Raw genomic sequence first — 225,579 nt, 5'->3', positions numbered from 1 at the left:
GAGAGCGACTGCGCCACGGCGACGCCCGACACGCCGTTCACCGAACTCTGTGCGATGAGTGCCCGGTCGACGCATCCGGTGGCCGTACTGGACGACGAACGCACGCTCGTCGGAGTGGTCCCGCAGCAGCGCCTGGTCGGCTTCCTCGGCGACGAGAAGGCGGTGACCCATGCCTAGGATCCCGCTCGGCGACTGGGTCAACGACACCGTCGACTGGCTGCTCGCCCATGTGTCCTGGCTCTTCGACTTCTTCAAGGCCGTCTTCACGGGCACCTACGACGGCATCAACGCCGTCCTCCAGGCCCCTGAACCCCTTGTGCTCGCGGGCATCTTCGCCGTGCTCGCCTTCTGGCTGCGCGGCACGCTCGCCGGTGTCCTCACCTTCGTGGGCTTCGCCTTCATCGACTCCCTCGAACTGTGGGACGACGCGATGGTGACCCTGTCGCTCGTCCTGGTCGCCACGATCATCGCGCTGGTGATCTCGGTGCCGGTGGGCATCTGGGCCGCCCGCTCCAACCGGGTCAGCGGAATCGTCCGGCCGGTCCTGGACTTCATGCAGACGCTGCCCGCGATGATCTACCTCATCCCGGCGATCCTGTTCTTCGGCACCGGCGCCTCCGCGGGCATCGTCGCGACCCTGATCTTCGCGCTCGCCCCCGGCGTGCGCATGACCGAGCTGGGCATCCGCCAGGTCGACAAGGAACTGGTCGAGGCCGCCGAGGCGTTCGGCACCACCCCCCGTGACACGCTCCTGCGCGTCCAGCTGCCGCTCGCCCTGCCGACCGTGATGGCCGGCGTCAACCAGGTCATCATGCTCGGCCTGTCCATGGCCGCGATCGCCGGCATGGTCGGCACCGGCGGCCTCGGCGGCGACGTCAACGAGGCCATCGGCCAGCTCAACGTCGGCCTCGGCTCCGAGGCCGGTGTCGCCATCGTGATCCTCGCGATCTACCTGGACCGCATGACCGGCGCCCTGGGCACCCATGTCTCCCCGCTCGGCCGTCGCGCCGCCGCGAAGGCCCGTGCCGCCCAGGGCCTGAAGATCTGGTCCTACCGGCCGCGCCCGCAGGTCGCGGTGGTCGGCGTCGTGATCCTCGGCCTCGTCGCGGGCGGCATGGGGATCTTCGGCGGCAGCGGCGACTCCGCCGACGTCGCCGCAGGCCAGGACGTCGGCCAGGGCAAGAAGATCAGCATCGGCTACATCCCGTGGGACGAGGGCGTCGCCTCCACCTTCCTGTGGAAGGAGATCCTCGAACAGCGCGGCTACCAGGTGGACGCCAAGCAGTTCGACGCCGGCCCGCTCTACACCTCCCTCGCGCAGGGCAGCGTCGACTTCCAGACCGACGCCTGGCTGCCGACCACGCACGCGCAGTACTGGAAGAAGTACGGCAACGAACTCGACGACCTCGGCGCCTGGTACGGCAAGACCTCGCTGGAGCTGAGCGTCCCCTCGTACATGAAGGGCATCGACTCCCTCGACGACCTCAAGGGCAAGGCCGCCACGTTCGGCGGGAAGATCACCGGCATCGAGTCCAGCGCCGGCGAAACGGCCCTGCTCAAGAGCAAGGTCCTCAAGGCCTACGGCCTCGACAAGGAGTACAAGGTCGTCGACAGCTCCACGCCGGCGATGCTGGCCGAGCTGAAGCGGGCCTACTCCCAGAAGGACCCCGTCGTCGTCACGCTCTGGTCGCCGCACTGGGCGTACAACGACTACAAGCTGAAGAAGCTCAAGGACCCCAGGGGTGCGTGGGGCAAGGGCGACGGTGTGCACACCCTGGCCCGCAAGGGCTTCGCGGGCGACAACCCGGTCGTCGGCAAGTGGCTGAAGAACTTCAAGCTGGACGAGAAGCAGCTCACCAGCCTCGAAGCGGAGATCAACAAGGCGGGCAAGGGCAAGCAGCAGGACGCCGTTCGCACCTGGCTGCAGGGCAACCCGGGCCTCGTCGACAAGCTGGCCCCGGTCCCCGGCGGCTCCGGCGCGACCCCCACCGAGGCCAAGCGGCCCGTGAACGTGGCCTGGTTCCCCTGGGACGAGGACATCGCCGTCAGCTACCTCTGGAAGAACGTCCTGGAGCGGCGCGGCTACAAGCTCAACCTCAAGCAGATGGACGTCGGCCCGGTCTACACCGGCCTCGCCTCCGGCGACCTCGACGTCAACTTCGACGCGTGGCTGCCGTACGCGCAGAAGAACTACTGGGACAAGAGCAAGGACAGACTCAAGGACCTGGGCACCTGGTATCAGCCGACCTCGCTGGAGGTCGCCGTGCCCTCGTACGTGAAGGGCGTCAACTCCCTGGAGGACCTCAAGGGCAAGGCGAGCACCTTCGACGGGAAGATCATCGGCATCGAGCCGGGCACCGGTGAGATGAACCTCCTCAAGACGAAGGTCCTGCCCGGCTACGGCCTGGACAAGGAGTACAAGGTCGTCGACGGCTCCACGCCGGCGATGCTGGCCGAGCTCAAGCGCGCGTACGCCAAGAAGGAGCCCGTGGCCGTCGTGCTGTGGTCGCCGCACTGGGCGTACAGCCAGTACGGCCTCACCAAGCTGAAGGACGACAAGAAGCTCTTCGGCGAGGGCAACACGATCCGCACCATCACCAACGAGAAGTTCCCGGAGCAGTACCCGCAGCTCACCAAGTGGATCAAGGGCTTCCATATGAGCGAGGGCGAGCTCGGCAGCCTGGAGGCCGAGATCAACAAGCGGGGTCAGGGCCACGAGGAGGAGGCCGTCGGCGCCTGGCTGAAGGAGCACCCGGACTTGGCGGCCCGGATGACACCTCAGTAGAAGCCACCGAGGAGCACGCGCGTGGGCGGTCCGTTTCGCGACGGGCCGCCCACACGCGCGTGAAGGGCGTACGAAAAGGATCCGGCCAACCACATAGAGCTACGCCCCCGCCCAAGCCTCACCGCCCTCCCCAGCGGACTTGCCGACCGCACATGCGGCCCGCGGCGTACTCCGACTCGCCGGCCCGGGATCACGTCGACGTGGGGCGACGACCCGGGCCCCACCGGTCCCACCGGTCCGACCGCGACCCGGGCCGCCAACCGGGCGCCGTACGAACGGAGTTCGTGACCCGGTGGGCAACGCCTGATCACAGGCCTGATCGCGGTGGGAGGGCACGGGGAGCGTGCGGGAACACAGGGGGCCGCAGGCGCATTGAAAGTAAGAGAGGGAAGCCGCGCGGAGCGAGGAACAGCGGCGCTGCGGGGCGCGTGGCAGCGGGTGCCCGTGCGCCCACGATTCCCGCACCGGACGGGGCGGCCGGCCGCCGGTACGTGTGGCGGGGGTGACCGCGCCCCCGCCGGCCCCCGTCATGGCTGCGGACGGCCTTTTGGCCCTCCTGGTCAGCGTCTTCGTCCCGAAGGAGGAATCCGTGCCCCGCGACTCGGAAGAGGCCAACCAATCGCGACAGTTGGCGAATTGACCGCACGCGGTGTTTACGGGGATGTGACGGGCGCATGAAACAGTTTGCCGAACCTGCGTAAGGTGCAGAGAACTCATCAGTGAGAACTCGTCCGACAGACCGCGACCACGAGCGAAGGAGGGAGCCGGAGCGATGGGCGACCACAAAGACGACCACAAGGATCGGCCCCTGCGAGTGGGCGCGGCCGTGCGGCGCCGGCGCCGGGCGCTGCAGCTCACCCTCGCCGTCGTGGCCGAGCGCAGCGGCCTGTCGGTCCCGTTCCTGAGCCAGATCGAGAACGACCGGGCCCGGCCCAGCAGAACGTCCCTCGAAAAGGTCGCCGACGCCCTTCGTACGACAGCCGTGGAACTCCTCGCGGCGGCCGACCCGGCGTGCAGCGTGGACGTGGTGCGGGCCGAGGCGGCCGAACCGGCTCCCGAGCCGCGGGTGCGTTCCCTGGTGCGGGGTCATCACCAGATGCACGCCTCGGAGTTCACCGGCGACCACGACGCGGGCCGCGAATTCCAGTACCGCAACGACCAGTTGATGTACGTCGCCGACGGAGCGGTGGAGATCGAGGCGGAAGGGCGCGCCTACCGTCTCGGCCGCGGGGACACGCTGTACCTGACGGGCGGCGTGCGCCACCGGTGGCGGGCGACGGTGTCGGACACGCGCGTGGTCGTCGTCGCGGTGGCCGAACACGTCGAGGCGGTCCAGAACCGGACGCGGTAGTGCGGACGCGCGTCGTCTCCCTCGTTCCGTCGCTCACGGAAGCGGTGGCGGTCTCGGTGCCGGGCGTCCTGGTCGGTGTGACGGACTGGTGCAGCCACCCCGCGGCCCTCGACGTCCCCCGCATCGGCGGCACCAAGAACCCCAAGCTCGACGACATCCTCGCCCTCGCTCCCGACCTGGTGGTCGCCAACGAGGAGGAGAACCGCGAACCCGACCTGACGGCCCTGCGCGAGGCGGGCGTCGAGGTCCTGGTCACCGAGGTACGGAACGTGCCGCAGGCGTTCGGGGAACTGGCCCGGGTGCTTGGGGCGTGCGGGGCGGCGTCCCGGCCGCGCTGGCTGGACGAGGCGGAGACGGCCTGGTCGAACCTGCCGCCGCCCGAGCGCCGAACGACGGCCGTGGTGCCGATCTGGCGGCGGCCCTGGATGGTGCTCGGCCGCGACACCTTCGCCGGCGACGTGCTCTCCCGCCTCGGCGTCGACCACCTCCACGCGACCCACCCCGACCGCTACCCCCGCGTCCCGGTCGACGAACTGCGGGCGGCCGCCCCGGACGTCGTCGTCCTGCCCGACGAGCCGTACCGATTCACGGCCGACGACGGCCCCGAGGCCTTCCCGGGCCTGCCCTGCGCCCTCGTCAGCGGACGTCACCTGACCTGGTACGGGCCGTCGTTGGCCGAGGCGCCGCAAGCGTTGGGCGAGGCGCTGCGAGCAGCGCTCCACTGAGCAGACCGCGGGCCGTGTGCAGGGCGGCGGTGCCCCAGGCGGCGACGAGCAGGACGTACAGTCCGACCGCGAGCCAGTCGTACACGACGAGCCCGGTGTGCCGGGCGAGCGCCTCGGCACCCGTGACACACGTCCCGACGGGGAAGGTGAACGCCCACCACGTCATCGCGAAGCCCATGCCGTGCCGGCGCGCCCGCAGCACATGGGCGGTGGCGAACACCAGCCACAGCAGCGCGAAGCCCATGACGGGCACGCCGTACAGCACGGCGAGGACGACGAATCCCTCGCTGTACGGCGCCGGTACGACCCCGGGAGCGAAGTCCGCGAACTTGCCGACCGCGGTGGTGGACTGGCCGAGCGGGCCGAGCACCAGGAACAGCGTCGGGGCCAGGGCGAGGGGCAGCGGCCCGCCGGTGATCAGCCGGGCGAGGATCAGGGGCAGCATCAGCAGGGTCGCGAGGAGGCTGAGCCCGAACATCGCGAAGCAGGCCAGCAGAAGGGTCGCTCGGGGCTGCCCCGGCGGCAGGTGCGGCACGAGGAGCGGCCCGAGCGCCGCGGAGACCATGGGCGCCACGACGGGCAGCAGCCACACGGGCGTGGCCTGCTCCGGCGCCACCCTGTGCCGTACGGCCATGAGGTACGGCACCGCGACGGCGGCCGCGAGCCCCACCAGCGTCCCGGCGGTGAACAGCACGGCGTCGAGAACGAGCGCGTTGTGCGGCCCGGTCCAGTCCCGGCCGACGACGACGGCACCGCCGCCGACGGCGAGCAGGGCCATGGACAGACACCCGTAGAACGGAGCCGTGGCCGGGTCGAGGAGGTGGGCGCGGGCCTGGTCGCGATGGTGCGTCCAGTGCAGGGCGCGGGCGGCGAGCAGCACGACGAGCAGGCCGAGGGAGAGAGCCCACGCTGCCGTGCAGACGGTGCGCAGGCCGGGGACGTGGAGGGGGAGCGCCGCGCCTGCGGTGCCGACGATGGCGGTGCCCATGACGGACGCGTACCAGTTGGGTCCGAGGTGACGGACGGCGGCGGCGCGCGGAACGCGTGCGGTGACACGCGGAAGGGGCTGGGCTGCGGTGACCATGCCTTCACGGTCTCGCCGCCGGACCTCCGCGACCAGGGAGTACGTCTCTATGAGGGCATAAGCTGGAGTTATGAGCGAGGCGAACGCGGAGGGCCGGGGCACTCCCCGGCCCGGTACCGGTCCTGGTCCTGGTCCCGGTACCGGTACCGGTCACGGCGGTGGGGGTCCGCTGGCGCATCGGGTGCCGGATCTCGGGGCGCTGGAGCTGCTCCTTGCGGTGGCGCGGCTCGGCAGTCTGGGCGGGGCGGCGCGGGAGATGGGCATCAGCCAGCCGGCGGCCAGCAGCCGGATCCGGTCGATGGAGCGCCAGTTGGGGGTGGCGCTCGTCGACCGTTCACCGCGCGGCTCCCGTCTCACGGACGCCGGGGCGCTGGTCACGGACTGGGCGCGGCGGATCGTGGAGGCGGCCGAGGCCTTCGACGCCGGGGCGCAGGCCCTGCGGGACCGGCGCGACTCCCGGCTGCGGGTGGCGGCGAGCATGACGATCGCCGAGTACCTGCTTCCCGGCTGGCTGCTCGCGCTGCGCGCCCAGCGCCCCGACACCGCGGTGTCCCTGCTCGCGGGCAACTCGGCGGTGGTGGCGGAGCGGCTGCTGTCCGGCGGGGCGGACCTGGGCTTCGTGGAGGGCGTGAGCGTTCCGCCCGGTCTGGACTCCGCGGTCATCGCCCACGACCGCTTGATCGTGGTGACGGCCCCGGGGCACCCGTGGGCCCGCCGCCGACGTCCGCTGGAGGCCTCGGAACTCGCCGCGACACCGCTGATCCTCCGCGAGAAGGGTTCGGGAACCCGGCAGGTCCTGGACGCGGCGCTGGGCGGCCTGGCGCGCCCCCTGATCGAGCTGTCCTCGACGACGGCGGTGAAGGCGGCGGTGGTCAGCGGCGCGGGCCCGGCGGTCCTGAGCGAACTGGCGGTGGGGGAGGAGCTGGCGATGCGGCGACTGGTGCGGGTACCGGTGGAGGGGGTGGCCCTGGCCCGGGACCTACGAGCGGTGTGGCCGACGGGGCATCGGCCGGTGGGGCCGGCACGGGAGCTGTTGTCGTTGACACGGGGGTGAGGGGTTCTTCCGCGTCCCGGCGAAAACCCTTGGCGTGGTGGCGCCGTCGGCTCGCACCATGAACCGCATGACCGTAACCGCCCCGCCCGCCACAGGCGTCCGCACTCCCTGGGAAGCCCTCCCGGCCACCGTGCGCGCCGTGGTCGCCGACGTCCTCGGTGGCGCCCCCGTCGTCCAGGCGGTCACCCAACCCGGCGGCTTCTCCCCGGGCGTGGCCGCCCTCATCCGCACCGCCGACGGCCGACGAGCCTTCGTCAAGGCGGTCAGCGCGGACACCAACCCCGACAGCCCCGCCCTGCACCGCGCCGAGGCCCGCAACACCGCCGCCCTCCCGCCGCACGTCCCCGTCCCTCGCCTCCTCGGCACCCACGACGACGGCACCTGGGTGACCCTGGTCTTCGAGGAGGTGGCCGGCCATCAGCCCCAAGTCCCGTGGTGCGAGCCGGAGTTGCGGCGAGTACTCGACGCGGTGACCGAGCTGGCCCGTACCCTCACCCCCTCTCCGGCAGCCGCCCCGCCCGCCGGCGAAGCACTCGCCGACGCCTTCGCGGGCTGGCAACGACTGCACGCACAGCCGGAACACGAGCTGCGCGGCCGCCTCGACGCCCGCACCCTCGCCGAGCTGCCCCGCCTCGCCGCCCTCTGCGCGGACTGGGCGGACGCCGCAGCCGGCGACACCCTCGCCCACGCCGACCTGCGCGCCGACAACATGCTGCTCACCGCCGACGACCGCGTCGTCTTCGTCGACTGGCCGCACGCCCTGCGCGCAGCACCGTGGTTCGACCTGCTGGTCATGCTGCCGTGTGTGCGAGCACAGGGCGGACCGGACCCGCAGGAGGTGTTCACGACGCATCCGCTGGGCCGGGACGCGGAACCGGAGGCGGTCACCGCGACCCTGGCCGCGCTGACCGGGTACTTCGTGGAGAGCGCCCTGCAGCCGGCCCCGCCCGGCCTGCCCACCCTGCGCGCCTTCCAGCGCGCCCAGGGCGACGCCGCCCTTGCCTGGCTCAGGAAGCGGCTGAAGGCGTCGTAGACGCAGAGCGCGTGGATGCAGACGCCGTGGCGGCCTCGACCAACGCTCGCATCACCCGCACGTCGTCCCCCATCTCCGGATGCCACTGCACCCCGAGCACCCAGCTCGCCGCGGACGGCAGTTCCACCGCCTCCACCGTCCCGTCCTGCGCGAACGCCGTCGGAACCAGGCCCGTGCCGAGGCGGTCGACGGCCTGGTGATGGTAGGCGGGCACCGCCGTCTCCTCGGGGACGGCCCCGGCGTACAGCGTTCCCGGCACCGGTTCGACGGGGTGCCGGCCGAAGACGCCGACGACCTCCGCGTGGCCGTCGAGGTGCTGGACGAGGGTGCCGCCGAGAGCGACGTTCAGGAGCTGCATGCCCCGGCAGATACCCAGCAGGGGCACGCGCGCGGCCAGGGCCGCCTCGATCAGCGCCAGCTCCCAGGTGTCCCGGGCGCGCGCCGGCGGGCCGGTCCGCGGGTGCGGCTCGGCGCCGTAGCGGACCGGCTCCACGTCCGGACCGCCCGCGATCACCAGCCCGTCGAGCCGGGCGACGGTCGCCGTCGCCCGCTCCGGATCGTCCGGCGGCAGCATCGCGGCCAGACCGCCCGCCCGCTGCACGAGCCGCGGATAGCCGACCGGCAGCAGCGCAGCCTCCAGCTCCCACACGCCCCAGCGCGCGCCGGACTCCAGGTACGTACTGACACCGATCAGCGGCCTGTCCGCCATACGTCCTCCTGCCCGAGGCAATGGATCCCGTTCATACCTTTGCCGACCTGGCCCCCGCAGGGCAAGGTCACGCCAGGAACCCCCTGAGCAGTGCCGCGGTCCCGGCGCAGTGCTCCCGCATCATCTCCCGCGCCCCGTCCGCGTCCCCGTCCAGGACCGCTTCCACCAGGGCGACGTGCTGGCGCTGCGAGTGCTCCAGGTTGCGCACCAGGAGGGGGATGCAGTCGAGCAGGTCGTTCACCGTCGCCCGCACCGCCGCGTACTGCGCGGTCAGGGTCGGCGATCCGCACAGTTCGGCGAGGGTGAGGTGGAGCAGCGTGTCCAGCCGGCGGTACTCGGCGAGCGGTGCGTCCCCCGTGCGGGCCAGCGCCTCGCGCAGCCGGTCCGCCTGCTCGTCCGTGAGGCCGTGCGCCGCGCACAGGCCCGCCGCGCCCACCTCCAGCACCTCCCGGAAGCGCAGCACGTCCTCGATGTCGCCCTCGGCGACCCGGCGCCGCAGCTCGTCCTCGCCCCCCGCGTCCGGCCTCGGCAGCACGAACGTCCCGCCGTACCGCCCGCGCCGCGACTCCACCAGGCCCTGGTCCTGCAGCACCTTGAGCACCTCGCGCAGCGTCACCCGGCTGATCCCGAGCCGCTCGGCCAGCTCCCGCTCGGCCGGCAGCCGTTCGCCCCCCGGCACCAGGCCCAGCCGGACGACCTGCAAAATCTGCTCCAGTGCCTCCTCGAAGCCGTTGCCCGCCCGCACCGGCCGCAGCACAGGTGTCAACCGGTCCTCCAAACTGCCGTCCGGATCCAGCGACATCCCGCCGCACCCCCTTCCCAAGCAATGGTTCTCGGCAATACCTTATGGCTTCCGGCTGACCAAAGAAGCCGAAGGAGGCTTTCCCGTGGCAGACCGCACACCCCCGCTCGGCGTCGAGGAGCTGCATGCCCTCGTCGCGAGCGGTGAGATCGACACTGTCGTCCTGGCCTTCCCCGACATGCAAGGGCGCCTCCAGGGCAAGCGGTTCGCCGCACGCTTCTTCCTCGACGAGGTCCTGCACCACGGCACCGAGGGCTGCAACTACCTCCTCGCCGTCGACACCGAGATGAACACGGTCGACGGATACGCCATGTCCTCCTGGGACCGGGGCTACGGCGACTTCGCCATGCACCCCGACCTCAGCACCCTGCGCCGCGTGCCCTGGAACGCGGGCACGGCCATGCTCATCGCCGACCTCGCCTGGAGCGACGGATCACCCGTGGTCGCCGCCCCGCGCCAGATCCTGCGCCGCCAGCTGGACCGCCTGGCCGAGCACGGCTTCACCGCCCAGGTCGGCACCGAGCTGGAGTTCATCGTCTTCAAGGACACCTACGAGCAGGCCTGGGACGCCAACTACCGCGGGCTCACGCCGGCGAACCAGTACAACATCGACTACTCGGTGCTCGGCACCGGGCGGATCGAGCCCCTGCTCCGCCGTATCCGCAACGACATGGCGGGCGCGGGTCTGACCGTCGAATCGGCCAAGGGCGAGTGCAACCCCGGCCAGCACGAGATCGCCTTCCGCTACGACGACGCCCTGGTCACCTGCGACCAGCACGCGATCTACAAGACCGGCACCAAGGAGATCGCCGCCCAGGAGGGCGTGTCCATCACCTTCATGGCCAAGTACAACGAGCGCGAGGGCAACTCCTGCCACATCCACCTCTCCCTCGCGGACGCGGCCGGCAACAACGCCATGGCGGGATCCCCCGGCGACCCCGACGGCATGTCGGACGTCATGCGGTACTTCCTCGCCGGACAGCTCGCCGCACTGCGGGACTTCTCCCTGCTCTACGCCCCCCACATCAACTCCTACAAGCGGTTCCAGCCGGGCTCCTTCGCCCCGACCGCCGTCGCCTGGGGCCACGACAACCGCACCTGCGCCCTGCGGGTCGTCGGCCACGGCCGCTCGATGCGCTTCGAGAACCGGCTGCCCGGCGGCGACGTCAACCCGCACCTCGCGGTGGCCGGGCTGGTGGCGGCGGGCCTGTACGGCATCGAGCAGAAGCTGGAGCTGCCCGAGGCCTGTGCCGGGAACGCGTACACGGCCGAGTACGAGCACGTCCCGACGACCCTGCGCGAGGCCGCCGAGCTGTGGGAGAACAGCCCGATCGCCAAGGCCGCCTTCGGCGACGAGGTCGTCGCGCACTACCGCAACATGGCGCGCGTCGAGCTCGACGCCTTCGACGCCGCGGTCACCGACTGGGAGCTGCGCCGCTCCTTCGAACGCATGTGAGGCCCTTCTTGTCTGCCGAGTACACACTCGAAGTACTGAACCCCGCGACCGAGGAGACCGTCGCCACCGTTCCGGGCGCCACCGCGGCCGACGTGGACGCGGCCGTCGTACGGGCCACCGGCGCGCAGACACGGTGGGCCGCACTCCCGCCCGCCGACCGGGCCCGGCTGCTGCGCCGGTTCGCGGTCGCCGTCGACGAACACCTCGAAGAACTCGCCGGGTTGGAGGTCCGGGAGGCGGGCCACACCATCGGCAACGCCCGCTGGGAGGCGGGCAACGTCCGCGACCTGCTCGACTACGCCGCCGGGGGAGTGGAACGCCTGACGGGCCACCAGATCCCGGTCGCGGGCGGCCTGAACGTGACGATCCAGGAGCCGCTGGGCGTCGTCGGCGTCATCGCGCCGTGGAACTTCCCCATGCCGATCGCCGCCTGGGGCACCGCTCCGGCGCTCGCGGCCGGCAACGCCGTCCTCCTCAAGCCCGCCGAGACGACCCCGCTGACCGCCCTGCGCCTCGCCGAACTCGCCCTGGAGGCAGGCCTTCCCGAGGGCCTGTTCCAGGTGCTGCCCGGGCACGGCCCCGTCACGGGCAACGCCCTGGTCGAACACCCGGGCGTGGCGAAGATCGTCTTCACCGGGTCGACGGCCGTGGGCAGGCAGGTACTGGCGAAGGGCTCGGCGCTCCTCAAGCGCGTCACCCTCGAACTCGGCGGCAAGAGCCCCAACATCGTCTTCGCCGACGCCGACCTCAAGACCGCCGTCGACCCCTTCTCGTTCCTGGACAACTCCGGCCAGGACTGCTGCGCCCGCACCCGGATCCTGGTCCAGGAGGCGGTCTACGACGAGGTCCGGGAACTGCTCGCCGACACGCTGTCCGCCGTGGTGGTGGGCGACCCGGCCGACGAGAAGACCCAGATGGGCCCGCTGATCAGCCGCCGGCAGCTGGACCGTGTACGGTCGTTCGTTCCCGACGGCGCCCAGGCCCTGCGGGGCACCGCCCCCGACGGCCCCGGCTTCTGGTTCCCGCCGACCGTCCTCACCGGCGAGCGGCCCGACTCCGCCGCGGCCCGCGAGGAGATCTTCGGCCCCGTCGCCGTCCTCCTCCCCTTCACCGACGAGCAGGACGCGATCCGGCTCGCCAACGAGACGCCGTACGGCCTCTCCGGCTCCATCTGGACCCGCGACGTCGGCCGTGCCCTGCGTGTCTCGCAGGGTGTCCGGGCCGGCAACCTGTCCGTCAACTCCCACTCCAGCGTCCGCTACTGGACACCCTTCGGCGGCTTCAAGCAGTCCGGGCTCGGCCGTGAGCTCGGCCCGGACGCCCTGGCCGCCTTCACCGAAACCAAGAACGTCTTCATCAGCACGGAAGGCCCCGCACAGTGACCGCATCGTCCGCAGAGAACATGTGCCGGCGGCTCGTCGGCCGCACCGCCGTCATCACCGGAGCCGGCAGCGGCATCGGCCTCGCCACCGCACGCCGGCTCGCCTCCGAGGGCGCGCACGTCGTCTGCGGCGACGTCGACGAGGTCCGCGGCAAGGCCGCCGCCGACGAGGTCGGCGGAACCTTCGTCAAGGTCGACGTCACCGACGCCGAGCAGGTCGAGGCCCTCTTCAAGACGGCGTACGACACCTACGGCAGTGTCGACATCGCCTTCAACAACGCCGGTATCTCCCCGCCCGACGACGACTCCATCCTGGAGACCGGCCTGGAGGCATGGAAGCGGGTCCAGGAGGTCAACCTGACCTCCGTCTACCTGTGCTGCAAGGCCGCCATTCCCTACATGCGCAGGCAGGGCAGGGGCTCCATCATCAACACGGCGTCCTTCGTCGCGAGGATGGGCGCGGCGACCTCCCAGATCTCCTACACGGCCTCCAAGGGCGGCGTGCTCGCCATGTCCCGCGAACTGGGCGTGCAGTTCGCCCGCGAGGGCATCCGCGTGAACGCCCTGTGCCCGGGCCCGGTCAACACCCCGCTCCTGCAGGAGCTGTTCGCCAAGGACCCGGAGCGGGCCGCCCGCCGCCTGGTCCACATCCCGGTCGGCCGGTTCGCCGAGGCCGAGGAGATCGCGGCCGCCGTCGCCTTTCTCGCCAGCGACGACTCGTCCTTCGTCAACGCCACCGACTTCCTGGTGGACGGCGGCATCGCGGGCGCGTACGTCACGCCTCTCTAGACAACCGAGACAACCGGGACAACCGTGTACTGATCTTCGGCGCCCGTCCTAGAGTGCCGGAATGAGCATGTCGCCCCCGCCCGGCTGGTATCCCGACCCGTCGGCCCCCCACCTGCAGCGCTGGTGGGACGGCACGGCCTGGACGGAGCACCGGAGCACGCCCACCGTGCCCGGGCAGCCGCCGTCCGGGGGCGGCGGTTCCGGCCGGGCGAAGGTCGTCGCGCTCACCACGGCCGGGGTCGTGCTCGTCGCGGCGATCGTCACGGGAGCGGTCTACCTCCGCGACGACGACACGGGTGGCGCGGACGTGCAGACCGTGCCGAACTCCGTCGAGTCCTCCGCCCCGCCGGCCACCGGCGGCCCCTCGCCCTCGGCATCCGCCTCGGAGAGCTCCGCCGACGACCCGGCCGTCGTCGACCAACTCAACGGCATCACGCTGCCGTTGCCCGACGGCTGGGTCAGGCCGCAGTACGTCGCCGAGGACGACGTCGTCATGACCACGGACGGCACCTACGGCTGCCCGGGCGACTCCGGCGTGTGCCGTCACGGCCTCGTCATCTCCCGTACGGCGACCGATACCGACGAGACCTCCCCCAAGGCACTCGCCGAGCAGGACATCCCGGATGCGGCCGACGCCGCCTACGACCGGGACCTCATCGGCGGGCGGCCCTTCGGCGGCATCGAGTCCCACCGGCAGGTCACGTCCGGTCAGATCGCGGTGGCGGGCCGCGCCGGGTACTTCGTGCGCTGGCGCGTGACGACGGCCAAGGGGCCCGGCGGCTACGTCGAGTCGCTCGTCTTCCCCTCCAGCGTCGGCACGGAGGCGCCGGTGATCGTCCGGTTCGTCTTCGACGCGGGCGCGGACGGCCCGCCGCTCGCCGACATGGACCGCATCGCCAAGGGCATCCGGCCGCTCGACGACGCGTCGACGAGCGGCGGAGTGGGCAGCAGCATCGGCCCGAAGACCTGACCCGGAGCACTGATCCGACGTACGAATACGACGTACGACCGGCGTACGAATACGACGTACGAATCCGAAGTACTGACTCGACGAACCGGCCCGGCAAGCTGATCGTTCGGCCGTCCGGCCGGTCGGCGGGCTACTACAGGAAGGTGTGGCCTTCCCCGCGGTACGTCGGCGCGGTCGCCGTGACGGCATCGCCCTCGATCAGGTGCAGCGCGTCGAACCGCTCGCACAACTCGCCGGCCTTGGCGTGCCGGAACCACACCTTGTCGCCGATCAGCAGGTCGTCGGCGGGCGAGCCGAGCAGCGGCGTCTGCACCTCGCCGGGTCCCTCCTGGGGGTCGTAGCGCAGCCCCTCGGGCAGGTAGGGGACGGGGAGCCGGTCGGGCCCGGGCGCACCGGAGGCGGGGTAACCGCCGCCCAGCACCGTCACGACCCCGACTCCCGGCCGCCGCACGACGGGCTGGGCGAACAGCGCGGCCGGACGCCCGCTGAACGAGGTGTAGTTGTCGAACAGCCGCGGCACGTACAGGCCCGACCCCGCGCCGATCTCCGTGACGGCGTCCTCCGCGGCGGTGTGCTGCACACTGCCGGTGCCGCCGCCGTTGACGAACTCCAGATCCGGTACGACGGCCCGCACCGCGCGCACCACCGCGCCGCGCCGCTCCGCGAGCTCCCGGCGGGCCGTGGCCTGCATGAGCCGTACGGCACGCGACCGCAGCGGCCGCCCGGCGACGGAATCACCGACGCCCGCGATGTGCCCCTCGTACGCCATGATCCCCACGACCTTGAACCCGGGCCGCCGTGCCACGGCGCGGGCCAGGTCCGCGACCTGGGCGGGGGAGTGCAGCGGGGAGCGTCGCGCCCCGACGCGTACGCGCCCTCCCAGCAGCTTCAGCGAGGTGTCTAACTCCAGGCAGACGCGGATGACTTCACGCCCGCCGGCGCGCGCCTCGTCGATGAACCCGAGCTGCGCGGGATCGTCGATCATGACGGTCACGGCGGCGGCGAGCTTGGGGTCACCGGCCAGCTCGGCGAAACCGCCGCGGTCCGCGGACGGATAGGCGAGAAGGACGTCGTCGAACCCGCTCCGCGCCAGCCACAGGGACTCGGCGAGGGTGAACGACATGATCCCCGCGAAGCCGTCCTTGGCGAGCACCCGCTCCAGCAGGGCCCGGCAGCGGACGGACTTGCTGGCGACGCGGATCGGCTTGCCACCCGCGCGGCGCACGAGATCGTCCGCGTTGGTGTCGAAGGCGTCCAGGTCCACGATGGCGAGAGGGGCGTCGAGATGGGCGGTGGCCCGGTCGTAACGGACTCGGTCTGCGGCGCGAGCAGTCATGAACGAAGCCTGCCAGACGGGATTACCGCAGGGTAGGGGGACGTTCCGGGCAGATGCCCCGGGCTCGTGGACTGGTTCCCGTTCCGGCAGGGGCAACCCGTAGAGTGACGCGCACGTACGGCGGACGACCACGGCTGCACATCCCGCACCTGGATGCCGGTCCATCCGTACGGGTATGCGTGTCCGGGACGGACAGATCCGGCGCCGAGCGGTTGAGCGCAAGGACGACGGCCCGCGTACAGGTAGTCGGCCCGGGCGCGAGGAAACGGGGGGTGCATGAGCACGGACGCGCAGCACGCCTCCATCCCACCGCGCCCGCCCCAGCCCCCGACGGTCGGGCGGGGCCCGGCGGACCGGCAACCACAGGAGACCACCGCGCCCCCGCCCCACACCGACCCCACGCTGGACTCGACCGCCGAGCCCACCGGCGTGTGGTCCCCCTGGAGCGGCTCCGAATCCTTCAACGCGTTCGCCCCGCGCCGCCCCACGCCCACCCCTTCCCCGCCTCGCAACGAGCGTGAGGCCGCGGACGAGGGCTGGTCGCCGTGGAGCGGCCGCGAAGGCGATGGGGAGCCGTGGCCATGGAGCGGCGGCGAAGCCGATGGAGGCCCGACGCCCCGGACCGGCAGCAACTCCGACGGCGTCTCGCCGTCCCGACCGATCACCGAGGCCGACACCGCTGGACCGGCCGTCGACGGCGACGGTGACGCCGTCTGGCCGTCCCGGTTCGATGGTGGGGCTGAAGCGGGTTCGTCGCGGGGCGGTGGTGGCTCGGGCGGGGGTACGGCGTCCTGGCCGGGTGGCGGGGTCGAGGGCGGCTGGTCGTCCCGGTTCGGCGGTGGGGCTGAAGCGGGTTCGTCGCGGGGCGACAGTGGCTCCGGCGGGGCAACCACGTTCCGACAGGGCTCTCGGGCCGGCGAGAGCTGGTCGTCCTGGGGCGGCGATGAAGATGAAGGTGACGAAGGCTCCCCGGTCCGAGGCGACAGTGCGGCCGAGAAGGGTTCGTCGTCCCAGCAGGGCAGTGCGGCCGACGAGGGTTCGTCGTCCCGGCAGGACAGCTCGGCCGGCGAGGGTTCGCTGCCTCGGGGTGTCGGTGCGGCTGACGGAGACGGCGTACCGGCGTCTGCGCGAGGCGGTCGGACCGACCGGAGCCGGGCCACGGAGAGCCGTCCCCGGACCGAACCGGGCTCGGCATCCGGGCTGCGTTCCGACACCCCCGCGGACTCGTCGCGCGGCCCAAGCCCGGCGTCCGACCCGGCCGGCTCCCCGGACATCCGCCCCCACTTCCCGAACCTCCGCGTGCCCTCCGCACGAGACGCCGGTCCGCTGCCCGCGCCCCCGCCGCAGGCCTCGGCCCGCTTCCCGGACGCCCCTCCGACGACCGGCCGCGGGACACGCAGCGACGGCGCCGCTACGACCGGGCGGACCGCCGACGCCACCCCCACGCAGCCGGCTGCCGGCACCGTGGTGCAGGGCGCCGACGGTACGAATCCGCAGACCACGGCCGGTTCGACCGCGCGCGGTGCCGCCGGTACGAGCGCGCCGGGCAGCGCCGTACCGCCACGCCCGAGCCACCGCCCCACGCCGCCGCCCCGCCCCACGAGCGCTCCCGAGGAGACGGCCCAGGAGACCACCAGGCGCCTGCGGCCCATCCGCCCGCAGACCCCGCCCGAGGCGCCTGCCCGTCCGGCCACCTCGCCCGCCATGCCGGACACTGGCCGCATTCCCACGTCGGCCCACCCCCTCCGCCGCCCGGGTACGACCGCCCCGCCCGTGCCGGAATCCCGTCCGGGTTTCCGCTCGGGTTCGACTCGTTCGGCCGCCTCGGCGAGACCGGATGCCCCCGCCCTCTCGGCCACATCCCCGGGGACGCCAACTCCCGCCTCTGCCGAACCGGTTCGGCAGGCTGACTCGGCGGTGCCGCCGATGCCGGGCGCCCGCCCCGCCTCCGCGCCCGCCGATCCCGGCCGTCGCCCCGGTTCGGTCACGCCGCCCATGTCCGAGTCCGGCTCGGCGGCCACCGCTCCTCTTCGGCGCCCCGGCGCCACCCCGCCGTCGGCAACGAGCACCCGGCCCGATCCGGCCGTACCGCCCATGCCGCCGGCCCGCCCGAGCTGTACCCCCAGCCCCACCCTCACCGCGGCCGACGCGCCACAGCGTCCGGGTCCCGGTGTGGGCGCAGGGCCCGACCCCGCTCTCTCCTGGAGTACTCCGATGGTGCCCGGTGGGACGCTGGGGGCCGGGCGCCCCGTTGTGTCGTTCGCGGAGCCCGAGGGGTACGACGAGCACGCCCGGCCGAGGCCGCTCGCTCGGCGGGTGCGGCCGCGTACCGCCGCGGCCGCCGCCTGTCTGGTGCTCGGCGTCGGGCTCATCGGCGGCGCCTTGACCGGGAGTTGGCTGGTAGGGGACTCGGGGGACGGCGGCGCGCGGGACACGTTCGCAGCGGCCGGAAGCCTGTGGCACAGCGTGCCCGTGGACCGCTTGTTCCCGCCGACCGTGGAGGGCACCGGTGCCGGCCCCGGCGGCGCCGACCGGACCTGGACACGCGTCGCCGTCGCACCGGACAGCGGATGCAAGGACGCCTTCGACCCGCTGCTGAAGAAAGCCCTCGCACCGGTCGGCTGCCAACGTCTCCTCCGCGCCACCTACACCGACGCCACCCAGAGCTTCGTCACCACCGTCGGCCTGCTGTTCACCGACGCCGACGCCGCATCCATGGACGCCCTCGCCAAGCGCTTCCAGAAGGAGGGCCTCGGCAGCCGCACGGACCTCATGCCCCGCCCCTACGCGGCGAAGGACACCGCCGCCGCCCGCTTCGGGACCGAGCAGCGCGCGTCGTGGACCATCTCCGTGCTCACCGACGCCCCGGTGGTCGTCTACGCCGTCTCCGGCTGGGCCGACGGCCGCAGTGTCGACACCCCGCTCTCCGCCGAGCAGGCCATCCAGTCCGGCGCCTCCTCGGCCCCCGCCCAGGCTGGCCTCGGCAACGAGGCCCAGGGCCTCGCCGACCGCATCGAACGAGCCCTGCGCAAAGACGTCACCTCGCCCACGGAGAAGCCCTCGTGAAGCGCCGTATCCGAGCGAAGAGCAGCAGCGGAGCCAGGCACCGTGTCGGAGCGGTGAGTGTCCTCCTCGCCGCTTCTCTCGCCCTCGTCCCGCCCACCGTCGCGCACGCCGACGGCATACGGGCCCAGCAGTGGGCCCTCGACGCCATGCACACCCAGCAGGCCTGGCAGACCACCAAGGGCAGGGGCATCACCGTCGCCGTCCTCGACACCGGTGTCGAGGCCGACCATCCCGACCTCGTCGGGAACGTCCTGCCCACCAAGGACATGATCGGCTTCGGGGCGAGGCAGGGGGACCGGGCGTGGGCCCGGCACGGGACCGCCATGGCCGGGATCATCGCCGGGCACGGACACGGCCCCGGCGACGACGAGGGCGTCATGGGCATCGCCCCAAAGGCCAAGGTCCTCCCCGTTCGCGTGATCCTGGAGGACGGCGACTCGGCCCGCAGCAAGGCCCGCTCCTCCCGCGGCAACGCCCTCGCCGAAGGCATCCGCTGGGCCGCCGACCACGGCGCCGACGTCATCAACCTCTCCCTCGGCGACGACTCCGTCTCCGCCCACCCCGAACCCGCCGAGGACGAGGCCGTCCAGTACGCCCTGAAGAAGGGCGTGACCATCGTCGCCTCGGCAGGCAACGGCGGCGACAAGGGCGACCACGTCTCCTATCCGGCCGCCTACCCGGGCGTCATCGCCGCGACCGCCGTCGACCGCTTCGGCACCCGCGCCTCGTTCTCCACCCGCCGCTGGTACGCCACCGTCAGCGCCCCAGGCGTCGACATCGTCATCGCCGACCCCGACCACAAGTACTACGAGGGGTGGGGGACCAGTGCCGCCTCGGCGTTCGTCTCGGGCGCGGTGGCGCTCATCAAGGCCGCCCACCCGGGGCTGACCCCCGCCCAGATCAAGCAGCTCCTCGAGGACACCGCGCGCAACGCCCCCGTCGGCGGCCGCGACGACTCGCGCGGCTTCGGCCTCATCGACCCGGCCGCCGCCATCAAGGCGGCCGGCCGCCTCAAGCCGGAGGGCCTGCAGGCGGCGTCGTACGGCGACAGGTACTTCGGCTCCGGCCCGGACGCCGCCGAGTCAGACGACGACACCAGCGGCTGGGCCGCCCCACTCGCGGGCAGCCTCGGCGGGGTCCTGCTCGTCGCGGCGGTCGTCCTGTGGCGCGGCCGCCGCAGACGCTTCGAGGACTTCTAGCCGCCGACCCGCTACCGGCCCGCTATCGGGCGGCGGAGGGGGACGCGGAGGCGGTCGCAGCCGAGCGGGTCCCGGACAGCGAGTCGACCGCCGCCTTCGCCGCCGTCTCCACCAGCGAAATCCCCTTCTCCTTCGTCGAGTTGCCCTTCGACAGCACCGTCACCAGGCAGTCGCGGCCGTCCACCGTCACGCGCCCGATGCTGTTGATGTCCCACAGCCCGGTCGTGCTGCGGGCCAGCCACCCGTTCTTCAGCGCCCACTCGGACCCCTCGGCCGCGGCCGACACGCCCCAGTGCTGGTCGGCCGCTACCTGCCCCATCAGCCCCTGCAGATACGTCCGCGAGGCCTCACCCAACTGGGAGCCGTCCCCGAACACCTGCTGCAGCAGGACGAGTTGATCGGCGGCCGTGGTCTGCGTCAGACCCCACAGCATGCCGTCGCCGCCCTCCGTGTCCGTGAGACCGAGACGCTCGTTCGCGGCGTCGAGCCCGTCCGCCCTGCCGATGATCCGCCACAGGGCCGACGCGGAGTCGTTGTCGCTGTTCTCGATCATCGTGGTGGCGTACGACTTCTCGCTCGCCGTCAGGTGCCGGCCCGCGTCCTGCGCCTGCAGCAGCAGCGCCGCCAGGATGTCGACCTTGACGATGCTCGCCGTGTCGAAGGCACCGTCCCCGTACGAGGCGCTCGCCCCCGAGTCCAGGTCCAGCACCGCCACCGACACCTTCGCGTCGCCCTCGACGGACACCGACCTCATCGCCCCGGCCAGCACCGCCGCGTGGTCCACCGTCGGCTGAGCCACAGGTTCCACCGATTCCTCCCCGTCCGCCGTGGCCGACGACGATACGGGGCCCGCACCGGGGTGCGCCTGAGCCTTCACATAGACGGTCCCGGCGGCCGTACCGCCCACGACGGCCACCACGGCGAGCGCCGTGCAGAGCAGGGGGCGCGTCCTGGACGGACGAGCGCGGCGGTTTCGGCGGGCTCCGGAGGACTCCATGCCGCGATGCTCGGGGCGTGGACTGTGCGCGCCGTTAGGCGAAGGTTAGATGTGTGTCAGGAGATGCTGAGAAAGCCGTGAAGGCTGTGAACCACCGGTTTCCGGGGCCGCACAAGCCCAGCAGCATCCTGCCGATATCCGCCCGATAGGGTCGGTGACCGTGGCGAACAAGAACATTCCCGACTCCGGCTTCTCCGACGACGACGGCACCGCCGACCCCCGGCTGAGCGCCGCGCTCGCCGCCTGGGCCGAGGACCGCACCGCCGTGGGCCCCGTCCTGGAGGCCCTCAAGGGCGCCCGGCTGCTCGTCCCCGTCGTGGCCATCCTCGGCGAGGTCGAGGAGGTCAGTGAGGAGGAGCGCGAAGCTCCTGGGAAGGGCGGAGGTGGGAGACGAGAGGGCGGGCTGCGCCGCGAGAAGACCAGCGACATGGCCGTGCCGACCCTCAAGGCCGGATCCCGCACCGCACTGCCGGCCTTCACCTCCACCGACTCGCTGGCCCGCTGGGACCCGGCGGCCCGCCCCGTCGCCGTACCCCTGCACCAGGCGCTGCAGGCCGCGGCGCACGAAAAGGCGGACACGGTGGTGCTGGACCTGTCGGGGCCGGTGCCGTTCGAGCTGACCGGGCCCGCGCTGCTGGCCCTCGCCGAGGGGCGTACGACGACCGACCCCCTCGCCGACCCCGCCGTACAGGAAGCCGTGCGTACCGCGGTCGCCGCCGAACCCGCCGTCCTGCGCGCCCACCTCGGGCCCGGACAGGCCGACGGCACGCTCGCCCTCGTACTCGATCAGACGGCCGCACCCGCCGAGACCGCCCGCGCGGTCGCCGAACGCCTCGCCGCCGACGAAACACTGAGGGCCCGCCTGGTGCGCGGCCTCGACCTGGCACTGCTGCCGGCCGGGGCGACGCCACCGGGCGAGCCCTTGTACGTACGCTCGGATGCGTCGTGACGCCGGCGGTCTAGCCGTAGATCGGGCCGGTGTACTTCTCTCCCGGGCCCTGGCCCGGCTCGTCCGGGACGAGGGACGCCTCGCGGAAGGCCAGCTGCAGCGACTTCAGGCCGTCGCGCAGCGGCGCCGCGTGGAACGAGCTGATCTCGGTCGCGCTCGCGTCCAGCAGGCCCGCCAGCGCCGTCACCAGCTTGCGCGCCTCGTCCAGGTCCTTGTACTTGTCGCCCTCCTCGGTCAGACCGAGCTTCACCGCGGCGGCGCTCATCAGGTTCACGGCGACGGTCACGATCACCTCGACGGCGGGGACCTCGGCGATGTCGCGGGTCATGGCGTCGAAGTCGGTGGGGGACTCAGGAGGGGTGTCACTCATGCCCCACAGCGTAGGCCCCGGTGCACGACGGTTCGCACCACCCCCGGGCAGCTGCTAACCTTGTGTGACGACCGGCCGGACACGCCCCGAGAAAGATCGCGTGACCGGCCCACAAGTGGAGGCTCCGATCTCCCACCTGACCGTCCTCCGGGACGGCGGGTCACCCCGGTCAGGCGGCCGCCATCGTTCCGTACGGACGATGGAGTCGCCCGAAAGCGCGCCCCGCGACCTATCGCGGCGGTGCTCCGGTAGTGCTTTGGAGCCCCGCCCGTGATCGTCGTCCGGGGCATTTTTTGTGCTTCGGCGCGGTTAGGTCTGTCGAAAAGAGACAAAACGCGGCTGTCCGCCAGACCGCCGTGTGGTGCTAACCGAGGAGGATCCATCAGCGCCGAGCCCCGCATCAACGACCGGATTCGCGTTCCAGAGGTGCGACTTGTCGGTCCCAGTGGCGAGCAGGTGGGCATCGTCCCCCTGGCCAAGGCACTGGAGCTTGCGCAGGAGTACGACCTGGACCTGGTCGAGGTGGCGGCAACCGCCCGTCCGCCTGTGTGCAAGCTCATGGACTACGGGAAGTTCAAGTACGAGTCGGCCATGAAGGCCCGTGAGGCGCGCAAGAACCAGGCGCACACGGTCATCAAGGAGATGAAGCTCCGGCCGAAGATCGACCCGCACGACTATGACACCAAGAAGGGTCACGTCGTCCGGTTCCTCAAGCAGGGCGACAAGGTCAAGATCACGATCATGTTCCGTGGTCGCGAGCAGTCCCGGCCGGAGCTCGGCTACCGACTGCTGCAGCGTCTCGCGGAGGACGTCCAGGACCTCGGGTTCATCGAGTCGAACCCGAAGCAGGACGGCCGAAACATGATCATGGTTCTCGGTCCGCACAAGAAGAAGACCGAGGCGATGGCCGAGGCCCGGCAGGCGCAGGAAGCCCGCAAGGCAGACGCGAAGGCCAACCCCGGCAAGTCGCAGAACGCCGCGGAGTCCGAGCACGTCGAGGCTTCCGAGGGCGCCGAGGCTTCCGAGGACGCCGTGGAGACCGAGGCTCCTGCCGAGGCTTCCGCCGAGGCGTGATCCCGGGGGACAGCAGTCCCCAGGACGTAACCGATACAAGAGCGACGCTCCACCGTGCCCGGTTTGACGACCGGGCACCGGAGCGCCACCGACGAGGAGAGAACGGCGCTATGCCGAAGAACAAGTCGCACAGCGGTGCCAGCAAGCGCTTCAAGGTCACCGGCTCCGGCAAGGTGCTCCGTGAGCGCGCCGGCAAGCGCCACCTGCTCGAGCACAAGTCGTCGCGCCTGACGCGCCGCCTCACCGGCAACGCCGAGATGGCCCCGGGCGACGCCAAGAAGATCAAGAAGCTTCTCGGCAAGTGACGTGAGCGGCGCCTGATCGTCCGATCGCCGAGCGCCGTACGTCTGGACCGGGACCCAATCGTTTCCGGGCCGTGTGAGTCCAACCACGGCCCCGCTACAAGGAGTTAACAAGTGGCACGCGTCAAGCGGGCAGTCAACGCCCACAAGAAGCGCCGGGCGATCCTCGAGGCGGCCTCCGGCTACCGCGGTCAGCGTTCGCGCCTGTACCGCAAGGCCAAGGAGCAGGTCACCCACTCGCTGGTCTACAACTACAACGACCGCAAGAAGCGCAAGGGCGACTTCCGTCGGCTGTGGATCCAGCGCATCAACGCCGCCGCCCGCGCCAACGGCATCACGTACAACCGCTTCATCCAGGGTCTGAACGCCGCGAACATCGAGGTCGACCGCAAGATCCTCGCCGAGCTGGCCGTCAACGACGCCACCGCGTTCGCCGCGCTGGTCGAGGTCGCCCAGAAGGCGCTGCCGGCCGATGTCAACGCGCCGAAGGCCGCGTGACGCTGCGCCGGCTTGAGCCGTGATGTGAAGGACCCGCAGGTTTTCAGGCCTGCGGGTTCTTTGCTGTCAGCCCCGGTCCGGTAGTTGTTCGGTGCGGGTCGTTCGCGGCTGGTCGCGCAGTTCCGCCCCCGCCTCCAGGGGGTTGTGGTCGTCCTGAGATCTTGAAGGTGAAGCAGAACATGTCTCCTGCCGGTCCCGAACTCATTTCTCCCCGTTCGCCTCGGGTGGCTGCCGCTCGGCGGCTTGCGCGGCGGAACTTCCGGGGCAAGGAGCGGCTGTTTCTGACCGAGGGGCCGCAGGCCGTGCGGGAGGCGGCGGGGTACAAGGACACGCTCGTCGAACTGTTCGCCACCGGCGAGGCCGCCGAGCGGTACGCCGACATCATCGGCGAGGCCCGTGACGCCGGTGCCCGGGTGCACCTTGCCGACGAGCAGGTGATTGCCGACATCTCCACGACCGTGACCCCGCAGGGGCTGGTCGGGATCTGCCGATTCCTCGACACCCCGTTCGAGGAGATCCTCCGGGCCCGCCCGAAGCTCGTCGCCGTACTGGCGAACGTGCGCGATCCCGGCAACGCCGGCACCGTCCTGCGCTGCGCCGACGCCGCCGGTGCCGAGGCCGTCGTACTGACCGACGCGTCCGTCGATCTCTACAACCCCAAGGCCGTACGCGCGTCCGTGGGCTCCCTGTTCCACCTGCCCGTCGCCGTCGGGGTGCCCGTCGAGCAGGCCGTGGCCGGGCTCAAGGACATCGGTGTGCGCATCCTCGCCGCGGACGGCGCCGGGGCCGACGACCTCGACGACGAGCTCGACAAGGGCACCATGGGCGGGCCGACCGCCTGGGTGTTCGGGAACGAGGCGTGGGGGCTCCCGGAGGAGACCCGCGCACTCGCGGACGCCGTGGTGCGCGTTCCGATCCACGGGAAGGCCGAAAGCCTGAACCTCGCCACCGCGGCCGCCGTATGTCTCTACGCGTCGGCCCGTGCACAGCGCGCCTCCGGAGGGTGCCGCTCCGTCACCGAGAGCTAGTAGGGTGACCAGCTCAGGGGCCACCTGCGCCGTCTGAGAGGTGGGGTACGGGGATGAGTGTCGGCACGAGCGGTGCGGAGAAGGCACTGCGGGCACAGGACGTGCGACGTGCGCCCGCGCCCCGGCACGGCGACCTCACCGAACTCGGCATCGACCCCGACGAGCTGCCCGACGGCCTCGTCGTCGCCGACGAAAACGGCCACGTCATCTGCTTCAACGCAGCCGCCGAGCGCATCACCGCCGTCCCCGCCGAGGAGGCGCTCGGACAGCGGCTGGAGAAGGCGCTGCCGTTAGAGGACCTGGAGGGGCGCCGCTGGTGGCAGCTGACCGACCCCTACGGCGGTCTCGCCACCCGGGTCCGCCAGCCCGAGCGGAACCTTCTCCTCCCCGGTGGGCGGGAGGTCCTCGTATCGGCCCGGTACGTCCGTGGTGAACCCACCGGCCCCGTCCGCCGCCTCGTCGTCTCCCTGCGCGACACCGAGGCCCGCCGCCGCACCGAGCGCAGCCACGCCGAGCTGATAGCCACGGTCGCCCACGAACTGCGCTCGCCCCTCACGTCCGTGAAGGGCTTCACCGCCACCCTCCTCGCCAAGTGGGAGCGCTTCACCGACGACCAGAAGCGGCTCATGCTGGAGACCGTCGACGCGGACGCCGACCGCGTCACCCGGCTCATCGCCGAGCTGCTCGACATCTCGCGGATCGACAGCGGGCGGCTGGAGGTCCGGCGCCAGCCCGTCGACATGGGTGCGGCCGTGGGGCGGCACATCCAGGCGTACGTCGCCGCGGGGCAGCCCGCCGACCGGTTCCTGCTGCGCATCGAGCAGCCCCTGCCCGACCTGTGGGCCGACCCCGACAAGGTCGACCAGGTGCTCAGCAACCTGCTGGAAAATGCCGTGCGCCACGGCGAGGGAACCGTCACGATCGATGTCACGGCCACGGCGTCCCCCCGCGAAGGGGAAGGCCATGAAACCGCAGCCACGTCGGTCACGGTGAGCGACGAGGGGCCCGGCATCCCGGAGGAGTCCATGAACCGCGTCTTCACCCGCTTCTGGCGGGGCAGCAAGCGCGGCGGCACGGGCCTCGGCCTGTACATCGTCAAGGGCATCGTCGAAGCCCACGGCGGCACCATCGCGGTCGGCCGCGCCCCTCAGGGCGGCGCCGAGTTCCGATTTACGTTGCCCGTGGCAGCCCCGGCGTATCTCGCCTAGCGGCCCACGGGCGCATTCGTACACCTCCACCCCGTTAGACTCGGCCTTTGGCACCTTTGTGTCCCATGGACGGCCCTCTGACCTCTGCGTGAGTCGGTGACGGGGACCTTCAGCCAGCCAATCGGAAGCACGGGAAGAGATGTCGGCACCGAATAAGTCGTACGACCCTGTCGAGGTCGAGGCGTTGAAACCGGAAGAGATCGAGCGCATGCGGGACGAGGCGCTCGCCGCCTTCGTCGCCGCGGACTCCCTCGACGCGCTCCAGGAGGCCAAGGTCGCCCACACCGGGGGCACCTCACCGCTGGCCCTCGCCAACCGCGAGATCGGCGCCCTGCCCCCGCACGCCAAGGCGGCCGCCGGCAAGCTGGTCGGCCAGGCCCGAGGCGCCGTCAACAAGGCCCTCGCCGCCCGCCAGACGGAGCTGGAGGCCGAGCGCGACACACGCGTGCTGGTCGAGGAGGCGGTGGACGTCACGCTGCCCTACGACCGTGTGCCGGCCGGCGCCCGCCACCCGCTGACCACGCTCTCGGAGCGCATTGAGGACGTCTTCGTCGCCATGGGCTACGAGGTCGCCGAAGGCCCCGAGCTGGAGGCCGAGTGGTTCAACTTCGACGCCCTGAACATCGGCCCGGACCACCCGGCCCGCGGCGAGCACGACACCTTCTTCGTCGAGGGCCCACAGGGCGGCACCGAGTCCGGTGTCGTGCTGCGCACCCACACCTCACCGGTCCAGATCCGCTCGCTGCTCAGCCGTGAGCTGCCGGTCTACGTGATCTGCCCCGGCCGTGTGTACCGCACCGACGAGCTGGACGCCACGCACACGCCGGTCTTCCACCAGGTGGAACTGCTCGCCGTGGACGAGGGCCTGACCATGGCCGACCTCAAGGGCACCCTGGACCACATGGTCCAGTCGCTGTTCGGCGAGGGCATGAAGACCCGGCTGCGACCGAACTTCTTCCCCTTCACCGAGCCGTCCGCCGAGATGGACATGGTGTGTTACGTCTGCCGCGGCGAGTCCGTCGGCAACCCCGACCGGCCCTGCCGCACCTGCTCCAGCGAGGGCTGGATCGAGCTCGGTGGCTGCGGCATGGTCAACCCCAAGGTGCTGACCGCCTGCGGCGTCGACCCGGAGAAGTACAGCGGGTTCGCCTTCGGGTTCGGCATCGAGCGGATGCTGATGTTCCGCCACAACGTCGAGGACATGCGAGACATGGTCGAGGGTGACGTCCGGTTCACCCGGCCGTTCGGGATGGAGATCTGATGCGGGTCCCGCTTTCTTGGCTGCGGGAGTACGTCGACCTGCCGGCGACGGAAACCGGCCGCGACGTCCAGGAGAAGCTCGTCTCGGCGGGGCTCGAGGTCGAGACCGTCGAGCACCTCGGCGCCGACCTCAAGGGCCCCCTCGTCGTCGGCCGGGTGCTGACGATCGAGGAGCTGGAGGGCTTCAAGAAGCCGATCCGCTTCTGCACCGTCGACGTCGGCCAGGCCAACGGCACCGGCGAGCCCCAGGAGATCGTCTGCGGCGCCCGCAACTTCGCCGTCGGCGACAAGGTCGTCGTGGTCCTGCCCGGCGCCACGCTGCCCGGCGGTTTCTCCATCTCCGCGCGCAAGACGTACGGCAAGACGTCCCACGGCATGATCTGCTCCGGCGACGAGCTGGGCATGGGCGACGACGGCAGCCACGGCATCATCGTGCTGCCGCCCGAGATCGAGGTCGGCAAGGACGCCATCGAGCTCCTCGAACTGGTCGACGAGGTCCTGGACATCGCCGTCACCGCCAACCGCGGCGACTGCCTGTCCATCCGCGGCGTCGCCCGCGAGACCGCCATCGCCTACGGCCTGCCGCTGCGCGACCCGGCGCTGCTCGACGTACCCGGCCCGAACGCGTACGGCTACCCGGTCCAGGTCTCCGAGCCCGTCGGCTGCGACCGCTTCACCGCCCGCACGGTGACCGGCCTCAGCCCCGAGGCGCGCTCCCCGATCTGGCTCCGGCGCCGGCTGCAGAAGGTCGGCATGCGCCCGATCTCGCTCGCCGTCGACGTCACCAACTACGTGATGATGGAGCTCGGCCAGCCGCTGCACGCCTACGACCGCTCCCTGGTCCAGGGCACCATCGGCGTGCGCCGGGCGGAGGCGGGCGAGAAGCTCGTCACGCTGGACGGCGTCGAGCGCAAGCTCGACACCGAGGACCTGGTGATCACCGATGACCGCGGCCCCATCGGGCTCGCGGGCGTCATGGGCGGCGCCAACACCGAGATCGCCGACCACGAGAACCCCGAGAACACGGCGGACGCGACGACCGACGTGGTGATCGAGGCCGCGCACTTCAACGCGGTCTCCATCGCCCGCACCGCCCGCCGGCACAGGCTCTCCTCCGAGGCCTCCCGCCGCTTCGAGCGCGGCGTCGACCCGCAGGCCGCGTCCGCCGCGGCCCAGCGCACGGTCGATCTGCTGGTGCTCCTCGCGGGCGGCAGCGCCGAGGCCGGAGTCACCGAGGTCATCGCGCCGTCGGCGCCGCACACCATCACCGTTCCGGCCGACCACCCGGACAAGGTGGCGGGTGTCGACTACGGCCGCGAGATCGTCGTACGGCGGCTGCAGGAGATCGGCTGCGACGTGTACGGGCAGGACGAGCTGATCGTCACCGTCCCGTCCTGGCGGCCCGACCTCCTGGAGGTCAACGACCTGGCCGAAGAGGTCATCCGCCTGGAGGGCTACGAGAACCTTCCGTCCACGCTGCCCAAGCTGCCCTCGGGCCGCGGCCTGACCCACCGTCAGCGGCTGCACCGCCGCGTCGGCAGGGCGCTGTCCGGTGCCGGGTACGTCGAGGCGCCGACCTACCCCTTCATCGGCGAGCAGGTCTTCGACCAGCTGTTGATCGAGGCCGACGACCCGGCGCGCCGTGTGGTGAAGCTGACCAACCCGCTCAGTGACGAGGAGCCCGCGCTCCGCACCTCGCTGCTGCCGGGCCTGCTCGGTGCGCTGCGCCGCAACAACGGCCGGGGCTCGCACGACCTGGCGCTCTTCGAGACCGGGCTGGTCTTCCTGCCGCGCGAGGAGCAGAGGACCGCCGCCGCCCTGCCCGTCGACCGGCGTCCCACCGACGAGGAGATCGCCGAACTCGACGCCGTGCTGCCCGAGCAGCCGCGCCATGTCGCCGTCGTCCTCGCGGGCGCCCGCGAGCAGGCCGGCTGGTGGGGCAAGGGCCGGCCTGCGGACTGGGCCGACGCGGTCGAGGCGGGGCGGGTCGTCGCGCGGGAAGCCGGCGCCGAACTGATCGTCCGCAAGGGTCAGTACGGGCCCTGGCACCCCGGCCGCTGCGCCGAGTTCGTGGTCGTCGTGGACGGCACGGAGACGGTGGTCGGCCACGCGGGTGAGCTGCACCCGCGTGTGGTGAAGGCCCTGGCGCTGCCCGAGCGCACCAGTGCGATGGAGATCGACCTGGACGTGCTGGAGAAGGTCGGCAACGACACTCCGCAGGCGCCGAGCATCTCCACCTTCCCGGTGGCCACGCAGGATGTCGCGCTGGTCGTCGACACGTTCGTGCCGCACACGGATGTCGAGGCGGCGCTGCGTGAGGGCGCGGGTGCGCTTCTTGAGGGCATCCGGCTGTTCGACGTGTACGAGAACGACGACCAGCTCGGTGAGGGGCGGAAGTCGCTGGCGTATGCGCTGCGGTTCCGTGCGGCGGATCGGACGCTGACCGTGGACGAGGCATCTGCCGCCCGGGATGCGGCGGTTGCCCTCGCGGGTGAGCGGACGGGTGCGGTGCTTCGGGGTTAGGTCGCCCAAGGGGCGGGGAGCCGGGGTTCGTTGGCGGCTGCGGGTTTGTCGTGGCTTGTCGCGCCCACGCGGCGGTAGCCGCACATGCACCACAGCCCCGCCCCCCTGACGGGGCGCTGCACATCGCGATGTGAAGATGTGCCCTCATCTGCACAAATGCGGGTGGCGGGGGAGTTGTCACTCATTCGAGTGGCACGTCGGGGTGATCTGGCCCATTACGGCCATGCGGGTCGACAGAATCGGACCGGCCTTTCGAGGCCGGTCCGATTCTGTGCTTTCGGGGCCTGTATGGGGGGCCATCGGCATGATTCGCAGCAGGGCTGGAGTCTTCCGCAGGCGCTTGCCGGCGCTGGGGCTGCCCATCGTGTGGGGCGCCATGGCGATCTCGTACAAACTGGCCTGTCCGCTCGCCCAGCAGAACGGGCTGGGCGCGCGCATCGTCAGCAGTGCCGTCTTCTTCGCCGTGGGGACCGGACTGGTCCTCAACGTCCGGCATGCGCTGGTGCGTGAGCTCAGGGAGGTCCGGCAGGTCGCGGGTGCCGCACAGAGCGCGCTGCTGCGGCCGCCGCCGCCGTGGATCGACGGGCTGAACGTCGCCGCCGCCCAGCTGTCCGCGGACCGCGGTGCGGCCATCGGCGGCGATCTGTACGAGGTCATCGCCACCGAGCACGGCGTGCGGATCGTGATGGGTGATGTGCGTGGGCACGGGCTCGCCGCCATCAGCACGGTCGCCGCCGTGCTCGGCAGCTTCCGCGAGGCCGCGCACGACGAGGCCGAACTGGGCTGTGTGCTGCGGCGGTTGGAGCGGGCGCTGGCCCGGCATCTGGGGGAGCGGGCCGGCGCCGGGCATCCCTCGGCCGGACCGGAGCCGGACAGTCCGGTCGCCGAGGAGTTCGTCACCGTACTGCTGCTGGAGATCGGGGCGGACGGCGGGGTGCACGTCCTCAACTGCGGGCACCCCTGGCCGTATCTGCTGGGGCCGGCCCGGGCCGAACCGCTGACCCGGGCCGAACCGCTGCCCCCACTCGGGACGTTCCCGTTGCCCGCCGAGTTGCCCGCTGTCCGCTGCGGCCAACTCCTGCCCGGTGAGGCGCTCTTCCTGCACACGGACGGTGTCGAAGACGCCCGTGACGGCCGTGGCCGGTTCTTTCCGCTGGCCGCCGCGCTCGCCGAGGCCGTCGCCGCCGGGCCGGTCTCACCGCAGTCGGTGCTGCGCGCCGTCCTCGCCGGGCTGCTGCGGCACGCCGGGGGACGGCCCGCCGACGACGTCGCGCTGCTCGTGCTGCGCAACGACCGGCGTCATGTCGTACGCACACCCGGTGAGCCGGTCGGACACCGGGCGCACCGCCTCACATGACGTCGAGGCCGCGAATCGCCACGCTCCCCCACGGTGCGCCCGGCGCTCCCGCGTGGTCCGGGCGGGGCCTCATCGATGTGTGTCGTGCCTGCGCGGCACGCCGTCCGCCCCGCCACGGAGTGTCGGGCAGGCAGCTGGGCGGACGGCGCGGAAGCGGGCCGCCGCACTGTACGAGGGGGAGCCGGCGGCCCGGCCGGCCTCTTGCGAGGCATTTCAGTCAACCGGCTGGAAACTCTCCGCGACAGTGCGCGCACGCTGCGAATCCGAGCACTCCGTTCACACCCCGTGCGAAGGCGTTCGCACTACGCTGACGGCACCGAGCCACCCGGGGGGCACCCATGCAGCCCAACACTCTGCTCGACGCGATCCTGGACGAGGCGGGGATCTCGCATGCGGGGCTGGCAGCACACGTCAATCAGGCGGGGCGGGCGCGCGGCCTCGCGCTCCGGTACGAACACACCGCCGTAGCACGGTGGTTGAAGGGGCAGCGGCCGCGCGGTCAGGTGCCCGACCTGATCTGTGAGGTGCTCGCGGGCCGTCTGCACCGGCCGGTCACGCTGGACGACATAGGCCTCGGCGTGCCCGGCGAGCCGTCCACCCCGCACGGCATCACCCTCTCCGGCTTCGTGGAGCGTGCCACCGCCCTGTGGCGCTCCGACGAGCAGCAGCGCCCGCACATCCTGGGCGCGCCCGCGGTCACCGGCACGCCCGCCGTCATGCCCGTGTGGGAATGGGAGAACCCGCCCGAGGACGTGGACGTCTCGCGCGGCGGCCGGCACCGGGTCACCGCGAGCGACATCGAGATGCTGCGCGCCGCCCGCACCCACTATGAGCAGATGTACCGCAAGGCCGGCGGCATAGCGACCCGCGCCCGGATCGTCGGCTTCCTCAACGCCGAGGCCGCCCCGCTGCTGCGCGGCAGCTACACCGACGCCACCGGCCGCCAACTGCACCGGGCGACGGGCGGGTTGGTGGCGATCGCCGGCATCTGCGCCTACGACTCCGACGCGCACGGTCTCGCCCAGCGCTACTTCCACCAGGCCCTCAGGCTGGCGAAGGCCAGCGGGGACCGGGGCCTGGGCGCGTATGTGATCGCCCTGCTGGTCAACCAGGCCCTGTTCATGCGGGAGTACCGGCAGGCCGTCGCCTTCGCGGAGGCCGCGCTGCGGGCCGCCGGCAGACACATCACGCCGGCGCTCGCCTGCGACCTCTACGCGATGCAGGCGAAGGCGTACGCGCACCTGGGCGACGGTACGACCGCGCTGTCCTGCATCCGGCGGGCGGAGCAGGCCGCCGAACGCATCCGGCGCGGGTACGAACCCGACGAAACCGGCTATGTCCAGCCGGGGTTGGTCAACGTCCAGGTGGCGGAGGCCCTGCTCAGCCTGGGCGAACTCGTGGCGGCGGGGGAGCACGCGGCCGCCGCCGTCGACAATCCGGCGCACGACCGCGGCCGGGTGCACCGGCTCGCCATGCTTAGCACGATCGAACTGCGCCAGGGCAATGCCGACAAAGCCGTGGCCACGGCCGTGCAGATGGCCGAACAGGCCCGCGGAATGGAGTCCCAGCGGCTGCGCGACAGACTCAGGGCGGTACGCGACCATCTGGTGCGCAGCGGCTGCGCGGGCACCGCCGAAGCCGCCGAACTGATCGACGGAGCACTGCGCGTACCGCTGTAGACGGGTTCCTGAGGGCCGCCGCTCCACAGTCCCTGCTGCGATATTGCCACTTACTCGATGGAAGGTGGCAGAACCGTGCAGTGGACGAAACAGAACGAACAAACTGTGTACTCAAACCGCTGGTTCAGCGTCAACCTCGCGGATGTCGAGCTGCCGGACGGCCGGCATCTCGACCACTTTCTGATACGGCTGCGGCCGGTGGCCGTGGCGACGGTGGTCAACGAGGCCAACGAGGTCCTCCTGTTGTGGCGCCACCGCTTCATCACCGACAGCTGGGGGTGGGAACTCGCCGCGGGTGTGGTCGAGGACGGTGAGGACATCGCCGTCGCGGCCGCCAGGGAACTCGAGGAGGAGACCGGCTGGCGGCCGGGACCTCTGCAGCACCTCATGAGCGTGGAGCCGTCCAACGGCCTCACCGACGCACGGCACCACATCTACTGGACCGACGAGGGCGAGTACATCGGGCATCCCGTGGACGACTTCGAGTCGGACCGCCGGGAGTGGGTCCCCCTCAAGCTCGTCCCCGACATGGTCGCCCGCGGCGAGGTCCCGGCCGCCAACATGGCGGCCGCGTTACTTCTGCTGCACCACCTCAGGCTCGGGCAGGACGCGTAGGCGCTCCGCCGGGCGGGCCACGACGGGCCGTCATTCCTGTGCGGCCCCGTCGTGGCCGGTCGCGCCCACGCGGCGCAGCCGCGTACCGGCGGCGCCCCGCGCCTTTGTCCGTCAGCGGCCCAGGGTCTGCCATACCGTCACGACGAGCGCGCCCACGGCTGCCAGGGCCGCGACCGCGGGCAGTGGCCAGCGGGCGTGCTCCAGCGCGACGATCCGTGCGCTCAGGTCGTCGAGTCCCTTGTCCGTCTCCTCAGTGCGATGGTTGAGCAGAGCCAGCCCTCCCTCGACGCGCGCGTACGCGACATCGAGGCGGCGGCGTAACTCTGCGAGTTCTCCATGGACCACGGGATGCTCCGGGTCGGCGGTCACAAGTCCGCTCCTTTCCGTAGTCGTCACATCCCTTGCATGCGCATGGTGAGTCAACTCGCCTGGTGGACACGTGGGGAGAGTGTGCGAGGGGCATATGCGTGCCCGGCGCGCACACGGTGTGTGAATGACGCGGGCCCGGCACCATCAAAGGTGCCGGGCCCGCGTTCGTCGCACTGTGTAGTCAGCACCCTGGAACGGGCACTGTGCAACCGGCCGTTGGTGTCGGCCGAGGCGTCGGTGTCAGCTGTAGCTGTAGAAGCCCGAGCCGGTCTTCCGGCCGAGCCGGCCCGCGTCGACCATGCGCTGCAGGAGCGGGGGAGCGGCGTACAGCGGCTCCTTGTACTCCTCGTACATCGAGAAGGCGACCGAGGCGACCGTGTCCAGGCCGATCAGGTCGGACAGCTTCAGCGGGCCCATCGGGTGGGCGCAGCCGAGCTCCATGCCGTTGTCGATGTCCTCGCGGCTGGCGATGCCGGACTCGAACATCCGGATGGCGGAGAGGAGATACGGGATCAGCAGCGCGTTGACCACGAAGCCGGAGCGGTCCTGGGCACGGATGGCGTGCTTGCCCACCGTCTTCTCCGCGAACTGCTGGGCGCGGGCGAGCGTGCCCTCGGAGGTGGTGAGCGCCGGGATCAGCTCGACGAGCTGCTGCACCGGGGCCGGGTTGAAGAAGTGGATGCCGACGACCTGGTCGGGCCGCGAGGTGGCGACCGCCAGCCTCACCAGCGGAATGGAGGAGGTGTTGGAGGCGAGGATCGCGTCCGGCCGGGTCACGACCTGGTCGAGCACCTGGAAGATCTCCGTCTTGACCTGCTCGTTCTCCACGACGGCCTCGATCACCAGGTCGCGGTCGGCGAACTCGCCGAGGTCGGTGGTGAAGCTGAGCCGCGCCTGCGTCGCGTCGAGCTCCGCCGCGCTGATCTTGCCGCGCTCGGCCGCCTTCGACAGGGAGTTGAACAGCCGGGTGCGGCCGATCTCCAGGGCCTCGCCGGTGGTCTCGGCGACCTTCACGTCCAGCCCGGAACGGGCGCACACCTCGGCGATGCCGGCTCCCATCTGGCCGCAGCCCACGACTCCGACGCGCGCGATGTCTCCCGCCGCGATGTCTGTCACATCGTCCCCTTCGCTGGTCCACGGGTGTGCGGCAGGACTCCGCTGGTTCGGCGCCTGCTCCGATCGTGCACGTTACCCCCAAGTATCGATGATCGATCGTGCGGGTAGGGGCATCCTGGGCGGCGGAGACGATCCGTGACCGCGCGGATCCGCACAGTATGGGGGTGTTGTCACCATGGGGCGACTGTCACGCAGGGCGTTCGCGCTGGCCGCGCTGGCGACTCTGGCGACCGCGCCGGACGCGAGCGCCGTGCCGGGTCGCCGGCGCGCGGTCACCGGGATGCGGGGCGTGTGGCTGGCCACCGTGGCCAACCGTGACTGGCCCTCCCGGCCGGGCCTGACCGCGGCCGAGCAGCGCAGGGAACTCATCGGCCACCTCGACGTGGCGGTCCGGAACCGCCTCAACACCGTGATCTTCCAGGTGCGTCCGACCGCTGACGCCCTGTGGCCCTCGCCGTACGAGCCCTGGTCGGAGTACCTCACCGGAACCCAGGGCAAGGACCCCGGCTGGAACCCCCTGGAGACGGCGGTCGAGGAGGCCCACGCCCGCGGCCTGGAGCTGCACGCCTGGTTCAACCCGTACCGCGTCGCCGTCCACACGGACCTGACGAAGCTGGTCGCCTCGCACCCCGCGCGCAGACATCCGGACTGGGTGGTGGCGTACGGCGGGAAGCTCTACTACAACCCGGGGCTGCCCAAGGTCCGCGCCTTCGTCCAGCGGGCGATCCTCGACGCGGTGAAGAAGTACCCCGTGGACGCCGTGCACTTCGACGACTACTTCTATCCGTATCCCGTGGCCGGCCAGACCTTCGACGACGACGAGGCCTACGCCCGCCACGGCGCGGGTTTCCCGGACCGGGCCGCCTGGCGCCGCGACAACATCGACAAGCTGGTGCGCGAGACGGCCGCCTGCATCCGGCGGACCCGGCCGGGCACGCGCTTCGGCATCAGCCCGTTCGGAGTGTGGCGCAACGCCGCCACCGACCCGCTCGGCTCCGACACCCGGGCGGGCGTGCAGACGTACGACGACCTGCACGCGGACACCCGCAAGTGGGTGCGCAAGAACTGGATCGACTACATCGCACCGCAGATCTACTGGCACCTCGGCTTCGCCGCCGCCGACTACGCCAAGCTGCTGCCCTGGTGGGCGGAGGTCGCGCGGGGCAGCGGGACGCAGTTGTACGTGGGGGAGGCGCTCTACAAGGCGGGCGACCCGGCACAGCCCGCCGCCTGGCAGGATCCGGCCGAACTCTCCCGGCACCTCACGCTGGCGGAGGAGCACCCGCAGGTGCGAGGTCATGTCTTCTTCGCCGCCAAGGACGTGGCGGCGGACCGCATCGGGGCGATGGCACGGGTCGTCGCCGACCACTACCGGCAGCCGGCGAGGCCCCCGCGCTGATCTACTTCTGCGCTTCCTTGTGTCGGATCTCGGTGTCGGGGCCGGGTGAGCACACACCCACGTGCCCGTCCTCGAAGCGGACGCGGAACGGAGGGTTGCCCTCCTGGCCCAGTACTTCGACGATCTCGCCGACCTTGTCCTGCTGTCCGACCACCCTGCCGTGCTGGACAAGCTGGTCGCCCACGGTTGCGTGCATGTGTAGGGCCTCCTCACCAAGTGCGGGAGCAGCGGTCCGTGGCCTTGAGTCTACGGCGCGGGGCCTTGGTTGGGACCGGCGCGTGCACGCCGCTCAGCCTCGCGCCCGCTGGGTGACGGCGATGCACACGAGTACCGCCGCGGCCGTCAGCGGCGCGGCCACCGTCAGGTGCTCGCCCAGCAGCAGCACCGACCACACCAGTGTGAGCAGGGGCTGGGCCAACTGCAACTGGCTGGCCTTCGGGATGCCGATGGCCGCCATGCCCCGGTACCAGACGACCAGGCCGAGGAACTGCGAGCCCGCCGCGACCCACAGCAGTCCGGCCACGCTGTGCGCGGTCAGCCGCACGGGTTCGTACGACAGCGCCAGCGCGGCGGCCAGCACGCTCAGCGGCAGGCACAGCACCAGCGCCCAGCCGATGACCTGCCAGCCCGGCATGACACGGGCGAGTCGGCCGCCCTCGGTGTAGCCGGCCGCGCACACCACCAGCGCGGCGAACAGATACAGGTCGGCGGTCGTCAGGGCGCCGCCGCTCTGCTGCACCGTGAAGGCGACGACGGCCGCCGCACCGGCGAGGGCCGCCGTCCAGAACGTGCGGGAGGGGCGGGTGCCCATGCGCAGGGCGGAGAACAGCGCGGTCGTGAGCGGGAGCAGGCCCACCACGACCGCCGCGTGCGCGGTGGTCGAGGTCTGCAGGGCGAGGGTGGTGAGCAGCGGGAAGCCGACGACGACACCCGCGGCGACGACCGCGAGTCCCGCCACGTGCCGCCGGTCCGGCGGTGAAACGCGCAGGGCGAGCAGACACGTGCCCGCGATCAGGGCTGCCAGAACACTGCGCACGGCCACCAGGGACCAGGGCCCGAAGCCCTCCAGGCCCCAGGCGGTGGCGGGGAAGGTGAGGGAGAAGGCGGTGACGCCGAGGGCGGCCTGGAGCGTGCCGGTGCCGGCTGCCGTCCCGGGCGGGGTGGCGACCGCTATCCGCGGGGTGGCAGTAGCGCTATTCTGTGCTGTCATGCAAGAGCGTAGCAGTGTGGGCGAACTGGCGAATCAGCTGCGACAGGAAGTCAACCGCTACTCTCCTGGTGGAAAGCTCCCGTCGAGCCGGTCCCTCGTGGAACGGTTCCGGGTCAGCCCGGTGACCGTCTCGCGGGCCCTGGCGCAGCTGTCCGCCGAGGGCCTGGTGGTGACCAGGCCGGGAGCCGGCGCCTTCCGCGCACAGCCGCGCGGCACGGCCGCTCCCGCCGGCGACACCTCGTGGCAGGAGGTCGCCCTCAGCGCGGACGGCGCCGCCGACCTCGTACCGCGTTCCGTCGACGCGTCCGGAGTCACCGTGTCGCTCGCCGCACCGCCGCCCGGAGTCGTCGAGTTCAACGGCGGCTATCTGCACCCGTCGTTGCAGCCCGAGCGGGCGATGGCGGCGGCCCTGTCCCGGGCGGGACGGCGCCCCGGTGCCTGGGGGCGGCCGCCCATGGAGGGGCTGCCGGAGCTGCGGGAGTGGTTCGCGCGCAGCATCGGGGGAGGGGTCACCGCCGCGGGGGTCCTCATCAGCGCGGGTGGCCAGTCCGCACTCACGACCGCGCTGCGGGCGCTGGCCCCGCCCGGAGCGCCGGTGCTCGTCGAATCGCCCACGTATCCGGGCATGCTGGCGATCGCGCGGGCGGCGGGTCTGCGGCCCGTCCCGGTCCCGGTGGACGCGGACGGCGTGAAACCGGCTCTGCTCGCCGACGCGTTCCGGGCGACGGGCGCGCGCGTCTTCGTCTGTCAGCCCCTGTTCCAGAACCCGACCGGCGCCGTGCTCGCCCCCGAGCGCCGCGGCGACGTGCTCCGCATCGCCCGCGAGGCCGGCGCGTTCGTCGTCGAGGACGACTTCGTGCGACGGCTCGTGCACGAGGACGCGGGACCGCTGCCGAGCCCCCTTGCGGCGGACGACCCCGACGGAGTCGTCGTCCACGTCTGCTCGCTCACCAAGGCGACCTCGCCCAGCTTCCGGGTGAGCGCGCTGGCCGCCCACGGCCCGGTCCTGGAACGACTGCGCGCCATCCAGGTCGTCGACACCTTCTTCGTCTCCCGGCCGCTCCAGGAGGCGGCCCTCGAACTCGTCGGCTCACCCGCCTGGCCGCGCCATCTCCGGGCCATCTCCGCGGAGTTGAGGACCCGCCGCGACACGATGACGGCAGCCCTGCGCCGCGGCCTCCCCGAACTCTCCCTCCCCCACATCCCGTCCGGCGGCTACCACCTGTGGCTGCGCCTGCCCGACGGCACGGACGAAACCGCCCTGACGGCGGCGGCCCTGCGCGCGGGAGTCGCCCTCACGCCCGGCCGCCCGTACTTCAGCGCGGAATCCCCGGCACCGTACCTGCGGTTGAGCTTCGCGGCGGTGGCAGGGACTCGGGAGATCACGGAGGGGGTACGGCGGCTGCGCACGGCCTGCGACGAGGTGCTCTAGCCGAAGGGCGGCGGGGCCGGGCGGGCGCGGGGAAGACCAGGAAAACCAGTCGACTCCCCGCCTCCCGGCCTGCGAGTCTCCCGCCATGACCGACACCACCCCGGGCCTCCCCGACGGCTACGAGATCTCCGCCGACCCCGATCGCATCGACACCGAGCGCGTGCACCGATGGCTGTCCACCGACGCGTACTGGGCGCTCGGGCGGACGCGGGAGAAGCACGAGTCGGCGATGGCAGGTTCGCTGAACTTCGGGGTGTTCGAGGTGGTTTCGGGGGATCAGGTGGCGTATGCGCGGATCATCACCGACCGGGCCACCTTCGCCTGGCTCTGCGACGTGTACGTCGACCCTTCCGTGCGCGGCAAGGGTGTCGGTACGGCGATGGTCGCGGCCGTCCGTGACCACCTGCGCCCGTACGGGCTGCGCCGCATCCTGCTCGCCACCCACGACGCCCACGGGGTGTACGAGAAGCTCGGTTTCCGGGAGCTGGCGAGGCCCGACCAGTGGATGGCGCTCGTCTCCGAGTGACGTGTGGGTGAGGTGTTTCGGGTGAGTTGTCCGCCAGGTCCTGACCTGGAAGTAAGATTTCGGGCACCCTGGGTGACTCCTTGGTAACGCCCCTTGACCTGCACACTTTCCCGACTGACGATCGCCGCATGCAACTACGGGTCACTTTCGTCGCCGCCGCGCGCAGTTCCCCGCTGCTCGCCGAGCGCTTCGAGGACGACCGTCCGCTCGACCAGGCAGGCTGGGACGAGGTGCAGCATGTCGCGCACGACCTCATCCCGCTCGCGGCGGCCGAGCTGCGCTACTGCTCGCCCACGCCCCGCAGTCGCGCCACCGGTGACGCCCTCGGCTACGCGCCTCTTGTACAACTCGCCCTGCGGGACTGCGACATGGGCCGCTGGCGCGGACTGACGCTCGGCGAGGCGATGGCCCGCGAGCCGGCCGCCGTGGACACCTGGCTGGGCGATCCGCGGGCCACCCCGCACGGCGGCGAGTCGCTGCTCGCCTTCGTCTCCCGGGTCGGGGGCTGGCTCGACACCAGGCCGGCCGAGGACGGCGGCCGCATCGTCGCCGTCGCAGAGCCGTCCGTCATCCGCGCGGCCCTCGTCTACGCCCTGAAGGCGCCGCCGTCGACGTACTGGAACATCGATGTGCGCCCCCTGTCGACGACCATCGTCACGGGCCACGCAGGCCGCTGGAACCTCCGCTTCGACGGGGTCCCGGTTCAGCCCTCACGCGCGTAGTCGGTCGTGAGCAGGAGGTCCTTGGCGGGTCCGCCCACCCGCCACACCGACCGCCAGTGGTCCGCGTCCCGGACGGTGAACTCGCCGCGGTAGAGGTCCGCCGCGCAGGGGTGGCCGGCGACATGGTGCCCGGTGGTCAGGTCCAGGCAGTGGAAGGGGCGGCCGTCGGCGAAACGTACGTCCGCGCTGCCCGGTGAACTCCCCCGCAGGAAGCGCAGGGTTCGCTCGGCGGGCCGCGCGACGCCCTGCCAGGTGAACGTGCCGGTCTCCTCGTGCAGCAGACCGCCCTCCGGCAGCGGGATGAAGACCGTGGTGCCCTCGAAGTGCCCCTCGTCCCCGCTCGCCAGGTCCCGCACGGTGCGCCGCACGCGCCAGCGCCCGGCCAGATGGGCCAGCACGTCGGGCACGGGCCACGGCTCGCCCGTCATCGGCCCTTTTCCATGAGGTCCGGCAGCAGCGCGTCCATGCCGTCGACCCTACGTCGTCCCTCGCGGGCCCCATTGACGTGCTCACGCCCCTCCCTTTAGCTTGCCGTCCGAAGTGCTGACCGCTGCCTGATATTTCGAACGATCGAGCCGTCGAGAACGACCCCCAAGAGCCGCGGAGTATCCATGTCACGCACCACCCGCAACCGGCTGAGACTCGGCCTCGGAACAAGCGCTTTCCTGCTCGCTGCCGGTCTCCTCCCGTCCCCGGCCCACGCCGAGGACGTCACCGACTACGCGATCACCGTCGACCCCGCCGCCAAGGGCGCGAAGATCGACGACACGATGTACGGCGTCTTCTTCGAGGACATCAACCGCGCCGCCGACGGCGGCCTCTACGCCGAACTCGTGCAGAACCGGTCCTTCGAGTACTCCACGGACGACAACACGTCGTACACGCCGCTGACGGCGTGGACGGTGTCCGGCAGTGCGCACGTCGTGAACGACGACGGCCGGCTGAACGTCCGTAACCGCAACTACCTCTCCCTGGGCGCCGGTTCGTCCGTCACGAACTCCGGTTACAACACCGGCGTTCGCGTCGAGGCCGGAAAGAGGTACGACTTCTCGGTGTGGGCCCGCGCCCAGAGCGGCACGGCGCTCACGGTCTCCCTCGGGGACGCCGACGGCTCGCTGGCCGCCGCCCGGCGGGTTGCCGTGCGCAAGGGCGGCTGGGCACAGTACAAGGTGAGCTTCACCGCCGCCCGCAGCGGTTCCGACGGCCGCCTCACCGTGGCCTCCTCCGCCGCGGCCGCGCTCGACATGGTCTCCCTGTTCCCGCGCGACACCTTCCGGCACGAGGCCAACGGCCTGCGCAAGGACCTCGCGGAGAAGGTCGCCGCGCTGCACCCCGGCTTCGTGCGCTTCCCGGGCGGCTGTCTGGTCAACACCGGCTCCATGGAGGACTACAGTGCCGCCTCCGGTTACCAGCGCAAGCGCTCGTACCAGTGGAAGGACACCGTCGGCCCGGTCGAGACGCGCGCCACGAACTCCAACTTCTGGGGCTACAACCAGGGTTACGGTCTCGGCTACTACGAATACTTCCGCTTCGCCGAGGGCATCGGCGCCATGCCGCTGCCCGTCGTGCCCGCCCTGGTCACCGGTTGCGGCCAGAACAAGGCCGTCGTCGACGACGCGCTGCTCAAGCGGCACGTCCAGGACACCCTCGACCTCATCGAGTTCGCCAACGGCCCGGTGACGAGCGAGTGGGGCGGCAAGCGCGCCCGGATGGGCCACCCCAAGCCCTTCCACCTCACCCACATCGAGGTCGGCAACGAGGAGAACCTCCCGAACGAGTTCTTCGCCCGCTTCCAGCAGTTCCGTGCCGCGATCCAGGCGAAGTACCCGCACATGCAGGTCATCTCCAACTCCGGCCCGGACGACTCCGGTTCGACCTTCGACACGGCCTGGCAGCTCAACAGGGACGCCAAGGTCGACATGGTCGACGAGCACTACTACAACAGCCCGCAGTGGTTCCTGCAGAACAACAACCGCTACGACTCCTACGACAGGAGCGGGCCCAAGGTCTTCCTGGGCGAGTATGCCTCCGGGGGCAACGCCTTCAAGAACGGCCTCGCCGAGGCCGCGTACATGACCGGCCTGGAGCGCAACGCGGACGTCGTCGAACTCGCCTCGTACGCACCGCTGTTCGCCAACGAGGACTATGTGCAGTGGAGCCCGGACATGGTGTGGTTCAACAACCACGCCTCCTGGGGCTCGGCGAACTACGAGGTCCAGAAGCTGTTCATGAACAACGTCGGCGACCGGGTCGTCCCCTCCACGGCCACCGGCACGCCCGCGCTGCTCACCCCCATCTCCGGCGCCGTCGGCCTGTCGACCTGGGACACCACGGCGGCGTACGACGACGTGAAGGTGACGGACGCCGACGGGAACACGCTGCTCACCGACGACTTCTCCGGTGACGCCTCGAAGTGGACGCACAGCGGGGCCGGCAGCTGGAGCGTCCAGGACGGGCAGTACGTCCAGACCTCCGAGAACGCCGAGAACACCATGGTGTCGGCCGGCGATCCGTCCTGGCACGACTACGACCTGCGGGTGAAGGCCACCAAGAAGTCCGGCAAGGAGGGCTTCCTCGTCGCCTTCGGCGTCAAGGACACCGGCAACTACTACTGGTGGAACCTGGGCGGCTGGGGCAACACCCAGTCCGCCGTCGAGCAGGCCGTGGACGGCGGCAAGTCGACCCTCGTCTCCAAGGCGGGGTCGGTCGAGACCGGCCGTGCCTACGACGTGCACGTCAAGGTGCGCGGCCGTCAGGTGACCCTGTACCTCGACGGCCAGGAGTGGGGCAGCTTCACGGACGACAAGCCGGCCGAGCCGTTCCGCCAGGTCGTCACCGAGGACCACAAGACCGGTGACCTGATCGTCAAGGTCGTCAACGCCCAGTCCTCGGCGGCCCGTACGACGATCGACCTCGGCGGCGCGAAGGTCGCGTCGAAGGCCAGGGTGACCACGCTGGCCGCCGCGCCCGGCGCGGTGAACAGCGAGACGAACAGGGCCGTCGCGCCGACGGCGTCCACCTTCCCGGGGGTCGCCGACACGTTCACCTACACCTTCCGGGCGAACTCGATCACCTTCCTGCGGATCAGGCAGAGGTAGTCGCCGGCGCCGAGTCCGCGGGCTGCTGTCCGAGCGGCAGCAGCCCGCGCTCGGCGAACACCTTCTTCGCGGCGAAGGTCGCGTTCAGGGCCTTGGGAATGCCGCAGTACACGGCGGAGTGCGTCAGCGCCTCGACGATCTGCTCGGGCGTGAGGCCCACGTTCAGGGCCGCGTTGACGTGCACGTCGAGCTGGGCCTCGCAGCCGCCGAGCGCGGTGAGCATGCCCAGCGTCACCAGCTGCCGGTCGCGCGGGGCGAGTCCGGGGCGGTCGTAGATCTCGCCGAAGGCCCAGGCGACGACCTGGTGGCCGAGCTCGGGGTTGATGTCGGAGAGCGAGTCGACGACCCGCTCTCCGGCCTCGCCGTCGACCCTCTTCAGGACCTCCAGGCCGTGGGTGAAGCGCTCTTCACGGGTGGTGCTCTCGCTCATGTCGGTCTTCCGTCCTCCGGCTGCTCGTGCATGGTGCCGAGCAGCCGTTCGTAGTGGTCGATCTTGTCGTCCAGCGCACCGGCGTTGCGGCGCAACGCCCTGATGCGGTCCGCCAGTTCGGCGCGGTGCTCGTGGAGCATCGCCAGCCGGTCGGCGACCGAGACGTCCCCCTTGGCCCGCAGCTGGGCGTACCGCTGCATGTCGGCGATCGACATGCCGGTCTCGCGCAGCCGCAGCACGAACTCCAGCCAGGCCAGGTCGGCCGCGTCGTAGCGGCGCTGGCTGCCGGTGGTCCGGCCGACCCGCTCGATCAGGCCGGCCTTCTCGTAGTAGCGCAGCGTGTCGTGCGAGAGGCCGGTGCGCTCGACCACCTCGGCGATGGTCAGGGTCGGCTCCCGGTCCTGCGGGAGGGGGTGTCCGCTGGTCATGACATGAACCGTAGAACCTGGAGCGCACTCCAGGTCAAGCCGCCCCCCGGCGGACTCCTCGCCGTGCGCACGGCACGATGGGTTCACCATTAAATTACCTGCCCGGAAATTTCTGTTTCCCGGATGTTCACCATTTTATTCTCGTAAGCCTGCGGATTCATTCGGAACAAGCTGTGCCACTTTCCCCGGGCGGCACAACCGATCGGAAACTCGGGCCGTCTTAGTCGGCGAATCAATTACCTGCGGGGAGTAACAAGGAATGGATCGCTCGACCCTGTCCAAAGCCGTTTCGGGCGGCCATTTCTCGCCGAAGAAGGCGGCGGCCCTGCTCGCCGCGGCCCTCACGGTCGCCGTGTTCTGCGCCGCGGACACCATCGCCCGCAGCTACCCCTTCGGCCCCCGCACCCGCAGCGTCAACGACCTCGGCAACCAGTACGTGCCCTTCCACGCCCACCTGTGGGACCTGCTGCACGGCAGGGCCGACGGCGGCCTCTTCGTCAACTGGCAGTCCGGCTTCGGCTCCAGCTTCCTGCCCGACCTCGGCACCTACCTCAGCAGCCCGTTCGCCCTGCTCGTCGTGGTGTTCCCGCGGGACGAGATCGACCTCGCGGTGTATGTGATCACCGTGCTGAAGACGGCGTCCGCCGGCGCGGCCATGGCCTGGCTGCTGCTGAGCCTGCGGCCCGGCCGCTGGTGGGGGGCCGGGCTGCTGGGAGCGTCCTACGCGATGTGCGGCTGGAGCGTCGCGGTCGCCTCGTACAACCCGATGTGGCTCGACGGCCTGGTCGCCCTGCCGCTGCTGTGCCTGGTCGGCGAGTGGGCGATGCAGCGCCGCCACCCGCTGCCCGGCGTGCTGATCGTGGCCCTCGCCTGGATCGCCAACTTCTACACCGCGTACATGGCGACCATCGCCGCCGGACTGGTCCTGCTCCTGCGGCTGTTGCTCTCCGGGTTCTCGAACCGGCAGCGGCTGAGGACGCTGGGCCGTTCCGTCGTCACCGTCGCGCTGGGAGTGGGCCTGGCCGCCCCGCTGGTGATCGTCGTGTACTTCGGCACCAAGCACGCCTACCCCGGCCGAGTCGTCCAGTTCAAGCCGGTGTCGACGCAGGACCTGCTGGCGCGGTTGCTGCCGACCTCGTACAGCTTCAACAGTCCGGCCGTCTACGTCAGCACCGCCGCGCTGCTGCTCGCTCTCTCCCTGCCCTTCCACCGGGCCGTTCCGCGGCAGGTGCGCGCCGGATGGACGCTGCTGGTCGCCGCGGTGGCCCTGTCACTGCAGTGGGGGCCGACCCACCTGGTCTGGCACGCCTTCGCCACACCACAAGGCAGTGCCTACCGTCAGGCCTTCGTGCTGTGCGCACTTCTGGTGATCGCCGCGTGGCAGGCGCTCTCGTACGGCCCGCCCGACTGGCGTGCCCTCGGCGCGGCGGGCGCGCTGCTCGTGCTGATCAGCGTCGTCGCGAGCCGGAGCACGCTGGTGCGTCCCGTCGGCTGGGGAGTGCTGCTGCTCGCCGTCATCGGCTCGGTCGGCGGACTGGCGCTGCTGCGGCACACGGACGCGGACGGGCCTGCGGGTCCCGCGTCGACCGGCAGGCGCCGTACCGTCCTGGCCGGGCTCGCCCTGGCGCTGCTGTTCGGCGGGCAGTTCGGCGAGACGGCCGCCACCTCCGCCGTCGCCACCCGGCTCCGCCTCGGCCAGATGGACGACTACGCGCCCTGGGGAGCCCGGCAGCGGGCACAGGCGCAGGAGATCGCGCAGGCCGACGGCTGGCCCCGGTACCGCACCGACCCGGGCCGTGAGCAGACCGCCGGCAACGACCCGATGCTGGTCGGCGGCCAGGGCGTCCAGTACTACAGCAGCCTCACCTCCGACGTCCTCAGCCGTACGCTCACCGCCCTCGGCGGCGGCTGGACCTCACGGGGCCGCAGCGTGCAGAGCCTCGACAACGACGTCACGGACGCGATCTTCTCCGTCGGCGCACGCGTACACTCCCCGCCGGACCCGCACCAGGGCTGGTTCCCGCAGGACGGCACCGGGCCGACCGTGTCCCGCGAGGACGTACCGCCGCTGGTCACGCTGCGGCCGCACGGCGCGTCCGCGGCCGGCTTCGGCCCGTCGCCCTACCGCAACCAGGAACTCCTGCTGGGCAGCCGGGTCTACACCGTGCCCCCCATCACCGTGCGGACCGGCAGTGGCAAGGCCCCGCAGGCCGGGGACAGCGCGCACCCCGGGATGCTGATCGCCGCCGCGTCCGTGACCGCGCGCAAACCGACGATCACCGCGCGGTGCCGGGCCGGTGACGAGGTCTACCTGTGGGCGCCCCACTACTCCGGCACGGCCACGACGGGCGACGGGCCGACCGGCCGGTTCAGGTCCGACGCGCCCGTCACCAAGATCGCCGCCATGCAGCGGCTGGGCAGGGTCCCGGTCTCCGGACGCCTGACGATCGAGCTCGCCCCCCTCCTCGGCGGCCGCGTCCCCGACGGCGCGGTCGGCTGCCTGGACACCACCCGGCTGCACGACGCCGTCGAGCGGCTCAGGTCCACCGGCGCCACCCGCGTCACCGTCTCCGGCAGCACGATCCGGGCCGAACTCCCGGCGGGCAGCAGGGGGACCGCGGTCGTGGCGGCGCCGCGCATCGCGGGCTGGCGCTGCGCCGCGGGCGACGCCGACGCCGTACCGGCGGGGGAGTTCCACGGCCTGATCGCCGTGCCCGTCGACTCCTCCACGACCAGCGTCTCCTGCACCTTCCACCCGCCCGGCCTGCGCCTGGGCGCCACCGTCGGGGCCGCAGCGCTGCTGACCGTGATCCTGCTCGGCGCCTTCACCGCCGTACGCCGACGGCGTGCCGCACCGCCGTCGGCTCCACCGACCACGACCACCCGCCCGCGCGAGCCCGTGACCGGCGCTCTCTGACCGCGTCCCCAGGGGGAAACCATGCTCATATCGATCGTCGCGCCCTGCTACAACGAGGAAGACGTCATAGAACGCTTCCACGACCAGGTCCAGAAGGTCGCGGAGGAACTGCTGCCGCTGGGCCACGACATGGAGTTCGTGTACGTCGACGACGGCAGCCGTGACCGTACGCTCCCCGCCCTGGAGCGGCTGGCCGACCGCGACGCGCGCGTGCGGTACGTCTCCTTCAGCCGCAACTTCGGCAAGGAGGCGGCACTGCTGGCCGGCCTGCGCCATGCCACGGGAGACTCCGTGATCGTCATGGACGCGGACCTGCAGCACCCGCCGGAGCTGATCAAGCGCATGGTGGACCTGCGTGCGGACGGCTACGACCAGGTCATCGCCAAGCGCACCAGGACCGGCGACAGCGTGCCCCGCACCGTCACCGCCCGCCTCTACTACCGGCTCATCAACCGCCTCGTCGACGTGGAACTCGTCGACGGCGTGGGGGACTTCAGGCTGATGTCGCGCCGCGTGGTGGACGCGATCCTGGACCTCTCCGAGTACAACCGCTTCTCCAAGGGCCTGTTCGCGTGGGTGGGCTTCCCGAGCACGACCTTCGAGTACGAGAACGCCGTGCGCGAGGCCGGCCGCAGCTCCTGGACCTTCCGCAGCCTGCTCAACTACGGACTCGACGGTCTGCTCTCCTTCAACAACAGGCCGCTGCGCGCCGCCCTCTACCTCGGCATGGGCCTGCTGCTGTGTGCCGGGCTGTACACGGCGTGGATCGTGGGCGCCGCGCTGGTCAACGGCGTGCAGACACCCGGCTATGTCACGATCATCACGGCCGTCACCGGCGTCGCCGGAGTGCAGATGATCATGCTCGGGGTCATCGGCGAGTACACCGGCCGCATCTACTACGAGGTGAAGCGGCGCCCTCACTTCCTGGTGAAGGCGACCAACGTGAAACGGACGGAGGACCGGACCGCGTGCGACACGACGAAGGATCTCATCCCCTGATATCGAGGCAGATGCTGACCTTCGCCGTCATCGGCGTCGTCAACACCGGCACGTATTACGCTGCTTACCTGCTGCTCCTCCCTCGTTTCCCGTACCTTCTCGCCCATATTCTCGCGACCGTGATCAGCATGACCGGATCATTCTTCCTCAATGCTCGATTCACGTATCGGACGCGCCCGACCCTGCGTAAATTCCTGATGTTTCCCCTGACGAACGCGGCGAATTTCGTGGTCACGACCGCGGGCGCCTATGTGCTGGTCGACCTCCTGCACCTCGGCAGCCGGTACGCCCCTCTGCTCGCGTCCCTGGGGGCGATTCCGGTGACGTTCGTGGTGTCCCGCCGGATCATGCTTCCCAGGGCGGAGACCACCGAGATTGCATAAACGTGCAGCGAAACGTATAGTCATGCCCTCCAGGAGGAGGATGACATGGCGGTACGTGCGGCAGTGGCCGGAGCGAGCGGGTACGCGGGCGGAGAGCTCCTGCGTCTGCTCCTGGCGCACCCCGAGATCGAGATCGGGGCCCTGACTGGCAACTCCAACGCGGGCCAGCGGCTCGGCGCGCTCCAGCCGCACCTGCTGCCCCTGGCCGACCGGGTGCTGGCGGAAACCACCCCCGAGGTCCTCGCGGGCCAGGGCCGTCGGCATGATGTGGTCTTCCTCGCCCTGCCCCACGGCCAGTCCGCCGCCGTCGCCGAGCAGCTCGGCCCGGACGTCCTCGTCGTCGACATGGGCGCCGACTTCCGGCTGAAGGACGCGGCCGACTGGGAGCGGTTCTACGGCTCCGCGCACGCCGGGACCTGGCCCTACGGCCTCCCCGAACTGCCGGGTGCCCGCTCCGCGCTGGAGGGGTCCAGGCGCATCGCGGTACCCGGTTGCTACCCGACGGCCGTCTCGCTGGCCCTCTTCCCGGCCTACGCGGCGGGACTCGCCGAGAACGAGGCCGTGATCGTCGCCGCCTCCGGCACCTCAGGCGCCGGCAAGACCCCCAAGCCGCACCTGCTCGGCAGCGAGGTCATGGGTTCCATGACGCCGTACGGCGTGGGCGGCGGCCACCGGCACACGCCCGAGATGATCCAGAACCTCAGCGCGGCCGCCGGTGAGACCGTCAGTGTCTCCTTCACGCCGACCCTCGCGCCGATGCCCCGCGGCATCCTCGCCACCTGCAGCGCGAAGGCCAGGCCCGGTGTCACCGCCGAGTCCGTCCGCGCCGCCTACGAGAAGGCCCTCGCCGACGAGCCCTTCGTGCACCTGCTGCCCGAGGGCCAGTGGCCCGCCACGGCGTCCGTCCACGGTTCCAACGCCGTTCACATACAGGTCGCGTTCGACGAGGCCGCGGGCCGCATCATCGCGATCAGTGCCATCGACAACCTGACCAAGGGCACCGCGGGCGGTGCCGTCCAGAGCATGAACCTCGCCCTCGGACTCGACGAGTCCACGGGGCTTTCCACGATCGGAGTCGCACCGTGAGCGTCACGGCAGCCAAGGGATTCCGGGCTGCGGGCATCGCCGCCGGAATCAAGGAGAACGGCAACCCGGACCTGGCCCTCGTGGTCAACGACGGTCCGCGCCGCGCCGCCGCCGGTGTCTTCACGTCCAACCGTGTGAAGGCCGCGCCCGTGCTGTGGTCCGAGCAGGTCCTCAAGGGCGGACAGGTGTCCGCCGTCGTCCTCAACTCCGGTGGCGCCAACGCCTGTACGGGACCGAAGGGCTTCCAGGACACGCACGCGACGGCGGAGAAGACCGCCGAGGTCCTCGGCCGCGGCGCCATCGAGGTCGCCGTCTGCTCGACCGGCCTCATCGGCGTCCTGCTCCCGATGGACAAGCTGCTCCCGGGAGTCGAGACGGCCGCCGGGCAGCTGTCCGAGCACGGCGGCGAGAAGGCCGCCATCGCCATCAAGACCACCGACACCGTCCACAAGACGTCCGTCGTGACGAAGGACGGCTGGACCGTCGGCGGCATGGCCAAGGGAGCGGGCATGCTCGCGCCCGGCCTCGCCACCATGCTCGTCGTCCTCACCACCGACGCCGTCCTCGACGACGACGTACTGGACAAGGCGCTCCGGGCGGCGACGCGCACCACCTTCGACCGCGTCGACTCCGACGGCTGCATGTCCACCAACGACACCGTGCTGCTGCTCGCCTCCGGAGCCTCCGAAGTCACCCCGGAATACGAGGAGTTCGCCGAAGCCGTACGGCAGGTCTGCGACGACCTCGGCCAGCAGCTGATCCGCGACGCCGAGGGCGCCAGCAAGGACATCAAGATCGAGGTGGTGGGCGCCGCGACCGAGGACGACGCCGTCGAGGTGGGCCGCTCCATCGCCCGCAACAACCTCCTCAAGTGCGCCCTCCACGGCGAGGACCCCAACTGGGGGCGTGTCCTCTCGGCGATCGGCACGACACGGGCCGCCTTCGAGCCGGACCGGTTGAACGTCGCCATCAACGGCCTCTGGGTCTGCAAGAACGGCGGCGTCGGCGAGGACCGCGACAAGGTCGACATGCGCTACCGCGAGGTCCACATTGTGGCGGACCTCGCGGCAGGCAATGAGTCTGCGACGATCTGGACCAACGACCTCACGGCCGACTATGTCCACGAGAACAGCGCCTACTCCTCTTGACGTGCCCGCTTGGTTGTCGCGGGTCCTCGTCGTAGCCGACGAGGGTTCCTGGTTCACAGGCGGCCGCTCGCCCTCGGACGAGTCCGGGGCAAGTCTTACGCCGCCTCCACAGGCCAACACCGCCCGTCCGGCGGCTGATCCAAGATTCTTCCGAAAGTCGGCTATGACGGTCAATCACTCAGAAGAGCGAAAGTCCTCGACCCGCAAACACACGGCACTGCCCAAGGCCCAGATCCTCATCGAGGCGCTGCCCTGGCTGGTCAGGCACAACGGCAAGACGGTCGTCATCAAGTTCGGCGGCAACGCCATGATCGACGAGGACCTGAAGGCCGCCTTCGCCCAGGACGTCGTGTTCCTGCACCACGCCGGCCTCAAGCCGGTCGTCGTGCACGGCGGCGGCCCGCAGATCAGCGCCGCCCTCGACCAGCACGGCATCGTCAGCGAGTTCAAGGCCGGCCTGCGCGTCACCACCGAGGACGCCATGGACGTCGTACGGATGGTGCTGGCGGGCCGGGTCCAGCGCGAGCTGGTCGGGCTGCTCAACCAACACGGCCCGCTCGCCGTCGGGTTGACGGGCGAGGACGCGCACACCATCACCGCCACCAAGCACCAGCCCGAGATCGACGGCGAGTTGGTCGACATCGGGCGGGTGGGCGAGATCACCGAGATCGACACGGGCGCGATCGAGGCACTGCTCGCCGACGGCCGCATCCCGGTCGTCTCGTCGATCGCCCGTAGCCAGGACGATGGACATGTCTACAACGTCAATGCTGATACGGCGGCTGCGGCACTCGCTGCTGCGCTGGGCGCCGAAACCCTCATGGTCCTCACGGACGTCGAGGGTCTCTATGAGGACTGGCCGCACAGCGACGAAGTGATCAGCCGCCTCACGGCTTCCCAGCTGGAGAAGCTGCTGCCGGACCTGAGCTCCGGCATGGTGCCGAAGATGGAGGGCTGCCTGCACGCCGTCCGCAACGGCGTCACCACCGCCCGGGTCATCGACGGCCGGGTCCAGCATTCGATCCTGCTGGAGATCTTCACCGACGAGGGCATCGGCACGATGGTCGTGCCCGACGAGCAACAGGGGGATGCCGTATGACCGCCCATCAGGAGTACGCCCAGCGGTGGCAGGGCGCGCTGATGAACAACTACGGCACCCCGCTGCTTCCCCTCGTGCGCGGCGCGGGCACCAAGGTGTGGGACGCCGACGGCAAGGAGTACCTCGACTTCGTCGGCGGTATCGCGGTCAACGCGCTCGGCCACGCCCACCCGGCGATCGTCGAGGCCGTCAGCCGGCAGATCGGCTCGCTGGGCCACATCTCCAACTTCTTCATGGCCGACCCGACCGTGACGCTCGCCGAGCGGCTGCTCCAGCTCTTCGGCCGGGACGGCAGGGTCTTCTTCTGCAACTCGGGCGCCGAGGCCAACGAGGCCGCCTTCAAGATCGGCCGGCTGACCGGGCGGACCCACGTGGTCGCCACCGAGGGCGCCTTCCACGGGCGCACCATGGGCGCCCTCGCGATGACCGGCCAGCAGGGCAAGCGGGAGCCGTTCCTGCCGCTGCCCGGCGAGGTCACGCACGTGCCGTTCGGCGACGCGCAGGCCCTCGCGGCCGCGGTCACCGACCAGACGGCGCTCGTCATCCTGGAGCCGATCCAGGGCGAGCTCGGCGTCGTCACCCCGCCGCCCGGCTACCTCAAGGCCGCCCGCGCGATCACGGCCGCCACCGGTGCGCTGCTGGTCCTGGACGAGGTGCAGACCGGAATCGGCCGTACCGGGCACTGGTTCGAGTACCAGGCCCACGAGGGCGTGCTGCCCGACGTCGTCACCCTCGCCAAGGGCCTCGGCGGCGGACTGCCGCTCGGTGCCACGGTCGCCTTCGGCCGGGCCGCCGAACTGCTCCAGCCCGGGCACCACGGCACCACCTTCGGCGGCAATCCGGTGGTCTGCGCCGCCGGCCTCGCCGTCCTCGACACCATCGAGAACGAGGGGTTGCTGGAGAACGTCAAGCGGCAGAGCGAGAAGTTGCGGGAGGGAATCGAGTCACTCGGCCATCCGTCGATCGCTCATGTCCGGGGCGCGGGCCTCCTCCTGGGTATCGTGCTCACCGAGCCGCTCGCGCCCAAGGCGCGCCAGACGGCTCAGGAGGCCGGATTCCTGGTGAACGCGCCCGCGCCCGACGTCGTACGGCTGATGCCGCCGCTGAATCTCGGCGACGACGAGGTGGATGCGTTCCTCCGGGCACTCCCCGGCGTCCTGGACCTTGCACACGGGGACGGATCCGGAGAATGAGACGACGATGAGTCACGCGCAGGACGACGCACAGCACGCCGGGCCTGCCGTGCCGCAGACCCGCACCGCACGCCACCGCCGGATCGTGGACATCCTCAACCGGCAACCGGTGCGCTCCCAGAGCCAGTTGGCGAAGCTCCTCGCCGACGACGGGCTGAGCGTCACGCAGGCGACGCTCTCCCGGGACCTGGACGAGCTGAACGCGGTGAAGATCCGCAACAACGAGGGCGACCTCATCTACGCGGTACCGAGCGAGGGCGGCTTCCGCACCCCGCGCGCGCCGCTGGGCGAGTCGGCCAAGGAGGAGCGGATGCGCCGGCTGTCCCAGGAGCTGCTGATCTCCGCGGAGGCCTCGGCGAACCTGGTGGTCCTGCGGACGCCTCCCGGGGCCGCCCAGTTCCTGGCGTCGGCCATCGACCAGGCCGAGCTGCACGACATCCTCGGCACGATCGCGGGCGACGACACCCTGATGCTGATCAGCCGCGACCCGGCGGGCGGACAGGCGCTCGCGGAGCACATGCTGCGGCTGGCGCAGAACGGCCACTGAGAGGGCCACCGAGAGGGCCACTGCGGGGTGTGGAGGTCGTGTCGCCCGCCGAGTGCAGGTCGGCGGGGGCCTGTCGCGCCCACGCGGTGGAGACGCAGGCCGATACAGCCCCGCGCTCGTTGGGTGATCCGGTCATCCGAGTCGGGAGGCCAGACCCCCCGTACACCTCACCTCGTCGCCCGCCGTGATCAGCAGCGCCTCCACGTCCGGCAGGGACTCCAGCCAGCGCAGCCCCTGCGCCGACCCCATCGCGAAGGCCGCCGTGGCCCAGCAGTCCGCCCAGGTCAGCTCGGGTGCCACCACCGTCACCGCCACCAGGTCGGTCACCGCGGACCGGCCGGTGCGCGGGTCGACGATATGGGTGCCCCGCTCGGCGGTGCCGGACGTGGCCACCGCCAGCTCGTCCGCGCCCGCCGCGGAGACGACCGCCGCGAGGCCCCCCGGGCGCAGCGGGTCGGCCACTCCGACCCGCCACGGCCGGTGCGGCTCGGGCGTCCCGAGCAGCTGGACGTCCCCGCCGCCGTTCATGCTCACACCGCTCACCCCGGGGGTCGCCGCGAGCTGCCGTGCCGCCCGCTCGGCGGCCCAGCCCTTGACGATCCCGGTCGGGTCCAGCCGCCCTTCGTAGTGCAGGCTGAACCAGCCGTCGCTCACCCGCTCCGCCTCGGCGCCCAGTTCGAGCACCTCGGCGACCTCGGGATCGCACTCCTCGACGGTCAGGTCGCCCCGCGCGAGCCGGGAGACCTGGCTGTCGTCGCGGTAGGTGCTGAACACCTCGTTCACCCGGTGCAGCCCGGCGATCGCCTTCTCCAGCGCCCTCCGCACCGCACCGGGGTCCCCGCCGCGGACGTCGAAGGAGAAGACGGTCCCCATGACCTCCTCCGCATGACGCACCGCGGCGGGAGCTTCTGCCCGTTCGGCCACCGACTCAGCCACCGGCCTGGTCCAGCGCCGACTGGAGCGACTGCTTGTAGCCGGTGCTCGTGTACGTCGCACCCGACACCGTGTCGATGTTCGCGCTGCCGGCCGCCACCGCCTCCTGGTTGAGCCTGGGGACGGACAGGGCGGTCTTCTGGTCGCTGGTGCCGCCCTTGGGCGCCTGCACCGCGTCGGCCTTGGTGATCTTGCCGTTGCTGACGGTGATCCGGACCTGGACGGCCCCGTACTGGGTCTGGACGACCTTGCCGGTCACGGTCTTGGCCTGGGTGGCGCCACCGCCGGAACCCTGCGCCGAGCCGCTGCCCTGTGAGGAGCCGGAGCCCTGTGAGGCGCCGGAGCCCTGGGAAGAGCCCGCGCTCGCCTTCATCCTGTCGATCGCCGACTGCAGCGACTGCTTGTAGCCGGTGCTCGTGTACGTCGCCCCGGACACCGCGTCGATCTGCGCGCTCTGTGCGGCGACCGTCTCCTGGGTCAGCTTGGGGATGGACAGGGCGGTCTTCTGGTCGCTGGTGCCGCCCTTGGGCGCCTGGATCGCGTCGGCCTTGGTGATCTTGCCGTTGCTGACGGTCAGCCGTACCTGGACCTTGCCGTACTGGGTCTGGACGACATTGCCGTCGACCGTGCCGTTTCCGGTCGCCGCGGCGCCGCCCTGGGGCGACTCCTGCGCGGCCGCGGTCTGCTGGGGGGCGGCGCCCGCGGCGGCCTCGGCGTTCGGGTCGGACGCCGGTTTCAGCGACAGCAGCAGTACGACGCCCGACACGGTGGCGGCGGTGGCCAGCACGACACGCCGGATGGGGTGACTCTTCCTCATCGCTTTCCTAGGCTCCTGAAGTCCCGTCGCTCACATCTCGAACGACTCGTGATGGATGCGGCGGGCGGGCACTCCCGCACCGCGCAGTGCTTCGTACACGGTCTGCGCGAAGCCGGCCGGCCCGCACATGAACACGTCGTGCTTCTCGATGTCCGGCAGCTTCTGCTGCAGCCGCTCCGCCGAGATGTCGGGGCGCTCCCCGTCCGGACTGTTGACGGCGTACATCAGCCGGGCGCCGCGGTCGTCGGCGATCGCCGCGAGCTCGTCCCACAGGGCCAGGTCCTGGGTGGTGTTGGCCCGGTAGAGGAGGGTGATGTCGCCGGCCGCGCCGGGCAGCGTCTCGAACAGTGCCCGCATCGGCGTGATGCCGACGCCGCCCGCGACCAGCAGCACCTTGCCCCGGCTGCGCCGCTGCGCGGTCATCGCGCCGTACGGGCCCTCGGCCCACACCCTGGTGCCGGGCGTCAGCTCGCGCAGCCGGGCGCTGTGGTCGCCGATCGCCTTCACGGTGATCCGCAGCATGTCGGGGCGGGGCGCCGCCGACAGCGAGTACGGGTGGGAGCTGAACCGCATGCCCGGCGCGAGGAACCGCCAGCGGAAGAACTGCCCCGCCTCCGCGCCCATCCGGTGCAGCTTCCGCCCGCCGATGAGCACCGACACGATGCCCGGCGTCTCCTCGATGACCGCCTCGACGCGCATACGGTGCCGCATGTTCAGCCGGATCGGGACGAGGACGCGGTACCAGACCACCAGCGCGGTGACCGACCCGTACAGCGCGTACCAGAAGGTCTTCGCGGTCGGCTCGACGGCGAAGTCGTTGCCGGTGGTGATCTGGTGCCAGAACGTCAGGAACACGGCCGCGTAGGTCAGCAGATGGACGTGGTACCAGGTGTCGTACGGGATCCTGCGGCGCACCGGGCCGATCGACGTCAGCCCGATGAGCACGAACAGACCGGTGCCGATGGCCGCCTTGCCCATGTCCGGCAGCTGGTTCACCGAGTCGATCGTCTGCTGGACGATGTCGCCGAGCGACTTGCCGGCCTGCAGCGCGTAGCCCCACATGATGAGGAAGACGTGCGCGAAGACCAGGCAGAGGGTGTAGCGGCCGCTCATCGCGTGCCAGCGCGCGACCCGGTCGGAGCCGACACGCCGCTCCAGCGCGGGCACCCGGGCCATCTGCAGCACGACCAGCGCCATCAGATAGCCCGCCAGCAGGCCGGTGATGCGGCCCGCGTTGAGGATCTTGCCGTTCTGGTCGGCGATGGACGGCGTGTTGTGCCACCACAGCCACAGCACGCCGACCGCGCCCGCCCATACGGCGAGCAGCAGGACGGTCGCCGGGGAGCGGCGCGGGCGGATGCGGCGCATCGTCTGGCGGCGGGCGGCGCGGCCGCCTGCGAGCGTGGTGGTCACTGTTCCTCCGGGGCGGGGGCAAGGGGGTTGGCGTGGTCCCTTGGCCCAGAGATACGTGCCGCGCCGCCCGTGCGTTCAGCTGCGCGCCGAGTCCAGTGCGGACTGGAGTGACTGACGGTAACCATCACTTGTGTACGTGGCTCCCGAGACGGTGTCGATGGTCGCGCTCTGGGCCTGGAGGGCCTCGCCGCGCAGCCGGGGGAGGGCGAAGCTGTTGATCTCCTGGTCCCGCGGGTTGTCCGTCGGGTAGGCGACGGCGGTGACCTCGGTGAGCTTGCCGTTCTTGAGGGTGATCCGGACCTGGACGGGGCCCCAGCGGGTCTGGACCGTGTCGCCGGTGACGGTCTTCGCGCCGGTGGAAGGACCGGCGCCCGCGCTGCCGGACGGCGCGGGCACAGCCACCGCGACGGCGGGCGTGGAGTGCGGCTTCAGCGACAGCAGCAGCACCGTCCCACAGACCGTGGCGGCGCTCGCCAGCACGATGCGGCGCAGCGGACGGTTCTTCTTCAGGGCGTGCACGTCAAGGGCCTCACAGCTCGAACGACTCGTGGTGGATACGGCGGTCCGGCACGCCGGCGGTGCGCAGCGCCTCGTACAGATCGCGGGCGAAGCCGTGCGGGCCGCACAGGTACACGTCGTGCGCGGCGAGGTCGGGGAACGTCGCGCCCAGCGACTGGGCGGTGAGGCTCGGACGCCGTCCGTCCGCCCCGTTGAGCGCGTACAGCACCCGCGCGCCCCGCCATCGCGCGATCGCCTCCAACTCCCCGCCCAGGGCGAGGTCTTCCGCCGTACGAGCCCGGTAGAGGAGGGTGACCTCGCCGGGGAGGGTCTCGAACAGGGCCCGTAGCGGTGTGATGCCGACGCCGCCCGCGATCAGCAGCGACCTCTGTGCGGTCTGCCGGTCCTGGGTGAGCGACCCGTACGGGCCCTCCGCCCACACCCGTGTCCCCGGCCGCAGCAGGGAGACCGCCGCACTGTGGTCGCCGAGTGCCTTGACGGTGATCCGCATCAGGTCCTGGCGCGGCGGTGCCGACAGCGAGTACGGCGTCGACGTCCAGCCCATGCCCTCGCCGAGGAACCGCCAGCGGAAGAACTGCCCCGCCCGCGCGCCCAGTTCGTCCAGCCGCCGGCCACGCACGACGACCGAGTACACCCCCGGCGCCTCCTTGTGCACCGACTCCACCCGCAGCCGGTGCCGCAGGTTCAGCCGCACCGGCGCCAGGATCCGGAACCACAGGACCAGGGAGGCGACGCCCAGGTACAGCGCGTACCAGGCGGCCGTGGCCGCGGAGTTGCCGTTGAAGTCGTTGCCCAGCGACAGCTGGTGGAAGAAGGCGAGGAAGACGGCCCCGTAGGTGAGCAGGTGGACGTAGTACCAGAACTCGTGGCTCAGCCGTCGTCGCGCGGCACGGACCGAGGTGATGCCGGCCGCGAAGAGGAGCAGCGTGCCGAGTGCGGCCTTCAGCATGTCCGGATAGTCCAGGACCACGGTGACCGTCTCGTGCCACAGCGAGGCGCGGTCCTGGGCGGCGTACCCGAACAGGATCAGCACGATGTGCGCCAGCAGCAGACAGACCGTGTAGCGGCCGGCCATGGCGTGCCAGCGGGCCACCCGGTCCGAGCCGACCCGCCGCTCCAGCAGCGGCACCCGCGCCATCAGCCCGACGAGCACCGCGCAGGCGTACCCGCACAGCAGCCCGGCGATCCGCCCGGCCCCGGTCAGCCAGCCCGCCGCGCCGACCACGGAAGCGGTGTCCGCCCACCACAGGGCGACCACGGCCGCCGCTCCGGCCCACAGCAGTGCGAGCACGGCGCCCCCGGGGGAGCGCCGTGCGGCCGGCGCCACGGGCGGTGCCGCCCGCCGCTCGTGCACGGTGGTCATGGGTGCGTCCTTTCGCCTGTACTGGACGCAACTGTGACGCCGCAACCTCTCAGGGCGCTCTCAACGGGCATCCTCTGAGCCCACTCAGAGGAAACTCAGAGCGACGAGGGCCGCCCGCCACCTCCGCCAGGTGTGATCCTGGTAGCGCGATGAACACCACCCGGTCCGGCCGCCCCGCCCTCACCCGCCCCGACGGCACCCCCCTGCGTGTCCTCGTCGTCGACGACGACCCCGACCTCGCCGAGGTGCTCTCCGGTGCCCTGCGCTACGAGGGCTGGCAGGTCCGCGCGGCCGGGGACGGCGCCACCGCGCTCACCGAGGCCCGGGAGCTGATGCCGGACGCCGTCGTCCTGGACGTGATGCTCCCGGACACCGACGGCTTCGCGGTGCTGCGCTCCCTGCATGCCGTGAAGCCCGACGTGTGCGTGCTCTTCCTCACCGCGCGGGACGCGGTGGAGGACCGTATCGCGGGCATCACGGCGGGCGGCGACGACTACGTCACCAAGCCCTTCAGCCTGGAGGAGGTCGTCGCCCGGCTCCGTGGCCTGCTGCGCCGCGCGGGCATGGCCCGGCAGCTGGACGAGGGCCCGCGACTGAGTGTCGGCGACCTGGTCATGGACGAGGAGGCCCGCGAGGTGACCCGGGCCGGCGAACTCGTGGAGCTGTCCCCGACCGAGTTCGAGCTGCTCCGCTTCCTGATGCGCAACCCGCGCCGCGTGCTCAGCAAGGCGCAGATCCTCGACCGGGTCTGGTCCTACGACTTCGGCGGCCGCGCCCACGTCGTCGAGCTGTACATCTCGTACCTGCGCAAGAAGGTCGACGCGGGCCGCGAGCCGATGATCCACACGGTGCGGGGAGCCGGGTACGTGCTCAAGCCGGTGGCCCCATGAGGCCCGTCCGCCACCTGCCACGCCCGCGGACGCTCCGGGCGCGGCTGACCTTCGGCCTGGTCGTGCTGCTCGCGGTCAGCTGCGCCGCGGTCGGCGTCGCCGCGGTGATCGAGCTGAACGGCTTCCTCATCAGCCGCCTCGACCAGCAGCTCACCCAGGCGGGCGACCGTTTCCCGGAGAGCCTGGAGCACAAGGGGCGGCCGCCCGACGACCACGACGGTGACGAGCACGGCGACACACGCCGGCAGCCGACGGGCACGTTCGGGGCCAGGCTGGTCGGCGCCACGGTCACCAACGCGGACGTCGTCGGCCCCGGCAGTGTCACGGACGTACCCCTGAGCGCGAGGGACAGGGAGCAGCTGCTCGCGGTCCCGGCCGACGGCAGGGGGCACAGCGTCGATCTCTCCACGCTGGGCGCCTACCGGGTCGTGGCCGGCCGGGGCATCGACGGCGACGTGCTGATCACCGGCCTGCCGCTGGAGCCGGTGGAGGCCACAGTCCACCGCCTCGAACTCGTCGCCGGGATCGTCTTCGGCGCCGCCCTCACCCTCACCGGCGTCGCCGGCGCCCTGTGGGTGCGCTGGTCGCTCAGGCCGCTGAGCCGGGTCGCCGCGACCGCCACCCGGGTCAGTGAACTGTCGCTCGCCAGCGGCGAGGTGACCCTGCCGCCGCGCGCCCCCGAGACCGACCCGCGCAGCGAGGTGGGCCGGGTCGCCGGCGCCTTCAACCGGATGCTGGGCCACGTCGAGGACGCGCTCACCAAACGGCACGCCAGCGAGGAGCGGCTGCGCAGCTTCGCCGCCGACGCCAGCCATGAGCTGCGCACGCCGGTCGCCTCGGTACGCGGGCACGCCGAACTCGCCCTGCTGCACCCGGGCCCGGTTCCGCCCGAGGTCACCCGTGCCCTCGAACGCATCGCCGCCGAGTCCGGCCGTATGGGCGCGATGGTCGACGACCTGCTGCTCCTGGCCCGCCTGGACGCGGGCCGGCCCCTCGAACGCCGCCCCGTCGACCTGACCCGCCTGGTCCTGGACGCCGTCACCGACGCCCGGGCGGCGGGCCCCGGCCACCGCTGGACCCTGGACCTCCCCGAGGAGCCCCTCATCGTCACCGGTGACGAGCACCGGCTCCACCAGGTGCTGGCCAACCTCCTGGCCAACGCGCGCGTGCACACGCCGGCCGGCACCAAGGTGACGGTGGCCCTGGAGACCGACGACTCCTTCGCGGTCCTCACGGTCCACGACGACGGACCGGGCGTCCCCGAGGACATCGAGTCCGGCGTCTTCGAGCGCTTCACCCGGGCCGAGCACCGCCGCCGCGCGGACGCCCCCGGCGGCGGGGCGGGCCTGGGCCTGTCGATCGTCGCCGCGGTGGTGGAGGCGCACGGCGGCAGCGTGGCCCTGAACAGCACACCGGGTTCGACGCGGTTCACGGTCGCACTGCCCGTCCAAGGGACGCGGAGCTGACTCGAGGACCCGCACCCGCTCAGTACCGAGTGATCGCCGTACGCCCGCCGGCCGTGCCGATCGCGATGTGCGGCTCGCTCCAGGGCCGCACCCACGCAAGGATCCGCCGCATCGCGTCCACCGGGACGGACACACAACCGGCCGTCGCCCCACGGCCGTTGACGTGCAGGAAGATACCGGCGCCGCGTCCGTGCACCCGCTCGTGGTAGTTGAAGCCGATGACGAGGGCGTACGCGTACTGCGTCGGGTAGGAGACGAGGTGCTCGGACTCCGACGCCCGGCAGTCGGCCGGCCGTGGCTGGGTCCAGCGGTTGTAGGAGCGGGAGGCGTTGTCCTCGCACCACCACGAACTCCGCCGCACCGGGCGGTACTTGTAGCGCGTCCCGTGCGGCGCGGCCTTGATGCCGAAGGCGTACGGCAGGTCGTGGAGCCCGGTGGGCGTGGTGTTCGTGCTCTGCTTGCGCGAGACGCCCTCGACGAGCCCCTTCGCCCCGAACCGGGCGGCCGCCGAACCGGCCCGCACCCAGTGGCCGTGGCGCAGGTCCCACCAGGTGACCGTGCCCGTGGTCGAACTCGGCTCCGGGGCAACGGCGGTGATCAGCTGCGTGCCGCCACCCGTGTCGGCCATCCGGGCGGGAAGAGACACGGCGGCGGTCGTCGCGGCCGGCGTGGCCGACGCGGCACCGAGCACGAGCAGAGCGGCGGACACCAGAGCGCCGGCGGCGAGAGCTGATCGCATGGCTCAGACCGTAGAGGGCGGCAGCGGCAACGGCAGCCCGGGTAGGCCATCCAGGCTCGTGGCCACATGGTCCTTCTTGGCGAAGTACTCGCCGAGTGAGGCGTCGTCCTCGCGCGCGAAGCGCTTTGAGTGCAGGTCACGGTCCGTGTCGTAGGTCATGAAGGGCACCGCGTAACCGCAGGTGTCGCGGACGAGCTCGGCCGTGACCACGATGATCGCCCGCAGTCCGTGAGCCGTCGGGTCGATGTCCGGGAAACGGGTGAGCAGCTCCCGAAAGCGCGGGTCGTCACGGAAGACCGGCTCGCCGTGCCCGTGCACCCGCACGATGTTCGGCGGCCCCTGGAAGGCGCACCACATCAGCGTGATACGGCCGTTCTCGCGCAGATGTGCGATGGTCTCCGCGTTGGATCCGGCGAAGTCCAGGTAGGCCACGGTGAGTTCGTCGAGCACCGCGAAGGAGCCCTTGAGCCCCTTGGGGGAGAGGTTGACCGTGCCGTCGCCCGACAGGGGCGCGGTCGCGGTGAAGAACACGGGCTGCGCCTCGATGAACGTGCGCAGCCTGCCGTCTATGCACTCATAAGTTTTTCCCACGTCCGACGATTATGGGCGCAGGCCTTTCGCCTGTCTAAGGAATTACGGCGTCCGGTTGCCGCTCCCTCACCGGCGGGGCCCGCCGTGCCCCACACCGGCCCTGCCCGACACCGGCCGTGGCCGCCCCGGCCGGCGCTGCATCGGGGCGGCCACAGCGCCTGTCACCTCACTTGGTGAGCGTGCAGGCGGCCAGCGAGTCGAGGCCGGCCGGCTTCTCGGCCGTGCGGCCGATGGCGGTCGCGATGCGGTCGACGGTCGACTTCCGCTTGTCGGCCAGCGGGCCGAGGATCGCGTTCTGCACGAAGTTCGGGCCGCCCTGGCCGACCGTGGACGCGAGCCGCTTGTTGGCCTCGTCGATCTGGGTGTTGAGGAGCGCGAGGTTGCGGTCGACCTCGGCCTGGGCGGAGGCCGGGATCGCGGGCAGCTGCGAGGCGACGTCCGGGCAGGTGATGGTGCCCGCACCGGTGTTCCCCGACCCGTTGGCGGCGGCGTCCCCCGCCGCGGCACCGCCCGCTCCGTCCCCCGCGGCGTCCGAGGCCGTCGCGCTCGGCGCGGCCGTGGCCTGCCGGCCCGCGCCCGCTTCCTGGCCGGTGCCCGCCCCCTCGCCGGCGCCCGCCTCGCCGCCCGCGCCGGCGGCCGCACCGCCGGCGTTGAGGGCGCAGGGCGCGAGCGCGTCCAGGCCCTGCGGCTTGTCGGCCGTGCGGCCGATGGCGGTGGCGATGCGGTTGACGGTGGAGATCCGCTTGTCCTTGAGCGGTCCGAGGATGGCGTTCTGCACGAAGTTGGGCCCGCCCTGGCCGACCGTGTCGACGAGCCGCTTGTTGGCCTCGTCGATCTGGGTCTGCAGCAGGGCCAGGTTGCGGTCGACCTCGGCCTTCGCGGACGCCGGGACCGCCGGGAGCCGAGAGGCGACGTCCGGGCAGGTGATGGTGCCGGGGGAGGCCAGCGTGCGGGCGTCGTTCCCGCTGCTCTTGGCCGGCGTACCGGCGAGGGCGGAACCGGCGATCACGGCGCCGGACAGCACCACGGCGGCGGCGCCGCCGATGATCGCGACGCGGCGCTTGTCGTACTTCGGAAGAGCCCTGGACATGCGGATGCCTCACTTGGGTCAGGAGTGGGTGTACAAACGCGGCGCCGGCGTTCGGGGGGAAGTACGGGTAAGCGGTTTCGTTTGTTCAAGCTCCCTTCAAAACTTCTCCACGCCGGCCCCGGATTGACGAATCATGCAGAGCGCTGCATACTCATGCATGTCAGTGAATGCGGTGCAGTGAAATGCGGTGTGAGGAGAACCCCGTGACCGAGCGCGTCGTACTCGCCTACTCAGGCGGTCTGGACACCTCCGTCGCCATCGGCTGGATCGCCGAGGAGACGGGCGCCGAGGTCATCGCCGTCGCGGTCGACGTCGGCCAGGGCGGCGAGGACCTGGACGTCATCCGCAAGCGCGCCCTCGCGTGCGGCGCCGTGGAAGCCGAAGTGGCCGACGCCAAGGACGAGTTCGCCGAGGAGTACTGCCTCCCGGCGATCAAGGCCAACGCCCTCTACATGGACCGCTATCCACTGGTCTCCGCGCTCTCCCGGCCGACGATCGTCAAGCACCTCGTCGCCGCCGCCCACAAGCACGGCGCCACGACCGTCGCCCACGGCTGCACCGGCAAGGGCAACGACCAGGTCCGCTTCGAGGCCGGCATCGTCGCCCTCGCCCCCGGCCTCTCCTGCATCGCCCCGGTCCGCGACTACGCGATGACCCGTGACAAGGCCATCGCGTTCTGCGAGGAGAAGAACCTCCCGATCGCGACCACCAGGAAGTCCCCGTACTCCATCGACCAGAACGTCTTCGGACGCGCCGTCGAGACGGGCTTCCTCGAGGACATCTGGAACGCGCCGATCGAGGACGTCTACGAGTACACGCAGAACCCGGCCCTCGCCCGCGAGGCCGACGAGGTGATCATCACCTTCGAGCAGGGCGTCCCGGTCGCGATCGACGGCAGGCCCGTCACTGTCCTGCAGGCGATCCAGCAGCTCAACGAGCGCGCCGGCGCCCAGGGCATCGGCCGGATCGACATGGTCGAGGACCGGCTCGTGGGCATCAAGTCCCGCGAGGTGTACGAGGCCCCCGGCGCGATCGCCCTCATCACGGCCCACCAGGAGCTGGAGAACGTCACGGTCGAGCGCGAACTCGCCCGCTACAAGCGGCAGGTCGAGCAGCGCTGGGGCGAACTGGTCTACGACGGCCAGTGGTTCTCCCCGCTCAAGCGCGCCCTGGACGGCTTCATCCAGGAGGCGAACCAGCACGTCAACGGCGACATCCGGATGACCCTGCACGGCGGCCGCGCGGTCGTCACCGGCCGGCGCTCCGCCACGTCGCTGTACGACTTCAACCTGGCGACGTACGACACGGGCGACACCTTCGACCAGGCCGCGGCCAAGGGCTTCATCGACATCTACAGCCTGTCGTCGAAGATCGCGGCGCAGCGGGACCTCGCCTGAGCGGTCGTGACCTCGCGCAAGCAGTAGCGTAATCGCCGCCTCCCCCTGCATGGCGTGGGGAGGCGGTGGCACATCGACACCCTCTCTAGGAGCAACGCAAGTGAGCAGCAACAGCGGTGACGTACGGCTCTGGGGCGCCCGTTTCGCCGATGGTCCCGCCGAGGCCCTGGCGAAACTGTCCGCGTCCGTCCACTTCGACTGGCGGCTCGCGCCCTACGACATCGCCGGTTCGCGTGCCCACGCGCGCGTGCTGCACAAGGCGGGGCTGCTCACGGACGGTGAGCTGACGACCATGCTGGCCGGTCTCGACCAGTTGGCGGCGGACGTCGCGGACGGCTCCTTCGTCGGCACGGTCGCCGACGAGGACTGTCACACGGCCCTGGAGCGCGGTCTCCTGGAGCGCCTCGGCCCCGACCTCGGCGGCAAGCTCCGCGCGGGCCGGTCGAGGAACGACCAGGTCGCGACCCTCTTCCGCATGTACCTGCGGGACCACGCCCGGATCATCGGCGGTCTGATCGCCGACCTCCAGGACGCGCTGATCGGCCTGGCGGAGGCCCACCCGGACGTGGCGATGCCCGGCCGCACCCACCTCCAGCACGCTCAGCCGGTGCTCTTCGCCCACCATGTCCTCGCCCATGTGCAGCCCCTGTCCCGGGATGCCGAGCGCCTGCGCCAGTGGGACGAGCGCACGGCCGTTTCGCCGTACGGCTCGGGTGCCCTCGCGGGCAGCAGCCTCGGCCTGGACCCGGAGGCGGTGGCGAAGGACCTGGGCTTCGAGCACGGCAGCGTGGGCAACTCGATCGACGGGACGGCTTCCCGTGACTTCGTCGCCGAGTTCGCCTTCATCACCGCGATGATCGGCGTGAACCTCTCCCGGATCGCCGAGGAAATCATCATCTGGAACACGAAGGAGTTCTCCTTCGTGACCCTGCACGACGCCTTCTCCACGGGCTCGTCGATCATGCCGCAGAAGAAGAACCCGGACATCGCGGAGCTGGCGCGCGGCAAGTCAGGCCGTCTGATCGGCAACCTGACGGGCCTCATGGCGACCCTCAAGGCCCTCCCGCTCGCGTACAACCGCGACCTCCAGGAGGACAAGGAGCCGGTCTTCGACTCCTGCGACCAACTGGAGGTCCTGCTCCCGGCCTTCACCGGCATGATGGCCACCCTCACCGTCCACCGCGAGCGCATGGAGGAACTGGCACCGGCCGGCTTCTCTCTCGCCACCGACATCGCCGAGTGGCTGGTGAAGCAGGGTGTGCCGTTCCGTGTCGCGCACGAGGTCGCGGGCGAGTGCGTGAAGGCCGCCGAGGCCGAGGGCAAGGAACTGGCCGACCTGACGGACGACCAGTTCGCGAAGATCTCCGCCCACCTGACCCCGGACGTACGGAGCGTCCTCAACGTCCCGGGCGCCCTGGCCTCCCGCAACGGCCGCGGCGGCACGGCCCCGAGCGCCGTCGCCGTCCAGCTGGCAGAGGTCAGGGCGTACGTGGCGGCACAGCACGAGTGGGCGACGGCCAAGAAGAACTGACCGGGAGCACCGGGTTCCGAGGCGGGAGTCGAAGGTCATCACGGGTACGTTGGTCGCAAGCCGTACCGGAGCCGACCGAACGGAGCCGCGATGCCCTTCGCCCGCCTGGCCACAGCAACAACCCCCACCTGCCACATCGGACTCGGCCTCGCCGCCGTCGGCCGCCCCGGCTACATCAACCTCGGCCGGGACCACGACCTCGGGGACAACCGCAGCGTGGAGACACTGCGCCGCCGCACCCACGAACTCCTCGACGCGGCCCACGCCCAAGGCGTCCGCTACTTCGACGTGGCCCGCTCCTACGGCCGCTCCGAGGAGTTCCTCGCCGACTGGCTGAGCGCCCGCCCCGACATCGACGACATCGTCGTGGGCAGCAAATGGGGCTACACCTACACGGCCGGCTGGTCGGCGGACGCCGAGACGCACGAGGTCAAGGACCACAGCGCCCCGACGTACGAGCGGCAGCGCGCCGAGACCGACGTACTGCTCGGCGACCGCCTCGACCTCTACCAGATCCACTCGGTGACCCCGGACAGCCCGGCCCTCACCGACAAGGAACTCCACGCCAAGCTGGCGGAGGCAGCCGCCCGCGGCACCACCATCGGCTTCTCCACCAGTGGCCCCGCCCAGGCCGAGGCCATCCGGGCCGCCCTCGCCGTGACGGTCGACGGCGAACCGCTCTTCCGCACCGTCCAGTCGACGTACAACGCCCTGGAGACCTCGGCCGCTCCCGCTCTCGCCGAGGCGCACGACGCCGGCCTGACCGTGATCGTCAAGGAGGGCATGGCCAACGGCCGCCTCGCGGACCCGTACGCGCCGGACGCCCTGAAGGCCGTGGCCGCAGAAACGTCTCTCGGCTGCGACGCGGTCGCCCTCGGCCTGATCCTGCGCGAGCCCTGGGCCGGAGTCGTCCTCTCCGGCGCGGCGACCGTCACCCAGCTCGCCTCCAACCTGCACGCGGCGGTCGTGGACCTGGACGAGGACCAGCTCGCCCGGCTCGCAACGCTGGTGCAGGAGCCGGCCGCCTACTGGGAGCAGCGCGGCCGCCTGCCCTGGCACTGACCGGCAGACCCGGTAGACGCGATAGACCCGGTAGACACCACCCGACCAGCCGTGCTGAGTCACGCATGCCTATTCTGAGACAATAATGTCTCAGATGGTCTATCCTTGTCTCATGGCTGTCGACCGTGACCATGTACTCCGCACCGCCGCGGCCCTGCTGACCCGGAAGTCCACCGCGACGATGGACGAGGTCGCCAGGGCGGCCGGAATCAGCCGGGCCACGCTGCACCGTCAGTTCGCCGGACGCGACGCGCTCGTACGGGCGCTGGAGTCGCTCGGCATCGCGGAGTGCGAGGCGGCGCTCGACGCGGCGCGCCTGGAGGACGGGCCGGCGAGCGAAGGCGTACGGCGTCTGGTGCGGGCGGTCGAACCGTCCGCCGCGCTCCTCGCCTTCCTCTACACCGAGAACCAGCTGTTCGAGGGCGGCACCCAGAACACGGGCTGGACCAGGATCGACGACCGCATCGCGGCCCTGTTCCGGCGCGGTCAGACGGCCGGCGAGTTCCGTATCGACCTCACCCCGGCCTGGCTCACCGAGGCGCTGTACGGCCTGCTGGCCTCCGGCGCCTGGGCGGTGTCGGAAGGCCGCGTCGCCCCCAAGGACTTCACCCACATGATCGTCGAGCTGCTGCTCGGCGGCGCACTGCGCCAGGACACTTCACGGAGAGAGGAATCATGACCAGCACCCTGCGGCCGGCGACCACGACCGAGGCGGGGAAGCGTCCGGGCCGTTGGCTCGCGCTGTCCGTCCTCGTGCTCGCCGTGCTGCTGGTGGCCGTCGACGCGACCGTCCTCGGCCTCGCGACCCCCTACATCAGCGAGGACCTGAAGCCTTCCGGCACCCAGCTCCTGTGGATCGGCGACGTCTACTCCTTCGTCATCGCGGGCCTGCTGGTGTCGATGGGCAGCCTCGGCGACCGCATCGGCCGCAAGCGGATCCTGCTCGGCGGCGCCACGGCGTTCGGGGCGATATCCGTGCTCAACGCCTATGCGACGACACCCGAGTTGATGATCCTGGCCCGCGCCCTGCTCGGCGTCGCGGGCGCTACCCTCATGCCCGCCACCCTCGCCCTGATCCGCAACCTCTTCCACGACCCGCGCGAGCGCAGTCTGGCCGTGGGCATCTGGGGCGCGACGGCCTCCGCGGGTACGGCGATCGGTCCCATAGCCGGCGGCTTCCTCCTCGAACACTTCTGGTGGGGCTCGGTCTTCCTGATCAACCTGCCGGTGATGGCGGTCCTGGTGCTGGTCGGCGCCAAGCTCCTGCCGGAGTCGAAGAACCCGAACCCCGGCCCCTGGGACGTGATCAGCGTCGTCCTGTCCCTGGTCGGCATGATCGCCATCGTGTACGCGGTCAAGGAAGCGGCGACGCACGGCTTCTCGGGGACTGCCGTCGGTGTGGGTCTGGCCGGCGCGGCCGCCCTGTACTGGTTCGTCCGCCGCCAACTCACGCTCCCCACCCCGCTGCTGGACATGCGCCTGTTCCGCAACCGCGGCTTCAGCGCGGCGGTCCTGGCCGACCTGCTGACCATCCTCGGCCTGTCCGGCCTGGTCTTCTTCCTCTCCCAGTACCTGCAACTCGTCCAGGGCCGACGCCCGTTCGAGGCGGGTCTCGCCGAACTGCCCGCGGCGGTCGGCGCGGTGGCGGCGGGCCTGCTCGCGGGCCGCGCGGCGCGCCGCTTCTCGGTCCGCGCGGTCGTCTCGGGCGGCCTCGCGGCGATCGGCCTCGCCCTGGCCGCCCTCACCGTGCTCGACCGGTCGACGGGCTACCCCCTGCTCGGCACCGCGCTGCTCTTCGTCGGCATCGGCGCCGGCTTCTCCTTCACGGTGACCGCCGACGTCATCCTTTCCTCCGTACCGAAGGAACAGGCGGGCGCCGCCTCCGCGGTCTCGGAAACGGCGTACGAGCTGGGTGCGGCCCTCGGTATCGCGGTTCTCGGCTCCATCGTGACGGGCGTCTACCGGGACTTCGCCGCCCCGGCCGGGACCCCGTCAGGAGCACACGAGTCACTGGGGGGCGCGGTGGAGGCGGCGAGGCACCTCCCGTCGGACACCGCACAGGAACTGCTGACGTCGGCCCGGGAGGCCTTCGTCCAGGGCCTCGCCCTCGCGGCGGGCGTGGGCGCGGCGGTCCTGCTGGCGACAGCGGCGGCGGCGTGGTTCCTGCTGCGCGGCCAGCGGCTGGACGGGAGCTCCCCGCGGCCGTCGATGATCGTGGCCGGATCCGCCACCGATGCCCAGCACTCCGAGTGCTCGGAGCGCACCGAGCACTCGGACAGGAACCACGAGGTCACTCGCTGACTCGACCACCCGCGTGAACGCGTGAACGGTCGGTGGCGCGGAACGACGAGCCCACCATCGCTGTAGCGCCTTCGCGCCTTCGCGCCTTCGCGCCTTCGCGCCTTCGCGCCTTCGCGCCTTCGCGCCTTCGCGCCTTCGCGCCTTCGCGCCTTCAGGCCACGAAACAGCCGTACGCACCCTCGCAGGTGCGTACGGCTCCGGAATACCCGTCGGCTCAGGCAGCCTTGGCCTTGGTCGCGTACATGTCCACGTACTCCTGCCCGGACAACCGCATGACCTCGGCCATCACGGAGTCGGTCACGGCGCGCAGCACGTACCGGTCCCGGTCCATGCCGTCGTAGCGCGAGAACTCCATCGCCTCACCGAAGCGGACAGTGACCCGCCCGGGCCGGGGCATCCCCGCCCCGCCCGGCTGCAGCTTGTCCGTTCCGATCATCGCGAAGGGGACGACCGGCGCCCCCGTCATCAGGGTGAGCCGGGCGATGCCGGTGCGGCCGCGGTAGAGGCGGCCGTCGGGGGAGCGAGTGCCCTCGGGGTAGATCCCGAAGACCTGTCCCTCCTCCAGCACCCGGCGGCCGGTCATCAGCGCGGCCACACCGCCGCGGCCGCCGTCGCGGTCCACCGGGATCATGCCGACGCCGGTGAAGAACCAGGCCATCAGGCGGCCCTTGAGGCTCTTGCCGGTGACGTACTCGTCCTTGCCGATGAAGACGACCTGACGGTCGCAGACCAGCGGCAGGATCATCGAGTCGATGAAGGTCAGATGGTTGCCGGCCAGGATGACCGGACCGTCACCCGGGATGTGCTCCGCACCCTCCACCCGTGGGCGGAACATCAGGCGCATGATCGGTCCGAGCACTGCCTTGATGAGCACGAAGCGGGACAACGGGCCCTCCGGTGTCAAGGGATTCGGTATGAGTATGTGCAGGTGAGGACGATACTCGCGGTTCCCGGGGTCTTGCACATCGGGTTCACCCAGGTCTTACGCACTGTTGACGCTGGTTCACCTGCGGTGACGCCCCGGTGCCTGACGGTAACAGGCCCGCAATGATGTGACGGACGTCGCTTCCGCCCTGTGGGGGAACTCCCCCGAACTCCCCGAAACGGCTGACACCGACCGGCTACCCCGCCCCGGGGCGCCGATGCCGACGGGGTGTCAGACATTCGTTCCCATGTGACATCACGAGTCACCCGTGTGTTCCGGCCAGGGTCTCCCTTGCGTCATGTTCACGACCCTACGATCGGCGCGCTGATGGAAGAGATCGAGCCGAGGTCAGGGGAGGCGCTCATGGGAACGCAGGAGAACGAGCAGTCAGGCATCACCGGACGACGGGCGCTTCTCGGCGCGGCGGTCCTGGGCGCGGGCGGAGCCGTACTCGGCCTGTCCGGTACCGCGAGAGCCGCCGAGGCCGGCCGGCACGGGGGCGGCGGGCTGAAGAGCCTGCCCAAGCCGACGATCATCGGTCACCGCGGCGCCAGCGGCTACCGGCCCGAGCACACCTTCGGCTCGTACAACCTGGCCCTCGACCTCGGCGCCGACATCGTCGAGGCCGGCGACCTGGTGCCCACCAGGGACGGTCATCTGGTCTGCCGGCACGAGCCGGAGATCGGTGGGACGACGAACGTCGCCGACCACCCCGAGTTCGCCGGCCGCAAGACCACCAAGGTGCTCGACGGCGTCTCCACCACCGGCTGGTTCACCGAGGACTTCACGCTCGCCGAGCTGAAGACGCTGCGCGCGATCGAGCGCATCCCGGCCAACCGCCCGCACAACACCCTCTACAACGGCCGCTGGGAGATCCCCACCTTCGAGGAAGTCCTGAAGTGGCAGGACGAGCAGACCCGCAAGCGCGGCAAGCAGGTCTGGATCTACCCCGAGACCAAGCACCCCACCTACTTCCGCAAGCTCGGCCTGGGCCTTGAGGAGCGGGTCGCCAAGCTGCTGCACAAGCACGGCAAGGACAAGCGGAACTCGGCGGTCATCCTGCAGTCGTTCGAGCCGAGCAGCATCCAGCGCCTGAACACGCTGGTCGACAACCCCCTGGTGGTGCTGCTCTCCGCGGCCGACACCCGGCCGTGGGACTTTGTCGAGGCGGGCGACCCGCGCACCGTCGCCGACCTGATCACCCCGAAGGGCCTCAGGGAGATCGCCGGCTACGCGCAGGGCCTCGGCCCGACCCTCGACCTGGTCATCACGAAGAAGGCGGACGGCAGCCTCGACAAGAGGACCACCCTCGTCTCCGACGCGCACAAGGTCGGCCTGATCCTGCACCCGTACACGATGCGCAACGAGAACCCCTTCCTGCCGGCTGAGTACCGCAGGGGCACCGACGCGGACGCCTACGGCGACGCCTTCGGCGCCTTCAAGACGTACTTCGGGACCGGCATCGACGGCGTCTTCTCCGACAACGCGGACACCGCGGTGCTCGCCCGCGAGGCCTTCGTCAACAGCTGAGCCTCCGACCCCGGTTGGGGTGACAGCCGGCCGTCCGGGCAACCCAGCGCCGGGCGGCCGCGTCGTGCTGAATATGACGCACGACCTGGTTGCCGCCCTGCGCCCCCTGCTCGCCGCCGAGGCGTCGGCGGAGGCACATGCCTCCGGCGCCGAGCCCGGCGACCTGGAACAGGCGGTCTGGCTGCGCCTCCTGGAGCGTCTCGCGGTGGACGGCCCACCGCTCGACCCGCATCGCTGGCTGCGCAGCGCCGTACGTTCCGAGGCGCGCCGCACCCGCCGTACGAGCCGCGTCGAGCGGCCGTACGGCATTGAGCCCGTCGGCGACGTCGAGAGCGACCCCGAGCTCCTGGCCCTCGCGGCGGCCCGCCGCCGGGCGCTGCGCGAGGCGGTCCGCCGGCTGCCCGGCCGCTGCCCCCGTCTGCTGGAGGCCCTGCTCTCCCCGAAAGACCTGACATACCGGGAAATCGCGGGGGAGTTGGGTATCTCACAGGGCAGTCTCGGCCCGGAACGTTCCAGATGCCTGGGATGTCTGCGACGTTTGCTCCCGCCGGAGGTTGCGGCACGCCGAGCACGGGGATAGGAGTGTTTACGACCGGCGATCAGGTGAGCGGGAGGCGTGCGCACATGGGCATGAGCGTGACCATCTCGGTGGCGACCGAGCAGGATGCAGAGCAGATCTTCAAGCTCCAGTACCTGTGCTTCCAGAGCGAGGCGGCGCTGTACGGCAACTACCGCATCGACCCGCTCGTCCAGAGCCTCGACTCGGTCCGTGAGGAGGTGGTCGCGGACTGCGTCTTCGTGGCGCGGCTCGGCGAAGAAGTCGTCGGCTCGGTGCGCGGCCGTGTCACCGAGGACGGCTCCGCCGCCATCGGCAAGCTCTGCGTCCACCCCCGCCTCCAGGGCCACGGCATCGGTGCCCGGCTCCTGCGCGCGGCCGAGTCCGCCCTCGCCGAGCAGCGCGGCGCCACCCGGTTCCGCCTGGAGGCCGGCCACCGCAGCGAGGGCAACCTGCGGCTGTACCGCCGCGTCGGCTACCAGGCCGTGGGCACGTCCCAGGGCCAGGACGGGGTACCGATGGTCGTCCTGGAGAAACCGGCGCAGGCGTACGTGGCTACTGCGTGACGGAGCGGTTCTTCCGGAGCCAGTACAGCGCGGACAGCGGCAGCAGTACGGGGATGAAGACGTACCCCATGCCGTAGTCCGACCAGACCGTCGCATCCGGGAAGGCCGACGGATCAACCAGGGTCCACGTGCCGACGATCAGCACACCCGCGAGTTCGGCGGCGCAGCACACCTGTGCCGCCCTGCGGGCCCGCTCGCCGCCGCGGACCAGCGAGTACGTGATGAACCCGTACACCACACCCGCCACCGCCGACAGGGAGTAGGCCAGCGGCGCCCGGTCGAACTCGGTGGCGATCTGGTAGACGGAGCGCGACACCGCGCCGACGACCATCACGCCGTAGAACCAGACGAGCAGCATGCCGGGCCCGCTGATGAGCCGCTTCGGCTTCTGTTCCACGCTGGTCATCTCACCTTCCCCAGATGTCATAGAGCCGCACCTCCAGCACGGCCAGCACCACACCGCCGGCGGCGACCGTCACCGATCCCCAGCGCGTGCGCTCCGCCAGCGACATGAAACCCGCCGCCGGGACACAGGCGAAGGCGCCGATCAGATACGCCACGAAGATCGCCGTGCCCTGATCCGCCTTCTCGCCCCGCGCCAGCTGCACGATCCCGATCACCAGCTGCACCGTGGCCAGCAGCGACACCACGGCCATGCCGATGAAGTGCCAGTCCTTCGTCGGCTGGTCGCGGTAGGCGGCCCAGCCGCACCAGGCGGCCAGCAGCAGCGCGGCGACACCGGTCACCAGCGTCAGGGCATTGAGCATGCAGCGACCTTAATACGGTCCAAACGACCTGGTACGCGCGGCCCCGGCGGTCAGTCGGCCGGCTCCCCGGCGACCAGCCCGGCGTTCACGCACCGCTGCCACAGCCGGTGCTGCCACTCACCGGCAGCGGGTCCGGGCCGGACGGTGAGGACCGGGTTCGGTCCCGTTGCGGGTCGGCGACCAGGGGATGGAGATCCGCGTCCGCGGCTGAAACGCGTCCGCCGCTGTCCAGCATGCGGACAGCGGCGCTTTGTCAGGACCGTACTTCTGTTTTACTGATCGCATGACCACGACGAGCAGCCGCATCCTTGCGACCGAGGCGACCATGACGCCCGGTGCTCGTTGTATGTGTCGAATGTGCGCCTTCTAGAGGGCCCCAGCACGACCTGAGCCTCGCGCCCCGAAGCGAGCCGCCGCGGCATGTCCGTATGACATCCAGTACGTGATGCCGCCGCCCGCGCGCATGTTCTCCCCGGTCCCGCTGCCGCGCACGAGAACCGCGCCGCGTTCCGACCGAATGCACCCGTGCCCGGGCACACCCACGCCCGCGCACTCGACAGTGACGGAAACCCCAGTGATCACCACAACGGGCCTGACCAAGGTCTACCGCTCGCGCGCCCGTGAGGTCACCGCCCTCGACGGCGTCGATCTGCACGTCCGCGAAGGCGAGGTGTACGGCGTCATCGGCCAGTCCGGTGCCGGCAAGTCCTCGCTCATCCGCTGCGTCAACCTGCTGGAGCGCCCCACGGCCGGCACGGTGACCGTCGCCGGGCAGGACCTCACCGCCCTCGCCGGCCGCGGCCCGCGCGCCGGCAAGGAACTGCGGCAGGCGCGCAGCCGTATCGGCATGGTCTTCCAGCACTTCAACCTGCTGTCCTCGCGGACGGTCCAGGACAACGTCGAGCTGCCGCTCGAAATCCTCGGCACGTCCGGCAGGGCGCGCTCCCGCAGGGCGCTGGAGCTGCTGGACCTCGTCGGGCTCGCCGACAAGGCCGGGGCCTACCCCGCCCAGCTCTCCGGCGGGCAGAAGCAGCGCGTCGGCATCGCCCGCGCCCTGGCCGGCGACCCCAAGGTCCTCCTGTCCGACGAGGCCACCAGCGCCCTCGACCCGGAGACCACCCGCTCCATCCTCCGGCTGCTGCGCGACCTGAACCGGCAGCTGGGCCTGACCGTTCTGCTCATCACCCACGAGATGGACGTCGTGAAGTCGATCTGCGACTCGGCCGCCCTGATGGAGAACGGCCGCATCGTCGAGTCGGGGACGGTGAGCGAACTGCTCGCGACGCCCGGCTCCGAGCTGGCCCCCGCCCTCTTCCCGGTGAGCGGCGATGCCTCGGGCGAGGACCGCACCGTCGTCGACGTCACCTTCCAGGGCGAGAGGGCCACCCAGCCCGTCATCTCCCGGCTCTCGCGCACCTACAACATCGACATCTCGATCCTGGGTGCGGCCATCGACACCGTCGGCGGCCTCCAGGTCGGCCGGATGCGCATCGAACTGCCCGGCCGCTACGAGGACAACGTCGTGCCGATCGGATTCCTGCGTGAACAGGGCCTGCAGATCGACGTGTTGGGCCAGGAGCCCGTACTGCTGAAGGAAGGCGCCAAGTGACCTGGTCCGATTGGTCTGCGATGCAGCCGCTGTTGTCCCAGGCGTGTGGGGACACCCTCTACATGGTCGGCTGGTCCACGCTGATCGCCGTCGTGGGCGGCCTTCCGCTCGGCATCCTGCTCGTTCTCACGGACCGGGGCGAACTGCTCCAGAACGTCCTGGCCAACAAGGTCATCGGGCAGGTCGTGAACATCGCCCGGTCGATGCCGTTCATCATCCTCATGGTCGCGCTGATGACCTTCACACGCTGGATCACCGGGACGACCATCGGCCGCGAGGCCGCCATCGTGCCGCTGGCGATCGGGGCCATCCCCTTCTTCGCGCGCCTGGTCGAGACGGCTGTCCGCGAGGTGGACGGCGGGCTGGTCGAGGCGGTGCAGTCGATGGGCGGCAACACCTGGACGATCGTCCGCAAGGTCCTCGTACCCGAGGCCCTGCCCTCGCTGATCGCCGGCACCACCACCACGATCGTCGCCCTCATCGGCTACTCCGCGATGGCCGGCACCGTCGGCGCCGGCGGCCTCGGCGACATCGCCATCCGCTACGGCTACCAGCGCTTCGAGACCCAACTCATGTGGATCACCGTGGCGATCCTCGCCGTGGTCATCTCGCTCATCCAGTTCGCCGGCGACTTCACGGCCCGCTCGCTGCACCACCGCGGCGGACGCTCCGGCCCGGCGCCCAGGCTGCGCCTGCTGAAGGCCAAGGACCCGGCCTCGGCCGACGTCGGCAAGGTCGCGTAAGCACCCCCACAGACTCCCCGCACCATCAGCCGCGGGGCCGCTCCACCCATAAGGAAAGGCACTTTTCGTGCGTAACGCCGCAAAGCTCAGCACCGCTGTCCTCGCCGCCGGAGCCCTCACCCTCGGGCTCACCGCTTGCGGCTCGGGCACGGACTCCGTCTCCGGCTCTTCCGACCACAGCGGACCGCTGGTCGTCGCCGCGAGCCCGACGCCGCACGCCGAGATCCTCGACTACGTCAAGGACCACCTGGCGAAGAAGGCGGGCCTCGACCTGGAGGTCAAGGAGTTCCAGGACTACATCGTGCCGAACACGGCGACCGAGGACGGCTCGGTGGACGCCAACTACTTCCAGAACCAGCCGTACCTCGACGACTTCAACAACAAGCGCGGCACCCACATCGTGCCCGTCGTCACGGTGCACCTGGAGCCGCTCGGCCTCTACTCCCACAAGGTCGAGAAGGCCGACACACTCAAGAGCGGTGCGACGATCGCCGTCCCGAACGACGCGGTGAACGAGGCGCGCGCCCTGAAGCTGCTCGCCGACCACGGGCTGATCACCCTCAAGGACGGCGTGGGCAGCGAAGCGACCCCGCAGGACATCTCCAAGAACCCGAAGAACCTCAGGTTCAAGGAGGTCGAGGCGGCCCAGACCGCGCGCTCCCTGGACGACGTCGACGCCGCGGTGGTCAACGGCAACTACGCGATATCCGCCGGGATCAAGCCCGCCAAGGAGGCCCTCGTCCTGGAGTCCGCGAAGAACAGCCCGTACGGCAACTTCCTCGCGGTGAAGAAGGGCAACGAGAAGGACCCGCGCGTGAAGAAGCTCGCGGGGCTCCTCACCTCGCCCGAGGTGAAGAAGTTCATCGAGGACAAGTACCAGGGCTCGGTCATCCCGTCCTTCTGAACCGGCTGCCGGACCGGCCGCTGAGCCGGGTCACTCTCTCCCGACGGGGGCGTATACGGCGTATCGCCACGCACGGGGTCCACTCGCTCACCAGGTGTGGACCCCGTGGTGCGGTTCGGTGCTTTCATGCTGCATGCTGGGCAGTTCAGCAGGCCTGAACATTTTCCAGAGGTTACGGAGCGGCGCATGGCTGGCACCTTCCCCAACATCTCCATCAGCACGGAGCGGTTGGTGCTGCGTCCCCTCGACGAGGACGACGTGCCCGCACTGGCCGAGATGATGAACGATGAGCAGGTCGGCGCCTGGACGAGTGTCCCGCAGCCCTACACCGAGGCCGACGCCCGCACCTGGATCACCGAACTCGCCCCGGCCGAACGCGCCGAGGGCCGTGGCGTCGTCTTCGCCGTCACCGAGTTCCTCACCCAGCGGCTGGTCGGGATGGTGCACCTGCAGAACACCGACTGGCGCGTGCGCGCCGGCGAGATCGCCTACGTCATCGCCCCCTGGGCCCGCGGTGAGGGCTACGCCACCGAAGCGGCCCTCGCCACCGCACAGTGGCTCTTCCACGACCAGAAGTTCGAACGGATGGAGCTGCGCACCGCCGCCGACAACACCGCCTCCCAGCAGGTGGCCCAGAAGATGGGCTGTATCAGCGAGGGTGTCCTGCGCAACGCCTGGATAGCGCGCGCCAGGTCCGGGGGCGGGGAGTGGATCGACGTGCGTACCGACGTCATCCTCTGGAGCCTGCTGCCGGAGGACCTGGCCGGGGTCAGTGAACAGCTGGCCGACAGCGGCGGTTTCACGTCCTTCCCCGACTGGAACTGATCCCTGGGGGCATGAGGGGAACAGCGCCGCCGCAGTGGGCGGCACCGTCCACCAGGTACCCTCACCAAGCCCGCCCGGGCAGCCCCGACGAACTGCGCAAAACCCCTGGAGACTGACGACGATGGCCGACCGCGTCACGGTGATCGGCTGGGACGGCTCGCCCCTGACCGCCGCGGCCCGCTCCGCGCTGAGCGCCGCCACCCTGGTGGCCGGTGCCGCCCACCACCTGGCGCTTCCCGAGGTGCCGCCGACCGCCGAGCGCATCCGCCTCGGCAGCGTCGCCCTCGCCGCCCGTCGCATCGCCGGCCACCGTGGCACCGCGGTCGTGCTCGCCGACGGCGACCCCGGGTTCTTCGGCGTCGTACGGACCGTGCGCGCACCCGAGTTCGGCCTTGAGGTCGAGGTCGTCCCCGCCGTCTCGTCCGTGGCCGCGGCCTTCGCCCGTGCCGGTATGCCCTGGGACGACGCCCAAGTGGTCGTCGCACACCGCCGCACCCTGCGACGCGCGGTGAACGTGTGCCGCGCCCACACCAAAGTCGCCGTTCTCACCTCCCCGGGCGCCGGACCCGCCGAACTCGGTCTGCTCCTGGAGGGCGTCCACCGCACCTTCGTCATCTGCGAGGAGCTCGGCACCGATCGCGAACAGGTCACCGTCGTCACCTCCGACAAGGCCCCCGACCACATCTGGCGCGACCCGAACGTCGTCATCGTCATCGGCGGACCCGCGGGGCCGAACGTCCCGGGCGAGGGCGGCGGGTGGCTCGCCGGACGTGACCCGGGAGCCGGACCGCGCGGCTGGACACAACCCGCCCAGGCCTACGACGGACCGCTCGGCGAGGGGGAGACGGACCTGCTGCGTGCGGCCCAGCTCGCCCGCCTCGGACCGCGCGTCGGCGACCTCGTGTGGGACATCGGCTGCGGCAGCGGCGCCTTCGCCACCGAGGCCGCACGGGCCGGCGCCGCCGTGATCGCTGTCGACCGGGACCTCACGGCCTGCACCCGCGCGGATGCCGCCGCCCGCCGTTTCGGCGTCCAGCTGCAGATCATCCGTGGCCTCGCGCCGCACGTCCTGGAGAACCTCCCCGAGCCGGACGTCGTCCGCGTCGGCGGCGGGGGAGCGGCCGTGGTCTCCGCGGTCGCCGACCGCCGCCCGCAGCGCATCGTCACGCACGCCGCGACCCGCGACGCGGCCGAACTCATCGGCCGGGACCTGACGGAGCACGGCTACCGGGTCGAGTGCGCGCTGCTCCAGTCCGTCGAACTCGACACCAGGGCCTGGACGGAGACGGAGCGGAGCGTGGTGTTCCTGCTCACAGGGGAATTGGAGCGGCGCGAAGGGCCTCGCTGAGGGGAGGCGGCCGGGTAGCGGGCGCGAGTGCTCCCGGAGCGCGTGTTGTGCCCCCTCTGCCGTCCCAGTGATCCTGTTTTCTGCCCCACCGGTGATCCGCTAGTCGTACCGCTCGCGGTAGGCTGGCCGATCGTTGCACTGCACTTGTGGCCCGGCACTTCGTTCGTCAATGTCCGGAAAACGCGCCCCTTTTGGGGTGGGTGTGGTACGGCAGAACCGGAGGACGCGCAACGTGGCGCAGTCCACAGCAGGCCGTTGCGGATCAAGCTGTCGTGACGGTGGAACGGCCGGGACAATGCCACTGAATGGCTTTGTCGCCTTTTAAGGGCGGGTCGTTCGTGCCGCTGGGCATGCACGCTCGTTCTTCACTGCGGGGGCGGTCAGTGCGCCGTTCCCGGTGGGCTGGACGTAGAAGCACTAACCGATGGGCGAGGGGTACGCATGACCGACACCGGCCAGGTCCCGGGCGAGGGACTGCCGGAGAGCGTAGGCATGGTGGAGCAGCCGGGCGTCCCCGCGCACGGTGCGTACACCTACCTCTCCGAGACCACCGCCGAGGACGAAGACCTGTTGCTGCTGCCGGGCGCCCAGAGCCCCTGGGGCAACGAGGTCGCCCCGCCCGCGCCGGAACCGGTCGTCGAGACCGTCCACGAGCCGGGCCCGCACGAGACGGCAGGCCGCGACAGCGGCTCGGTCGACCTCTCCGGCGTCCGCCTGCCCAATCCCACGCTGCCTCCGACGTCGGTCCCGCCGCGCCGGCCGCTGCACCTCGGCCCGCCCATCCCGGACGCCTCGGCGAGCCCGGTCCGCTCCCTCGCCGACCGCGGCCCCGCGGGCGCGCCGGTCCGCCAGTCCGGCCCGCCCGCCACCGGCCCCGAGTACTTCGACGCCCCCCAGCTCCACGAGATGTCCCCGCAGGGCGCGGTCCCGTGGGGTGCCCAGGCACCGGCCGCCGTGCAGACCCCGGTCGACACCGAGGCACCGGCTGCCGAAACGGTTGTTCCCGCGCCCGAGCCGACGCCGGAACCGGTCGGCGCGGCCCAGGCCGTCATGGCCCGCATCGCGACGGACGCCGCACCGCAGCAGCACGACGGCGAGCCCGGTCACGCCGCACAGGCCGCGCAGAACGGTGAGGCCAGGTACGCGGCGGAGGCCCTTGGCGCTGCGTACGACCCGGAGGCGGGGCAGATTCCGGTGGGAGTGTCGGCCGTCGAGGGCGCCCAACTCGCCGGTGCCGGGGCTGCCGACGTCGCTCCGGGCGGGTTCGCGGTGGAGGGCGGGTTCGACGCTCCGTCCGGACCTGCCGCCGAGAGCGGGGCCGACGGTCTGCCCGAGGGCGGCGGGGACGACGGATCCGTTGCCCCGACGGCTGTTGCTGCGGACGCGGACCAAGGTCCTGTTCCCTCGGCTCCTTCGGACACCGGGCAGGCCGATGTGGCCGGTGCTGTCGCGGAGACCGGTATGGCGCCCGGCGCCGGAGTTGCCGCGGCGCACGAGTACGCCGAGGCGGCCGTGCCCGGTTCGGAGGCTGCACAGGCAGCGGAAGCCGAGTCTGCGCCGGAGGCCGGGCAGGTCCTGGAAGCGGCGCACGCCGTCGCGGCTCCGACCGCGCCGGAAGAGGTGCCCGCGGCTGAGACCGCGCCACTCGCCGAGAGTGCCGCCTCCGATGGTGCGCCCGCTGCCGACGCCGTCATGCCTGAGGACGTGCAGCCCGTCGCCGAGGCGGCCGAGCCCGGAAACGGACAGGTTGCGGAGGCCGTAGCGCCCGAGGATGCCCAGTTCGTCGACGAGACCGCACCCGGCGACGGTCAGCTGCCGAATGTGACCGCGCCCGGAAACGGCCCGCTCCCCGAGCAGGCCGTGCCCGAGGAACTCGCGCCCGAGGCCGGTCAGTTCCCCGCAACCGGTCAGCTCCCCGAGGCCGTTCCGCTCCCCGAGCCCGCTCCGCTCCCCTCGCCGGCTGTGACCGAGACCCCTCAAGGTCCTCAGGCGATGGCGATGGCGATGCCTGCGGCGATGGTTCCGGATGGCGGTCAGCCTGCCGAGGCCACCGCCGTCGACGCAGCTCAGCCCGTTGTCCCCGACCCCGCCGAGGCCGGCACAGCCGAGGAGCCTCTTCGGGCTGCCGACGCAGCGACTGCCCGGACGGCCGATACGGCTGTGCCCGCGCAGCCCACGGACGCCTCCGCGGCACCGGCCGTAGACGCCGCCACCACCACCACCGCGCCCGAGCCGTCGCTCCAGCCCGTGGACGCTCCCGCGCCCCAGGACCAGAGCCCGCACCCGGCCCAGCCCACGCCCGACGCACCGTCGCCCGCCACGGACGCCGACACACAGCCGGTCGCCGCCGACCGGGCCACCCCCCTGACGCCGCCCGCACTCCTCGCCCCGGCCGTCTCCCAACCGGCCGACGCCCAACCGTCCGAAGGGGGATCCCCGACGCACTGGGCGAACCCCGAGGACGCGCTCGCGCCCGAGGTTGCCGCGGCCTCCGCCGACGTCTCGCCCCCGCTTCCCGCCGACGCGGTGGCCGCCGACCCGGCTGCCCAGTCCGACCCCGGCTCGGACACCCTGCCGCCACTCGCCGCGGGCCCCCAGCCGGCCGCCGCGGACCCCGCGGAACACCAACCCACGGAGCCGGTCGGACAGTTCGTCCCCGTCGAGGGCTCCGTGCCGACCACCCCGCACCTCGCCCCGACCCCGCCGCACGCCCTGGTCCTCCCCCCGGAGGACGCGCAGGCGCCGGAGCCGGTCGCCACGGTGCCCGCCCCGCGCGACGGCGACTCCGAACTCGTACAGCACGCGGAGGACCTGGACACCAGGGCCGCCGACCAGGAAGAGGAGAGCGCGGCCGCAGTGGAAGAAGCGCGACAGTCCACCGGCCCGGCCGCGCCCGCCTACGACGACGCCGAGCGCGAGGCCGTCCTCAAGGTCATGCGGGAGCGACGCGACATCCGCAACGGCTTCCGCAGCGACCCCATCCCGCACGAGGTGCTGCTCCGCGTCCTGGAGGCCGCGCACACCGCCCCGTCCGTGGGGCACTCGCAGCCCTGGGACTTCGTCGTCATCCGCTCCGCCGACACCCGGCGCAGCATGCACGAACTGGCCATGCGCCAGCGCGACGCGTACGCCAAGTCCCTCCCCAAGGGCCGGGCGAAGCAGTTCAAGGAACTGAAGATCGAGGCCATCCTCGACACCCCGGTGAACATCGTCGTCACCGCCGACCCGACCCGCGGCGGGCGCCACACGCTGGGCCGTCACACGCAGCCGCAGATGGCGCCCTACTCCGCCGCGCTCGCGGTCGAGAACCTCTGGCTCGCCGCCCGCGCCGAGGGCCTCGGCGTCGGCTGGGTCAGCTTCTTCGACGAGCGTGAGATGGTCCGCGCGCTGGGGCTGCCCGAGCACCTGGAGGTCATCGCCTACCTGTGCGTCGGGTACGTCGACGAGTTCCCGGACGAGCCCGAGCTGATGCAGGCGGGCTGGTCCAAGCGGCGCCCGCTGTCGTGGGTCGTGCACGAGGAGACGTACGGCCGACGCGCGCTGCCCGGCGAGGAGCCGCACGACCTGCTCGCCGAGACCGTCTCCCAGATCCGCCCGCTGGACGCCAAGGCGCTCGGCGAGGCCTGGGAGCGGCAGAAGCGCATGACCAAGCCGGCCGGCGCGCTCGGCATGCTGGAGATCATCTCCGCGCAGCTGTCCGGCCTGTCCCGGCAGTGCCCGCCGCCCATCCCGGAGCCCGCGGCCGTCGCGATCTTCGCGGGCGACCACGGTGTGCACGCCCAGGGCGTGACCCCCTGGCCGCAGGAGGTCACCGCCCAGATGGTGGCCAACTTCCTCGGTGGCGGAGCGGTCTGCAACGCCTTCGCGGGCCAGGTGGGCGCCGAGGTCTGCGTCGTCGACGTGGGCGTGGCCGCCGACCTGCCCGCCACCCCCGGTCTGCTGCCCCGCAAGGTCCGCGCGGGCACGTCCGACATGACCACCGGCCCCGCGATGACCCGCGAGGAGGCCAAGCAGGCCATCGAGGTCGGCATCGAGACGGCCCGCGACCTGGTGGCGGCCGGCAACAAGGCGCTGCTCACCGGTGAGATGGGCATCGCCAACACCACGGCGTCCGCCGCCCTGATCTCGGTCTTCACGGACACCGACCCGGTCGACGTGACCGGCCGCGGCACCGGCATCAACGACGAGACCCTCGCCCGCAAGACCGAGGTCGTCCGTCGCGCGATCGAGGTCCATCAGCCCGACCCGGCCGACCCCATCGGCGTGCTCGCCGCGATCGGTGGCTTCGAACACGCCGCGTTGGTCGGCCTGCTCCTCGGCGGCGCCTCACTGCGTACGCCGGTGATCCTGGACGGCGTCAGCGCCGGCGCCGCGGCCCTGGTGGCCCGCGCGATCGCCCCCGAGGTCCTCGCGGCCTGCATCGCGGGCCACCGCAGCGCCGAACCGGGCCATGTGGCCGCGCTGAACAAGCTCGGCCTGCGCCCCCTGGTCGACCTCGACCTCCGTCTCGGCGAGGGCACCGGCGCCCTCCTGGCCCTCCCTCTCGTGCAGAGCACGGCCAGGGCCATGCACGAGGTCGCGACATTCGACTCGGCGGGCGTCACCGAGAAGTGACCCCGAACCGGGGTGGGGCACGCGTTCCTGCGTGCACCCCACCCCGGCCGTAATCTGAACCCGTCTCTAAAATCCGCACGTCAGGGCTGCTCCAGAGCCGTAGCACCCATCGCATTGCCAGCACGAGGAGCCGCACCTCATGGCCGAAAACCCCGCCTACCCCGTAGGACTCCGCCTCACCGGTCGCACCGTGGTCGTCCTCGGCGGCGGCCAGGTCGCCCAGCGCCGCCTCCCGGCACTGATCGCAGCGGGCGCGGACGTCCTCCTCGTATCCCCGGAGGTGACGCCCTCCGTCGAGGCCATGGCGGACGCGGGCGAGATCACCTGGCAGCGACGGCCGTACGCCGAGGGCGACCTGTCGAACGCCTGGTACGCCCTGATCGCCACCAGCGACACGGAGGCCAACACCGCCGCCTCCGCCGAGGCCGAGCGGCACCGGGTCTGGTGCGTCCGGTCCGACGACGCCGACGCCGCCACCGCCTGGACTCCGGCCACGGGCACCAGCGAAGGTGTCACGGTCGCCGTCCTCACCAGCCGGGCCGGTGGCCGCGACCCCCGCCACACCGCCGCCATCCGCGACGCGGTGGTCGAGGGCCTGCGCGACGGCACCCTCGTCGCCCCCCACCACCGCACCCGCACCTCGGGCGTCGCCCTCGTCGGCGGCGGCCCCGGCGACCCGGACCTGATCACGGTCCGCGGCCGTCGTCTCCTCGCCGAGGCCGACGTGGTCATCACCGACCACCTGGGCCCCCGCGACCTGCTGGCAGAACTGCCCGCGAGCGTCGAGGTGATCGACGCGGCGAAGCTGCCGTACGGCCGCTTCATGGCCCAGGAGGCCATCAACCACGCGCTGATCGAACACGCCAAGCAGGGCAAGTCGGTCGTACGGCTGAAGGGCGGCGACCCGTTCGTCTACGGCCGCGGCATGGAGGAGGTCCAGGCGCTCGCCGAGGCCGGTATCCCGTGCACCGTCGTCCCCGGCATCTCCAGCTCGATCTCGGTGCCGGGCGCCGCCGGCATCCCGGTCACCCACCGGGGAGTCGCCCACGAGTTCACGGTGGTCAGCGGGCACATCGCCCCCGACGACGAGCGCTCCCTGGTCGACTGGCCCGCCCTGGCCCGGCTGACCGGCACGCTCGTGATCCTCATGGGCGTCGGCACGATCGGGAAGGTCGCCGAGACGCTCGTCGCCCACGGCAAGTCCGCCGACACCCCGGTCGCCGTGGTCCAGGAGGGCACCACGGCCGCCCAGCGCCGCGTGGACGCCACCCTCGCCACGGTCGCCGAGGCGGTCCGTACGCACGAGGTGAAGGCCCCGTCGGTCATCGTCATCGGCAAGGTCGTCACCGTGGGCCCGCAGGCATCCGCGTAACCCCGGGTAACACAACCCGTTCCCAGCCGTTGGCACCGCACCCAGGACAAGGCAGTATCACCCTGTGGCCGATCTCATCACCGTTGAGGATCCCGACGACCCCCGCCTGCGCGACTACACGGGCCTGACCGACGTCGAGTTGCGCCGCAAGCGCGAACCGGCGGAGGGCCTGTTCATCGCCGAGGGCGAGAAGGTCATCCGCCGGGCGAAGGACGCCGGGTACGAGATGCGCTCGATGCTGCTGTCCGCGAAGTGGGTCGACGTCATGCGCGACGTCATCGACGAACTCCCGGCCCCGGTGTACGCGGTCAGCCCGGACCTGGCGGAGCAGGTCACCGGCTACCACGTGCACCGCGGCGCGCTCGCCTCCATGCAGCGCAAACCCCTGCCGACGGCCGCCGACCTCCTCCAGACCACCCACCGGGTGGTGGTCATGGAGTCGGTCAACGACCACACCAACATCGGCGCCATCTTCCGCTCCGCCGCGGCCCTCGGCATGGACGCGGTGCTCCTCTCCCCGGACTGCGCGGACCCCCTCTACCGCCGCAGCGTCAAGGTCTCCATGGGCGCGGTCTTCTCCGTGCCCTACGCCCGCCTCGACACCTGGCCCAAAGGCCTGGACTCGGTCCGCGAGGCCGGTTTCACGCTCCTCGCCCTCACCCCCGACGACAAGGCCAGGTCCCTCGACGAGGCCGCGCCGCACAGGATGGACCGCGTCGCCCTGATGCTCGGCGCCGAGGGCGACGGCCTGTCCACGCAGGCCCTGGTCGCCGCCGACGAATGGGTCCGCATCCCGATGTCCCACGGCGTCGACTCCCTCAACGTGGGCGCGGCAGCCGCGGTCGCCTTCTACGCGGTGGCCACCGGCCGCCCGCAGGGATAGCCGTGGCTCAGCGGGAGGCGATCGTCGCGGTGCTGCGCCGGGCCGACCGGGTGCTCGCCGTCCGGCGCGGCCCCGCCGTCTCCCGCCCCGGTTACTGGCAGCCCCTCAGTGGCAAGGTCGAACCGGGCGAGACCCAGGAACAGGCCCTGGTCCGCGAGGTCATGGAGGAGGTGGGCCTCACCGTCTCCCCGGGCGCGAAGGTCTGGGAGTCGGAGACCGACGACGGTCACTTCCGCCTCCACTGGTGGACGGCGGACGCGGACAGCGGAGAGGTCGTCCCCGACACCGTGGAGGTCGCCGAGGCCCGCTGGGTCACCCCGGAGGAATTCCTGGCCCTCAACCCGGTCTTCGACGGCGACCGAGAGTTCTTCGAACGGATCCTGCCGGACCTGTGACGCCCCAGCGCCTCAGCCCACCGTGACGCGGCCCGGCTCCCCGAGCTGCCCATGGTGCTGGTGCCGTACGACATCGACGTGGCTGCCCAGCCCCCGCGCCGGACCCTGACAGCCCTGGGCGGCGGCGATGCCGAGGGCCACGAGCAGCGTGACGACGACGAACACGAACAGCCGTTGCCGCAGCAGCCGAGGGTTGGCCGGCCTACGACCCGTCCCCGTGGTCCTGGGCCCCGGACGACCGGTGCCGCTGCGCGGCGCGGGCCGGCTCCCGCTGCCCGAGCGCGTCATGTTCCGCGAGGCAGACGTGTTCCGTGACCCCGAGCGCTGGGACGCCGCCGGACCACTGCGGGAGGCGCTGCCGCCCGGCGAGGGAGCAGCCCCGCCCCGGACCGGAGAGGACCCGCGCGACCCGGCGGAAGCACCCCGCGGCGGCGGAGTCCCGTGCGGACCCTGGGGCCGGCGCTGTTCGCGCTGCTGCTCCGGGTAGGTGTCGGCGAGCCGCCCCGTGGGCCGGTCCGCCTCAGCTGTGCGGGGCGCGGGCGGACGCGGGTCGGGGAGTCCCTGTGTCTCCCGGGCGGCGATCTCCTTGAGCCGCAGTGACAGTTGCAGCGTGCTGGGCCGCTCCTCGGGATCCTTCGCCAGACACGCGCGCACGAGCGGCGCCAGCGCGTCCGGCACGCCGTGCAGCTGCGCCTCCTCGTGGACGACGCGGTAGAGCATCACCTCGGAACTGCCGTGTCCGAACGGTGAATCGGCCATCGCCGCGTACGCCAGGGTCGCCCCCAGCGAGAACACGTCCGTGGCCGGCGTGACGGCGGCACCGCGCACCTGCTCCGGTGCGAGGAAGCCGGGGGAGCCGACGGCCGTACCGACGTGCGTCAGCGTGGACGCCCCGGTCGCCCAGGCGATACCGAAGTCGATGATCCGCGGCCCCTTCGGGGACAGCAGGATGTTGGACGGCTTGAGATCCCGGTGCACGACGCCCGCCTCGTGCACGGCGACGAGCCCCTCCGACAGGGCGGCACCCACGGCCGCGACATCGGCCGCACTCAGCGGCCCCCCGTCGGCCACCTTGTCGTGCAGCGAGGGCCCGGGCACGTACTGGGTGGCGAACCAGGGCCGGTCGGCATCGAGATCGGCCGCGACCAGCCGGGCGGTACAACCGCCCCTGATCCGTCGCGCCGCCGAAACCTCCCTCGCGAACCGAGACCGGAACTCCTGGTCCTCCGCCAGATCAGGCCGGATGACCTTCAGCGCGACCCGCTGCCCCTTCTTGTCGGAGCCCAGGTACACGACGCCCATCCCGCCCGCGCCGAGCCGTCTGTGAAGCCTGAACGAGCCGACGACGCGCGGGTCCTCGCGCCTCAGGCGCATCATCGCCATGTTCATCCCCGCTGCCCGGTCCGTGTGACGTGGCACAGCTTACGTTTCCACGGCCGCCCGCGCGCAGAGGCCGCGCCCTCTCGGCCCGATGGATTGTCAGTGCCGGGTGGGACACTTGAAGAGTGGTCAGGGAGCCGGTGAGCAGGCGGATTTCGGCCGGTTCGTGACCTCAACCACCCATCGCAGAAGGGGGATTGAACACGTGAAGGGTGATCGCGTGGAAATAGTCGTGGATGCGGGGGACACGACCCGCACATACGAGGTGGTCGCGAGCAGGGCGGGCCGCCGGGTGGAGACAGCGGTACGCCGAGGTGTCGTGGAAGTGAGTGAAGTCACCCGCAACGGCTCCGTGGTGCGCACGGCCCGCTTCATGGCGAACCGGGTGCTGGCCCTGGTCGAGCAGCCGATACCCCGGGAGGACAGTTCGGAAAGGCCCGGACACGCCGCGCGCCCCCTCCGGGAAGACTCTGAGGCCTAGGTCCACGTCTCCACCCAGGGGAGTACTCACCGTGTCATGGCTCATCCTCCGGGAGGCCCGGCAATCGGTACGAGGGCATGACGTGCGACAAGCGCCGGACGCCTAGATTTGAGGTCAAGCGGCGGGTGCAGCACTCGTCCCCCGAGGTCAGACACCCGCCGCTGCCAACGACAACTGAGACGGTCAGGAGAGGGACCATGGCCCTGACGGCACCGCGGGCACTGATCCGCACCCAGGAGAGAAACACACTCCGCCGCCGCACAGGCCGTCGCCATCCGCTGGTGGCGACACTCATGGCCCTTCCCCTGGCGGCCCTGCTCTTCTTCGTCTTCGACGGCTGGGAGACAGTGGCTACACAGGCGTCGTCCGTGGGCGTGATGCTGGGGCGCTGAGCGGCGACCCCAGGCCCGGAAGAGCGGTCCGGGCGGGGACATCCACCCATGAAACCCCGTGGGGACGGGGGTGCGGCGGACGGCAAAAATGCCGGCGCAGCTGGGGAGCTGCGCCGGCATTGCTCTGCCCGCACACAACCGAGAACGCGACCACCTTCTCGAACCCGCTCCGCGCATTCGGCCTGTCCGGCGAGGGACCGGCACTGCTGAGCGCCCGTCGGTGTCTTTCAGCCCGTCCCGGCGGTTGCGGACGAGGACTTTCCGTCCCGAGCTTCCACCCACCCGGCGGGGACCGGCGCTTCTGGGCGCCGGTCCCCGCATTTCAGCCCGTCCGGCGTTTGAGGACAGGGCCGTTCAGGCCGATCGGGGGTCCAGGGCCGAGCCCCGGGAGGGGCGCAGGGGAAGCAGTCCCCGCCGGGAGGGCCAGGGAGGGCAGGGGCGAAACCCGCCGTGACCGGCTGCAGCGCCGGGCGCCCAAGACCCCGCCGCCCTCCCCCGTACCCTCACGACAGACCCACATCGCCCCAGGGAGCCCCGTGACCGCCACCCCCTTGCTCGCCGCCCTCACCGCCCGAGCCAAGGCCAAGGCCCACACACGCACCGCCCCCTGCCCCTGCGCCGCGGCCACACTCGCCGACCGCCCCGACGCCACCGTCGTCCGCCACGCCGACACCGTCGCCAAGGCCCACGCCCCGGACACCCCCCTCACCGACCTCACCCCCCGCCTCACCACCGCCACCCACCTCCCCGGCATCCTCCTGCCCCCACTCACCCCGACGCCCGTCGACCTGCACGGCCGCCTCGTCACGTTCTGGCCCTACGGCACCCCCGTCGACCCGGACACCCCCGAAGCCGCCCCCTGGGAATCAGCCGCCACCCTCCTCGCCCACCTCCACCGCACTCCACCCCCGACCTCCCTGCCCGCCATGCGAGGCCCGGTCAAGGCCGCCCGAGCCGTCGCCCGGCTCGAAACAACAGCCCGCACCCACCCCGCCACAGCACCGGTCCTCCAGGCCTGGGCCACCCTCCCCGCCTGGGCCAGGGCCGAGACCTCCATGCCGGACACCACCACCCTGTGCCACGGCGACCTCCACCTCGGCCAGCTCGTCCGCCACCCCACCCCCGACGGCCCCTGGCTGCTGATCGACGTGGACGACCTCGGTACCGGCATCCCCGCCTGGGACCTGGCCCGCCCGGCCGCCTGGTACGCCTGCGGGCTTCTCCCGCCCGACGAATGGACCCGCTTCCTGACCGCCTACCGCGCGGCCGGCGGCCCGGCCGTCCCCGCCGACGGCGACCCCTGGCCTGCCCTGGACGTCCCGGCCCGCGCCCTCACGGTGCAGACGGCCGCCCGAGCGATCGCGAAGGCGGTGGCGGAGGACCGTTCACTGGACGAGGTCGAAGTGTCCATGATCGACGCATGTGCCCGAATGACTTCCCTCCCGCCGGAGTTGACCCAGGGTTTCGCGACGTAAGGTGCAACCGACCGCAGCCGGACAGTGTCTGTCCTGGCGTAACGCGAAGCAGGTCCGACCGGCGAGGAGTTGAGCCGACCATGCAGTGTCCGAAGTGCCATGCGCCGATGCACACCTACAACCGCAACGGTATCCAGATCGAGCAGTGCAGCGGCTGCCGCGGGATCTTTCTCGACTACGGCGAACTGGAGGCGCTGACCCGCGTGGAGTCGCAGTGGTCCCAGCCGGCGCCGCCGCCGAGTGCCCCGCAGGCGTACCCGGCCCCGCCCGCGCCCGCCTGGGGCGCCCAGCACGGCGGTCACGGTGGTGGCCACTACGGCGGACACCACGGCGGTCACCACCGCCACAAGAGCTTCGGCCACATGCTGTTCTCCAGCTGACCGCAACCACCGGTCCGAGCCACGCAGAAGCCCCCGGCCGCAGGGCCGGGGGCTTGAGTGTGTGGACGATACTGGGATTGAACCAGTGACCTCTTCCGTGTCAGGGAAGCGCTCTCCCGCTGAGCTAATCGTCCTCGGGACCGCATGTACTGCGTGATCTACATGATCTACCGCGTGCGCGATACTGGGATTGAACCAGTGACCTCTTCCGTGTCAGGGAAGCGCTCTCCCGCTGAGCTAATCGCGCGGGTCGAAGCCTTGCGGCTCCAGTGGACGATACTGGGATTGAACCAGTGACCTCTTCCGTGTCAGGGAAGCGCTCTCCCGCTGAGCTAATCGTCCTTGGAGGTGGAGACGGGATTTGAACCCGTGTAGACGGCTTTGCAGGCCGTTGCCTCGCCTCTCGGCCACTCCACCAGGAGTGCTAGGGGTTCGGGAAGATCCCCTTGATCCTACGAGCGGACGACGAGGTTCGAACTCGCGACCTCAACCTTGGCAAGGTTGCGCTCTACCAACTGAGCTACGTCCGCCTGTCGTTTCGGACCGCTCTCGCGTCCCGGCGACGAGTTGAACTCTAGCGGATTCCGGGGCCAGCACAAAAACGCGTTTGCGCAGCGTGCTGCGCTGCACCTGCTCACGGACGCGGCCGGGGTTCCCGGAGTGACATGGCTGGGCCACCTTCACGACACCCGCCCTAGACTCGACTGTGTGCTCCACCTGCCTCCTCTCGCCCGCTTCGGTGATCGCGTCGCCACCGGACTCATGGATGTCACAGGCGATCCCGCGGCCCTCGAATCCACCGGTTTCTGGGCCGTCGTGGCGGACTTCGAGGGCCGGCTCACCTGCGCCCGCTTCAGGGACGTACGGGAGGAGCCCGTGCCCGCGCCGGTGCCGGGGGAGTGGCGGGGGCCTGCGGTCGGTGACTGGACGTCCTCACTCGACCATGCCGCGTACACGGCCGGTGTGCGTCGGATCCGCGAGCACATCGCGGCCGGCGAGGTCTACCAGGCGAACCTCTGCCGGGTGCTGGCCGCGCCCGTCGCGCCCGACGCCGACGTGGACGCCCTGACCGCCCTGCTGGCCCGCGGCAACCCGGCACCGTATGCAGGAACGATCCGGCTGCCGGAGCACGGGGTCGAGACAGCCACGGCCTCGCCCGAGCTCTTCCTCCGGCGCCACGGTCGTCTCATCGAGTCCGGGCCGATCAAGGGCACCGGGCGCACCGAGGCGGACCTTCTGGAGAAGGACTACGCCGAGAACGTGATGATCGTGGACCTGGTCCGCAACGACGTCGGACGGGTCTGCGCCACCGGCAGCGTGAGCGTCCCCGACCTGTGCGCGGTCGAGAAGCATCCGGGGCTCGTCCACCTGGTGTCGACGGTCCGCGGCGAACTGCGCGCGGACGTCGGCTGGCCCGAACTGCTCGACGCCGCCTTTCCGCCCGGCTCCGTCACCGGTGCTCCCAAGTCCAGTGCACTCAGGATCATCGACCAACTCGAGACGGTGCCCCGCGGTCCGTACTGCGGTGGCATCGGCTGGGTCGACGCGGACCGCGGAACCGCCGAGCTGGCCGTCGGCATCCGCACCTTCTGGATCGACCGCGCGGAGGGTGTCCTGCGCTTCGGGACGGGTGCCGGCATCACCTGGGGTTCCGATCCCGAGGCGGAGTGGCGGGAGACCGAGCTGAAGGCGGCCCGACTCCTCGCGGTAGCGTCGGGGACGTACGAGGCGAGTGGAGAGGGACAGCAGACGCGCTGTGACGGCCCGGCGGACGACAGCCCCCGGACCCCAGGCCGATGCGCACCCGGTACGGACTTGCGAGGTAGCGACCAATGAAGCTTTGGCTCGACGGCGGGCTGCAGGACATCGAGTCCGCCCGCGTCTCCGTCTTCGACCACGGACTGACCGTGGGCGACGGCATCTTCGAGACGGTGAAGGCGGTGGACGGAAGGCCGTTCGCGCTCACCCGGCACCTCGACCGGCTGACCCGCTCCGCGCGCGGCCTCGGCCTGCCCGATCCCGACCACGACGAGGTCCGCCGCGCCTGCGCCGCCGTCCTCGAAGCCAACCCGATGCCCCTCGGCCGGCTGCGCATCACCTACACCGGCGGTCACGGCCCCCTCGGTTCCGACCGCGGCGAGCACGGCCCCACCCTCGTCGTCGCCCTCGGCGAGACCACCCGCCGCCCGGACTCCACGGCCGTGATCACGGTCCCATGGACCCGCAACGAACGCGGCGCGCTCACCGGCCTGAAGACGACCTCGTACGCCGAGAACGTCGTCGCCCTCTCCCGCGCCCACCAACACGGCGCGTCGGAAGCCCTGTTCGCGAACACCGTCGGGAAACTCTGCGAGGGCACCGGCTCGAACGTCTTCGTGGTCCTGGACGGCGAGCTCCACACCCCGCCGGTCGCCTCCGGCTGCCTCGCGGGCATCACGCGCGCGCTGGCGGTCGAATGGACCGGCGCCCGGGAGGCCGACCTGCCGCTCGACGTCCTGCAGCGCGCGGACGAGATCTTCCTCACCTCCTCCCTGCGGGACATCCAGGCCGTGCACCGCGTCGACGACCGCGAACTGCCGGGCACGGCGGGCCCGGTGACCGCCAAGGCCATGCGGGTCTTCGACGAGCGGTCGGGCCACGACCAAGATCCGTAAGAGCCCGACAGAACGTGAAGGCCCGAAAAAATGAGCAGACTTGGGCGTCGCCGACGGGTACAACACCCCTGATGACCACAACTCTGCGGCCGACCGAGCCGCTTCAGCGCAACGGCGATGGCACGCGTTCACGCCGCTTCCAGGTGTGCGTGAACAGCCGGCCCGTCGGCACCCTCCATCTCGGCACCTCACCGGGCTTCGGCGACAGGGTGGCCCGCATCGTCGGTCTGCGGATCGAGGAGCCGGACCGTCGCCGGGGCCGGGGCACGGTGGCCGCGCTGGCCGCCGAGGAGGTGGCGCGCGGCTGGGGATGCCGGGAGATCGAGGTGGTCGTGCCCGGTGGTGCCGAGCCCGCCCTGCGGCTCGTCCACGCGCTCGGCTACGTCCTGCGCAACCGCGGCATGGAGAAGCTGCTCGGCGACACCCCGCCCGCCCTGCCCGAAGGCAGCCGGGGCCGGTCCATGACCGAGGCCGAGTACGAGGCGTGGTTCGCCCACGAGTCCGAGCACTACGCGCGCGTGTGGATGGAACGGGGCGTGCCCGAGACGGAGGCGTACGAGAGGTCGCGGCGCGACCACGAGCGGCTCCTGCCGCAGGGGCTCGCCACGCGGGACATGCACTTCAGCCTCCTCGAACACGAGGGGACGCCCGTCGGCACTCTCTGGGTGGCGCTGCTGGAGGACAAGGCCTACGTCTACGACGTCGAGGCCGACGCCGCCCACCGCGGCCGCGGGCACGGCCGTACGCTGATGCTCCTGGCGGAGGGCCGGGCGATCGCCGCCGGCCGACGCGTGCTCGGTCTCAACGTGTTCGCCGGCAACACTCCGGCCGAGCGGCTCTACGAGTCACTCGGTTACGAGACGACGCAGTACTCCCTGTACAAGCCGCTGCTCTAGGAGCGATCAGGCCCCCTGCTCGGCCAGCAGCCGGTCCGCGATCCCCTCGATCCGCTCCCGCAGTCCCTCCTGGCTCTTGCCGCCGTCCAGACGCTCACCGCCGATGACGTACGTCGGTGTCCCGGTCACGCCGATCGCCTTGCCCTCGGCCTGGTCGGCGTCGACGATCAGGATGTGCCGGCCGTCGATCAGAGCGGTGTCGAACTCCTCGGCGTCCAGGCCGAGTTCACCGGCCACCTTGACCAGGAAGGGTTCTCCGTCACGGTCCAGCTCCTCGACCCGCCCCAGCACGGCTTCGACGTAGTCCCAGCCCTTCCCCTGTTCGAGGGCCTCCTCGGCGGCCTGCGCGCCGGCGAACGCGTGCCGGTGCTTCTCCAGCGGGAAGTGCCGCAGCCGCAGCTCCAGCCGGTCGCCGTAGCGGGCGCGCAGGGCGCGCAGATCGTCGAGGGCGCTACGGCAGTCGGGGCACTGGAGTTCGCACCACACGTCGAGGACGGGCGGGGCGGGAGGTACGGGGGAGGAGTCGCTCATGACGCCAGTCTCCCAGCTCGATCACGGTCGACCCAATCCAGGCCCGGCCTCCCATCCAGGCACGACTGCCTCATCCGGGCCGGGCCGGCTCATGCAAGCCCGACCGCCTGGCCGAGGTCTGACCGCCTGGTCCGGGCCCGACCGCCCGGTCCGGGCCGGGCTGCCTCGTCCACCCGCCACGGGCCGCCCGGCCACGCCCGCCGCGCCTACCTTCACCCGCGACCCCGATCTGCTTCACCCGCGATGCCGATCTGCCCCTGATCCGCCCCTGATCCGCGCCCCTGATCCAACCCGGAGGAGTGTCCGGGACCGGCACCTGCGGAGGATCCGACCCGGAGATGTCCCTGATGTCCGCCCGGACCATGGCCGCGCGGGGGCCGGGCGGTGCAGGATGGAAGGGACGAAGTGCCCCGTGACCGACCGAGCCCTGCCTGGAGGACCGGATGATTGCCGAGACCGTCTGTTCCGCCCTGTCCGTGGCCGGCCTGGGCATCGCGGCGGTCACCGCGTACCGCAAGCGTTTCCTCTCGGCCGCGCGTATCGCCGCCTACTCGCTCGTGCCCATCGGCCTGGTGATGACGGGCATCGTGCAGTGGCTGGCGAACACCGCCTTCAGTCCGACGGCGTGGGCGGGGTTCGGCGTGCTCGGCGCTGCCTGGCTGCTGTTCTCCACCACCCGCGCGGTGGAGCGCCGCCGCGGTGGCACCCGCAAACAGCGCAGGGATGCCCGGTCGGCGGAGCGGAACGAGGTGGTCGCGCCGACGGCTTCGGCGCCCTCCCTCGGCCCGGGGACCCGTGCGGCGTCCCGGCCCGCGGCCGGGCCGCGTACCGGGGCCGCGGACGACTTCAGCGACATCGAGGCCATCCTGAAGAAGCACGGCATTTGACCTGCGCGTGACGACTGGCATGACCGCTGGCGTGACGCCTTGCATGACCACTGGCATGACGGCTGAAACGACACAGTGGATCAAGGCTGTGCCGCGAAGCGATCACGACCGGAAGCAGACTTCACGTAATTCGGCGAACAGGCGCTCAATCCGGGCGTGTTGATCGCGCCGGACGTGCTGTCTGCGTCATCATCGCCGCGAGATGCTGGACACGAAACACGGCGATGCCGCGCCGCCGAAGGACGAGCCGCGCGGATGCCTCTTCGCCCTTTCCCAGCCACCGCTGATGATCTTCCTTGCGGTGATCGGGTGTCTGCTGCTCATGGCCTCGTTGCACGACCTGCTGATGCTGTGAGCCGTACCCGTGGTCCCCGGCGTCACCCGCCGGGGACCACGTCGACACCACTCTCCGGTCCGGGCGTCAGCCGGCCGCCTCCTTGCGCCGTGCCCGGTACGCCGCCACATGCAGGCGGTTCCCACAGGTCCGGCTGTCGCAGTACCGCCGCGAGCGGTTGCGGGAGAGATCGACGAACGCGCGCCGGCAGTCGGGGGCCTCGCAGCGGCGCAGCCGCTCCTGCTCGCCCGCCACGACGAAGAACGCCAGCGCCATCCCGCAGTCGGCCGCCAGGTGGTCGGCGACTGAGGCGCCGGGCGCGAAGTAGTGCACATGCCAGTCGTAGCCGTCGTGATCCGTGAGGCGGGGAGTGGTGCCGGCGGCGGCGACCAGCTCGTTGATCACCACGGCAGCGGTCCGGGCGTCCGGCGCCGCGAAGACCGAGGCGAACCGCCCGCGGATCTTCCGCACGGCCGAGAGGTCGAACTCCGAGAGTGCCCCGACATCGCTGATCTCGTGGTTTTGCACGAAGTCCTCGAGAGCCGCGAGGACGGGCAGCCCGTCCGGCGTTGCGCCGTCCTCCGGTGCGGTGTTCACCAGATCCACCACGGTGTCGAGCGCGCACCGGGTGTCGTGGGTGATCAGCACGTTTCGCTCCCTGGCCCTGGGGGTCGGGCGGACGCCCGCCCCATGCTGGCCGATGGTAGTGGCTCGCGCCCGGCTGCGGGCGGTCGTGCCGCCGGTACGGCTCCCACGGCCCCCAGCACGCACACCGGCGCCGCCCCACGACGGAAGTCGTGGTGACGGCGCCGGTGCCTACCGTATGCAGTTGTCCAAGCCCGAGCCGTCTCCCCGAGTCGACGGCGCCGGGCGGCTTCGTGGTGCCTCGCCCTAGCTCTCCGCCAGGATGTGCGAGAGCTCCTGATCGAGATCGAAATGCCGGTGCTCCGTGCCGGGAGGCACGGCGGCGTCGGTGCGCTTCAGGAAGGACTCCAGGGCCCGCGCCGGGGCTTCCAGCAAGGCTTCGCCCTCCGGAGAGCTCAGGGCGATGCACACGACGCCCTGACCGTGACTGCGCGACGGCCAGACGCGGACGTCGCCGGTGCCGGTGGGCCGGTGGAGGCCTTCCGCGAGGAGGTCGCGGGCGAACACCCACTCGACGGTCTCCTCGGCTCCGGTGTGGAAGGTGGCGTGCACGGCGTAGGGGTCGGCCGTGTCGTACCGCAAGCCTGCGGGGACAGGCAGGGAGGACTCGCTCGACACAACGAGGCGCAGGTGCAGCTCGCAGCTGACCGTGGTGTTCATAAGCGCCAGGGCCTTTCGCTCAGTGTGCGCTCGGGGATTCGCACGTCGGCGAAATCGACATGCCACCTACGGTGCCGTTGTAAACCCCTCTGAGTGTTTTGCGTGTCTTTACGTAACTCTTCCGGCCGAGGGCGTGTTCGCGAGGTTCGGCCATTCTGGTGACTGGTTTCCGCTCCGTAAACCAAGGTAAAGTTTGGCCGTATGGATACGGGGAGTGACCAGCCGGGCGAGGTCGCCGTGGCATCGGACGAAGCGAAGCCGGACGGAGTGAGGGACGAGCAGGGGCTCGGCTCCAAGGCGCCGGCATTCATCAAGAGGCGTCGTGCGCTGCATCTGAGCTGGCAGGTCGGCGTCTTCGTCATCGGGCTCGCGGTCGTGGCCGCCGGCATCGTCATGCTGCCGCTGCCCGGGCCCGGCTGGGTCGTGATCTTCGGTGGCATGGCCATCTGGGCGACCGAGTTCGTCTGGGCCCAGCTGGTGCTCCGCTGGACGAAACGCAAGGTCACCGAGGCGGCCCAGCGAGCCCTCGATCCGACGGTCCGGCGCCGCAACATCACGCTGACGGCGATCGGCCTCGTGATCGTGGTCGCCTTGGTCGGCGTCTACCTGTGGAAGTTCGGCCTCGTGATGCCCTGGAAGATCAAGGACCAGTGATCCGCGGGCGGGGCGCGAAGGCCCGCCGGCGAGGGTCCGCGCTGTCACAGGCACCCCCTGACATGGGGTAATGTTCTCCCTGCGTCCGGGCGATTAGCTCAGTGGGAGAGCGCTTCGTTCACACCGAAGAGGTCACTGGTTCGAACCCAGTATCGCCCACCCGGATCGGCGGCCCGTCTGCGAGAGCAGGCGGGCCGTTGTCGTGTGAGTGCCGTCGTCGCGTAAACGGGCCGGTCGCGGTCGTGGGAACCCCTTCCCGGCGAGCCGCCGCGCTCCGGTGGGTTCGGTCGGACAACGTCCGCGTGCGCAGGGCCAGTTGATGTTCGGCCTGTCGATCGCGCACGCCTCACCTGCGGCGATCCCCCTCCTGCCGCGAGCCCTGTCTCTGACCTGCAGTCAACTCGCCCGGCCGACCTGCGAGAAATTCCTGTCCGAATCATTGACGCGCCCCGGGGCCCTCCGTAGCTTGTGCCAGCAAGCGCTTACTTGAAACGATTCATGCAGGCACCAACGACGCCGGGGAGGTCCCGACTGTGGGAACCAGCAGGAATGTTGAGAGGCGTACGGTCCTGAAGGCGGCCGGGGCATCGGTGGCCACGCTGGGGCTGGCGGCGACGACGGGCTGCGGCGGCGACGGCGGCACGTCCGCCGACGGGACGGTGACGATCCGTTACTCGTGGTGGGGGGCCGACGAGCGGGCCAAGAAGATCAACCAGACCATCAAGCTCTTCGAGAAGAAGTATCCGAAGATCAAGGTGAAGACGGACTTCCAGGACTACGTTTCTTTCTGGGAGAAGTTCCAGACGCAGGCGGCCGGTGGAAATCCCCCGGACGTTTTCCAAAACGCCGTCACATTCCTTCGGAAGTACGACAAGAGAAGCGTCCTGCTCGATCTCAGGTCCCAGATCGACGCGGGGAACCTGAGTCTGGACAACTTCCGTGCGGGCGTCACCAAGGTCGGCGAGGTCGACGGCAAGCAGCTCGGCGTCCCCGTCGGCTCCAACACCATGGCGCTGGTCATCGACAAGAAGGTCTTCAAGAAGGCGGGCGTCGAGCCGGAGACGGGCTGGACCTGGGACGACTACTTCAAGGCCCTCAAGACCATCCATGACAAGACCAAGGTGCCCGGCGACACGGGCTACTTCAGCATCATGTACCTGTACGACCTGTACCTGCGTCAGAACGGAAAGGCGTTCTACACCAAGGACGGACTCGGTTTCGACCAGGCCGATCTGACGGAGTGGTGGCAGGACGGCTACAACCGGACGAAGGCCGGCCTCATCACCAGCCCGAAGACCGTCGCGCAGGACCGCCCCAAGTCCTCGCTGTCCGCCGGGCACGGAGCCTCGGAATTCACCTGGGACAACTTCACCGTCCGCTACACGGCCGAGGGCGACAGCGACTACGGCCTCGCGCCCATCCCCACCATGAACGGCAAGGACACCGGGCAGTACCTGGCGTCCCTGATGCTGAGCGCCTCCGCGCGGACCTCGCACCCCAAGGAAGTCGCCCAGTTCATCAACTTCATGGTCCATGACCCCGGCGTCGGCAGGATCATGGGATACGACCGGGGCATCCTCGCCGCCACCGAGCAGTACGACGCCTTCAAGCCGACCGACCCGGTCAACAAGGAGATCGCGCAGTACGAGGCGGACACCGCCAAGGCCGGCGTCCTCGGCGCGATCACCCCGCACCCCTCCGGCGCCGACACCATCGAGGCCGCCTTCCTGCGCATCGGCGGAGACCTCGGCCTGGGCAAGGTCAGGACCTCGGCCGCGGTGAAGCAGTTCTTCGACGAGTCGCAGGCCGCCTTCCAGGCCTGACCGGACCTGACCTGACCGGAACCGATGGGGAAGCACCGTGACGCTCGTCAAGGACTCACCGCCCGCCACCCGGAAGGCCCGTTCCGCCGCCCCTGCCGCCGTCAGGCGGCGGGGCCGCCGGGAGAACCTCGCCGGCTATCTCTTCATGTCCCCGTGGATCGCGGGCTTCGTGCTCCTGACCGCGGGCCCGATGGTCGCCTCGCTCTATTTCGCGTTCACCGACTACAACCTCTTCAACAGCCCCAAGTGGATCGGCTTCGACAACTTCACCAAGATGTTCGACGATCCACGGTGGCAGAAGTCGGTCGAGGTGACGGCGAAGTACGTCATCATCGGCACGCCCCTGAAGCTCCTGCTCGCCCTCGGGGTCGCCCTCCTGCTCGCCCAGAGCCGGCGCGGACAGGCCTTCTACCGGGCCGCGTTCTACGCCCCCTCGCTCATCGGCGCGAGTGTCTCCGTCGCCTTCGTCTGGCGGTCGCTCTTCTCCGACAACGCCGTCGTGGACCGTACGATGTCGGTCTTCGGCTTCCATGTCGGCGGCTGGGTCGGCAACCCCGACTGGATCCTCTACTGCCTGGTCGCGCTCACCGTCTGGCAGTTCGGTGCGCCCATGGTCATCTTCCTCGCCGGGCTCAAGCAGGTGCCGAAGGAGTTGTACGAGGCCGCCGCGATGGACGGCGCCGGACCGCTGCGCCGCTTCTGGAACATCACGCTGCCGATGATTTCACCGGTGCTGTTCTTCAACGTCCTGCTGGAGACCATCCACTCGTTCCAGATCTTCGGCTCGGCCTACGTCGTCTCCAACACGTACTGCGGTCCCGCCGACGCCACGCTCGTCTACACCTGCTACCTGTACCAGCAGGGCTTCAAGAACGCCCAGATGGGCTTCGCCTCCGCGATGGCCTGGATGCTGCTGCTCGCCGTGGCGCTGGTGACCGCCGTCCTGTTCTGGTCGCAGAAGAAGTGGGTGCACTACGAGAACAACACAGAGGACGCCCGATGAGCGCCACCACTCCCGCCACCCCGAAACCGTTTGCCGGTCCCGGCCGGGGGCGCGCCGGCTCACTCGCCTGGCACGTCGGCTCGCTGCTGGTCCTCGCGGTCGTCCTCTATCCCGTCGTCTGGGTGATCGGGGCGTCGTTCAAGCCGAGCAAGGACATCATCAACAGCCTGCAGCTGTTGCCGGCCCGTCCCATCCTCGGGAACTTCAAGGGCCTGGCCGACGGCATCGCCGACATCTCGATCTGGACCTTCTTCCAGAACTCCCTCCTCTACGCGGGCGGCGCCGTCGTCGGCATCCTCGTCTCCTGCTCACTCACGGCGTACGCCTTCGCCAAGATCAGGTTCGCGGGCCGCAACCTGCTGTTCGCCCTGATGATCGGCACGCTCCTGCTGCCGTACCACGTGCTGCTCATCCCGCAGTACGTGATGTTCCAGAAGCTGGAGCTGGTCAACACCTACGTCCCGCTGCTGCTCGGCAAGTACCTGGCCACGGAGGCCTTCTTCGTCTTCCTGATGGTGCAGTTCATGCGGAATCTGCCGCGTGAGCTGGACGAGGCCGCCCGTATCGACGGCTGCGGGCACCTGCGCATCTACTGGTCGATCGTGCTGCCGCTGTGCCGGCCCGCGCTCATCACCAGCGCGATCTTCACCTTCATCAACGCCTGGAACGACTTCATGGGTCCGCTGATCTACCTCAACGAGCCCGGCAAGTACACCGTCTCGCTCGGCATGATGATGTTCCGTGACTCCGACGGCGTCGCCGCCAACTACGGCGGCCTCATCGCGATGTCGCTGGTCGCGCTCCTCCCGGTGCTTCTCTTCTTCCTCGCCTTCCAGCGCTATCTGATCGACGGTATGGCGACCTCCGGGCTGAAGGGCTGAGGCGGTCACCATGGCCGAGGTGCGGGTGAAGGCGCGCAAGGAGTCGGTGTTCGCGGAGCGGTTCGGTGTCTTCGCCGAGTGTCTGCTCACCGGGGTGTGGATCGCGGTGGCCTCCGCGGGGGTGGTGACGTATGCCGCCGCCTTCGCCGCCGGGGCGCGGCATCTGCGTCGCCGTACGACCCATGAGGGCGGCGGTTGGCGGGAGTTCGTCGGGGACTTCCGCACGGCCCTGCGGCGCGGGTGGGTCGTCGGGCTCGCCGGGTGGGTCGCGGCGGGCCTGGTCTGGGTGGACGTCCAGGCGGTGCGCGCCGGGCTGCCCGGGGGGCCGCTCGTCGGGGCCGCCGGTCTGTTCGCGCTGATCGGCGCCGCGGTGGCCGGGCTGCGTGCGACGGCGGTCTGGGAGCCGGGGGAGAGCTGGCGGGCGCTGCTCGCGGCCGCCGGTCGCCGTACCGTGCTCGACCCCGCCGGATCTTTCCTGCTCGTCGGTGGAGTGGTCCTCGTCGTCTGCTCCGCCCTGCTCATCGCGCCGCTCGCGGTCCCCGTCCTGGGGGCCGTCGCGGCGGCCGCCGTCGCCGTGGAGGAGCGGTGCCGGCGTCGCTGACGGGCCGCGCTCCCAGTAACCAGGCCGGCGCCCGGGCGCCGCGTCTCTCGCTGTCATGCCCCTGACCAGTTGCATAGGTCGCGCCAGCTGCACCAGTCGCGCCGGTTGCACGGAACGACATCCCGCACGGAAAGGAAAGGCTGAACTCTCATGTCTCCCATCCCCCGCAGGTCCCTTCTCAGGGCGGCCGCCGTCGCCGGAGCCGCCGCGCAGTTCAGCTGGGCGGCAGGAGCCAGGAACGCACAGGCCGCGCCCAGAGCCGATGCCGTCGGTGCAGCCGAGGCCGCCGATGCCGATCCGGTGACCCTGGACTGGCTGGAGGACGGCGGTCGGGGCGCCGCGCCCGGCTCGACGGTGGGTGTTCCCTGGCCGAAGGGCGCCTACCGGCCCGACCAGACCTTCGCGCTCACGGACGCGGACGGCAGGGCCGTGCCCGTGCAGTCGTGGCCGATCGCGTACTGGCCGGACGGATCGCTCAAGTGGTCGGCCCACGCCGTGAGTTCGGACTCCGGGAAACTCACCCTCGCCGCCGGCGACGCGGCCGCCCCCGCCAAGAAGGTCACCGTCCACAAGAGCGGCGGCACCATCGACGTCTCGACCGGCGTCATCACCGCGAAGATCGGCAAGAACGGATCCACGATCATCAAGTCCGTCACCCGTGGGCCGACGGAGATCGCCAAGAACGGCCGGCTCGTCCTCATCCGCCAGCCCGAGATCGAGGACGAGGACCAGGGCACGGTGAAGACCGAGCGCTTCGACGGGGCGATCGGGGCGGTGACGGTCGAGCAGGACGGGCCCGTCCGTGCCGTCGTCCGTATCGACGGCAAGCACCGCAAGGGCGGCCGGAGTTGGCTGCCGTTCTCCATCCGCTTGTACTTCTACGCCGGCGCCGACTCCTTCCGCATGGTGCACACCATCACCTACGACGGCACACAGGAGCCCGGCAGGGCGAGCGGCGACTTCATCCGAGGCCTGGGCGTCCGCTTCACCGTGCCGATGCGGGACGAGTCGTACGACCGGCACGTCAGGATCGGCGGCGAGGGCACCGGTCTGCTGCGGGAGGCCGTGAAGGGCGTCACCGGGCTGCGCCGCGACCCTGGTGCGGCCGTGCAGGCGGCCCAGTACGCGGGGCAGAAGCTGCCCGATCCATCGACCTGGGACCAACGGGTGACGTCCCGGCTGCAGTACATCCCGGAGTGGGGCGACTACACCCTCGCCCAGCTCTCCGCCGACGGCTTCACGCTGCGCAAGCGGACCAGGAAGGGGTACGGCTGGGTCGGCGCCGGCGGCGGCAGACGGGCCTCCGGCTTCGGCTACGTCGGTGGCGTCAGCGGCGGACTCTCCTTCGGCCTGCGGGACTTCTGGGAGAAGCACCCCGCCCAGCTCGACATCCGCGACGCCCACACCGATGAGGCCGAGGTCACCCTCTGGCTCTGGTCGCCCGAGGCGCAGCCCATGGACCTGCGCTTTTATCACGACGGCATGGGGCAGGACACGTACGCGAAGCAGCTCGAAGGCCTTGAGATCACCTACGAGGACTACGAGCCGAAGTTCGGCACCCCGTACGGCATCGCCCGCACCTCCGAACTCCTCTTCTGGGCCAACGAGTCGACCCCGGCCGCCGAAAAGCTCGCCGAACAGGCCGAAGCCGTACGGGTGTTGCCGCAGCTCGCCGCTCCGCCCGGGCAGCTCATCAAGGCCAAGGTGTTCGGACCGGGCCTGTACTCCGAGCCCGACCGCTCCACGGCCGCCAGGGCGAAGATCGAGGACCACCTCGACTTCCTCTTCACGTACTACAAGGACCAGGTGGAGCAACGCCGTTGGTACGGCTTCTGGGACTACGGCGACTTCATGCACTCGTACGACACCGTGCGCCACCAGTGGCGCTACGACATCGGCGGCTACGCCTGGGACAACTCCGAGCTGTCGCCGGATCTCTGGCTCTGGTTCGCGTACATCCGCTCGGGCCGTTCGGACATCTTCCGCTTCGCCGAGGCCCTGACCCGGCACACGGGCGAGGTCGACGTGTACCACCTCGGCGACTGGGCCGGCCTCGGCACCCGGCACGGCGTGCAGCACTACGCCGACAGCGCCAAGCAGCAGCGCATCGCCAACACCACCTACCGGCGCTACTACTACTTCCTCACCGCCGACGAACGCGTCGGCGACCTCATGCACGCCAACGTCGACTCCGACGAGACCTTCCTGGTCCTGGACCCGCTGCGCAAGGTGCGCACCGACCCCTACACGCCCGACCGGCACGCCCTGTCGGTCGGCTTCGGCACCGACTGGAGCGGCCTGGTGTCGGCGTGGCTGACCGAGTGGGAGCGCAAGGGCCCCAAGTGGGAGAAGGCCAGGGCGCGCGTGCTCTCGACGATGGAGGGCATAGCCGCCCAGCCCAACGGCTTCGTCCAGGGCAGCGGGCTGTACGACCTCGACACCGGCAGGTTCGCCGTCGCCGGCAAACCCGTGGTCAGCGTCTCCCACCTGTCGGCCGTCTTCGGCCTCAACGAGCTGTGCGCCGAGCTGATCGACCTCGTCGACATGCCGAAGTTCAACGAGGCCTACTTCGACTACTGCCGCTACTTCAACGCCACCAAGGCCGAACAAGCGGCACGCTACGGCTCCAACTTCGGCACCCTGCTGCTCTTCCAGGGCCATTCGCGCCTCGATGCGTACGCTGCCGTCCGGACCGGCGACGAGACCCTTGCCGAGCGCGCGTGGACGAAGTTCTACGACTCCGACGGATACAAGGAGTCGTCGCCGTGGAAGACGGAGAAGCTGAGCGGGCCGGTCACGTTGGTCGCGGGGAGTGAGGCCGCGTGGGTGTCGTCGAACGACACCGCGTTGTACGGGCTCGCCGCGATCGAGAACCTGGCGCTGCTGGGCGACAAGATGCCGTAGTGCCGTAGTGCCCGAGTGCGTGGAAGGGCCGTGGGGGACTGCCGGGCCGTTGTGGCTGGTCGCGCGGTTCCCCGCGGCCCCTTCGGGGCGCTTCAGTGCATGTTCGTCAGGAGGTTCCGTACCCGGCGGGCGTCTCGCAGGCGGCGTTCGTATGTCGCGCCCAGGGCGAGCAGGAGCAGACCGGCCAGGGCGGGTGGTACCCAGCCGGGGAGGGTGCCGGCCAACTGGGCCAGGTACGGAGTGAGTTCGTGCAGCGCGTCCAGGACCAGTACCGAGCCGCCGAGCACGAGGGGTGCCTGGAGGCGATGGCGGGCGCCCAGCAGGGTGGTCAGCAGGGCCGCCACGCCCAGCAGCAACGGGCGCGTCCCGTGCGCGTCGTTCCAGGCCGCGGCGAGGCCGGGCAACAGGGTGGCGGCGAGACCGGGGCCGTACGCCGTCCAGGACGACGCCAGCGGATCACGGGACCTGCGCCACACGCCGACGCACAGCGCCGGGACGGTGACCGGGAGCGTGTACGCCTCCACGGTGCCGACGTCCCAGGCGGACAGCCGTACCCATGAGGCCAGCAGGAACAGTACGGCCGCCGCGTAGCCGACCGGCCTGCGCTCGGGGCGTACGGCGGTGCCGGACGCGATCACTCCGCACAGGGCCAGCACCAGGGCGAGCATCGGCGGGGCGGTGATCGTGAGGCCGATGGCGTGCAGAGCGGCGGCCGCTCCGGTCGCCTCGACCGGCACGCGCGCGTGCGTGGCGCCCAGGCGTGCGGCGAGCAGGGCCGCGGCCACCGGGACCGCCAGGACCAGCAGCGCCGTGTGCTGGGCCTGCCAGCCCGCCGCCGCACCTGTCGCGCACGCGAGCGCGGCGGCGTACACGAGCCCGGCCGGCGCGGTGACGGGCGTGAGGTGCGGCCGCAGCGAGGCAGCCGCGAACAGGGCCGTCAGGACCGACAGCACCGTGAGCGTCGCCGTCTGGGAGGGCAGGGAGAGGAAGGTGAGGAGGACGGAGCTGATCAGTGCGAGAGCGGTGGAAGTCCTCGCCAGGACGAGGAAGGCTGCCCCCACGAGGGCCGTGGCAGTCGCCGCCCCTTGTATCAACAGGGCTGCGGGGTAGGGGAGTTGGAGCACAGCCGGCACGGCCATCACGGTGACCCAGGCGAGGCAGGCCGCGCCGGTCGACACCCATGGCCGACGGGCCTCGCCGCGGACCAGGAGGGCGAGCGCGGCGACGACCAGCGGGCCGAGGAGCAGCTGGCCCGGGTAGGGCGGCCACGGCATGTGGACGGTCACCGCGGCCCGCGCGTCCGACGGCGCGCCGGACCACGGTTCGGCCGCCCAGCCCAGCGGACCCGGCAGCGCGACCAGGACCAGCGGCAGGGCGCAGGCGACGGCGCCCGCCTGCACGGCACCGGAGGCCTGGACGACACCACGCCGTACGGGCTCCGGGAGCCGCAGCACCCGCACCACCGCCAACAGTGCGACACCGCAGGCCAGATACCCCGGCACGGTCCACCCGGCGGGCAGTGCCACCCGCAGCACGCCACCGCCCGCCGCGACCAGGAGCAGACCGCCCGCCACCGCGTTGCCCGTCGCCGCGGCCGGATTCGGCAGCTGCCGGGCGGCGCCCAGTGCGATCGCCGCCGAGAGGAGGAGGAGCGCCGCCGCACGGGCGGCGGCGCTCGGGCCGGCTGCGTCCCAGGAGAGCCAGCCGGCCGCCAATGCGCCCCAGGCACCGGTGCCGTACGCGCCGAGGGCGGCGAGGACGCGTACGGCCCTGGTGGTCACGCGGAGCGCCACACCTGTGTCGAACCCGGCCGTCACCAGCAGCGCGGCCGTGATCCAGTACGGACCCGACGCGGCCGAGACCGTCCAGCAGAGCAGCGGGAGTTGGGCCGCGGCCAGCGCGGCGGGCAGGGGCAGCCGCAGCTCGGTCGCCCGCGGCAGCAGGCCGTATGCCGCCCAGAGCCCGGCCAGCAGCGTCGCGGCGACCGCCGTGTACCCCGCGCCCCCGGTCCCCGCGAAGGCGACCTGGTGCACGGCGTACGCGTCCAGCACCGTCAGTGCCAGCCCCAGACCGGCCACCGACTCGGCCGTCGAACGCAGTCCGCGCTTCAGCAGGAGCACCGGCGCGCCGAGCGCCGCCAACGTGATCGCGCCGAGGACGAGCGCCCGCCCCGCGATCCCCATGTGCCCCCAGCTGACCAGCGTGAACACCATGGCCGCGACGGTGAGCAGGACGCCGCCGAGCAGCAGGAGCACGTTCTGCACGCCGGGCGCCGTGGCCTCCGTGCGGGCCGGTCCGGCAGGCGCCGACGGCACCGGGCCGACCGGGCGCTTCGGCTGGAGCGCGGCGACCAACCAGGCACGGCGATGCAGCAACTGGGCCCTGCGGGCGTCGAGTTGCCAGAGCTCGGCATCCAGGAGCCGCAACTCCTCGGCCGGGGGCGGAACATGCGTCATGCCACGGAGTGTGGTCGGCGTCACGTCGTACGACATGAGTGCCGGTACTCAGAAGGTACTCAGATCCCGCGCAAACGCCCTGCGTACGGGCACACTCACCCCATGGACTGGACGCACTACCGCTTCCGCAGCCGGTGGGCCCTGCCGGCGCCGCCCGCCACCGTGTACGAGGCGCTGGAGCGGGCCGAGGAGTACCCCCGGTGGTGGCCCCAGGTGCGGGAGGTGACCCGGCTCGACGACACCACCGGCGTCATCCGGATCCGGTCCCTCCTCCCGTACGACCTGCGGTTCACCGCCCATGAGACGCGCCGCGATCCCGCCGCGGGGGTCCTGGAGATCGCCATGTCCGGCGACGTCGAGGGCTGGGCGCGCTGGACGGTCACCGCGGCCGGCACCGGCACCCTCGCCCGCTACGAGCAGGTCGTCGACGTGCACAAGCCGCTGCTGAGGCGGCTGGCCGTACCGGGGCGGCCGGTGTTCCGCGCCAATCACCGGCTGATGATGCGGGCCGGACGGCGAGGCCTGGCCGCCCACCTGGAAGCGGTTTGAACGAAGCCCGCGGGGACCTGTATTGTTCAGTCCGTTCCCGGGCGATTAGCTCAGTGGGAGAGCGCTTCGTTCACACCGAAGAGGTCACTGGTTCGAACCCAGTATCGCCCACGCTCGGGAGAGCGACGTGGGTCCGCAGAACACGCGGACCACGTCGCTCTTTGTGTTGTGCGCCGGCTTCGTCATGCTGCCGCAGGCAGGTCCGGCCGCAGTGGCCACGCGGTGTTCACCACCTCCGGCGTGCCGCTCTTGGCGAACCACGCCTGCAGGCCGCGGGCCTGGGCGGCGTGCCACGTCGTCTGCAGGGTGTGCAGTTCGGCCGGGGAGAGACGCTCGAGCCGGGTGGCGAAACGGCGTCCGAGGGCCCGTACGACATCCAGCGCGGCCAGTGCGTCCGCGGCCGCGTCGTGCGCGCCCTCCAGGGTGACGTCGTAGTGCGCGCACAGGTCGGTCAGGGTGCGGCGGCCCTTGCGGTAGCGGTCCAGGTGTTTGTCGAGGACGCGCGGATCGAGGACGCGTAGCGTCGACGCCTCGAACCAGCGGTCGAGAGACGAGGCGCGATGGCGGCGCAACTCGCGGTCCAGGAGCGTCAGATCGAAGGGCGCGTTCATCACGACCAGCGGGCGGGCCATCGCCGCCTGCTCGGCCAGCGCCTCCGCTATCTCGTACACCACCGGCGCCGGCCAGCGGCCGTTGCGCTGCAGGTGTTCGTCCGTCAGCCCGTGCACCGCCGTCGCCCCTTCGGGGACGGGCACACCCGGGTTGACCAGCCAACGGGACACCCGGGGCCGTGCGCCCGGGGCGTCCTGGACGACGACGGCGGCCGACACGATCCGGTCGGTCTCGACGTCAACGCCCGTGGTCTCGGTGTCGAAAGCGGCCAAGGGCCCCTCGTACCAGCACGTCATGCCAACACAACTCCTCGTTCACCCACGGCAGCTGACGTCCCGTCTTCTGCCTGTTTGGTGATACCCGGGCTGTTTGCGCCGTACGCCGGAAGGACACAACAGGAGTACGGGTCTTTGCAGTTCAGCGGCCCGATACGGGGATTCCCTTGGCTTGGAAGGCTGTTTGGTCATGGTGATAGCGCAGCCCGAGCGGGGCGGGCTGCTGCCCGAACGCACGGGCCCCCTTCGCGGCACCCTCGCCACCACCGCGTGCATGGAGACACTGCAGGTGGGCTATCTGCACGCCGTCGCCGCGGCGGCCGGCTGCTCGCTGTCACAGCCCTTTCCGGACAACGGCATCGACTGGCACGTCAGTCACGGCTCACCCGGGCACACCGTCGACGACGAGGTGACCATCAAGGTGCAGCTGAAGTGCACCTACCAGGTCCCGCCGAATCCACCGGGCCGCTCCTTCTCCTTCACGCTCGACAACGACCACCTGCGCAAACTCGCGCGCACGCCCGTCTCGGTGCACAAGATCCTGGTCGTGATGCTCGTCCCGAGATCACAGGACGACTGGCTTCGGGCCAGCCACGACCGCCTCGACCTGCGGCACTGCTGCTACTGGGTCAACCTCGCCGGTCAGGCGGTCACCGGCCGGACCCGGACCACCGTGCGGATACCGACCTCACGCATCTTCGACGACCGCGCGCTGTGCGAGATCATGACGCGGGTCGGGACGGGAGGCAGACCATGACGCACCGCCCCCTTGAGGAGCCGGCCCGGCCGGTGAGGCCGCACCCGGACGACATCGCCGCGGCCGCCTGGCACCGTCCCCCCGAGCCCGGCCAGGTCGACCCCGCCGTCCTCAGCGCCCTGCTGCACCGGCACGGCTGGCAGCGCCGCGGCGGAGCCGCCGGACGGTACGGCCGCTGGACCCCGCCCGGCCCCGGCGGCGGCGGGACGAGCCTCCTCGTGCCCGAGAGCCGCGCCTTCCCCGACAGCGACGACCTGCTCGGCGAGGCGCTGCTCGCCCTGACCCGCAGTGGCACGCCCTCCGCGCGCGAGGTACTGGTCGGACTCGCCGTGCCCAGCGACGAGATCCGCTGGTGGCGGGACGCACCGACCGGACCGGCCGACTCCGCGCCCTGGACCGTCGAGGAACAACTGCGCGCCGCCGCCCGCCAGACGCTGCTCGCCGCGGCGCTCGCCACGCGCGCACGTGCGGGCTACTACGGCGTACGGCACCGCCGGGCCGCCGCCGCTCTGCTGGAGAGCGTCCTCGTCGGACCCGCGGCCGGTGACGGCCGGCTCACCGCGTTCGTGCCCGTGGGCACGGGACGGCCACTGGCCGTACGCCTCCACCAGGCCCTGTACGCCGCCCGCGAGGCCATCGACTACCAGCGGGCCACCGGCGGCATGGACGCTTTCGACGGCGCCGTCGAAGCGGGTGTGAGCCGGGAGCTCACCGAAGCGTTGATCGCCCTGGTGCGCGGCACGGAGGGCGCCAGGATCGGAGTGGAGTGGGCGCCGGCCGCCGGGGTTCCGGAGGGCTGCGCGGCCACCGCCGAGCCGGTCGAGTTCTCGCCCGGCGACCTGCCGGCGCTGCGCGAGGCCGGGGCCCGCTATCTGCGCGAGGAGCCGTCCGTGCCGGTCCGGATCACCGGCACGGTGGTGCGGATGCGCAGGTCGGGGACGCGTGGCGAGGGCAGCGTACGACTGCGCGTGATCGCGGGAGCCGAGGTCCCGCACATCCGGATCACGCTGGACGAGGAGGACTACCGCATCGCGGGCCACGCCCACCTCGTGGGACTGCCGGTACGGCTGCACGGGCGGCTGGAGAGCCGGGGCGGCTTCCGGCGGCTGACGGGGGCCTTTGGGGTCGCGCCGGTACAGGTCGAGGAGGCGGAGCGGGACCGGCTCATGAAGTCGCTGCAGGAGAATCTCGACTTCTTCGAGGAGGCGTGCAGCGGGGACGACTGCGACTGATCCCGGACTGATCTTCTCCAAAGGCAACCGTTTCGCGGTCGGAGGGTCGGGGTCGGTACGATCCCCTATTGCGCGCGTTCCCGGTATGGCGCCGCAGCCCACCTTCAGTCAGGAGAGACCGGTGTCAGACGTCCGTGTGATCATCCAACGCGATTCCGAGCGGGAAGAGCGCGTGGTGACGACGGGGACTACGGCCGCCGAGCTCTTCGCCGGCGAGCGCTCGATCGTCGCCGCGCGCGTGAGTGGCGACCTCAAGGACCTGGCCTATGTGCCGGCCGAGGGCGAGGTCGTGGAGCCGGTGGAGATCACCTCCGAGGACGGCCTGAACATCCTGCGCCACTCCACCGCGCACGTATTGGCGCAGGCCGTGCAGGAGCTGTTCCCCGAGGCCAAGCTGGGCATCGGCCCGCCGGTCAAGGACGGTTTCTACTACGACTTCGACGTCGAGAAGCCGTTCACGCCCGAGGATCTCAAGGCCATCGAGAAGAAGATGCAGGAGATCCAGAAGCGGGGGCAGCGTTTCTCCCGCCGTGTCGTCTCCGACGAGGCGGCGCGCGAGGAACTCGCTGCCGAGCCGTACAAGCTGGAGCTGATCGGCCTCAAGGGCTCGGCCTCTGTTCAGGATGGCGGCGACGGCGCGGACGTCGAGGTCGGCGCCGGTGAGCTGACGATCTACGACAACCTGGACGCCAAGACCGGCGACCTGTGCTGGAAGGACCTCTGCCGCGGTCCCCACCTGCCCTCCACCCGGAACATCCCGGCGTTCAAGCTGATGCGCAACGCGGCCGCCTACTGGCGCGGCAGCGAGAAGAACCCGATGCTCCAGCGCATCTACGGCACCGCCTGGCCCTCCAAGGACGAGCTGAAGGCGCACCTCGACTTCCTCGCCGAGGCCGAGAAGCGCGACCACCGCAAGCTGGGCTCCGAGCTGGACCTCTTCTCGATCCCCGAGCAGATCGGCTCCGGCCTCGCCGTCTTCCACCCCAAGGGCGGCATCGTCCGCCGCGTGATGGAGGACTACTCGCGCCGCCGCCACGAGCAGGAGGGCTACGAGTTCGTCTACACCCCGCACGCGACGAAGGGGAAGCTCTTCGAGACGTCCGGGCACCTGGACTGGTACGCCGACGGCATGTATCCGCCCATGCAGCTCGACGAGGGCGTGGACTACTACCTCAAGCCCATGAACTGCCCGATGCACAACCTGATCTTCGACGCGCGCGGCCGCTCCTACCGTGAACTGCCGCTGCGCCTCTTCGAGTTCGGGACCGTGTACCGGTACGAGAAGTCGGGTGTCGTGCACGGCCTGACCCGCGCCCGCGGCTTCACCCAGGACGACGCACACATCTACTGCACCCGTGAGCAGATGTCGGACGAGCTCGACAAGACGCTCACCTTCGTCCTCGGCCTGCTGCGCGACTACGGCCTGACCGACTTCTACCTGGAGCTCTCCACCAAGGACCCGGAGAAGTTCGTCGGTTCCGACGAGGCCTGGGAGGAAGCCACCGAGACCCTCCGCCAGGTCGCCGAGAAGCAGGGCCTGCCCCTCGTTCCCGACCCGGGCGGCGCCGCCTTCTACGGCCCGAAGATCTCCGTCCAGACCAAGGACGCCATCGGTCGCACCTGGCAGATGTCGACGATCCAGCTTGACTTCAACCTGCCGGAGCGCTTCGACCTGGAGTACACGGGTCCGGACGGCTCCAAGCAGCGCCCGGTCATGATCCACCGCGCGCTGTTCGGCTCGATCGAGCGGTTCTTCGCGGTGCTCCTGGAGCACTACGCGGGCGCCTTCCCGGCGTGGCTGGCTCCGGTCCAGGCGGTCGGCATCCCGATCGGCGACGGGCACGTCGAGTACCTGGAGAAGTTCGCCGCGGCCGCGAAGAAGCAGGGGCTGCGGGTCGAGGTCGACTCCTCCTCCGACCGTATGCAGAAGAAGATCCGCAACGCCCAGAAGCAGAAGGTGCCCTTCATGGTCATCGCGGGCGACGAGGACATGGCGGGCGGCTCGGTCTCCTTCCGCTACCGCGACGGCTCACAGGAGAACGGCATCCCGTTCGACGAGGCCATCGCGAAGATCGCGAAGGTAGTGGAGGACCGGACGCAGGTCTGATCCATCGCTCTGTACGAAGGCTCTCGGGAGGTCAGCTTCCCGGGGGCCTTTCGTCGTCCTCCCGGGCGAACACCTGCAGCAGCCAGGAGGCGAAGGTGCCGGTCACCGCGCCGAGCAGCGCCAACCCGATGGCCATCATGCCGACCGCGATCAGCCGTCCTGTCGGCGTCACCGGGGTGATGTCGCCGTAGCCGACCGTGGTGAGGGTTTCGCAGGTCCACCAGAGTGCGTCCCCGAACGTCCGCATCGACGCCCCAGGCGCCCCGCGTTCCTGCTGGTAGACGGCGAGTGCGCCGGCGAAGCCGAGCAGTACCGTCGCCAGCCCGGAGTACGCGATCACGCGTGCGTGCAGCGCGAGTCGTGGCTTGCCGTGGCGCCGCTGCACGGCTTCGTACACCTTGACGACCCGCAGGGGTCGCAGCAATGGCAGCGCGAGCACCACCGTGTCCAGCAAGTGCGTCCGTACGAAACCCAGCCTCTGTCCGCTCAGCCTCCAGGCCACCGCGTAGTCGACGGCGAACAACGCCCAGGAGGCCAGCAGCACCGCGAGACACAGGTCCCGCCACGCGTCGGACAGGCCGGGGCCCAGGACCAGGACCGCGTACGAGGTGAGGAAGGCCAGGGACGCCAACGCCAGCGGGAGTTCCGTGCGCCGCTGCCAGCGGGCCACTCGACTGTCATCGTCCACTGCCCCAGCTTCGCCCGGCGGGCTTTTCCCGCAACCCCGCCGACACGCCGCGAACGGGCGACGCAATATGCTGCACTGCATGACGAGTGAGCCGGAGCAGCAGTGGGGAGTGGGGACCCAGGACGCGTTCCAGCGTCTGTGGACGCCCCACCGGATGGCCTACATCCAGGGCGAGAACAAGCCGACCGGCCCGGGTGCCGACGACGGCTGCCCCTTCTGCTCCATTCCGGCCAAGTCCGACGAGGACGGACTGATCGTGCGACGCGGCGACCAGGTGTACGCCGTGCTCAACCTCTACCCGTACAACGGCGGCCACCTCATGGTCGTGCCCTACCGTCACGTCGCCGACTACACGGACCTCACGGACTCCGAGACGGCCGAGCTCGCCGCCCTGACCAAGCAGGCGATGACGGCCCTGCGCACCGCGTCCGGCGCCCAGGGCTTCAACATCGGCATGAACCAGGGTTCGGTGGCCGGCGCGGGTATCGCCGCCCACCTCCACCAGCACATCGTTCCGCGCTGGGGCGGCGACACGAACTTCATGCCGGTCGTCGGCCACACCCGGGTGCTGCCGCAGCTGCTGGCGGACACCCGGAAGATGCTGGCGGAGGCCTGGCCGACGGCCTGAGCACCATCAGCCGAAGCGGTTCCTGAGGGAGACAGCCCCCAGGAACCCACGGAACCCACGAACCAACGGAACCTACGCGTCGTAGACGTCGGCCTTCTTCGGAGTCGGGTCCTGCACAGCCGTACTCAGGAACGCGGACCTCGTGCCGAACTTCTCCGTCTCCACGCCGTTCTCCCCCAGCACCCGAATCGCCGCGGCGTGCACCACCCGGAGCACCGGCGTCGCGGCGCGCAGCGCGTCGTCGGCCATGAAGCGGTGGCGCCAGGGCTGGTCGGCCCAGGCATGCCGGAGACCGAAGGGCTCGGGCAGGGTTATCGTGCCGCCCAGCCAGTTCAGCAGGGGCGGGTACCAGGAGATCGGGGCACGGACGGCCAGCCGTACGACCTCGTCGGTGTTGACCAGCGGCAGCGCCACCTTGCGGGTCTCCCAGGGCTTGAAGGACTTCTGGACCTCCTTCGTCGGGGCCTCCGGCTTGCCGGTGAACAGGCCGTTCACGGGACCCAGCGCATGCCCGGTGACCTCGATCCGCAGCGTCTCGTGCAGCACGGTCACCGTGATCATCATGGTGATGACCAGCTGCCCTTCCCACAGCGTCCACTGAACGCCCAGATAGTGCCGGTCACCCGCGCCGAACTGCTGCTTGTTGCAGATGTCCTGTATGGCGTGCGACTTGACCTGGTAGGCGTCCACGTCGGTGCCCTCGGGCCGGGACACCGCCTTCGTGCCCTCCGCGATCGGCGTGACGATCCAGTGCCGTACGGACGGGGTCGGGAAACCGCCGGTGTTCAGCGTGTTCCGCTCCAGCATGCGCAGCTGGTCGTGGATCGCCCGGATGACGTCCCAGCTGCGGAAGGGATGGATCTCCCGCGTGGGATCCGCCGACACCAGGTCCTCGGCGAGCTGCCAGCTGCCCCAGCGCGTGCCCATGCCGAGGATGCCCTTGGGGCCCGCGTAGAAGACCGAGTTGGACTGCTGCTCGGCGCTCAGTTTGGCGAGCGCCTGGCGCAGCTGGTCCGCCTTGGTCTCGCCCGGGCTGGTCGGCACCGCCTCGGGCACCTTGGCGCCGATGCTGCTGCCGGCCAGCAGGCTGTCCCAGCGCCCGCGCAGGTCCTTCGCCGTGCGCTCGCAGATCTGCTTGGCCCAGAACCAGCCGATGACGGGCATGACGACACAGGCCCGCGCGTACCAGGCCCAGAACCCGGTGAAGGGCATCCGGATCAGGAAGAGCACGGCCAGTGCGCCCACCGCCACCAGCAGCGTCGTCGCCATCGCGCCGGCCCGCTTGTCCTCCCGCTTGGAGACCGTGGTGCGGATCGAGAAGACCAGCAGCCACACCAGCAGCCCCGGCAGGAACAGCACACCGCACAGCACCATGACGATGCTCAGCATCTGGTCTCGGGCCTTGCGGATGTTGTTCGCCGCGAGGCAGTGCTCGACGGTGACCTGCGGCTCGGCGCCGAAGGACTGGATGAGCGGCTTGCGGCCGGGGCCCACCATGCGGTCCACGACCGCCCGGGAGAAGGCCTCACCCAGGTTGGGCCGGAATATCGTGCCCCACTTCAGGCCGGGCTTCACGGTGGTCTGGTGCCACTCGTTGTCAGCCTTCTTGATGTCTATGACCGGGTTGTCCCGGTATGCCGCAGAGGCCAGCGCGAACGTCGCCGTCTGTGCCTGGTCGCCCGTGCGCGGCACCTGTGGACCGAAGATGTCCCCGTAGCCGCTGTCAACGGTCATTCCCGCCCCCGATCGCTGCCGGATGTCGCCTCTGCGGCTTTCCCGACTTCCTTGCTTCGCACACCTGTTGATCAGGTCATCAGCGTATCCGCAGGCGCCGACATTCGTCGGCGGACGGCCGAAGCCGCCCGCCGACGCGGAGGGGAGCGTTCCACAAAAGCGACTTGAGAGCGCCCGGCGCCCAACTACGAGGCGGCGCGCACCTCTTCACGAATCCTTTCTGCGACCTGCGGCGGCATCGGCTCGTGCCGCGCGTACGCACGGTTGAAGCGCGCGGTGCCGTGCGAGACGGAGCGCAGATCCACCGCGTACCGCCCGATCTCGATCTCGGGCACCTCGGCCCGTACGAGCGTCCGGCTGCCGGTGGTCTGTTCCGTGCCGAGCACCCGGCCGCGCCGTCCGGACAGGTCGCTCATGACGGCGCCCACGTAGTCGTCGCCGACCAGAATGGTCACCTCCGCCACGGGCTCCAGGAGGTGGATCTTCACGTCGGCCGCGGCCTCCCGCAGTGCCAGCGCGCCGGCCGTCTGGAACGCCGCGTCGGAGGAGTCCACGGAGTGCGCCTTGCCGTCCAGCAGCGTCACGCGGACGTCGATGAGCGGATAGCCCGCGGCAACTCCCTTGGCCGCCTGGGCCCTTACCCCCTTCTCGACGGACGGGATGAACTGCCGCGGCACCGCGCCGCCGACGACCTTGTCCACGAACTCGATGCCCGAACCGCCCGGCAGCGGCTCCACCTCGATCTCGCAGATCGCGTACTGCCCGTGCCCGCCGGACTGCTTCACATGGCGCCCGCGCCCACCGGACTTGGCCGCGAACGTCTCCCGCAGGGAGACCTTGTGCGGTACGACGTCGACCTGGACGCCGTAGCGGCTGCGCAGCCGCTCCAGCGCGACGTCGGCGTGCGCCTCGCCCAGGCACCACAGCACCACCTGGTGGGTGTTCGGGTTCTGTTCGAGCCGCATGGTCGGATCCTCGGCGACCAGCCGGGACAGGCCCTGCGAGAGCTTGTCCTCGTCCGCCTTGCTGTGCGCCTCGATGGCGAGCGGCAGGAGCGGGTCGGGCATCTCCCACGGCTCCATGAGCAGCGGGTCGTCCTTGGCCGAGAGGGTGTCGCCGGTCTCCGCGCGGCCGAGTTTCGCCACGCACACCAGATCGCCCGCGATGGCGTGTGTCACCACGCGCTGCTGCTTGCCGAAGGGGGTGGACAGCCCACCGACGCGCTCGTCGACGTCGTGGTCCTCGTGCCCGCGGTCCGCCAGGCCGTGTCCGGAGACGTGCACCGTCTCGTCGGGGCGCAGCGTGCCGGAGAAGACGCGGACCATGGAGACGCGGCCGACGTAGGGGTCGGAGGCGGTCTTCACGACCTCGGCGACCAGCGGACCCTCGGTGTCACAGGGTTTGATCTCGCGCGGCTTGCCGTTGATGGTCGTGACCCCCGGCGTGGGGTGCTCGAACGGCGTCGGGAACCCGCCGGTGACCAGCTCCAGCAGCTCGACCGTGCCGATCCCCTGCCGGGCGCCCTCGGCCGCGGGGGCGGCGGCCAGCACCGGGAAGAAGACCCCGCGCGCCACGGCCCGCTCCAGGTCCTCCACGAGCGTCCTGAAGTCGATCTGCTCGCCGCCCAGATAGCGGTCCATGAGGGTCTCGTCCTCGCTCTCCGAGATGATCCCCTCGATCAGCCGGTTGCGTGCCTCCTCCATCTCGGGCAGCTGGTCCTCGCCCGGTTCGGACTCCTTGCGCTCCCCGGACGCGTAGTCGAAGAGCTTCTGCGACAGCAGCCCGACCAGCCCGGTCACGGGCGCGTGCCCGTCGGGCCCCTGCGGGCCGTGCAGCGGCAGGTACAGCGGGATCACCGCGTCCGGGTCGTCCCCGCCGAAGGCCTCCGCGCAGGTCCGCGTCATCCCCTCGAAGTCCGCCCGGGCGGACTCCAGGTGTGTGATCACGATCGCCCGGGGCATGCCGACGGCCGCGCACTCCTCCCACACCATGCGGGTCGAGCCGTCCACGCCGTCGGAGGCCGAGACGACGAAAAGGGCCGCGTCCGCGGCTCGCAGACCGGCCCTGAGTTCCCCGACGAAGTCGGCGTATCCGGGGGTGTCGAGGAGATTGACCTTGATGCCGTCCCATTCGACCGGCACCAGGGAGAGCTGTACCGAGCGTTGCTGCCGGTGCTCGATCTCGTCGTAGTCGGAGACGGTGCCGCCGTCCTCCACACGGCCCGCCCTGTTCACTGCTCCCGCCGTCAGCGCGAGAGCTTCCACCAATGTCGTCTTGCCCGATCCGGAGTGGCCGACCAGCACCACATTCCGTACGGACGCGGGGTGGTCGGCCGCCGTTGCCCTGCCGGCGGCTCCGGAGTGTGCATTTGCCTTGTCGCCCATGGCCTTGCCTCCCGTGCACGGTGAGGTCACTGTGGGCGCGGGCATGCCGGGCCGCGTGCGGTGGCGGCTCGATGACGCCCGCGGTTCTTCGAGCTTTCCACTCCCTTCACGGTGCGTCCATACAGAGGACGCGATCGCGCCGCCTGCCGTCGGCTGCGGGCCATCCGCCGGATCTCCGCACAGACGTCCGGGTGCCCGGCCGTCGCACAAGCGCGCGCGTGGCTACGATGGGCCAGCCGGTGGCCAGCAGGGGCCGCGGCCACACCGACCGTCGGGAAGGCCATGCTGAACAAGTACGCGCGTGCATTTTTCACGCGTGTCCTCACACCGTTCGCCGCGTTTCTCATCCGGCGGGGCGTGAGCCCCGACACGGTCACGCTCCTCGGTACCGCCGGCGTGGTCGCGGGCGCGCTGGTCTTCTACCCCATGGGCGAGTTCTTCTGGGGCACGGTCGTGATCACGCTGTTCGTGTTCTCCGACCTCGTCGACGGCAACATGGCGCGCCAGCTGGGCCGTAGCAGCCGCTGGGGCGCCTTCCTGGACTCCACGCTCGACCGGGTCGCCGACGGCGCGATCTTCGGTGGATTCGCCCTCTGGTACGCGGGCGGCGGAGACGACATCGCCCTGTGCGCCGTCTCGATCTTCTGCCTGGCCAGCGGCCAGGTGGTGTCGTACACCAAGGCCCGGGGCGAGTCGATCGGCCTGCCGGTCGCCGTCAACGGTCTCGTGGAGCGAGCCGAGCGCCTGGTCATCTCCCTGGTCGCGGCCGGGGTCGCCGGACTGCACAAGTTCGGCGTGCCGGGGGTCCAGTACCTGCTGCCCGTCGCGCTGTGGATCGTCGCCGTGGGCAGCCTCGTCACGCTGATCCAGCGGGTCGTCACGGTCCGTCGTGAGTCGGCGGAGGCGGAGGCGGAGGCCGGGGCGGCCCCGCCGGAGAACGCCTCGCAGGGGAGTGAGGCGGCGAAGTGAGCGCCCGGGATCAGCTCACCGACGCCCTGTACGGCCTCGGCTGGGGCACGGTCAAGAAGCTTCCCGAGCCGGTCGCCGTACGCCTCGGGCGCACCATCGCCGACCTTGTCTGGAAGCAGCGCGGCAAGGGCGTGCAGCGCCTGGAGAGCAACTACGCGCGCGTGCTGCCGGACGCGAGCCCCGAGCGCCTGGCCGAGCTCTCGCGCGCCGGCATGCGCTCCTACCTGCGCTACTGGATGGAGTCCTTCCGGCTCCCGGCGTGGCACGCGGACCGCATAAGGAACGGCTTCGACCCCAAGGGCCTGCACCACCTGACCGACGGGATCGCCTCCGACCGGGGCGTCGTCCTCGCGCTGCCGCACATGGCCAACTGGGACCTCGCGGGCGCCTGGGTCACCACGAAGCTGGAGACGCCGTTCACGACGGTCGCCGAACGCCTGAAGCCGGAGACGCTGTACGACCGCTTCGTCGCCTACCGCGAGGGCCTCGGCATGGAGGTACTGCCGCACAGCGGCGGCACCGCCTTCGGCACCCTGGCCAGGCGACTGCGTGACGGCGGCCTGGTCTGCCTCGTCGCCGAGCGCGACCTGTCGTCCTCGGGCGTCGAGGTCCGGTTCTTCGGCGAGGCCACGCGGATGCCGGCCGGCCCCGCCCTCCTCGCCCAGCAGACCGGCGCACTGCTCCTGCCGGTCACCCTCTGGTACGACGACTCGCCCGTCATGCAGGGGCGCGTGCACCCACCGGTCGAGGTGCCCGAGACAGGCAGCCGGGCCGAAAAGACGTCTGTCATGACACAGGCGCTGGCCGATGCCTTCGCCACGGGGATCGCCGACCATCCGGAGGACTGGCACATGCTCCAGCGCTTGTGGCTCAAGGACCTCGAACCGCGACCAGCCGACGGTGCGACCGGGGAGCGGCCGTGAGGATCGGCATCGTGTGCCCGTACTCCTGGGACGTGCCCGGCGGCGTCCAGTTCCACATCCGTGACCTCGCGGAGTACTTCATCCGGCTGGGCCACGAGGTCTCCGTCCTGGCGCCCGCCGACGACGACACCCCGCTGCCGCCGTACGTCGTCTCGGCCGGCCGCGCGGTCCCGGTGCCGTACAACGGCTCGGTGGCCCGGCTGAACTTCGGCTTCCTGAGCGCCGCCCGCGTGCGCCGCTGGCTGCACGACGGCGAGTTCGACGTCGTGCACATCCACGAACCGACCTCCCCGTCGCTGGGCCTGCTGACCTGCTGGGCGGCATCCGGCCCGATCGTCGCCACCTTCCACACCTCGAACCCCCGCTCGCGGGCGATGATCGCCGCGTACGCGATCCTCCAGGCGGCCCTGGAGAAGATCAGCGCGCGCATCGCGGTGAGCGAGTACGCCCGCCGCACCCTCGTCGAACATCTCGGCGGCGACGCGGTCGTCATCCCGAACGGCGTCGACGTCGACTTCTTCGCCGGGGCCAAGCCCAAGCCCGAGTGGCAGGGAGACACCATCGGCTTCATCGGCCGCATCGACGAGCCCCGCAAGGGCCTGCCGGTTCTGATGAAGGCGCTCCCGGCGATCCTCGCCGCCCGCCCGCAGACGCGCCTGCTGGTCGCCGGCCGGGGCGACGAGGAGGAGGCGGTCGAGACCCTGCCCGCCGAACTCCGCTCCCGCGTCGAGTTCCTGGGCATGATCAGCGACGAGGACAAGGCCCGCTTCCTGCGCAGTGTCGACCTCTACGTCGCCCCCAACACCGGCGGCGAGAGCTTCGGCATCATCCTCGTCGAGGCCATGTCCGCCGGCGCACCCGTCCTCGCCGCCGACCTGGACGCCTTCGCCCAGGTCCTCGACCAGGGCGCGGCGGGCGCACTCTTCGCCAACGAGGACTCCGGCGCGCTGGCGGAGGCGGCCCTGCGGCTGCTGGGGGACCCGGAGCGCCGGGCCGAGCTGCGCGAGCGGGGGAGCGCGCACGTACGGCGCTTCGACTGGTCGACCGTCGGGGCGGACATCCTGTCGGTGTACGAGACGGTCACGGCGGGCGCGGCCGCGGTCGCGGCGGCGGACGACGACCGCGGGCCGGGGCTGCGGGCGCGGCTGGGGCTGGCACGGGACTGACGACGGCAGGTCCCGGCGGCTGACCCCGGCGGTGACCGCGGCAGTTCCCGCGGTGAACGCGGCGGGTTCCGGCGGTGACCACGGCGGGCGGTGGCGGGCCACGGCGGTTCCCGGCGGTGACCCCGGCGGGTCCGGCGGGTCGACCGGAATCCCGCCGGACTTCCGTCACGGCTGATCACAACTGCCCCTCGGTACCCCGGTAACGTGACCGCCCGTGACAGCAACCCTCATCTGGATCCTCGCCGCCCTGCTCGCGATCGGCCTCTACCTGAGCTGGACGGCGGGCCGGCTGGACCGGCTGCACGCCCGGATCGACGCAGCCCGTGCCGCGCTCGACGCGCAGCTGCTGCGCCGGGCCTCCGTGGCCCAGGAACTCGCCACCTCCGGCGTCCTCGACCCGGCCGCCTCGATCGTCCTGTACGAGGCCGCGCACGCGGCCCGGCAGGCCGAGGAGGAGCAGCGGGAGGTCGCCGAGAGCGAGCTGAGCCAGGCACTGCGGGCCGTGTTCGCGGTGCCGCAGCAGGTGGAGGTGGTGCGCGAGGCACCCGGCGGGGACGAGGCCGCCCACGAACTGACCGAGGCGGTGCTGCGGGTCCCGATGGCCCGACGCTTCCACAACGACGCCGTGGGCGCGGCCCGCAGGCTGCGCGAACACCGCAAGGTGCGCTGGTTCCGGCTGGCCGGACACGCTCCCTTCCCGATGGCCTTCGAGATGGACGACGAGCCGCCTGCGGCCCTGGCCGACCGGGTCGCCCAGCAGCCATAACCCCACCGCGGTCCGCAAAAGGATCCACCGGCTTGCCATTGGCCCTTGCTGTGGACTGGCCCATTCGCGTTTCCTCGGTGTCTGCAGAAACCCTCTTTCACCGAGTGAGGTCAACCCGTGTCCAGCACGCTCTCCGAAAACCAGGCCCCCGAGACCGGCACCGCGCGCGTGAAGCGCGGCATGGCCGAGCAGCTCAAGGGTGGCGTGATCATGGACGTCGTCACGCCGGAGCAGGCGAAGATCGCCGAGGACGCGGGCGCCGTCGCCGTCATGGCCCTGGAGCGGGTCCCGGCCGACATCCGCAAGGACGGCGGCGTGGCCCGTATGTCCGACCCGGACATGATCGAGGGCATCATCGAGGCCGTCTCGATCCCGGTCATGGCCAAGTCCCGCATCGGCCACTTCGTCGAGGCCCAGGTCCTGCAGTCCCTCGGCGTCGACTACATCGACGAGTCCGAGGTCCTCACCCCGGCCGACGAGGTCAACCACTCCGACAAGTGGGCGTTCACCACCCCCTTCGTCTGCGGTGCCACCAACCTGGGCGAGGCCCTGCGCCGTATCGCCGAGGGCGCGGCCATGATCCGCTCCAAGGGCGAGGCCGGCACCGGCAACGTCGTCGAGGCCGTCCGCCACCTGCGCCAGATCAAGAACGAGATCGCCCGCCTGCGCGGCTACGACAACAACGAGCTGTACGCCGCCGCCAAGGACCTGCGCGCCCCGTACGAGCTGGTCAAGGAAGTCTCCGAGCTCGGCAAGCTCCCGGTGGTCCTGTTCTCCGCCGGTGGCGTCGCCACCCCCGCCGACGCCGCGCTCATGCGCCAGCTCGGCGCCGAGGGCGTCTTCGTCGGCTCCGGCATCTTCAAGTCGGGCGACCCGGCCAAGCGTGCCGCCGCCATCGTGAAGGCGACCACGTTCTACGACGACCCCAAGATCATCGCGGACGCGTCCCGCAACCTGGGCGAGGCCATGGTCGGCATCAACTGCGACACCCTCCCCGAGGCCGAGCGCTACGCCAACCGCGGCTGGTAATCACCCATGAGCACTCCTGTCATAGGCGTCCTGGCCCTTCAGGGCGACGTCCGGGAGCACCTCGTCGCCCTGGCCGCGGCCGATGCCGTGGCCAGGCCGGTGCGGCGCCCCGAGGAACTCGCCGAGGTGGACGGCCTCGTCATCCCCGGCGGCGAGTCCACGACCATCTCCAAGCTGGCCGTCCTCTTCGGCGTCATGGAGCCCCTACGCGCGCGCGTGCGTGACGGCATGCCCGTCTACGGCACCTGCGCGGGCATGATCATGCTCGCCGACAAGATCCTCGACCCGCGCTCGGGCCAGGAGACCATCGGCGGCATCGACATGATCGTGCGCCGCAACGCCTTCGGCCGCCAGAACGAGTCCTTCGAAGCGGCGGTCCACGTCCGGGGCGTCGCGGGCGATCCCGTGGAGGGCGTCTTCATCCGCGCCCCCTGGGTCGAGTCCGTCGGCGCCGAGACCGAGGTGCTCGCCGAGCACGAGGGCCACATCGTCGCGGTCCGTCAGGGCAACGCGCTCGCCACGTCCTTCCACCCGGAACTGACCGGCGACCACCGCGTGCACTCCCTCTTTGTCGACATCGTGCGCGCGAACCGGATGCCGTAATCCTTGTAGGATCTCAGGCGTTGGTTGCAGAGATGGGTTACGCGAAGGAGACAGGCAGATGTCCGGCCACTCTAAATGGGCTACGACGAAGCACAAGAAGGCCGTGATCGACGCCAAGCGCGGCAAGCTCTTCGCGAAGCTGATCAAGAACATCGAGGTGGCTGCCCGGATGGGCGGCGTCGACATCGAGGGCAACCCCACTCTCTACGACGCCATCCAGAAGGCGAAGAAGCAGTCGGTCCCGAACAAGAACATCGACTCCGCGGTCAAGCGCGGCGGCGGCCTCGAGGCCGGCGGCGCCGACTACGAGACGATCATGTACGAGGGTTACGGACCGAACGGCGTCGCGGTGCTCATCGAGTGCCTCACCGACAACCGCAACCGCGCCGCCTCGGACGTGCGCGTCGCCATGACCCGCAACGGCGGCAACATGGCCGACCCCGGCTCGGTGTCGTACCTCTTCAACCGCAAGGGCGTCGTCATCGTCCCCAAGGGCGAGCTGAGCGAGGACGACGTCCTCGGGGCCGTCCTGGACGCCGGCGCCGAGGAGGTCAACGACCTCGGCGAGTCCTTCGAGGTGCTCAGCGAGGCCACCGACATGGTCGCCGTCCGCACCGCCCTCCAGGACTCCGGGATCGACTACGACTCCGCCGAGGCCAACTTCGTCCCGACCATGCAGGTCGAACTGGACGAGGAGGGCGCCAGGAAGATCTTCAGGCTGATCGACGCGCTCGAGGACAGCGACGACGTGCAGAACGTCTTCGCCAACTTCGATGTCAGCGACGAGGTCATGGAGAAGGTCGACGCCTAACACGGCCTCGAACGCGGCGGTTTCGGCGGGCCGGTGGGACACGTCCCACCGGCCCGCCGCTGTTGTCGGTGGCAGCGGATAGCCTGGCGTGAAGTCAAAGATCACCGAGGGGAGGGGCACGTGCGCGTACTGGGGGTGGACCCCGGATTGACGCGGTGCGGCGTGGGCGTCGTCGAGGGGGTCGCGGGCCGGCCGCTCACCATGGTGGGCGTCGGCGTCGTACGGACGCCCGCGGACGCCGACTTGGGCCACCGCCTCGTCGCCGTCGAGCAGGGCATCGAGCAGTGGCTGGACGAGTACCGGCCCGAAGTCGTCGCCGTGGAGCGGGTGTTCAGCCAGCACAACGTACGGACCGTGATGGGCACCGCCCAGGCCAGCGCCGTCGCCATGCTGTGCGCTGCCCGCCGCGGCATCCCCGTCGCCCTGCACACCCCCAGCGAGGTCAAGGCCTCGGTCACCGGCAGCGGCCGCGCCGACAAGGCACAGGTCGGCGCCATGGTCACCCGACTGCTCCGGCTCGACGCGCCCCCCAAGCCGGCTGACGCCGCGGACGCCCTCGCGCTCGCCATCTGCCACATCTGGCGCGCCCCCGCCCAGAACCGACTCCAGCAGGCCGTCGCCCTGCACGCAGCCAAAGCACCGACCCCGTCGAAAGGCCGTACGGCATGATCGCCTTCGTGAGCGGCACGGTCGCCGCCCTCGCCCCGGACGCCGCCGTCGTCGAGGTCGGCGGTGTCGGCATGGCCGTGCAGTGCACCCCCAACACGCTCTCCACCCTCCGCATCGGCAAGCCGGCCAAGCTCGCCACCTCCCTGGTCGTCCGCGAGGACTCGCTCACGCTGTACGGCTTCGTGGACGACGACGAACGCCAGGTGTTCGAGCTGCTGCAGACGGCGAGCGGAGTCGGCCCCCGCCTGGCCCAGGCGATGCTGGCGGTGCACTCCCCGGACGCGCTGCGCCGAGCCGTCTCCACCAGCGACGAGAAGGCCCTCATCGCCGTCCCCGGCATCGGCAAGAAGGGCGCCCAGAAGCTGCTGCTGGAGCTCAGGGACCGGCTCGGCGAACCGATCGGCGCCCCGGCCGTCGGTACGGCGGTCACCTCCGGCTGGCGCGACCAGCTGCACGCCGCCCTGATCGGCCTCGGGTACGCCACCCGCGAGGCCGACGAGGCCGTGTCCGCCGTGGCACCGCAGGCCGAGGCGACCGAGGGCACGCCCCAGGTCGGTCAGCTGCTCAAAGCGGCCCTGCAGACCCTCAACCGCGCCCGCTGACCCACCTGCACGAGCCCAGCTAGGAGATCTCAGTGAACTGGGACGACCCGACCGACACACCCGCCGCCGAGCGGCTTGTCGGCCCCGCCGCGGATCGGCTGGTGGACTCTGCTGCCGACGGCGAGGACCAGGCCGTCGAGGCCGCCCTGCGCCCCAAGGACCTGGACGAGTTCATCGGACAGGAGAAGGTCCGCGAGCAGCTCGACCTCGTGCTGCGCGCCGCACGCGCGCGTGGCGCCACCGCCGACCACGTGCTGCTCTCCGGCGCCCCGGGCCTGGGCAAGACCACCCTCTCGATGATCATCGCGGCCGAGATGGGCGCCCCGATCCGCATCACCAGCGGACCCGCCATCCAGCACGCCGGCGACCTCGCCGCGATCCTCTCCTCCCTCCAGGAGGGCGAGGTCCTCTTCCTCGACGAGATCCACCGCATGTCGCGGCCCGCCGAGGAGATGCTGTACATGGCGATGGAGGACTTCCGCGTCGACGTCATCGTCGGCAAGGGCCCCGGCGCCACCGCCATCCCGCTCGAACTGCCCCCGTTCACCCTGGTCGGCGCCACCACGCGCGCGGGCCTGCTGCCGCCCCCGCTGCGCGACCGCTTCGGCTTCACCGCGCACATGGAGTTCTACGAGCCCGCCGAGCTGGAGCGCGTCATCCACCGCTCCGCGAACCTGCTCGACGTCGAGATCCAGGCCGACGGCGCCGCCGAGATCGCCGGCCGCTCCCGCGGCACGCCCCGTATCGCCAACCGCCTGCTGCGCCGCGTGCGCGACTACGCCCAGGTCAAGGCCGACGGATTCATCACCCGCGACATCGCCGCGGCCGCGCTGAAGGTCTACGAGGTCGACGCCCGCGGCCTCGACCGCCTGGACCGCGGAGTTCTGGAGGCCCTGCTCAAGCTGTTCGGCGGCGGTCCCGTCGGCCTGTCGACACTCGCGGTCGCGGTGGGGGAGGAGCGCGAGACCGTCGAGGAGGTCGCCGAACCGTTCCTCGTCCGGGAGGGCCTGCTCGCCCGCACTCCGCGCGGACGGGTCGCCACCCCCGCGGCGTGGGCGCATCTCGGACTCACGCCGCCCCGGTCGGCAACTGCGGGAAACGGACAACAGGACCTGTTCGGGACGTGATGGGTTCGTGACGGCGAGGACATTGGCCCGGTCAGGAACCCAGGTGCCATGCTGAGCGTTGTTCCCTGCGCGTGGACTCGCTTAGACTCCGCCGATGCCGCCTTTGTCGGCGGTATACACACCCCCATCCATGAGGCCGCTTCCATCGCGGTCGTGCGAAGGAAATACCGTCCCGTGAATATCACCATGCTCCTCCCCTTCATCGTGCTTATCGGGGCCATGTTCCTCATGACCCGCTCGGCCAAGCGCAAGCAGCAGCAGGCCGCCGCGATGCGCAACGAGCTGCAGCCCGGCAGCGGCGTCCGCACGATCGGGGGCATGTACGCGACGGTCAAGGAGGTCAACGACGACACGGTCCTCCTCGACGCCGGCCCGGGAGTCGAGCTCCTCTTCGGGAAGAACGCCATCGGTTCCGTGCTCAGCGATGACGAGTACAACCGCATCGTGCACGGCATCGAGCACGACCTGAAGTCCGACACCGACGTGGTCCCGGACGACGCCTCCTCCCTCACCGAGTCCGACGACTCCGCCGACGAAGCTGCCGCCGCCTCCGACGACAAGTCCGTCGACCTCGGCAAGAAGGACGCGACCGAGGAGCCGGCCGACGACACGACGGCCGCCGAGGCCACGTCGGACGCAGAGCCGAAGAAGACCGACGGCGACTCCGAGGCGAAGTAGCCATGCCCCAGGGCGTGCGGTCCGCTTCCGCGCGCCCCGGATCATGCGCAGCTCGCACGGGATCCCGACACCATGTCATGGCCGTCCGCCCGAAGATCCGGCGCGGAGCGGCCCGAGAGGGAGTACGAGAAGGTGGCAGCACCTAAGAAGGGCCGAAGCGCGAGCGCCCAGAGCAAGCCAGGGCGCTCGCTGGCCCTCATCCTGATCGCCATCGTGGCGCTCGCCGGAGGAATGTTCGCCTCCGGAAACGACACTCCGCGTCTTGGTATCGACCTGGCCGGTGGTACGAGCATCACGCTTCAGGCGCAGAACGAGCCGGGCCAGCCCAACGCGATCAACAAGACCAACATGGACACCGCGGTCGCCATCATGAACCGCCGTGTCAACGGTCTGGGCGTGTCCGAAACGGAGGTTCAGACCCAGGGCACCAGCAACATCATCGTCAACATCCCCAGGGGCACGAACTCCGAGGAAGCGCGTCAGCAGGTCGGCACCACCGCCAAGCTGTTCTTCCGCCCGGTGCTCGCCACCGAGGCCTCCGGAGCCGCCGCCACGACCAGCCCGTCATCGAGCGCCTCAAGCAGCCCCTCGGGCAAGGCGACGGACAAGCCGAAGGCGACCTCGTCCTCCTCCGCGAGCCCCTCGGCCACCGCCACTTCGCAGGGGCGCGCCGTCACCGACGCGCTGAAGGCCGGCTCGACGCCGAGCGCCACCGCCTCCTCCAGCGCGAAGGCGTCACCCAGCCCCTCCCCGTCGGCGAGCGGCAGCTCCGCCGCCAGTGACGCAGCCGCCAAGCTGAAGGCGCAGTACGCCGCCCTCGACTGCACCAAGCAGGCTGTCCGGACCACCGCCGGCCAGGGCGCCAAGCCCACCGACACCACCGTCGCCTGCGGCCAGAACGCGCAGCACCAGTGGCAGAAGTACGTCCTCGGCCCCGCCGCCGTCGACGGCACGGACGTCAGCAAGGCCCAGGCCGTCTTCAACACGCAGACCGCCTCCGGCTGGACCGTCACCATGGACTTCACGTCCAAGGGCGCCAAGAAGTTCGCTGACATCACCGGCAAGCTGGCCCAGAACCAGACCCCGCAGAACCAGTTCGCGATCGTCCTCGACGGCAACGTGGTCTCCGACCCGTACGTCAAGCAGGCGCTGACCGGCGGCAACGCGGAGATCTCCGGCAGCTTCACCCAGCAGGAGGCCCAGAGCCTCGCCAACATGCTGTCCTACGGCGCGCTCCCGCTCTCCTTCAAGGTGGCCACCATGACCACCGTGACCGCCGCCCTCGGCGGCGAGCAGCTGCACGCCGGTCTGATCGCGGGCGCGATCGGCCTCGCCCTGGTCGTCATCTACCTGCTGGCCTTCTACCGTGGTCTGTCGATCGTCGCGATCCCCTCGCTGCTGGTGTCCGCGATCCTCACCTACGTGATCATGTCGCTGCTCGGCCCCGCGATCCACTTCGCGCTGAATCTGCCGGCCATCTGCGGTGCGATCGTCGCGATCGGCATCACGGCGGACTCGTTCATCGTGTTCTTCGAACGCATCCGGGACGAGATCCGCGAGGGCCGCTCGCTGCGCCCCGCCGTCGAGCGGGCCTGGCCGCGCGCCCGGCGCACCATCCTCGTCTCCGACTTCGTGTCGTTCCTCGCCGCCGCGGTGCTGTTCATCGTGACCGTCGGCAAGGTCCAGGGCTTCGCGTTCACGCTCGGTCTGACCACCGTGCTCGACGTGGTCGTCGTCTTCTTGTTCACCAAGCCGCTGATGACGATCCTCGCGCGTCGCAGGTTCTTCGCGGGCGGCCACAAGTGGTCGGGGCTCGACCCGAAGGGCCTGGGCGCCAAGCCCCCGCTGCGCCGCACCCGCCGTCCCGCCGGCCCCGTCGCCGGTCCTGTCGACTCGAAGGGAGCGTGAGCGATGTCGAAACTCGGCAACCTCGGTGCCCGACTCCACCGCGGCGAGATCAGCTACGACTTCGTCGGCAAGCGCAAGATCTGGTACGGCGTCTCCATCCTGATCACCATCACGGCCATCCTCGGCCTGGCGGTGCGCGGCCTGAACATGGGCATCGACTTCCAGGGCGGCGCCGTCTTCACCACCGGGAAGACCAGCGTCTCGGTGGCCCAGGCGGAGACCTACGCGTCGCGGGCCGCCGGCCACGACGCGGTCGTGCAGAAGCTCGGCAACGGCTCCCTGCGCATCCAGATCGCCGGCATGGACACCACGAAATCGGGCGCGACCAAGGCCGAGCTGGCCAAGGACATGAACGTGTCTCCCGAGTCCATCGCCGCCGACCTGGTCGGCCCGAGCTGGGGTGACCAGATCGCCAACAAGGCCTGGGAGGGCCTCGGCATCTTCATGGTCCTCGTGGTGATCTACCTGGCGATCGCCTTCGAGTGGCGAATGGCGCTCGCGGCCCTGGTCGCGCTGATCCACGACATCACCATCACGACAGGTATCTACGCCCTCGTCGGCTTCGAGGTCACACCCGGCACGGTCATCGGTCTGCTGACGATCCTCGGTTACTCGCTCTACGACACGGTCGTCGTCTTCGACAGTCTCAAGGAGCAGACCAAGGACATCACCAAGCAGACCCGCTTCACCTACAGCGACATCGCCAACCACTCGATCAACGGCACCCTGGTCCGTTCGATCAACACCACGGTGGTCGCGCTGCTGCCGGTCGCGGGCCTGCTGTTCATCGGTGGCGGCTTCCTCGGCGCGGGCACGCTCAACGACATCTCGCTGTCGCTGTTCGTCGGCCTCGCGGCCGGTGCCTATTCCTCGATCTTCATCGCCACGCCGCTCGTCGCCGACCTGAAGGAGGCCGAGCCGCAGATGAAGGCCCTGAAGAAGCGCGTCCTCGCCAAGCGGGCCCAGGCCGCGGCGAAGGGCGAGCCGCTGGAGCCCGAGACCGTGGACGCGAGGCACGACGACGAGCCCGAGGACGCGGCGCACGCGGTCGTCGGTCCGCGCAACCAGCCCGCGTCCCGCAACCGCGGCCGGGGCCGTCCGTCCGGGAAGCGCCGATGACGGACATCAAGGAGCTGCTGCTCAGCCGCATCCGGGATGTGGCCGACTACCCGGAGCCGGGCGTGATGTTCAAGGACATCACCCCGCTCCTGGCGGACCCGGCGGCCTTCACGGCGCTGACGGACGCGCTGGCCGAGATCGCCGCGGACACCGGTGCCACGAAGGTCGTCGGCCTTGAGGCCCGCGGTTTCATCCTCGGCGCTCCGGTCGCCGTCCGGGCCGGCCTCGGCTTCATCCCCGTACGCAAGGCGGGCAAGCTTCCCGGAGCCACCCTCGGCCAGGCCTACGAGCTGGAGTACGGCTCGGCGGAGATCGAGGTGCACGCCGAGGACCTGACCGCGGGCGACCGCGTCATGGTCGTCGACGATGTCCTCGCCACCGGCGGCACCGCCGAGGCCTCCCTCCAGCTCATTCGCCGGGCGGGCGCCGAGGTCGCGGGTCTCGCCGTCCTTATGGAGCTGGGATTCCTGGGCGGACGGGCTCGCCTGGAACCGGCTCTCAGGGGCGCCCCCTTGGAGGCCGTACTCACCATCTGAGCAGAGTTTCGGAAATGACGCAGTCCCGAGTGCGACTTCAATGCGCACCCGGGACTGCTTCATTTTCTTTCCGCGCTATTTATGCAATCCGGCTGATGGCGAAATCAGCAGTCCTCGATGTCGTTGGTTATGATGGTGCCGGGCTCCTTGCGGTGACCCTTCTCATCACCCGAGGCGGTGATGCGGTGCAGGTTGTTCTCCTGGCCGTCCTTCCACCAGACACACAGGTGCTTCGTCGTGCTGCACGTGTTGTGGTAGTAGATGGTGGTCGTGCTGGTCCCGTCGGCCCAGGACCAGTTGAAGCACCCCGAGCTGCCTCGGTGCGTCGACATGGGGGCCGCGGTCGCCGCCTGGGCGGGAAGCGCGAAAGCCGCACTCAGGCCCACTGTCAGAGCCGCAGCCGCCACTGTCTTTGCGAGTTTCATTCTCATCCCGTTTCTTTTTCTTTAGAAGCGGAACAGGTCAATTTCTTCCGCTTCCAGGTCGAAGTGGATCTTATGCGGCCCCTGATGTTCGAGTCAACGGCATTAATGGCCTTGAATTATCCACTCTGGTCCAATTGGTGACTTTTGAGAAAAGGGTTCCCTGGGCTCCGATGTGCGGACAGGGAACCGGCGGCAGCGGTCCGTGTGACCGGGGTGGACCCCGGTCACATCGGCCTGAAGGCGATCCTGCGGCCCAGCATCGCTACCATGGGGTCTCCGGAGCCTGACCGGGGGACCCGGATCGCGCACGAGGAGTCCTCTTGCCAGACGAGGCCCAGCACCTGACCGCCGCCAAGCCCGAGTCCGCCTCGGCGGCCGCGGCCAAGCCCGCGCCGAGCACGCCCCACGCGAAGAACGACAGCGCCGGGCCGGTCGAGCACGCCCAGTCCGCGCCCGTCGACAAGTCGGCCGAGCAGTCGCGCCCCAAACCGGTCCCGCCCGAGAGCCCGGCCACGCCGCCCGTGGTCCGCCCGAACACCGGCCAGCCCGCCCGCTCCGGCTCCTCCAATCGCGTCCGCGCCCGGCTGGCCCGCCTCGGCGTCCAGCGCTCCAACCCGTACAACCCGGTGCTGGAGCCGCTCCTGCGGATTGTGCGCAGCAACGACCCGAAGATCGAGACCGCCACGCTGCGGCAGATAGAGAAGGCCTACCAGGTCGCCGAGCGCTGGCACCGCGGCCAGAAGCGCAAGAGCGGCGACCCGTACATCACCCACCCGCTGGCCGTGACCACGATCCTCGCCGAGCTGGGCATGGATCCGGCCACCCTCATGGCCGGTCTGCTGCACGACACCGTCGAGGACACCGAGTACGGCCTCGACCAGTTGCGCCGCGACTTCGGCGACTCGGTCGCGCTGCTCGTCGACGGCGTCACCAAGCTGGACAAGGTCAAGTTCGGCGAGGCGGCGCAGGCCGAGACCGTGCGCAAGATGGTCGTGGCCATGGCCAAGGACCCGCGCGTCCTGGTCATCAAGCTCGCCGACCGCCTGCACAACATGCGCACCATGCGCTACCTCAAGCGCGAGAAGCAGGAGAAGAAGGCGCGCGAGACGCTGGAGATCTACGCGCCGCTCGCCCACCGCCTCGGTATGAACACCATCAAGTGGGAGCTGGAGGACCTCGCCTTCGCGATCCTCTATCCCAAGATGTACGACGAGATCGTACGGCTGGTGGCCGAGCGGGCACCGAAGCGTGACGAGTACCTGGCCATAGTGACCGACGAGGTGCAGCAGGACCTGCGGGCCGCACGGATCAAGGCGACCGTCACCGGCCGCCCGAAGCACTACTACAGCGTCTACCAGAAGATGATCGTCCGCGGACGCGACTTCGCGGAGATCTACGACCTGGTGGGCATCCGTGTCCTCGTCGACACGGTCCGCGACTGCTACGCCGCCCTCGGCACCGTGCACGCGCGATGGAACCCGGTCCCCGGCCGGTTCAAGGACTACATCGCGATGCCCAAGTTCAACATGTACCAGTCGCTGCACACGACGGTCATCGGCCCCAACGGCAAGCCGGTCGAGCTGCAGATCCGCACCTTCGACATGCACCGCCGCGCCGAGTACGGCATCGCCGCGCACTGGAAGTACAAGCAGGAGGCCGTCGCCGGCGCCTCCAAGGTGCGCTCGGACCAGCCGAGGACCACCGGCAAGGACGACCACCTCAACGACATGGCGTGGCTGCGCCAGCTCCTCGACTGGCAGAAGGAGACGGAGGATCCCGGCGAGTTCCTGGAGTCCCTGCGCTTCGACCTGTCGCGCAACGAGGTCTTCGTCTTCACGCCGAAGGGCGATGTGATAGCGCTCCCGGCCGGCGCCACCCCGGTGGACTTCTCGTACGCGGTGCACACCGAGGTCGGCCACCGGACCATAGGAGCACGGGTCAACGGCAGGCTCGTACCGCTCGAATCCACCCTGGACAACGGCGACTTGGTGGAGGTCTTCACCTCCAAGGCGGCCGGCGCGGGTCCCTCCCGCGACTGGCTGGGCTTCGTGAAGTCGCCGCGCGCCCGCAACAAGATCCGGGCCTGGTTCTCCAAGGAGCGCCGCGACGAGGCGATCGAGCAGGGCAAGGACGCCATCGTCCGTGCGATGCGCAAGCAGAACCTGCCGATCCAGCGCATCCTCACCGGCGACTCGCTGGTGACGCTCGCGCACGAGATGCGTTACCCGGACATCTCCGCGTTGTACGCGGCGATCGGCGAGGGCCACGTCTCCGCGCAGAACGTCGTGCAGAAGCTCGTCTCCGCGCTCGGCGGCGAGGAGGCGGCCACCGAGGAGATCGACGAGTCGGTCCCGCCGACCAGGAGCCGCAGCCGCAAGCGCCGCTCCAACGCCGACCCGGGCGTCGTCGTCAAGGGCGTCGACGACGTGTGGGTCAAGCTGGCCCGCTGTTGTACGCCGGTCCCCGGTGACCCCATCATCGGTTTCGTCACGCGCGGTAGTGGCGTATCGGTTCACCGCAACGACTGCGTGAACGTGGACTCACTGTCCCGCGAGCCCGAGCGCATTCTCGAGGTCGAGTGGGCGCCCACCCAGTCCTCGGTCTTCCTGGTCGCCATCCAGGTCGAGGCACTGGACCGCTCCCGGCTCCTGTCGGACGTCACCCGTGTCCTGTCCGACCAGCACGTCAACATCCTGTCCGCGGCCGTCCAGACCTCCCGCGACCGCGTCGCCACCTCACGCTTCACCTTCGAGATGGGCGACCCGAAGCACCTCGGCCATGTCCTGAAGGCCGTGCGGGGCGTGGAGGGCGTGTACGACGTGTACCGGGTGACGTCGGCGCGCAGCAGGTCGTAGAAGCCCTAGGGAACAGACAGGCAGGGAAAGGGCCCCGTACCTCGGGTACGGGGCCCTTTCCCTGCGTCTCGTCAGCCTGTCAGCCGCCGAACTCGTGCAGGCCCTTGAGGGCCTGGTCCAGGAGTGCCTGGCGGCCCTCCAGCTCCCGCTCGAGCTTGTCGGCCCTGGAGTTGTTGCCCTGGGCCCTGGCCTGCTCGATCTGGCCCCGCAGCTTGTCCACGGCCGCCTGGAGCTGGCCGGTCAGACCCTCGGCACGCGCGCGTGCCTCCGGGTTCGTCCGGCGCCACTCGGACTCCTCGGCCTCCTGGATGGCGCGCTCGACGGCGTGCATCCGGCCCTCGACCTTCGGCCGGGCGTCGCGCGGCACATGGCCGATGGCCTCCCACCGCTCGTTGACCGAGCGGAACGCGGCGCGTGCCGCCTTCAGGTCCGTGACCGGGAGGATCTTCTCGGCCTCCCCGGCCAGCTCCTCCTTGAGCTTCAGGTTCTCCGACTGTTCGGCGTCCCGCTCGGCGAAGACCGAGCTACGGGCGGCGAAGAACACGTCCTGGGCGCCACGGAAGCGGTTCCACAGATCGTCCTCGTGCTCGCGCTGGGCGCGGCCCGCGGCCTTCCACTCCGTCATCAGGTCGCGGTAGCGCGCGGCCGTCGGACCCCAGTCCGTCGAACCGGACAGCGCCTCGGCCTCGGCGACCAGCCGCTCCTTCGTCCTGCGGGCCTCCTCGCGCTGCGCGTCCAGCGACGCGAAGTGGGCCTTGCGACGCTTGGAGAACGCCGACCGGGCATGCGAGAAGCGGTGCCACAGCTCGTCGTCCGACTTGCGGTCCAGGCGCGGCAGACCCTTCCAGGTGTCCACCAGCGCCCGCAGCCGCTCACCGGCCGACCGCCACTGGTCGGACTGCGCCAGCTGCTCCGCCTCGGTGACCAGATCCTCCTTGGCGTGCCGCGCCTCGTCCGAGTGCTTCGCCCGCTGCTGCTTGCGCTCCTCACGGCGCGCGTCGACCGTCTGGACCAGCTTGTCCAGACGAGTCCGCAGGGCGGCCAGGTCGCCGACCGCGTGGTGCGCGTCGACCTGCTCGCGGATGTGGTCGATGGCGGTCTGCGCGTCCTTCGCGGACAGGTCGGTGGTCTTCACTCGCTTCTCGAGGAGGCCGATCTCGACAACCAGGCCCTCGTACTTGCGCTCGAAGTAGGCCAACGCCTCCTCAGGGGAGCCGGCCTGCCAGGAACCGACGACCTGCTCGCCGTCGGCCGTACGCACGTACACGGTCCCCGTCTCGTCGACGCGGCCCCACGGGTCGCTGCTCACAGCGCCTCCTCCACATGATGCCTGCGAAGGGCCTCACTGCCCCCGGGCATCGTCCACAGTTTCGTCACGGCCAACATAGGCGACCGGCGGGTTGCCTGTCCGCATCCCGCGCGACCGAAATTCCGCACTTGACGCTCAGGATTTGGTGACCGTCGCCTTGTTGATCACCACGGTCGCGTTCGGTGCCGTGTTGCCCGTCGTGGGGTCCGCGGCCTGGGCTCCGGCGGCGGCGATCTTCTTGAGGACCTTCATGCCCGCCTTGGAAATCGTGCCGAACGGGGTGTAGTCGGCCGGCAGCGGACTGTCCTGGTAGACGAGGAAGAACTGGCTGCCGCCGCTGTTGCGGCCCTGCTTCGTCTGGGCGTTGTACTGGTTGGCCATGGCGACCGTGCCCGCCGGGTACACCTGCCCCTTGAGGATCTTGTCCTTGAGGTTCTCGTCGGGAATCGTGTAGCCGGGACCGCCGGTACCGGTGGCCGTGGGGTCGCCGCACTGCAGGACGTAGATGCCCTGGGGGACCAGCCGGTGGCACTTGGTGTGGTCCAAGTAGCCCTTGCCGACAAGGAAGTTGAACGAGTTGACGGTGTGCGGCGCCGCTGCCGCGTTCAGCGCGATGTCTATGTCACCGCACGTCGTGGCGAGATCCATCGTGTACTTCGCCGACTTGTCGATGGTCAGCGCCGGCTCCTTCTTCCAGCTCAGCTTCTTCACCGAGCCCCCGGCCGGCTTCGCGCACGGGTCCGGCGCCTTGCTGGTCGGGGGCGCGCTGGGCGTCGTCTGCGCGCTCGCCTTGGCCTTGCCGTCGTCCTTGAGCGCACCGGTCGTGTAGAGCGCCACACTGCCGATCACGATCACGCCGAGCACCGACGCGATCACCGAGTTGCGCATGTTCGCCTTGCGGCGCGCGGCCGTGCGCCGCTGTTGCTGGCGCAAGAACTTCTCCCGGGCGAGCTGACGCTTCCGCTGTTCCTGGGTGACCACCGGGTTTTCTCCTCGTGCGTCTCGTACGTCGACTGGGGCGCGTGCGTCTTGTGAGTCGACCGCCTGCGTGTGCCCCGTACCGTATATGGGTTCGCTGAGGATTCGGCAGCGCCGGTAGGCTCTGGCAGAGGCCGTAGCCGTTCGTTCACAGCTGCAGCGGCTGCCCGTATCGACACAACGAAGGACGATCGTGCTCATTGCCGGGTTCCCCGCCGGGGCCTGGGGGACGAACTGTTATCTCGTCGCCCCCGCCGCCGGAGAGGAGTGCGTGATCATCGACCCGGGCCATCAGGCCGCCCAAGGCGTCGAGGAAGCGCTGAAGAAGCATCGGCTCAAGCCCGTCGCCGTCGTCCTCACCCACGGCCACATCGACCATGTGGCCTCGGTCGTCCCGGTGTGCGGCGCGCACGACGTGCCGGCGTGGATCCACCCCGAGGACCGCTACATGCTGGCGGACCCGGAGAAGGCGCTCGGCCGATCCATCGGTATGCCGCTGATGGGCGAGCTGACGGTGGGGGAGCCGGACGACGTCAAGGAGCTGACCGATGGCGCGCGCCTCGCGCTCGCGGGTCTGGAGCTGTCCGTCGCGCATGCGCCCGGACATACCAAGGGGTCGGTGACCTTCCGGATGCCCGAGACCACGGAGATCCCTTCCGTGTTCTTCTCCGGGGATCTGCTGTTCGCCGGCTCCATCGGACGCACCGACCTGCCCGGTGGCGACATGGCCGAGATGCTCGACTCGCTGGCCCGCGTGTGCCTGCCGCTCGAGGACTCGACCGTGGTGCTGTCCGGACACGGCCCCCAGACGACCATCGGCCAGGAGCGCGCCGCCAACCCGTATCTGCGGCAGGTGGCCGCCGGCTCGGGAGCCGGCGCCGACGCTCCCCGACGAGGAATGTGACGAGACCTTCCGTGAGCACCTTCAAGGCCCCCAAGGGCACGTACGACCTGATCCCGCCGGACAGCGCCACGTTCCTGGCGGTCCGCGAGGCGATCGCCGCACCGCTGCGCAACTCCGGCTACGGCTACATCGAGACGCCCGGCTTCGAGAGCGTCGAGCTGTTCGCGCGCGGTGTCGGCGAGTCCACGGACATCGTGACCAAGGAGATGTACGCCTTCGAGACCAAGGGCGGCGACAGGCTCGCCCTGCGGCCCGAGGGCACCGCCTCCGTGCTGCGCGCGGCCCTCGAGGCCAACCTGCACAAGCTGGGCAACCTCCCGGTCAAGCTCTGGTACTCGGGCTCCTACTACCGCTACGAGCGCCCCCAGAAGGGCCGCTACCGGCACTTCTCGCAGGTCGGCGCCGAGGCGATCGGTGCGGAGGACCCGGCGCTGGACGCCGAACTGATCATCCTGGCCGACCAGGCGTACCGCTCGCTGGGCCTCAGGAACTTCCGCATCCTGCTCAACAGCCTGGGCGACAAGGAGTGCCGTCCGGTGTACCGGGCGGCCCTGCAGGACTTCCTGCGCGGCCTGGACCTGGACGAGGACACCCTGCGCCGCGCCGAGATCAACCCGCTCCGCATCCTGGACGACAAGCGCGAGTCGGTCCAGAAGCAGCTCGGGGACGCGCCGCTGCTGCGGGACTACCTCTGTGACGGCTGCAAGGCGTACCACGAGGAGGTCCGCGAGCTGATCATGGCGGCCGGCGTCGCCTTCGAGGACGACCCCAAGCTGGTGCGCGGCCTGGACTACTACACCCGTACCACGTTCGAGTTCGTCCACGACGGTCTGGGTTCCCAGTCCGCGGTGGGCGGCGGCGGCCGGTACGACGGGCTGTCGGAGATGATCGGCGGCCCCGAGCTGCCGTCCGTCGGCTGGGCCCTCGGCGTCGACCGCACGGTCCTGGCGCTGGAGGCGGAGGGCGTCCAGCTCGAACTCCCCTCCACGACCAGCGTGTTCGCGGTCCCGCTCGGCGAGGAGGCTCGCCGCATCCTGTTCGCCAAGGTCACCGAACTGCGCAAGCTCGGCATCGCGACCGACTTCTCCTACGGAGCCAAGGGCCTCAAGGGCGCCATGAAGAACGCCAACCGCAGCGGCGCCCGCTACACGATCGTCGCCGGTGAACGCGACCTGGCCGAGGGCGTCGTCCAGCTCAAGGACATGGACTCCGGCGAGCAGACGGCGGTCGGAGTGAACGAGATCGTGGCGGAGCTGGAGTCCCGGCTCGGCTAGCCCGTCCGCCAGGCTCGTCCATCACGTCGTCGAGGGCGCCGGATGCCCGCAGGGGCACCCGGCGCCCTCGTCATGGGTCGAGCAGCCCGAAGCGCATCGCACCCGTCACCGCCGCCGTCCGGTCGTCGACCCCCAACTTGCCGAAGGCGCGCAGGAGACGGTCCCAGGACTGGCGCCGGGCCGCCGGGTCGAAGCCGGTCGTCGGCTCGTCCAGAAGCAGCAGCTCGGAATCGCCGATCACCCCAGGGCCACGTCGAGGCGCCTGCGCCGCCCGCCCGACAGCTCCTTGATCCGGCCGCCCGCCTTCGCCTCCAGCCCCACCAGGCCGATGACCTCCTCGGGGTCCCGCGGACGCGGGTAGTAGCGGGCGAAATGCCGTACGGTCTCGCGGACCGTCAACTCGGCGGGTGCCGATTCGTCCTGCCAGACGATTCCGACACGCGACCTCCACACGCGGGTGCCGGCCGCCGGGTCCGACCCGGGCACCGACACCTCGCCCGCGTCCCTGGAACGGCTGCCCTGGAGGATCTCCACCGCGGTGCTCTTGCCCGCGCCATCGGGTCCCAGCAGGCCGAACACCTCGCCCTTGCGGATCCTGCGATCGATGCCGTCCACGGCGGCCACGTCCCCGTACTGCTTGCCTAGCCCCCGTACGTCCACCGCGAGTTCGTTCGCGTGTGCTGTCATGCCGCCCAGCGTCGTCCGGAACCGAACGTTCAGGGACGACCGTGCGTACTTCCTTATGCCCACCGAACGGTGGACAGGGGCCACGGTGCGGCACAATGGCCCTGCCCGAAGAAGGTCCAACTCTCAAGCAGACGGAATCGGCGTGATGAGCAAGACCACTGTCAAGGACGTCTCCACCGAGCCCGAGCCCGCTCCGGATCACGACCCCGCCGGACCGCGCACAGTGGGCGGCAACCGGGCGTTCGCGCTCCTCCTGGTGATCACGGGCGCAGCCGGTCTGCTCGCCGCGTGGGTCATCACGATCGACAAGTTCAAGCTGCTCGAGGCAAAGGTCGCGGGCAGGACATACACCCCGGGGTGCAGCCTCAACCCGGTCGTCTCCTGCGGCAGCGTCATGGAGTCGAAGCAGGCCGCCGCCTTCGGGTTCCCCAACCCGATGCTCGGACTGGTCTGCTACGGCATCGTCATCTGCGTCGGCATGAGCCTGCTCGCCCGCGCCCGCTTCCCGCGCTGGTACTGGCTCACCTTCAACTTCGGCACGCTCTTCGGCGTGGCCTTCTGCACCTGGCTGCAGTTCCAGTCGCTCTACCGCATCAACGCGCTGTGCCTGTGGTGCTCCCTGGCCTGGGTCGCGACGATCACGATGTTCTGGTACGTGACCTCGTTCAACGTCCGCAACGACCTGCTGCCCGCCCCGCGCTGGCTGAAGAGCTTCTTCGGCGAGTTCACCTGGGTCGTGCCGGTGCTGCACGTCGGCATCATCGGCATGCTCGTCCTGACCCGCTGGTGGGACTTCTGGACCAGCTGACCCCTGGCCCCCAGGGGCCCGGAGGGATTGTCAGTGCGTTGAACTAGGGTTTCAGCGTGGAGCCCGACCTGTTCACCGCCGCCGCAGAAGAACGCCAGGAGAAGGATCCGGCAGGAAGCCCCCTGGCGGTGCGGATGCGCCCGCGCACCCTCGACGAGGTGGTGGGCCAGCAGCACCTGCTCAAGCCCGGCTCGCCCCTGCGCCGACTGGTCGGCGCGGGCGCGGGCGGCCCGGCCGGACCGTCCTCGGTGCTCCTGTGGGGCCCGCCCGGCACCGGCAAGACGACTTTGGCGTACGTCGTCTCCAAGGCCACCGACAAGCGCTTCGTCGAGCTCTCGGCGATCACCGCGGGCGTCAAGGAGGTCCGCGCGGTCATCGACGGCGCCCGCCGCGCCACCGGTGGGTACGGCAAGGAGACCGTCCTCTTCCTCGACGAGATCCACCGCTTCAGCAAGGCCCAGCAGGACTCCCTGCTCCCGGCGGTCGAGAACCGCTGGGTGACCCTCATCGCGGCGACGACGGAGAACCCGTACTTCTCGGTGATCTCCCCGCTCCTGTCCCGCTCCCTCCTCCTCACCCTCGAACCCCTCACCGACGACGACGTCCGGGGCCTGCTCAAGCGGGCGCTGAGCGACGAGCGCGGCCTCAAGGGCGCGGTCACCCTCCCCGAGGACACCGAGGACCACTTCGTGCGCATCGCCGGCGGCGACGCCCGCCGCGCCCTGACCGCTCTGGAGGCGGCGGCCGGGGCCGCGCTCGACAAGGGCGAGACGGAGATCTCCCTCACCACCCTGGAGGAGACGGTCGACCGGGCGGCGGTGAAGTACGACCGCGACGGCGACCAGCACTACGACGTCGCCAGCGCCCTGATCAAGTCCATCAGGGGCTCGGACGTCGACGCCGCCCTGCACTATCTGGCCCGCATGATCGAGGCCGGCGAGGACCCCCGCTTCATCGCCCGCCGCCTGATGATCTCGGCGAGCGAGGACATCGGCCTGGCCGACCCCAATGCCCTGCCGATCGCGGTCGCCGCCGCCCAGGCCGTCGCCATGATCGGCTTCCCCGAGGCCGCCCTCACCCTCAGCCACGCCACCATCGCCCTGGCCCTGGCCCCCAAGTCCAACGCCGCGACGACCGCGATCGGCGCCGCGATGGACGACGTACGCAAGGGACTGGCGGGCTCCGTGCCCCCGCATCTGCGCGACGGCCACTACAAGGGCGCCGCCAAGCTCGGGCACGCGCAGGGGTATGTGTATCCGCACGACCTGGCCGAGGGCATCGCCGAGCAGCAGTACGCCCCGGACGCCATCAAGGACCGCGAGTACTACACACCGACCCGGCACGGAGCCGAGGCGAGATACGCGGACGCGGTCGAATGGACCAGGAAACACCTCGGTCGCAAGCGGTCCTGAGCACCCTGTAGACTTCGCCGAAGTGCTGAGTCCTGCGCTGTCAGAGCGGGACAGTCAGCCGGAGACCGGTCCCTCGTGGACCGCCTCCAGGAGCGTCGCGCACCGTCGATCGGTGTCGCGGGCAGCCCACCACCACCCGGGGTTCCGGGACCGGTCGGTGGGCCACTCGCGTGCTGCACGTATGTGCCCAGACCAGGGGAGCGGCTGCCCACCCCGTCCGCCAGGACGAGATGGGTTTCCCCGGCTGCGGATGCGACCTCCCACCACCCTGGCAAGCCGGAAAACTGAGAAAAGAGACAGACACAGTGGCGAACCAGTCCCGCCCCAAGGTCAAGAAGTCGCGTGCCCTCGGCATCGCGCTGACCCCGAAGGCCGTCAAGTACTTCGAGGCCCGCCCCTACCCGCCGGGTGAGCACGGCCGTGGCCGCAAGCAGAACTCGGACTACAAGGTCCGTCTGCTCGAGAAGCAGCGTCTGCGCGCGCAGTACGACGTGTCCGAGCGCCAGCTCGTCCGCGCCTACGAGCGTGCCTCCAAGGTCCAGGGCAAGACCGGCGAGGCCCTGATCATCGAGCTCGAGCGCCGTCTCGACGCCCTGGTCCTGCGTTCGGGCATCGCCCGCACCATCTACCAGGCCCGTCAGATGGTCGTTCACGGCCACATCGAGGTCAACGGCGGCAAGGTCGACAAGCCGTCGTTCCGCGTCCGTCCCGACGACGTCGTGATGGTCCGCGAGCGCAGCCGCGAGAAGACCCTCTTCTCCATCGCCCGTGAGGGCGGCTTCGCCCCCGACGGTGAGACCCCGCGCTACCTCCAGGTGAACCTCAAGGCCCTGGCGTTCCGCCTGGACCGTGAGCCGAACCGCAAGGAGATCCCGGTGATCTGCGACGAGCAGCTCGTCGTCGAGTACTACGCCCGCTGATCACCAGCAGGCGGTAGCACCACCTCAGCCCGCCGTCTCCCCGCCCTTTCGGGTGCGGGAGGCGGCGGGTTCGTGCATGTTCACCCTCGCCGTCGCGTACCGCACCGGCCCGCGCGGCGACGGGACGGCGTCCAGCGGCCGCTCCAGCGCCCTCGACACCGCCGCCTCCCGCACGAGCCGCGTCCCCTCCGCCACGCAACTCGCGTACCGCCGGTCGCCCAGCCGCTCCCGCGCCATCGCCTCGCACAGCTCGTGCGGGGCGTTGTAGTACGCCGAGCCGAACAGCGGCAGACCCACCGACCGCCACATCCGCGCCGCCGCGCCCTGCAGCACCGCCGCCTCCGCCGCATCGCCCTGCACCGCCGTGACCAGGGCCAGCAGCTCCACCGCCAGCACCGAGCCGAGCAGGTCGTGGAAGGCGTGCGCGCCGGCGAGGCAGTCGGCCAGCAGGGCGCGGGCTCCGGCCGGGTCGCCGCCGGCCCAGGCCGCGTACGCCAGCACGTACAGCGCGTATGTACGGGTCCACCGCTCCCCGTGGTCCTCGCACAACTGCCGTACGTCCTCGCACAACCGCACCGCGTCCGGCAGATCGCCCTGGAACGCGCGCGCCATCGCCAGCTCCACCTGGCCCATCAGCACGTTGCTGTTGAGCTCGCCGATCTCGTGATAGCGGTCCAGCGCCGAACACAGCAGCGTTTCCGCCCGAGCCATGTCGTCCATCACCAGGGCCAGACATCCGGTGCGGTGCTCCGCGTACGCCAGCGCCGTCGGATCGCCCGAGCGCTCCGCCTCCTCCCGGCACTCCTGCAACGCCGCCAGCGCGGGCACCGTGTCGCCCTGCAGGATCGCCACATAGCCGAGCACCCACAGCGCCCTCAGCCGGGACTGCTCATGGCCGGAGTCCAGCCGCACGACCTGCTCCAGCCAGCGCCGGCCCTCCGACAGCCGCCCGCAGCCCGCCCAGTAGAACCACAGGGAGCCCGCGAGGTACTGCCCCAGATGCGCCTCGTCCGGCTCGGCCAGACAGTGCTCCAGTGCACAGCGCAGATTCGGCAGCTCCACCTCCACCCGCGCGGCCACCTCGGCCTGACGCGGCGAGAACCAGTCCAGCTCGCACCAGGTCGCAAGGCCCAGGTACCAGTCGCGGTGCCGCCGCCGCAGCCGGGCCGCGTCCCCCGTCGCCTCCAGCCACTCGGCTCCGTACGCCCGGACCGTGTCCAGCATCCGGTAGCGCACACCCGCCGGCGTGTCCTCGCGCGCGAGCAGCGACTGGGCGAGCAGTTCGGTGAGCACGTCGAGGACGTCGTCGGCCGCCAGACCGTCCCCGCTGCACACGTACTCGACCGCCTCCAGCTCGAACCGCCCGGCGAACACCGAGAGCCGCGACCACAGCAACCGCTCGCGGGGCGCGCACAGTTCATGGCTCCAGCCGACGGCCAGACGCAGGCACTGATGGCGCGTCAGTGCATCCCGCCCGCCACCGGTGAGCAGCCGGAACCGGTCGTTCAGCCGCTCCAGCAGCTGCCCGGGGGACAGGGCCCGCAGCCGGCCCGCCGCCAGCTCGATCGCGAGCGGGATTCCGTCCAGGCGCCGGCACACCTCACGCAGCTCCGGGCCGTCCGTCACGGCCGCACCCTGCTCCGCCGCCCGGTTCAGCAGCAGCTCGGCCGCCTCGTCCTCGCCCAGCGGGGGCAGCGGGCACACGCGCTCACCCGCCACGGCCAGCGGTCTGCGGCCCACCGCGAGCACCCTGAGCCCGGGCACCCGGCCCAGCAACTCGCCCACCAGAGAGGCACACGCCTCCACCAGATGCTCGAACCCGTCCAGAACCAGCAGGAGTTGACGCTCGGCGAGATGCGCGAGCAGCGTCTCGCGCGGAAGCCGCGTCGTGTGGTCGGTCAGCCCCAGCGCCTCCACGACGGCGTAGTCGACGAACTCCGGATCGCGCACAGTCGCCAGCTCCACCCGCCACACCCCGTCACGCGGTGCGCACCGCACGGCCGCCCGCGCCGCGAGCCGTGACTTGCCGACGCCGCCGGCGCCCGTCACCGTCACCAGGCGCGCCGCCCCGAGTGCCCGCGCCAGTCCGGCCAGTTCGGCCGAGCGCCCCACGAACGAGTTGAGCTCCAGAGGCAGATTGCCGTCCGCCCGGCCGCCGCCGTGCTGATGATCCCGCATGGAACACGGAGCGTACTGAGCCGCATTCGGTCCGTACAATCCCCTCCCGCGACGCGGCGCCGCGCAGAGGGGTAATCCGGTGCGGAGCCCCATCCCCGGCGCGATAGGCTCGGCCCACGACTTTTCTCGATGTTCAGGCACGTTTCAGGGAGCGGGTGCACGTGGTGTCCGGTGGAGAGGTGGCCGGGATCCTGGTGGCCGTCTTCTGGGCGATCCTGGTCTCCTTCCTCGCTGTGGCACTGGCGAGGGTGGCCCAGACGCTCAAGGCGACCACCAAGCTGGTCGCGGACGTGACCGACCAGGCCGTTCCGCTGCTGGCCGACGCCTCCGCGGCGGTGCGCTCCGCGCAGACCCAGATCGACCGGGTCGACGCGATCGCGACCGACGTCCAGGAGGTCACGTCGAACGCGTCGGCGCTCTCGACCACCGTCGCCTCCACCTTCGGCGGCCCCCTGGTCAAGGTCGCCGCCTTCGGCTACGGCGTCCGCAGGGCCCTCGGCGCCCGCCGGGACGACGTGCCCGCCAAGGAGTCCCGGCGTACCGTGATCGTGGGCCGGACGGTCCCGGCCGCGCGGCGGGAGAAGCGCAAGGATCGCGAGAACCGCGGGAAGAGGGACTGAGCGAACCGATGTTCCGCCGTACGTTCTGGTTCACCACGGGCGTCGCCGCCGGCGTGTGGGCGACCACCAAGGTCAACCGCAAGCTGAAGCAGCTGACCCCCGAGAACCTCGCCGCCGCAGCGGCCAACAAGGCGCTAGAGGCCGGTCACCGCATCAAGGACCGCGCGGTCGGCTTCGCCCTCGACGTCCGCGACAACATGGCGCAGCGGGAGGAGGAACTGGGCGACGCGCTCGGGCTGAACGCCTCCGTCGACCCCGAACTCCCCGCACCCCGGCGGTACGCCGCCATCGAGAACCGCAACAACCCGAAGTACGTCGAGGGCTCGACGTACCAGACGTACTCGTACAACCGGAATGAGGACCACTGATGGAGTCGGCCGAGATTCGCCGCCGCTGGCTGAGCTTCTTCGAGGAGCGCGGGCACACCGTCGTCCCTTCGGCGTCGCTCATCGCGGACGACCCGACTCTGCTCCTGGTCCCCGCCGGCATGGTGCCCTTCAAGCCCTACTTCCTGGGTGAGGTCAAGCCGCCCTTCCCGCGCGCCACCAGCGTGCAGAAGTGCGTGCGCACGCCCGACATCGAAGAGGTCGGCAAGACCACCCGGCACGGCACCTTCTTCCAGATGTGCGGAAACTTCTCCTTCGGCGACTACTTCAAGGAAGGCGCCATCAAGTACGCCTGGGAGCTGCTCACCAGCCCCCAGGACAGGGGTGGTTACGGCCTGGAGCCGGAGAAGCTCTGGATCACCGTCTACAAGGACGACGACGAGGCCGAGCGCATCTGGCACGACGTCGTCGGCGTGCCGAAGGAGCGCATCCAGCGCCTCGGCATGAAGGACAACTACTGGTCCATGGGCGTCCCCGGCCCCTGCGGACCCTGTTCCGAGATCAACTACGACCGCGGCCCCGAGTTCGGCGTCGAGGGCGGCCCCGCCGTCAACGACGAGCGGTACGTGGAGATCTGGAACCTCGTCTTCATGCAGTACGAGCGCGGCGAGGGCATCGGCAAGGACAACTTCGAGATCCTCGGCGACCTTCCGAGCCAGAACATCGACACGGGCCTCGGCCTCGAGCGACTCGCCATGATTCTGCAGGGCGTGCAGAACATGTACGAGATCGACACCTCCATGGCCGTCATCAACAAGGCCACCGAGCTGACCGGTGTGGCCTACGGGGACGCGCACGGCTCGGACGTCTCCCTGCGCGTGGTCACCGACCACATGCGTACCTCGGTGATGCTCATCGGCGACGGCGTGACGCCCGGCAACGAGGGCCGCGGCTACGTGCTGCGCCGCATCATGCGCCGCGCCATCCGCAACATGCGCCTGCTCGGCGCCACCGGCCCGGTCGTCAAGGACCTGATCGACGTCGTCATCGGCATGATGGGCCAGCAGTACCCCGAGCTGGTCACCGACCGTGAGCGCATCGAGAAGGTCGCCCTCGCCGAGGAGAACGCGTTCCTCAAGACGCTGAAGTCCGGCACCAACATCCTCGACACCGCGGTGAGCGAGACCAAGGCCTCCGGCTCCGGGGTCCTGCCCGGCGACAAGGCGTTCCTGCTCCACGACACCTGGGGCTTCCCGATCGACCTCACCCTGGAGATGGCCGCGGAGCAGGGCCTCTCGGTGGACGAGGACGGCTTCCGGCGCCTGATGAAGGAGCAGCGGGAGCGCGCCAAGGCCGACGCCCAGGCCAAGAAGACCGGCCACGCCGGCACCGGCGCCTACCGCGAGATCGCCGACAAGGCCGGCGAGACGTACTTCGTCGGCTACAGCGACACCGACACCGAGTCGACGATCGTCGGCATCCTGGTCGACGGCGCCTCCTCGCCGGCCGCCACCGAGGGCGACGAGGTCGAGATCGTCCTCGACCGCACCCCGTTCTACGCCGAGGGCGGCGGCCAGATCGGCGACACCGGCCGCATCAAGGTCGACACCGGTGCCGTCATCGAGATCCGCGACTGCCAGAAGCCGGTCCCCGGCGTCTACGTCCACAAGGGTGTCGTCCAGGTCGGCGAGGTCACGGTCGGCGCGAAGGCCCAGGCCTCCATCGACCAGCGCCGCCGCAAGGCCATCGCCCGCGCCCACTCCGCCACGCACCTCACCCACCAGGCCCTGCGCGACGCCCTCGGCCCGACGGCCGCGCAGGCCGGCTCCGAGAACCAGCCCGGCCGCTTCCGCTTCGACTTCGGCTCCCCGTCCGCCGTCCCCACGGCCGTGATGAGCGACGTCGAGCAGAAGATCAACGAGGTGCTCGCCCGCGACCTCGACGTCCGCGCCGACGTCATGGGCATCGACGAGGCGAAGAAGCAGGGCGCCATCGCAGAGTTCGGCGAGAAGTACGGCGAGCGCGTCCGCGTCGTGACCATCGGCGACTTCTCCAAGGAGCTGTGCGGCGGCACGCATGTGCACAACACCGCCCAGCTTGGCCTGGTGAAGCTGCTCGGCGAATCGTCGATCGGCTCGGGTGTCCGCCGTATCGAAGCGCTCGTCGGCGTCGACGCCTACAACTTCCTCGCCCGCGAGCACACGGTCGTCAACCAGCTGACCGAACTGCTCAAGGGCCGCTCGGAGGAACTCCCCGAGAAGGTCTCCGCCATGCTCGGCAAGCTGAAGGACGCCGAGAAGGAGATCGAGAAGTTCCGCGCCGAGAAGGTGCTCCAGGCCGCCGCCGGTCTGGTCGAGTCCGCCAAGGACGTGCGCGGCGTCGCGGTCGTCACCGGCCAGGTCCCGGACGGTACGACCCCCGACGACCTGCGCAAGCTGGTCCTCGACGTGCGCGGCCGCATCCAGGGCGGACGGCCCGCGGTGGTGGCCCTGTTCACGGTCAACAACGGCAAGCCCCTCACCGTCATCGCCACCAACGACCCCGCCCGTGAGCGCGGTCTCAAGGCCGGCGACCTGGTCCGTACGGCAGCCAAGACCCTCGGCGGCGGCGGTGGCGGCAAGCCGGACGTCGCCCAGGGCGGCGGCCAGAACCCGGCCGCGATCGGCGACGCCGTGGCCGCGGTCGAGCGTCTTGTGACCGAGACGGCGAAGTAGGGCCGAAGAGATGCGCAGAGGCCGTCGACTCGCGATCGACGTCGGGGACGCCCGGATCGGGGTCGCCTCGTGCGACCCCGACGGGATCCTCGCGACCCCGGTCGAAACCGTCCCCGGCCGGGACGTTCCCGCAGCTCACCGACGGCTCAAGCACATCGTCGAGGAGTACGAGCCGATCGAGGTGGTCGTCGGCCTCCCTCGCTCCCTCAAGGGGGGCGAGGGCCCCGCGGCGGTAAAGGTTCGTGGATTCGCCCAGGAGCTCGCCAAGGAAATCGCCCCCGTCCCCGTCCGGCTCGTCGACGAGCGGATGACCACGGTGACGGCCAGTCAGGGACTGCGCGCCTCGGGCGTGAAGTCGAAGAAGGGCCGCTCCGTCATCGACCAGGCCGCCGCTGTGATCATCCTCCAGCAGGCCCTCGAATCCGAACGGGTGTCAGGTAAAGCACCCGGCGAGGGCGTCGAAGTGGTCATCTGATCGCGATACGGTAACGTTCCGCGCGACTGCGCCGCTGTTCGAACAGCGGCTGCACAGCAAGAGGCGGGACGGAAGCCTGGCCAGAAGCCGCGTAACTGCCGCCTCGCGGCTCTAGGGGATCGATGACTGAGTATGGCCGGGGCGAAGGCCCCGAACCGTGGCACCCGGAGGACCCGTTGTACGGGGACGACGGGTGGGGCGGACAGCAGGCCCAGGTGGGCCCGCAGTCCCCCTACGGCGGCCAGCCACAGCACTATCCGGAGCAGCCGCAGCAGCACTACGGTGACTGGGGCGACGGCGGGCAGTCCTCCTACGGACAGGCGCAGCAGTATCAGGGCTACGACCAGCAGTACTACGCCGGTCAGGGCCAGCGGGGTTACGACCAGGGGCAGCAGGGCCACGAGCAGGGTCAGCAGGGTTACCACCAGGGGCAGCAGGGACACGGCCAGGGTCAGCAGGGACACGGCCAGGGTCAGCAGGGACACGGCCAGGGTCAGCAGGGTTACGACCAGACCCAGCAGTCGTACGACCAGAGCAGCTGGGGCACTGGCACCCACACGCATGCCCCATACACGGACCCCTCGGACCCGTACGGCCAGCAGGCCGCCTCGTACGCCGCGGACCAGCCCGACTTCTACAACGTGCCCGACGCCTACCCGCCCCCTGAGCCGCCCAGCCGCAGGCAGGCCGAACCCGAACCGCGAACCGACTGGGACCCCGGACCCGACCAGGGCGAACACGCCTTCTTTGCGGGCGGGAACGAAGGCGAAGACGAAGACGAAGATAGCGACGACCCCCGGGCCGCCCGCAAGAACCGCGGCGGCAAGAAGCCGAAGAAACGTCGCAGCGGATGTGCCTGCCTGGTACTGGTGGCGATCTTCGCCGGAGGCGTCGGCGGGGCCGGCTATTTCGGCTACCAGTTCTACAAGGACCGTTTCGGCACAGCACCCGACTACGTGGGCGACGGCGACGGCGCACAGGTCACCGTCGTCATCCCCAAGGGTGCCGGCGGCTATGTGATCGGCCAGAAGCTCAAGGAAGCCGGCGTCGTCGAGAGCGTCGACGCGTTTGTCTCCGCGCAGCAGTCGAATCCGGACGGCAAGAAGATCCAGGACGGCGTCTACACCCTGCAGAAGCAAATGTCGGCCGCGAGCGCGGTCGAACTGATGCTCAGCCCGAAGAGCCGCAGCAACCTGATCATCGCCGAGGGCTACCGCAACACGGCTGTCTACAAGCTGATCGACACGAGGCTGGGAGTAGCCGAGGGCACCACCGCGAAGATCGCGAAGAAGGACTACAAGAAACTCGGCCTGCCCGCCTGGGCGCTGGACCACCCGAACGTGAAGGACCCGCTGGAAGGGTTCCTCTACCCCTCCAGCTACGCGGCCACGAAGGGGCAGAAGCCCGAGACGGTCCTGAAGGAGATGGTCTCCCGGGCCAACGACACCTACGAGGAACTCGGCCTCGAGAAGAAGGCGAAGAGCCTGGGACTCGACAGTCCCTGGCAGCTGCTCACCGTGGCGAGCCTGGTGCAGGCCGAGGGCACGAGCCACGACGACTTCCGCAAGATGGCCGAGGTCGTCTACAACCGCCTCAAGCCCGGCAACCCCGAGACCTACGGCTCGCTCGAGTTCGACTCCACGTACAACTACGTGAAGAACCAGAGCAAGATCGACCTGAGCATCGCCGAGCTGCGGAAGTACAACAACCCGTACAACACGTACTACATCAAGGGCCTGCCCCCCGGCCCCATCGACAACCCCGGTGCGGACGCGCTCAAGGGCGCGCTCGCCCCGACGCACGACGGCTGGTACTACTTCATCTCGCTGGACGGCAAGACCAGCAAGTTCACGAAGACGCTCGCCGAGCACAACAAGCTGGTCGACGAGTTCAACGCGTCGAGGAAAAAGAGCTGATGACGACGACCCGCAGGGCAGCCGTGCTCGGCTCGCCCATCGCCCACTCGCTGTCCCCGCGGCTGCACACCGCGGGATACCGGGCACTCGGCCTGGAGGGCTGGTCGTACGACAGGTTCGAGATCGACGAGGCCGCGCTGCCCGGATTCCTCGCACAACTCGGCCCCGAGTGGGCCGGGCTGTCTTTGACGATGCCGCTGAAGCGGGCCGTGATCCCGCTGCTCGACGAGATCACCGACACCGCGGCCTCGGTGGAGGCCGTGAACACGGTGGTCCTGCGGCCCGACGGGAGCAAGGTCGGTGACAACACCGACATCCCCGGACTGGTCGCCGCGCTGCACGAACGCGGAGTGGAGAAGACCGAGTCGGCGGCGATCCTGGGCGCCGGCGCCACCGCCTCCTCCGCCCTTGCGGCGCTCGCCCGGATCTGCACGGGCGAGGTCACCGTCTACGTGCGCAGCGAGCGGCGCGCCGACGAGATGCGGCAGTGGGGCGAGCGGCTCGGAGTCCAGGTCCGCCCGGCCGACTGGTCCGACGCGGCACGGGCCTTCGAGGCACCCCTGGTGATCTCCACGACGCCCGCCGGGGGCACCGACGCGCTGGCCGCTGAGCTGCCTGCGCACATCGGCACCCTCTTCGACGTCCTCTACGACCCGTGGCCGACCCCCCTCGCCGCGGCCTGGGAAGCGCGGGGCGGGCACGTCCTCGGCGGCCTCGACCTGCTGGTGCACCAGGCGGTCTTCCAGTTCCGCCAGTTCACCGGCGACGCGCGTTCCCCGCTGGCCGCGATGCGCGAGGCCACCGCCCTGCGGGACTGATCGGTCCGCTCCTTGCTGTCCGTCTGCCGGACTCGGATCGGAGCGGCCTGCCGGACGTGGGAGGATCGAGGGTGGCGGGCCAGGGCCGCGCACCTGGTCGAGCCGTCGACGTACGCGAGGACGTGCGTACACAGGGGAGTACCAGGGCGCGAGCACTGAGGAGCACCGTTGAGCAGGTTGCGCTGGCTGACCGCGGGGGAGTCCCACGGTCCCGCACTCGTGGCGACGCTGGAGGGCCTTCCGGCCGGTGTGCCGATCACCACGGAGATGGTGGCGGATCACCTGGCCCGGCGCCGGCTCGGTTATGGACGCGGTGCGCGGATGAAGTTCGAGCGTGACGAGGTCACGTTTCTTGGTGGTGTGCGCCACGGTCTGACTCTGGGTTCGCCGGTGGCGGTCATGGTGGGCAATACCGAGTGGCCGAAGTGGGAGCAGGTGATGGCGGCCGATCCGATCGATCCGGAGATCCTGGCGGGTCTGGCCCGCAATGCCCCGCTGACCCGGCCGCGTCCGGGTCACGCAGACCTCGCGGGCATGCAGAAGTACGGCTTCGACGAGGCGCGGCCGATCCTGGAGCGGGCCTCGGCACGGGAGACCGCGGCCCGTGTCGCGCTCGGCGCCGTGGCCCGGTCGTTCATCAAGGAGACGGCCGGGATCGAGATCGTCAGCCATGTCGTCGAGCTGGCCTCGGCGAAGGCGCCGCAGGGTGTGTATCCGACGCCGGCCGATGTGGAGAGGCTGGATGCGGACCCGGTGCGCTGCCTGGACGCGGACGCGTCGAAGGCGATGGTCGCGGAGATCGACCAGGCCCACAAGGACGGTGACACGCTGGGCGGGGTCGTCGAGATCCTCGCGTACGGCGTTCCCGTCGGGCTGGGCTCGCATGTGCACTGGGACCGCAAGCTGGATGCCCGCCTCGCCGGTGCCCTGATGGGTATCCAGGCGATCAAGGGTGTGGAGATCGGTGACGGGTTCGAGCTGGCGCGGGTGCCGGGTTCGAAGGCGCACGACGAGATCGTGAAGACCGGTGAGGGCATCAGGCGTACCTCGGGTCGTTCCGGTGGCACCGAGGGGGGTCTGACGACAGGGGAGTTGTTGCGGGTGCGGGCGGCGATGAAGCCGATCGCGACGGTGCCGCGTGCCCTGCGGACCGTCGACGTCGCCACCGGTGAGGCCACCCAGGCGCATCATCAGCGCTCGGACGTGTCGGCGGTGCCGGCGGCCGGGATCGTGGCCGAGGCGATGGTCGCGCTGGTCCTCGCGGACGCGGTGGCGGAGAAGTTCGGTGGTGACTCGGTGACCGAGACCCGGCGCAACGTGCGGTCCTACCTCGACAACCTGGCCATCCGGTGAGCGCAGTGCCTGTCGTGGTGCTGGTCGGTCCGATGGGTGTGGGCAAGTCCACCGTCGGACAGCTGCTGGCCGAGCGGCTCGGTGTCGGCTACCGGGACACCGACGACGACATCGTGGCCGAGCAGGGCCGCGCCATCGCGGAGATCTTCGTCGACGAGGGCGAGGCCGCCTTCCGGGCGATCGAGAAGGCCGCCGTGCACCGGGCGCTGGCCGAGCACGAGGGTGTCCTCGCCCTCGGCGGCGGCTCGATCCTGGACGCGGACACGCGCGCGCTGCTGGGCGGGCAGCGCGTGGTCTACCTCTCGATGGACGTGGAGGAGGCGGTCAAGCGCACCGGCCTGAACGCGGCCCGTCCGCTGCTCGCGGTCAACCCGCGCAAGCAGTGGCGCGAGCTGATGGAGGCCCGGCGCTCGCTGTACGAGGAGGTCGCTACGGCGGTCGTGGCGACCGACGGCCGTACGCCCGAAGAGGTCACCCAAGTCGCCCTGGACGCACTGGAGTTGAAGGAAGCATGAGCGAGGCAGTCACCCGGATCCAGGTCGGGGGCACGGCGGGGACCGAGCCGTACGAGGTCCTGGTCGGACGTCAACTCCTTGGAGAACTCGGCGGGTTGATCGGGGAGAAGGCCAAGCGCGTCGCGGTGGTCCACCCCGAGGCGCTCGCCGAGACGGGCGAGGCGTTGCGGGCCGATCTGGCCGGGCAGGGCTTCGAAGCCGTCGCCATCCAGGTGCCGAACGCGGAGGAGGCCAAGACCGCCGAGGTCGCCGCCTACTGCTGGAAGGCGCTGGGCCAGTCCGGGTTCACCCGCTCCGACGTCATCGTCGGCGTCGGCGGCGGATCCACCACCGACCTCGCCGGTTTCGTGGCCGCCACCTGGTTGCGCGGCGTGCGCTGGATCGCGATCCCGACCACCGTCCTCGCGATGGTCGACGCGGCCGTCGGGGGCAAGACCGGCATCAACACAGCCGAGGGCAAGAACCTCGTCGGCGCCTTCCACCCGCCCGCCGGCGTGCTGTGCGACCTGGCCGCGCTGGACTCCCTCCCGGTCAACGACTACGTCTCCGGGCTCGCCGAGATCATCAAGGCCGGTTTCATCGCCGACCCGCAGATCCTGGAGCTCATCGAGGCCGACCCGCAGGCCGCCCGCACCCCGGCGGGCCCGCACACCGCCGAGCTCATCGAGCGCTCCATCCGGGTCAAGGCCGAGGTCGTCTCCTCCGACCTGAAGGAGTCGGGGCTCAGGGAGATCCTCAACTACGGCCACACGCTCGCCCACGCCATCGAGAAGAACGAGCGCTACAAGTGGCGGCACGGCGCCGCGGTCGCCGTCGGCATGCACTTCGCCGCCGAACTCGGCCGTCTGGCGGGCCGGTTGGACGACGCGACGGCCGACCGCCACCGCACCGTCCTCGAATCGGTCGGCCTGCCGCTGCACTACCGCTACGACCAGTGGCCCAAGCTGCTGGAGACCATGAAGGTCGACAAGAAGTCCCGCGGCGACCTGCTGCGCTTCATCGTCCTGGACGGCCTGGCCAAGCCGACCGTCCTGGAAGGCCCCGACCCGGCCGTCCTGCTGGCCGCGTACGGCGAAGTGGGCGAGTAAGTCCGGCGGAGCGCGATCCATCCGATTTGCCTTACGGGCATGGGCACTTCGGGGCGTCCCCGGCCGTTCACCAAACGGCGGCCGGGGAAGGTACCGTTCGGTAAGGAGCGGGCTTCGCGGCCCGCTGCCAGCGCCAATTGCCTGTACGAGACGGAGTGGCACCGGATGCAGCATGCAGTGGGTTCTCCGCTGCCGCCGCCCCATCAGCCGGGGCAGGGACCGGCCGCAGGCTGGTCACCGGCCGCACACCAGCCGGGTCAACAGCAGGCGGCTGGGCACCAGGGCCCCGCCCCCGTGCCCCCGCCGCCCCCTGCACCGGGCTACCCCCAGGTGCCCCCGGCGCCGGCCCCGCCCGCCCCGCACCACTCCCCGGCCCCGGACACCACCGGCCATGTCCCGCTGCCGCCCGGCGGCCCGGTCGCCATGCCCAGCGCACCGCCCGCCACCACGGTGCCGGACGCCACCAGCACGACCCTCGCGGTGCTGCTGATCGGCCCCGCGGGTGCCGGCAAGACGAGCGTCGCCAAGTACTGGGCGGACCACCGCCGGGTCCCCACCGCACACATCAGCCTCGACGACGTACGCGAATGGGTCCGCTCGGGCTTCGCCGACCCGCAGTCGGGGTGGAACGACGGCTCGGAGGCGCAGTACCGCCTGGCCCGCCGCACCTGCGGCTTCGCAGCCCGCAACTTCCTGGCCAACGGCATCTCCTGCATCCTCGACGACGCCGTCTTCCCCGACCGTCCGGTCGTCGGCCTCGGCGGCTGGAAGCGCCACGTGGGCCCCGGCCTTCTCCCGGTCGTCCTCCTCCCCGGCCTGGAGATCGTCCTGGAACGCAACGCGGAACGCTCCGGCAACCGCCGCCTCACCGACGAGGAGGTGGCTCGCATACACGGCCGTATGGCGGGCTGGTACGGCTCGGGCCTGCCGATCATCGACAACTCCCAGTTGGACGTCCCCCAGACGGCGAGGGTCCTGGACGACGTACTGGCACGGTCCATCGCCAGCCCGCCGAACTGGTAGCCGCCGGGAGGCTGACCGGCTTTCAGGGGCGCGAGACCGTCCCGGCATGCGGCTCCGCCGCCTGGTCGGGCGCAACCTCCCACCGCGATCAACCCCCACCTCGCACACGACAGGACCCGGCACCCCATCCCCCAATCGGCACCCCAACCGGCACAAATCCCCCACCGCTTCTACGCTCGTGTCATGTCAGAGGTGTACGCAGTCCGCCGAGCAAGACTGAGGGAACGCTGCAAGGCCGGCGGCAGCCAGGCCGCGCTGATCTCCCGCCCCGCCAACGTCCGCTACCTCGCGGGCACCGCCCCACAGGGCGCCGTTCTGCTCCTGGGCAAGACCGAGGACCTTCTCCTGTGCGCCGGCCCACCGGACGAGAGACCCCCGCAGGGGCGAGGGGATGATTCGCTGCGCCTGCAGGCCCTGCCCGGCAGCGCGGGCGATCCCGCCGTCGCCGCCGCCGATCTCGCCGAGGCCCAACGCGCCGACACCCTCGCCGTGGAGGAACACCACCTCACCGTGGCCCGGCACCGGGAGATCCGCTCGGTCGTCCCGCGCCTGCGCCTCGCCGACCTCGGTGGCGCGGTCGAACAGCTCAGGGTGGTCAAGGACGAGGAGGAGATCTCCTGCCTCCGCATCGGCGCCGAAATCGCCGACCAGGCTCTCGGTGAACTCCTGGAGTCCATCCTCGTCGGTCGCACCGAACGCCATCTCGCCCTCGAACTGGAGCGCCGCCTCGTCGACCACGGCGCAGACGGCCCCGCCTTCCCGACCTCCGTGGCCACCGGCCCCAACGCCGGCAGGCGCGCGCACCGGCCCACCGATCGCCGCGTCGAGGAGGGCGACTTCCTCTCCGTCTGTCTGGGCGCCGCATACCGCGGCTACCGCTGCGAGATCGGCCGCACGTTCGTCATCGGTACGTCTCCCGCGGACTGGCAGATCGAGCTGTACGACCTGGTCTTCGCCGCTCAGCGTGCCGGACGGGAGTCGCTGGCGCCGGGCGCGGCCTGCCGCGATGTGGACCGTGCCGCACGTCAGGTACTGGACTCCGCGGGATACGCGGAAGGGCTGACGGCCCTGACGGGGCACGGCGTGGGGCTCGAAATCGACGAGGACCCGCAGCTGGCCCCTGCGGCCATGGGTAAACTGGACGCCTGCGTGCCGGTCACCGTCGAACCGGGGGTCCACCTCCCGGGCCGGGGTGGTGTCCGGATCGATGACACGCTCGTCGTCCGCCCCGAGGCGGACGGCGGACCCGAGCTACTCACCATCACGACCAAGGAGCTGCTCGCGCTCTAGCTTGTCGGCTACGCGCGTGCGCCGGGGTCGTCCACGTCAGTCCAGGAGATTCCGCAACCGTGGCTTCCACGAACGACCTCAAGAACGGCCTTGTGCTCAAGCTCGAAGGCGGCCAGCTCTGGTCCGTCGTCGAGTTCCAGCACGTCAAGCCCGGCAAGGGCCCGGCCTTCGTGCGCACCAAGCTCAAGAACGTGCTCTCCGGCAAGGTCGTCGACAAGACCTTCAACGCCGGCGTCAAGGTCGAGACGGCCACTGTCGACAAGCGCGACATGCAGTTCTCGTACATGGACGGCGAGTACTTCGTCTTCATGGACATGGAGACGTACGACCAGCTCATGGTCGACCGCAAGGCCGTCGGTGACGCCGCCAACTTCCTCATCGAGGGCTTCACGGCCACCGTCGCGCAGCACGAGGGGGAGGTGCTCTTCGTCGAGCTGCCGGCCGCCGTCGAGCTCGTCGTCCAGGAAACCGAGCCGGGCCTGCAGGGCGACCGCTCCACCGGCGGCACCAAGCCCGCCACCCTGGAGACCGGTCACCAGATCAACGTCCCGCTCTTCATCACCACCGGTGAGAAGATCAAGGTCGACACCCGCACGAGCGACTACCTCGGCCGGGTGAACAGCTAACCGTGGCTGCCCGCAACACGGCCCGCAAGCGCGCCTTCCAGATCCTCTTCGAGGGCGACCAGCGTGACGTCGACGTCCACACGGTCCTCGCGGACTGGATCCGGCTCTCCCGGGACGACACCCGGCAGCCGCCGGTGAGCGAGTACACGATGGAGCTGGTCGAGGGTTACGCGAAGCACGCGAGGCGCATCGACGAGCTGATCGCGCAGTACTCGGTCGGCTGGACCCTCGACCGCATGCCGGTCGTGGACCGCAACGTTCTCCGCCTCGGCGCCTACGAGCTGATCTGGGCGGACGAGACCCCGGACGCCGTCGTGCTGGACGAGATGGTGCAGCTCGCGAAGGAGTTCTCGACGGAGGAGTCGCCCGCCTTCGTCAACGGCCTGCTGGGCCGGCTCAAGGAGCTGAAGCCCTCGCTGCGCCGGGACGAGGCGTAAGGGACAGGCATCGCCAGGGGGCCCGCAGTGTGATTGCTGCGGGCCCCCTGGCGTTCCCGTACCTGCGATGCCGTCGAGGGCCGCAGAAAGCCGCCGGGGTGGCCGGAACAGTGAAGTTCCGGCCACCCCGGCGGCACGTTTCTGCTGGCTGCTGCTGTCAGACCTCTTCGTGGGCGACCGCGCGGCGGGCGTCCGCGTCCAGCACGCCCCAGCTGATCAGCTGCTCGGTGAGGACCGAGGGGGACTGGTCGTAGATGACGGCGAGTGTGCGCAGGTCGTCCTGGCGGATCGACAGCACCTTGCCGTTGTAATCGCCGCGCTGCGACTGGATCGTCGCCGCGTACCTCTGCAGCGGGCCCGCCTTCTCGGCCGGCACGGTCGCCAGCCGCTCCAGGTCCAGGACCAGCTTCGGCGGCGGCTCGGCGGCGCCGCCGGGGGTGGTGCCCGGCAGGAGTTCCTGCACCGGGACCCCGTAGAAATCCGCCAGTTCGGCGAGGCGCTGTACGGTCACGGCACGGTCACCGCGTTCGTACGAACCGACCACGACCGCCTTCCAGCGTCCCTGGCTCTTCTCCTCGACACCGTGGAGGGAAAGGCCCTGCTGGGTGCGGATGGCCCGGAGCTTGGCCCCGAGCTGTTTGGCGTATTCGCTGGACATATAGCTCCCCGGACACTGTGTCGACGCGGCTGCAGGGGGTCCGAGCCGCGCGTCTGGTAACTCACTGTGAGGTTACGCAGCGTAACTCTCGTGCGTCAAGCCGAATGGTCCACACCGACTCTTCCGTGGCCGCGGTGGCTGATTACGCCAGGGGGGTGATCAGGGGCGTCGTCAGGGCCTGCTACCGTGGATGGCGCAAATCCGACGTCCTTTAAGGTCCGTCCCGTGAGGCGGAGAAGGAGGTCCGTTTCTTATGGACACGCAGGACACGCAGGACACGCAAGGCTCCGATGCCCGGCCCGTTCTCGAAGGCCCCGACATCGCGCGGGTGTTGACCCGCATCGCCCACGAGATCGTCGAGCGCGCCAAGGGCGCCGACGACGTGGTGCTCCTCGGCATTCCGACCCGGGGCGTCTTCCTCGCGCAGCGGCTCGCCGCCAAGCTCGAGGAGATCACCGACCGGAAGATCCCCGTCGGCTCGCTCGACATCACCATGTACCGCGACGACCTGCGCATGCATCCGCCGCGTGCGCTGGCCCGCACCGAGATCCCGGGTGACGGCATCGACGGCCGCCTGGTCGTCCTGGTCGACGACGTGCTCTTCTCCGGCCGCACCATCCGCGCCGCCCTCGACGGCCTGAACGACATCGGGCGTCCGCGCGCGGTGCAGCTCGCGGTCCTCGTCGACCGCGGCCACCGTGAACTGCCCATCCGCGCCGACTACGTCGGCAAGAACCTCCCCACGTCGTTGCGGGAGACGGTCAAGGTCCAGCTCGCCGAGGAGGACGGTCGCGACACCGTGCTGCTCGGTGCCAAGCCGGCCGCCCCGGGCGAGCAGCAGTAGCACGCGCGCGTACGGCACCGCCGTACGCCTGCTCAGTGCGCCCCTGCACGAGCCCGCCTGCCCGGAATCTCCCAAACCTGAACTGCCTTACGGAGCCTGACAGATGCAGCGTCATCTCATCTCGGCCGCCGACCTCACCCGCGACGACGCCGTCCTGATCCTCGACACCGCCGAGGAGATGGCCCGGGTCGCCGACCGGCCGATCAAGAAACTGCCGACCCTGCGCGGCCGCACCGTCGTCAACCTCTTCTTCGAGGACTCCACGCGCACGCGCATCTCCTTCGAAGCCGCCGAGAAGCGCCTGTCCGCGGACGTCATCAACTTCACCGCCAAGGGGTCGAGCGTCTCCAAGGGCGAGTCCCTGAAGGACACCGCCCAGACCCTGGAGGCCATGGGCGTCGACGCCGTGGTCATCCGGCACGGCGCCTCCGGAGCGCCGTACCGCCTCGCCACCTCGGGCTGGATCGACGCCGCCGTCATCAACGCCGGTGACGGCACCCACCAGCACCCCACGCAGGCCCTGCTCGACGCGTTCACCATGCGCCGCCGCCTGGTGGGCCGGGACGCCGGCCTCGGACAGGACCTGTCCGGCAAGCGGATCACGATCGTCGGGGACGTCCTGCACAGCCGGGTCGCCCGCTCCAACGTCGACCTGCTGCACACCCTCGGCGCCGAGGTCACCCTCGTCGCCCCGCCCACCCTGGTGCCGGTCGGCGTCGAGCGCTGGCCCTGCGAGGTGTCGTACGACCTCGACGCCGTACTCCCCAAGTCCGACGCCGTGATGATGCTCCGCGTCCAGCGCGAGCGCATGAACGCCGCCTTCTTCCCGACCGAGCGCGAGTACTCGCGGCGCTACGGCCTCGACGGCGAGCGCATGGCGCGGATGCCCGAGCACGCCATCGTGATGCACCCCGGCCCGATGGTCCGCGGCATGGAGATCACGGCCGAGGTCGCCGACTCCGACCGCTGCACCGTCGTCGAGCAGGTCGCAAACGGAGTGTCCATCCGGATGGCCGTCCTGTACCTGCTGCTCGGTGGCAACGAACCCGCCGTCACCCACGCCCGCACCATCGAGGAGAAGTAAGAACCATGAGCAAGATCCTGATCCGTGGTGCGAAGGTGCTCGGCGGCGAGTCGCAGGACGTGCTGATCGACGGTGAGGTCATCGAGGCCGTCGGGACGGGGCTCTCCGACGAGGGCGCCGAGGTGGTCGAGGCCGGCGGCAAGGTGCTCCTGCCGGGACTCGTCGATCTGCACACCCACCTGCGTGAGCCGGGCCGCGAGGACTCCGAGACCGTCCTGACCGGCACGCGCGCGGCGGCGAGCGGCGGCTACACGGCCGTCTTCGCCATGGCCAACACGTTCCCGGTCGCCGACACCGCCGGCGTCGTCGAGCAGGTCTGGCGACTGGGCCGGGAGCACGGCTACTGCGATGTGCAGCCCATCGGTGCCGTCACCGTGGGCCTGGAGGGCAAGAAGCTCGCCGAGCTGGGCGCCATGCACGAGTCGGCGGCCGGCGTCACCGTCTTCTCCGACGACGGCAAGTGCGTCGACGACGCCGTGATCATGCGGCGCGCCCTGGAGTACGTGAAGGCCTTCGGCGGGGTCGTCGCCCAGCACGCACAGGAGCCGCGGCTGACCGAGGGCGCCCAGATGAACGAGGGCATCGTCTCGGCCCAGCTGGGGCTCGGGGGCTGGCCCGCCGTGGCCGAAGAATCGATCATCGCCCGGGATGTCCTGCTCGCCGAGCACGTCGGCTCCCGCGTCCACATCTGCCATCTGTCGACCGCCGGGTCCGTCGAGATCGTCCGCTGGGCCAAGTCCCGCGGCATCGACGTCACCGCCGAGGTCACCCCGCACCACCTGCTCCTCACGGACGAGCTGGTGCGGACGTACAACCCGGTCTACAAGGTCAACCCGCCGCTGCGCACCGAGCGCGACGTGCTCGCCCTGCGCGAGGCGCTCGCCGACGGCACGATCGACATCGTCGCCACCGACCACGCCCCGCACCCGCACGAGGACAAGGACTGCGAGTGGGCCGCGGCCGCCATGGGCATGGTGGGCCTGGAGACCGCCTTGTCAGTGGTGCAGGAGACCATGGTGGACACCGGGCTCCTCACCTGGGCCGGGGTCGCCGATCGCATGTCCGTCAAGCCCGCCGGCATCGGGCAGGCGCAGGGGCACGGGCGTCCCGTCTCGGCTGGTGAGCCCGCCAACCTCACGCTCGTCGACACGGAATACCGTGGGGCGGTGGACCCCGCGGGCTTCGCCTCGCGCAGCCGGAACACCCCGTACGAGGGGCGTGAGCTGCCGGGCCGTGTGACGCACACCTGGCTCCGGGGCAAGGCCACGCTCGTCGACGGGAAGCTCACGTGACACCTGCAACTCTGCTCGCCGCCGGACTCGCCGCCGAAAAGAAGTCGGCCGAGGTCACCGACTGGGCCGCCCGCGCGGGCTGGCTCGTCGGGCTCGCCCTCTTCGTCGCGCTCGTCTACTGGCTGATGCGCGAGGGCTGGAAGTGGCGTGGCACGCTCCAGGGCGACGTCCCCGAGTTGCCCACCGCGCCGGAAGAGCCCGGCGAGGTGAGACTGACGATGAGCGGCCGCTACCACGGCTCCACGACCGCCGGTCAGTGGCTGGACCGCATCGTGGCCCACGGCCTCGGCACCCGCAGCCGGGTCGAGCTCACGCTGACGGACGCGGGACTGGACGTCGTACGGCCCGGGGCGACGGATTTCCACGTCCCCCTCGCGGCTCTGCGCGAGGCCAGGCTCGACAAGGGCATCGCCGGCAAGGTCCTGACCGAGGGCGGGCTGCTGGTGGTGACCTGGGCGCACGGCGAACGACTGATCGACTCCGGGTTCCGCTCCGACCGGGCGGCCGAGCACACCGAGTGGGTCGACGCCATCAACTCCATGATCAACAAGACGGAAACGGAAGGCGCACGATGACGACCTCCACAAGGGGAGCCTCCAAGGTTCCCGCGGTACTCGTCCTGGAGGACGGCCGGATCTTCCGCGGCCGTGCCTACGGGGCCGTGGGGGAGACCTTCGGCGAGGCCGTGTTCTCCACCGGCATGACCGGCTACCAGGAGACTCTGACCGACCCGTCGTACGACCGCCAGATCGTCGTCGCGACCGCCCCGCAGATCGGCAACACCGGCTGGAACGACGAGGACGACGAGTCGAGCCGCATCTGGGTCTCCGGCTATGTCGTGCGCGACCCCGCGCGCGTGCCGTCCAACTGGCGCGCCAAGCGTTCCCTGGACGACGAGCTGGTCGCGCAGGGCATCGTCGGTATCAGCGGCATCGACACCCGCGCGCTCACCCGCCACCTGCGCGAGCGCGGCTCCATGCGCTCCGGGATCTTCTCCGGCGAGGCGATCGCCCCCGAGCCCGAGCTCGTCGCGCGCGTGCAGGCCCAGCCGCACATGAAGGGCGCCAGCCTCTACGAGGAGGTCGCCACCAAGGAGACGTACGTCGTCCCCGCGGTCGGCGAGAAGAAGTTCACCGTCGCCGCGATCGACCTCGGCATCAAGGGCATGACCCCGCACCGCATGGCCGAGCGCGGCATCGAGGTGCATGTGCTGCCGGCCACGGCCACCGAAGAGGACGTCTACGCCGTCGCCCCCGACGGGGTCTTCTTCTCCAACGGTCCTGGTGACCCGGCGACCGCCGACGGCCCGGTCGCGCTGATGACCGCGGTCCTGGAGCGGAAGACGCCGCTGTTCGGCATCTGCTTCGGCAACCAGATCCTCGGGCGGGCGCTCGGCTTCGGCACCTACAAGCTGAAGTACGGCCACCGGGGCATCAACCAGCCCGTCCAGGACCGGACGACCGGCAAGGTCGAGGTCACCGCGCACAACCACGGCTTCGCCGTGGACGCGCCGCTCGACACGGTCAGCGAGACCAGGTTCGGGCGCGTCGAGGTCTCGCACGTCTGCCTGAACGACAACGTCGTGGAGGGGCTCCAGCTGCTCGACCAGCCGGCCTTCTCCGTCCAGTACCACCCCGAAGCGGCGGCGGGCCCGCACGACGCCGCCTACCTGTTCGACCGCTTCACGTCTTTGATGAGCACAGTCCCGATGGAGGGCCAGCGTGCCTAAGCGCACCGATATCCAGTCCGTCCTGGTCATCGGCTCCGGCCCGATCGTCATCGGCCAGGCCGCCGAGTTCGACTACTCCGGCACCCAGGCGTGCCGCATCCTTCGCGCCGAGGGCCTCAGGGTCATCCTCGTGAACTCCAACCCGGCGACGATCATGACCGACCCGGAGATCGCCGACGCCACGTACGTCGAGCCGATCACCCCGGAGTTCGTGGAGAAGATCATCGCCAAGGAGCGCCCGGACACCCTGTTGCCCACCCTGGGCGGCCAGACGGCCCTCAACACGGCCATCTCGCTGCACGAGGCGGGCACGCTCGACAAGTACGGCGTGGAGCTGATCGGCGCCAACGTCGAGGCCATCAACAAGGGCGAGGACCGCGACCTCTTCAAGGGCGTCGTCGAGGCAGTCCGCCAGAAGATCGGCCACGGCGAGTCCGCCCAGTCGGTCATCTGCCACTCCATGGAGGACGTCCTCGGGGGCGTCGAGGCGCTCGGCGGTTACCCGGTCGTCGTCCGGCCGTCCTTCACCATGGGCGGCGCAGGCTCCGGCTTCGCGCACGACGAGGAGGAGCTGCGCCGCATCGCCGGCCAGGGCCTCACGCTCTCGCCGACCACCGAGGTGCTCCTGGAGGAGTCCATCCTCGGCTGGAAGGAGTACGAGCTGGAGCTGATGCGCGACAAGCACGACAACGTCGTGGTCGTCTGCTCCATCGAGAACTTCGACCCCATGGGCGTGCACACCGGCGACTCGATCACCGTCGCGCCCGCGATGACGCTGACCGACCGCGAGTACCAGATCCTGCGGGACATCGGCATCGCCGTGATCCGCGAGGTCGGCGTCGACACCGGCGGCTGCAACATCCAGTTCGCGGTGAACCCCGACGACGGTCGCGTGATCGTCATCGAGATGAACCCGCGCGTGTCCCGCTCCTCGGCCCTCGCGTCCAAGGCGACCGGCTTCCCCATCGCCAAGATCGCGGCCAAGCTCGCCGTCGGCTACACCCTCGACGAGATCCCGAACGACATCACGAAGGAGACCCCGGCCTCCTTCGAGCCGACGCTCGACTACGTGGTCGTGAAGGCCCCGCGCTTCGCCTTCGAGAAGTTCCCGCAGGCCGACTCCACGCTGACCACGACCATGAAGTCGGTCGGCGAGGCCATGGCCATCGGCCGCAACTTCACCGAGGCCTTCCAGAAGGCGCTGCGCTCGCTGGAGAAGAAGGGCAGCCAGTTCACCTTCGTCGGCGAGCCCGGTGACAAGACGCTTCTGCTCGAAGAGGCCGTGCGGCCCACCGACGGCCGTATCAACACCGTCATGCAGGCCATCCGCGCGGGCGCCACGCCTCAGGAGGTCTTCGAGTACACGAAGATCGACCCCTGGTTCGTCGACCAGCTCTTCCTGATCAAGGAGATCGCGGACGAGCTCGCCGAGGCGCCGGAGCTGACCCGGGAGCTGCTGGCCGAGGCCAAGCGGCACGGCTTCTCGGACCAGCAGGTCGCTGAGATCCGCGGCCTGCGCGAGGACGTCGTCCGCGAGGTCCGGCACGCTCTCGGCATCCGCCCGGTGTACAAGACGGTCGACACCTGCGCCGCCGAGTTCGCCGCGAAGACGCCGTACTTCTACTCCTCCTACGACGAGGAGACCGAGGTCGCACGGCGCGAGAAGCCGGCCGTCATCATCCTGGGCTCCGGCCCCAACCGCATCGGCCAGGGCATCGAGTTCGACTACTCGTGCGTCCACGCGTCCTTCGCGCTGAGCGACGCGGGCTACGAGACGGTGATGGTCAACTGCAACCCGGAGACCGTCTCCACGGACTACGACACCTCCGACCGTCTGTACTTCGAGCCGCTGACGCTGGAAGACGTACTGGAGATCGTCCACGCGGAGCAGCAGGCCGGCCCGGTCGCGGGTGTGATCGTGCAGCTGGGCGGCCAGACGCCGCTGGGTCTGTCGCAGGCGCTCAAGGACAACGGCGTGCCGATCGTGGGCACCCCGCCGGAGGCCATCCACGCGGCCGAGGACCGGGGCGCCTTCGGGCGCGTGCTGGCGGAAGCCGGCCTCCCGGCCCCCAAGCACGGCACCGCCACGACGTTCGCCGAGGCCAAGGCCATCGCCGACGAGATCGGCTACCCGGTCCTCGTCCGGCCGTCGTACGTCCTCGGCGGGCGCGGCATGGAGATCGTCTACGACGAGACCCGGCTGTCGTCCTACATCGCCGAGTCGACCGAGATCAGCCCCTCCCGGCCGGTCCTGGTCGACCGCTTCCTCGACGACGCGATCGAGATCGACGTCGACGCCCTCTACGACGGCGCCGAGCTCTACCTCGGCGGCGTGATGGAGCACATCGAGGAGGCCGGCATCCACTCCGGCGACTCGGCGTGCGCGCTGCCCCCGATCACCCTGGGCGGCTTCGACATCAAGCGCCTGCGGGCCTCGACGGAGGCCATCGCCAAGGGCGTCGGAGTACGCGGTCTGATCAACATCCAGTTCGCGATGGCCGGCGACATCCTCTACGTCCTGGAGGCCAACCCGCGCGCGTCCCGCACCGTCCCCTTCACCTCGAAGGCGACCGCGGTCCCGCTGGCGAAGGCCGCCGCCCGGATCTCCCTGGGCGCGACCGTCGCCGAACTGCGGGCCGAGGGGCTGCTTCCGGCGCACGGCGACGGCGGTGAGCTCCCGCTCGACGCGCCGATCTCCGTCAAGGAGGCCGTCATGCCGTGGTCGCGCTTCCGCGACATCCACGGCCGCGGTGTCGACACGGTCCTCGGCCCGGAGATGCGCTCCACCGGCGAGGTCATGGGCATCGACTCCGTGTTCGGCACGGCGTACGCCAAGTCGCAGGCGGGCGCCTACGGTCCGCTGCCGACCAAGGGCCGCGCGTTCATCTCGGTCGCCAACCGCGACAAGCGCTCGATGATCTTCCCGGCGCGCGAGCTGGTCGCCCACGGCTTCGAACTGCTGGCCACCTCCGGCACCGCCGAGGTCCTCAGGCGCAACGGCCTCAACACCACGGTCGTCCGCAAGCAGTCCGAGGGCACCGGCCCGAACGGCGAGAAGACCATCGTCCAGCTCATCCACGACGGCGAGGTCGACCTCATCGTCAACACCCCGTACGGCACCGGCGGCCGCCTCGACGGCTACGAGATCCGTACGGCGGCCGTGGCGCGGTCGGTCCCGTGCCTGACGACGGTCCAGGCGCTCGCCGCCGCCGTCCAGGGCATCGACGCCCTCAACCACGGTGACGTGGGCGTCCGTTCGCTCCAGGAACACGCGGAACACCTGACCGCGGCCCGCGACTAGCAGCCCTGAGGGGGACACCGGAAACGGTGTCCCCCTCTTCGTGAGGACACCATGTACAAGATCTTCTTCAACCTCGTCTTCAAGCGGATGGACCCGGAGCGGGCCCACTACCTGGCCTTCCGCTGGATCCGCTTCGCCGTCCGCGTTCCCGTGCTGCGCACCTTCGTCGCCGCCGCGCTCGCCCCCCGCCACGCGGAACTGCGCACCGAGGCGTTCGGGCTGCGCATGCACGGCCCCTTCGGGCTCGCCGCCGGCTTCGACAAGAACGCCGTCGCGATCGACGGCATGTCGATGCTCGGCTTCGACCACGTCGAGATCGGCACCGTGACCGGGGAGGCGCAGCCCGGCAACCCCGGAAAGCGGCTGTTCCGGCTCGTGAAGGACCGGGCGCTGATCAACCGCATGGGCTTCAACAACGAGGGCTCGCTGGCGGTGGCGGCCCGTCTGGCGTCCCGTGAGCCGGTCTTCCGGACCGTCGTGGGCGTCAACATCGGCAAGACCAAGGTCGTCCCCGAGGACGAGGCCGCCGCGGACTACGTGAAGTCCGCCGAGCGGCTGGCGCCGTACGCCGACTACCTGGTGGTGAACGTCTCGTCCCCGAACACCCCCGGGCTGCGCAACCTGCAGGCCACCGAGGCGCTGCGTCCGCTGCTGAGCGCCGTGCGCGAGGCCGCCGACCGTACGGTGACCTCCCGCCGTGTCCCGCTGCTCGTGAAGATCGCCCCGGACCTCGCCGACGAGGACGTCGACGCCGTGGCGGACCTGGCCGTCGAACTCGGCCTGGACGGGATCATCGCCACCAACACCACCATCGCGCGCGAGGGACTCGGTTTGAAATCCGAACCTTCGCTCGTCAAGGAGACCGGCGGGCTGTCCGGCGCGCCCCTGAAGGCCCGCTCCCTGGAGGTGCTGCGCCGCCTCTACGCGCGCGTGGGCGACCGCATCACCCTGGTGGGCGTCGGCGGCATCGAGAACGCCGAGGACGCCTGGCAGCGCATCCTGGCCGGCGCCACGCTGGTCCAGGGGTACAGCGCCTTCATCTACGAGGGCCCCTTCTGGGGGCGCGCGATCCACAAGGGCCTCGCCGCCCGCCTCGCCACCAGCCCGTACGCCACCCTCGCCGACGCGGTCGGCGCCGACGTAAGGAAGACCACGTGAGCGCTCTCGAACCCTTCGGCACCCGTCTGCGGCGCGCCATGGACGAGCGTGGGCCGCTGTGCGTCGGTATCGACCCGCACGCGTCCCTGCTCGCCGAGTGGGGCCTGAACGACGATGTCGCGGGCCTGGAGCGGTTCAGCCGCACGGTGGTGGAGGCGACCGCCGACCGGGTCGCAGTCCTGAAGCCGCAGAGCGCGTTCTTCGAGCGCTTCGGCTCCCGTGGCATCGCCGTCCTGGAGAAGTCGGTGGAAGAGGCCCGGGCGGCCGGGGCGCTGGTCGTGATGGACGCCAAGCGCGGCGACATCGGCTCGACCATGGCCGCGTACGCCGAGACCTTCCTGCGCAAGGACTCCCCGCTCTTCTCGGACGCGCTCACCGTCTCGCCCTACCTCGGCTACGGATCGCTCTCGCCGGCCCTCGCGCTCGCCCGGGAGAGCGGCTCGGGCCTGTTCGTGCTCGCGCTGACCTCCAACCCTGAGGGTGGTGAGGTGCAGCACGCGGTGCGCGCGGACGGACGGAACGTCGGGGCGACGATGCTCGCGCACCTCGCCGCCGAGAACGAGGGGGAGGAGCCCCTGGGGTCCTTCGGGGCCGTCGTGGGCGCAACGCTCGGCGATCTGTCGTCCTACGACCTGGGCATCAACGGGCCGCTCCTGGCACCCGGCATCGGAGCCCAGGGCGCCACCGCGGCCGACCTTCCCGGCGTCTTCGGGGCAGCGGTGCGCAACGTCGTGCCGAACGTCAGCCGGGGGGTGCTGCGCCACGGTCCCGACGCCGGGGCGCTGCGCACGGCCGCGGACCGCTTCGCGGAGGAGATCAGGGCCGCCGTGGCGACCGTATGAGACGTTCGTGACGGTCGTCTTCGGCACTCAAGACGCTCGCTCTGCTCCTTGGGCGAGTGGTCGGAGGAGTGGCGCGAGGCTCACTTGAGTCTGAATACATCCTCAAATCCTGGGCATTATGTCCTAAATGTCAGGCCTGACGGAGGCTGACCAGGACTTTTCCGCTGTTCTCGCTGACTCTGGCGGACTTGCCCGCTAGTCTCCGACGAGAGTCAACGGGCAAGCGTGTTGCTCGTGGCTCCCCAGGTGTGGGGCGACTAGGTTCCTCACCGGTCCGTATCCGACAGTTCGACATCCGAGGTGACGTAGGCGTGGCTCTTCCGCCCCTTACCCCTGAACAGCGCGCAGCCGCGCTCGAAAAGGCCGCCGCGGCTCGCCGGGAGCGGGCCGAGGTCAAGAATCGACTCAAGCACTCCGGCGCCTCCCTGCACGAGGTCATCAAGCAGGGCCAGGAAAACGACGTCATCGGCAAGATGAAGGTCTCCGCCCTGCTCGAGTCGCTGCCGGGCGTGGGCAAGGTCCGCGCCAAGCAGATCATGGAGCGACTGGGCATCTCCGAGAGCCGCCGTGTGCGTGGTCTCGGTTCCAACCAGATCGCTTCTCTGGAGCGTGAGTTCGGCAGCACCGGCTCCTGAGTCCGGCTCACTCCGGACCAGGAGTCCCGGGTACTCCGGGATTGCTGGAATAATCGCTGTATGGCTGCAACATTCCGGGGGACGACCCCCGAGCCCCCGGACGTACGTCCGCGGCTGACCGTGCTCTCCGGCCCCTCAGGGGTCGGCAAGAGCACGGTCGTCGCCCATATGCGCAGGCAACACCCCGAGGTCTGGCTCTCGGTGTCGGCGACGACCCGTGCGCCGCGCCCCGGCGAGAAGCACGGTGTCCACTACTTCTTCGTCACCGACGAGGAGATGGACAAGCTGATCGCCAACGGTGAGCTGCTGGAGTGGGCCGAGTTCGCCGGCAACCGCTACGGCACCCCGCGTGCCGCCGTGCTGGAGCACCTGGAGGACGGCGTGCCCGTTCTCCTGGAGATCGATCTCCAGGGCGCCCGGCAGGTCCGCGAGACCATGCCGGAGGGTCGGCTGGTGTTCCTGGCTCCGCCCTCCTGGGAGGAGCTGGTGCGCAGGCTCACCGGGCGGGGAACCGAGCCGCCCGAGGTGATCGAGCGCCGTCTCGACGCGGCGAAGATCGAGCTGGCGGCCGAGCCGGAGTTCGATATGACCTTGGTCAACACCTCCGTCGAGGACGTGGCTCGCGAGCTGCTAGCCTTGATGGATGTTGTGTGATCACAAGTGATGTGATCACGACCGATCTTTTCCCATCCATCGGAAGGTAGAGCGTGTCCTCTTCCATCTCCGCGCCCGAGGGCATCATCAACCCGCCGATCGACGAGCTCCTCGAGGCCACCGACTCGAAGTACAGCCTCGTGATCTACGCGGCCAAGCGTGCCCGCCAGATCAACGCGTACTACTCGCAGCTCGGCGAGGGCCTCCTCGAGTACGTCGGTCCGCTCGTCGACACCCACGTCCACGAGAAGCCGCTCTCGATCGCCCTGCGCGAGATCAACGCCGGACTGCTGACGTCCGAGGCCATCGAGGGCCCCGCTCAGTAGTATTTTCGGTTTGCAGTTGGCTTTTCCACAGGCCCGGCAGCGCGACTGTCGGGCCTGTGGTGTGTGATGGGTGCGTGCGCCGGGAGCCGTGGCGTACGGATGTCGAGTGCGGGGAGGCGCGGTGGACAGGCCGAAGGTCGTTCTGGGGGTCAGCGGCGGTATCGCCGCCTACAAGGCGTGTGAGCTGCTGCGCAGACTGACCGAGTCGGGCCATGACGTCCGCGTCGTTCCCACCGCCTCCGCGCTCCACTTCGTCGGCGCCGCCACCTGGTCCGCCCTCTCCGGCCATCCCGTCTCCACCGAGGTCTGGGACGACGTGCACGAGGTTCCGCACGTCCGCATCGGGCAGCACGCCGACCTGGTCGTCGTCGCCCCGGCGACCGCTGACATCCTCGCGAAGGCCGCCCACGGCCTGGCCGACGACCTCCTCACCAACACACTCCTGACGGCCCGCTGTCCGGTCGTCTTCGCGCCCGCCATGCACACGGAGATGTGGGAGCACCCGGCCACCCAGGAGAACGTGACGACTCTGCGGCGCCGCGGCGCCGTCGTCATCGAACCGGCCGTCGGCCGCCTGACCGGCGTCGACACCGGCAAGGGGCGGCTGCCCGACCCGGCGGAGATCTTCGAGGCGTGCCGCCGCGTCCTCGCCAGGGGAGTGCGGGAGCCAGACCTCGCCGGCCGGCACCTCGTCGTCAGCGCGGGCGGCACCCGCGAGCCCCTCGACCCGGTGCGCTTCCTCGGCAACCGCTCCTCGGGCAAGCAGGGCTACGCCCTCGCACGCACCGCCGCCGCGCGCGGCGCCCGCGTCACACTCATCGCCGCGAACACCATGCTGCCCGACCCGGCCGGTGTGGACGTCGTCCAGGTCGGCACGGCCGTGCAACTGCGCGAGGCGGTCCTGAAGGCGGCCCCTGAGGCCGACTCCGTCGTGATGGCGGCCGCGGTCGCGGACTTCCGCCCGGAGACGTACGCCGCCGGAAAGATCAAGAAGAAGGACGGACAGGACCCGGACCCCATCGTGCTGGTGCGGAATCCGGACATCCTCGCCGAGATCTCGGCGGAGCGCGCCCGCCCCGGGCAGGTGATCGTCGGCTTCGCCGCCGAGACCGACGACGTCCTGGCCAACGGCCGTACCAAGCTGGAGCGCAAGGGCTGCGACCTGCTGGTGGTGAACGAGGTGGGGGAGCGCAAGACCTTCGGCTCCGAGGAGAACGAGGCCGTCGTGCTGGGCGCCGACGGCACCGAAACCCCCGTACCGCACGGTCCGAAGGAACAGTTGGCCGAAACCGTCTGGGACCTGGTGGCGCAACGCCTCGGGTGAATGTTTCAGTCGCTTCTCGGTCTCCTCAAACCTCTGCCACAGGGGCGTGAAACCGCTGCGATCGGGGCGTGGCGGCTCTGGCCAAGGCCGCACGTAATTGGGCAGAATGCCCGTGCCGCAGGTCACAGCCCTCCCGAGAGGCGAGACAGGGAGGCCGATGGCCGAGTACGACCGATAAACTGTTCTCGGACGATGCCGGGCGCAGCCCCCGGGCCCGTCCACCAATGATCAGCCAGCAGCCGCTGCAACCCCAGGGAGCGTTGTGTCCCGTCGCCTGTTCACCTCGGAGTCCGTGACCGAGGGTCACCCCGACAAGATCGCTGACCAGATCAGCGACACCATTCTCGACGCGCTTTTGCGCGAGGACCCGACCTCCCGGGTCGCCGTCGAGACGCTGATCACCACCGGCCTGGTCCACGTTGCCGGTGAGGTCACCACCAAGACCTACGCGGACATCGCGACCCTGGTCCGCGGCAAGATCCTCGAGATCGGCTACGACTCCTCCAAGAAGGGCTTCGACGGCGCCTCCTGCGGCGTCTCGGTGTCCATCGGCGCGCAGTCCCCGGACATCGCGCAGGGCGTCGACACGGCGTACGAGAACCGTGTCGAGGGCGACGAGGACGAACTGGACCGCCAGGGCGCGGGCGACCAGGGTCTGATGTTCGGCTACGCGACGGACGAGACCCCGACCCTGATGCCGCTGCCGATCTTCCTGGCGCACCGCCTGTCGAAGCGCCTCTCCGAGGTCCGCAAGAACGGCACCATCCCCTACCTGCGCCCCGACGGCAAGACGCAGGTCACCATCGAGTACGACGGCGACAAGGCCGTCCGCCTCGACACGGTGGTCGTGTCCTCGCAGCACGCCTCCGACATCGACCTCGAGTCGCTGCTGGCGCCCGACATCCGCGAGTTCGTCGTCGAGGCGGAGCTGAAGGCGCTCCTGGACGACGGCATCAAGCTGGACACGGACAACTACCGCCTCCTGGTCAACCCCACCGGCCGCTTCGAGATCGGCGGCCCGATGGGCGACGCCGGCCTCACCGGCCGCAAGATCATCATCGACACGTACGGCGGCATGGCCCGCCACGGCGGCGGCGCCTTCTCCGGCAAGGACCCGTCCAAGGTCGACCGTTCCGCCGCGTACGCGATGCGCTGGGTGGCGAAGAACGTCGTCGCCGCCGGCCTCGCCTCCCGCTGCGAGGTCCAGGTCGCGTACGCCATCGGCAAGGCCGAGCCGGTCGGTCTCTTCGTGGAGACCTTCGGCACCGCCAAGGTCGACACCGAGCAGATCGAGAAGGCCATCGACGAGGTCTTCGACCTCCGCCCGGCCGCGATCATCCGCGACCTCGACCTGCTCCGCCCGATCTACGCCCAGACCGCGGCCTACGGACACTTCGGCCGCGAACTCCCGGAGTTCACCTGGGAGAAGACGGACCGCGTGGACGCACTGCGCAAGGCGGCGGGGCTCTAAGCTCCGCGACGTGACGCTTGGCGAGGCCCGGTCCCCTTGGGGGCCGGGCCTCGGTGTGTCCGCGACGCGTGTGATGCGCAGATCATGATGCGCGGATCATGATGCGTGGGTCGTGATGCGGAGTCGGCATGATCCTGGGCCGCCGTCGGTTGTCAGTGCCGTTTGGTAAGAATGCAGGTGTGAGCAGCGAGGACGGGGCGGTGGACGGCGGGGCCGAGGGGGCGCCGCCCGAGCAGCTTGCCTTGATCCGGGAGAGTGTGCGCAAGGCCGAGGTGCCCAGGGCCAAGCCGCGGACGTGGCGGGGGGCCGCGCTGGCCAAGGAGTTGCCCGTCGCGCGGGTCCTCGTCGACAAGGGCGTGCTGCATCTTGACCGGTACTTCGACTACGCCGTGCCCGAGGAGCTGGACGCGGACGCGCAGCCCGGGGTGCGCGTCCGGGTGCGCTTCGGGGCCGGGCGGCATCGGGTGCGGGACGGGCGGCGTGAGGGCGGGGGGTTGATCGACGGGTTTCTCGTCGAGCGGCTCGCGGAGTCCGACTACTCCGGGCCGCTGGCCGCGCTGGCCCAGGTCGTCTCTCCCGAGCGGGTGCTGAGCGAGGAGTTGCTGGGGCTGGCCCGTGCCGTTGCCGATCGGTACGCGGGAAGCCTCGCCGATGTGCTTCAGCTGGCCGTGCCGCCGCGCAGCGCGCGCGCCGAGCAGCGGCCCTCGCCCGAGCCACTGCCGCCACCGGGGACCCCGGAGACGGGGTCCTGGGTGCGGTATGAGCGGGGGGCCGCGTTTCTGGAGTCGCTGGCATCGGGGGGTGCGCCCCGCGCGGTCTGGAACGCGCTGCCCGGACCCGAGTGGAGCGACGAGCTGGCGCGTGCCGTGGCGGCGGCGCTGGCCTCCGGGCGGGGCGCGCTGGTCGTGCTGCCGGACGGGCGGGCGGTCGCGCGGGTCGACGCCGCGCTGACCGCGCTGCTGGGGGAGGGACGGCACGCGGTGCTCACCGCCGAGGCCGGACCCGAGAAGCGGTACCGGGAGTGGCTCGCGGTGCGGCGGGGAGCGGTGCGGGCCGTCGTCGGGACCCGCGCCGCCATGTTCGCACCGGTCCAGGATCTCGGTCTTGTCGCCATCTGGGACGACGGGGACGACAGCCACAGCGAGCAGCACGCGCCCCAGCCGCACGCACGGGAAGTCCTGCTGCTGCGGGCCGCCCTGGACAAGTGCGGGTTCCTGCTGGGCAGCTGGAGCTGCACCGTGGAGGCCGCGCAGTTGGTCGAGAGCGGCTGGGCCCTGCCGCTCGTCGCCGTACGCGAACAGGTGCGGGCGGCCGCTCCGCTCGTACGGACCGTGGGGGACCAGGATCTGGCGCGGGACGAGGCCGCCCGGGCGGCCCGGCTGCCCACCCTGGCCTGGCAGGCCGTCAGGGACGGGTTGCGGCACGGGCCGGTGCTCGTGCAGGTGCCACGGCGCGGGTACGTCCCCCGGATGGCGTGCGCCAACTGCCGGGCGCCCGCGCGCTGCCGGCACTGCTCCGGGCCGATGGAGGGACAGGAGGCGGGCGCGCTTCGGTGCGGATGGTGCGGACGGGACGAGAGCGGCTGGCACTGTCCGGAGTGCGGCGGGTTCAGGTTGCGGGCGCAGGTCGTGGGGGCGCGGCGGACGGCCGAGGAACTGGGACGGGCGTTTCCCGCCGTGCCGGTGCGGACCTCCGGACGTGAGCATGTGCTGGACACCGTGCCGGACGCGCCCGCGCTGATCGTGAGCACGCCGGGGGCCGAGCCCGTCGCCGAGGGCGGATACGCGGCGGCGCTGCTGCTGGACGGCTGGGCCATGCTCGGGCGGCCCGATCTGCGCGCCGGAGAGGACGCGTTGCGGCGATGGATGGCGGCTGCCTCGCTCGTCCGGCCGCAGGGCGCCGACGGCACCGTGGTCGTCGTCGCCGAGCCGACACTGCGGCCCGTGCAGGCGCTGGTGCGCTGGGATCCCGTCGGCCATGCCGTGCGGGAACTCACCGAGCGGGCCGAGCTCGGGTTTCCGCCGGTGTCGCGGATGGCGGCTTTGTCCGGGGAGGGGGAGGCGGTCGCCGAATTCCTGCGTACGGTCGAACTGCCGCGGGAGGCCGAGGTGCTGGGGCCCGTGCCGTTGCCGGTCACGGTGACCGGGCGGCCGCGGCGGGCGGGGGCGCCGCCTCCCGGGGAGCACTGGCAGCGGGCCCTCGTGCGGGTGCCGCCGGGCAGCGGGGCGGCGCTGGCGACGGCGCTGAAGGCTGCGCAGGCGGCGCGGATGGCCCGAGGGGCCGGGGAGGCCGTGGTTCGGGTGCGGATCGATCCGCCCGACATCGGGTGAGGTGGGTCGTTCGTTTCGTCCTCGGGCGAGGAGGGCGACTGGCGTCGGGCGAGGCGTGGTTGAGTCCTCGGGCGTGTCCCCGCGTGCCGCCCCCCCTTCGTCCACGCATGCCTCCGTATCTGCGTCCTGGCGTGCCTCCCCACGTGCGTCCAGACATGGCTTCCCACCTCTGCCGTCCCGACATGTCTCCTCACGGGCGTCACGACATGCGTCTGCCCTCCCGGATACGTGCCGGGAGGGCAGGGGAGGAAGGTGGCTCAGCCGTTGCGAGGGCCGGGGAATGCTGTCGGCCTGACCTCTTCGCGGAGGGCGGGGCTGCCGGCCGTCGGCTGGGTCGGCATGGAACGGGCGGCGGGAACCGTCGGCACCGTCGGCATACCGGTGTTCACGGCGACCGGCAGGGATCCCGCCGACTCGGCGGCCCGCTCGGTCTCGGCGGCCGCCTGAGCCGCGGCCCGACGGGCGCCGTAACGGCGGTGCACCGCCTGCTTGGTGACCCCGAGTGCGGAACCCACCGCGTCCCATGAGAAGCCCAGGGAGCGGTCGAAGTCGACCGCGGCTGTGACCAGGGTCTCGACACTGTCGCGCAGTTCCTGCGCGAGACGGACGGTCGGGGCGGGAGCGCGTCCGTAGACGACGAAGCCCGTGGAGGGGCCCGAGCGGCGGGGGCGGTAGACGTTGCCCAGCTGGGCGGTGAGCGTGCGCAGTGCGTCCACCTGCCGGCGGACCCGCTCGATGTCCCGCACCAGCAAGTGCAGGCTGGCCCGAGCCTGGGCGTCGTGGGTTGCGTGGTCGGCCATGAACAAGCCTCTCGAACCGGCGTTGAAAAGGATCCGGGCCGCGCGATCGCGGCCCGTTGTGGTCAATCTTTCTTGACCAACGTGTTTTTGCTTCGGGGGTCACGGTCTGGGGGCGCGGGGGCATATGCATACGCCCCCAGGTGCCGTTCCCCGCCGTGGACCTCGCCCGGATCCTTCCCGTCGGCACACGTGGCCGTGGGGCTTTCGCGGTGTGGTCCTGGAGCTTTCCGGTCGAGGTCATAGACTTGTATGTCGCCGCAACAGCCCCCGTCCGAGAGGCCCCGCCCACCCATGAAGCTCGTCTTCGCCGGTACCCCCGAGGTCGCCGTTCCCGCTCTGGACGCTCTCATCGCCTCCGGGCGGCACGAGGTGGCCGCCGTCGTCACGCGGCCCGACGCACCGGCCGGGCGGGGACGCAGGCTGGTCGCGTCGCCTGTGGCGCAGCGGGCCCAGGAGGCCGGGATCGAGGTGCTGAGGCCGATCAAGCCGCGGGATCCGGAATTCCTCGAGCGGTTGCGGGAGATCGGCCCCGACTGCTGTCCCGTCGTCGCCTACGGCGCCCTGCTGCCCCGCGTCGCCCTCGACGTTCCCGCCCAGGGCTGGGTCAACCTGCACTTCTCCCTGCTGCCGGCCTGGCGCGGCGCCGCGCCCGTTCAGCACGCCATCATGGCCGGGGACGAGATCACGGGGGCCTCCACCTTCCTCATCGAGGAGGGCCTCGACTCCGGGCCGGTCTACGGCACGGTGACCGAGGAGATCCGGCACACCGACACCAGCGGCGACCTGCTGACCCGGCTCGCCTTCGCCGGCGCCGGGCTGCTCTCCGCGACCATGGACGGCATAGAGGACGGCACGCTGAAGGCCGTACCGCAGCCGGCCGAGGGCATCACCACAGCTCCGAAGATCACCGTCGAGGACGCCCAGGTCGACTGGGCCACCCCGGCGCTGCGGGTCGACCGGGTCGTGCGCGGCTGCACCCCGGCGCCCGGCGCCTGGACCACCTTCCGGGAGGAGCGGCTCAAGCTGATCCAGGTCACGCCCGTGCCGGAGCGGACCGACCTCGTACCCGGGCAGCTCGCCGTCGGCAAGAACAGCGTGCACGTCGGCACCGGTTCGTACGCCGTCGAGCTGCTGTGGGTGCAGGCCCAGGGCAAGAAGCCGATGCGGGCGGCGGACTGGGCGCGGGGCGTGCGGATCGCCGACGGGGAGCCCCTCGGCGGGTAGCAGGGTGGTGGGTGGGAGGTAGCAGGGTGGTGGGTGGGAGGTAGCAGGGTGGTGGGTGGGAGGTAGCAGGGTGGTGGGTGGGAGGTAGCAGGGTGGTGGGTGGGAGGTAGCAGGGTGGTGGGTGGGAGGTAGCAGGGTGGTGGGTGGGAGGTAGCAGGGTGGTGGGTGGGAGGTAGCAGGGTGGTGGGTGGGAGGTAGCAGGGTGGTGGGTGGGAGGTAGCAGGGTGGTGGGTGGGAGGTAGCAGGGCGGTGGGTGGGACGTAGGCTGGGTGCGTAGTCCGACCAGACATACCGGAGCACCTTTTTCGTGAGCGACACCTCTCCTGCGCCCCGCAAGTCCCCCAAGCCCTATCGTCGGCCCAAGAAGGACCCTGTCCGCATGCTCGCCTTCGAGGCGCTGAGGGCCGTGGACGAGCGGGACGCGTACGCCAACCTCGTTCTGCCGCCGCTGCTGCGCAAGGCGCGGGAGAAGGAGGGACCGGACACGTTCGACGGGCGGGACGCGGCGCTCGCGACGGAGCTGGTGTACGGGACGCTGCGCTGGCAGGGGACCTACGACGCCGTCATCTCCGCCTGTGTGGACCGGCCGCTGCGCGAGGTCGACCCGCCTGTGCTGGACGTGCTGAGCCTCGGGGTGCACCAGCTGCTCGGGACGCGGATCCCGACCCATGCGGCCGTGTCGGCCTCGGTCGAGCTGGCCCGGGTCGTGCTCGGTGACGGGCGGGCCAAGTTCGTCAACGCCGTGCTGCGGAAGGTCGCGCAGGACGATCTCGACGGCTGGATCGAGAAGGTCGCGCCGCCCTACGAGGACGACCCCGAGGATCACCTCGCCGTCGTCCATTCGCATCCGCGCTGGGTCGTGTCCGCGCTGTGGGACTCCCTCGGCGGCGGCCGGGCCGGCATCGAGCGACTGCTGGAGGCGGACAACGAGCGGCCCGAGGTGACTCTGGTCGCGCGGCCCGGGCGGGCCACGACCGAGGAGTTGCTCCGGGAGGAGGCCGCGGTCGCGGGGCGCTGGTCGCCGTATGCCGTGCGGCTCACCGAAGGCGGTGAGCCCGGCGCGATCGAGGCCGTACGGGACGGCCGTGCGGGCGTGCAGGACGAGGGCAGTCAGCTCGTGGCGCTGGCGCTCGCCAACGCCCCCCTGGACGGGCCGGACGAGAAGTGGCTCGACGGGTGTGCCGGGCCCGGCGGGAAGGCGGCGCTGCTCGGGGCGCTGGCCGCCGAGCGGGGGGCGGCCCTGCTCGCCTCCGAGAAGCAGCCGCACCGGGCCGGCCTGGTCGCGAAGGCGCTGCGCGGCAACCCCGGGCCCTACCAGGTCATCACCGCCGACGGGACCCGTCCGCCGTGGCGGCCCGGGTCCTTCGACCGGGTGCTGATGGACGTGCCCTGCACGGGGCTCGGCGCGTTGCGGCGGCGGCCCGAGGCGCGCTGGCGACGCCGTCCCGAGGACCTGGACCAGTTCGGGCCGCTCCAGCGTGCCCTGTTGCGTTCCGCCCTGGACGCCGTACGGGTCGGCGGCGTCGTCGGCTACGCCACCTGCTCGCCGCACCTGGCCGAGACCCGGGCCGTCGTCGACGACCTGCTCAAGCAGCACCCGGGCGCCGAACTCGTCGACGCACGCCCGCTCCTGCCGGGCGTACCGGACCTCGGCGCCGGTCCGGACGTACAGCTGTGGCCGCACCTGCACGGGACCGACGCCATGTATCTGGCCCTCATTCGGAGGACTGCCTGACCGCTCCGCCTCTGTATGGTGCTGTTGTGGAAGGTGGGCAGGCCCCCCGAGCACCCGCTACTCCGGCGCATCCTGTAGTGGCGGGCTACGACGGATCCACGGCCGGCCGCCGCGCCCTGGCGTGGGCGACGGGACTGGCCCGCCGGACCGGGCGGCCGCTGCTGGTCGCATACATCACTCCCGCCCCCGTCTCGTCCGACCCGGGGGCCGTTGTCGTCCCCGAAGCCGAGCGGGAGGCCGATGTGCTCGCCTGGCTGCGCTCTGAACTCGCCGACACGCTGCCCGCGGCCACGTCGGCCGGTCCGGACGTCCACGTCGCCTCCTGTATCGGGGATGCGGCGCGTGAGCTGGCCCGGCTTGCGGACGAGCATCAGGCCGACGCGCTGGTGCTTGGCGCGCCGGAGCACCGGCTGCACCACCTGATCGGGTCGGTGTCGGCGTGGATGGCCCGCCACGCGCACTGCCCCGTCGTCATCGTGCCCTGACCGTGCCCTATAGGCGGTCGGCATGGCCGGGGGACACCAGACGCAGCGGCCTCGTGGGGTGGGCACATGTCCGGCGTGCCGGTGCGGCCTGCTTCCGGCCAGGTGGGCGCGTAGTGTGACAAGGCGGGGCGACGTGATGACGGCGCCTGATGGCGCCGGGAGGAAGCACGATGGCGCACAACCCGTGGCAGAGGCGGGGGCGGGGCCAGGCCCGGGACGGCGTGGCCGCTCAGCCGCCGCAGCGTGCTCTGGACCGGCACCGGCTGCGGCATTTGCTGGACGCGATCGGGGCGGTCAGTACCGACATGGACACCCGCACAGTGCTGCACCGCATCGTGGAAGCAGCAACCGACCTCGTGGCCGCGCGCTACGGGGCACTGGGCGTGCTCTCGGAGAGCGGCAAGGTCATCGACCTGATCACGGTGGGCATCGACGACCCGCACCTGTGCGCTGACATGGGCCTGCCGCAGGGGCATGGGCTGCTGCACACCATGGTGGACGAGCGGGAGCCGCTGCGGGTGGCGGATGTGGCCACGCACCCTCGTTCCGTCGGATTTCCGCCCGGGCATCCGCTCATGCAGACCCTGATAGGTGTTCCGCTCATGGTGCGCGGCACCGTATACGGCGACCTCTACCTCGCCGACAAGAAGGACGGCACACCCTTCGATGACGACGACGAGGGGCTGCTGACCGCGCTGGCCAGTGCGGCGGGCGTCAGCCTCGAAAACGCCCGCCTGTACGAGCACCTCAAACACGCCGCCGAGCACTTCCAGCTCCGAATGCTGCCCGTCCTTCCCGACCTTTCGCCGCTCAAGGTCACCGCCCGCTACGAACCGGCCTCGGTCCTGCCCAGGCTGGGCGGGGACTGGTACGACGCCATGGCCTTGCCCGACGGCGCCACCTGCGTGGTGGTGGGCGACGTGACCGGCCACAATGTCGAGGCAGCCCCGCTGATGGGCCAGATCCGCAACATGCTGCGGGCCCTCGCCCTCGACCGGGGCGAGCCGCCCGGCCAGGTCATGTCGAGACTGGACCACGCCCTGACGATGTTCGACGACCCGCCCACAGCAACCCTGGTACTCGGCCGCATCGAGCGCGGCCGTGGAGAGGCCGGGGGGTACACGTTCAGCTGGAGCAACGCCGGACATCTGCCGCCGCTGCTGGTCGGCGCGGACGGCAGCACGCGCTACCTCGCACCAGCCCGTCACGGAATCCCGGTGGGCATCGATGCGTCCGTCTCCCGGTACAGCCACGAACACCCCCTCCCGCCCGGCAGCACTTTGCTGCTGTTCACCGACGGGCTGGTCGAGCGCCGCGACCAGGACATCGACACCGGACTTGGCGACCTCGCCGAACAGGCCGCCCGCCTGACCACGGCCCCGCTGGAGGAGCTGTGTGACACCCTCATCAGCCGAAGCCGGCAGGTGTTCGACGACGATGTTGCCCTGCTCGCCCTGCGCACCCCCCTGGACAGCCCGGAATGGTGAGAGTGACACGCGCCCGGCCCCTTGCCGTCAGGCCGGCAGGAGGGTGCGCAGGGCGTAGGGCAGCATGCCGCCATGCCGGTAGTAGTCGCCCTCGGTGGCAGTGTCGATGCGTACGCGGGCGGTGAAGCGGATCGTGCCGCTGGGACTGTCGGCGGTGATGTCCACCTGGCGGGGCAGCTCGCTGGTGTCGGCCAGCCCGCGGACTGTGTAGGTTTCCTCGCCGGTCAGGCCCAGGGACTGCCTGCTCTGGCCGGTCAGGAACTGCAGGGGCAGGACGCCCAGCCCGATGAGGTGGGAGCGGTGGATGCGCTCGAAGGACTCGGCCAGTACGGCCTTCACCCCGAGCAGGGCGGTGCCCTTGGCCGCCCAGTCGCGGGACGAGCCGGACCCGTACTCCTTCCCGGCGATCACCAGCAGTGGGACACCTTCGTCGGCGTAGCGCATGGCGGCGTCGAAGATGGTGGTCTGCTCGCCGTCGGGCAAGTGGCGGGTGAGGCCGCCCTCGGTGCCGGGGGCGAGCAGGTTGCGCAGCCGGATGTTGGCGAACGTGCCGCGGATCATCACCTCGTGGTTTGCAGCTTCACCGAGGCGTCCCTGGCGGTTTGCGCGGCATCACCCGTGCGGTTCACGTTTTCCGTTTGGTCGCCGTTCGAGACGGCCGGTCACGGCGTTGTTCGATGGCCTCCAGCGAGACGATCTTGCGGAGTGCATACCCGCGTGCCTGCCACCGACGGTCAGAATTCCGCGGCTTGGCCGGCTTGGGCCCGGACCCACTGGTCACTGCTTCTCGGTCAGCCATTGGGCCAAGACGGCGGCCTGGCTGTGGTCCACGTCCTTCGTGGCGGTCAGCAAGGTGAGCCTGCCGTGCGCGGCGAGGTCCCGCAGATGCTCGGTGGCCTGCCGATGTCCGGCATCACGCAGTTCAGCCAGGTAGCGGCGGCGGAACTCGGTGAAACGGTCGGGCTCGTGGCCGTACCACTTGCGCAGATCGCTGGAGGGGGCCACATCGCGCAGCCACTCATCCAGGTGCGCGTCCTCCTTGCGCATGCCCCGCGGCCAGACCCGATCGACGAGGACCCGCTTGCCATCGGCACGAGAGGTCTCTTCGTAGACGCGCCGGTAGGTGATCTGTTTGGCCATGACGGCACCCTCCGAACCAGATCGGTCGCCCCGGCCCGGGAGCCGGTGGACGGCTCGTATCGCGCTGCATACGGGTGTGTCTGATGCACCCAGTCTATTGGTGATCGCCCGCGCGAGCCGGTCCGGCATCCGCCGACAGCGCCCGGTCTCCGCCCAGGTGTGACCATGGCGAGGAGGAGGCCGAGCATGCGCAGCAGCCGGACGACGCAGAACCCTGACTTCCCGTCGCGCACCGCTCCCCGAACGGGCTCGCTCCGCGACCTGGACACGGCAATCGCCACCTGCCGGGCCTGCCCGCGCCTGGTGGCCTGGCGCGAGGAGGCCGCCCGGGTCAAGCGCAGAGCTTTCCGGGACTGGGAGTACTGGGCGCGTCCGGTGCCTGGTTTCGGCCCGTCGGACGCACCCCTGGGGATCGTCGGACTGGCTCCGGCCGCGCACGGCGGCAACCGCACCGGGCGCATCTTCACCGGCGACCCGTCCGGCGATGCGCTGTACGCCGCCCTGTACGACCTCGGGCTGGCTTCCCAACCCGCCGCCACCCACCGGGACGACGGGCTGGAACTGTACGGGGTGCGGATCACGGTGCCGGTGCACTGCGCCCCGCCCGACAACCGGCCCACCACCGGTGAGCGGGACACCTGCAGGCCATGGCTCGCCCGCGAGTTGGAACTTCTGCGGCCCACCCTTCGGACCATCGTGGTACTCGGCGCGTTCGCCTGGCAGGCCCTGCGGCCAGTACTCGCGGAAGCGGGATGGCAGCTGCCCCGCCCGCGCCCGGTCTTCGGGCACGGCGCCGAGGTGCTGCTCTCCCATCCGGCCGGCGGACGGCCGCTGCACCTGGTCGGCGGCTACCACCCCAGCCAGCGCAACATGTCCACCCGCACCCTGACCCCCGCCATGCTCCGCGACGTGCTGCGCCGCGGCGCCGATCTCGCCGGGCTCCCGGCACGGCCGCACCACGGCAGACCTCGCCGCTAGGGATCCTGTACGGGCTTTAGCTCGCTCGCCGCTTGCCGTGGTAGTGCTGGGCGAGTCGGGCAAGGGCGACCGCGGCGAGCAGAAGCCCGAAGTCGCGCAGTGCGACGTCGTAGTAGTCCGGGATGGTCAGCAGGTTGACGATGATGCCGGCCAGCCATCCGGCCACCAGCCAGCCCCCGAACCGTGGTGCGACGGCCACGGCGATGCCGGCCACGATCTCGATGACACCGACGGCATACATGGCGCCTTGGGCACTGCCCGGAACGATGTCGTTGACCCAGGGAGCGAGGTAGTTGGGCCAGTCGACGAGCAGGTTGGCGAATTTGTCCAGCCCGAACAGGATCGGCGCCACAGTGAACGCGGCGCGCAGGATGACAAAAGCCTGGTAGCTGGGATCGGTGAGCACAGCCCGCCGACGGGCGGCGGACGTGGGGGTTGCGGTTACGGACGACATGTCGGCTCCTTCTATCGACAACTCTCACTATCTATAGAAGCGCAGAACCCTTCTTTAATCAATGGCTGTGGGTTTTACACTGGTGTTCGTGGACCACCCGAAGGAAGCACTTCATCCCGACGTCTCTGCCGTCGCTGCTCTGGACGAGCCGACCCGCAGGAGGCTCTACGAACACGTCGTGCGCCAGCCGAGCCCGGTCGGCCGTGACGAAGCAGCCGAAGCCCTTGGCCTGGCCCGGCAGACAGCGGCCTTCCACCTGGACCGCTTGGCTGAGGAATCACTGCTCGACGTCGTCTACGAACGACGCAGTGGACGCACGGGGCCGGGAGCGGGCAGGCCGGCCAAGCTCTACAAGCGGTCCAGCAAGCAGGTCACCATCAGCCTGCCGGAGCGGCACTACGAACTGGCCGGACGGCTCCTCGCGCAGGCCCTGGAGGAATCCGAGGCCACCGGCGAGCCGGTGCGCGGCGTGCTGCATCGCAAAGCCCACGAACTGGGCACGCAGTTGGCCGGCCAGAACCACACGGGCGTGTTCGACCTGCTGGAGCGATACGGATTCGAGCCCCGCCATGACGGTGATGCCGTCGTTCTGGGCAACTGCCCCTTCCACGCGCTCGCCCGCGAACACACCCAGACGGTGTGCGGCATGAATCTCCACCTGCTCCACGGCGTGCTCCAAGGGCTCGACGAAGGCGGCTTCCAAGCGCGCCTCGCGCCCAGCCAGGGACACTGCTGCGTCCGCCTCGAGCCGCCCTGCTCCTCGCCGACGACACCAACCCCTTCCTGACGCCGGCCGCCGCCTGCGATGCATTTCCCTCACGCGAGGAGTACGTCATGGACCTCGTCGCACCCATCACCCCTGACACACCCACCGGTTCCGCCTGCATCCCCGTATCGCAGACCTCAGCGTGCTGCCGTCGGTCAACGGGCTCGTAGTAGCGGCCAGAGACGCTGTCATGGGCCAGTAGGTAGGCGAGTTTGTCCACCTCGATGGGGTCGTTGACGGCGACGACCTTCACACCGTCCACCTCGTGCATGATCTTCAACGCCGCACGGCCGATGCGCCCGAGCCGTTGATGGCGAGTCTTGGCATGCGCGGCATCCCTTCGGTGTGCTCTGGCACCGCGGTGGGCCCCCGGCAGGTGGGCCTTCGCCAGGCGTGCGCCGTCTACCCGGACGGTGCAGCCGGTCGTGCTCGAATCGCGCGATGAGCCCCTTGCCGGGCAGAGTGGGGGGAGCACCCATCTGTCACCGTCATCACGAACGTGGCCAGTGCCATCACGCGTCCTCCCTGCTGTTGACGGTCGCTCGGCGGCCGGGTGCTGTCGGCGTCGTCAGGCCGGCAGCGAGTTTCCCGGCGAGTTCGTCCCAGCTGGCGTCGAACTTCTGCACGCCTTCGTCCTCCAGCATCTGGACGACGTCGGCGTAGCCGATGCCGAGTCCGGCGAGTTCGTCGAGGAGGTTGTGCGCCTCGTCGTAGGTGTCGCGGATGCTGCTGGTCGGGAGCCCGCCGTGGTCGGCGACAGCGTTGAGTGTCGCCTCCGGCATGGTGCTGACGACATTGGGGGCGACCAGGTCCATCACGTATCGGGTGTCGGCGTAGGCCGGGTCCTTCACGCCCGTGGAAGCCCACAGGAGGCGCTGCGGTCTGGCACCGGCCCTCTCCAGGCGCTTCCAGCGGTCCGTGGCGAGAGTGTGCTCGTAGTGCTCGTAGGCGATCCGGGCGTTGGCGACCGCGGCCCGCCCGCGCAGGGCGGCGGCCCGGTCGCCGCCCAGGCGGTCGAGCCGCCGGTCGATCTCGCTATCCACCCGGGAGACGAAGAACGACGCCACCGACGCGATCCCGGACAGGTCGTGCCCTCCTTCGCGGGCGCGTTCCATGCCGGTCAGGAATGCCTCTGTCACCGCGTCGTAGCGCTCCAGCGAGAACAACAGCGTGACGTTGATGCTGATGCCCTCGGCCAGACACGCGCTGATCGCTTCCAGGCCCTGCTTGGCTGCCGGGATCTTCACGAACAGATTCGGCCGGTCCACCAGCCACCACAGTGCCCGCGCTTCGGCGACCGTGCGGGCGGTGTCATGCGCGTTCCTGGGGTCGACCTCGATCGAGACCCGCCCGTCGACGGTGTCGCTCGCCTCGTAGGCCGGGCGCAGCACGTCGCAGGCCCAGCGCACGTCGAAGGTGGTCAATGCCCGCAGTGCCTCGCCTACCTCGACGGAGCGCAGCGCCAGGTCCTTGATCTGGGCGGAGTAGATATCGCTGCCCGTGATGGCCTTCGCGAAGATCGTCGGGTTCGTCGTCACCCCCACGACATGCCGGTCCCTGACCAGCCGCGCCAGGCTGCCGTCGGTCAGTCGTTGCCGGCTCAGGTCGTCGAGCCAGATGGACACTCCGCTCTGCGACAACCGGGTAAGCACATCCACGATGCTTCCTCCTCATCCGATTCCGGATCAGGCCACATGCCGGTGGGTCTGGAATCCGCGGCACGCGGCAGGGGGTTGTCGTGCGTCAGGTTGGTTCTGCTTGCGTCCTGGACGGCACGACGACGACCGGGAGGTGTGCGTGATGCACGACCTCGGTGCTGGTGGAACCCAGGGTGAGGCGTCCCCACGCTCCAGAGCCTCTGCTGCCCACGACCAGGAGGCCGGCGTCTGCGCTCGCCTCCAGCAGGACCTGCGCGGGACGACCCGGCTCCACCTTGATCTCCACCTCGACGGGAGGACCGCCCAACGCCTGCCTGGCCTCTTCCACCGTGTGGGCAATGGACTCGTAGGTGGCGTCACGTATCTGCGTGTCCAGATCGTAGGAATCCGGCACGGTCAGCCAGCCGGACATAGTTGCCCTGGTGACGGTGAAATCGTATGCACACACGGCACGCACGCTGGTACTGCGCAGCTGTGCCTCCTGCAGGGCGAAGCGCATGGCGAGTTCGGAAGCTCCTGAGCCATCGGTTCCCACCACGATGGGCGCATGGCCGGTGGACTGCGTCATGGAAAGCCTTCCCGTTCAGTTGACCTTGCGGACCACCAGCGCGGTGATGTCGTCCCGCTGGTCGCCATCGGTATAACGGTGCAGGTCAGCAGCCAGTTTGTGGGCCACCTTCCATGGGGACACATCGGCCCAGCCCCTAAGTTGTTCTTCGAGGGGATAGAACTCGCCGGCGGCGTCACGTGCTTCGGTGACGCCGTCGCTGCAGAGCAGGAGTGTCGCGCCGGGCGGGAAGACGAACCACTCGACGGTCCTTGGTTCCTCAGAGAGTTCGGCCAGACCGAGCGGTACGCCTGGTTCGCCCGTGGGAGCGACGGTGACGGGGCCCGCATCCATGAGATACGGCGCAAGGTGTCCGCAGTTCAGGGCCTGTGTCGCAGAGGAATCATCTACGCCGAGCAGGAGGGCGGTAACGAAGCGCTCGGGCTCACCGGTCTGCGCGGCAAAGGCGTTGTGCCGCTCGACCGCCGCCTCCAGGGCGTCCGCGACCGCCGTGAGCGTAGGCTCACTCTGGGCGGTCTCCCGAAACGCGCCGAGCACCGCGAAAGCAGCCGCCACCGCCGTCAAGCCCTTGCCCTGAACGTCGCCGATGAGCAGACGCGAACCGTAGGGCGAGGACACCGCCTCGTAGATGTCCCCGCCCACCAGCAGGTCTTCCTCCACCATCAGACAGACTCCGTCGACGATCGCCCGATCAGTGAGCACGGGCAGTGGGCGCAGCATCTGACGCTGAAGCGCGGCTGCGCCGGATCGCATCCGTCGTGCTTCCTCCTCCCCCTTGATCCGCCTACGGCAGGTCAGCACGGACAGCGCACCCAGCACCAAGGCCAGCAGCATCACAATGACCTGGTCACCGAGCGAGGGAAGCGGCCGATACGCCAGTACTGCGGTGATGACCAGGACCACCCACACGACGGCGTACACCGTCTCGCGCAGCGTGCCCACCGCAGCCGTCAGCGCGGGCAACATGACCAGGAGGGGAATCAGTCTCACCGTGCTGTCGCTGATCGCCAGCTCCAGCAGGACAAGCGGAATGGTCAAAGCCACCACCGACATCATCGCGACGCCGGGCAGGCGCTCACCATGCGTGTGCGTTGCCCTCAGCCCTCCGCGCGTCTTGGCAAACGCGGCCATGAACTGAGGCCACACCTGCCAACGGAACACCATTCCACGGTCCCGCCGAAGGCCCCTCCATGCAAGTTTCGCCGTCGGGACGCCGCATCGGGGTCTGGCTGGTTCACCGCCCCTCTGTGGCCGGGCGAGGTCGGAGCGCCGATCTGCAGTGGCATGATCCAGTTGGCGAAGGCGGCGAACAGCGGCGTTGCGAACATCAGCGGCATGATCGTGCCGTGCATCGTGAACGCCTGGTTGAACTGCTCGTTCGACATGATCTGCAGACCCGGCCGGGCGAGTTCGGCGCGCATCAGGAGTGCCATGACGCCGCCCATGAGGAAGAACGCGAACGATGTCGTGATGTACAGCGTTCCGATTCTCTTGCGGTCGGTCGTGGTCGCCCAGCTGACCAGGATGCTTCCGGCGCCGGGCACTCAACGGTGCGGCTGCCGCCGCTTCTTCGGCGTCAGGTGTCGCACTCATAGCGGCTCTCCTCGGATCGTGGGGTCACTTACCGGGCGAACTACTACAGGTGCCTATACCGGGCCAGTTCCGGACAATGCGTCGCAGTTTGCCGAGAGGGCTCTGACTGCGCCGAGCATCGGCGTTGCGGGCCGGTCACACGGCCAGAACGCTGATGCCAAGGCCGATCAGGAGCATGACCTTGGCGATCTCGGCGATCACGTACTGCAGGTGGCCACGCGAGCGCGGAAGGTCCTCGCCGGCCAGTACCCGGTCGGACCTCCGGTTGAGCCGCGGGCGTATCACTGCCAGCTGCCCGAGGAGCAGGGCGGCCACGACGACGGTCAGCAGGGTGACCACCGCCGGTGCGCTTCCCACCACAACCGCGACGACCACCACGCCCGCCAGTGCTGTCTCGGCGAGGTTCAGCGCCTGGAAGACGAGTCGGCCGATACCCAGTCCGACAGGGACGGTCACTCCGGGGGCGCGGAACTTCAACGGCGTCTCCAGGAACGAGATGGCCAGCACCATCCCGAGCCATACGAAGGCCGCCGCACCCGCTACGGCGGCTGACGTGTGGTTCATCGATGTACTGCCTTTCTCCTACGGATCACTGCGCCCTGCACGCACGGTCAGGCGAGGGGCCAGGACGCCAGCCGGCCTGCGAATTCCGGCGGAGAGGCCACGACCATGAGGGATGCCGGCTCCGTGCCGGGATTGGCGAGGCTGACGCGCTCCCCGGTGGCGAAGTGCGCGGCTGAACCGGCGGACAGCGTCCGTCTCGTTCCGTCGTGACGGAGCTCGACCGAGCCGGACAGGGGGATGAGCACGATTTGTGAGGCGCCGTGGTCGTGTTCGGGCATGGCGCCGCCCGCGGGCAGTTCCACGTGGATGACGGCCAGTTGATCGGAGATGTCGGGGCTGGTGAGTGGTTGCGCGATCGGCCCGTTCGGGAGGGGTGCCCGGCGGCGGGTACTCGTGCTGATCTCGGCGATGTGCATGGTGTTCTTTCTCGCTTCACGGTGCGACGGAGCCGGCGGGCGGCGCGGGGGCCAGATGGGCGAGGCAGGAGTCCGGTTCGGCGAACGGTTCCAGACGGGATGCCGTCATCGGTGCCCTCAGCTCGGCCAACGCCCCCTGCATCAGCCCCAGATGCAGGGAGCAGACCAACTGCCCGTGCTCCTGGGCAAGTTCGAGGAAGGGGCAGTGCCGCAGCCGGATCCGCTCCGGCGTCCCGTCGTCGCCTCCTCCTTCCGGCGTGGGTGAGAAGCCGAGATCGTCCAGCAGGGCGGTGAGCCGGACCGCCGACTCCTCGGCCGTGGGACGGTGGAAGGGCGGCACGGGGTCGATCAGGAAGCGGCCCCAGGCCCGGCCGGCCTCGATGGCGGCCTTGTGTGCGCTGTCGGGTCCGGTCGACGCCAGGTGGCTGAGCAGGATCTGGGCCAGCAGGCGGTAGCTCCGGGTGCCTGCGCGGTCCATCCCCGGCTGCGGCGCGTAGACGGTGCGAGGCCGGCCAGGGCCTGCGGGCTCTTCCAGTTGCCGCTCGATCAGGCCCTCAGCGACCAGTGCGTCCAGATGGAAGCGCACGGTGTTGGGGTGGACGCCGATCCGTTCGGCGACCTCCGTCACGCCCAGAGGCGCCGGGGCGGCACGCAATTCCTCCAGCACCTCGCGGCGGCGCGGGCTCCTCGGCACGGGGGGCATGTCAGCTCGCCGCCTGTCCCTGTGACGGGAGCGCGGCGATCAGCGGATGGTCACGCTCGATCAGGCCCAGCTTGGACGCGCCCCCGGGTGAGCCGAGTTCATCGAAGAACTCCACGTTGGCCTTGTAGTAGTCCCGCCACTCACCCGGTACGTCGTCCTCGTAGAAGATCGCCTCGACCGGGCAGACCGGCTCGCAGGCCCCGCAGTCGACGCATTCGTCGGGGTGGATGTACAGCGACCGCTGCCCTTCGTAGATGCAGTCGACGGGGCACTCCTCGATGCACGCCTTGTCCTTCACGTCCACACATGGCTGTGCGATCACGTACGTCATGATCCCGTTTCCTTCGCATCCCGGACACCTCAGGTTTTTACGAATACTACATGTAATAATCGAACAGCGGGGTGAAAAGAAAAGGGGCACCACGATGACGTCGCCTTCCGAGATCTACATCGAGTCGACCGAGACCGACCCGGTGGTCCGGGCACAGAGCGTTCTGCAGCAGACCAACCAGCGGCTTCAGGGCCGGCTGGCCACGCTGACCGAGATCGACCCCGTCGCGGACGCCGGGGAGTCGGTCCGCACCGCCGTGGCCGACTTCTGCACCGGCGAACTGCGCCATTACCTGAGCGCGTGCGATCAAACCCTGTACGCCGCCGCGGCGGGCGCGGCCGAGACCCGGCTGCTGGTCCGCGCGCTGCGCACCACCGCGAGCGTGGTGCACCATCACATCGACAGGCTGTCATCGGCCGACAGTGCAGCCTCCGCGGCCGCGATCGCGCTGACTGCGGAGGCGGTACTGCGTGCCCATCTCGCGGTGGAGCGGAACGTGCTGCTGCCGGCCCTCGTCCGCCTTCCTGGCGCCGACCTACCCACTCTGGTCGCGGATCTGGACACGCTGCTCAGCGGCGGCCGGCTGGAGAGTCCGGCGGTCATCGACGTACGCGAGATCCCGCACGGCCAGCGGCATCCGCGGATCTTCGCGCGCTTCGGCCGCCTGGCACCGGGGGAGACCTTCATCTTGGTCAACCACCACGACCCCATGCCGCTGCGCCGCGAGTTCCAGTCCGCCCACCCCGGCACCTTCACCTGGGAGTACGTCGAGTCGGGCCCCGAGCAGTGGCAGGTCCGCATCGGCCGTCAGGCGGGCTCGGATGACTGAGCCGCACGCCGTCGATGGCCCGCAGGAAGCTGTCCCGCAGATCCTGTGCGACACCCGGGTGCTGACCGGCCAGGTGCCCGCAACCTTGGGAGCACTGTGGAAACTGGCCGAGCCCGGACGCCAACTCGACGCCAACTTCATCCACTTGCCACCCGGCGAGCGCATCAAGACTCACACCGAGCCGGACCTGGATGTCCTGCTCGTTGTCGTCGGCGGAGCGGGAACTGTCGGCATCGGCATGGCTGAAGAACCGCAGCATGTGGCCGAGGGCGTGCTGCTCTGGCTCCCGCATGGCTCCACGCGCAGCATCACCGCGGGCGACGGCGGCATCCAATACCTGACGGTCCATGGACGCCGCCCCGGCATGCAGATCCGTCCCCGCCCCGATCAACCGGCGAAACCCGAACTCCCGCACTGACCTCGCCCGCCGACGCCGCCCCGGACCCGATGGCCTGCCCAGCGGACGGAGCCCGAGTGCTTCACCAGCCGGGGCGCTGTCGGACGCGGATCCGAGAGGAGAGGCTCATCGTGACCGACAGCGCAGTCCCGCATGTCGGCAGCCCACGGATCATGGTGCTCGGTGTACAGTCCGGCACCCCGCCCTTCCGGGTCGTGGAAATCGACGGCGAAATGGTCGGCGAGGCGAAGACCATCACCGACGTGCTGCTCGCCGCATTGGCGGCCGGCATCATCGTGCACATCTGGGCGACCCGGGCGTGGTCCGCTGGGTCGGCGGCGACAAGTTCACCTGGTCGCCCAGGCGGTGGTGAATCCGGCGCGGACATCTTCGCCTGGCTTCCGCCCACCTGGCCCCCGACCGGGAGCCGAGCCCGGCCAGGTCCGGGACCCTGCAGGCCACGTCGCGACGTCCAGACCGGTGCCGGCGGTCTCAACCTTCCAGTCCCTATGTATCTGCTTGGCCGTCCGGTCCGCAGGACGGCCTCGAGGCGTCCGCCCACCATGATCGACGGCTGGCCGAGCCGACCACCGCGCACACCAGCCACTGGCCGGCGGTTAGGTCCGTCGTGGTGAATAACTTGTGTGCCGCGTCGGTCTCGACCACCAGGGCCAGCAGGATCACGGCGCCGGTGGCGACGAAGGCCGATTCGTTGGAGAGCGCCTTGAGAGTGTGGTCGCTTCGAGTCTGGTGCACATTGAGAAGGCTGAACGCCTGAAAGAACACGGACATCACGAACGCCATCGTGCCCGCGGTACCCGACTCCCCCCGGCTCACGCTCGAGCAATGCCCAAGACCTATCAGCAGTGCCCCGACAAGGGCCCCGTCCCCGCAGCCGCTTGAACCGATCGCTGGAACGCAACCATGAACGACATTGCTGGGAATGGTGCCTACTTCACCCGCATCCATCAACGGTCAGGAATGCCACGTTGCGTGGTATCCACCCCTGACCCCAGCCGCCGGGTACGCCACACGGCGCGGAGGCGGTGTGCGTCGCCGGCGTTCGGATCGGCCGTCGGGATCGGCGAGCAGCGTATCGGCGCTGTGCCCGAAGACCGGGCGCGGGCAGGGCAACCGAAGGGATCGCCATGCGAACGAACATCATCCGGCACGAGAGCATGATGGTGAGCTACGACGTGGTCAACGGCTGGACCGTTGTCGAGGTCGACGGTGAGGTCGACGCCCACACCGCCCCTATGATCCGCGAAGCGCTGATCAAGCTCGTCGATGAGGGACACCAGCACTTCGTCCTGGACCTGGGCTTCGTCACCTTCATGGACTCGATGGGGCTGGGCGTGATCGTGGCCGTCACGAAACGCGTCCGTGAACACGAAGGCTCGCTGCGTATCGCGTCCGTCTCCGGGCGGCTGCTCAAGATCTTCGACCTCAGCGGCATGCGCGCGAGTTACGAGATCTATCCCTCACCGGAGGAAGGGACGCAATCCGCTCCCTCGCCCGGCAGTCTCGCGCACTGGCCCCATTCCTCCGAAGAGACCGACTGTCCGTGAATTCCCCTGAGCAGGCATGTCCATACGCAGGGTGACTGATCCCGGACAGCATCAACGCCTCTCCTCACACGGGTGGGGCACCAGGAGGGGGTCAGGATGGTGCGGATGCGGGTGTGAGGACACGGCAACCGTCGTAGAAACGCAGGGCGCTCGTAGCGAGGCCCACTCGCCGCGCGAAGGCGCTGATGCTCAGTAGTTCCGTGGTGCCGTCCATGGACCCGATGGTTGACCTTCATCCAACTTGAAGGTCAACTCGCACTTCGGCCACGTTCCACGCCACCATCAAGCACGGGAGCTTCCTCAGCGTCAACCTCTGAAGGACTTCCGAACTCGACCACTTAGTGGCCAAGATCGTGAGACGAACCACTCATGGCCACTACTGCGACGCGACTGATCAGTGCAGGTGGGCGAGGTGCGATTGGTCAGCGGATTTGAGAACCTACAGCCTCGCTTGCCGCAGGCGTTCCGCCGTCCTGGTGGGCCAGGCGGTGCGGCCACCACACCTTCTTTCCCACATCGAGGAAGAGTGAGGTGACCAGGACGGACCGGATGACGAACGTGTCGAGCAGGACGCCGAGTGCGACCGCGAAACCGATCTCCGCGAAGCCCACCATCGGCAGCGTGCCCAACGCGGCGAACGTGCCTGCCAGGACCAGGCCGGCCGAGGTGATCACCGCGCCGGTGGTGGCGAGGCCCGTCACCACCCCGGGCCGGGTGCCCCGGTGGAAGGCCTCCTCGCGGATGCGCGTGGTCAGGAAGATGTTGTAGTCGATGCCGAGCGCGACCAGGAACACGAAAACGAACAGCGGGAAGGACACGTCCTCGCCCGCGTAGTCGAAGACGTGCCGGAAGGCGAGGGCGCTCAGCCCCAGCGCGGTGGCCAGGGACAGCACCACGGTCCCGATCAGCAGGAGCGGTGCCACCAGAGCGCGCAGCAGGATGCCCAGCACGAGCAGGACGACGGCCAGGACCAGGGGGATGACCAGGTAGTTGTCGTGGGTCTGGGCGTTCTCCATGTCGAGCAGGGCGGCCGTGCCGCCGCCCACCCGGGCATCGGCGCCCGGCACGACATGCACCGCGTCGCGCACCCGCTGCACGGTCGCCTTGGCCGCGTCGCTGTCGGCGGGGGCGCGCATGGTCGCCTCGAACAGCACCTGACCGTTGTGTTCGGGCGCGGTGCCGGGTGGTACACCGATGCTCGTCGGCACGACACCGCGGTCCGCGGCGACGGCGCGGCCCACCTGCGTGGCCTGCGCCTTGTTGGAGACGATCACCAGCGGATCGCCGGAGCCCGCCGGGAAGTAACGCGCCGACACCTTCTGCCCGGTGATGGAGTCCGGTGTGTTGGTGAAGGCGTCCGCGTTGGCGATTCCCGCCGCACGCAACTGGAACAGGCCCAGGGACAGGGCCACGAGCACCGCGGCCGTGATGCCCCAGATCACGCGGGGACGGCGGGCGATACGACGGCCCATGCGGGCCCAGACACCGCGTTCGGTCGGATCGGCGGACCCGAAGTGCGGGACGGTCGGCCAGAAGATCCAGCGACCGAAGATCAGCAGCAGGGCCGGGAAGAGGGTGAGCATGGCCAGGAGGGCGATCGTCACGCCGATCGCCGCCACCGGGCCCAGGCCGCGCGTCGAGTTCATCTCGGCGACCAGCAGCACCAGCATGCTCAGGACGACCGTCAGTCCGGAGGCGAGCACCGCCGGTCCCGCGCGGTTCATGGCCAGCGCCATCGCCTCGTGGCGGTCCTCGTGCCGGCGCAGTTCCTCCCGGTAGCGGGCGACCAGGAGCAGGGCGTAGTCGGTGCCCGCGCCGAAGACGAGCACCGTGAGGATGCCGGCGCTCTGACCGTTCACGGTCAGGCCGGCGTGCCGTGCGAGGAGATAGATCAGCGCCTGTGCCGTGAACAGGGCCACCACGACCCCGAGCAGCGGCACGAACAGCAGCGTCGGACTGCGGAACGTGAGCAGCAGCATCACGATCACGACGGCCATCGCCGAGAACAGCAGGGTCGAGTCGATGCCCTCGAAGGCCTTGGAGAAGTCCGCCGAGGTGCCGCCCGGCCCGGTGATGTGCACCGCGAGTCCGCCGCCGCCCTTGCCCACCTGGTCACGGATCGAGTCGACGGCGGGCGCGATCCGCTGCCAGCCCTGCGCGTCCATGGTGATCGGCACATAGATCTGGGCGGCTCGTGGTGAAGTCGGCCGGTCGTAGATCGGGCCTTTCGTCTCCGCACCGAGGATGCCGTGGGCGCGCAGCGCCCTGACCTGCTGGGCGTCCTGGGCGATCTGCTGCCGGTCCTGCGCCGTCAGCCCGTCCGCCCGCGCGTAGACGACGACCGCGGGGATCTGCTCGGGCCTGAAGTCCCCGGAGACATCGAGGACCTGGGTGGACTCGGCGGACCCGGGCAGCCAGGACTGCGCGTCGTTGTCCTGGGCGTCGTTCAGCTTCATCCCCAACGGCGCCGCGATCACCAGGACCACCAGCCACAGGGCCACGATCAGCCACTTGGAGCGCCGCCCGCACACGAACCCGATGGCGTTGTGCTTCCAGACGTAGAGCTGCCTCATGGCGACCCCCGTAGCCGAACGTGGTGCCGGTCGGCGGCCCAGCATGGCACGCGCCGTGCGCGGACAACATCCGATGAACGGCTTAGGTCCGGACCGGCGCGAACAAACGTGCCCGGACATGGGAGGCTGGGGTCATGGCCGTGCAGATCAACCCCAGCATCCTGTCCGCCGACTTCGCCCGCCTCGCGGACGAGGCGAAGGCGGTCGAAGGAGCCGACTGGCTCCACGTAGACGTCATGGACAACCATTTCGTCCCGAACCTCACGCTCGGTGTGCCGGTCGTAGAGTCCCTGGCCCGTGCGACGGACACTCCGCTGGACTGCCATCTGATGATCGAGGCCCCCGATCGCTGGGCCCCGCAGTACGTCGAAGCGGGGGCATCGTCCGTCACCTTCCACGTCGAGGCCGCCGCCGCACCGGTACGGCTCGCCCGGGAGATCCGCGCCAAGGGCGCTCGCGCCTCCATGGCACTGAAGCCCGCGACGCCCATCGAGCCCTACGAGGACCTGCTCCCCGAACTCGACATGCTGCTGATCATGACCGTGGAGCCGGGCTTCGGCGGGCAGGCGTTCCTCGACATCATGCTCCCCAAGATTCGCCGCACCCGCGAGTTGATCAGCAAGCACGGCCTGGAGCTGTGGCTGCAGATCGACGGCGGAGTCTCCGCTTCCACCATCGAGCGCTGCGCGGAGGCCGGCGCCGACGTCTTCGTCGCCGGTTCGGCGGTGTACGGGGCCGAGGACCCGGCCGAAGCGGTACGTGCCCTGCGCACCCAGGCGGAGAAGGTGACCGCCAAGGCGTCCTGGGCATGCGACCACTGACCAACAGGAACGTGAACAGCTACGTGAACGCCGCCCATCGGGGCGGATCAAGTACGCCGGATCTGCAAGGATGAACGGCGAATCCACAGCGTGAACAGCAGTGAGGAGATCGCCGTGTCGGGTATGTCGGCGGGCCGGTCAGCAGTGCGGATGGGACCCGCTGAGCTGGTGCAGGCGGCGGCCATGGCCCGCCGCTTCTACCTGGAGGGCAAGTCCAAGATCCAGATCGCGGAGGAGTTCGGCGTCAGCCGCTTCAAGGTGGCCCGGGTCCTGGAGACGGCTCTCGAACGGGATCTCGTACGGATCGAGATCCGCGTCCCGGCGGAGCTGGACGCGGAGCGCTCGGACGCGCTGCGTGCCCGCTACGGCCTCAGGCACGCCGTCGTGGTGGAGTCCCCTGCCGACGCGGAGGAGTCGCCCGACCCCGAGAACCTCGGTGAGGTCGCCGCCGACCTGCTCGGTGAACTCGTCAACGAGGGCGATGTGCTCGGCCTTGCCTGGGGCCGCTCCACCATCCACATGGCCGCCGCGCTCGACCGGCTGGCGCCGTGCACGGTGGTGCAGTTGACGGGTGTGTACGACGCCGGGACCGCCGAGCGCGGATCCGTCGAGGCCGTGCGCCGTGCCGCCCAGGTGTCCGGCGGGGACGCCCACCCGATCTACGCGCCGATGCTGCTGCCGGACGCGGCGACCGCGGCGGCGCTGCGCAACCAGACGGGGATCGCGCGGGCCTTCGAGTACTTCGACAAGGTCACCGTCGCCTGTGTCTCCATCGGTTCCTGGGAGCCCGGTATCTCGACGGTGCACGACATGCTCAGCGACGAGGAGCGCGCGCACTACGCCTCGCTCGGCGTCGCCGCCGAGATGTCCGCGCACCTCTTCGACACCCAGGGCCGCCGGGTCGGACGGGACCTCGGCGAGCGGTGCATCACGGTCAAGACCGACCAGCTCCGTCGTGTTCCCGAGGTCGTCGCGATCGCGGGCGGCGCGCGCAAGGCCTCCGCGATCGACGCGGTGCTGCGTTCCGGGCTCGTCACCAGCCTGGTGACGGACACGTCTGCCGCGGACGTGCTGATGACGTCGGGTCAGACGCCGAAGCCGGCGCTCAACCGGGCGGACCCCGACGGGTCCTGACGGCGGGTCGGAAGGGGGCGGCCGTGGCAGCATCGGCGACATGATGCTGCGGTTCGTCCCCCGGGTGCTCGCCGGGATGCTGGTCTGTCTCGTCGTCCTTCTGACGGGTTGTTCGTCGACAACGGGGACGTCGGGGACGTCGGGGACGTCGGGCGGCAGGTCGAGTGCCGCCACTCCCGCATGGGTCGGCGACCTGGCCACCGTCCAGGCGTCCGGGCTTCCCGCCGAGGCGCGGCAGACGCTCGCGCTCATCGACAAGGGCGGGCCCTTCCCTTACGCCAGGGACGGCGTCGTGTTCGGGAACTTCGAGGGGCTGCTGCCCGGGCATCAGCGTGGCTACTACCACGAATACACCGTCAGGACGCCCGGCTCGCGCGACCGCGGGGCCCGGCGCATTGTCACCGGGCAGGGCGGCGAGATCTACTACACCGATGATCACTACGAATCGTTCAGGGCGGTGCTGAGATGACGGAACTCGTGGTCACGCTGGACCTCGACGGGGTCACGGACAAGGCGGGCCTGATGGACCGCTCCGCCCGTGCCCTGGCGCTGCCCGACTGGTTCGGCCGCAACTGGGACGCCCTCGTGGACAGCCTCTCCGACCACACCGTTTGGCCCGAGGGCGCGGTGGAGCGGGGGATGCTGGTCGTCGTACGGAACTGGCGACCGTATGCGAAGGCCCGGCCGGAGGAGTGGCAGACCGCTCAGGAGGTGTTCGCCGAGGCGGCGGACCGGACGCCGGCACTCTCGGTGGCGCTGGCCCTGGGAGGGGCCTCCTAGGGGCCTCCTAAGGGTTCTTCGCCGCGGTCATGCCGTCGAGGAGGAGCTGCAGGATCTGGTGCAGTTCCTCGGCCGGCGATCCGGTCGCCTCCGTGTCCGACGACTGGTTGGCCCATCGGTAGAGGGCCCCGAGGTAGACGTCGCGCAGGACGTTGCCGACCCCGATGGGCGACATCCCGGGGTTCAGCTCTCCCTGGGCCACCCCGCTTTCGACGATCTTGCCGAACACCTCCGCGACATACGGCTCCTCGAGGATCGGCCGGCCCGCCTTCACCCACGCGGTGAGCATCGCGGTGGTGAGTCGAGGCTCCTCCTGGTTGATGCGGATGAGGGCCGCCATGCACTGCCGGAGCCGCGCGACCGAGCTGGGGGTCAACGCGCCGCTCTCCTCCAGGCCCGTCACGAGCGCGGCACGCCTCCGTTCTCCCCAGGCGCCGATGATGTCCTCCTTGCGCTGGAAGTAGTTGAAGAACGTTCCCCGTGCCACATCGGCCCGCTCCGCGATCTCGTCGATGGAGGTGTGGTCGTATCCCTTCTCCACGAAGAGTTCGACCGCGGCCAGGTAGAGGCGTTCCCTGACCCGTTGCTTGTTGCGTTCCCGGCGGCCGACCGGCGGCGGCGTTGTCGCAGGCGAGTCCATTCCGTCCCTCCTGTTCATGTGGGGATCATTTCCACGCGCAGATCACTGGGCCTTGTGGTGAAGCACGTCAGTTCACCGGTGGCACCGCGATAGGCGCCGGTGCCACCGGTGATGGCCATGCGCACGGTGTCGGTGCCCTTGGTCCACAGTGACTGCGCGGTGATCTGCCCCCCGGCAACTGGACCGACAGGACGCAGTTGGTGGTGATGCTCCCGCCCTTCAGCTCGGTCACCTGGCAGGAGCTGCCGTCCTTGCCGACCTGCTTCCCGCCCCGGAAGAGCTTGTCGGCGTACACGAACTCGTCTCCGACACTCAGTCCGCGGTCCCCGACATCGGTGTGTACGACCCCGTCGTTCCCCACGGCCAGGTCCATGACCTTCTCGGGTGCGGCCTGCGCGGGAGCGGTGAGCACGGAGGACGTTCCCAGAGCCAGCGCGCCGGCCGCGACCGCGCCCCGCGTCGACCGGTACCCGCAGATAGTCGAGGGGCCTGGTCTTGAGATCGTCCTTGGACGTGGCGTGCCGGTCCAGGAACGCCGGCATCGAGAACGTGCCGAGCGAGGTGTAGGCGGACGTCTGCTCCGCACGGTGCCAGACGTCGGCCAGCTTCGACGCGTAGAAGGCGTCGTCGGAAGGGGAGGCGCGGCGGTGGGCGGCCACCTCCTGCTGTATGCGCTCCATGAAGTCGAGGTCACTCCGGGAATTGATCTTCATGCGTCACTCCTTTTCTCATTCGCCTTCTTCTCCGCGCCGAGGGCCAGCCCCTTGGCGCGCATCAGGAACTCGCCGAGGAACCCGTCGCGCGGTACGTCCGGATGGATCCACGAGGTCGGCCGGCCCCGGTACACGTTGGAGACCGAGGCGAACTCCGCGGCCTCGGTGACCAGTTCCAGGTCCTCGGTGTGCAGCGCCAGCACCAGGGAGCCGTCGAGCACCTCCGCGGCGGCGCGCTCGAACGGCGCGACCCATACGCACGGGAAGGGCATCTCGTACGACAGCAGTGGGTCCCTCGCAGACCCCAGCTCCACGACCGCGGGCGTCACGGTCGCCAGGGAGCCCGCGTCGTCCCCGTCGCCCGCGCCGTCGAGCCGTTCGACGCGCGGCGTCAGATGCACCGTCGCGTCCTTCGCGTCCTGCGCCCGGTCCAGGACCGCCGCCACCAGCCGATGCGCGACGTCCTCGGGCATGCACGGCAGCAGAGCCCCGTCGTCCAGCTGCCGGGCCGGTGCCACCGTGCGGAGCGCGGCGGCCAGTTCGGCGGCGAATCCCGCCGGATCGTGTTCCACCAGCACACCGGTGGTCGCGGTGCACGCGGTTCCCGCGTGGTAGAGCGCACCCGTGCGGGCGAGTTCGAGCCCGGTGTGCCGGTCCGCGTCGGCGGTCACGACCAGCTTCGAGCGGCCCGGGCCCTGGGGCCGGACGTCACCGCGGTCGCGGTACCTGTCCACGCCCGCCGTACACGACGGCACGGTCCGAGCGCTCGACGATCAGGTCCGCCGTCGCGTGGTCGCAGGGCGCCATGACCAGTTGCGTCGCCGGGACCCCCGCCTCCCGCAGCGCGGTCACGAGGCGGAGAGGGGTCAGCGGGTCGCGGTGGGAGGGCCGGACGACGTCACGGCACGGCGCCTGCGGGTCGCGGCCGCGAGATCCCGGAGTACGTCCACGGTGGCGTCCCACCCCATGCACGAGTCGGTCATGCTCTGGCCGAACACCGGCTCACCGGGCCCGAGTTCCTGGCGCCCGGGGATCAGGAAGCCCTCCAGCATCACGCCGCGGATGTCCCTGTCGCCGGTCGCGACCTGGGCCCCTATCTCCCGGGCGACCAGGGCCTGTTGCTCGTGGTCCTTGCCGCTGTTGCCGTGGCTGGCGTCGATGACCAGACCGGTCGGCAGCGCGGCCGCGGACAGCAGGCGCGCCGCCGCGCGCACGTCCCCGGCGCCGTAGTTGGGCCGGCCCGCCGCGCCCCGGAGCACCACATGGCAGTCCGGGTTCCCGCTCGTGCGCAGGGCGCCCGGCCCGCCGTCGTGGTCGAGGCCGAGGTAGGCGTGCGGGGCGGCCGCGGACCGGATGGCGTCGACGGCCACGCCCACCGAGCCGGTGCTGCCGTTCTTCATGCCCACGGGCATGGGGAGCCCGCTCGCCAGTTGCCGGTGCACCTGGCTCTCCACGGTCCGCGCGCCGATGGCGCCCCAGGAGATCAGGTCGGCCAGGTACGCCGGAGCCGCCGGGCTCAGCCACTCCGTCGCGATGGGCAGGCCCAGTTCGGCGATCTCCAGCATCAGCGCGCGGACCGTGCGAAGCCCTCGGTCGAGATCCAGGCTGCCGTCCAGCGCCGGGTCGGCGAGCAGCCCCGTCCAACCGACCGTCGTGCGGGGCTTCTCGACGTACACCCGCATGACCACCGCCAGATCGTCGGCGAGGTCGACGGCCAGTTCGCCCAGCGACTTCGCGTACGCCAGGCCGGCGTTCACATCGTGGATCGAGCACGGGCCGACCACGGCGAGCAGCCGGTCGTCGTCACCGCGCAGCACGCGGCGGGTCAGGCGACGCCCGGCACTCACCGAACGCGCCGCGGCCTCGGTCAGCGGCAGTGCGCTCAGAAGTTCCTCGGGGGTGCTCGCCGCATGCGTGCGGTACTGCCCACCGATGCCTGCCGACGAGTTCGGCTCGACCATGGAATCGGGTATTGCTTCGGTCGGCATATGGAGACTCTGCATCGTTCCTCAATTCGTTCTACTCAGCGCGAAAGGCGTGCGTCGGCGACGAAAAGGCGGATTGGAATGGCGTGTTGATGGCGATGCCGCGGCGGAAACGTCCGACAGGCGCATGAATTACCGTGCCCCATCGACGAGTCGGCCCGCCAGCTGTGCCGCGTGCAGCATCTTGTGGTGCACGTAGCTGCACGGGGTAATGTTCTGTTGTAAGGCAGGTTGCTGCCCGACACGCGAGCCCCCGTACCCCCTTGGAGGATTACATGATCGCGGGGGTGTTTTGTTGTGTCTTCGTGGGAGTGACCTGCGTCATTTCGCGTGAAAACATGGGTTTATGCGTTTTCTCGAGGCCGGTACCGGTCGCTACGTAGAGTCATCTCCGGTTCCTTACGACCTGACGTACGACGACGTCTTCATGGTCCCGGGGCGCAGCGCCGTCGGCTCGCGGCAGGGCGTGGACCTCAGTTCCCCGGACGGCACGGGCACCACCATCCCGCTGGTCGTCGCCAACATGACCGCCATCGCCGGCCGTCGCATGGCCGAGACCATGGCCCGGCGCGGCGGCCTCGTGGTCATCCCGCAGGACATCCCGATCGAGGTCGTCACCGATGTCGTCTCCTGGGTGAAGAGCCGCCACCACGTCCTGGACACCCCGATCGTGCTGGCCCCGCACCAGACCGTCGCCGACGCGCTGGCCCTGCTGCCGAAGCGCGCGCACAACGCCGGTGTGGTCGTCGACGAGGTCGGCCGGCCCATCGGTGTCGTCACCGACCAGGACCTGACCGGCGTCGACCGCTTCACCCAGCTCGAGGTCGTCATGTCCCGGGATCTGCTGCTCCTGGACGCCGACATCGACCCCCGCGAGGCGTTCAACCGCCTCGACACGGCCAACCGCCGGTACGCGCCCGCCGTCGACAAGGACGGAAAGCTCGCCGGCATCCTCACCCGCAAGGGAGCCCTGCGCGCCACGCTGTATTCGCCCGCCGTGGACGCGCAGGGCAAGCTGCGTCTCGCCGCCGCCGTGGGCATCAACGGCGATGTCGCGGGCAAGGCCAAGCAGTTGCTCGACGCGGGTGTCGACACCCTCGTCATCGACACGGCGCACGGCCACCAGGAGTCGATGATCAGCGCGATCAAGGTCGTGCGGGCCCTCGATCCGCAGGTCCCGATCGTCGCCGGCAACATCGTGGCCGCCGAGGGCGTGCGGGATCTGGTCGAGGCCGGCGCGGACATCATCAAGGTCGGTGTGGGCCCCGGCGCCATGTGCACCACCCGCATGATGACCGGCGTGGGCCGGCCGCAGTTCTCCGCGGTCCTGGAGTGCGCGGCCGAGGCGAGGAAGTACGGCAAGCACGTGTGGGCCGACGGCGGTGTCCGCCACCCGCGGGACGTGGCCATGGCGCTCGCGGCCGGTGCCTCCAACGTGATGATCGGGTCGTGGTTCGCGGGCACGTACGAGTCCCCGGGCGACCTGCAGCAGGACGCGAGCGGCCGGCTCTACAAGGAGTCGTTCGGCATGGCGTCCTCGCGCGCTGTCCGCAACCGCACGTCGGACGAGTCGGCGTACGACCGCGCCCGCAAGGCGCTGTTCGAGGAGGGCATCTCGACCTCCCGCATGTTCCTCGACCCGGCCCGTCCCGGCGTCGAGGACCTGATCGACTCGATCATCGCGGGCGTCCGCTCCTCCTGCACCTACGCCGGCGCGGGCTCCCTGGAGGAGTTCGCCGAGAAGGCCGTGGTCGGCATCCAGAGCGCCGCCGGCTACGCGGAGGGCAAGCCGCTGCACGCCAGCTGGAGCTGACCGAACTCCCGGTGGGGCTCGTGTTCTACTTCGGGTACGGCTATCGCCGGTCCCGCCTTGCCACGCCAGAAGTTCTCGCGCCTGAAGAGAAGTGAACGACCAGCAGTGCTGAACGATCTCGACGAACGCATCGTGCACGCCCTCGCCGAGGACGCCCGCCGCTCCTACGCGGACATCGGGCAGCTCGTCGGCCTGTCCGCGCCCGCCGTGAAGCGGCGCGTGGACCGGCTGCGCGCCACCGGGGCCATCACCGGCTTCACCGTACGGGTGGACCCGGGGGCCCTGGGCTGGGAGACCGAGGGGTTCGTCGAGATCTACTGCCGCCACAACACCTCGCCGGACACCATCCGGCGGGGACTGGAGCGCTACCAGGAGGTCGTGGCCGCGTCGACGGTCACCGGCGACGCGGACGCGATCGTCCAGGTCTTCGCCTCCGACATGCGGCACTTCGAACGGGTCCTGGAGCGCATCGCGGGAGAGCCCTTCGTCGAGCGCACCAAGTCCGTGCTGGTGCTGTCGCCGCTGCTGCGCCGCTTCTCGTCGGGGTCGCCCACCTGAAGGTGGAAAAGTCACCGGACGAACGCGCCAGGTCCGCCTACCATCGATGACATGACCTGGCGACATTGATCCACCAGCCGTGCCTCCCGAGGGCCGCCTCGGATGCCGTACCTCCGGCATCCGATCCGTCCCTGCGGGAAGGCCTCATGACACTCTCACCTGCGCGCGTGTCCGCCGGCACCGGCGTCCGCCGACTCACGGCCACGCTGTACGGCTACGCGTTCCTCGACGACTTCGTCCTGCTCTACCCGGTGTACGCCCTGCTGTTCACCGACACCGGCCTGTCCGTCTGGCAGATGTCCTCGCTGTTCGCCATCTGGTCGATCACGGGCGTCGTGCTGGAGGTGCCCTCCGGCGCCTGGGCCGACGCCGTCTCCCGGCGGCTGCTGCTCTGGCTGGGCCCGCTGCTCACCGCCGCGGGCTTCGCGCTGTGGATCCTCACCCCGTCGTACTGGGCCTTCGCCCTCGGCTTCGTCCTGTGGGGCGCGCGCGGAGCGCTCGGCTCCGGTGCGCTGGAGGCGCTGGTGTACGAGGAGCTGGAGCGGCTCGGCGCGGCCGAGCGGTACGCCCGGATCATGGGCCGGGCCAGGGCCGCGGGGCACGTCGCGATCATGGCGGCTCTGGCGCTCGCCGGACCCGTGTTCGCCTGGGGCGGCTACCCGGCCGTGGGCGCGGCGAGTGTCCTGGCCTGTCTGGCGAGCGCCGCGACGGCGACCCGGTTCCCGGAGGACCGGGCGGAGCTGAGAACGGGGGGTGACGGCTGGGCCACGACGCTGCGGGACGGGCTCTGCGAGGTCCGTCGCAACCGGTCGTTGCGCGGAGCGCTGCTGCTGGTCCCGGCGGTCGGGTCCGTGTGGGAGGCGCTCGACGAGTACACGCCACTGCTGGTGCGGGACACCGGGGTGGCCGAGGTGACCGTCCCCTACCTGCTCCTGTTGATCTGGACGGGAGCCACAGCCGGGAGCCTGCTGGCCGGGAGGTGCGAACGCATGGGTACGGCGGGACTGGCGTCCGTCCTCGTCGGCGCCGCGCTCGCCCTGGCCGTGGGCGCCGCGGCCGGGACCCCTCTCGCGCTGGGCCTCGTCGCCCTCGCCTTCGGCGGCTTCCAGCTGGCGACCGTGCTGGCCGACGTCCGGCTCCAGCAGCGCATCGACGACAAGCGCCGAGCCACCCTGACCTCGGTCGCGGGCCTGGGCAGCGACCTCGCCACGGTCGCGGTGTACGGCGGATACGCGGCCGTCGAGACGAGAACCGCGCACAGCACCGCCTTCGCCCTGTTCGCGCTGCCGTATCTGATGACGGCCGTGCTGCTGGTGCTCGGGCGGCCATTGCGGTCCCGGCGGAGCATCCCGTAGGTTGTGCGGCGATCGCTACCGACGGGTAACACTGGCGAGTAATACTCCAGGGGGAGAGCATGCGCCGGCTCATCGGCCGTCCCGGAACGGTCCGCGCCCGGATCGTGGCACTCGCGTGGCCTGCGCCCCAAGGAGGACCGGAGCTACGCCCGAGGGCGCGCAACGAATCGCCGCCGGACGGATGGCGCACGCAACGATCCGCTCACCGGCGCGCAACGGCTCCGCCTTGTCCGCCCGAGCCCCCCGCCCGTACCGTCTATCTGGCCCCCCAAACCCATACGTACCGCTGAGGAACACGCATGCGCACCGCCCTGCTCCAGAGCTCCGGCCACCCCGGCTCGGTCGCCGAGAACCTCAAGGTCCTCGACGCGGCCGCGGGCCGTGCCGCCGCCACGGGCGCCGTGCTGCTGGCCGCACCGGAGATGTTCCTCACCGGGTACGCGATCGGCGACGACATCGGCCGCCTCGCCGAACCCGCCGACGGCGCCTGCGCCGACGCGATCGCCGGCATCGCCGCCCGGCACGGGCTCGCGATCGCCTACGGCTACCCGGAGCGCGACGGCGACACCGTCCACAACTCCGCCCAGCTGATCTCCGCCGGCGGCGACCGCCTCGCGAACTACCGCAAGACCCACCTCTTCGGCAGCTTCGAGCGCGACCACTTCACGCCCGGGGAGCAGCCGGTCGTCCAGGCCGAGCTGAACGGCCTCCGCGTCGGCCTCATGATCTGCTACGACGTCGAGTTCCCGGAGAACGTCCGCGCCCACGCCCTCGCCGGCACCGACCTCCTCGTCGTGCCGACCGCGCAGATGCACCCGTTCCAGTTCGTCGCGGAGTCGATGATCCCGGTGCGCGCCTTCGAGAACCAGATGTACGTCGCGTACGTCAACCGGGTCGGCCTGGAAGGGGAGTTCGACTTCGTCGGCCTCTCCGCGCTGGCCGGCCCCGACGGGGTCGCCCGCGCTCGCGCCGGACGCGGTGAGCAACTCGTGCTCGCCGACGCCGACCCCGCCTTCCTCGCCGCCTCCCGCGAGGCGAACCCGTACCTGAAGGACCGCCGCCCCGGTCTCTACGGGTCCCTGGTCTGACAACCCGGCCGAAGAAAAGCCTTCCCCCAGCCGCTTCAGCAGATTCAGCAGCTTTCCCGCAAGGAGTCCGTACCCCATGACGTCCACCGTGCCCAACGCCGTCGAGCACGCAGACGAGCACCAGCCGCCGATCACCATGTTCGGCCCGGACTTTCCCTACGCCTACGACGACTTCCTCGCCCACCCGGCGGGCCTCGGCCAGGTACCGGCGACCGAGCACGGCGCCGAGGTCGCGGTCATCGGCGGTGGGCTGTCCGGCATCGTGGCGGCCTATGAGCTGATGAAGATGGGCCTGAAGCCCGTCGTGTACGAGGCCGACCGGATCGGCGGACGACTGCGCACCGTCGGCTTCGAAGGCCCGGGCACCGAGGACCTCACCGCCGAGATGGGCGCGATGCGCTTCCCGCCCTCCTCGACGGCGCTCCAGCACTACATCGACCTGGTGGGCCTGGAGACCCGGCCGTTCCCCAACCCCCTTGCGGAGGCGACCCCTTCGACGGTCGTCGACCTCAAGGGCGAGTCGCACTACGCCGAAACGGTCGACGACCTGCCGCAGGTGTACCGGGACGTCGCCCACGCCTGGAACACCTGCCTCGAAGAGGGCGCCGACTTCTCCGACATGAACCGCGCCCTGCGCGAGCGGGACGTACCGCGCATCCGTGAGATCTGGTCGAGGCTCGTCGAGAAGCTCGACAACCAGACCTTCTACGGCTTCCTCTGCGACTCCGAGGCCTTCAAGTCCTTCCGCCACCGCGAGATCTTCGGCCAGGTCGGCTTCGGGACGGGCGGCTGGGACACCGACTTCCCGAACTCCATCCTGGAGATCCTCCGGGTCGTCTACACCGAGGCCGACGACCACCACCGCGGCATCGTCGGCGGCTCACAGCAACTGCCGGTCAGGCTCTGGGAGCGCGAGCCGGAGAAGATCGTCCACTGGCCGTACGGGACCTCCCTCAAGTCCCTGCACGTGGACGGCGAGCCCCGCCCCGCCGTGACCCGGCTGCACCGGACCGCCGGCAACCGGATCACCGTGACGGACGCGAACGGCGACATCCGCACCTACCGGGCGGCGATCTTCACCGCCCAGTCCTGGATGCTCCTGTCGAAGATCGCCTGCGACGACTCGCTCTTCCCGATCGACCACTGGACGGCGATCGAGCGCACCCACTACATGGAGTCCAGCAAGCTGTTCGTGCCCGTCGACCGGCCCTTCTGGCTGGACAAGGCCGTCGACGACAGGGGAAACCCCACCGGCCGGGACGTCATGTCGATGACGCTCACCGACCGTATGACGCGCGGCACTTACCTCCTGGACGACGGCCCGGACAAGCCGGCCGTCATCTGCCTCTCCTACACCTGGTGCGACGACAGCCTGAAGTGGCTGCCGCTGTCCGCGAAGGAGCGGATGGAGGTCATGCTGAAGTCGCTCGGCGAGATCTACCCGAACGTCGACATCCGCCGGCACGTCATCGGCAACCCGGTGACCGTGTCCTGGGAGAACGAGCCCTACTTCATGGGAGCGTTCAAGGCCAACCTGCCCGGCCACTACCGCTACCAGCGGCGTCTGTTCACGCACTTCATGCAGGACCGGCTGCCCGAGGACAAGCGGGGCATCTTCCTCGCCGGCGACGACATCTCCTGGACGGCCGGCTGGGCCGAGGGCGCGATCCAGACCGCGCTGAACGCGGTCTGGGGCGTCATGCACCACTTCGGCGGCGGGACGGACACGACCAACCCGGGCCCGGGTGACGTGTACGACGAGATCGCGCCGGTCGAACTGCCGGAGGACTGACTGGACGCCGCGGCCGCGCGAGCCTTCTCGTACACGTCCGCGGCGACGTGGGCATGCGCACGCTCCTTTGCGTCGTCTGCCTCAGGCGGTATCTCGGCCGACGTAACGCGACCGGATCAGTCCGGCAGCGGCGTGAGCAGCATCCGACCCGCGAAGCCGACCGCCGCGTCCAGGCGTTCGGTGAACTCCTCGGCCACGTCGGGCAGTCGGCGCAGCGCCCACAGGGCGCGGGCCGCCGACCAGGTCGCGTCCCGGGCCCGTTCCAGGCTGAAGGCGCCGAGCAGGTGGGTGAGCGGGTCGGCGATCTGGAGGAGGTCGGGGCCCGGCATCAGATCTTCGCGGATGCGCTCCTCCAGCGAGACGAGGAGGTCACCCACGCGGTCGAACTCGTCCTCCAGGTCGGCCGGTTCGCAGTTCAACGTACGACAGCTGTCCACGACGGCGAGCGCCAGGTCGTGGCCGATGTGCGCATTGATGCCCGCCAGCGCGAACTGCAGCGGTCGTACGCCGGGATGACGGCGGAACTGGAACAGGGGCCGCCAGCAGGCCGGTGGGCGCCGCTCGTCCGCCACCGCGTCGACGGCGGCGAGATAGCGCTCCGCGAACCGCACGTCCAGCGTGATCGCGGCCCGGGCGTCCGGGAACCCACTGCCGTCGATACGGCGGTCGACCGCCTCGGTGACGGCGAGGTAGACGCGGTTGAAGACCGCGACGCCGTCCCGCTCGGGCAGCGTCACGTCGAGGGCGCGCATACGGGAGACGACTGCGTCTACAGAAGTGGTGAACTGTTCCAATTGCCCCATGAGGGAAGGGTCCCAGTCATAGGCTGACGGCAGTGTCGGCGGGTCCGACGCTTCCCCAGAACGGGGGAACGCGTCCGCCGTCGCGGGAGGGGGACCAGCACGGTGTCAGGCCTTCGTGCCCAGCGTCTGGCCGCACGCAGGGCCGAGCGCAGGCGTGCCGCCCGCCGTGGAGCCATGGTCGCGGCGGCCTCCGTGGTCGTCGCCGTCGGCACCGTGACCGGCATGATGACCGCGCTCGACGACGGCCGGAGCGCCGACGAGGCGAAGCCGAAGGTGACCAGCTCGCCGCACCTGGACCAGCTGCCGGTGGTGCCGTCCCCGTCGGCGACCCACCCGTCCTCCTCCGCCTCGGTGAAGAGGGGGACTCCCACTCCCTCCCCGAGCCCGACGCAGAAGAAGCGGCCGGCCGCCCCGGCGTCCACGAGTCTGTACCGTCACCCCGATTCCCAGGTGCTCGACTGGGTCCGCTCCCACCCGGGCGACCCGCGCACGTCGCTCATAGAGTCCCGCATCGCCGACCAGCCGGCCGCGGTGTGGTTCGCCGACTTCACCCCGTCGACGGTCACCTCCCGGGTCCGCGCCGTCACGTCGGGAGCCAGGGCGCAGGGCCGGGTGCCGGTCGTGGTGGCGTACGCGATACCGGACCGCGACTGCGGGGGCGCCTCCGAGGGCGGGGCGCCCGACCTCGCCGCGTACGACGGATGGGTCGACAGGTTCGCGGCGGGCCTTGGGTCCGGCGAGGTCGTCGTCATCCTGGAGCCCGACTCCATAGCCCAGGCCGACTGTCTGTCCGAGGGCGGGCGCGCCGACCGGTTCGCCTCGTTGGCCCGCGCCGGCCGGGTCCTCAAGGCCGCCGACCCGAACGCGCGGGTGTACTACGACGCCGGCCACTCCGGCTGGAACGCGGCCGCGACGCAGGCGAGTCGGCTGAAGCAGGCGGGCGCCGCTTCGGCCGCGTCCTCCGACGGGATCTTCAGCAACGTCTCCAACTTCCACACCACGCCCGACGAGATCGCCTACGACCGGCGGGTCCTCGCCGCCCTCGGCGGCCCCGCGAGCCTGGGCGCCGTCATCGACACCAGCCGCAACGGCAACGGAGCCCCGGCCGACGGCGACTGGTGCGACCCGTCGGGCCGCAAGATCGGCCGGGCGCCCTCACTCAGCACCGGCGAGGCCCGGATCGACGCCTATCTGTGGGTGAAGCTGCCGGGGGAGTCGGACGGCTGCAAGGGCTCGCCCGGGACGTTCACACCCTCGTACGCCTATGAGTTGGCCTCGTCGTAGGAGGACGTGCCCCCGTCCGGCAGCGGTGGCGGAGTCATGGTGAGGTTTCGCCTTCTCTGTACGTGGAGACTGTCCGGACCATTGTCACGGCTACCTGGGAGTCCTACGCTCGCACGGTCCTGCTCATGAACTGTGTTCACGTATCTGATCGATTGTTCGACTGATCGGAGTGCTTGATGAGTGGAAGATCCCGTGCTGCCGTCCTGCTGGCCGCGGTCGTGACGCTCGGAGCCGTCCTCGTCCCCTCCGCGCAGGCGGCACCCAGGGCGCCCGACACCGCAGTTCTCGACGGCGCCCGGCTCCAGCAGGCCAAGCTCCGCCTCGACCGAGGCGATCCGCAACTGCGCCGAGCCCTGCGGGACTTGACGACCCGCGCCGACAACTGGCTGGACCAGGGCCCCTGGACGGTCGTCGACAAGCCGAAACCGGCGCCCGGCGGCGACGTCCACGACTATCTGAGCCAGGCCCCCTACTGGTGGCCCAGCAAGCCTCCGACGGCCGACAACCCCTGGGGCTGCCCGTACGTCCAGCGGGACGGGCAGCGCAACCCCGAGGTCGACTCCGGCACCGACCGCCAGGACGTCGAGAAGGTCTTCGACTCGACGTACGACCTGTCCCTGGCCTGGTACTACACGGGCCGGCGGACATACGCCGAGAAGGCGGCGCAGGTGCTGCGCACCTGGTTCCTCGCCCCGGCCACCAGGATGAACCCGAACCTGAACCACGCGCAGTTCATCCCCTGCAAGTACGACGGCCGGGCCATCGGCGTCATCGACTTCTCGCAGTCGTACACCAGCGTCGTCGACGCCCTCGCGATCCTCGGCACGGGCGCCCCCGGCTGGACGAACGCCGACCGGACGGGCATGACCCGGTGGAACTCCGACTTCCTCGGCTGGCTGAAGAACAGCGGCTTCGGCAAGGAGGAGGGCGCGGCGGCCAACAACCACGGCACCTTCTACGACATGCAACTCGCCGCCCTCGCCTACGCGACCGGCGACCGGGCGCTGGCCCGGAGGACCGTGCTCGACGCGCGCGCCAAGCGCATCGACCCGCAGATAGCCGGCGACGGCGGTCAGCCGCAGGAGCTCGCGCGCACCCGCAGCTGGCACTACTCGACCTTCGACCTGGTCGCGTACACCCGGCTCGCGGCGATCGGCCGGCATGTCGGCGTCAATCTGTGGTCGTATCAAGGGCCGGACGGACAGGGGCTGTTGAAGGCGGTGGACTATCTGCTGCCGGCCGCGACCGGGGCCGCCCCATGGCCGCACCCGGAGCTGGAGTTCCACCGCTACGCGGCGAGCGATGTCGTCCACGCGGCGGCGGACGCGGGGGGCAGGGCGGCCCGGAAGGCTGTCCGGAAGCTGGAGGCGCCGCCCGGCGGTGACCTCTGGGCGCTGCGTCCGGCGGCCGAGCAGTTGGACTCGATAGCGGGCTGACCAGGGCCCGCCTTCCCGACCGGGCTCCTGAGCGTCCGCTGGGGGTGGAATGCCCCGACCACGCACCCCCCACTTCGTCCCAGCGCTCAGGAGCCCCACCGTGACCGCCAAAGCCCTCAGGCTGCCCGCCGTTGCCCACGGCATCCGCGTCCTGGTCCGGTGCACCCGGAGGCGACGCGCCCCGTGCCGTGGAGCGAGCGGTTCAGGGCCGCGGGTCGGGAACCGCCGCGCCCCGAGGGCTGACCTTCGGGCGGTCGCGCTCGCCTGCGCGGAGCACGCCCGCGAAGACCGCGAGCCCGCATGCAAGAGCGGTCACCAGGCCGAAGGACACCACCAGACTCGTGGCCTGAGCCACCCCGCCGATCAGGCTCGGGGCGATCAGACCCGAGGTGTACGTGATGGTCGCGACACCCGCGATGGCCTGACTCGGGTTCGGGCCGCTGTGACCCGCCGCCGCGAAGCAGAGCGGCACGACGACCGCGATGCCGAGGCCCATCAGTGCGAAACCGGCCATGGCCACCACCGGGTCACCCGCCACGACGACGAGCAGTCCGCCGAGCACCGCCACGGCGCCGCCGGTCCTGACGGTGCGGACCGCGCCGAACCGGTTGACCACCACATCGCCCACGAGCCGCGCGATCGCCATCGTGAGCATGAAGCCGGTCGTGCACGCGGCGGCCAGGCCCGCCGACGTGTCGAGCTGGTCGCGCAGATAGACCGCCGACCAGTCGAGGCTGGCGCCCTCCGCGAACACCGCACAGAAGCCGACGGTGCCGATGAGCAGCGCGGACCGGGGTGGCAGCGCGAACCTCGGCGGAGGCTCCTCGTCCTCGGCGGGCTGCAGGTCGAGCACCCAGTGGCAGGCCCCTGTCCCGAGCAGGGTGAGGGTGGCCGCCGCCAGCGCGAAGTGCAGGCGGGCGTCGGAACCGAGGTGCGCGGCGAGCGTGCCCGCCGCGGAGCCGATGAGGGCGCCCGCGCTCCACATGCCGTGCAGACTCGACATGATCGACCTGCCGAGCAGTCGCTCCACCTCGACGCCGAGCGCGTTCATCGCGACATCGGCCATGCCCGCGCTCGCGCCGTACGCGAACATCGCCAGGCACAGGGTCAGCATGTTCGGCGCGAGCGACGGCAGGACCAGGGCCATCGTCCACAGGGCGATGAGGCCGCGCAGGGCCCTGCGACTGCCGAAGCGGTGGGTGATCCGGCCGGCCAGCGGCATGGAGCACGAGGCGCCGAACGCCGTGAAGGCGAGGGCGAAGCCGAGCTGTCCCGCACTCAGCGAGGCATGGTCCTGGACCCAGGGCACGCGGGTCGCGAACGAGCCGGCGACGGCTCCGTGCACGGCGAACACGGCGGCCACGGCGTACCGGGCCCGCCTCACCTCGCGCGGGTCGCAGACCACGTCGCTCATTCTCGGCCCTCCCGGTTCCTGTGTTTCCCCACTGGCATCGCGTAAATTATCAGGAACCCTGCCTGATAGATAGGGGATTACTGGCCGCGCGGTGCGGAGCCGGGGCCACCGGTCATGTCCCGCGCGTCCCGGCCGATCTGGGAGGATCCCGGCATGCCCGCATCCCCGAGCACCGCCCGGGCCATCAACGACCGGCTCGCCCTGCGTCTGCTGCAGCAGGAGGGCCCGTTGACGGCAGGGCAGTTGAAGCAGCTGACCGGACTGTCCCGGCCTACGGTCGCCGATCTCGTGGAGCGGCTCACCGCGTCCGCTCTGATCACCGTGGTCGGGGAGGCGGGGGAGCGGCGGCGCGGGCCGAACGCAAAGCTGTACGGCATCGTCGCCGACCGCGCGCATCTCGCCGCCCTCGACGTCCGGACCGAGGGCGTCTCCGTGATCGTCTCCGACCTGCTCGGCCGGGTGCTCGCCGAGGCCTCCGTGCCGATCGCCGACGACACCGGGACAGGACCTGCGGTCGAGCAGGCGGTCACGTTGGTCGAACGGGTGGTGAAGGAGGCCGGGGCCGACCGCCTGCACACCGTCGGGATCGGCGCGCCCGGCCTGATCGACCCGGCCACCGGGGAACTCCGCGACTCCTCCGGCCTGCCCGAATGGCACCGCCGCCTGGTCGCCGCCCTCCAGGAACGCCTGCCCGAAGCCCGCGTCAGCGTCGACAACGAGACCAATCTCGCCGCCGTCGCCGAACAGCGCGACGGCGCCGCGCGCGACCGCGACACCTTTGTGCTCCTCTGGCTCGGCCACGGCACCGGCGCGGCCGTGGTCCTGGACGGCGCACTCCGCCGTGGTGCCTCCGGCGGCACCGGCGAAATCGGCTTCCTGCCGGTACCGGGAACGGCCGCACTGCCTTCGGCGACGGACTGCGAGGGCGGATTCCACTCCCTGGCGGGGGCAGCGGCGATCGTGGAACTGGCGACAGAGCATGGCGTGACGGTGGAGGGCACGGCACATGGGCCGGCGGCCGCCGGGGTGGTGCGGGCGGCGGTGGCCCGGGTCGCGGGGGAGGCGGGAGCGGCGCCGACGCGAACCGGCATCGCCGTTCCGGAGGCCGGGTCGGCCGGCCGTTTCCTCGACTCCCTCGCCGACCGACTTGCCGTCGGTGTCGCCTCCGTGGTGGCGATTCTCGACCCCGGATGCCTCGTGCTGGGCGGCGAGGTCGGCCAGGCCGGCGGGGACGAACTCGCCGGCCGCGTGGCCGAACGGGTCCGGCGCATGTCACCGCTGCCCACCGAGGTCAGGGCGAGCGCCCTCGGTGGGGGTGCCGTACTTCGCGGAGCACTGCTCATCGCACGGGACGGAGCTCAGGACGACCTGTTCGCTCCTCGCGAGCGGTGACGCGCGCCCGGCGGAGGGCGTGTTCGTACCTCCCGAGCGGTGACCCGCGCCCGGCGGAGGGCGTGTTCGTACCTCGCGAGCGGTGACCCGCGCCCGGCGGAGGGCGTGTTCGTACCTCGCGAGTCGTAACCCGCGCCCGGCGGAAGGCGTGTTCGCACCCCCCGAGCCGTAACCCGCGCCCGCGCGGAGGGCGTTCGCGTCTCCAGAGCAGTGACTCTCCGGGAGCACGGACAACGCGTACGGCGAGCAGCCACAGGCCGCCCGCGCGGAGCCGGTCGCGTCGGCTATCCGCGCCGCCCGGCCAGGTACTCCTCGAACGTCCCCTTCCCGACGGCGAGTTCGGGCGTGAGGTGCCCTCCGCCGACGAAGGCCCGGTACGCCTTGCCCCACAGCGGCACGTTCAGCACCGCCCGCCTGCGCCCCGTTGCCTTCAGATAGCTGCGGGCCAGCGACTCGAACGTCCGGATCTCGGGCCCGCCCATGTCCTCCACCCGCCCCGCGGGAGCCCCGACGGCCAGCTCGGTCAGCCGTGCCGCTACCTCCGCCACCTCGATCGGCTGGTCCCGGACACCGGCAGGCAGCAGCACGACAGGCAGCTTGGCCAGCCCCTTGAGCAGCCTCACGAGCAGGTCGTGGAACTGGGTCGTACGCAGCACGGTCCAGCCCAGCCCCGACTCCTCGACCAGCCTCTCGACGGCGAGCTTGGACCGGTAGTACGGGAACGGCACCTCGTCGACACCGACGATCGAGATGTAGACCAGGTGGCCCACCCCCGCCCGCCGGGCCGCCGCGACCAGGTTCCCGGCGGCCTTCTCGTCACCGCCGGTCTGCGTGGTCGCGCAGTGCACGACGGTGTCCACGCCCGCGACCGCCGCGTCCAGCCCCGCACCGCCCTCGCGCAGGTCGACGGCGTACGGCTGGGCGTGCCGGCTGAGCACCCGCACCGCGTGCCCTTCTGCGCGCAGCCGCTCGGTGACGAGCCGGCCGAGCGTTCCGGTACCGCCGGTCACCAGGATCGTGGTCATGCTGATCAGCCCCTTCGGACGCGGACGCCCCCGAGTGGAACGCCCTGCGCCAGCTAGGACTGAACAGCCCCGGTGAAACGTGACACGCTCCTACGGACGCGTCAGCTGGCGTTGCAGGAACTCCAGTTTGTCCGGATTCACCTGTGCCCACACGTCCGTGACCAGACCCTCACGCAGGTCCACCGCGAGCACCGCCACGAGCGCGTCGCCGGCCCACGCCACGAGCGTGCTCGCACCGTTGATCTCGGCCATCGTGAACTCCACCCCCGCCGCCCACTTCTCGTACGCGCCGAGCGCCAGACGGCCGACCTTCTCGCGCCCATGGACCGGCCGCCGAGCCGCACTGACCTTGCCGCCGCCGTCGCTCCACCAGGTCGCGTCCGCCGCGAGCAGCTTCTCCAGCCCGGCCAGATCGCCCTCGCGGGCCGCCGTGATGAACGATGCGACCAGCTCCTGCTGCCGCTGCGGCACCGGCTCGAACCGCGACCGGTCCTCACCCACCCGCTGCACCGCCCGCCGGTACAGCTGACGGCAGTTGGCCTCCGCCAGATCCAGTACGCCGGCGATCTCCCGGTGCCCGTATCCGAACGCCTCCCGCAGCACGTACACCGCGCGCTCGGTCGGGCTGAGGCGCTCCAGCAGGACCAGCACGGCCATCGACACGGCATCGCGCTGCTCGGCCGACTCCAGCGGGCCGAGGCTGCCGTCGGAGGTGCCCACGGGCTCGGGCAGCCAGGGCCCGACGTACTGCTCGCGCCGGGCCCGCGCCGAGGTCAGCCGGGTGAGACAGAGGTTGGTGACCACCTTGGCGAGCCAGGCCGCCGGGTACTCGATGCCCGTGCGGTCGGCTCCGCTGAAGCGCAGATAGGCGTCCTGGACCGCGTCCTCTGCCTCGTCGGCCGAGCCCAGCATGCGATAGGCGAGGCCGAACAGTCGTGGCCGGTGCGTCTCGAACTCGTCGGCTATCGCGCTGCTCATGCCACTCACCCTGCCAGAGGCCGATGGCTGCGGGCGCGGACACCCTGCCGCGGGCGCAAAGACCCGGCGGCGGGCAAGGGCCGTCGTCACCGCCGCCGGGTCGGTCCATGAAGGGACTAAAGGACTAGACCAAAGGGTCCAGCAGGTCAGGGGAGTTGAGAAGTCCAGCGGCACATCCTGTGAGCAGGCCCACACCGTTCGCCTGTATGGACCTCGATCAGGCGTGGCAGACTGGCCCTGTACCAGAAGCAGCGCACTCCGGGGTCGGTGAAAGTCCGAACCGGCGGTTACAGTCCGCGACCCGGTCGCTTCCAGCGGCCGGTTGACCAGGTGAAATTCCTGGACCGACGGTTAAAGTCCGGATGGGAGGCAGTGCGCGGCGGGCGGGCATTCGTGCGCGCCGCCGTATCGGTCCGTCCTTCGGGACGGGTGCGTCCGGCGTCGCCCCCGGTGTTCTCGCTCGTACATTCTGTCGTCATCGACAGCCCCGGAGTCCGTGCCCGAAGAGGCAGGAGGACCCGGGAAGTGTTCACCGGAATCGTCGAAGAGCTGGGCGAGATCACCGCCGTCGAGAACCTCGGCGACGCGTGTCGCTTCCGTCTGCGGGGCCCCGTCGTCACCGAGGGTGCCAAGCACGGAGACTCCATCGCGGTGAACGGCGTCTGCCTCACCGTCGTCGACCACGAAGGCGACGAGTTCACCGCCGACGTCATGGCGGAGACCCTCGACCGCTCCAGCCTCGGCGCCCTCGCCGTCGGCTCCCGCGTCAACCTCGAACGCCCGATGGCCGTGGGCGCGCGCCTGGGCGGCCACATCGTCCAGGGCCATGTCGACGGCACGGGCAAGGTCCTGGAGCGCAAGCCCTCCGAGCACTGGGAGATCGTGAAGGTCTCGCTCCCCGCGGACCTGACCCGCTATGTCGTCGAGAAGGGCTCCATCACGGTCGACGGCATCAGCCTCACCGTGGTCGACGCGGGCCCCGACTACTTCACTGTCAGCCTGATCCCCACCACCCTCGACCTGACCACGCTCGGCCGCAAGCAGCCCGGCGACCCGGTCAACCTCGAGGTCGACATCGTCGCCAAGTACGTCGAGCGGCTGCTCGCGAGCAGTCAGGGGGTGGCCCGGTGAGCTGGCTGAACTCGGAGGCCTTCACCCTCCTCGACCAGCACATCATCTGGTCGGACATGATCGGCAACATCCTCGGCCTGATCACCCTGGCCCTCGGCTGGCGGCGCTCGCTGATGACCTGGCCGGTGCAGTTCCTCTCCGGCCTGGTCCTCTTCATCGCCTTCTACGGCCACCTCGCCGGCAGCGCCGGCAAGCAGGTCGTCGTCATGGTCGTCGCCCTGTACGGCTGGTGGCAGTGGAACCGCGACAAGGACCGGTCCGCCGACGGCCACATCACCCCGCGGTTCGCCACCTGGCGCGAGCGCGGCGCGATGATCGCCGCCGCCGCCGTCGGCACGGTCGCGGTCGCCCTGCTCTTCAAGGCCTACCCGTCCCTGTCCTGGGACCCCTGGCCGGACGCCTACATCTTCGTCGGCACCATCGTCGCCATGTACGCCCAGGCCCGCGGCATGGTCGAGTTCTGGATCGCCTGGCTCCTGGTCGACCTCGTCGGCGTCCCCCTCAACTTCGCCAACGGCTACGCCTTCTCCGGCTTCGTCTACGTCATCTACGGCGCGCTCGTCCTGTGGGGCATGCGCGACTGGTGGCTGCGCTCCCGCAACACCGCGCGGCCCGTCCTGGAAGGAGCGCCGGCATGACATCGGCACCGATTCTCTACACCACAGACGGCATCGAGGACTGGTCGCTCGACCCGATCGAGCAGGCCATCACCGACATCGCGGCCGGCCGCCCGATCGTGGTCGTCGACGACGAGGACCGTGAGAACGAGGGCGACCTCGTCGTCGCCGCCGAGAAGGTCACCCCCGAGATCGTCGCCTTCATGATGAGCGAGTGCCGCGGCCTGATCTGCGCCCCCATGGAGGGCGAGGAGCTGGACCGGCTCGAACTCCCGCAGATGGTCGCGGACAACACCGAGTCGATGAAGACGGCGTTCACCGTCTCCGTGGACGCCTCCGCCGCGCACGGCGTCACCACCGGTATCTCGGCCGCCGACCGCGCGACCACGCTCCAGCTGCTGGCGAGCGGCGACGCCGGGGCGAGTGACTTCGTGCGCCCCGGCCACATCTTCCCGCTGCGCGCCAGGCCCGGCGGCGTCCTGACCCGAGACGGCCACACCGAGGCCGCCGTCGACCTCGCCCGCCTCGCGGGGCTGCGGCCGGCCGGCGCGATCGTCGAGATCGCCGGCGAGGACGGCCGGATGCTGCGCCTGCCCGAGCTGATCCCCTTCGCCCGCAAGCACGGCCTGACGATCATCTCCATCGAGGACCTGATCGCCTACCGCCGCACCTCCGAGCCCACCGTCCGCCGCGAGGCCGAGACCCAACTACCCACCGCCCACGGTGAGTTCACGGCCTACGGCTACCGCTCCACCGTCGACGGCGTCGAGCACGTCGCCCTCGTCCGCGGCGAGCTCGGCGACGGCGAGGACGTCCTGGTCCGCGTCCACTCCGAGTGCCTGACCGGCGACATCTTCGCCTCCCTGCGCTGCGACTGCGGCCCCCAGCTGGAGGCCTCCCTGGAGCGCATCCAGGCCGAGGGCAGGGGAGTGGTCGTCTATCTGCGCGGCCACGAGGGGCGCGGCATCGGCCTGCTGTCCAAGCTGCGCGCCTACGAGCTCCAGGAGCGCGGCCGCGACACCCTCGACGCCAACCTCGAACTCGGCCTGCCCGCCGACGCCCGGGACTACGGCGCCGGCGCGCAGATCCTGGAGGACCTCGGCGTCCGCAGCCTGCGCCTGATGACCAACAACCCCGCCAAGACCGACGCGCTCGTCCGCCACGGACTCAAGGTCACCGGCCGCGAGCCGATGCCCGTACAGGCGGGCGAGCACAACCTCCGCTACCTGCGCACCAAGCGGGACCGGATGGGACACGACCTGCCCTGGCTGGACACGGCTCCCGTGTCCACGTGCAGCACCCAGTAAACGACCGTCAGACGTCACCGAGGAGACAAGAGAACGTGAGCGGCAAGGGCGCACCGGAACTGTCCGTACGCAACGTGGGTGACCTGCGGGTCGCCGTCATCGCGGCGCAGTGGCACGAAAAGGTGATGGACGGCCTGGTGGACGGCGCCCTGCGCGCCCTGCACGACCTGGGGATCGACGAGCCGACCCTGCTCAGGGTCCCCGGCAGCTGGGAACTCCCGGTCGTCGCCAAGGTCCTCGCGGGCCGCGGCTACGACGCGATCGTCGCCCTCGGCGTCGTGATCCGGGGCGGCACCCCCCACTTCGAGTACGTGTGCCAGGGCGTGACCCTGGGCCTCACCCAGGTCTCCGTCGACACCGGCGTCCCCATCGGCTTCGGCGTGCTGACCTGCGACACCGAGGAGCAGGCCCTGGACCGGGCGGGAATCGAGGGCTCGAACGAGGACAAGGGGCACGAGGCGGTGACGGCGGCGGTGGCGACCGCGGCCACCCTCCGCTCAGTATCCGAACCATGGCGCTAGGCCGGTCGGCACACCGCGTAAAGTGAGCGCCACCATGTCCAATAAGACGTTCGAGGAGCTCTTCACCGAGCTCCAGCAGAAGGCCGCCCACGGCGACCCCGCCACTTCCCGCACCGCAGAACTGGTCGGCAAGGGCGTCCATGCCATCGGCAAGAAGGTCGTCGAAGAGGCCGCCGAGGTCTGGATGGCCGCCGAGTACGAGGGCAAGGAAGCGGCCGCCGAGGAGATCTCGCAGCTGCTCTACCACGTACAGGTGATGATGGTCGCCCGCGGGATCTCCCTGGACGACGTCTACGCCCACCTCTGAGCCGCACGCGCACCCCATCCCGTACCGAACGAACAAAGGAAGCCGACCTCATGCTGCGCATCGCCGTCCCCAACAAGGGTTCCCTGTCAGGCCCTGCGGCGGAGATGCTGCATGAGGCCGGCTACCAGCAGCGCCGTGAGTCCAAGGAGCTGCGGATCGTCGACCCGACCAACGAGGTCGAGTTCTTCTACCTCCGCCCCCGCGACATCGCGATCTACGTCTCCTCCGGCCGCCTCGACATCGGCATCACCGGCCGCGACCTGCTGGTCGACTCCGGCGCCAACGCCGAGGAGATCCTCCCGCTGGGCTTCGCCCGCTCCACCTTCCGCTTCGCGTCCAAGCCGGGCACCGCGAACGGCATCGAGGACCTGACGGGCAAGACGGTCGCCACCTCCTACGAGGGCATCGTCGCGGGGCACCTAGCCGACAGCGGCGTCGACGCCTCCGTCGTCCACCTGGACGGCGCGGTCGAGACCGCCATCGAGCTGGGCGTCGCCGAGGTCATCGCCGATGTCGTCGAGACCGGCACCAGCCTGCGCAACGCGGGCCTGGAGGTCTTCGGCGAGCCGATCATGAAGTCCGAGGCCGTCGTCATCCGCCGCACCGGCGCCGACGGCGAGGAGCCCAAGGTGCAGCAGTTCCTGCGTCGTCTGCAGGGCGTCCTGGTGGCGCGGACGTACGTGATGATGGACTACGACTGCCGTGTCGAGCAGCTGGAGAAGGCCGTCGCGCTGACCCCGGGCCTCGAGTCGCCCACCGTCTCCCCGCTGCACAACGAGGGCTGGGTCGCCGTCCGTGCGATGGTTCCGGCCAAGGAAGCCCAGCGGATCATGGACGACCTCTACGACATCGGCGCGCGGGCCATCCTGACCACGGCCATCCACGCCTGCCGTCTCTGACGGAGGACGACCGAGAGACACCGGAAGATGTCCGATCTGCCTACCCTCCCCGTCACGTTCCGGCCGGGCCGCACCCGGGCCGTCCTGCTCACGAGCGGCGCCGTGATCTTCGTGGTGATCACGACTGTGGCGTTGCTCCTGGAGCAGCTCAGCCCCGGCGAGAAGCTCAGCTTCGTCGTCACCGGGGCGATCCTGTTCGGGGTGCTGGCCCTGCTCGCCCGGGTGCGGGTCGTCGCCGACGAGAGAGGTGTCACCGTGGTCAACATCGCCACCAGGCGGCACCTGGAGTGGGCCGAGATCCTTCATGTGAACCTGCGCCCCGGCGACCCCTGGGTGTTCCTCGACCTCAGCGACGGCACGAGCCTGCCCGCGCTCGGCATCCAGCCGGGCATCGCCAAGGAGCGTGCCATCACCGACGCACGCGCCCTGCGTGCCCTCGCCGAGTCCCGCTCGACGAGGGATCTGCCGTAAAGACCCATGTCTTGATTAATCTGTTGGCGGAGGCGTTTTCGTTGCGCCTCCGCCGCTGATGTCCCGCCGGTCTTCCACCGGGCCTCAGAGGCCCCCTGCTACCCGAGGAGTGACTCCCTCCAGCGATGGACGGATCGTCCTGTAGTACCTGCGCCGCCACCTCACGACCCATCGAGGCGGCGGCATCATGAGCACCCCCCTGCTGCTCCTCGGAGCGGCCTTCCTGCTGATCCTGGCCAACGGCTTCTTCGTGGCCGCCGAGTTCGGCCTGGTCACGGTCGAGTCGACGGACGCCGAGAAGGCCGCAGCCGAAGGCGACAAACGGGCCCTCAGGGTCGCCCAGTCGCTCAGGGAGCTGTCCTTCCAGCTCTCCGGCACCCAGCTCGGCATCACCATCACCTCCCTCGTCGTCGGCATGCTCGCCGAGCCCGCGCTCGCGCAGCTGCTGCACGGCCCGTTCAGCGCGATCGGCATCCCCGAGCGCGCCGTCTCCGGCGTCGCGGTGATCGTCGGCATGCTGCTGGCCTCCGCCGTGCAGATGGTCATCGGCGAACTCGTGCCCAAGAACTGGGCGGTGTCCAAGCCGATGCAGGTCGCGCGCTTCGTCGCCGGCCCGCAGCACAGGTTCGCCCGCCTGTTCCGGCCGGTCATCGCCGCACTGAACGCGGTCGCCAACCGCCTGGTACGCGCCATGGGCGTGGAGCCCGCCGAGGGGCTGGCCTCCGCCCGCACCCCCGGCGAACTCGTCTCGCTGGCCCGGCACTCCGCGCAGGCCGGCGCCCTGGAACAGGACACGGCCGACCTCTTCGTACGAACGCTGTCGCTCGCCGAGCTGACCGCGCAGCACGTCATGACCCCGCGTGTGAAGGTGAGTGCGCTGCAGTCGACGGCCACCGCCGAGGACGTGGTCAACCTCACCCGCGCCACCGGCCTGTCCCGCTTCCCGGTCTACAAGGAGCGGATCGACGAAATCGTCGGCATGGTCCACCTCAAGGACGCGCTGGCCGTCCCGGTCCACGACCGCCTGCGCACCCCTGTCGGCCGTATCGCCCGTCCGGCGCTGCTGGTCCCCGAGACCCTGCCGGTCCAGCCCCTCCTCGCCCAGCTGCGCAGCGAGCAGCCCATCGCGGTCGTCGTCGACGAGTACGGCGGCACGGCGGGCGTGGTGACCCTGGAGGACATCGTCGAGGAGATCATCGGCGAGGTCCGCGACGAGCACGACGGGCAGGACGTGCCCGAACTCGCCGCCGCCCCGCCGGAGGACGGCAGGCCCTCCTGGGACGCCGACGGCAGTTGCCGCGTCGACATCCTGCAGCGCATAGGCCTCGACGTGCCCGAGGGGCCGTACGAGACCGTCGCCGGGCTGGTCGCCGACCGGCTCGGCCGGATTCCGGCCGTCGGCGACAGGGCGGAACTGCCCGGCTGGCGGCTGACCGTGCGCCGTGTGGGGCACTACCGCGCCGAGCGGGTCCGCCTGGTGCGGACCGGACCGGTCGTGGAGGTCACCCGATGAGCGTGATCCAACTCCTGTTCGCCGGGTTGCTCGTCCTCGCCAACGGCTTTTTCGTCGGCGCCGAGTTCGCCCTCGTGTCGGTCCGCCGCAGCCAGATCGAACCGCTCGGCACCGCCCGGGCCCGCCAGGTCCTCTACGGCCTGGAGCGGCTGCCGCAGATGATGGCCGCGGCCCAGTTCGGCATCACCGTCTGCTCGCTGACCCTGGGCGCGGTCGCCGAACCGACCGTCGCGCACCTGCTGGAACCGGTCTTCGCATGGGTCCACCTCCCGGCCGGGATGATCCACCCGCTGGGATACGTCATCGCGCTCGCCGCCGTCGTCTTCTTCCACCTCGTCATCGGCGAGATGGTCCCGAAGAACCTCGCGATGGCGGCACCGGAGAAGGCCGCGGTGTGGCTCGCGCCGGGCCTGGTCGCCTTCGCGCGCCTCTGCAAGCCGATCACCATCGCCCTCGGCGCCTGCGCCCAGGGCATCCTGCGGCTCTTCCGGGTCGAGCCGAAGGACGAGGTCGAGGCGGTCTTCACCAGCGAACAGCTCAACCGCCTGGTGGAGGACGCCGGCCAGGCGGGCCTGCTCGGTCCCGAGGAGCAGGAACGCCTGGAGGACGCGCTGGAACTGGGCTCCCGCCCGGTGACGGACGTGCTCCTGGGACGGGAGTCACTGGTGACGGTTGCGCCGTCGGTGACGCCGGGCCGGATCGTCGAGCTCACTGCCCGCACCGGTTACTCCCGCTTCCCGATCGCCGCGGAGAACGGCGCCTTCATGGGCTATCTGCACGTGAAGGACGTACTGGACCTGGAGGACTCGGACCGGGCGGTGCCGCAGCAGCTGTGGCGCCCCATGACGACGCTGCGCTCCGAACTCCCCCTGGACGACGCCCTGACGGTCATGCGCCGCGCCGCCACGCACCTGGCCCAGGTGGCCGACGCGTCCGGCAAGGTGCTCGGCCTGGTCGCCCTGGAGGACGTACTGGAGCTCCTGGTCGGTGAGGTCACCGACCCCGCCCACCGGGAGGTGCCGGAGGTGAAGGTGACCGAGCCGCGGGCCAGCGGCGCCCCGGAAGAGGCGCTGACCGGCTGACGAACGGGCCGGGGGCCCGCGGGTCCGTCACGTCGGGGACGGATCCTGCGGGCCCCGCCCCGACAGCACCTCACCGTAGGCCTGCATCAGGT

The 225,579-nt window shown here is 70.7% G+C and carries 209 protein-coding genes, 7 tRNA genes, 8 pseudogenes and 1 riboswitch (2 of these 225 cut by a window edge); of the genes and pseudogenes, 155 read left to right on the top strand and 69 right to left on the bottom strand.

Going from position 1 to position 225,579, the window contains the following annotated elements; genetic code table 11:
* The 4 genes from ACYUED_RS08565 to ACYUED_RS08550 all read left to right on the top strand — a co-directional run.
* A protein-coding gene (locus tag ACYUED_RS08565; protein ID WP_491291673.1) for a quaternary amine ABC transporter ATP-binding protein crosses the window boundary here: on the top strand, positions 1-177 show its 3' portion. The gene continues 876 nt to the left of window position 1, outside the view; only the last 177 of its 1,053 coding nucleotides appear in the window; the start codon falls outside the window, past its left edge; the stop codon is at positions 175-177.
* Positions 170-2,785 (top strand): ABC transporter permease/substrate binding protein, encoded by a 2,616-nt coding sequence (locus ACYUED_RS08560; RefSeq protein WP_491291672.1) that lies wholly within the window; start codon positions 170-172, stop codon positions 2,783-2,785. The genes ACYUED_RS08565 and ACYUED_RS08560 overlap by 8 nt, the downstream gene beginning before the upstream one ends.
* Before the next feature lie 772 nt (positions 2,786-3,557).
* Positions 3,558-4,136: a helix-turn-helix domain-containing protein gene (locus ACYUED_RS08555; protein WP_491291671.1), complete on the top strand. Its 579-nt coding sequence runs from the start codon at positions 3,558-3,560 to the stop codon at positions 4,134-4,136.
* Positions 4,136-4,861, top strand: coding sequence for a helical backbone metal receptor (locus ACYUED_RS08550; RefSeq protein ID WP_491291670.1), 726 nt, complete (start codon positions 4,136-4,138; stop codon positions 4,859-4,861). The genes ACYUED_RS08555 and ACYUED_RS08550 overlap by 1 nt, the downstream gene beginning before the upstream one ends.
* Here the strand turns inward: ACYUED_RS08550 and ACYUED_RS08545 are convergent.
* The gene (locus ACYUED_RS08545) at positions 4,773-5,945 is read right to left on the bottom strand and encodes a TDT family transporter (protein WP_491291669.1); all 1,173 of its coding nucleotides are present in this window, start codon (positions 5,943-5,945) and stop codon (positions 4,773-4,775) included. The genes ACYUED_RS08550 and ACYUED_RS08545 overlap by 89 nt on opposite strands.
* Positions 5,946-6,015: 70 nt before the next feature.
* Here ACYUED_RS08545 and ACYUED_RS08540 point away from each other — a divergent pair, with 70 nt between their 5' ends.
* Both ACYUED_RS08540 and ACYUED_RS08535 read left to right on the top strand, forming a co-directional pair.
* Positions 6,016-6,999 (top strand): LysR family transcriptional regulator, encoded by a 984-nt coding sequence (locus tag ACYUED_RS08540; RefSeq protein WP_491291668.1) that lies wholly within the window; start codon positions 6,016-6,018, stop codon positions 6,997-6,999.
* A gap of 67 nt (positions 7,000-7,066) precedes the next feature.
* Positions 7,067-8,032 carry a phosphotransferase family protein gene (locus tag ACYUED_RS08535; protein ID WP_491291667.1) on the top strand — a complete coding sequence of 322 codons (966 nt, stop codon included), beginning with the start codon at positions 7,067-7,069 and terminating at the stop codon, positions 8,030-8,032.
* Here the strand turns inward: ACYUED_RS08535 and ACYUED_RS08530 are convergent.
* On the bottom strand, positions 8,007-8,741 hold the full coding sequence (locus ACYUED_RS08530) for a gamma-glutamyl-gamma-aminobutyrate hydrolase family protein (protein ID WP_491291666.1): 735 nt from the start codon (positions 8,739-8,741) through the stop codon (positions 8,007-8,009). The two genes, ACYUED_RS08535 and ACYUED_RS08530, sit on opposite strands and share 26 nt — an antisense overlap.
* Before the next feature lie 67 nt (positions 8,742-8,808).
* Positions 8,809-9,543, bottom strand: a complete 735-nt coding sequence (locus ACYUED_RS08525; RefSeq protein WP_491291665.1) for a FadR/GntR family transcriptional regulator — start codon at positions 9,541-9,543, stop codon at positions 8,809-8,811.
* An 85-nt stretch (positions 9,544-9,628) separates the two neighbouring features.
* Here ACYUED_RS08525 and ACYUED_RS08520 point away from each other — a divergent pair, with 85 nt between their 5' ends.
* From ACYUED_RS08520 to ACYUED_RS08505, 4 genes are all read left to right on the top strand, one after another.
* Positions 9,629-10,999 (top strand): glutamine synthetase family protein, encoded by a 1,371-nt coding sequence (locus ACYUED_RS08520; protein WP_491291664.1) that lies wholly within the window; start codon positions 9,629-9,631, stop codon positions 10,997-10,999.
* Between the two features lie 8 nt (positions 11,000-11,007).
* Complete coding sequence (locus ACYUED_RS08515; protein ID WP_491291663.1) at positions 11,008-12,381, top strand: aldehyde dehydrogenase family protein; 1,374 nt, start codon at positions 11,008-11,010, stop codon at positions 12,379-12,381.
* A 20-nt stretch (positions 12,382-12,401) separates the two neighbouring features.
* Positions 12,402-13,169, top strand: coding sequence for a 3-oxoacyl-ACP reductase (locus ACYUED_RS08510; RefSeq protein ID WP_266683396.1), 768 nt, complete (start codon positions 12,402-12,404; stop codon positions 13,167-13,169).
* A 67-nt stretch (positions 13,170-13,236) separates the two neighbouring features.
* Entirely contained in the window at positions 13,237-14,139 is a 903-nt protein-coding gene (locus tag ACYUED_RS08505) for a DUF2510 domain-containing protein (protein WP_491294185.1), read from the top strand.
* 133 nt (positions 14,140-14,272) lie between these two features.
* Here the strand turns inward: ACYUED_RS08505 and ACYUED_RS08500 are convergent, their stop codons facing one another.
* Entirely contained in the window at positions 14,273-15,475 is a 1,203-nt protein-coding gene (locus tag ACYUED_RS08500; RefSeq protein ID WP_491291662.1) for an amino acid deaminase/aldolase, read from the bottom strand.
* Between the two features lie 276 nt (positions 15,476-15,751).
* On the opposite strand from ACYUED_RS08500, the gene ACYUED_RS08495 reads away from it, so the two are divergent.
* Both ACYUED_RS08495 and mycP read left to right on the top strand, forming a co-directional pair.
* Positions 15,752-18,541, top strand: coding sequence for a hypothetical protein (locus ACYUED_RS08495; RefSeq protein ID WP_491291661.1), 2,790 nt, complete (start codon positions 15,752-15,754; stop codon positions 18,539-18,541).
* Positions 18,538-19,740, top strand: coding sequence for a type VII secretion-associated serine protease mycosin (mycP, locus tag ACYUED_RS08490; RefSeq protein ID WP_491291660.1), 1,203 nt, complete (start codon positions 18,538-18,540; stop codon positions 19,738-19,740). Before ACYUED_RS08495 ends, mycP begins: the two co-directional genes overlap by 4 nt.
* Positions 19,741-19,762: 22 nt before the next feature.
* On the opposite strand, the gene ACYUED_RS08485 is transcribed toward mycP, so the two are convergent.
* On the bottom strand, positions 19,763-20,737 hold the full coding sequence (locus ACYUED_RS08485; protein ID WP_491291659.1) for a serine hydrolase: 975 nt from the start codon (positions 20,735-20,737) through the stop codon (positions 19,763-19,765).
* A gap of 160 nt (positions 20,738-20,897) precedes the next feature.
* Between ACYUED_RS08485 and ACYUED_RS08480 the strand changes: the two genes are divergently transcribed.
* Positions 20,898-21,686, top strand: coding sequence for an SseB family protein (locus ACYUED_RS08480; protein ID WP_491291658.1), 789 nt, complete (start codon positions 20,898-20,900; stop codon positions 21,684-21,686).
* Positions 21,687-21,696: 10 nt separating this feature from the next.
* Here ACYUED_RS08480 and ACYUED_RS08475 read toward each other — a convergent pair whose 3' ends face one another.
* Entirely contained in the window at positions 21,697-22,056 is a 360-nt protein-coding gene (locus ACYUED_RS08475) for a DUF1844 domain-containing protein (RefSeq protein WP_266511009.1), read from the bottom strand.
* A 356-nt stretch (positions 22,057-22,412) separates the two neighbouring features.
* Between ACYUED_RS08475 and infC the strand changes: the two are divergent.
* The 10 genes and pseudogenes from infC to ACYUED_RS08425 all read left to right on the top strand — a co-directional run bounded on the left by infC (position 22,413) and on the right by ACYUED_RS08425 (position 33,600).
* A pseudogene (infC, locus tag ACYUED_RS08470) lies at positions 22,413-23,130 on the top strand (translation initiation factor IF-3).
* 110 nt (positions 23,131-23,240) lie between these two features.
* Positions 23,241-23,435: a 50S ribosomal protein L35 gene (gene rpmI / locus ACYUED_RS08465; protein WP_007829094.1), complete on the top strand. Its 195-nt coding sequence runs from the start codon at positions 23,241-23,243 to the stop codon at positions 23,433-23,435.
* A gap of 111 nt (positions 23,436-23,546) precedes the next feature.
* Positions 23,547-23,930 (top strand): 50S ribosomal protein L20, encoded by a 384-nt coding sequence (rplT, locus tag ACYUED_RS08460; RefSeq protein ID WP_020132316.1) that lies wholly within the window; start codon positions 23,547-23,549, stop codon positions 23,928-23,930.
* A 179-nt stretch (positions 23,931-24,109) separates the two neighbouring features.
* A complete protein-coding gene (locus ACYUED_RS08455; protein WP_491291657.1) occupies positions 24,110-24,958 on the top strand; it encodes a TrmH family RNA methyltransferase in 849 nt (282 codons plus the stop codon).
* A gap of 53 nt (positions 24,959-25,011) precedes the next feature.
* The gene (locus ACYUED_RS08450) at positions 25,012-26,166 is read left to right on the top strand and encodes a sensor histidine kinase (protein WP_491291656.1); all 1,155 of its coding nucleotides are present in this window, start codon (positions 25,012-25,014) and stop codon (positions 26,164-26,166) included.
* 139 nt (positions 26,167-26,305) lie between these two features.
* On the top strand, positions 26,306-27,427 hold the full coding sequence (gene pheS, locus ACYUED_RS08445) for a phenylalanine--tRNA ligase subunit alpha (protein ID WP_266510996.1): 1,122 nt from the start codon (positions 26,306-26,308) through the stop codon (positions 27,425-27,427).
* Positions 27,427-29,949, top strand: coding sequence for a phenylalanine--tRNA ligase subunit beta (pheT, locus tag ACYUED_RS08440; protein WP_491291655.1), 2,523 nt, complete (start codon positions 27,427-27,429; stop codon positions 29,947-29,949). The genes pheS and pheT overlap by 1 nt, the downstream gene beginning before the upstream one ends.
* Positions 29,950-30,253: 304 nt before the next feature.
* Complete coding sequence (locus ACYUED_RS08435; protein ID WP_491291654.1) at positions 30,254-31,306, top strand: PP2C family protein-serine/threonine phosphatase; 1,053 nt, start codon at positions 30,254-30,256, stop codon at positions 31,304-31,306.
* Between the two features lie 338 nt (positions 31,307-31,644).
* The gene (locus tag ACYUED_RS08430; protein WP_491291653.1) at positions 31,645-32,985 is read left to right on the top strand and encodes an NsdA family TPR-like regulatory protein; all 1,341 of its coding nucleotides are present in this window, start codon (positions 31,645-31,647) and stop codon (positions 32,983-32,985) included.
* Positions 32,986-33,060: 75 nt separating this feature from the next.
* Positions 33,061-33,600: an NUDIX hydrolase gene (locus ACYUED_RS08425; RefSeq protein ID WP_266510984.1), complete on the top strand. Its 540-nt coding sequence runs from the start codon at positions 33,061-33,063 to the stop codon at positions 33,598-33,600.
* Positions 33,601-33,711: 111 nt separating this feature from the next.
* Here the strand turns inward: ACYUED_RS08425 and ACYUED_RS08420 are convergent, their stop codons facing one another.
* Both ACYUED_RS08420 and ACYUED_RS08415 read right to left on the bottom strand, forming a co-directional pair.
* Positions 33,712-33,969, bottom strand: a complete 258-nt coding sequence (locus tag ACYUED_RS08420; protein WP_491291652.1) for a hypothetical protein — start codon at positions 33,967-33,969, stop codon at positions 33,712-33,714.
* 240 nt (positions 33,970-34,209) lie between these two features.
* On the bottom strand, positions 34,210-35,085 hold the full coding sequence (locus ACYUED_RS08415; protein ID WP_266510978.1) for a 3-hydroxybutyryl-CoA dehydrogenase: 876 nt from the start codon (positions 35,083-35,085) through the stop codon (positions 34,210-34,212).
* Positions 35,086-35,260: 175 nt separating this feature from the next.
* On the opposite strand from ACYUED_RS08415, the gene ACYUED_RS08410 reads away from it, so the two are divergent.
* On the top strand, positions 35,261-36,484 hold the full coding sequence (locus ACYUED_RS08410; RefSeq protein WP_491291651.1) for a glycoside hydrolase family 10-like protein: 1,224 nt from the start codon (positions 35,261-35,263) through the stop codon (positions 36,482-36,484).
* 1 nt (position 36,485) lies between these two features.
* Here ACYUED_RS08410 and ACYUED_RS08405 read toward each other — a convergent pair whose 3' ends face one another.
* Entirely contained in the window at positions 36,486-36,680 is a 195-nt protein-coding gene (locus tag ACYUED_RS08405) for a DUF1918 domain-containing protein (protein WP_491291650.1), read from the bottom strand.
* A 93-nt stretch (positions 36,681-36,773) separates the two neighbouring features.
* Positions 36,774-37,694 (bottom strand): DMT family transporter, encoded by a 921-nt coding sequence (locus ACYUED_RS08400; RefSeq protein WP_491291649.1) that lies wholly within the window; start codon positions 37,692-37,694, stop codon positions 36,774-36,776.
* On the opposite strand from ACYUED_RS08400, the gene ACYUED_RS08395 reads away from it, so the two are divergent.
* The 3 genes from ACYUED_RS08395 to ACYUED_RS08385 all read left to right on the top strand — a co-directional run bounded on the left by ACYUED_RS08395 (position 37,693) and on the right by ACYUED_RS08385 (position 40,374).
* The gene (locus ACYUED_RS08395; RefSeq protein WP_491291648.1) at positions 37,693-39,126 is read left to right on the top strand and encodes an aminotransferase-like domain-containing protein; all 1,434 of its coding nucleotides are present in this window, start codon (positions 37,693-37,695) and stop codon (positions 39,124-39,126) included. The genes ACYUED_RS08400 and ACYUED_RS08395 overlap by 2 nt on opposite strands.
* Positions 39,127-39,211: 85 nt before the next feature.
* On the top strand, positions 39,212-39,652 hold the full coding sequence (locus ACYUED_RS08390) for a GNAT family N-acetyltransferase (RefSeq protein WP_491291647.1): 441 nt from the start codon (positions 39,212-39,214) through the stop codon (positions 39,650-39,652).
* Between the two features lie 128 nt (positions 39,653-39,780).
* Positions 39,781-40,374 carry a histidine phosphatase family protein gene (locus ACYUED_RS08385; RefSeq protein WP_491291646.1) on the top strand — a complete coding sequence of 198 codons (594 nt, stop codon included), beginning with the start codon at positions 39,781-39,783 and terminating at the stop codon, positions 40,372-40,374.
* Here ACYUED_RS08385 and ACYUED_RS08380 read toward each other — a convergent pair.
* The gene (locus tag ACYUED_RS08380) at positions 40,356-40,802 is read right to left on the bottom strand and encodes a DUF6314 family protein (protein WP_491291645.1); all 447 of its coding nucleotides are present in this window, start codon (positions 40,800-40,802) and stop codon (positions 40,356-40,358) included. The genes ACYUED_RS08385 and ACYUED_RS08380 overlap by 19 nt on opposite strands.
* A 183-nt stretch (positions 40,803-40,985) precedes the next feature.
* Here ACYUED_RS08380 and ACYUED_RS08375 point away from each other — a divergent pair, with 183 nt between their 5' ends.
* Positions 40,986-43,472, top strand: coding sequence for an alpha-L-arabinofuranosidase family protein (locus ACYUED_RS08375; RefSeq protein WP_491291644.1), 2,487 nt, complete (start codon positions 40,986-40,988; stop codon positions 43,470-43,472).
* Here the strand turns inward: ACYUED_RS08375 and ACYUED_RS08370 are convergent.
* Complete coding sequence (locus tag ACYUED_RS08370) at positions 43,459-43,902, bottom strand: carboxymuconolactone decarboxylase family protein (RefSeq protein WP_491291643.1); 444 nt, start codon at positions 43,900-43,902, stop codon at positions 43,459-43,461. The two genes, ACYUED_RS08375 and ACYUED_RS08370, sit on opposite strands and share 14 nt — an antisense overlap.
* Entirely contained in the window at positions 43,899-44,330 is a 432-nt protein-coding gene (locus tag ACYUED_RS08365; protein ID WP_491291642.1) for a MerR family transcriptional regulator, read from the bottom strand. The genes ACYUED_RS08370 and ACYUED_RS08365 overlap by 4 nt, the downstream gene beginning before the upstream one ends.
* A 259-nt stretch (positions 44,331-44,589) precedes the next feature.
* On the opposite strand from ACYUED_RS08365, the gene ACYUED_RS08360 reads away from it, so the two are divergent.
* The 8 genes from ACYUED_RS08360 (at position 44,590) to ACYUED_RS08325 (ending at position 53,702) form a co-directional block, all read left to right on the top strand.
* A complete protein-coding gene (locus ACYUED_RS08360) occupies positions 44,590-47,247 on the top strand; it encodes a YfhO family protein (RefSeq protein WP_491291641.1) in 2,658 nt (885 codons plus the stop codon).
* A 21-nt stretch (positions 47,248-47,268) separates the two neighbouring features.
* Positions 47,269-48,246 carry a glycosyltransferase family 2 protein gene (locus ACYUED_RS08355; protein ID WP_491291640.1) on the top strand — a complete coding sequence of 326 codons (978 nt, stop codon included), beginning with the start codon at positions 47,269-47,271 and terminating at the stop codon, positions 48,244-48,246.
* Positions 48,247-48,257: 11 nt separating this feature from the next.
* The gene (locus tag ACYUED_RS08350) at positions 48,258-48,629 is read left to right on the top strand and encodes a GtrA family protein (protein ID WP_491291639.1); all 372 of its coding nucleotides are present in this window, start codon (positions 48,258-48,260) and stop codon (positions 48,627-48,629) included.
* Positions 48,630-48,674: 45 nt separating this feature from the next.
* A complete protein-coding gene (gene argC / locus ACYUED_RS08345) occupies positions 48,675-49,715 on the top strand; it encodes an N-acetyl-gamma-glutamyl-phosphate reductase (RefSeq protein WP_491291638.1) in 1,041 nt (346 codons plus the stop codon).
* Positions 49,712-50,863 carry a bifunctional glutamate N-acetyltransferase/amino-acid acetyltransferase ArgJ gene (gene argJ / locus ACYUED_RS08340; protein WP_491291637.1) on the top strand — a complete coding sequence of 384 codons (1,152 nt, stop codon included), beginning with the start codon at positions 49,712-49,714 and terminating at the stop codon, positions 50,861-50,863. Before argC ends, argJ begins: the two co-directional genes overlap by 4 nt.
* Before the next feature lie 163 nt (positions 50,864-51,026).
* Entirely contained in the window at positions 51,027-51,962 is a 936-nt protein-coding gene (gene argB, locus ACYUED_RS08335; protein WP_491291636.1) for an acetylglutamate kinase, read from the top strand.
* Complete coding sequence (locus tag ACYUED_RS08330; protein WP_491291635.1) at positions 51,959-53,155, top strand: acetylornithine transaminase; 1,197 nt, start codon at positions 51,959-51,961, stop codon at positions 53,153-53,155. Before argB ends, ACYUED_RS08330 begins: the two co-directional genes overlap by 4 nt.
* Positions 53,156-53,162: 7 nt before the next feature.
* Positions 53,163-53,702, top strand: coding sequence for an arginine repressor (locus ACYUED_RS08325; protein ID WP_491291634.1), 540 nt, complete (start codon positions 53,163-53,165; stop codon positions 53,700-53,702).
* A 132-nt stretch (positions 53,703-53,834) separates the two neighbouring features.
* Here ACYUED_RS08325 and ACYUED_RS08320 read toward each other — a convergent pair whose 3' ends face one another.
* From ACYUED_RS08320 to ACYUED_RS08300, 5 genes are all read right to left on the bottom strand, one after another.
* Positions 53,835-54,575 (bottom strand): FAD:protein FMN transferase, encoded by a 741-nt coding sequence (locus ACYUED_RS08320; protein WP_491291633.1) that lies wholly within the window; start codon positions 54,573-54,575, stop codon positions 53,835-53,837.
* A 55-nt stretch (positions 54,576-54,630) separates the two neighbouring features.
* Positions 54,631-55,452: an FMN-binding protein gene (locus tag ACYUED_RS08315; protein ID WP_491291632.1), complete on the bottom strand. Its 822-nt coding sequence runs from the start codon at positions 55,450-55,452 to the stop codon at positions 54,631-54,633.
* 30 nt (positions 55,453-55,482) lie between these two features.
* The gene (locus tag ACYUED_RS08310; RefSeq protein WP_491291631.1) at positions 55,483-56,865 is read right to left on the bottom strand and encodes a ferredoxin reductase family protein; all 1,383 of its coding nucleotides are present in this window, start codon (positions 56,863-56,865) and stop codon (positions 55,483-55,485) included.
* Positions 56,866-56,940: 75 nt separating this feature from the next.
* Complete coding sequence (locus ACYUED_RS08305) at positions 56,941-57,384, bottom strand: FMN-binding protein (protein ID WP_491291630.1); 444 nt, start codon at positions 57,382-57,384, stop codon at positions 56,941-56,943.
* A 10-nt stretch (positions 57,385-57,394) separates the two neighbouring features.
* The gene (locus ACYUED_RS08300; RefSeq protein ID WP_491291629.1) at positions 57,395-58,747 is read right to left on the bottom strand and encodes a ferredoxin reductase family protein; all 1,353 of its coding nucleotides are present in this window, start codon (positions 58,745-58,747) and stop codon (positions 57,395-57,397) included.
* 149 nt (positions 58,748-58,896) lie between these two features.
* Between ACYUED_RS08300 and ACYUED_RS08295 the strand changes: the two genes are divergently transcribed.
* Positions 58,897-59,637, top strand: coding sequence for a response regulator transcription factor (locus tag ACYUED_RS08295; RefSeq protein WP_491291628.1), 741 nt, complete (start codon positions 58,897-58,899; stop codon positions 59,635-59,637).
* Entirely contained in the window at positions 59,634-61,103 is a 1,470-nt protein-coding gene (locus tag ACYUED_RS08290) for a sensor histidine kinase (RefSeq protein WP_491291627.1), read from the top strand. Before ACYUED_RS08295 ends, ACYUED_RS08290 begins: the two co-directional genes overlap by 4 nt.
* A gap of 19 nt (positions 61,104-61,122) precedes the next feature.
* On the opposite strand, the gene ACYUED_RS08285 is transcribed toward ACYUED_RS08290, so the two are convergent.
* The 3 genes from ACYUED_RS08285 to ACYUED_RS08275 all read right to left on the bottom strand — a co-directional run bounded on the left by ACYUED_RS08285 (position 61,123) and on the right by ACYUED_RS08275 (position 63,523).
* Positions 61,123-61,842: a L,D-transpeptidase family protein gene (locus ACYUED_RS08285; protein ID WP_491291626.1), complete on the bottom strand. Its 720-nt coding sequence runs from the start codon at positions 61,840-61,842 to the stop codon at positions 61,123-61,125.
* A 3-nt stretch (positions 61,843-61,845) separates the two neighbouring features.
* A complete protein-coding gene (locus ACYUED_RS08280) occupies positions 61,846-62,433 on the bottom strand; it encodes a pyridoxamine 5'-phosphate oxidase family protein (protein WP_491291625.1) in 588 nt (195 codons plus the stop codon).
* 166 nt (positions 62,434-62,599) lie between these two features.
* A complete protein-coding gene (locus tag ACYUED_RS08275) occupies positions 62,600-63,523 on the bottom strand; it encodes a hypothetical protein (protein ID WP_491291624.1) in 924 nt (307 codons plus the stop codon).
* 203 nt (positions 63,524-63,726) lie between these two features.
* On the opposite strand from ACYUED_RS08275, the gene ACYUED_RS08270 reads away from it, so the two are divergent.
* The 5 genes from ACYUED_RS08270 to ACYUED_RS08250 all read left to right on the top strand — a co-directional run bounded on the left by ACYUED_RS08270 (position 63,727) and on the right by ACYUED_RS08250 (position 69,814).
* Positions 63,727-64,920, top strand: a complete 1,194-nt coding sequence (locus tag ACYUED_RS08270; RefSeq protein WP_491291623.1) for an argininosuccinate synthase — start codon at positions 63,727-63,729, stop codon at positions 64,918-64,920.
* Positions 64,921-65,020: 100 nt separating this feature from the next.
* Positions 65,021-66,451 (top strand): argininosuccinate lyase, encoded by a 1,431-nt coding sequence (argH, locus tag ACYUED_RS08265; protein ID WP_491291622.1) that lies wholly within the window; start codon positions 65,021-65,023, stop codon positions 66,449-66,451.
* 90 nt (positions 66,452-66,541) lie between these two features.
* Positions 66,542-67,513: an aldo/keto reductase gene (locus ACYUED_RS08260; protein WP_491291621.1), complete on the top strand. Its 972-nt coding sequence runs from the start codon at positions 66,542-66,544 to the stop codon at positions 67,511-67,513.
* Between the two features lie 112 nt (positions 67,514-67,625).
* Entirely contained in the window at positions 67,626-68,192 is a 567-nt protein-coding gene (locus ACYUED_RS08255) for a TetR/AcrR family transcriptional regulator (RefSeq protein WP_491291620.1), read from the top strand.
* Positions 68,189-69,814, top strand: a complete 1,626-nt coding sequence (locus ACYUED_RS08250; protein ID WP_491291619.1) for an MFS transporter — start codon at positions 68,189-68,191, stop codon at positions 69,812-69,814. Before ACYUED_RS08255 ends, ACYUED_RS08250 begins: the two co-directional genes overlap by 4 nt.
* Before the next feature lie 214 nt (positions 69,815-70,028).
* Here ACYUED_RS08250 and ACYUED_RS08245 read toward each other — a convergent pair whose 3' ends face one another.
* Positions 70,029-70,700 carry a lysophospholipid acyltransferase family protein gene (locus tag ACYUED_RS08245; protein ID WP_491291618.1) on the bottom strand — a complete coding sequence of 224 codons (672 nt, stop codon included), beginning with the start codon at positions 70,698-70,700 and terminating at the stop codon, positions 70,029-70,031.
* A gap of 402 nt (positions 70,701-71,102) precedes the next feature.
* Here ACYUED_RS08245 and ACYUED_RS08240 point away from each other — a divergent pair, with 402 nt between their 5' ends.
* The 3 genes from ACYUED_RS08240 to ACYUED_RS08230 all read left to right on the top strand — a co-directional run bounded on the left by ACYUED_RS08240 (position 71,103) and on the right by ACYUED_RS08230 (position 73,391).
* Positions 71,103-72,269: a glycerophosphodiester phosphodiesterase gene (locus ACYUED_RS08240; RefSeq protein WP_491291617.1), complete on the top strand. Its 1,167-nt coding sequence runs from the start codon at positions 71,103-71,105 to the stop codon at positions 72,267-72,269.
* Between the two features lie 73 nt (positions 72,270-72,342).
* Positions 72,343-72,849, top strand: coding sequence for a sigma-70 family RNA polymerase sigma factor (locus tag ACYUED_RS08235; protein ID WP_491291616.1), 507 nt, complete (start codon positions 72,343-72,345; stop codon positions 72,847-72,849).
* Positions 72,850-72,893: 44 nt separating this feature from the next.
* Entirely contained in the window at positions 72,894-73,391 is a 498-nt protein-coding gene (locus ACYUED_RS08230; RefSeq protein WP_266510872.1) for a GNAT family N-acetyltransferase, read from the top strand.
* On the opposite strand, the gene ACYUED_RS08225 is transcribed toward ACYUED_RS08230, so the two are convergent.
* Both ACYUED_RS08225 and ACYUED_RS08220 read right to left on the bottom strand, forming a co-directional pair.
* Positions 73,381-73,797: a hypothetical protein gene (locus ACYUED_RS08225; RefSeq protein WP_491291615.1), complete on the bottom strand. Its 417-nt coding sequence runs from the start codon at positions 73,795-73,797 to the stop codon at positions 73,381-73,383. The genes ACYUED_RS08230 and ACYUED_RS08225 overlap by 11 nt on opposite strands.
* 1 nt (position 73,798) lies before the next feature.
* Positions 73,799-74,158: a hypothetical protein gene (locus ACYUED_RS08220; RefSeq protein ID WP_491291614.1), complete on the bottom strand. Its 360-nt coding sequence runs from the start codon at positions 74,156-74,158 to the stop codon at positions 73,799-73,801.
* Between the two features lie 574 nt (positions 74,159-74,732).
* On the opposite strand from ACYUED_RS08220, the gene ACYUED_RS08215 reads away from it, so the two are divergent.
* The 9 genes from ACYUED_RS08215 (at position 74,733) to ACYUED_RS08175 (ending at position 86,851) form a co-directional block, all read left to right on the top strand.
* Positions 74,733-75,767, top strand: coding sequence for a methionine ABC transporter ATP-binding protein (locus ACYUED_RS08215; protein ID WP_491291613.1), 1,035 nt, complete (start codon positions 74,733-74,735; stop codon positions 75,765-75,767).
* Between the two features lie 20 nt (positions 75,768-75,787).
* The gene (locus tag ACYUED_RS08210) at positions 75,788-76,510 is read left to right on the top strand and encodes a methionine ABC transporter permease (RefSeq protein WP_491294184.1); all 723 of its coding nucleotides are present in this window, start codon (positions 75,788-75,790) and stop codon (positions 76,508-76,510) included.
* Between the two features lie 67 nt (positions 76,511-76,577).
* Positions 76,578-77,414, top strand: coding sequence for a MetQ/NlpA family ABC transporter substrate-binding protein (locus ACYUED_RS08205; RefSeq protein WP_491291612.1), 837 nt, complete (start codon positions 76,578-76,580; stop codon positions 77,412-77,414).
* A 186-nt stretch (positions 77,415-77,600) separates the two neighbouring features.
* A complete protein-coding gene (locus ACYUED_RS08200; RefSeq protein ID WP_491291611.1) occupies positions 77,601-78,239 on the top strand; it encodes a GNAT family N-acetyltransferase in 639 nt (212 codons plus the stop codon).
* A 121-nt stretch (positions 78,240-78,360) separates the two neighbouring features.
* Positions 78,361-79,587: a precorrin-6y C5,15-methyltransferase (decarboxylating) subunit CbiE gene (gene cbiE, locus ACYUED_RS08195; protein WP_491291610.1), complete on the top strand. Its 1,227-nt coding sequence runs from the start codon at positions 78,361-78,363 to the stop codon at positions 79,585-79,587.
* A gap of 441 nt (positions 79,588-80,028) precedes the next feature.
* A complete protein-coding gene (gene cobT, locus ACYUED_RS08190) occupies positions 80,029-84,201 on the top strand; it encodes a nicotinate-nucleotide--dimethylbenzimidazole phosphoribosyltransferase (protein ID WP_491291609.1) in 4,173 nt (1,390 codons plus the stop codon).
* 139 nt (positions 84,202-84,340) lie between these two features.
* Positions 84,341-85,573, top strand: a complete 1,233-nt coding sequence (cobA, locus tag ACYUED_RS08185) for a uroporphyrinogen-III C-methyltransferase (protein ID WP_491291608.1) — start codon at positions 84,341-84,343, stop codon at positions 85,571-85,573.
* Between the two features lie 64 nt (positions 85,574-85,637).
* Positions 85,638-86,456, top strand: a complete 819-nt coding sequence (locus ACYUED_RS08180; RefSeq protein ID WP_491291607.1) for a TrmH family RNA methyltransferase — start codon at positions 85,638-85,640, stop codon at positions 86,454-86,456.
* Positions 86,457-86,458: 2 nt separating this feature from the next.
* Positions 86,459-86,851, top strand: a complete 393-nt coding sequence (locus ACYUED_RS08175) for an NUDIX domain-containing protein (protein WP_491291606.1) — start codon at positions 86,459-86,461, stop codon at positions 86,849-86,851.
* 12 nt (positions 86,852-86,863) lie between these two features.
* On the opposite strand, the gene ACYUED_RS08170 is transcribed toward ACYUED_RS08175, so the two are convergent.
* Positions 86,864-88,240, bottom strand: a complete 1,377-nt coding sequence (locus ACYUED_RS08170; RefSeq protein ID WP_491294182.1) for a serine/threonine-protein kinase — start codon at positions 88,238-88,240, stop codon at positions 86,864-86,866.
* Positions 88,241-88,436: 196 nt separating this feature from the next.
* Between ACYUED_RS08170 and ACYUED_RS08165 the strand changes: the two genes are divergently transcribed.
* From ACYUED_RS08165 to ACYUED_RS08150, 4 genes are all read left to right on the top strand, one after another.
* On the top strand, positions 88,437-88,712 hold the full coding sequence (locus tag ACYUED_RS08165) for a DUF8836 family protein (RefSeq protein WP_491291605.1): 276 nt from the start codon (positions 88,437-88,439) through the stop codon (positions 88,710-88,712).
* A 197-nt stretch (positions 88,713-88,909) separates the two neighbouring features.
* On the top strand, positions 88,910-89,104 hold the full coding sequence (locus tag ACYUED_RS08160; protein ID WP_266510828.1) for a hypothetical protein: 195 nt from the start codon (positions 88,910-88,912) through the stop codon (positions 89,102-89,104).
* Between the two features lie 536 nt (positions 89,105-89,640).
* A complete protein-coding gene (locus tag ACYUED_RS08155; protein ID WP_491291604.1) occupies positions 89,641-90,579 on the top strand; it encodes a phosphotransferase family protein in 939 nt (312 codons plus the stop codon).
* Between the two features lie 80 nt (positions 90,580-90,659).
* Positions 90,660-90,959: a TFIIB-type zinc ribbon-containing protein gene (locus tag ACYUED_RS08150; RefSeq protein ID WP_266510822.1), complete on the top strand. Its 300-nt coding sequence runs from the start codon at positions 90,660-90,662 to the stop codon at positions 90,957-90,959.
* A 62-nt stretch (positions 90,960-91,021) separates the two neighbouring features.
* On the opposite strand, the gene ACYUED_RS08145 is transcribed toward ACYUED_RS08150, so the two are convergent.
* The 5 genes from ACYUED_RS08145 to ACYUED_RS08125 all read right to left on the bottom strand — a co-directional run bounded on the left by ACYUED_RS08145 (position 91,022) and on the right by ACYUED_RS08125 (position 91,489).
* Positions 91,022-91,093: transfer RNA gene (locus ACYUED_RS08145), tRNA-Val, on the bottom strand.
* A 41-nt stretch (positions 91,094-91,134) separates the two neighbouring features.
* Positions 91,135-91,206, bottom strand: a tRNA-Val gene (locus tag ACYUED_RS08140).
* 23 nt (positions 91,207-91,229) lie between these two features.
* A tRNA-Val gene (locus ACYUED_RS08135) sits at positions 91,230-91,301 on the bottom strand.
* Between the two features lies 1 nt (position 91,302).
* Positions 91,303-91,376, bottom strand: a tRNA-Cys gene (locus ACYUED_RS08130).
* A gap of 40 nt (positions 91,377-91,416) precedes the next feature.
* A tRNA-Gly gene (locus ACYUED_RS08125) sits at positions 91,417-91,489 on the bottom strand.
* Between the two features lie 178 nt (positions 91,490-91,667).
* On the opposite strand from ACYUED_RS08125, the gene ACYUED_RS08120 reads away from it, so the two are divergent.
* The 3 genes from ACYUED_RS08120 (at position 91,668) to ACYUED_RS08110 (ending at position 94,509) form a co-directional block, all read left to right on the top strand.
* Complete coding sequence (locus tag ACYUED_RS08120) at positions 91,668-92,795, top strand: chorismate-binding protein (RefSeq protein ID WP_491291603.1); 1,128 nt, start codon at positions 91,668-91,670, stop codon at positions 92,793-92,795.
* On the top strand, positions 92,792-93,613 hold the full coding sequence (locus tag ACYUED_RS08115) for an aminotransferase class IV (protein WP_491291602.1): 822 nt from the start codon (positions 92,792-92,794) through the stop codon (positions 93,611-93,613). The genes ACYUED_RS08120 and ACYUED_RS08115 overlap by 4 nt, the downstream gene beginning before the upstream one ends.
* A 71-nt stretch (positions 93,614-93,684) precedes the next feature.
* Positions 93,685-94,509, top strand: coding sequence for a GNAT family N-acetyltransferase (locus tag ACYUED_RS08110; protein ID WP_491291601.1), 825 nt, complete (start codon positions 93,685-93,687; stop codon positions 94,507-94,509).
* Positions 94,510-94,515: 6 nt separating this feature from the next.
* On the opposite strand, the gene ACYUED_RS08105 is transcribed toward ACYUED_RS08110, so the two are convergent.
* Complete coding sequence (locus ACYUED_RS08105; RefSeq protein WP_491291600.1) at positions 94,516-95,040, bottom strand: DsbA family protein; 525 nt, start codon at positions 95,038-95,040, stop codon at positions 94,516-94,518.
* Between the two features lie 443 nt (positions 95,041-95,483).
* On the opposite strand from ACYUED_RS08105, the gene ACYUED_RS08100 reads away from it, so the two are divergent.
* Together ACYUED_RS08100 and ACYUED_RS08095 are read left to right on the top strand one after the other, a co-directional pair.
* The gene (locus ACYUED_RS08100) at positions 95,484-95,927 is read left to right on the top strand and encodes a hypothetical protein (protein WP_491291599.1); all 444 of its coding nucleotides are present in this window, start codon (positions 95,484-95,486) and stop codon (positions 95,925-95,927) included.
* A 202-nt stretch (positions 95,928-96,129) separates the two neighbouring features.
* Positions 96,130-96,282, top strand: coding sequence for a hypothetical protein (locus ACYUED_RS08095; protein WP_491291598.1), 153 nt, complete (start codon positions 96,130-96,132; stop codon positions 96,280-96,282).
* A 66-nt stretch (positions 96,283-96,348) separates the two neighbouring features.
* Here the strand turns inward: ACYUED_RS08095 and ACYUED_RS08090 are convergent, their stop codons facing one another.
* Entirely contained in the window at positions 96,349-96,909 is a 561-nt protein-coding gene (locus tag ACYUED_RS08090; protein ID WP_491291597.1) for a CGNR zinc finger domain-containing protein, read from the bottom strand.
* 243 nt (positions 96,910-97,152) lie between these two features.
* Positions 97,153-97,566, bottom strand: coding sequence for an SsgA family sporulation/cell division regulator (locus ACYUED_RS08085; protein ID WP_004002642.1), 414 nt, complete (start codon positions 97,564-97,566; stop codon positions 97,153-97,155).
* 201 nt (positions 97,567-97,767) lie between these two features.
* On the opposite strand from ACYUED_RS08085, the gene ACYUED_RS08080 reads away from it, so the two are divergent.
* The 7 genes from ACYUED_RS08080 to ACYUED_RS08050 all read left to right on the top strand — a co-directional run bounded on the left by ACYUED_RS08080 (position 97,768) and on the right by ACYUED_RS08050 (position 105,432).
* Entirely contained in the window at positions 97,768-98,220 is a 453-nt protein-coding gene (locus ACYUED_RS08080; RefSeq protein ID WP_491291596.1) for a TIGR02611 family protein, read from the top strand.
* An 87-nt stretch (positions 98,221-98,307) separates the two neighbouring features.
* A tRNA-Val gene (locus ACYUED_RS08075) sits at positions 98,308-98,379 on the top strand.
* A 374-nt stretch (positions 98,380-98,753) separates the two neighbouring features.
* Positions 98,754-100,043 (top strand): ABC transporter substrate-binding protein, encoded by a 1,290-nt coding sequence (locus ACYUED_RS08070; protein WP_491291595.1) that lies wholly within the window; start codon positions 98,754-98,756, stop codon positions 100,041-100,043.
* 37 nt (positions 100,044-100,080) lie between these two features.
* A complete protein-coding gene (locus ACYUED_RS08065) occupies positions 100,081-101,046 on the top strand; it encodes a carbohydrate ABC transporter permease (protein ID WP_491291594.1) in 966 nt (321 codons plus the stop codon).
* Positions 101,043-101,927, top strand: coding sequence for a carbohydrate ABC transporter permease (locus ACYUED_RS08060; protein WP_491291593.1), 885 nt, complete (start codon positions 101,043-101,045; stop codon positions 101,925-101,927). The genes ACYUED_RS08065 and ACYUED_RS08060 overlap by 4 nt, the downstream gene beginning before the upstream one ends.
* Positions 101,928-101,937: 10 nt before the next feature.
* Positions 101,938-102,528 carry a hypothetical protein gene (locus ACYUED_RS08055; RefSeq protein ID WP_491291592.1) on the top strand — a complete coding sequence of 197 codons (591 nt, stop codon included), beginning with the start codon at positions 101,938-101,940 and terminating at the stop codon, positions 102,526-102,528.
* A 150-nt stretch (positions 102,529-102,678) separates the two neighbouring features.
* Positions 102,679-105,432: an exo-rhamnogalacturonan lyase family protein gene (locus ACYUED_RS08050; RefSeq protein WP_491291591.1), complete on the top strand. Its 2,754-nt coding sequence runs from the start codon at positions 102,679-102,681 to the stop codon at positions 105,430-105,432.
* 92 nt (positions 105,433-105,524) lie between these two features.
* Here the strand turns inward: ACYUED_RS08050 and ACYUED_RS08045 are convergent, their stop codons facing one another.
* Positions 105,525-107,924, bottom strand: coding sequence for an SCO7613 C-terminal domain-containing membrane protein (locus ACYUED_RS08045; protein WP_491291590.1), 2,400 nt, complete (start codon positions 107,922-107,924; stop codon positions 105,525-105,527).
* A gap of 66 nt (positions 107,925-107,990) precedes the next feature.
* Here ACYUED_RS08045 and ACYUED_RS08040 point away from each other — a divergent pair, with 66 nt between their 5' ends.
* Both ACYUED_RS08040 and ACYUED_RS08035 read left to right on the top strand, forming a co-directional pair.
* Positions 107,991-108,437, top strand: coding sequence for an SRPBCC family protein (locus ACYUED_RS08040; protein WP_491291589.1), 447 nt, complete (start codon positions 107,991-107,993; stop codon positions 108,435-108,437).
* A 39-nt stretch (positions 108,438-108,476) separates the two neighbouring features.
* A tRNA-Val gene (locus tag ACYUED_RS08035) sits at positions 108,477-108,548 on the top strand.
* 71 nt (positions 108,549-108,619) lie between these two features.
* Here the strand turns inward: ACYUED_RS08035 and ACYUED_RS08030 are convergent.
* Entirely contained in the window at positions 108,620-109,345 is a 726-nt protein-coding gene (locus ACYUED_RS08030; protein WP_266510776.1) for a 3'-5' exonuclease, read from the bottom strand.
* Between the two features lie 169 nt (positions 109,346-109,514).
* Between ACYUED_RS08030 and ACYUED_RS08025 the strand changes: the two genes are divergently transcribed.
* The 3 genes from ACYUED_RS08025 to thrS all read left to right on the top strand — a co-directional run bounded on the left by ACYUED_RS08025 (position 109,515) and on the right by thrS (position 113,420).
* A complete protein-coding gene (locus ACYUED_RS08025) occupies positions 109,515-110,081 on the top strand; it encodes a DUF4365 domain-containing protein (protein ID WP_491291588.1) in 567 nt (188 codons plus the stop codon).
* Entirely contained in the window at positions 110,078-111,313 is a 1,236-nt protein-coding gene (locus tag ACYUED_RS08020) for a hypothetical protein (RefSeq protein WP_491291587.1), read from the top strand. The genes ACYUED_RS08025 and ACYUED_RS08020 overlap by 4 nt, the downstream gene beginning before the upstream one ends.
* Before the next feature lie 121 nt (positions 111,314-111,434).
* Positions 111,435-113,420 carry a threonine--tRNA ligase gene (gene thrS / locus ACYUED_RS08015; protein WP_491291586.1) on the top strand — a complete coding sequence of 662 codons (1,986 nt, stop codon included), beginning with the start codon at positions 111,435-111,437 and terminating at the stop codon, positions 113,418-113,420.
* A 31-nt stretch (positions 113,421-113,451) separates the two neighbouring features.
* Here thrS and ACYUED_RS08010 read toward each other — a convergent pair whose 3' ends face one another.
* Positions 113,452-114,108, bottom strand: coding sequence for a potassium channel family protein (locus tag ACYUED_RS08010; RefSeq protein WP_491291585.1), 657 nt, complete (start codon positions 114,106-114,108; stop codon positions 113,452-113,454).
* Between the two features lie 79 nt (positions 114,109-114,187).
* Between ACYUED_RS08010 and ACYUED_RS08005 the strand changes: the two genes are divergently transcribed.
* Positions 114,188-114,736, top strand: a complete 549-nt coding sequence (locus tag ACYUED_RS08005) for an HIT family protein (protein ID WP_491291584.1) — start codon at positions 114,188-114,190, stop codon at positions 114,734-114,736.
* Positions 114,737-114,808: 72 nt separating this feature from the next.
* Here ACYUED_RS08005 and ACYUED_RS08000 read toward each other — a convergent pair whose 3' ends face one another.
* Positions 114,809-116,470 (bottom strand): AbeC-like domain-containing protein, encoded by a 1,662-nt coding sequence (locus ACYUED_RS08000; protein WP_491291583.1) that lies wholly within the window; start codon positions 116,468-116,470, stop codon positions 114,809-114,811.
* A gap of 185 nt (positions 116,471-116,655) precedes the next feature.
* Entirely contained in the window at positions 116,656-118,854 is a 2,199-nt protein-coding gene (locus ACYUED_RS07995) for an elongation factor G-like protein EF-G2 (protein WP_491291582.1), read from the bottom strand.
* Positions 118,855-119,136: 282 nt separating this feature from the next.
* Between ACYUED_RS07995 and pgsA the strand changes: the two genes are divergently transcribed.
* The 14 genes from pgsA to ACYUED_RS07925 all read left to right on the top strand — a co-directional run bounded on the left by pgsA (position 119,137) and on the right by ACYUED_RS07925 (position 131,760).
* Positions 119,137-119,823: a phosphatidylinositol phosphate synthase gene (gene pgsA, locus ACYUED_RS07990; protein WP_491291581.1), complete on the top strand. Its 687-nt coding sequence runs from the start codon at positions 119,137-119,139 to the stop codon at positions 119,821-119,823.
* On the top strand, positions 119,820-120,746 hold the full coding sequence (locus ACYUED_RS07985; RefSeq protein WP_491291580.1) for a phosphatidylinositol mannoside acyltransferase: 927 nt from the start codon (positions 119,820-119,822) through the stop codon (positions 120,744-120,746). Before pgsA ends, ACYUED_RS07985 begins: the two co-directional genes overlap by 4 nt.
* Positions 120,743-121,912 carry a glycosyltransferase family 4 protein gene (locus ACYUED_RS07980; RefSeq protein ID WP_491291579.1) on the top strand — a complete coding sequence of 390 codons (1,170 nt, stop codon included), beginning with the start codon at positions 120,743-120,745 and terminating at the stop codon, positions 121,910-121,912. The genes ACYUED_RS07985 and ACYUED_RS07980 overlap by 4 nt, the downstream gene beginning before the upstream one ends.
* 214 nt (positions 121,913-122,126) lie before the next feature.
* Positions 122,127-122,678, top strand: a complete 552-nt coding sequence (locus ACYUED_RS07975) for a LemA family protein (protein WP_491291578.1) — start codon at positions 122,127-122,129, stop codon at positions 122,676-122,678.
* Positions 122,679-122,795: 117 nt separating this feature from the next.
* Positions 122,796-123,707: a pyridoxal 5'-phosphate synthase lyase subunit PdxS gene (pdxS, locus tag ACYUED_RS07970; protein WP_491291577.1), complete on the top strand. Its 912-nt coding sequence runs from the start codon at positions 122,796-122,798 to the stop codon at positions 123,705-123,707.
* Positions 123,708-123,713: 6 nt separating this feature from the next.
* On the top strand, positions 123,714-124,310 hold the full coding sequence (pdxT, locus tag ACYUED_RS07965; protein WP_491291576.1) for a pyridoxal 5'-phosphate synthase glutaminase subunit PdxT: 597 nt from the start codon (positions 123,714-123,716) through the stop codon (positions 124,308-124,310).
* Positions 124,311-124,368: 58 nt separating this feature from the next.
* A complete protein-coding gene (locus ACYUED_RS07960) occupies positions 124,369-125,121 on the top strand; it encodes a YebC/PmpR family DNA-binding transcriptional regulator (protein ID WP_491291575.1) in 753 nt (250 codons plus the stop codon).
* Positions 125,122-125,241: 120 nt separating this feature from the next.
* The gene (ruvC, locus tag ACYUED_RS07955; protein WP_491291574.1) at positions 125,242-125,790 is read left to right on the top strand and encodes a crossover junction endodeoxyribonuclease RuvC; all 549 of its coding nucleotides are present in this window, start codon (positions 125,242-125,244) and stop codon (positions 125,788-125,790) included.
* Positions 125,787-126,392, top strand: coding sequence for a Holliday junction branch migration protein RuvA (gene ruvA / locus ACYUED_RS07950; protein ID WP_491291573.1), 606 nt, complete (start codon positions 125,787-125,789; stop codon positions 126,390-126,392). The genes ruvC and ruvA overlap by 4 nt, the downstream gene beginning before the upstream one ends.
* A gap of 32 nt (positions 126,393-126,424) precedes the next feature.
* The gene (gene ruvB / locus ACYUED_RS07945; protein ID WP_491291572.1) at positions 126,425-127,519 is read left to right on the top strand and encodes a Holliday junction branch migration DNA helicase RuvB; all 1,095 of its coding nucleotides are present in this window, start codon (positions 126,425-126,427) and stop codon (positions 127,517-127,519) included.
* A 186-nt stretch (positions 127,520-127,705) separates the two neighbouring features.
* Positions 127,706-128,197 (top strand): preprotein translocase subunit YajC, encoded by a 492-nt coding sequence (gene yajC / locus ACYUED_RS07940; protein ID WP_405626728.1) that lies wholly within the window; start codon positions 127,706-127,708, stop codon positions 128,195-128,197.
* A gap of 132 nt (positions 128,198-128,329) precedes the next feature.
* Positions 128,330-130,105 (top strand): protein translocase subunit SecD, encoded by a 1,776-nt coding sequence (gene secD, locus ACYUED_RS07935; protein WP_491291571.1) that lies wholly within the window; start codon positions 128,330-128,332, stop codon positions 130,103-130,105.
* Positions 130,106-130,108: 3 nt separating this feature from the next.
* Entirely contained in the window at positions 130,109-131,224 is a 1,116-nt protein-coding gene (gene secF / locus ACYUED_RS07930; RefSeq protein ID WP_491291570.1) for a protein translocase subunit SecF, read from the top strand.
* Positions 131,221-131,760 (top strand): adenine phosphoribosyltransferase, encoded by a 540-nt coding sequence (locus tag ACYUED_RS07925; RefSeq protein ID WP_491291569.1) that lies wholly within the window; start codon positions 131,221-131,223, stop codon positions 131,758-131,760. Before secF ends, ACYUED_RS07925 begins: the two co-directional genes overlap by 4 nt.
* 104 nt (positions 131,761-131,864) lie before the next feature.
* On the opposite strand, the gene ACYUED_RS07920 is transcribed toward ACYUED_RS07925, so the two are convergent.
* Complete coding sequence (locus ACYUED_RS07920) at positions 131,865-132,092, bottom strand: hypothetical protein (protein ID WP_491291568.1); 228 nt, start codon at positions 132,090-132,092, stop codon at positions 131,865-131,867.
* A gap of 413 nt (positions 132,093-132,505) precedes the next feature.
* On the opposite strand from ACYUED_RS07920, the gene ACYUED_RS07915 reads away from it, so the two are divergent.
* Positions 132,506-135,040, top strand: a complete 2,535-nt coding sequence (locus tag ACYUED_RS07915; protein ID WP_491291567.1) for a RelA/SpoT family protein — start codon at positions 132,506-132,508, stop codon at positions 135,038-135,040.
* Between the two features lie 79 nt (positions 135,041-135,119).
* On the opposite strand, the gene ACYUED_RS07910 is transcribed toward ACYUED_RS07915, so the two are convergent.
* Together ACYUED_RS07910 and ACYUED_RS07905 are read right to left on the bottom strand one after the other, a co-directional pair.
* Positions 135,120-136,349 (bottom strand): DUF349 domain-containing protein, encoded by a 1,230-nt coding sequence (locus ACYUED_RS07910; RefSeq protein ID WP_491291566.1) that lies wholly within the window; start codon positions 136,347-136,349, stop codon positions 135,120-135,122.
* 135 nt (positions 136,350-136,484) lie between these two features.
* Positions 136,485-137,330, bottom strand: a complete 846-nt coding sequence (locus tag ACYUED_RS07905; RefSeq protein WP_491291565.1) for a peptidylprolyl isomerase — start codon at positions 137,328-137,330, stop codon at positions 136,485-136,487.
* Positions 137,331-137,520: 190 nt separating this feature from the next.
* On the opposite strand from ACYUED_RS07905, the gene ACYUED_RS07900 reads away from it, so the two are divergent.
* Positions 137,521-138,231: an MBL fold metallo-hydrolase gene (locus ACYUED_RS07900; protein WP_491291564.1), complete on the top strand. Its 711-nt coding sequence runs from the start codon at positions 137,521-137,523 to the stop codon at positions 138,229-138,231.
* 11 nt (positions 138,232-138,242) lie between these two features.
* The gene (hisS, locus tag ACYUED_RS07895) at positions 138,243-139,505 is read left to right on the top strand and encodes a histidine--tRNA ligase (protein ID WP_491291563.1); all 1,263 of its coding nucleotides are present in this window, start codon (positions 138,243-138,245) and stop codon (positions 139,503-139,505) included.
* 70 nt (positions 139,506-139,575) lie between these two features.
* Here the strand turns inward: hisS and ACYUED_RS07890 are convergent.
* Positions 139,576-139,662 (bottom strand): annotated as a pseudogene (locus ACYUED_RS07890) (DNA-binding response regulator); the annotation flags it as partial.
* A 3-nt stretch (positions 139,663-139,665) separates the two neighbouring features.
* Positions 139,666-140,192, bottom strand: a pseudogene (locus ACYUED_RS07885) (ABC transporter ATP-binding protein); the annotation flags it as partial.
* Positions 140,193-140,337: 145 nt separating this feature from the next.
* On the opposite strand from ACYUED_RS07885, the gene ACYUED_RS07880 reads away from it, so the two are divergent.
* The 3 genes from ACYUED_RS07880 (at position 140,338) to rpsD (ending at position 143,332) form a co-directional block, all read left to right on the top strand.
* Entirely contained in the window at positions 140,338-141,000 is a 663-nt protein-coding gene (locus tag ACYUED_RS07880) for a vitamin K epoxide reductase family protein (protein ID WP_491291562.1), read from the top strand.
* Between the two features lie 56 nt (positions 141,001-141,056).
* The gene (locus ACYUED_RS07875) at positions 141,057-142,412 is read left to right on the top strand and encodes a replication-associated recombination protein A (protein WP_491291561.1); all 1,356 of its coding nucleotides are present in this window, start codon (positions 141,057-141,059) and stop codon (positions 142,410-142,412) included.
* Between the two features lie 305 nt (positions 142,413-142,717).
* Positions 142,718-143,332: a 30S ribosomal protein S4 gene (rpsD, locus tag ACYUED_RS07870; RefSeq protein WP_190073919.1), complete on the top strand. Its 615-nt coding sequence runs from the start codon at positions 142,718-142,720 to the stop codon at positions 143,330-143,332.
* Positions 143,333-143,356: 24 nt separating this feature from the next.
* Here rpsD and ACYUED_RS07865 read toward each other — a convergent pair whose 3' ends face one another.
* The gene (locus ACYUED_RS07865) at positions 143,357-145,510 is read right to left on the bottom strand and encodes an ATP-binding protein (protein WP_491291560.1); all 2,154 of its coding nucleotides are present in this window, start codon (positions 145,508-145,510) and stop codon (positions 143,357-143,359) included.
* Between the two features lie 155 nt (positions 145,511-145,665).
* On the opposite strand from ACYUED_RS07865, the gene ACYUED_RS07860 reads away from it, so the two are divergent.
* The 13 genes from ACYUED_RS07860 to nusB all read left to right on the top strand — a co-directional run bounded on the left by ACYUED_RS07860 (position 145,666) and on the right by nusB (position 158,711).
* On the top strand, positions 145,666-146,130 hold the full coding sequence (locus ACYUED_RS07860; protein WP_266586011.1) for a DUF948 domain-containing protein: 465 nt from the start codon (positions 145,666-145,668) through the stop codon (positions 146,128-146,130).
* Positions 146,131-146,138: 8 nt separating this feature from the next.
* Complete coding sequence (locus tag ACYUED_RS07855) at positions 146,139-146,498, top strand: hypothetical protein (RefSeq protein ID WP_266510670.1); 360 nt, start codon at positions 146,139-146,141, stop codon at positions 146,496-146,498.
* Positions 146,498-149,170, top strand: a complete 2,673-nt coding sequence (alaS, locus tag ACYUED_RS07850) for an alanine--tRNA ligase (RefSeq protein WP_491291559.1) — start codon at positions 146,498-146,500, stop codon at positions 149,168-149,170. The genes ACYUED_RS07855 and alaS overlap by 1 nt, the downstream gene beginning before the upstream one ends.
* Positions 149,171-149,180: 10 nt before the next feature.
* On the top strand, positions 149,181-149,645 hold the full coding sequence (ruvX, locus tag ACYUED_RS07845; protein ID WP_491291558.1) for a Holliday junction resolvase RuvX: 465 nt from the start codon (positions 149,181-149,183) through the stop codon (positions 149,643-149,645).
* A gap of 122 nt (positions 149,646-149,767) precedes the next feature.
* Positions 149,768-151,561, top strand: coding sequence for an endolytic transglycosylase MltG (mltG, locus tag ACYUED_RS07840; RefSeq protein WP_491291557.1), 1,794 nt, complete (start codon positions 149,768-149,770; stop codon positions 151,559-151,561).
* Positions 151,561-152,379: a shikimate dehydrogenase gene (locus tag ACYUED_RS07835; RefSeq protein ID WP_491291556.1), complete on the top strand. Its 819-nt coding sequence runs from the start codon at positions 151,561-151,563 to the stop codon at positions 152,377-152,379. Before mltG ends, ACYUED_RS07835 begins: the two co-directional genes overlap by 1 nt.
* A gap of 168 nt (positions 152,380-152,547) precedes the next feature.
* Positions 152,548-153,732, top strand: coding sequence for a chorismate synthase (gene aroC / locus ACYUED_RS07830; RefSeq protein ID WP_491291555.1), 1,185 nt, complete (start codon positions 152,548-152,550; stop codon positions 153,730-153,732).
* Positions 153,733-153,764: 32 nt separating this feature from the next.
* Positions 153,765-154,247, top strand: coding sequence for a shikimate kinase (locus tag ACYUED_RS07825; RefSeq protein WP_266588514.1), 483 nt, complete (start codon positions 153,765-153,767; stop codon positions 154,245-154,247).
* Positions 154,244-155,335, top strand: coding sequence for a 3-dehydroquinate synthase (aroB, locus tag ACYUED_RS07820; protein ID WP_491291554.1), 1,092 nt, complete (start codon positions 154,244-154,246; stop codon positions 155,333-155,335). The genes ACYUED_RS07825 and aroB overlap by 4 nt, the downstream gene beginning before the upstream one ends.
* Before the next feature lie 165 nt (positions 155,336-155,500).
* Positions 155,501-156,358: a Pro-rich N-terminal domain-containing protein gene (locus tag ACYUED_RS07815; RefSeq protein WP_491291553.1), complete on the top strand. Its 858-nt coding sequence runs from the start codon at positions 155,501-155,503 to the stop codon at positions 156,356-156,358.
* Positions 156,359-156,541: 183 nt separating this feature from the next.
* The gene (locus tag ACYUED_RS07810; protein ID WP_491291552.1) at positions 156,542-157,648 is read left to right on the top strand and encodes an aminopeptidase P family protein; all 1,107 of its coding nucleotides are present in this window, start codon (positions 156,542-156,544) and stop codon (positions 157,646-157,648) included.
* A 59-nt stretch (positions 157,649-157,707) separates the two neighbouring features.
* Entirely contained in the window at positions 157,708-158,274 is a 567-nt protein-coding gene (gene efp / locus ACYUED_RS07805; protein WP_020128856.1) for an elongation factor P, read from the top strand.
* 2 nt (positions 158,275-158,276) lie between these two features.
* Positions 158,277-158,711, top strand: coding sequence for a transcription antitermination factor NusB (gene nusB, locus ACYUED_RS07800; RefSeq protein ID WP_491291551.1), 435 nt, complete (start codon positions 158,277-158,279; stop codon positions 158,709-158,711).
* A 157-nt stretch (positions 158,712-158,868) separates the two neighbouring features.
* On the opposite strand, the gene bldD is transcribed toward nusB, so the two are convergent.
* Entirely contained in the window at positions 158,869-159,369 is a 501-nt protein-coding gene (gene bldD / locus ACYUED_RS07795; protein WP_030946861.1) for a transcriptional regulator BldD, read from the bottom strand.
* Positions 159,370-159,622: 253 nt separating this feature from the next.
* On the opposite strand from bldD, the gene pyrR reads away from it, so the two are divergent.
* The 14 genes from pyrR (at position 159,623) to ACYUED_RS07725 (ending at position 176,359) form a co-directional block, all read left to right on the top strand.
* The gene (gene pyrR / locus ACYUED_RS07790; RefSeq protein WP_491291550.1) at positions 159,623-160,213 is read left to right on the top strand and encodes a bifunctional pyr operon transcriptional regulator/uracil phosphoribosyltransferase PyrR; all 591 of its coding nucleotides are present in this window, start codon (positions 159,623-159,625) and stop codon (positions 160,211-160,213) included.
* Positions 160,214-160,316: 103 nt separating this feature from the next.
* Positions 160,317-161,297 carry an aspartate carbamoyltransferase catalytic subunit gene (locus tag ACYUED_RS07785; RefSeq protein WP_266510641.1) on the top strand — a complete coding sequence of 327 codons (981 nt, stop codon included), beginning with the start codon at positions 160,317-160,319 and terminating at the stop codon, positions 161,295-161,297.
* Between the two features lie 5 nt (positions 161,298-161,302).
* Positions 161,303-162,589 (top strand): dihydroorotase, encoded by a 1,287-nt coding sequence (locus tag ACYUED_RS07780; RefSeq protein WP_491291549.1) that lies wholly within the window; start codon positions 161,303-161,305, stop codon positions 162,587-162,589.
* Positions 162,586-163,164: a PH-like domain-containing protein gene (locus ACYUED_RS07775; RefSeq protein WP_491291548.1), complete on the top strand. Its 579-nt coding sequence runs from the start codon at positions 162,586-162,588 to the stop codon at positions 163,162-163,164. The genes ACYUED_RS07780 and ACYUED_RS07775 overlap by 4 nt, the downstream gene beginning before the upstream one ends.
* The gene (carA, locus tag ACYUED_RS07770; RefSeq protein WP_491291547.1) at positions 163,161-164,318 is read left to right on the top strand and encodes a glutamine-hydrolyzing carbamoyl-phosphate synthase small subunit; all 1,158 of its coding nucleotides are present in this window, start codon (positions 163,161-163,163) and stop codon (positions 164,316-164,318) included. The genes ACYUED_RS07775 and carA overlap by 4 nt, the downstream gene beginning before the upstream one ends.
* A complete protein-coding gene (gene carB / locus ACYUED_RS07765) occupies positions 164,311-167,619 on the top strand; it encodes a carbamoyl-phosphate synthase large subunit (RefSeq protein ID WP_491291546.1) in 3,309 nt (1,102 codons plus the stop codon). The genes carA and carB overlap by 8 nt, the downstream gene beginning before the upstream one ends.
* A 51-nt stretch (positions 167,620-167,670) precedes the next feature.
* Positions 167,671-168,777 (top strand): quinone-dependent dihydroorotate dehydrogenase, encoded by a 1,107-nt coding sequence (locus tag ACYUED_RS07760; protein ID WP_491291545.1) that lies wholly within the window; start codon positions 167,671-167,673, stop codon positions 168,775-168,777.
* Entirely contained in the window at positions 168,774-169,619 is an 846-nt protein-coding gene (gene pyrF / locus ACYUED_RS07755; protein ID WP_491291544.1) for an orotidine-5'-phosphate decarboxylase, read from the top strand. Before ACYUED_RS07760 ends, pyrF begins: the two co-directional genes overlap by 4 nt.
* 311 nt (positions 169,620-169,930) lie before the next feature.
* Entirely contained in the window at positions 169,931-170,254 is a 324-nt protein-coding gene (locus ACYUED_RS07750; RefSeq protein ID WP_003977346.1) for an integration host factor, read from the top strand.
* Between the two features lie 60 nt (positions 170,255-170,314).
* On the top strand, positions 170,315-170,908 hold the full coding sequence (gene gmk / locus ACYUED_RS07745; RefSeq protein ID WP_266510627.1) for a guanylate kinase: 594 nt from the start codon (positions 170,315-170,317) through the stop codon (positions 170,906-170,908).
* A 53-nt stretch (positions 170,909-170,961) separates the two neighbouring features.
* A complete protein-coding gene (gene rpoZ / locus ACYUED_RS07740) occupies positions 170,962-171,234 on the top strand; it encodes a DNA-directed RNA polymerase subunit omega (protein ID WP_003977348.1) in 273 nt (90 codons plus the stop codon).
* A 121-nt stretch (positions 171,235-171,355) separates the two neighbouring features.
* Complete coding sequence (gene coaBC, locus ACYUED_RS07735) at positions 171,356-172,558, top strand: bifunctional phosphopantothenoylcysteine decarboxylase/phosphopantothenate--cysteine ligase CoaBC (protein WP_491291543.1); 1,203 nt, start codon at positions 171,356-171,358, stop codon at positions 172,556-172,558.
* Positions 172,559-172,820: 262 nt separating this feature from the next.
* A complete protein-coding gene (metK, locus tag ACYUED_RS07730; RefSeq protein ID WP_491291542.1) occupies positions 172,821-174,029 on the top strand; it encodes a methionine adenosyltransferase in 1,209 nt (402 codons plus the stop codon).
* Positions 174,030-174,208: 179 nt separating this feature from the next.
* Positions 174,209-176,359 (top strand): primosomal protein N', encoded by a 2,151-nt coding sequence (locus ACYUED_RS07725; protein WP_491291541.1) that lies wholly within the window; start codon positions 174,209-174,211, stop codon positions 176,357-176,359.
* 257 nt (positions 176,360-176,616) lie between these two features.
* Here ACYUED_RS07725 and ACYUED_RS07720 read toward each other — a convergent pair whose 3' ends face one another.
* Positions 176,617-177,159 (bottom strand): hypothetical protein, encoded by a 543-nt coding sequence (locus tag ACYUED_RS07720; protein WP_491291540.1) that lies wholly within the window; start codon positions 177,157-177,159, stop codon positions 176,617-176,619.
* Between the two features lie 291 nt (positions 177,160-177,450).
* Here ACYUED_RS07720 and fmt point away from each other — a divergent pair, with 291 nt between their 5' ends.
* The 4 genes from fmt (at position 177,451) to ACYUED_RS07700 (ending at position 182,090) form a co-directional block, all read left to right on the top strand.
* A complete protein-coding gene (fmt, locus tag ACYUED_RS07715) occupies positions 177,451-178,383 on the top strand; it encodes a methionyl-tRNA formyltransferase (protein WP_491291539.1) in 933 nt (310 codons plus the stop codon).
* 307 nt (positions 178,384-178,690) lie between these two features.
* Complete coding sequence (locus ACYUED_RS07710) at positions 178,691-180,118, top strand: RsmB/NOP family class I SAM-dependent RNA methyltransferase (protein WP_491291538.1); 1,428 nt, start codon at positions 178,691-178,693, stop codon at positions 180,116-180,118.
* 77 nt (positions 180,119-180,195) lie between these two features.
* Positions 180,196-180,603, top strand: coding sequence for a universal stress protein (locus ACYUED_RS07705; RefSeq protein ID WP_491291537.1), 408 nt, complete (start codon positions 180,196-180,198; stop codon positions 180,601-180,603).
* A gap of 170 nt (positions 180,604-180,773) precedes the next feature.
* Entirely contained in the window at positions 180,774-182,090 is a 1,317-nt protein-coding gene (locus ACYUED_RS07700) for a PP2C family protein-serine/threonine phosphatase (RefSeq protein WP_491291536.1), read from the top strand.
* Positions 182,091-182,117: 27 nt separating this feature from the next.
* Here ACYUED_RS07700 and acnA read toward each other — a convergent pair.
* Both acnA and ACYUED_RS07690 read right to left on the bottom strand, forming a co-directional pair.
* Positions 182,118-182,663 (bottom strand): annotated as a pseudogene (acnA, locus tag ACYUED_RS07695) (aconitate hydratase); the annotation flags it as partial.
* A 204-nt stretch (positions 182,664-182,867) separates the two neighbouring features.
* On the bottom strand, positions 182,868-183,230 hold the full coding sequence (locus ACYUED_RS07690; RefSeq protein ID WP_491291535.1) for a DUF488 domain-containing protein: 363 nt from the start codon (positions 183,228-183,230) through the stop codon (positions 182,868-182,870).
* Positions 183,231-183,416: 186 nt separating this feature from the next.
* On the opposite strand from ACYUED_RS07690, the gene ACYUED_RS07685 reads away from it, so the two are divergent.
* Positions 183,417-184,208: a uracil-DNA glycosylase gene (locus ACYUED_RS07685; RefSeq protein WP_491291534.1), complete on the top strand. Its 792-nt coding sequence runs from the start codon at positions 183,417-183,419 to the stop codon at positions 184,206-184,208.
* A gap of 16 nt (positions 184,209-184,224) precedes the next feature.
* On the opposite strand, the gene ACYUED_RS07680 is transcribed toward ACYUED_RS07685, so the two are convergent.
* Entirely contained in the window at positions 184,225-184,662 is a 438-nt protein-coding gene (locus tag ACYUED_RS07680) for a hypothetical protein (protein ID WP_491291533.1), read from the bottom strand.
* 82 nt (positions 184,663-184,744) lie between these two features.
* On the opposite strand from ACYUED_RS07680, the gene ACYUED_RS07675 reads away from it, so the two are divergent.
* Complete coding sequence (locus ACYUED_RS07675) at positions 184,745-185,449, top strand: helix-turn-helix transcriptional regulator (RefSeq protein WP_491294180.1); 705 nt, start codon at positions 184,745-184,747, stop codon at positions 185,447-185,449.
* 133 nt (positions 185,450-185,582) lie between these two features.
* Here the strand turns inward: ACYUED_RS07675 and ACYUED_RS07670 are convergent.
* The 9 genes and pseudogenes from ACYUED_RS07670 to fdxA form a co-directional block, all read right to left on the bottom strand.
* Positions 185,583-185,903 (bottom strand): annotated as a pseudogene (locus ACYUED_RS07670) (glyceraldehyde 3-phosphate dehydrogenase NAD-binding domain-containing protein); the annotation flags it as partial.
* A gap of 37 nt (positions 185,904-185,940) precedes the next feature.
* A complete protein-coding gene (gene tal, locus ACYUED_RS07665; RefSeq protein WP_491294179.1) occupies positions 185,941-187,089 on the bottom strand; it encodes a transaldolase in 1,149 nt (382 codons plus the stop codon).
* A gap of 82 nt (positions 187,090-187,171) precedes the next feature.
* Positions 187,172-187,654: a universal stress protein gene (locus tag ACYUED_RS07660; RefSeq protein ID WP_491291532.1), complete on the bottom strand. Its 483-nt coding sequence runs from the start codon at positions 187,652-187,654 to the stop codon at positions 187,172-187,174.
* 15 nt (positions 187,655-187,669) lie between these two features.
* Positions 187,670-188,785, bottom strand: coding sequence for a PP2C family protein-serine/threonine phosphatase (locus ACYUED_RS07655; protein WP_491291531.1), 1,116 nt, complete (start codon positions 188,783-188,785; stop codon positions 187,670-187,672).
* Positions 188,786-188,916: 131 nt separating this feature from the next.
* Positions 188,917-189,198: pseudogene (locus tag ACYUED_RS07650) on the bottom strand (cbb3-type cytochrome c oxidase subunit I); the annotation flags it as partial.
* A 184-nt stretch (positions 189,199-189,382) separates the two neighbouring features.
* Positions 189,383-189,811 carry a hypothetical protein gene (locus ACYUED_RS07645; protein ID WP_491291530.1) on the bottom strand — a complete coding sequence of 143 codons (429 nt, stop codon included), beginning with the start codon at positions 189,809-189,811 and terminating at the stop codon, positions 189,383-189,385.
* Positions 189,812-189,858: 47 nt separating this feature from the next.
* Entirely contained in the window at positions 189,859-190,227 is a 369-nt protein-coding gene (locus ACYUED_RS07640) for a cupin domain-containing protein (RefSeq protein ID WP_491291529.1), read from the bottom strand.
* A gap of 16 nt (positions 190,228-190,243) precedes the next feature.
* Positions 190,244-190,930 carry a helix-turn-helix transcriptional regulator gene (locus tag ACYUED_RS07635; protein WP_491291528.1) on the bottom strand — a complete coding sequence of 229 codons (687 nt, stop codon included), beginning with the start codon at positions 190,928-190,930 and terminating at the stop codon, positions 190,244-190,246.
* Position 190,931: 1 nt separating this feature from the next.
* Positions 190,932-191,261, bottom strand: a complete 330-nt coding sequence (gene fdxA, locus ACYUED_RS07630) for a ferredoxin (protein WP_491291527.1) — start codon at positions 191,259-191,261, stop codon at positions 190,932-190,934.
* A 94-nt stretch (positions 191,262-191,355) separates the two neighbouring features.
* Here fdxA and ACYUED_RS07625 point away from each other — a divergent pair, with 94 nt between their 5' ends.
* The 3 genes and pseudogenes from ACYUED_RS07625 to ACYUED_RS07615 all read left to right on the top strand — a co-directional run bounded on the left by ACYUED_RS07625 (position 191,356) and on the right by ACYUED_RS07615 (position 192,860).
* A complete protein-coding gene (locus ACYUED_RS07625; RefSeq protein ID WP_491291526.1) occupies positions 191,356-192,090 on the top strand; it encodes a DUF2249 domain-containing protein in 735 nt (244 codons plus the stop codon).
* Positions 192,083-192,508 (top strand): hypothetical protein, encoded by a 426-nt coding sequence (locus ACYUED_RS07620; RefSeq protein ID WP_491291525.1) that lies wholly within the window; start codon positions 192,083-192,085, stop codon positions 192,506-192,508. The genes ACYUED_RS07625 and ACYUED_RS07620 overlap by 8 nt, the downstream gene beginning before the upstream one ends.
* A gap of 110 nt (positions 192,509-192,618) precedes the next feature.
* Positions 192,619-192,860: pseudogene (locus ACYUED_RS07615) on the top strand (hypothetical protein).
* Positions 192,861-192,994: 134 nt separating this feature from the next.
* On the opposite strand, the gene ACYUED_RS07610 reads toward ACYUED_RS07615, so the two are convergent.
* On the bottom strand, positions 192,995-193,456 hold the full coding sequence (locus tag ACYUED_RS07610) for a cation-translocating P-type ATPase C-terminal domain-containing protein (protein ID WP_491291524.1): 462 nt from the start codon (positions 193,454-193,456) through the stop codon (positions 192,995-192,997).
* A gap of 179 nt (positions 193,457-193,635) precedes the next feature.
* Between ACYUED_RS07610 and ACYUED_RS07605 the strand changes: the two genes are divergently transcribed.
* A complete protein-coding gene (locus ACYUED_RS07605) occupies positions 193,636-194,055 on the top strand; it encodes an STAS domain-containing protein (protein WP_491291523.1) in 420 nt (139 codons plus the stop codon).
* Between the two features lie 422 nt (positions 194,056-194,477).
* On the opposite strand, the gene ACYUED_RS07600 is transcribed toward ACYUED_RS07605, so the two are convergent.
* A complete protein-coding gene (locus ACYUED_RS07600; protein WP_491291522.1) occupies positions 194,478-196,628 on the bottom strand; it encodes an MMPL family transporter in 2,151 nt (716 codons plus the stop codon).
* Positions 196,629-196,762: 134 nt separating this feature from the next.
* Here ACYUED_RS07600 and rpe point away from each other — a divergent pair, with 134 nt between their 5' ends.
* The 4 genes from rpe (at position 196,763) to ACYUED_RS07580 (ending at position 199,363) form a co-directional block, all read left to right on the top strand.
* Complete coding sequence (gene rpe, locus ACYUED_RS07595) at positions 196,763-197,449, top strand: ribulose-phosphate 3-epimerase (RefSeq protein WP_491291521.1); 687 nt, start codon at positions 196,763-196,765, stop codon at positions 197,447-197,449.
* 90 nt (positions 197,450-197,539) lie between these two features.
* Positions 197,540-198,583 (top strand): sugar-binding transcriptional regulator, encoded by a 1,044-nt coding sequence (locus ACYUED_RS07590; protein ID WP_491291520.1) that lies wholly within the window; start codon positions 197,540-197,542, stop codon positions 198,581-198,583.
* A 40-nt stretch (positions 198,584-198,623) separates the two neighbouring features.
* Positions 198,624-199,052, top strand: a complete 429-nt coding sequence (locus ACYUED_RS07585) for a guanyl-specific ribonuclease (RefSeq protein WP_491291519.1) — start codon at positions 198,624-198,626, stop codon at positions 199,050-199,052.
* Positions 199,049-199,363, top strand: a complete 315-nt coding sequence (locus tag ACYUED_RS07580) for a barstar family protein (RefSeq protein ID WP_491291518.1) — start codon at positions 199,049-199,051, stop codon at positions 199,361-199,363. The genes ACYUED_RS07585 and ACYUED_RS07580 overlap by 4 nt, the downstream gene beginning before the upstream one ends.
* Positions 199,364-199,370: 7 nt before the next feature.
* Here the strand turns inward: ACYUED_RS07580 and ACYUED_RS07575 are convergent, their stop codons facing one another.
* From ACYUED_RS07575 to ACYUED_RS07560, 4 genes and pseudogenes are all read right to left on the bottom strand, one after another.
* On the bottom strand, positions 199,371-200,003 hold the full coding sequence (locus ACYUED_RS07575; protein WP_491291517.1) for a TetR/AcrR family transcriptional regulator: 633 nt from the start codon (positions 200,001-200,003) through the stop codon (positions 199,371-199,373).
* 14 nt (positions 200,004-200,017) lie between these two features.
* Positions 200,018-200,376: pseudogene (locus ACYUED_RS07570) on the bottom strand (allene oxide cyclase barrel-like domain-containing protein).
* A gap of 336 nt (positions 200,377-200,712) precedes the next feature.
* Positions 200,713-201,450 carry an aldehyde dehydrogenase family protein gene (locus ACYUED_RS07565; RefSeq protein ID WP_491291516.1) on the bottom strand — a complete coding sequence of 246 codons (738 nt, stop codon included), beginning with the start codon at positions 201,448-201,450 and terminating at the stop codon, positions 200,713-200,715.
* Between the two features lie 132 nt (positions 201,451-201,582).
* Positions 201,583-202,704, bottom strand: coding sequence for a 3-deoxy-7-phosphoheptulonate synthase (locus tag ACYUED_RS07560; RefSeq protein ID WP_491291515.1), 1,122 nt, complete (start codon positions 202,702-202,704; stop codon positions 201,583-201,585).
* 343 nt (positions 202,705-203,047) lie between these two features.
* On the opposite strand from ACYUED_RS07560, the gene ACYUED_RS07555 reads away from it, so the two are divergent.
* The 5 genes from ACYUED_RS07555 (at position 203,048) to ACYUED_RS07535 (ending at position 209,307) form a co-directional block, all read left to right on the top strand.
* Positions 203,048-204,514, top strand: a complete 1,467-nt coding sequence (locus tag ACYUED_RS07555; protein ID WP_491291514.1) for a GuaB1 family IMP dehydrogenase-related protein — start codon at positions 203,048-203,050, stop codon at positions 204,512-204,514.
* Between the two features lie 105 nt (positions 204,515-204,619).
* The gene (locus ACYUED_RS07550; RefSeq protein WP_099927428.1) at positions 204,620-205,072 is read left to right on the top strand and encodes an Lrp/AsnC family transcriptional regulator; all 453 of its coding nucleotides are present in this window, start codon (positions 204,620-204,622) and stop codon (positions 205,070-205,072) included.
* Positions 205,073-205,218: 146 nt separating this feature from the next.
* Positions 205,219-206,427, top strand: a complete 1,209-nt coding sequence (locus tag ACYUED_RS07545) for an MFS transporter (protein WP_491291513.1) — start codon at positions 205,219-205,221, stop codon at positions 206,425-206,427.
* A gap of 299 nt (positions 206,428-206,726) precedes the next feature.
* Positions 206,727-207,515 (top strand): carbon-nitrogen hydrolase family protein, encoded by a 789-nt coding sequence (locus ACYUED_RS07540; RefSeq protein ID WP_491291512.1) that lies wholly within the window; start codon positions 206,727-206,729, stop codon positions 207,513-207,515.
* A gap of 76 nt (positions 207,516-207,591) precedes the next feature.
* The gene (locus ACYUED_RS07535) at positions 207,592-209,307 is read left to right on the top strand and encodes a flavin monoamine oxidase family protein (protein ID WP_491291511.1); all 1,716 of its coding nucleotides are present in this window, start codon (positions 207,592-207,594) and stop codon (positions 209,305-209,307) included.
* 116 nt (positions 209,308-209,423) lie between these two features.
* On the opposite strand, the gene ACYUED_RS07530 is transcribed toward ACYUED_RS07535, so the two are convergent.
* Positions 209,424-210,110 (bottom strand): DUF5995 family protein, encoded by a 687-nt coding sequence (locus tag ACYUED_RS07530; RefSeq protein ID WP_491291510.1) that lies wholly within the window; start codon positions 210,108-210,110, stop codon positions 209,424-209,426.
* A 174-nt stretch (positions 210,111-210,284) separates the two neighbouring features.
* Between ACYUED_RS07530 and ACYUED_RS07525 the strand changes: the two genes are divergently transcribed.
* Positions 210,285-211,394 (top strand): glycoside hydrolase family 6 protein, encoded by a 1,110-nt coding sequence (locus tag ACYUED_RS07525; protein ID WP_491294177.1) that lies wholly within the window; start codon positions 210,285-210,287, stop codon positions 211,392-211,394.
* A gap of 176 nt (positions 211,395-211,570) precedes the next feature.
* Complete coding sequence (locus ACYUED_RS07520) at positions 211,571-212,830, top strand: alginate lyase family protein (RefSeq protein WP_491291509.1); 1,260 nt, start codon at positions 211,571-211,573, stop codon at positions 212,828-212,830.
* Positions 212,831-213,032: 202 nt separating this feature from the next.
* On the opposite strand, the gene ACYUED_RS07515 is transcribed toward ACYUED_RS07520, so the two are convergent.
* Entirely contained in the window at positions 213,033-214,244 is a 1,212-nt protein-coding gene (locus ACYUED_RS07515; protein WP_491291508.1) for an MFS transporter, read from the bottom strand.
* Positions 214,245-214,397: 153 nt separating this feature from the next.
* Between ACYUED_RS07515 and ACYUED_RS07510 the strand changes: the two genes are divergently transcribed.
* On the top strand, positions 214,398-215,636 hold the full coding sequence (locus ACYUED_RS07510; protein WP_491291507.1) for an ROK family transcriptional regulator: 1,239 nt from the start codon (positions 214,398-214,400) through the stop codon (positions 215,634-215,636).
* A 284-nt stretch (positions 215,637-215,920) separates the two neighbouring features.
* Here the strand turns inward: ACYUED_RS07510 and ACYUED_RS07505 are convergent, their stop codons facing one another.
* The gene (locus ACYUED_RS07505) at positions 215,921-216,661 is read right to left on the bottom strand and encodes an SDR family oxidoreductase (protein WP_491291506.1); all 741 of its coding nucleotides are present in this window, start codon (positions 216,659-216,661) and stop codon (positions 215,921-215,923) included.
* A gap of 90 nt (positions 216,662-216,751) precedes the next feature.
* Positions 216,752-217,639, bottom strand: a complete 888-nt coding sequence (locus tag ACYUED_RS07500) for an RNA polymerase sigma-70 factor (protein ID WP_491291505.1) — start codon at positions 217,637-217,639, stop codon at positions 216,752-216,754.
* A 249-nt stretch (positions 217,640-217,888) separates the two neighbouring features.
* Positions 217,889-218,019: riboswitch (FMN riboswitch) on the top strand.
* 145 nt (positions 218,020-218,164) lie between these two features.
* On the opposite strand from ACYUED_RS07500, the gene ACYUED_RS07495 reads away from it, so the two are divergent.
* From ACYUED_RS07495 to ACYUED_RS07455, 9 genes are all read left to right on the top strand, one after another.
* The gene (locus ACYUED_RS07495) at positions 218,165-218,770 is read left to right on the top strand and encodes a riboflavin synthase (protein ID WP_491291504.1); all 606 of its coding nucleotides are present in this window, start codon (positions 218,165-218,167) and stop codon (positions 218,768-218,770) included.
* A complete protein-coding gene (gene pnuC / locus ACYUED_RS07490) occupies positions 218,767-219,408 on the top strand; it encodes a nicotinamide riboside transporter PnuC (protein ID WP_491291503.1) in 642 nt (213 codons plus the stop codon). The genes ACYUED_RS07495 and pnuC overlap by 4 nt, the downstream gene beginning before the upstream one ends.
* Positions 219,405-220,694, top strand: coding sequence for a bifunctional 3,4-dihydroxy-2-butanone-4-phosphate synthase/GTP cyclohydrolase II (locus ACYUED_RS07485; RefSeq protein WP_491291502.1), 1,290 nt, complete (start codon positions 219,405-219,407; stop codon positions 220,692-220,694). Before pnuC ends, ACYUED_RS07485 begins: the two co-directional genes overlap by 4 nt.
* A 35-nt stretch (positions 220,695-220,729) precedes the next feature.
* On the top strand, positions 220,730-221,215 hold the full coding sequence (gene ribH / locus ACYUED_RS07480) for a 6,7-dimethyl-8-ribityllumazine synthase (RefSeq protein ID WP_266530750.1): 486 nt from the start codon (positions 220,730-220,732) through the stop codon (positions 221,213-221,215).
* Between the two features lie 34 nt (positions 221,216-221,249).
* On the top strand, positions 221,250-221,522 hold the full coding sequence (locus tag ACYUED_RS07475; RefSeq protein ID WP_266530748.1) for a phosphoribosyl-ATP diphosphatase: 273 nt from the start codon (positions 221,250-221,252) through the stop codon (positions 221,520-221,522).
* 50 nt (positions 221,523-221,572) lie between these two features.
* A complete protein-coding gene (gene hisG, locus ACYUED_RS07470; RefSeq protein WP_491291501.1) occupies positions 221,573-222,421 on the top strand; it encodes an ATP phosphoribosyltransferase in 849 nt (282 codons plus the stop codon).
* Between the two features lie 27 nt (positions 222,422-222,448).
* Positions 222,449-222,892, top strand: coding sequence for a PH domain-containing protein (locus tag ACYUED_RS07465; protein WP_491291500.1), 444 nt, complete (start codon positions 222,449-222,451; stop codon positions 222,890-222,892).
* A 187-nt stretch (positions 222,893-223,079) separates the two neighbouring features.
* On the top strand, positions 223,080-224,405 hold the full coding sequence (locus ACYUED_RS07460) for a hemolysin family protein (RefSeq protein WP_491291499.1): 1,326 nt from the start codon (positions 223,080-223,082) through the stop codon (positions 224,403-224,405).
* Positions 224,402-225,487: a hemolysin family protein gene (locus tag ACYUED_RS07455; protein WP_491291498.1), complete on the top strand. Its 1,086-nt coding sequence runs from the start codon at positions 224,402-224,404 to the stop codon at positions 225,485-225,487. The genes ACYUED_RS07460 and ACYUED_RS07455 overlap by 4 nt, the downstream gene beginning before the upstream one ends.
* Positions 225,488-225,514: 27 nt before the next feature.
* Here the strand turns inward: ACYUED_RS07455 and ACYUED_RS07450 are convergent, their stop codons facing one another.
* A protein-coding gene (locus ACYUED_RS07450) for an AAA family ATPase (protein WP_491291497.1) crosses the window boundary here: on the bottom strand, positions 225,515-225,579 show its end. It continues 1,801 nt past the right edge of the window; 65 of the gene's 1,866 nt are visible here — the last part of the coding sequence; the start codon falls outside the window, past its right edge; the stop codon is at positions 225,515-225,517.

The sequence above is a fragment of the Streptomyces sp. DF42 genome, assembly GCF_058267695.1.
Note: the sequence above shows the minus strand (reverse complement) of the source record. Positions and strands in the feature narration are given on the sequence as shown.

Excerpts from the sequence above, each read along its gene's own strand:
- ACYUED_RS08485 (WP_491291659.1), bottom strand. The coding sequence starts at position 20,737 with ATGGAGTCCTCCGGAGCCCGCCGAAACCGCCGCGCTCGTCCGTCCAGG.
- yajC (WP_405626728.1), top strand. The coding sequence starts at position 127,706 with ATGCTCCTCCCCTTCATCGTGCTTATCGGGGCCATGTTCCTCATGACC.
- ACYUED_RS07515 (WP_491291508.1), bottom strand. The coding sequence starts at position 214,244 with ATGAGCGACGTGGTCTGCGACCCGCGCGAGGTGAGGCGGGCCCGGTAC.
- ACYUED_RS07635 (WP_491291528.1), bottom strand. The coding sequence starts at position 190,930 with ATGCCCCCCGTGCCGAGGAGCCCGCGCCGCCGCGAGGTGCTGGAGGAA.
- mltG (WP_491291557.1), top strand. The coding sequence starts at position 149,768 with ATGACTGAGTATGGCCGGGGCGAAGGCCCCGAACCGTGGCACCCGGAG.
- ACYUED_RS07700 (WP_491291536.1), top strand. The coding sequence starts at position 180,774 with ATGGCGCACAACCCGTGGCAGAGGCGGGGGCGGGGCCAGGCCCGGGAC.
- ACYUED_RS08085 (WP_004002642.1), bottom strand. The coding sequence starts at position 97,566 with ATGAACACCACGGTCAGCTGCGAGCTGCACCTGCGCCTCGTTGTGTCG.
- ACYUED_RS07855 (WP_266510670.1), top strand. The coding sequence starts at position 146,139 with ATGTTCCGCCGTACGTTCTGGTTCACCACGGGCGTCGCCGCCGGCGTG.
- aroB (WP_491291554.1), top strand. The coding sequence starts at position 154,244 with ATGAGCGAGGCAGTCACCCGGATCCAGGTCGGGGGCACGGCGGGGACC.
- ACYUED_RS08560 (WP_491291672.1), top strand. The coding sequence starts at position 170 with ATGCCTAGGATCCCGCTCGGCGACTGGGTCAACGACACCGTCGACTGG.
- ACYUED_RS07995 (WP_491291582.1), bottom strand. The coding sequence starts at position 118,854 with ATGGGCGACAAGGCAAATGCACACTCCGGAGCCGCCGGCAGGGCAACG.
- ACYUED_RS08505 (WP_491294185.1), top strand. The coding sequence starts at position 13,237 with ATGTCGCCCCCGCCCGGCTGGTATCCCGACCCGTCGGCCCCCCACCTG.
- ACYUED_RS07610 (WP_491291524.1), bottom strand. The coding sequence starts at position 193,456 with ATGGATGCGGGTGAAGTAGGCACCATTCCCAGCAATGTCGTTCATGGT.
- ACYUED_RS08430 (WP_491291653.1), top strand. The coding sequence starts at position 31,645 with ATGCAGCCCAACACTCTGCTCGACGCGATCCTGGACGAGGCGGGGATC.
- ACYUED_RS07475 (WP_266530748.1), top strand. The coding sequence starts at position 221,250 with ATGTCCAATAAGACGTTCGAGGAGCTCTTCACCGAGCTCCAGCAGAAG.
- ACYUED_RS07460 (WP_491291499.1), top strand. The coding sequence starts at position 223,080 with ATGAGCACCCCCCTGCTGCTCCTCGGAGCGGCCTTCCTGCTGATCCTG.
- ACYUED_RS08545 (WP_491291669.1), bottom strand. The coding sequence starts at position 5,945 with ATGGTCACCGCAGCCCAGCCCCTTCCGCGTGTCACCGCACGCGTTCCG.
- ACYUED_RS07535 (WP_491291511.1), top strand. The coding sequence starts at position 207,592 with ATGACGTCCACCGTGCCCAACGCCGTCGAGCACGCAGACGAGCACCAG.
- ACYUED_RS08300 (WP_491291629.1), bottom strand. The coding sequence starts at position 58,747 with ATGACCACCGTGCACGAGCGGCGGGCGGCACCGCCCGTGGCGCCGGCC.
- ACYUED_RS08405 (WP_491291650.1), bottom strand. The coding sequence starts at position 36,680 with ATGCACGCAACCGTGGGCGACCAGCTTGTCCAGCACGGCAGGGTGGTC.
- ACYUED_RS08110 (WP_491291601.1), top strand. The coding sequence starts at position 93,685 with ATGACCACAACTCTGCGGCCGACCGAGCCGCTTCAGCGCAACGGCGAT.
- ACYUED_RS07810 (WP_491291552.1), top strand. The coding sequence starts at position 156,542 with ATGTCAGAGGTGTACGCAGTCCGCCGAGCAAGACTGAGGGAACGCTGC.
- ACYUED_RS08255 (WP_491291620.1), top strand. The coding sequence starts at position 67,626 with ATGGCTGTCGACCGTGACCATGTACTCCGCACCGCCGCGGCCCTGCTG.
- ACYUED_RS08290 (WP_491291627.1), top strand. The coding sequence starts at position 59,634 with ATGAGGCCCGTCCGCCACCTGCCACGCCCGCGGACGCTCCGGGCGCGG.
- ACYUED_RS08555 (WP_491291671.1), top strand. The coding sequence starts at position 3,558 with ATGGGCGACCACAAAGACGACCACAAGGATCGGCCCCTGCGAGTGGGC.
- ACYUED_RS08295 (WP_491291628.1), top strand. The coding sequence starts at position 58,897 with ATGAACACCACCCGGTCCGGCCGCCCCGCCCTCACCCGCCCCGACGGC.
- cbiE (WP_491291610.1), top strand. The coding sequence starts at position 78,361 with ATGGCCGACCGCGTCACGGTGATCGGCTGGGACGGCTCGCCCCTGACC.
- ACYUED_RS07920 (WP_491291568.1), bottom strand. The coding sequence starts at position 132,092 with ATGTCGACGCACCGAGGCAGCTCGGGGTGCTTCAACTGGTCCTGGGCC.
- ACYUED_RS08525 (WP_491291665.1), bottom strand. The coding sequence starts at position 9,543 with ATGTCGCTGGATCCGGACGGCAGTTTGGAGGACCGGTTGACACCTGTG.
- ACYUED_RS07825 (WP_266588514.1), top strand. The coding sequence starts at position 153,765 with ATGGGTGTGGGCAAGTCCACCGTCGGACAGCTGCTGGCCGAGCGGCTC.
- ACYUED_RS08230 (WP_266510872.1), top strand. The coding sequence starts at position 72,894 with ATGGGCATGAGCGTGACCATCTCGGTGGCGACCGAGCAGGATGCAGAG.
- ACYUED_RS07575 (WP_491291517.1), bottom strand. The coding sequence starts at position 200,003 with ATGGACTCGCCTGCGACAACGCCGCCGCCGGTCGGCCGCCGGGAACGC.
- ACYUED_RS07455 (WP_491291498.1), top strand. The coding sequence starts at position 224,402 with ATGAGCGTGATCCAACTCCTGTTCGCCGGGTTGCTCGTCCTCGCCAAC.
- ACYUED_RS08410 (WP_491291651.1), top strand. The coding sequence starts at position 35,261 with ATGGGGCGACTGTCACGCAGGGCGTTCGCGCTGGCCGCGCTGGCGACT.
- ACYUED_RS08530 (WP_491291666.1), bottom strand. The coding sequence starts at position 8,741 with ATGGCGGACAGGCCGCTGATCGGTGTCAGTACGTACCTGGAGTCCGGC.
- rpe (WP_491291521.1), top strand. The coding sequence starts at position 196,763 with ATGGCCGTGCAGATCAACCCCAGCATCCTGTCCGCCGACTTCGCCCGC.
- ACYUED_RS08395 (WP_491291648.1), top strand. The coding sequence starts at position 37,693 with ATGCAAGAGCGTAGCAGTGTGGGCGAACTGGCGAATCAGCTGCGACAG.
- ACYUED_RS08385 (WP_491291646.1), top strand. The coding sequence starts at position 39,781 with ATGCAACTACGGGTCACTTTCGTCGCCGCCGCGCGCAGTTCCCCGCTG.
- ruvX (WP_491291558.1), top strand. The coding sequence starts at position 149,181 with ATGCGCAGAGGCCGTCGACTCGCGATCGACGTCGGGGACGCCCGGATC.
- ACYUED_RS08475 (WP_266511009.1), bottom strand. The coding sequence starts at position 22,056 with ATGAGTGACACCCCTCCTGAGTCCCCCACCGACTTCGACGCCATGACC.
- ACYUED_RS08275 (WP_491291624.1), bottom strand. The coding sequence starts at position 63,523 with ATGTCCAGGGCTCTTCCGAAGTACGACAAGCGCCGCGTCGCGATCATC.
- ACYUED_RS07760 (WP_491291545.1), top strand. The coding sequence starts at position 167,671 with ATGTACAAGATCTTCTTCAACCTCGTCTTCAAGCGGATGGACCCGGAG.
- ACYUED_RS07520 (WP_491291509.1), top strand. The coding sequence starts at position 211,571 with ATGAGTGGAAGATCCCGTGCTGCCGTCCTGCTGGCCGCGGTCGTGACG.
- ACYUED_RS08030 (WP_266510776.1), bottom strand. The coding sequence starts at position 109,345 with ATGACGTGCTGGTACGAGGGGCCCTTGGCCGCTTTCGACACCGAGACC.
- ACYUED_RS07600 (WP_491291522.1), bottom strand. The coding sequence starts at position 196,628 with ATGAGGCAGCTCTACGTCTGGAAGCACAACGCCATCGGGTTCGTGTGC.
- ACYUED_RS07660 (WP_491291532.1), bottom strand. The coding sequence starts at position 187,654 with ATGACGCAGTCCACCGGCCATGCGCCCATCGTGGTGGGAACCGATGGC.
- ACYUED_RS08040 (WP_491291589.1), top strand. The coding sequence starts at position 107,991 with ATGGACTGGACGCACTACCGCTTCCGCAGCCGGTGGGCCCTGCCGGCG.
- bldD (WP_030946861.1), bottom strand. The coding sequence starts at position 159,369 with ATGTCCAGCGAATACGCCAAACAGCTCGGGGCCAAGCTCCGGGCCATC.
- ACYUED_RS08115 (WP_491291602.1), top strand. The coding sequence starts at position 92,792 with ATGAAGCTTTGGCTCGACGGCGGGCTGCAGGACATCGAGTCCGCCCGC.
- ACYUED_RS08060 (WP_491291593.1), top strand. The coding sequence starts at position 101,043 with ATGAGCGCCACCACTCCCGCCACCCCGAAACCGTTTGCCGGTCCCGGC.
- ACYUED_RS08170 (WP_491294182.1), bottom strand. The coding sequence starts at position 88,240 with ATGAACATGGCGATGATGCGCCTGAGGCGCGAGGACCCGCGCGTCGTC.
- ACYUED_RS08535 (WP_491291667.1), top strand. The coding sequence starts at position 7,067 with ATGACCGTAACCGCCCCGCCCGCCACAGGCGTCCGCACTCCCTGGGAA.
- ACYUED_RS08325 (WP_491291634.1), top strand. The coding sequence starts at position 53,163 with ATGAGTCACGCGCAGGACGACGCACAGCACGCCGGGCCTGCCGTGCCG.
- ACYUED_RS08160 (WP_266510828.1), top strand. The coding sequence starts at position 88,910 with ATGGCCCTGACGGCACCGCGGGCACTGATCCGCACCCAGGAGAGAAAC.
- ACYUED_RS08025 (WP_491291588.1), top strand. The coding sequence starts at position 109,515 with ATGGTGATAGCGCAGCCCGAGCGGGGCGGGCTGCTGCCCGAACGCACG.
- ACYUED_RS07880 (WP_491291562.1), top strand. The coding sequence starts at position 140,338 with ATGAGCAAGACCACTGTCAAGGACGTCTCCACCGAGCCCGAGCCCGCT.
- ACYUED_RS07960 (WP_491291575.1), top strand. The coding sequence starts at position 124,369 with ATGTCCGGCCACTCTAAATGGGCTACGACGAAGCACAAGAAGGCCGTG.
- ACYUED_RS07510 (WP_491291507.1), top strand. The coding sequence starts at position 214,398 with ATGCCCGCATCCCCGAGCACCGCCCGGGCCATCAACGACCGGCTCGCC.
- ACYUED_RS08540 (WP_491291668.1), top strand. The coding sequence starts at position 6,016 with ATGAGCGAGGCGAACGCGGAGGGCCGGGGCACTCCCCGGCCCGGTACC.
- ACYUED_RS08200 (WP_491291611.1), top strand. The coding sequence starts at position 77,601 with ATGGCTGGCACCTTCCCCAACATCTCCATCAGCACGGAGCGGTTGGTG.
- alaS (WP_491291559.1), top strand. The coding sequence starts at position 146,498 with ATGGAGTCGGCCGAGATTCGCCGCCGCTGGCTGAGCTTCTTCGAGGAG.
- ACYUED_RS07815 (WP_491291553.1), top strand. The coding sequence starts at position 155,501 with ATGCAGCATGCAGTGGGTTCTCCGCTGCCGCCGCCCCATCAGCCGGGG.
- pyrR (WP_491291550.1), top strand. The coding sequence starts at position 159,623 with ATGGACACGCAGGACACGCAGGACACGCAAGGCTCCGATGCCCGGCCC.
- ACYUED_RS08240 (WP_491291617.1), top strand. The coding sequence starts at position 71,103 with ATGGGAACGCAGGAGAACGAGCAGTCAGGCATCACCGGACGACGGGCG.
- ACYUED_RS08000 (WP_491291583.1), bottom strand. The coding sequence starts at position 116,470 with ATGACCGTTGACAGCGGCTACGGGGACATCTTCGGTCCACAGGTGCCG.
- ACYUED_RS08100 (WP_491291599.1), top strand. The coding sequence starts at position 95,484 with ATGATTGCCGAGACCGTCTGTTCCGCCCTGTCCGTGGCCGGCCTGGGC.
- ACYUED_RS07645 (WP_491291530.1), bottom strand. The coding sequence starts at position 189,811 with ATGAACCACACGTCAGCCGCCGTAGCGGGTGCGGCGGCCTTCGTATGG.
- ACYUED_RS07530 (WP_491291510.1), bottom strand. The coding sequence starts at position 210,110 with ATGGGGCAATTGGAACAGTTCACCACTTCTGTAGACGCAGTCGTCTCC.
- ACYUED_RS07720 (WP_491291540.1), bottom strand. The coding sequence starts at position 177,159 with ATGGCCGACCACGCAACCCACGACGCCCAGGCTCGGGCCAGCCTGCAC.
- ACYUED_RS07780 (WP_491291549.1), top strand. The coding sequence starts at position 161,303 with ATGAGCAAGATCCTGATCCGTGGTGCGAAGGTGCTCGGCGGCGAGTCG.
- ACYUED_RS08450 (WP_491291656.1), top strand. The coding sequence starts at position 25,012 with ATGAGTGTCGGCACGAGCGGTGCGGAGAAGGCACTGCGGGCACAGGAC.
- ACYUED_RS07555 (WP_491291514.1), top strand. The coding sequence starts at position 203,048 with ATGCGTTTTCTCGAGGCCGGTACCGGTCGCTACGTAGAGTCATCTCCG.
- ACYUED_RS07640 (WP_491291529.1), bottom strand. The coding sequence starts at position 190,227 with ATGCACATCGCCGAGATCAGCACGAGTACCCGCCGCCGGGCACCCCTC.
- ACYUED_RS08105 (WP_491291600.1), bottom strand. The coding sequence starts at position 95,040 with ATGAGCGACTCCTCCCCCGTACCTCCCGCCCCGCCCGTCCTCGACGTG.
- ACYUED_RS08375 (WP_491291644.1), top strand. The coding sequence starts at position 40,986 with ATGTCACGCACCACCCGCAACCGGCTGAGACTCGGCCTCGGAACAAGC.
- pheS (WP_266510996.1), top strand. The coding sequence starts at position 26,306 with ATGTCGGCACCGAATAAGTCGTACGACCCTGTCGAGGTCGAGGCGTTG.
- ACYUED_RS07540 (WP_491291512.1), top strand. The coding sequence starts at position 206,727 with ATGCGCACCGCCCTGCTCCAGAGCTCCGGCCACCCCGGCTCGGTCGCC.
- ruvA (WP_491291573.1), top strand. The coding sequence starts at position 125,787 with ATGATCGCCTTCGTGAGCGGCACGGTCGCCGCCCTCGCCCCGGACGCC.
- ACYUED_RS08220 (WP_491291614.1), bottom strand. The coding sequence starts at position 74,158 with ATGCTCAATGCCCTGACGCTGGTGACCGGTGTCGCCGCGCTGCTGCTG.
- ACYUED_RS08210 (WP_491294184.1), top strand. The coding sequence starts at position 75,788 with ATGCAGCCGCTGTTGTCCCAGGCGTGTGGGGACACCCTCTACATGGTC.
- ACYUED_RS08500 (WP_491291662.1), bottom strand. The coding sequence starts at position 15,475 with ATGACTGCTCGCGCCGCAGACCGAGTCCGTTACGACCGGGCCACCGCC.
- ACYUED_RS07585 (WP_491291519.1), top strand. The coding sequence starts at position 198,624 with ATGATGCTGCGGTTCGTCCCCCGGGTGCTCGCCGGGATGCTGGTCTGT.
- rpmI (WP_007829094.1), top strand. The coding sequence starts at position 23,241 with ATGCCGAAGAACAAGTCGCACAGCGGTGCCAGCAAGCGCTTCAAGGTC.
- ACYUED_RS08495 (WP_491291661.1), top strand. The coding sequence starts at position 15,752 with ATGAGCACGGACGCGCAGCACGCCTCCATCCCACCGCGCCCGCCCCAG.
- ACYUED_RS07685 (WP_491291534.1), top strand. The coding sequence starts at position 183,417 with ATGCGCAGCAGCCGGACGACGCAGAACCCTGACTTCCCGTCGCGCACC.
- ACYUED_RS07690 (WP_491291535.1), bottom strand. The coding sequence starts at position 183,230 with ATGGCCAAACAGATCACCTACCGGCGCGTCTACGAAGAGACCTCTCGT.
- ACYUED_RS07500 (WP_491291505.1), bottom strand. The coding sequence starts at position 217,639 with ATGAGCAGCGCGATAGCCGACGAGTTCGAGACGCACCGGCCACGACTG.
- ACYUED_RS08360 (WP_491291641.1), top strand. The coding sequence starts at position 44,590 with ATGGATCGCTCGACCCTGTCCAAAGCCGTTTCGGGCGGCCATTTCTCG.
- argC (WP_491291638.1), top strand. The coding sequence starts at position 48,675 with ATGGCGGTACGTGCGGCAGTGGCCGGAGCGAGCGGGTACGCGGGCGGA.
- pgsA (WP_491291581.1), top strand. The coding sequence starts at position 119,137 with ATGCTGAACAAGTACGCGCGTGCATTTTTCACGCGTGTCCTCACACCG.
- ACYUED_RS08150 (WP_266510822.1), top strand. The coding sequence starts at position 90,660 with ATGCAGTGTCCGAAGTGCCATGCGCCGATGCACACCTACAACCGCAAC.
- ACYUED_RS08050 (WP_491291591.1), top strand. The coding sequence starts at position 102,679 with ATGTCTCCCATCCCCCGCAGGTCCCTTCTCAGGGCGGCCGCCGTCGCC.
- ACYUED_RS08285 (WP_491291626.1), bottom strand. The coding sequence starts at position 61,842 with ATGCGATCAGCTCTCGCCGCCGGCGCTCTGGTGTCCGCCGCTCTGCTC.
- ACYUED_RS08330 (WP_491291635.1), top strand. The coding sequence starts at position 51,959 with ATGACCGCCCATCAGGAGTACGCCCAGCGGTGGCAGGGCGCGCTGATG.
- ACYUED_RS08080 (WP_491291596.1), top strand. The coding sequence starts at position 97,768 with ATGGATACGGGGAGTGACCAGCCGGGCGAGGTCGCCGTGGCATCGGAC.
- ACYUED_RS07580 (WP_491291518.1), top strand. The coding sequence starts at position 199,049 with ATGACGGAACTCGTGGTCACGCTGGACCTCGACGGGGTCACGGACAAG.
- ACYUED_RS07505 (WP_491291506.1), bottom strand. The coding sequence starts at position 216,661 with ATGACCACGATCCTGGTGACCGGCGGTACCGGAACGCTCGGCCGGCTC.
- ACYUED_RS08235 (WP_491291616.1), top strand. The coding sequence starts at position 72,343 with ATGACGCACGACCTGGTTGCCGCCCTGCGCCCCCTGCTCGCCGCCGAG.
- ACYUED_RS08315 (WP_491291632.1), bottom strand. The coding sequence starts at position 55,452 with ATGAGGAAGAGTCACCCCATCCGGCGTGTCGTGCTGGCCACCGCCGCC.
- ACYUED_RS07835 (WP_491291556.1), top strand. The coding sequence starts at position 151,561 with ATGACGACGACCCGCAGGGCAGCCGTGCTCGGCTCGCCCATCGCCCAC.
- ACYUED_RS08005 (WP_491291584.1), top strand. The coding sequence starts at position 114,188 with ATGACGAGTGAGCCGGAGCAGCAGTGGGGAGTGGGGACCCAGGACGCG.
- fmt (WP_491291539.1), top strand. The coding sequence starts at position 177,451 with ATGAAGCTCGTCTTCGCCGGTACCCCCGAGGTCGCCGTTCCCGCTCTG.
- ACYUED_RS07655 (WP_491291531.1), bottom strand. The coding sequence starts at position 188,785 with ATGGCCGCGTTTGCCAAGACGCGCGGAGGGCTGAGGGCAACGCACACG.
- ACYUED_RS07865 (WP_491291560.1), bottom strand. The coding sequence starts at position 145,510 with ATGCGGGATCATCAGCACGGCGGCGGCCGGGCGGACGGCAATCTGCCT.
- ACYUED_RS08355 (WP_491291640.1), top strand. The coding sequence starts at position 47,269 with ATGCTCATATCGATCGTCGCGCCCTGCTACAACGAGGAAGACGTCATA.
- ACYUED_RS08510 (WP_266683396.1), top strand. The coding sequence starts at position 12,402 with ATGTGCCGGCGGCTCGTCGGCCGCACCGCCGTCATCACCGGAGCCGGC.
- pheT (WP_491291655.1), top strand. The coding sequence starts at position 27,427 with ATGCGGGTCCCGCTTTCTTGGCTGCGGGAGTACGTCGACCTGCCGGCG.
- ACYUED_RS08380 (WP_491291645.1), bottom strand. The coding sequence starts at position 40,802 with ATGACGGGCGAGCCGTGGCCCGTGCCCGACGTGCTGGCCCATCTGGCC.
- ACYUED_RS08020 (WP_491291587.1), top strand. The coding sequence starts at position 110,078 with ATGACGCACCGCCCCCTTGAGGAGCCGGCCCGGCCGGTGAGGCCGCAC.
- ACYUED_RS08435 (WP_491291654.1), top strand. The coding sequence starts at position 30,254 with ATGATTCGCAGCAGGGCTGGAGTCTTCCGCAGGCGCTTGCCGGCGCTG.
- ACYUED_RS07485 (WP_491291502.1), top strand. The coding sequence starts at position 219,405 with ATGACATCGGCACCGATTCTCTACACCACAGACGGCATCGAGGACTGG.
- ACYUED_RS07625 (WP_491291526.1), top strand. The coding sequence starts at position 191,356 with ATGACGTCGCCTTCCGAGATCTACATCGAGTCGACCGAGACCGACCCG.
- ACYUED_RS08225 (WP_491291615.1), bottom strand. The coding sequence starts at position 73,797 with ATGACCAGCGTGGAACAGAAGCCGAAGCGGCTCATCAGCGGGCCCGGC.
- ACYUED_RS07620 (WP_491291525.1), top strand. The coding sequence starts at position 192,083 with ATGACTGAGCCGCACGCCGTCGATGGCCCGCAGGAAGCTGTCCCGCAG.
- pdxT (WP_491291576.1), top strand. The coding sequence starts at position 123,714 with ATGAGCACTCCTGTCATAGGCGTCCTGGCCCTTCAGGGCGACGTCCGG.
- argB (WP_491291636.1), top strand. The coding sequence starts at position 51,027 with ATGACGGTCAATCACTCAGAAGAGCGAAAGTCCTCGACCCGCAAACAC.
- ACYUED_RS08045 (WP_491291590.1), bottom strand. The coding sequence starts at position 107,924 with ATGTCGTACGACGTGACGCCGACCACACTCCGTGGCATGACGCATGTT.
- ACYUED_RS07545 (WP_491291513.1), top strand. The coding sequence starts at position 205,219 with ATGACACTCTCACCTGCGCGCGTGTCCGCCGGCACCGGCGTCCGCCGA.
- ACYUED_RS08260 (WP_491291621.1), top strand. The coding sequence starts at position 66,542 with ATGCCCTTCGCCCGCCTGGCCACAGCAACAACCCCCACCTGCCACATC.
- ACYUED_RS07925 (WP_491291569.1), top strand. The coding sequence starts at position 131,221 with ATGACGGACATCAAGGAGCTGCTGCTCAGCCGCATCCGGGATGTGGCC.
- ACYUED_RS08390 (WP_491291647.1), top strand. The coding sequence starts at position 39,212 with ATGACCGACACCACCCCGGGCCTCCCCGACGGCTACGAGATCTCCGCC.
- ACYUED_RS08365 (WP_491291642.1), bottom strand. The coding sequence starts at position 44,330 with ATGACCAGCGGACACCCCCTCCCGCAGGACCGGGAGCCGACCCTGACC.
- ACYUED_RS08095 (WP_491291598.1), top strand. The coding sequence starts at position 96,130 with ATGCTGGACACGAAACACGGCGATGCCGCGCCGCCGAAGGACGAGCCG.
- fdxA (WP_491291527.1), bottom strand. The coding sequence starts at position 191,261 with ATGACGTACGTGATCGCACAGCCATGTGTGGACGTGAAGGACAAGGCG.
- ACYUED_RS07525 (WP_491294177.1), top strand. The coding sequence starts at position 210,285 with ATGGTCGCGGCGGCCTCCGTGGTCGTCGCCGTCGGCACCGTGACCGGC.
- ACYUED_RS07560 (WP_491291515.1), bottom strand. The coding sequence starts at position 202,704 with ATGCCGACCGAAGCAATACCCGATTCCATGGTCGAGCCGAACTCGTCG.
- gmk (WP_266510627.1), top strand. The coding sequence starts at position 170,315 with ATGGCTGCAACATTCCGGGGGACGACCCCCGAGCCCCCGGACGTACGT.
- ACYUED_RS08320 (WP_491291633.1), bottom strand. The coding sequence starts at position 54,575 with ATGGGGACCGTCTTCTCCTTCGACGTCCGCGGCGGGGACCCCGGTGCG.
- ACYUED_RS07465 (WP_491291500.1), top strand. The coding sequence starts at position 222,449 with ATGTCCGATCTGCCTACCCTCCCCGTCACGTTCCGGCCGGGCCGCACC.
- ACYUED_RS08455 (WP_491291657.1), top strand. The coding sequence starts at position 24,110 with ATGTCTCCTGCCGGTCCCGAACTCATTTCTCCCCGTTCGCCTCGGGTG.
- ACYUED_RS08055 (WP_491291592.1), top strand. The coding sequence starts at position 101,938 with ATGGCCGAGGTGCGGGTGAAGGCGCGCAAGGAGTCGGTGTTCGCGGAG.
- ACYUED_RS07605 (WP_491291523.1), top strand. The coding sequence starts at position 193,636 with ATGCGAACGAACATCATCCGGCACGAGAGCATGATGGTGAGCTACGAC.
- ACYUED_RS07680 (WP_491291533.1), bottom strand. The coding sequence starts at position 184,662 with ATGTCGTCCGTAACCGCAACCCCCACGTCCGCCGCCCGTCGGCGGGCT.
- ACYUED_RS08250 (WP_491291619.1), top strand. The coding sequence starts at position 68,189 with ATGACCAGCACCCTGCGGCCGGCGACCACGACCGAGGCGGGGAAGCGT.
- secF (WP_491291570.1), top strand. The coding sequence starts at position 130,109 with ATGTCGAAACTCGGCAACCTCGGTGCCCGACTCCACCGCGGCGAGATC.
- ACYUED_RS08350 (WP_491291639.1), top strand. The coding sequence starts at position 48,258 with ATGCTGACCTTCGCCGTCATCGGCGTCGTCAACACCGGCACGTATTAC.
- carA (WP_491291547.1), top strand. The coding sequence starts at position 163,161 with ATGACGACCTCCACAAGGGGAGCCTCCAAGGTTCCCGCGGTACTCGTC.
- ACYUED_RS08370 (WP_491291643.1), bottom strand. The coding sequence starts at position 43,902 with ATGAGCGAGAGCACCACCCGTGAAGAGCGCTTCACCCACGGCCTGGAG.
- ACYUED_RS08400 (WP_491291649.1), bottom strand. The coding sequence starts at position 37,694 with ATGACAGCACAGAATAGCGCTACTGCCACCCCGCGGATAGCGGTCGCC.
- ACYUED_RS07785 (WP_266510641.1), top strand. The coding sequence starts at position 160,317 with ATGCAGCGTCATCTCATCTCGGCCGCCGACCTCACCCGCGACGACGCC.
- hisG (WP_491291501.1), top strand. The coding sequence starts at position 221,573 with ATGCTGCGCATCGCCGTCCCCAACAAGGGTTCCCTGTCAGGCCCTGCG.
- cobA (WP_491291608.1), top strand. The coding sequence starts at position 84,341 with ATGGCCGAAAACCCCGCCTACCCCGTAGGACTCCGCCTCACCGGTCGC.
- cobT (WP_491291609.1), top strand. The coding sequence starts at position 80,029 with ATGACCGACACCGGCCAGGTCCCGGGCGAGGGACTGCCGGAGAGCGTA.